Origin of the sequence: Microbacterium album (genome assembly GCF_014643695.1) — a bacterium.
Classification (GTDB): Bacteria; Actinomycetota; Actinomycetes; order Actinomycetales; family Microbacteriaceae; genus Microbacterium; species Microbacterium album.
Window position 1 is genome coordinate 69676 of sequence record NZ_BMJY01000002.1, and the last position, 229112, is coordinate 298787.

The 229112-nt window shown below is 71.8% G+C and carries 195 protein-coding genes and 1 riboswitch; of the genes, 91 read left to right on the forward strand and 104 right to left on the reverse strand.

Translation table 11 applies throughout. The features are described 5' to 3' along the window. Window positions 1–451: 451 nt before the first annotated feature. Window positions 452–1168, reverse strand: a complete 717-nt coding sequence (locus IEX37_RS02980) for a LysE/ArgO family amino acid transporter (protein ID WP_188754766.1) — start codon at window positions 1166–1168, stop codon at window positions 452–454. A gap of 78 nt (window positions 1169–1246) precedes the next feature. Here IEX37_RS02980 and IEX37_RS02985 point away from each other — a divergent pair, with 78 nt between their 5' ends. Further along, a complete protein-coding gene (locus tag IEX37_RS02985; protein WP_188754767.1) occupies window positions 1247–2134 on the forward strand; it encodes a LysR family transcriptional regulator ArgP in 888 nt (295 codons plus the stop codon). 15 nt (window positions 2135–2149) lie between these two features. Here the strand turns inward: IEX37_RS02985 and IEX37_RS02990 are convergent, their stop codons facing one another. The 7 genes from IEX37_RS02990 to IEX37_RS03020 form a co-directional block, all read right to left on the reverse strand. After that, window positions 2150–3949 carry a choice-of-anchor G family protein gene (locus tag IEX37_RS02990; RefSeq protein ID WP_188754768.1) on the reverse strand — a complete coding sequence of 600 codons (1800 nt, stop codon included), beginning with the start codon at window positions 3947–3949 and terminating at the stop codon, window positions 2150–2152. Next, complete coding sequence (locus tag IEX37_RS02995; RefSeq protein WP_188754769.1) at window positions 3946–4725, reverse strand: hypothetical protein; 780 nt, start codon at window positions 4723–4725, stop codon at window positions 3946–3948. Before IEX37_RS02995 ends, IEX37_RS02990 begins: the two co-directional genes overlap by 4 nt. Next, window positions 4722–5330 carry a signal peptidase I gene (locus IEX37_RS03000; protein ID WP_188754770.1) on the reverse strand — a complete coding sequence of 203 codons (609 nt, stop codon included), beginning with the start codon at window positions 5328–5330 and terminating at the stop codon, window positions 4722–4724. Before IEX37_RS03000 ends, IEX37_RS02995 begins: the two co-directional genes overlap by 4 nt. An 11-nt stretch (window positions 5331–5341) precedes the next feature. Further along, window positions 5342–6112 (reverse strand): acyl-CoA dehydrogenase, encoded by a 771-nt coding sequence (locus IEX37_RS03005; RefSeq protein WP_188754771.1) that lies wholly within the window; start codon window positions 6110–6112, stop codon window positions 5342–5344. Between the two features lie 77 nt (window positions 6113–6189). Then, window positions 6190–7221 (reverse strand): NADP-dependent oxidoreductase, encoded by a 1032-nt coding sequence (locus tag IEX37_RS03010; protein WP_373286243.1) that lies wholly within the window; start codon window positions 7219–7221, stop codon window positions 6190–6192. A 114-nt stretch (window positions 7222–7335) separates the two neighbouring features. Continuing rightward, window positions 7336–7845, reverse strand: a complete 510-nt coding sequence (locus IEX37_RS03015) for a MarR family winged helix-turn-helix transcriptional regulator (RefSeq protein WP_188754772.1) — start codon at window positions 7843–7845, stop codon at window positions 7336–7338. Continuing rightward, window positions 7842–9539: an MDR family MFS transporter gene (locus IEX37_RS03020; RefSeq protein ID WP_188754773.1), complete on the reverse strand. Its 1698-nt coding sequence runs from the start codon at window positions 9537–9539 to the stop codon at window positions 7842–7844. Before IEX37_RS03020 ends, IEX37_RS03015 begins: the two co-directional genes overlap by 4 nt. Window positions 9540–9704: 165 nt before the next feature. Here IEX37_RS03020 and IEX37_RS03025 point away from each other — a divergent pair, with 165 nt between their 5' ends. Continuing rightward, a complete protein-coding gene (locus tag IEX37_RS03025) occupies window positions 9705–10379 on the forward strand; it encodes a YqaJ viral recombinase family protein (RefSeq protein ID WP_188754774.1) in 675 nt (224 codons plus the stop codon). Between the two features lie 12 nt (window positions 10380–10391). On the opposite strand, the gene IEX37_RS03030 is transcribed toward IEX37_RS03025, so the two are convergent. Next, on the reverse strand, window positions 10392–11171 hold the full coding sequence (locus tag IEX37_RS03030) for a dihydrofolate reductase family protein (protein WP_188754775.1): 780 nt from the start codon (window positions 11169–11171) through the stop codon (window positions 10392–10394). Further along, entirely contained in the window at window positions 11158–12099 is a 942-nt protein-coding gene (folP, locus tag IEX37_RS03035; RefSeq protein WP_229663035.1) for a dihydropteroate synthase, read from the reverse strand. Before folP ends, IEX37_RS03030 begins: the two co-directional genes overlap by 14 nt. A 158-nt stretch (window positions 12100–12257) precedes the next feature. Between folP and IEX37_RS03040 the strand changes: the two genes are divergently transcribed. The 10 genes from IEX37_RS03040 to IEX37_RS03085 all read left to right on the forward strand — a co-directional run bounded on the left by IEX37_RS03040 (window position 12258) and on the right by IEX37_RS03085 (window position 23594). Further along, window positions 12258–13541: an acyl-CoA dehydrogenase family protein gene (locus tag IEX37_RS03040; protein WP_188754776.1), complete on the forward strand. Its 1284-nt coding sequence runs from the start codon at window positions 12258–12260 to the stop codon at window positions 13539–13541. 81 nt (window positions 13542–13622) lie between these two features. Continuing rightward, window positions 13623–14780: an ABC transporter ATP-binding protein gene (locus IEX37_RS03045; RefSeq protein ID WP_188754777.1), complete on the forward strand. Its 1158-nt coding sequence runs from the start codon at window positions 13623–13625 to the stop codon at window positions 14778–14780. After that, complete coding sequence (locus IEX37_RS03050) at window positions 14777–16543, forward strand: ABC transporter permease (RefSeq protein ID WP_188754778.1); 1767 nt, start codon at window positions 14777–14779, stop codon at window positions 16541–16543. Before IEX37_RS03045 ends, IEX37_RS03050 begins: the two co-directional genes overlap by 4 nt. Next, entirely contained in the window at window positions 16536–17654 is a 1119-nt protein-coding gene (locus IEX37_RS03055; protein WP_188754779.1) for an ABC transporter substrate-binding protein, read from the forward strand. Before IEX37_RS03050 ends, IEX37_RS03055 begins: the two co-directional genes overlap by 8 nt. 145 nt (window positions 17655–17799) lie before the next feature. Further along, window positions 17800–18525, forward strand: coding sequence for a helix-turn-helix domain-containing protein (locus IEX37_RS03060; RefSeq protein WP_188754780.1), 726 nt, complete (start codon window positions 17800–17802; stop codon window positions 18523–18525). Between the two features lie 266 nt (window positions 18526–18791). Continuing rightward, the gene (gene rplJ / locus IEX37_RS03065) at window positions 18792–19307 is read left to right on the forward strand and encodes a 50S ribosomal protein L10 (protein WP_188754781.1); all 516 of its coding nucleotides are present in this window, start codon (window positions 18792–18794) and stop codon (window positions 19305–19307) included. A gap of 53 nt (window positions 19308–19360) precedes the next feature. Next, the gene (gene rplL, locus IEX37_RS03070; RefSeq protein ID WP_188754782.1) at window positions 19361–19750 is read left to right on the forward strand and encodes a 50S ribosomal protein L7/L12; all 390 of its coding nucleotides are present in this window, start codon (window positions 19361–19363) and stop codon (window positions 19748–19750) included. A 212-nt stretch (window positions 19751–19962) separates the two neighbouring features. Next, entirely contained in the window at window positions 19963–21279 is a 1317-nt protein-coding gene (locus tag IEX37_RS03075; RefSeq protein ID WP_188754783.1) for an ABC transporter substrate-binding protein, read from the forward strand. A gap of 16 nt (window positions 21280–21295) precedes the next feature. Then, window positions 21296–22666: a carbohydrate ABC transporter permease gene (locus tag IEX37_RS03080; protein ID WP_188754784.1), complete on the forward strand. Its 1371-nt coding sequence runs from the start codon at window positions 21296–21298 to the stop codon at window positions 22664–22666. A gap of 40 nt (window positions 22667–22706) precedes the next feature. Continuing rightward, window positions 22707–23594 (forward strand): carbohydrate ABC transporter permease, encoded by an 888-nt coding sequence (locus tag IEX37_RS03085; protein WP_188754785.1) that lies wholly within the window; start codon window positions 22707–22709, stop codon window positions 23592–23594. A 72-nt stretch (window positions 23595–23666) separates the two neighbouring features. Here IEX37_RS03085 and IEX37_RS03090 read toward each other — a convergent pair whose 3' ends face one another. The 5 genes from IEX37_RS03090 to IEX37_RS03110 all read right to left on the reverse strand — a co-directional run bounded on the left by IEX37_RS03090 (window position 23667) and on the right by IEX37_RS03110 (window position 29510). Beyond that, a complete protein-coding gene (locus IEX37_RS03090) occupies window positions 23667–24329 on the reverse strand; it encodes a GntR family transcriptional regulator (protein ID WP_188754786.1) in 663 nt (220 codons plus the stop codon). Between the two features lie 10 nt (window positions 24330–24339). Continuing rightward, entirely contained in the window at window positions 24340–25287 is a 948-nt protein-coding gene (locus IEX37_RS03095) for an NAD(P)/FAD-dependent oxidoreductase (RefSeq protein WP_188754787.1), read from the reverse strand. Window positions 25288–25299: 12 nt separating this feature from the next. After that, window positions 25300–26991, reverse strand: a complete 1692-nt coding sequence (locus IEX37_RS03100) for a UGSC family (seleno)protein (protein WP_188754788.1) — start codon at window positions 26989–26991, stop codon at window positions 25300–25302. A gap of 66 nt (window positions 26992–27057) precedes the next feature. Further along, window positions 27058–28557, reverse strand: coding sequence for an AMP-binding protein (locus tag IEX37_RS03105; RefSeq protein WP_188754789.1), 1500 nt, complete (start codon window positions 28555–28557; stop codon window positions 27058–27060). Then, window positions 28554–29510, reverse strand: a complete 957-nt coding sequence (locus IEX37_RS03110; protein ID WP_188754790.1) for a malonyl-CoA decarboxylase domain-containing protein — start codon at window positions 29508–29510, stop codon at window positions 28554–28556. Before IEX37_RS03110 ends, IEX37_RS03105 begins: the two co-directional genes overlap by 4 nt. Window positions 29511–29663: 153 nt before the next feature. Here IEX37_RS03110 and IEX37_RS03115 point away from each other — a divergent pair, with 153 nt between their 5' ends. From IEX37_RS03115 to IEX37_RS03125, 3 genes are read left to right on the forward strand one after another with little or no spacing between them, the layout of a single operon-like run. Beyond that, the gene (locus tag IEX37_RS03115; protein ID WP_188754791.1) at window positions 29664–30812 is read left to right on the forward strand and encodes a type 2 periplasmic-binding domain-containing protein; all 1149 of its coding nucleotides are present in this window, start codon (window positions 29664–29666) and stop codon (window positions 30810–30812) included. A gap of 60 nt (window positions 30813–30872) precedes the next feature. Next, on the forward strand, window positions 30873–32402 hold the full coding sequence (locus tag IEX37_RS03120) for a tripartite tricarboxylate transporter permease (protein WP_188754792.1): 1530 nt from the start codon (window positions 30873–30875) through the stop codon (window positions 32400–32402). Beyond that, window positions 32395–32907: a hypothetical protein gene (locus IEX37_RS03125; RefSeq protein ID WP_188754793.1), complete on the forward strand. Its 513-nt coding sequence runs from the start codon at window positions 32395–32397 to the stop codon at window positions 32905–32907. The genes IEX37_RS03120 and IEX37_RS03125 overlap by 8 nt, the downstream gene beginning before the upstream one ends. Window positions 32908–32925: 18 nt before the next feature. Here IEX37_RS03125 and IEX37_RS03130 read toward each other — a convergent pair whose 3' ends face one another. Further along, window positions 32926–33600, reverse strand: coding sequence for a DUF305 domain-containing protein (locus tag IEX37_RS03130; protein ID WP_188754794.1), 675 nt, complete (start codon window positions 33598–33600; stop codon window positions 32926–32928). 16 nt (window positions 33601–33616) lie between these two features. Next, window positions 33617–34252, reverse strand: coding sequence for a thioredoxin-like domain-containing protein (locus IEX37_RS03135; RefSeq protein ID WP_229663071.1), 636 nt, complete (start codon window positions 34250–34252; stop codon window positions 33617–33619). Between the two features lie 257 nt (window positions 34253–34509). Here IEX37_RS03135 and IEX37_RS03140 point away from each other — a divergent pair, with 257 nt between their 5' ends. Together IEX37_RS03140 and IEX37_RS03145 are read left to right on the forward strand one after the other, a co-directional pair. Then, on the forward strand, window positions 34510–35799 hold the full coding sequence (locus tag IEX37_RS03140; RefSeq protein ID WP_229663072.1) for a multidrug effflux MFS transporter: 1290 nt from the start codon (window positions 34510–34512) through the stop codon (window positions 35797–35799). Window positions 35800–35843: 44 nt separating this feature from the next. Continuing rightward, a complete protein-coding gene (locus IEX37_RS03145; RefSeq protein ID WP_188754797.1) occupies window positions 35844–36488 on the forward strand; it encodes a phosphatase PAP2 family protein in 645 nt (214 codons plus the stop codon). On the opposite strand, the gene IEX37_RS03150 is transcribed toward IEX37_RS03145, so the two are convergent. From IEX37_RS03150 to IEX37_RS03160, 3 genes are all read right to left on the reverse strand, one after another. Further along, the gene (locus tag IEX37_RS03150; RefSeq protein WP_188754798.1) at window positions 36466–37260 is read right to left on the reverse strand and encodes an alpha/beta fold hydrolase; all 795 of its coding nucleotides are present in this window, start codon (window positions 37258–37260) and stop codon (window positions 36466–36468) included. The two genes, IEX37_RS03145 and IEX37_RS03150, sit on opposite strands and share 23 nt — an antisense overlap. Then, window positions 37260–38210, reverse strand: coding sequence for a hypothetical protein (locus IEX37_RS03155; protein WP_188754799.1), 951 nt, complete (start codon window positions 38208–38210; stop codon window positions 37260–37262). Before IEX37_RS03155 ends, IEX37_RS03150 begins: the two co-directional genes overlap by 1 nt. 199 nt (window positions 38211–38409) lie before the next feature. Beyond that, complete coding sequence (locus IEX37_RS03160; RefSeq protein WP_229663036.1) at window positions 38410–39591, reverse strand: N-acetylglucosamine-6-phosphate deacetylase; 1182 nt, start codon at window positions 39589–39591, stop codon at window positions 38410–38412. 86 nt (window positions 39592–39677) lie between these two features. Next, window positions 39678–39761: riboswitch (ZMP/ZTP riboswitch) on the forward strand. A gap of 34 nt (window positions 39762–39795) precedes the next feature. Here IEX37_RS03160 and glyA point away from each other — a divergent pair. Both glyA and IEX37_RS03170 read left to right on the forward strand, forming a co-directional pair. Further along, window positions 39796–41070, forward strand: a complete 1275-nt coding sequence (gene glyA, locus IEX37_RS03165) for a serine hydroxymethyltransferase (protein WP_188754800.1) — start codon at window positions 39796–39798, stop codon at window positions 41068–41070. Window positions 41071–41211: 141 nt separating this feature from the next. Beyond that, window positions 41212–42093, forward strand: a complete 882-nt coding sequence (locus tag IEX37_RS03170; protein ID WP_188754801.1) for a bifunctional methylenetetrahydrofolate dehydrogenase/methenyltetrahydrofolate cyclohydrolase — start codon at window positions 41212–41214, stop codon at window positions 42091–42093. A gap of 77 nt (window positions 42094–42170) precedes the next feature. Here the strand turns inward: IEX37_RS03170 and IEX37_RS03175 are convergent, their stop codons facing one another. Beyond that, window positions 42171–43622: a helix-turn-helix domain-containing protein gene (locus IEX37_RS03175; RefSeq protein ID WP_188754802.1), complete on the reverse strand. Its 1452-nt coding sequence runs from the start codon at window positions 43620–43622 to the stop codon at window positions 42171–42173. Between the two features lie 114 nt (window positions 43623–43736). On the opposite strand from IEX37_RS03175, the gene IEX37_RS03180 reads away from it, so the two are divergent. Next, window positions 43737–45596 carry a phosphoenolpyruvate carboxykinase (GTP) gene (locus IEX37_RS03180; protein ID WP_188754803.1) on the forward strand — a complete coding sequence of 620 codons (1860 nt, stop codon included), beginning with the start codon at window positions 43737–43739 and terminating at the stop codon, window positions 45594–45596. A 130-nt stretch (window positions 45597–45726) separates the two neighbouring features. Here IEX37_RS03180 and IEX37_RS03185 read toward each other — a convergent pair whose 3' ends face one another. Continuing rightward, entirely contained in the window at window positions 45727–47604 is a 1878-nt protein-coding gene (locus IEX37_RS03185; protein ID WP_188754804.1) for an ABC transporter ATP-binding protein, read from the reverse strand. A gap of 8 nt (window positions 47605–47612) precedes the next feature. Further along, window positions 47613–47819: an AsnC family protein gene (locus IEX37_RS03190; RefSeq protein ID WP_188754805.1), complete on the reverse strand. Its 207-nt coding sequence runs from the start codon at window positions 47817–47819 to the stop codon at window positions 47613–47615. Between the two features lie 111 nt (window positions 47820–47930). On the opposite strand from IEX37_RS03190, the gene IEX37_RS03195 reads away from it, so the two are divergent. Beyond that, on the forward strand, window positions 47931–48899 hold the full coding sequence (locus IEX37_RS03195) for an alpha/beta hydrolase (RefSeq protein WP_188754806.1): 969 nt from the start codon (window positions 47931–47933) through the stop codon (window positions 48897–48899). Continuing rightward, on the forward strand, window positions 48896–49963 hold the full coding sequence (locus IEX37_RS03200; protein WP_188754807.1) for an LLM class flavin-dependent oxidoreductase: 1068 nt from the start codon (window positions 48896–48898) through the stop codon (window positions 49961–49963). Before IEX37_RS03195 ends, IEX37_RS03200 begins: the two co-directional genes overlap by 4 nt. A gap of 118 nt (window positions 49964–50081) precedes the next feature. Here the strand turns inward: IEX37_RS03200 and IEX37_RS03205 are convergent, their stop codons facing one another. The 9 genes from IEX37_RS03205 to IEX37_RS03245 all read right to left on the reverse strand — a co-directional run bounded on the left by IEX37_RS03205 (window position 50082) and on the right by IEX37_RS03245 (window position 60161). Next, window positions 50082–51650, reverse strand: coding sequence for an aldehyde dehydrogenase family protein (locus IEX37_RS03205; RefSeq protein WP_188754808.1), 1569 nt, complete (start codon window positions 51648–51650; stop codon window positions 50082–50084). 172 nt (window positions 51651–51822) lie between these two features. Further along, entirely contained in the window at window positions 51823–52752 is a 930-nt protein-coding gene (locus IEX37_RS03210) for a sugar phosphate isomerase/epimerase family protein (RefSeq protein WP_188754809.1), read from the reverse strand. A gap of 7 nt (window positions 52753–52759) precedes the next feature. After that, on the reverse strand, window positions 52760–53542 hold the full coding sequence (locus tag IEX37_RS03215; RefSeq protein ID WP_188754810.1) for an SDR family NAD(P)-dependent oxidoreductase: 783 nt from the start codon (window positions 53540–53542) through the stop codon (window positions 52760–52762). Between the two features lie 78 nt (window positions 53543–53620). Next, a complete protein-coding gene (locus IEX37_RS03220) occupies window positions 53621–54604 on the reverse strand; it encodes a sugar ABC transporter substrate-binding protein (RefSeq protein WP_188754811.1) in 984 nt (327 codons plus the stop codon). Window positions 54605–54673: 69 nt separating this feature from the next. Continuing rightward, window positions 54674–55660, reverse strand: coding sequence for an ABC transporter permease (locus IEX37_RS03225; RefSeq protein WP_188754812.1), 987 nt, complete (start codon window positions 55658–55660; stop codon window positions 54674–54676). A gap of 1 nt (window position 55661) precedes the next feature. Continuing rightward, window positions 55662–57176: a sugar ABC transporter ATP-binding protein gene (locus tag IEX37_RS03230; protein WP_188754813.1), complete on the reverse strand. Its 1515-nt coding sequence runs from the start codon at window positions 57174–57176 to the stop codon at window positions 55662–55664. Next, window positions 57173–58249: a zinc-dependent alcohol dehydrogenase gene (locus IEX37_RS03235; protein ID WP_188754814.1), complete on the reverse strand. Its 1077-nt coding sequence runs from the start codon at window positions 58247–58249 to the stop codon at window positions 57173–57175. Before IEX37_RS03235 ends, IEX37_RS03230 begins: the two co-directional genes overlap by 4 nt. A gap of 11 nt (window positions 58250–58260) precedes the next feature. Beyond that, window positions 58261–59256, reverse strand: coding sequence for a transketolase family protein (locus tag IEX37_RS03240; protein ID WP_188754815.1), 996 nt, complete (start codon window positions 59254–59256; stop codon window positions 58261–58263). Beyond that, window positions 59256–60161, reverse strand: a complete 906-nt coding sequence (locus tag IEX37_RS03245) for a transketolase (RefSeq protein WP_188754816.1) — start codon at window positions 60159–60161, stop codon at window positions 59256–59258. Before IEX37_RS03245 ends, IEX37_RS03240 begins: the two co-directional genes overlap by 1 nt. 234 nt (window positions 60162–60395) lie before the next feature. On the opposite strand from IEX37_RS03245, the gene IEX37_RS03250 reads away from it, so the two are divergent. The 10 genes from IEX37_RS03250 to IEX37_RS03295 all read left to right on the forward strand — a co-directional run bounded on the left by IEX37_RS03250 (window position 60396) and on the right by IEX37_RS03295 (window position 70758). Next, window positions 60396–60911, forward strand: coding sequence for a MarR family winged helix-turn-helix transcriptional regulator (locus IEX37_RS03250; protein WP_188754817.1), 516 nt, complete (start codon window positions 60396–60398; stop codon window positions 60909–60911). A 149-nt stretch (window positions 60912–61060) separates the two neighbouring features. Continuing rightward, a complete protein-coding gene (locus tag IEX37_RS03255) occupies window positions 61061–61702 on the forward strand; it encodes a GntR family transcriptional regulator (protein ID WP_188754818.1) in 642 nt (213 codons plus the stop codon). A 284-nt stretch (window positions 61703–61986) separates the two neighbouring features. Then, a complete protein-coding gene (locus tag IEX37_RS03260) occupies window positions 61987–63543 on the forward strand; it encodes a GMC family oxidoreductase (protein WP_188754819.1) in 1557 nt (518 codons plus the stop codon). 31 nt (window positions 63544–63574) lie between these two features. Further along, the gene (locus IEX37_RS03265; RefSeq protein WP_188754820.1) at window positions 63575–65104 is read left to right on the forward strand and encodes a carotenoid oxygenase family protein; all 1530 of its coding nucleotides are present in this window, start codon (window positions 63575–63577) and stop codon (window positions 65102–65104) included. Between the two features lie 11 nt (window positions 65105–65115). Then, complete coding sequence (locus IEX37_RS03270) at window positions 65116–66579, forward strand: aldehyde dehydrogenase family protein (RefSeq protein WP_188754821.1); 1464 nt, start codon at window positions 65116–65118, stop codon at window positions 66577–66579. Between the two features lie 49 nt (window positions 66580–66628). Then, entirely contained in the window at window positions 66629–67105 is a 477-nt protein-coding gene (locus IEX37_RS03275) for a DUF3237 domain-containing protein (RefSeq protein WP_188754822.1), read from the forward strand. A gap of 113 nt (window positions 67106–67218) precedes the next feature. After that, a complete protein-coding gene (locus IEX37_RS03280; protein WP_188754823.1) occupies window positions 67219–68214 on the forward strand; it encodes an ABC transporter substrate-binding protein in 996 nt (331 codons plus the stop codon). Next, window positions 68214–69095, forward strand: coding sequence for an ABC transporter permease (locus IEX37_RS03285; protein WP_229663037.1), 882 nt, complete (start codon window positions 68214–68216; stop codon window positions 69093–69095). Before IEX37_RS03280 ends, IEX37_RS03285 begins: the two co-directional genes overlap by 1 nt. Next, window positions 69095–69952 carry an ABC transporter permease gene (locus IEX37_RS03290; RefSeq protein ID WP_188754825.1) on the forward strand — a complete coding sequence of 286 codons (858 nt, stop codon included), beginning with the start codon at window positions 69095–69097 and terminating at the stop codon, window positions 69950–69952. Before IEX37_RS03285 ends, IEX37_RS03290 begins: the two co-directional genes overlap by 1 nt. Continuing rightward, window positions 69949–70758: an ABC transporter ATP-binding protein gene (locus IEX37_RS03295; RefSeq protein ID WP_188754826.1), complete on the forward strand. Its 810-nt coding sequence runs from the start codon at window positions 69949–69951 to the stop codon at window positions 70756–70758. Before IEX37_RS03290 ends, IEX37_RS03295 begins: the two co-directional genes overlap by 4 nt. A 14-nt stretch (window positions 70759–70772) precedes the next feature. On the opposite strand, the gene IEX37_RS03300 is transcribed toward IEX37_RS03295, so the two are convergent. From IEX37_RS03300 to IEX37_RS03335, 8 genes are all read right to left on the reverse strand, one after another. Further along, a complete protein-coding gene (locus tag IEX37_RS03300) occupies window positions 70773–71282 on the reverse strand; it encodes a MarR family winged helix-turn-helix transcriptional regulator (RefSeq protein ID WP_188754827.1) in 510 nt (169 codons plus the stop codon). After that, entirely contained in the window at window positions 71279–72217 is a 939-nt protein-coding gene (locus tag IEX37_RS03305) for a DUF8021 domain-containing protein (protein WP_188754828.1), read from the reverse strand. The genes IEX37_RS03300 and IEX37_RS03305 overlap by 4 nt, the downstream gene beginning before the upstream one ends. Next, window positions 72214–73101, reverse strand: a complete 888-nt coding sequence (locus tag IEX37_RS03310; RefSeq protein WP_188754829.1) for an alpha/beta hydrolase — start codon at window positions 73099–73101, stop codon at window positions 72214–72216. The genes IEX37_RS03305 and IEX37_RS03310 overlap by 4 nt, the downstream gene beginning before the upstream one ends. A gap of 192 nt (window positions 73102–73293) precedes the next feature. After that, window positions 73294–74547: an ABC transporter substrate-binding protein gene (locus tag IEX37_RS03315; RefSeq protein ID WP_229663038.1), complete on the reverse strand. Its 1254-nt coding sequence runs from the start codon at window positions 74545–74547 to the stop codon at window positions 73294–73296. A gap of 43 nt (window positions 74548–74590) precedes the next feature. Then, window positions 74591–75646 (reverse strand): branched-chain amino acid ABC transporter permease, encoded by a 1056-nt coding sequence (locus IEX37_RS03320; RefSeq protein WP_188754830.1) that lies wholly within the window; start codon window positions 75644–75646, stop codon window positions 74591–74593. Window positions 75647–75750: 104 nt separating this feature from the next. Next, on the reverse strand, window positions 75751–76632 hold the full coding sequence (locus IEX37_RS03325; protein ID WP_188754831.1) for a branched-chain amino acid ABC transporter permease: 882 nt from the start codon (window positions 76630–76632) through the stop codon (window positions 75751–75753). A gap of 3 nt (window positions 76633–76635) precedes the next feature. Next, window positions 76636–77346 carry an ABC transporter ATP-binding protein gene (locus tag IEX37_RS03330; RefSeq protein ID WP_188754832.1) on the reverse strand — a complete coding sequence of 237 codons (711 nt, stop codon included), beginning with the start codon at window positions 77344–77346 and terminating at the stop codon, window positions 76636–76638. Further along, window positions 77333–78067 (reverse strand): ABC transporter ATP-binding protein, encoded by a 735-nt coding sequence (locus tag IEX37_RS03335; protein ID WP_229663039.1) that lies wholly within the window; start codon window positions 78065–78067, stop codon window positions 77333–77335. Before IEX37_RS03335 ends, IEX37_RS03330 begins: the two co-directional genes overlap by 14 nt. A gap of 202 nt (window positions 78068–78269) precedes the next feature. Between IEX37_RS03335 and IEX37_RS03340 the strand changes: the two genes are divergently transcribed. Continuing rightward, window positions 78270–79085, forward strand: coding sequence for a DUF1932 domain-containing protein (locus IEX37_RS03340; protein ID WP_188754834.1), 816 nt, complete (start codon window positions 78270–78272; stop codon window positions 79083–79085). 13 nt (window positions 79086–79098) lie between these two features. Here the strand turns inward: IEX37_RS03340 and IEX37_RS03345 are convergent, their stop codons facing one another. Then, window positions 79099–80721 (reverse strand): AMP-binding protein, encoded by a 1623-nt coding sequence (locus IEX37_RS03345; RefSeq protein WP_188754835.1) that lies wholly within the window; start codon window positions 80719–80721, stop codon window positions 79099–79101. A gap of 205 nt (window positions 80722–80926) precedes the next feature. On the opposite strand from IEX37_RS03345, the gene IEX37_RS03350 reads away from it, so the two are divergent. Further along, window positions 80927–81358, forward strand: a complete 432-nt coding sequence (locus tag IEX37_RS03350; protein WP_188754836.1) for a MarR family winged helix-turn-helix transcriptional regulator — start codon at window positions 80927–80929, stop codon at window positions 81356–81358. Between the two features lie 109 nt (window positions 81359–81467). After that, complete coding sequence (locus IEX37_RS03355; protein ID WP_188754837.1) at window positions 81468–82955, forward strand: aldehyde dehydrogenase family protein; 1488 nt, start codon at window positions 81468–81470, stop codon at window positions 82953–82955. A 69-nt stretch (window positions 82956–83024) separates the two neighbouring features. Here the strand turns inward: IEX37_RS03355 and ligM are convergent, their stop codons facing one another. Continuing rightward, a complete protein-coding gene (ligM, locus tag IEX37_RS03360) occupies window positions 83025–84428 on the reverse strand; it encodes a vanillate/3-O-methylgallate O-demethylase (RefSeq protein ID WP_188754838.1) in 1404 nt (467 codons plus the stop codon). A 188-nt stretch (window positions 84429–84616) separates the two neighbouring features. On the opposite strand from ligM, the gene IEX37_RS03365 reads away from it, so the two are divergent. Genes IEX37_RS03365 through IEX37_RS03380 form a run of 4 tightly spaced genes read left to right on the forward strand, consistent with a single transcriptional unit; the run spans window position 84617 to window position 88175 of the window. Further along, window positions 84617–85372, forward strand: a complete 756-nt coding sequence (locus IEX37_RS03365) for a PIG-L deacetylase family protein (RefSeq protein WP_188754839.1) — start codon at window positions 84617–84619, stop codon at window positions 85370–85372. Then, window positions 85369–86079: a 4-carboxy-4-hydroxy-2-oxoadipate aldolase/oxaloacetate decarboxylase gene (locus IEX37_RS03370; protein WP_188754840.1), complete on the forward strand. Its 711-nt coding sequence runs from the start codon at window positions 85369–85371 to the stop codon at window positions 86077–86079. The genes IEX37_RS03365 and IEX37_RS03370 overlap by 4 nt, the downstream gene beginning before the upstream one ends. After that, the gene (locus IEX37_RS03375) at window positions 86069–87175 is read left to right on the forward strand and encodes a 4-oxalomesaconate tautomerase (protein ID WP_188754841.1); all 1107 of its coding nucleotides are present in this window, start codon (window positions 86069–86071) and stop codon (window positions 87173–87175) included. The genes IEX37_RS03370 and IEX37_RS03375 overlap by 11 nt, the downstream gene beginning before the upstream one ends. Before the next feature lie 49 nt (window positions 87176–87224). Further along, window positions 87225–88175 (forward strand): VOC family protein, encoded by a 951-nt coding sequence (locus IEX37_RS03380; protein WP_188754842.1) that lies wholly within the window; start codon window positions 87225–87227, stop codon window positions 88173–88175. A gap of 92 nt (window positions 88176–88267) precedes the next feature. On the opposite strand, the gene IEX37_RS03385 is transcribed toward IEX37_RS03380, so the two are convergent. Continuing rightward, entirely contained in the window at window positions 88268–88630 is a 363-nt protein-coding gene (locus IEX37_RS03385) for a Fe-S protein (protein WP_188754843.1), read from the reverse strand. Window positions 88631–88737: 107 nt separating this feature from the next. Here IEX37_RS03385 and IEX37_RS03390 point away from each other — a divergent pair, with 107 nt between their 5' ends. Next, a complete protein-coding gene (locus IEX37_RS03390; protein ID WP_188754844.1) occupies window positions 88738–90144 on the forward strand; it encodes a dihydrolipoyl dehydrogenase family protein in 1407 nt (468 codons plus the stop codon). 49 nt (window positions 90145–90193) lie between these two features. Here the strand turns inward: IEX37_RS03390 and IEX37_RS03395 are convergent, their stop codons facing one another. From IEX37_RS03395 to sdhC, 12 genes are all read right to left on the reverse strand, one after another. Next, window positions 90194–91612, reverse strand: coding sequence for an MFS transporter (locus IEX37_RS03395; protein WP_188754845.1), 1419 nt, complete (start codon window positions 91610–91612; stop codon window positions 90194–90196). 67 nt (window positions 91613–91679) lie between these two features. Then, the gene (gene ribH, locus IEX37_RS03400) at window positions 91680–92171 is read right to left on the reverse strand and encodes a 6,7-dimethyl-8-ribityllumazine synthase (RefSeq protein ID WP_188754846.1); all 492 of its coding nucleotides are present in this window, start codon (window positions 92169–92171) and stop codon (window positions 91680–91682) included. Continuing rightward, on the reverse strand, window positions 92168–93451 hold the full coding sequence (gene ribA / locus IEX37_RS03405; protein WP_188755091.1) for a GTP cyclohydrolase II: 1284 nt from the start codon (window positions 93449–93451) through the stop codon (window positions 92168–92170). Before ribA ends, ribH begins: the two co-directional genes overlap by 4 nt. A gap of 59 nt (window positions 93452–93510) precedes the next feature. After that, window positions 93511–94170: a riboflavin synthase gene (locus IEX37_RS03410; RefSeq protein ID WP_188754847.1), complete on the reverse strand. Its 660-nt coding sequence runs from the start codon at window positions 94168–94170 to the stop codon at window positions 93511–93513. Window positions 94171–94182: 12 nt separating this feature from the next. Then, the gene (gene ribD, locus IEX37_RS03415) at window positions 94183–95268 is read right to left on the reverse strand and encodes a bifunctional diaminohydroxyphosphoribosylaminopyrimidine deaminase/5-amino-6-(5-phosphoribosylamino)uracil reductase RibD (protein ID WP_188754848.1); all 1086 of its coding nucleotides are present in this window, start codon (window positions 95266–95268) and stop codon (window positions 94183–94185) included. Window positions 95269–95536: 268 nt separating this feature from the next. After that, a complete protein-coding gene (locus tag IEX37_RS03420) occupies window positions 95537–96397 on the reverse strand; it encodes an Fpg/Nei family DNA glycosylase (protein ID WP_188754849.1) in 861 nt (286 codons plus the stop codon). Between the two features lie 37 nt (window positions 96398–96434). Then, entirely contained in the window at window positions 96435–97439 is a 1005-nt protein-coding gene (gene trpS / locus IEX37_RS03425) for a tryptophan--tRNA ligase (RefSeq protein ID WP_188754850.1), read from the reverse strand. Window positions 97440–97497: 58 nt separating this feature from the next. Continuing rightward, window positions 97498–98397 carry an exodeoxyribonuclease III gene (locus IEX37_RS03430; protein ID WP_188754851.1) on the reverse strand — a complete coding sequence of 300 codons (900 nt, stop codon included), beginning with the start codon at window positions 98395–98397 and terminating at the stop codon, window positions 97498–97500. A 471-nt stretch (window positions 98398–98868) separates the two neighbouring features. Then, window positions 98869–99630, reverse strand: a complete 762-nt coding sequence (locus IEX37_RS03435; protein ID WP_188754852.1) for a succinate dehydrogenase iron-sulfur subunit — start codon at window positions 99628–99630, stop codon at window positions 98869–98871. Next, window positions 99630–101456 (reverse strand): succinate dehydrogenase flavoprotein subunit, encoded by a 1827-nt coding sequence (gene sdhA, locus IEX37_RS03440; protein WP_188754853.1) that lies wholly within the window; start codon window positions 101454–101456, stop codon window positions 99630–99632. Before sdhA ends, IEX37_RS03435 begins: the two co-directional genes overlap by 1 nt. A gap of 44 nt (window positions 101457–101500) precedes the next feature. Further along, window positions 101501–101971: a succinate dehydrogenase hydrophobic membrane anchor subunit gene (locus IEX37_RS03445; protein WP_188754854.1), complete on the reverse strand. Its 471-nt coding sequence runs from the start codon at window positions 101969–101971 to the stop codon at window positions 101501–101503. Beyond that, a complete protein-coding gene (gene sdhC, locus IEX37_RS03450) occupies window positions 101971–102405 on the reverse strand; it encodes a succinate dehydrogenase, cytochrome b556 subunit (RefSeq protein ID WP_188754855.1) in 435 nt (144 codons plus the stop codon). Before sdhC ends, IEX37_RS03445 begins: the two co-directional genes overlap by 1 nt. A gap of 193 nt (window positions 102406–102598) precedes the next feature. Here sdhC and IEX37_RS03455 point away from each other — a divergent pair, with 193 nt between their 5' ends. From IEX37_RS03455 to IEX37_RS03490, 8 genes are all read left to right on the forward strand, one after another. Next, window positions 102599–103714: a mannose-1-phosphate guanylyltransferase gene (locus IEX37_RS03455; RefSeq protein ID WP_188754856.1), complete on the forward strand. Its 1116-nt coding sequence runs from the start codon at window positions 102599–102601 to the stop codon at window positions 103712–103714. A 114-nt stretch (window positions 103715–103828) separates the two neighbouring features. Next, window positions 103829–104983, forward strand: coding sequence for a BMP family lipoprotein (locus tag IEX37_RS03460; protein WP_188754857.1), 1155 nt, complete (start codon window positions 103829–103831; stop codon window positions 104981–104983). A gap of 104 nt (window positions 104984–105087) precedes the next feature. Next, complete coding sequence (locus IEX37_RS03465) at window positions 105088–106629, forward strand: ABC transporter ATP-binding protein (protein WP_188754858.1); 1542 nt, start codon at window positions 105088–105090, stop codon at window positions 106627–106629. After that, the gene (locus IEX37_RS03470) at window positions 106626–107891 is read left to right on the forward strand and encodes an ABC transporter permease (protein WP_229663040.1); all 1266 of its coding nucleotides are present in this window, start codon (window positions 106626–106628) and stop codon (window positions 107889–107891) included. The genes IEX37_RS03465 and IEX37_RS03470 overlap by 4 nt, the downstream gene beginning before the upstream one ends. After that, the gene (locus tag IEX37_RS03475; protein WP_229663041.1) at window positions 107888–109183 is read left to right on the forward strand and encodes an ABC transporter permease; all 1296 of its coding nucleotides are present in this window, start codon (window positions 107888–107890) and stop codon (window positions 109181–109183) included. The genes IEX37_RS03470 and IEX37_RS03475 overlap by 4 nt, the downstream gene beginning before the upstream one ends. A 10-nt stretch (window positions 109184–109193) precedes the next feature. Beyond that, window positions 109194–109628 carry a cytidine deaminase gene (locus tag IEX37_RS03480; protein ID WP_188754859.1) on the forward strand — a complete coding sequence of 145 codons (435 nt, stop codon included), beginning with the start codon at window positions 109194–109196 and terminating at the stop codon, window positions 109626–109628. Next, the gene (locus tag IEX37_RS03485; RefSeq protein WP_188754860.1) at window positions 109625–110932 is read left to right on the forward strand and encodes a thymidine phosphorylase; all 1308 of its coding nucleotides are present in this window, start codon (window positions 109625–109627) and stop codon (window positions 110930–110932) included. Before IEX37_RS03480 ends, IEX37_RS03485 begins: the two co-directional genes overlap by 4 nt. Before the next feature lie 100 nt (window positions 110933–111032). Continuing rightward, complete coding sequence (locus IEX37_RS03490; protein ID WP_188754861.1) at window positions 111033–112148, forward strand: adenosine deaminase; 1116 nt, start codon at window positions 111033–111035, stop codon at window positions 112146–112148. Here IEX37_RS03490 and IEX37_RS03495 read toward each other — a convergent pair. Further along, a complete protein-coding gene (locus IEX37_RS03495) occupies window positions 112123–114222 on the reverse strand; it encodes a transketolase family protein (protein WP_188754862.1) in 2100 nt (699 codons plus the stop codon). The genes IEX37_RS03490 and IEX37_RS03495 overlap by 26 nt on opposite strands. A 68-nt stretch (window positions 114223–114290) precedes the next feature. On the opposite strand from IEX37_RS03495, the gene IEX37_RS03500 reads away from it, so the two are divergent. From IEX37_RS03500 to IEX37_RS03520, 5 genes are all read left to right on the forward strand, one after another. Then, window positions 114291–115448: an ROK family transcriptional regulator gene (locus tag IEX37_RS03500; RefSeq protein ID WP_188754863.1), complete on the forward strand. Its 1158-nt coding sequence runs from the start codon at window positions 114291–114293 to the stop codon at window positions 115446–115448. A gap of 117 nt (window positions 115449–115565) precedes the next feature. Further along, entirely contained in the window at window positions 115566–116042 is a 477-nt protein-coding gene (locus IEX37_RS03505; RefSeq protein ID WP_188754864.1) for a PTS sugar transporter subunit IIA, read from the forward strand. Beyond that, on the forward strand, window positions 116039–116320 hold the full coding sequence (locus tag IEX37_RS03510) for a PTS sugar transporter subunit IIB (RefSeq protein WP_188754865.1): 282 nt from the start codon (window positions 116039–116041) through the stop codon (window positions 116318–116320). The genes IEX37_RS03505 and IEX37_RS03510 overlap by 4 nt, the downstream gene beginning before the upstream one ends. Before the next feature lie 61 nt (window positions 116321–116381). Next, the gene (gene ulaA, locus IEX37_RS03515) at window positions 116382–117845 is read left to right on the forward strand and encodes a PTS ascorbate transporter subunit IIC (protein WP_188754866.1); all 1464 of its coding nucleotides are present in this window, start codon (window positions 116382–116384) and stop codon (window positions 117843–117845) included. A gap of 289 nt (window positions 117846–118134) precedes the next feature. Continuing rightward, the gene (locus IEX37_RS03520; protein WP_188754867.1) at window positions 118135–119517 is read left to right on the forward strand and encodes an MFS transporter; all 1383 of its coding nucleotides are present in this window, start codon (window positions 118135–118137) and stop codon (window positions 119515–119517) included. Between the two features lie 112 nt (window positions 119518–119629). On the opposite strand, the gene IEX37_RS03525 is transcribed toward IEX37_RS03520, so the two are convergent. Continuing rightward, window positions 119630–121282, reverse strand: a complete 1653-nt coding sequence (locus tag IEX37_RS03525) for a thiamine pyrophosphate-binding protein (RefSeq protein WP_188754868.1) — start codon at window positions 121280–121282, stop codon at window positions 119630–119632. A 320-nt stretch (window positions 121283–121602) separates the two neighbouring features. On the opposite strand from IEX37_RS03525, the gene IEX37_RS03530 reads away from it, so the two are divergent. Continuing rightward, entirely contained in the window at window positions 121603–123504 is a 1902-nt protein-coding gene (locus tag IEX37_RS03530) for an FAD-binding monooxygenase (RefSeq protein ID WP_188754869.1), read from the forward strand. Window positions 123505–123570: 66 nt separating this feature from the next. Here IEX37_RS03530 and IEX37_RS03535 read toward each other — a convergent pair whose 3' ends face one another. From IEX37_RS03535 to IEX37_RS03605, 15 genes are all read right to left on the reverse strand, one after another. Beyond that, a complete protein-coding gene (locus IEX37_RS03535) occupies window positions 123571–124188 on the reverse strand; it encodes an IclR family transcriptional regulator (RefSeq protein WP_229663042.1) in 618 nt (205 codons plus the stop codon). A 196-nt stretch (window positions 124189–124384) separates the two neighbouring features. Then, entirely contained in the window at window positions 124385–124825 is a 441-nt protein-coding gene (locus IEX37_RS03540; RefSeq protein WP_188754870.1) for a hypothetical protein, read from the reverse strand. After that, window positions 124822–125919 carry a hypothetical protein gene (locus IEX37_RS03545; protein WP_188754871.1) on the reverse strand — a complete coding sequence of 366 codons (1098 nt, stop codon included), beginning with the start codon at window positions 125917–125919 and terminating at the stop codon, window positions 124822–124824. The genes IEX37_RS03540 and IEX37_RS03545 overlap by 4 nt, the downstream gene beginning before the upstream one ends. Next, a complete protein-coding gene (locus IEX37_RS03550; protein WP_188754872.1) occupies window positions 125916–127010 on the reverse strand; it encodes a phosphotransferase enzyme family protein in 1095 nt (364 codons plus the stop codon). Before IEX37_RS03550 ends, IEX37_RS03545 begins: the two co-directional genes overlap by 4 nt. After that, window positions 127007–128812 (reverse strand): ABC transporter ATP-binding protein, encoded by a 1806-nt coding sequence (locus IEX37_RS03555; RefSeq protein ID WP_188754873.1) that lies wholly within the window; start codon window positions 128810–128812, stop codon window positions 127007–127009. The genes IEX37_RS03550 and IEX37_RS03555 overlap by 4 nt, the downstream gene beginning before the upstream one ends. After that, window positions 128809–129921 carry a glycosyltransferase family 4 protein gene (locus IEX37_RS03560; protein WP_188754874.1) on the reverse strand — a complete coding sequence of 371 codons (1113 nt, stop codon included), beginning with the start codon at window positions 129919–129921 and terminating at the stop codon, window positions 128809–128811. The genes IEX37_RS03555 and IEX37_RS03560 overlap by 4 nt, the downstream gene beginning before the upstream one ends. Next, window positions 129921–131147 (reverse strand): glycosyltransferase, encoded by a 1227-nt coding sequence (locus IEX37_RS03565; protein ID WP_188754875.1) that lies wholly within the window; start codon window positions 131145–131147, stop codon window positions 129921–129923. Before IEX37_RS03565 ends, IEX37_RS03560 begins: the two co-directional genes overlap by 1 nt. Next, window positions 131134–132309: a glycosyltransferase family protein gene (locus tag IEX37_RS03570; protein WP_229663043.1), complete on the reverse strand. Its 1176-nt coding sequence runs from the start codon at window positions 132307–132309 to the stop codon at window positions 131134–131136. Before IEX37_RS03570 ends, IEX37_RS03565 begins: the two co-directional genes overlap by 14 nt. Before the next feature lie 116 nt (window positions 132310–132425). Further along, complete coding sequence (locus IEX37_RS03575; RefSeq protein ID WP_188754876.1) at window positions 132426–133094, reverse strand: response regulator transcription factor; 669 nt, start codon at window positions 133092–133094, stop codon at window positions 132426–132428. Continuing rightward, the gene (locus IEX37_RS03580) at window positions 133091–134557 is read right to left on the reverse strand and encodes a sensor histidine kinase (protein WP_188754877.1); all 1467 of its coding nucleotides are present in this window, start codon (window positions 134555–134557) and stop codon (window positions 133091–133093) included. The genes IEX37_RS03575 and IEX37_RS03580 overlap by 4 nt, the downstream gene beginning before the upstream one ends. A 620-nt stretch (window positions 134558–135177) precedes the next feature. Continuing rightward, entirely contained in the window at window positions 135178–136323 is a 1146-nt protein-coding gene (locus IEX37_RS03585; RefSeq protein WP_188754878.1) for a mannitol-1-phosphate 5-dehydrogenase, read from the reverse strand. A gap of 4 nt (window positions 136324–136327) precedes the next feature. Further along, on the reverse strand, window positions 136328–138418 hold the full coding sequence (locus tag IEX37_RS03590) for a PTS mannitol transporter subunit IICBA (RefSeq protein ID WP_188754879.1): 2091 nt from the start codon (window positions 138416–138418) through the stop codon (window positions 136328–136330). Window positions 138419–138456: 38 nt separating this feature from the next. Beyond that, window positions 138457–140172 (reverse strand): phosphoenolpyruvate--protein phosphotransferase, encoded by a 1716-nt coding sequence (ptsP, locus tag IEX37_RS03595; protein WP_188754880.1) that lies wholly within the window; start codon window positions 140170–140172, stop codon window positions 138457–138459. Further along, entirely contained in the window at window positions 140169–140444 is a 276-nt protein-coding gene (locus IEX37_RS03600) for an HPr family phosphocarrier protein (protein ID WP_188754881.1), read from the reverse strand. The genes ptsP and IEX37_RS03600 overlap by 4 nt, the downstream gene beginning before the upstream one ends. Continuing rightward, entirely contained in the window at window positions 140441–140857 is a 417-nt protein-coding gene (locus IEX37_RS03605; protein ID WP_188754882.1) for a PTS sugar transporter subunit IIB, read from the reverse strand. Before IEX37_RS03605 ends, IEX37_RS03600 begins: the two co-directional genes overlap by 4 nt. 120 nt (window positions 140858–140977) lie before the next feature. Here IEX37_RS03605 and IEX37_RS03610 point away from each other — a divergent pair, with 120 nt between their 5' ends. Beyond that, a complete protein-coding gene (locus IEX37_RS03610) occupies window positions 140978–142927 on the forward strand; it encodes a BglG family transcription antiterminator (RefSeq protein WP_188754883.1) in 1950 nt (649 codons plus the stop codon). Window positions 142928–142960: 33 nt separating this feature from the next. Here IEX37_RS03610 and IEX37_RS03615 read toward each other — a convergent pair whose 3' ends face one another. Together IEX37_RS03615 and IEX37_RS03620 are read right to left on the reverse strand one after the other, a co-directional pair. Next, a complete protein-coding gene (locus IEX37_RS03615; RefSeq protein WP_188754884.1) occupies window positions 142961–144619 on the reverse strand; it encodes a Fic family protein in 1659 nt (552 codons plus the stop codon). A gap of 131 nt (window positions 144620–144750) precedes the next feature. After that, window positions 144751–145005, reverse strand: coding sequence for an HPr family phosphocarrier protein (locus IEX37_RS03620; protein WP_188754885.1), 255 nt, complete (start codon window positions 145003–145005; stop codon window positions 144751–144753). A 110-nt stretch (window positions 145006–145115) separates the two neighbouring features. Here IEX37_RS03620 and IEX37_RS03625 point away from each other — a divergent pair, with 110 nt between their 5' ends. Next, window positions 145116–145364, forward strand: coding sequence for a nuclease (locus tag IEX37_RS03625; RefSeq protein WP_188754886.1), 249 nt, complete (start codon window positions 145116–145118; stop codon window positions 145362–145364). A 50-nt stretch (window positions 145365–145414) separates the two neighbouring features. On the opposite strand, the gene IEX37_RS03630 is transcribed toward IEX37_RS03625, so the two are convergent. The 3 genes from IEX37_RS03630 to IEX37_RS03640 form a co-directional block, all read right to left on the reverse strand. Beyond that, complete coding sequence (locus IEX37_RS03630; protein WP_229663044.1) at window positions 145415–145819, reverse strand: four-helix bundle copper-binding protein; 405 nt, start codon at window positions 145817–145819, stop codon at window positions 145415–145417. Between the two features lie 137 nt (window positions 145820–145956). Further along, complete coding sequence (locus IEX37_RS03635; protein WP_188754887.1) at window positions 145957–147651, reverse strand: phospho-sugar mutase; 1695 nt, start codon at window positions 147649–147651, stop codon at window positions 145957–145959. Next, window positions 147648–148472: a purine-nucleoside phosphorylase gene (locus tag IEX37_RS03640; RefSeq protein WP_188754888.1), complete on the reverse strand. Its 825-nt coding sequence runs from the start codon at window positions 148470–148472 to the stop codon at window positions 147648–147650. The genes IEX37_RS03635 and IEX37_RS03640 overlap by 4 nt, the downstream gene beginning before the upstream one ends. Window positions 148473–148567: 95 nt before the next feature. Here IEX37_RS03640 and IEX37_RS03645 point away from each other — a divergent pair, with 95 nt between their 5' ends. After that, window positions 148568–150019, forward strand: coding sequence for an NAD(P)H-quinone dehydrogenase (locus tag IEX37_RS03645; protein WP_188754889.1), 1452 nt, complete (start codon window positions 148568–148570; stop codon window positions 150017–150019). Window positions 150020–150061: 42 nt separating this feature from the next. On the opposite strand, the gene IEX37_RS03650 is transcribed toward IEX37_RS03645, so the two are convergent. Together IEX37_RS03650 and IEX37_RS03655 are read right to left on the reverse strand one after the other, a co-directional pair. After that, on the reverse strand, window positions 150062–151831 hold the full coding sequence (locus IEX37_RS03650; RefSeq protein WP_188754890.1) for an acetyl/propionyl/methylcrotonyl-CoA carboxylase subunit alpha: 1770 nt from the start codon (window positions 151829–151831) through the stop codon (window positions 150062–150064). Between the two features lie 86 nt (window positions 151832–151917). Beyond that, entirely contained in the window at window positions 151918–152565 is a 648-nt protein-coding gene (locus tag IEX37_RS03655) for a Maf family protein (protein ID WP_188754891.1), read from the reverse strand. A gap of 62 nt (window positions 152566–152627) precedes the next feature. Between IEX37_RS03655 and IEX37_RS03660 the strand changes: the two genes are divergently transcribed. The 4 genes from IEX37_RS03660 to IEX37_RS03675 all read left to right on the forward strand — a co-directional run bounded on the left by IEX37_RS03660 (window position 152628) and on the right by IEX37_RS03675 (window position 156934). Further along, window positions 152628–153923 (forward strand): class I SAM-dependent RNA methyltransferase, encoded by a 1296-nt coding sequence (locus IEX37_RS03660; protein ID WP_188754892.1) that lies wholly within the window; start codon window positions 152628–152630, stop codon window positions 153921–153923. Between the two features lie 94 nt (window positions 153924–154017). Continuing rightward, window positions 154018–154665 (forward strand): response regulator transcription factor, encoded by a 648-nt coding sequence (locus IEX37_RS03665; RefSeq protein ID WP_188754893.1) that lies wholly within the window; start codon window positions 154018–154020, stop codon window positions 154663–154665. 2 nt (window positions 154666–154667) lie between these two features. Continuing rightward, entirely contained in the window at window positions 154668–155903 is a 1236-nt protein-coding gene (locus IEX37_RS03670) for a sensor histidine kinase (protein WP_188754894.1), read from the forward strand. Next, window positions 155900–156934 (forward strand): hypothetical protein, encoded by a 1035-nt coding sequence (locus IEX37_RS03675; RefSeq protein WP_188754895.1) that lies wholly within the window; start codon window positions 155900–155902, stop codon window positions 156932–156934. Before IEX37_RS03670 ends, IEX37_RS03675 begins: the two co-directional genes overlap by 4 nt. A 262-nt stretch (window positions 156935–157196) precedes the next feature. On the opposite strand, the gene IEX37_RS03680 is transcribed toward IEX37_RS03675, so the two are convergent. Then, a complete protein-coding gene (locus tag IEX37_RS03680) occupies window positions 157197–157436 on the reverse strand; it encodes an acyl-CoA carboxylase subunit epsilon (protein WP_229663045.1) in 240 nt (79 codons plus the stop codon). Continuing rightward, window positions 157433–159046 carry an acyl-CoA carboxylase subunit beta gene (locus IEX37_RS03685; protein WP_373286244.1) on the reverse strand — a complete coding sequence of 538 codons (1614 nt, stop codon included), beginning with the start codon at window positions 159044–159046 and terminating at the stop codon, window positions 157433–157435. The genes IEX37_RS03680 and IEX37_RS03685 overlap by 4 nt, the downstream gene beginning before the upstream one ends. Window positions 159047–159145: 99 nt before the next feature. Between IEX37_RS03685 and IEX37_RS03690 the strand changes: the two genes are divergently transcribed. From IEX37_RS03690 to IEX37_RS03725, 8 genes are all read left to right on the forward strand, one after another. Continuing rightward, entirely contained in the window at window positions 159146–159901 is a 756-nt protein-coding gene (locus tag IEX37_RS03690) for a biotin--[acetyl-CoA-carboxylase] ligase (RefSeq protein WP_188754897.1), read from the forward strand. Window positions 159902–159960: 59 nt separating this feature from the next. After that, entirely contained in the window at window positions 159961–160521 is a 561-nt protein-coding gene (locus tag IEX37_RS03695; RefSeq protein ID WP_188754898.1) for a PH domain-containing protein, read from the forward strand. A 66-nt stretch (window positions 160522–160587) separates the two neighbouring features. Next, window positions 160588–161706: a 5-(carboxyamino)imidazole ribonucleotide synthase gene (locus tag IEX37_RS03700; protein ID WP_188754899.1), complete on the forward strand. Its 1119-nt coding sequence runs from the start codon at window positions 160588–160590 to the stop codon at window positions 161704–161706. 105 nt (window positions 161707–161811) lie between these two features. After that, window positions 161812–162279 carry a 5-(carboxyamino)imidazole ribonucleotide mutase gene (gene purE, locus IEX37_RS03705; RefSeq protein WP_188755098.1) on the forward strand — a complete coding sequence of 156 codons (468 nt, stop codon included), beginning with the start codon at window positions 161812–161814 and terminating at the stop codon, window positions 162277–162279. Further along, window positions 162276–163718: an LCP family protein gene (locus IEX37_RS03710; RefSeq protein ID WP_229663046.1), complete on the forward strand. Its 1443-nt coding sequence runs from the start codon at window positions 162276–162278 to the stop codon at window positions 163716–163718. Before purE ends, IEX37_RS03710 begins: the two co-directional genes overlap by 4 nt. 81 nt (window positions 163719–163799) lie before the next feature. After that, window positions 163800–164882, forward strand: a complete 1083-nt coding sequence (locus tag IEX37_RS03715; protein WP_188754900.1) for a glycosyltransferase — start codon at window positions 163800–163802, stop codon at window positions 164880–164882. A gap of 97 nt (window positions 164883–164979) precedes the next feature. Next, window positions 164980–165840, forward strand: coding sequence for an ABC transporter permease (locus IEX37_RS03720; RefSeq protein ID WP_229663047.1), 861 nt, complete (start codon window positions 164980–164982; stop codon window positions 165838–165840). After that, window positions 165840–166601, forward strand: a complete 762-nt coding sequence (locus tag IEX37_RS03725) for an ABC transporter ATP-binding protein (RefSeq protein ID WP_188754902.1) — start codon at window positions 165840–165842, stop codon at window positions 166599–166601. Before IEX37_RS03720 ends, IEX37_RS03725 begins: the two co-directional genes overlap by 1 nt. A 13-nt stretch (window positions 166602–166614) precedes the next feature. Here the strand turns inward: IEX37_RS03725 and IEX37_RS03730 are convergent, their stop codons facing one another. Beyond that, a complete protein-coding gene (locus IEX37_RS03730) occupies window positions 166615–167544 on the reverse strand; it encodes a glycosyltransferase family 2 protein (RefSeq protein WP_188754903.1) in 930 nt (309 codons plus the stop codon). After that, a complete protein-coding gene (locus IEX37_RS03735) occupies window positions 167541–168842 on the reverse strand; it encodes a UDP-glucose dehydrogenase family protein (RefSeq protein ID WP_188754904.1) in 1302 nt (433 codons plus the stop codon). The genes IEX37_RS03730 and IEX37_RS03735 overlap by 4 nt, the downstream gene beginning before the upstream one ends. A 558-nt stretch (window positions 168843–169400) precedes the next feature. Between IEX37_RS03735 and IEX37_RS03740 the strand changes: the two genes are divergently transcribed. Then, complete coding sequence (locus IEX37_RS03740) at window positions 169401–170813, forward strand: LasA N-terminal domain-containing protein (RefSeq protein ID WP_188754905.1); 1413 nt, start codon at window positions 169401–169403, stop codon at window positions 170811–170813. A gap of 22 nt (window positions 170814–170835) precedes the next feature. Next, complete coding sequence (locus IEX37_RS03745) at window positions 170836–173256, forward strand: glycosyltransferase (protein WP_188754906.1); 2421 nt, start codon at window positions 170836–170838, stop codon at window positions 173254–173256. On the opposite strand, the gene IEX37_RS03750 is transcribed toward IEX37_RS03745, so the two are convergent. Continuing rightward, window positions 173189–174319, reverse strand: a complete 1131-nt coding sequence (locus tag IEX37_RS03750; RefSeq protein WP_188754907.1) for a glycosyltransferase — start codon at window positions 174317–174319, stop codon at window positions 173189–173191. The genes IEX37_RS03745 and IEX37_RS03750 overlap by 68 nt on opposite strands. 33 nt (window positions 174320–174352) lie before the next feature. Beyond that, window positions 174353–174805, reverse strand: a complete 453-nt coding sequence (locus IEX37_RS03755; RefSeq protein ID WP_188754908.1) for a GtrA family protein — start codon at window positions 174803–174805, stop codon at window positions 174353–174355. 254 nt (window positions 174806–175059) lie between these two features. On the opposite strand from IEX37_RS03755, the gene IEX37_RS03760 reads away from it, so the two are divergent. The 4 genes from IEX37_RS03760 (at window position 175060) to glf (ending at window position 181089) form a co-directional block, all read left to right on the forward strand. Continuing rightward, the gene (locus tag IEX37_RS03760) at window positions 175060–175986 is read left to right on the forward strand and encodes a glycosyltransferase (RefSeq protein WP_188754909.1); all 927 of its coding nucleotides are present in this window, start codon (window positions 175060–175062) and stop codon (window positions 175984–175986) included. A gap of 9 nt (window positions 175987–175995) precedes the next feature. Further along, a complete protein-coding gene (locus tag IEX37_RS03765) occupies window positions 175996–177822 on the forward strand; it encodes a DUF6020 family protein (protein ID WP_188754910.1) in 1827 nt (608 codons plus the stop codon). Beyond that, window positions 177819–179861: a DUF6541 family protein gene (locus IEX37_RS03770; protein WP_188754911.1), complete on the forward strand. Its 2043-nt coding sequence runs from the start codon at window positions 177819–177821 to the stop codon at window positions 179859–179861. Before IEX37_RS03765 ends, IEX37_RS03770 begins: the two co-directional genes overlap by 4 nt. An 82-nt stretch (window positions 179862–179943) precedes the next feature. Beyond that, the gene (gene glf, locus IEX37_RS03775) at window positions 179944–181089 is read left to right on the forward strand and encodes a UDP-galactopyranose mutase (RefSeq protein WP_188755100.1); all 1146 of its coding nucleotides are present in this window, start codon (window positions 179944–179946) and stop codon (window positions 181087–181089) included. 24 nt (window positions 181090–181113) lie between these two features. On the opposite strand, the gene IEX37_RS03780 is transcribed toward glf, so the two are convergent. Both IEX37_RS03780 and IEX37_RS03785 read right to left on the reverse strand, forming a co-directional pair. After that, on the reverse strand, window positions 181114–182793 hold the full coding sequence (locus IEX37_RS03780) for a DUF6020 family protein (RefSeq protein WP_188754912.1): 1680 nt from the start codon (window positions 182791–182793) through the stop codon (window positions 181114–181116). A 29-nt stretch (window positions 182794–182822) separates the two neighbouring features. Continuing rightward, complete coding sequence (locus IEX37_RS03785; protein WP_188754913.1) at window positions 182823–184190, reverse strand: hypothetical protein; 1368 nt, start codon at window positions 184188–184190, stop codon at window positions 182823–182825. A 211-nt stretch (window positions 184191–184401) separates the two neighbouring features. Between IEX37_RS03785 and IEX37_RS03790 the strand changes: the two genes are divergently transcribed. The 3 genes from IEX37_RS03790 to IEX37_RS03800 all read left to right on the forward strand — a co-directional run bounded on the left by IEX37_RS03790 (window position 184402) and on the right by IEX37_RS03800 (window position 188079). Next, window positions 184402–186468: an acyltransferase family protein gene (locus tag IEX37_RS03790; RefSeq protein ID WP_188754914.1), complete on the forward strand. Its 2067-nt coding sequence runs from the start codon at window positions 184402–184404 to the stop codon at window positions 186466–186468. A 76-nt stretch (window positions 186469–186544) separates the two neighbouring features. Beyond that, the gene (locus IEX37_RS03795; RefSeq protein WP_188754915.1) at window positions 186545–187330 is read left to right on the forward strand and encodes an ABC transporter permease; all 786 of its coding nucleotides are present in this window, start codon (window positions 186545–186547) and stop codon (window positions 187328–187330) included. After that, window positions 187330–188079, forward strand: a complete 750-nt coding sequence (locus IEX37_RS03800; RefSeq protein WP_188754916.1) for an ABC transporter ATP-binding protein — start codon at window positions 187330–187332, stop codon at window positions 188077–188079. The genes IEX37_RS03795 and IEX37_RS03800 overlap by 1 nt, the downstream gene beginning before the upstream one ends. A 13-nt stretch (window positions 188080–188092) precedes the next feature. Here IEX37_RS03800 and IEX37_RS03805 read toward each other — a convergent pair whose 3' ends face one another. Further along, the gene (locus IEX37_RS03805) at window positions 188093–189577 is read right to left on the reverse strand and encodes a glycosyltransferase family 2 protein (protein ID WP_188754917.1); all 1485 of its coding nucleotides are present in this window, start codon (window positions 189575–189577) and stop codon (window positions 188093–188095) included. Between the two features lie 76 nt (window positions 189578–189653). Between IEX37_RS03805 and IEX37_RS03810 the strand changes: the two genes are divergently transcribed. After that, on the forward strand, window positions 189654–192398 hold the full coding sequence (locus tag IEX37_RS03810) for a glycosyltransferase (protein WP_188754918.1): 2745 nt from the start codon (window positions 189654–189656) through the stop codon (window positions 192396–192398). Window positions 192399–192419: 21 nt separating this feature from the next. Here the strand turns inward: IEX37_RS03810 and IEX37_RS15920 are convergent, their stop codons facing one another. From IEX37_RS15920 to IEX37_RS03840, 5 genes are all read right to left on the reverse strand, one after another. After that, complete coding sequence (locus tag IEX37_RS15920) at window positions 192420–193730, reverse strand: DapH/DapD/GlmU-related protein (protein WP_229663048.1); 1311 nt, start codon at window positions 193728–193730, stop codon at window positions 192420–192422. After that, window positions 193727–194725, reverse strand: coding sequence for a glycosyltransferase family 2 protein (locus IEX37_RS03825; protein ID WP_188754919.1), 999 nt, complete (start codon window positions 194723–194725; stop codon window positions 193727–193729). Before IEX37_RS03825 ends, IEX37_RS15920 begins: the two co-directional genes overlap by 4 nt. Then, complete coding sequence (locus tag IEX37_RS03830; protein WP_188754920.1) at window positions 194722–196632, reverse strand: glycosyltransferase; 1911 nt, start codon at window positions 196630–196632, stop codon at window positions 194722–194724. Before IEX37_RS03830 ends, IEX37_RS03825 begins: the two co-directional genes overlap by 4 nt. 136 nt (window positions 196633–196768) lie before the next feature. Further along, entirely contained in the window at window positions 196769–198076 is a 1308-nt protein-coding gene (locus tag IEX37_RS03835) for an O-antigen ligase family protein (protein ID WP_188754921.1), read from the reverse strand. After that, entirely contained in the window at window positions 198073–199467 is a 1395-nt protein-coding gene (locus IEX37_RS03840; RefSeq protein ID WP_188754922.1) for an O-antigen ligase family protein, read from the reverse strand. The genes IEX37_RS03835 and IEX37_RS03840 overlap by 4 nt, the downstream gene beginning before the upstream one ends. Before the next feature lie 41 nt (window positions 199468–199508). Here IEX37_RS03840 and manA point away from each other — a divergent pair, with 41 nt between their 5' ends. The 4 genes from manA to IEX37_RS03860 all read left to right on the forward strand — a co-directional run bounded on the left by manA (window position 199509) and on the right by IEX37_RS03860 (window position 205460). After that, window positions 199509–200666, forward strand: coding sequence for a mannose-6-phosphate isomerase, class I (manA, locus tag IEX37_RS03845; protein WP_188754923.1), 1158 nt, complete (start codon window positions 199509–199511; stop codon window positions 200664–200666). A 180-nt stretch (window positions 200667–200846) separates the two neighbouring features. Beyond that, window positions 200847–201170 carry a WhiB family transcriptional regulator gene (locus IEX37_RS03850; protein ID WP_188754924.1) on the forward strand — a complete coding sequence of 108 codons (324 nt, stop codon included), beginning with the start codon at window positions 200847–200849 and terminating at the stop codon, window positions 201168–201170. 73 nt (window positions 201171–201243) lie between these two features. Further along, window positions 201244–204072, forward strand: a complete 2829-nt coding sequence (locus IEX37_RS03855) for a glycosyltransferase (protein WP_188754925.1) — start codon at window positions 201244–201246, stop codon at window positions 204070–204072. After that, entirely contained in the window at window positions 204069–205460 is a 1392-nt protein-coding gene (locus tag IEX37_RS03860) for a DUF5719 family protein (protein WP_188754926.1), read from the forward strand. The genes IEX37_RS03855 and IEX37_RS03860 overlap by 4 nt, the downstream gene beginning before the upstream one ends. Before the next feature lie 41 nt (window positions 205461–205501). Here IEX37_RS03860 and IEX37_RS03865 read toward each other — a convergent pair whose 3' ends face one another. After that, on the reverse strand, window positions 205502–205942 hold the full coding sequence (locus IEX37_RS03865) for a hypothetical protein (protein WP_188754927.1): 441 nt from the start codon (window positions 205940–205942) through the stop codon (window positions 205502–205504). 104 nt (window positions 205943–206046) lie between these two features. Here IEX37_RS03865 and IEX37_RS03870 point away from each other — a divergent pair, with 104 nt between their 5' ends. Continuing rightward, a complete protein-coding gene (locus IEX37_RS03870) occupies window positions 206047–206253 on the forward strand; it encodes a DUF3499 family protein (protein WP_188754928.1) in 207 nt (68 codons plus the stop codon). Between the two features lie 13 nt (window positions 206254–206266). Here IEX37_RS03870 and IEX37_RS03875 read toward each other — a convergent pair whose 3' ends face one another. Continuing rightward, entirely contained in the window at window positions 206267–207121 is an 855-nt protein-coding gene (locus tag IEX37_RS03875) for an RDD family protein (protein WP_188754929.1), read from the reverse strand. A 16-nt stretch (window positions 207122–207137) separates the two neighbouring features. On the opposite strand from IEX37_RS03875, the gene IEX37_RS03880 reads away from it, so the two are divergent. After that, window positions 207138–208133 (forward strand): stage II sporulation protein M, encoded by a 996-nt coding sequence (locus tag IEX37_RS03880; RefSeq protein ID WP_188754930.1) that lies wholly within the window; start codon window positions 207138–207140, stop codon window positions 208131–208133. Window positions 208134–208149: 16 nt separating this feature from the next. On the opposite strand, the gene IEX37_RS03885 is transcribed toward IEX37_RS03880, so the two are convergent. The 6 genes from IEX37_RS03885 to IEX37_RS03910 all read right to left on the reverse strand — a co-directional run bounded on the left by IEX37_RS03885 (window position 208150) and on the right by IEX37_RS03910 (window position 214752). Next, entirely contained in the window at window positions 208150–208941 is a 792-nt protein-coding gene (locus IEX37_RS03885; RefSeq protein ID WP_188754931.1) for an aquaporin, read from the reverse strand. 89 nt (window positions 208942–209030) lie between these two features. After that, a complete protein-coding gene (locus IEX37_RS03890) occupies window positions 209031–210347 on the reverse strand; it encodes a DUF58 domain-containing protein (protein WP_188754932.1) in 1317 nt (438 codons plus the stop codon). A gap of 11 nt (window positions 210348–210358) precedes the next feature. Further along, window positions 210359–211318, reverse strand: a complete 960-nt coding sequence (locus tag IEX37_RS03895; RefSeq protein WP_188754933.1) for an AAA family ATPase — start codon at window positions 211316–211318, stop codon at window positions 210359–210361. A 70-nt stretch (window positions 211319–211388) separates the two neighbouring features. Continuing rightward, window positions 211389–212657 carry a DUF4350 domain-containing protein gene (locus IEX37_RS03900; RefSeq protein WP_229663049.1) on the reverse strand — a complete coding sequence of 423 codons (1269 nt, stop codon included), beginning with the start codon at window positions 212655–212657 and terminating at the stop codon, window positions 211389–211391. Beyond that, window positions 212654–213301: a DUF4129 domain-containing protein gene (locus tag IEX37_RS03905; protein WP_188754934.1), complete on the reverse strand. Its 648-nt coding sequence runs from the start codon at window positions 213299–213301 to the stop codon at window positions 212654–212656. Before IEX37_RS03905 ends, IEX37_RS03900 begins: the two co-directional genes overlap by 4 nt. Next, window positions 213298–214752 (reverse strand): DUF7847 domain-containing protein, encoded by a 1455-nt coding sequence (locus tag IEX37_RS03910; RefSeq protein ID WP_188754935.1) that lies wholly within the window; start codon window positions 214750–214752, stop codon window positions 213298–213300. The genes IEX37_RS03905 and IEX37_RS03910 overlap by 4 nt, the downstream gene beginning before the upstream one ends. 194 nt (window positions 214753–214946) lie before the next feature. On the opposite strand from IEX37_RS03910, the gene mtrA reads away from it, so the two are divergent. The 4 genes from mtrA to hpf all read left to right on the forward strand — a co-directional run bounded on the left by mtrA (window position 214947) and on the right by hpf (window position 220696). Continuing rightward, window positions 214947–215642, forward strand: a complete 696-nt coding sequence (mtrA, locus tag IEX37_RS03915) for an MtrAB system response regulator MtrA (RefSeq protein ID WP_188754936.1) — start codon at window positions 214947–214949, stop codon at window positions 215640–215642. A 4-nt stretch (window positions 215643–215646) separates the two neighbouring features. Continuing rightward, window positions 215647–217356 carry an MtrAB system histidine kinase MtrB gene (mtrB, locus tag IEX37_RS03920; protein WP_188754937.1) on the forward strand — a complete coding sequence of 570 codons (1710 nt, stop codon included), beginning with the start codon at window positions 215647–215649 and terminating at the stop codon, window positions 217354–217356. Continuing rightward, on the forward strand, window positions 217353–219059 hold the full coding sequence (locus tag IEX37_RS03925; RefSeq protein ID WP_188754938.1) for an LpqB family beta-propeller domain-containing protein: 1707 nt from the start codon (window positions 217353–217355) through the stop codon (window positions 219057–219059). The genes mtrB and IEX37_RS03925 overlap by 4 nt, the downstream gene beginning before the upstream one ends. A 971-nt stretch (window positions 219060–220030) precedes the next feature. Further along, complete coding sequence (hpf, locus tag IEX37_RS03930) at window positions 220031–220696, forward strand: ribosome hibernation-promoting factor, HPF/YfiA family (RefSeq protein WP_188754939.1); 666 nt, start codon at window positions 220031–220033, stop codon at window positions 220694–220696. A 130-nt stretch (window positions 220697–220826) separates the two neighbouring features. On the opposite strand, the gene IEX37_RS03935 is transcribed toward hpf, so the two are convergent. Both IEX37_RS03935 and IEX37_RS03940 read right to left on the reverse strand, forming a co-directional pair. Further along, window positions 220827–222185 carry a hypothetical protein gene (locus IEX37_RS03935; RefSeq protein ID WP_188754940.1) on the reverse strand — a complete coding sequence of 453 codons (1359 nt, stop codon included), beginning with the start codon at window positions 222183–222185 and terminating at the stop codon, window positions 220827–220829. A gap of 80 nt (window positions 222186–222265) precedes the next feature. Then, entirely contained in the window at window positions 222266–222859 is a 594-nt protein-coding gene (locus IEX37_RS03940; protein ID WP_188754941.1) for a PadR family transcriptional regulator, read from the reverse strand. A gap of 269 nt (window positions 222860–223128) precedes the next feature. Here IEX37_RS03940 and IEX37_RS03945 point away from each other — a divergent pair, with 269 nt between their 5' ends. Further along, window positions 223129–224073: a phosphodiesterase gene (locus IEX37_RS03945; RefSeq protein WP_308421661.1), complete on the forward strand. Its 945-nt coding sequence runs from the start codon at window positions 223129–223131 to the stop codon at window positions 224071–224073. A gap of 50 nt (window positions 224074–224123) precedes the next feature. Here IEX37_RS03945 and IEX37_RS03950 read toward each other — a convergent pair whose 3' ends face one another. Continuing rightward, window positions 224124–225680, reverse strand: coding sequence for a stealth family protein (locus IEX37_RS03950; RefSeq protein ID WP_188754942.1), 1557 nt, complete (start codon window positions 225678–225680; stop codon window positions 224124–224126). Between the two features lie 326 nt (window positions 225681–226006). Here IEX37_RS03950 and secA point away from each other — a divergent pair, with 326 nt between their 5' ends. After that, a complete protein-coding gene (gene secA, locus IEX37_RS03955) occupies window positions 226007–228820 on the forward strand; it encodes a preprotein translocase subunit SecA (protein ID WP_188754943.1) in 2814 nt (937 codons plus the stop codon). Window positions 228821–229112 lie beyond the last annotated feature (292 nt).

Consider the following 229112-nt stretch of genomic DNA (forward strand, 5'->3'; position numbering starts at 1 on the left):
CCCAGCCCCCGGCGCGACCTCGGGGCCGCGTTTCGACTCGCCTCCGGCTCGCTCAACGAGCAGACAAAGCCCCGACCCGCCCCGCGCCTCCCCGCCTCGGTTTCGACTCCGCCGCTACGCGGCTCCGCTCAACCCGTTTCGACTCCGCGGCTCCGCCGCTCCGCTCAACGAGCAACCAAAAGCCCGTACCCCTTACCCCTACCCACCCACCTCAACCCACCTACCTCAACCCGGTGCGAGCGCGAAGCGCGAGCGTGCGGGCGCGAGTGCGCCCGCCAACCAGGCGCGAAGCGCCGGCGCGCTGGAGCGCAGCGAAAGCGCCTCCCCCGAGGAGCGGCCCCTCGGGGCCCGACGAGCGGGAGAAAAAAGAAGAGCGTGGGAGGAAAAAAGAAAGCGCGTGGGAGAAAAAAGAACAGCGTGGGAGGAAAAAGAAAGAGAAGAAGAAACCGCGTCAGGCGAGCGCGAGGCCCGCCGCGAGCGCGAGCATGGCCACGGCGATGAGGGCGTCGAGGAGGCGCCATGCGCGCGGGGAGGCGAGCCAGCGCGCGGCGAACCGGGAGGCCAGGGCTAGGAACGTGAACCAGGTGGCGCTGCCGAGCACCGCGCCCGCGCCGAAGGCCCAGCGTGCATCGCCGTAGCCGGCCGAGACGGAACCCAGCAGGAACACCGTGTCGAGGTAGCCGTGGGGATTCAGCCAGGTGATGGCAAGGCACGACAGCACGGCGGGCAGCAGCGTGCCGGTGCGTCGTGCCGTCCGCGCGCGCGTGAGCGTCATCGTTCCGCTCGTGCCGGCGGGCGCCGGCGGCGGATCGCCCAGGGCGTCGCGCTCGACGCGGGTGCGCGGAGGAGCGTCGAGGGCGAGCGATTCTGCCTTGGGGCGGATGGCGCGCCACGCGGCCGCCAGCCCGTACCAGGTCAGGAACAGCACGCCGCCCCAGCGCACGACCTCGAACAGCCAGGGAACCTTGGTGACGGCGGCGCCGACGCCGGCCACGCCGAGCGCGATCAGGATCGCGTCGCTCGCGAGGCACGTGATGGCGAGGGCGACGACGTGCTGACGGTGCACGCCCATCCGCAGGAGGAAGACGTTCTGCGCGCCGGGCGCGATGATGAGCGACAGGCACAGTCCGAAGCCCGCGAGTGCAGCGGCGGCGAAGGGGGTGAGCACGCAGCGACACTACGGTCGCGGCGTGGCAGGATCAAAAGCCAGCTTAAAGATTCTGTACCACGTGAAGGAACGCTTAACGTGTGGATCCCACCCGACCTCGCCGAGACGGTCGCCGCGATCGTCGACGAGGGCAGCCTGGACGGCGCTGCGCGCGCGTTGCGCATCACGCCCTCGGCGGTCAGCCAGCGGCTGCGCGCGCTCGAGGGACAGTTGGGTCGCGTGCTCGTCGTGCGCTCCAAGCCGGCGCGGGCCACTGAGGCCGGTGCGGTCGTGCTGCGGCTCGCTCGCCAGTACGCGCTCCTGCGCCACGACGCCGGCGTCGCGCTCGGCCTGGAGGGGCCGGGCCGGATGCGCGTGCCCATCGCCGTCAACTCCGACTCGCTCGCCACGTGGTTCCTGCCCGCGCTGCAGCGGATCGCGCACACGCACGACGTCGCGCTCGAGCTGCACCGGGACGACCAGGACCACACCGCTGCGCTGCTCGAGGGCGGCACGGTCACCGCGGCCGTGACCTCGCAGCGGGATCCCATCGCCGGATGCACCGTGACCGGGCTCGGCGCCACGGTCTATCATCCGGTCGCCTCGCCGGGGTTCGTCGCGCGCTGGCTGCCGGGAGGTGCGACCCCCGCCGCGCTCGCGGAGGCACCGGTCGTGGACTACGACCGCACGGATGACCTGCAGACGCGGTGGCTCATCGCGTGCGGCGCCGATCCGTCTCGGCCGCCGCGCCACTACGTGCCCGCGTCGGAGGACTACGCGACCGCGGTGCGGCTCGGCTTCGGATGGGGACTGCTGCCGCCGCTGCAGGCGCAGGCCGCGCTCGACGAGGGCCGCCTCGTGCGCCTCGACGGCCCCGCGATGCGCGTGCCGCTCTACTGGCAGCAATGGAACCTCCGCTCACCCCTGCTGGAGGACATCCGCGCGGCCGTCGTGGAGGCGGCGCGCGCCGCGCTCGAGCCGGCCTGAGCACCGTCAGCGCCGTCAGCCGCCGTCCGAGAGCGTCACAGGTCCTGCGGTCGCGGTGCCCAGGAGCAGCGTCGTCAGGGAACCGGGGCTGCCGGCCGGCGCGACGATCCCGACGCGCAGGGCCGTCACGACGTACTGCGCCGTCGCCGTGGCGGTCGCCGGGTGGTAGGAGGGCGGCCCCGCCGGAGGCGGATTCGGGGACGTGACGTCGGGCTGAACGTTGACCTGGAGGGACAGCACGGACGGCAGCGGCGCCAGCACGCTCTCGACGGCTCCCACGAGCGTCGTCGTGAGGCCCGTCAGCGTCGTGCCGAGCGTTCCGACGATTCCCAGGGGTGCCTCGAGCACACCCGCGATCGCGCTCACCAGCACCGAGCCGAGTCCTTCCAGTGCGCTGGTCAGCGGAGTGAGCAGAAGCCCCAGGAGACCCGTGATGATCGGACCCAGTCCGCGGAGGCCGGTGAGGTCGACCTCGATCCCGGTGGCGAGAGCGGACCCCTCCCCGGTGAGCGCTGCGAGGTCCGCGTCGATGCCGATCCTCACCTGGGCGATGGGTCGCGGGCTCGAGAGGATGCCCAGCATGACCGTGGGGGCCAGGTCGATGCTGACCCGCGTGCCGCCGACGGCGGTCGTCAGCGCGCCGACGACGGTGGACACCCAGTCCTGGAGCACCGCATCGACGCGTCCCGCCAGAGCGTTCACGACCTGCTCGTCGAGGACCAGCTCGGTGTTCGGAGGCAGATCGTTGAGGCCGTGCGGACCCGACGACAGCAGCTTGGTGAGATCGACCGCGATGCGGCCCTCACGCAGCTCGAGGCGCACGACGCCTTCGCTGTCGGCGGCCTCGTCGAGCAGACCGGCCACGGCGGCGCCCAGATCGGGCACCGTCACGGCGACGCCGGATCCTCGCTGCTGCACCGCGAGGGTTGCCACCGGCGCCAGGTTCAGACCCAGGACGTTGCCGATCGCACCGTTGATCGCCGACCCGAGGGCGCCCTCCAGGCCGCGCAGGCTGCCGTCGAGAGCGGTGACGGTCGACTCGACGACGCCGACGAGCTCGCGCAGGGCCGGGGCGTCGAGCACGAGCTGGAGGCCCGCGATGTCGTAGTCGCGTTCCACGGCGCGCGTCGCCTCGATGCCCCACACCGCCTCGCGGAGCAGAGCGCAGCCGTCGACGCGCGACAGCGCGGACACGGCGCCGATCTCCAGGCCGACATCGGACACCGCTCCGGCGATCACGGGCAGCGTCTCGCCGAGGGAGATCGTCGAGGCGGCCGGCGGCGTCGCGGCGCCGTACTCGCCGATCGTCACAATGCCTGAGCGGTCCGTCACCAGCCCCGTCGCGCCGGTCGCGGTGCCCAGAGCGGTCACCTGCGCGTACTGGCCGAGCGCGCCCGTGGCGAAGCCGGGAAGCGCGGCGTCGATGCGCGGCAGCGCGACGGCGGCCAGTCCGGACAGCGCGCCGACGCTGAGCGAGGTGGCGCGCGTGTAGGCGAGCCGGTCCTCGGGATCGAGGTCGTGCGCGCCGACCGGATGGAAATGCTCGGCGCCGGCGCTGTCGACACGGTTCTCCACGCCCTGCACCTCGGCGACCGCGCCCAACGGGGTGCCCAGGAGCGTCCCGTCGACCTGGCGCCCGGAGGCGGCCGCGGCGTATCCCTCCTCCGTGCCGCAGTCGAAGCTCTGCGTCGCCAGGGCGGTCGTCGTCCACTCCGCGTCGGTCCAGCTCGCGAGCGAGCCGTTTCCGGTCGCGGGCACGACGAGGAGCGCCACGAGGCCCGCGACCGCCCAGACCCGGTGGAAGGGCCGCGTCATGACGCACCCCCCGGTCGCCTGCGCAGCAGCCTCAGGCCGGCGCCGATCGCGAGCGCGGACAGGGCGAGGGCCGCCAGCCGGACGATCGCCGCGGGATCCGCGCCGGTCGCCGCGAGCCCCGGCGCAGCGTCCGCGGGTCCGGGCCGGGGCGCGTCTCGCGCGCCCTCGTCGTACGGCCCGCCGGCGCGAGCAGCCGTCACGCCGAGGTCGACGATGGCGCCCAGGGCCTGGAGGGTCTCGTCGGCGCGCGCCTCCGCCGAGTCCTCCACCGAGAGGGTCACGAGGAAGTAGTGCGGGTCGGCGCTGTCGAGCTCGAGCATGTGGACGGCCGGGCTCGGGTCGTCCGCGAGATCGTGGGCGGGCGTCACAGTGAGCGATCCTCCCGGGGCGTCGCACCGCGGCGACCCCTCGTCCACGCCGTGCCACGGAGCAAGGCACTGCTCGACGCTCATCGTGAGCCCGCGCGGGTGCGCGGCCAGCGGCCCGCGCTTGGCGACCTGGAGGGCGACCGAGGCGCTCCCGCCCTTGTCGTCGTGTTCGGCGCGGACGATCCAGTAGCCCGGATCGCCGGGCGACAGCGAGGCCACGTCGTGCGGTGCGGGAGCGTGCCGGGAGGAGAGCGTCAGCAGGCGATCGGGGGTGGACTGCACGGGCGCGGGCGTGAACGCGTCAGCGTGCGCGACGAGCGACGAGCCCGCCCCGACGGCCAGCACGGCGCCCGCGGCGACGAGAGCCGCGCCTGCGCCGCGGCGCATCCGCCTGTGCGCGGCGGTCACGATCGCGACCCCCGCGGCCACATCACCCAGAGCACGGCGAGCGGGATCAGCACCGCCAGGATCGTGACGCGCACGGGTGACGCCAGCTGCGCGATCGGGAATCCCACCCAGGGGAGCGACGCGACGACGAGGCCCGCCTGCGTCACCGCGTAGCGATGCGCGTCCGGGGTCGCGTTCGCGTCGCCGCGCAGCGTTAGGAGCCGCTCGCCGGGGGCCGCCCCGGGCTCGATCTCGACCACCCGGTGGGTCACGAGCTCGTCGTCGTGCGCGCGCGGCACGCTCACGACGTCGCCGACGCGGAGGTCGGCCGCGTCCACGACGCGCACGACGGCCGCCGTGCCCGGCGGCATCCCCGGGGACATCGAGCCGGTGCTGAGGATCACCAGGTGGAGGCCGAAGAACGATGCGGCCGCCAGCCACGCGATCGACGCGGCTCCGATACCGCCGAGCAGGACGACCAGGCCGTTGCGGGCGAACAACACGATGCGGGCGCCGCGGCTCCGACGTGTGCGGCCGCGGACACGCCGGCGCGCCGACGCGGGAGCGCCGGCGGCGACGGGGACGTGTGCGGACGGCGCGGAGTCGCGCTCCGGGGCGAGGGTCATCGCGCCCGGCGTCAGTTCGACGTGGCGGAGAACTCCCACGCGGGCTGGAGGCCCACGCCCATGTAGCTCTCCTGGGTGATGCCGGCCGGTAGCGGGTCGGGGAGGTTGAACTCGAGCTCGAAGCAGTAGTACTGCACGTTGCCGCCGTTCGCCAGCAGCGTCTGGCCGGGTGCGGTGCCCGCCGCAGAGCCCAGCGCGTCGGTCGCCGCGGCGAGGGTGACGCCGGGCTGGGTGCCGATGGTCGCATCGCACGTGTGATCCGGCGTCGAGTCGGACTCGCTCCACGTCCACACGGTGGCGGTCGTGGCGGCGAAGAGGCGATCGGTGTCCGTCGTCGGACCGCCCGTGGTGAGCACGTCGATGGCCGGCTGGAGGACGAGCGTTCCGCCGACGGAGTTCACGTCGGGCGCGGTGCGCAGGCCGACCAGACCGTAGGTGGGCACGCCCGGTGCGAGGTCCTCGACCGAGAAGGTCACGACGTTGCCGGGGCTGGTCTCGGCATGGATGAACGCGCCGGCCGGGCCGCCGCCGACCGGGTAGGCGTGCTGCTCGACCTCGAAGGCGGACGTGCTGACCACCGGGCCGCCGGAGTCGGTGCCGGTCGTGATCCACTCGGTGTCGGTCCAGGCGGCCAGGCTCAGGGTGACGCCGACGCCGGCGACGGCGACCGCGCTCACGACGGCGACGAGCTTTGCGCCGCGGAGAGCGCGCGCGCGGGTACGGGGACGGGGGGTGTGCATCGGGTGCTCCAGCGGGATGATGAGGGGGAGGGGGACATGCATTCCGGGATACTGCAATCCTGATCTAACAGGTTCCTCCCAGTTATGTCGAGAGTTTTCCCCCTCCGCGTCACCCTGCGTCATCCGTCGCCGATGCGGAGCACCACCTTGCCCCTCGCGTGACCCTCCTCGACATGGCGGTGGGCCTGCGCCGCCTGCTCGAGGTCGAACACCTTCTCGACGTACACCTGCACCGAGCCGGATTCCAGCAGGCGCGCGATCGTGCCGAGCGCCGTCGCGTCGGGGACGACCTTGAACGAGGTGGCGCGCACACCCGCCTCGCGCGCCTCGTCCGCATACCCGGGCCAGCTGCCCGTCGGCACGACGATGAGGAGGCCGCCGGGACGCAGGACCGACAGCGAGCGCGACCCGGTGCGGTCGTGGACGTTGCCGATCAGATCGATGACGACGTCGACGTCGCCCACGACCTCCTCGAAACGCGTGGTGCGGTAGTCGATCACGACGTGCGCGCCCAGCTCGCGCAGCCAGGGCGCGTTCGCGGCCGATGACGTGGTCGTGACGTGTGCGCCGAAGTAGGCGGCGAACTGCACGGCGAAGTGGCCGACGCCACCGGAGCCCGCGTGGATGAGGATGCGCTGGCCCTCGTGCGCATGCGCCGTCTCGATGACGAGCTGCCACGCCGTCAGCGCGGCCAGTGGAACGCCGGCCGCCTCCACGTGCGACAGCGAGGCCGGCTTGCGCGCGACCGAGGTCGTGGACGCCACCGCGTACTCCGCATAGGTGCCCGGCGTACGGGGGACCGCCGCCATCCCGAACACCGGCGTCCCGGGAGGGAGCGGATGCGCCTCGTACGGCGACGAGACGACGACGCCCGAGAAGTCGAAGCCCGGCACGGCGGGGTAGGAGCCGATGGCGCCCGAGACACCGCGTCCCGCCCGGGTCTTCGCGTCGATCGGATTGACGCCCGCGGCGACGACCTTGACGAGCAGCTCGTCCATCACGGGGGAGGGCGGCGGGAGCGTCGCCGGGCGCAGCACCTCCGCCCCTCCCGGCGCGTCGAAGACCACCGCTCGCATGGCCGCGGGCGGCGCCTGGGGCGCAGCCGGCGGATCCTGGGGCTCGGTCGCGGATCGCGACGTCCGTAGTGTCATCGTTCGTTCCCCCTCTTGGCGACATGCCGGGACACCGCACCGGTGCGGCGTCCCCACCTCCCAGTCAAACGGGCGATTGTCTCGACGGTGTTTCGGCGGTGCTACGGCGCCCGCTCAGTCGTCGTCCGCCTGCCCACGACGGCTCGCGGCGGGCGGCTCGCCCGTCACGAGCGCGTGGAGCAGCTCGCTCAGTCGCTGCACGTCCTCGAGTGGCCAGGCCTCGAGCACCTGGGCCAGGCTGTTCTCCCCGCCGGCGCGGGCCGCCTCGAGGCGACGGCGTCCCTCGTCGGTCGCCTCCAGGAGGTGCGCGCGCCCGTCCGAGGGGTCCGGGGCGCGCGCCACGAGACCGAGCTCCTCGAGCTCGCGCACCATGCGGCTCAGCTGGCCCTTGTCGATCAGGAGTCGCTCGGCCATGGTCGAGGCCGTCAGCGGCCCGTGACGGACGATCGTCGTGAACACCTTGTAGGAACCCGGCAGCATTCCCGGGCTCACGCGCTGTGCGATGCGCAGGATGACGTGACGGAACTGCGTCAGGAGCTCGGAGAACTCCGCCTCGACCGCGCGGACCGCCTGCTCCCGCTCGCTCCCCGCGGCGGGGGCGGCGGCAGGCTCCGTCGTCGTCATCCCTCGCGTCCCTCCCGTGCGGTGTCTTCCTGGCCCGGGGCCTCGCCGACGAGCGGAATGGCCCCGGTCGCCGCGACCGACACGGCGCCGGCCCGCCCGAGAGCCTCCTCCGCCTCCGTGAGCTTAGCCGCCTCGCGCTCCTGCAGTCGCTCGGCGTTGTTCTTGCGGCCGAGCGGGATGTTCGGAAGGAAGCAGATCGCGATGAGGCTGAGGATGCCGAGGGGCACGCCGATGAGGAAGGCGTGCGCGATCGAGGTCGCGGCGACCTCCTCGACGATGACGCGCACCGACTCGGGCAGCTCCCGCGCGATGGGCATCGTGCCCGACGCGAACAGCTCTGCGATCCGTGCCCCGCGGGGGCCGAGTCCGGCGATCGCGTCCATGAGCTCGTGCCCGCGTCGCGCGAGCTGGTCGGCCATGCTCGATGCGAGCACGGAGCCGATGACGGCCACGCCCGCGGTGCCGCCGATCGTGCGGAAGAAGTTCACGCCCGAGCTGGCGACGCCCATCTCCTCCGGCTTCGCGGTGTTCTGCACCACCAGCACGAGGTTCTGCATCGTCATGCCCATGCCGGCGCCGAGCAGGAACATGTAGACGCCGACGAGGACCAGGGGCGTGTCGTGCGTCAGCGTGGCCAGCAGCACGTTGCCGAGGGTCATGACGACCGCGCCGACCACGAGGTAGCTCTTCCAAGCGCCGTAGCGCGTGACGAGCTGGCCGACCAGCGTCGACATGATCAGCAGGCCCGCGGCCATCGGGATCGTCATGAGACCGGCGCCGGTCGGGTCGAAGCCGCGCGCCATCTGGAAGTACTGGCCGAGGTACACCGCCGTGCCGAACATCGCCACGCCGATCGAGATCGACGCGAGCACCGACAGCGTGAAGGTGCGGTTCCGGAACAGGCTCAGCGGCACGACCGGCTCCGTGGCGCGGGTCTCCACCCAGATGAACAGCGCGGTCGCGAGGATCGCGCCGCCCACCATCAGGGCGGTCTCGAGGCTCAGCCAGCCGTAGTCCTTGACGTTCGTCACCCAGATGAGCAGCAGGCTCGACGCGACCGACAGCAGCACGATGCCGACGTAGTCGATCGTGACCCTGCGGTTGGCGCGCGGCGCGAGCTTCAGGGTCTTCACAATGACGAGGAAGGCGATCAGCCCCAGCGGGATCCCGACGAAGAAGTTCCAGTGCCAGCCGACGGTGTCGGTGAGCAGCCCGCCGATGATCGGACCGCCGACGGTGGACACGCCCAGCACGACGCCGAACAGGCCCATGTAGCGGCCGCGCTCGCGCGGGCTGATGATGTCGGCCATGATCACCTGGCTGAGCGCCGCGACACCGCCGGCGCCGATGCCCTGGAACGCGCGTGCCGCGATGAGGACCTCGGGGGTCTGCGCGAAGCCGGCGGCGGCGCTCGCCACCAGGAAGAAGCCGAGCGCGACGAGGATGAGCGCCTTGCGATCGGTGAGGTCCGCGAGCTTTCCCCAGATCGGCGTGGAGATCGCGGTCGTCAGCAGGGCGGCGGTCACGACCCACGTGTAGTGGGTCTGCGTGCCGCCGAGGTCGGGGACGATGATCGGCAGCGAGGTGCCGACGATGGTGTTCGCCATCATCGAGGTGAACATCGCGAGCAGGAGGCCGGAGATGGCTTCGAGCACCTGGCGATGGGTCATGCGCGGGAGAGCGGCGTCCGTCATGGGAACCCTTCGAGTACAGGCGCGGCCCCGTCGGCGCGCGAAAAGTTGTATGTCGTCAACCATACGCCCAATCGTTGACGAAAGACAACCATCTGGGACGCGCGGGGTCCGCCGGACGGGCGTGGCGATGCGGGGCTTGCGGACAGGCGGCGTTAGGGTCGTCGGGTGACACCCGAACTGCAGGCCCGCATCATCGCGGACGCCCGCGACCGGGTCGGGTGGCTGCGCGCGCGTTCCCGGGGGATCACCGCGACCGACGTCGCCTCGCTCACGAGCGAGCGCTCGATCCCGCGTGCCGCGGACCAGAAGCTCCTGGGCTCGCGCTTCAGCGGCAACGCGTTCACCGACCACGGCCGCCGTCGTGAGCCGGAGATCGCCGCGTGGATCGCGGCGACCCACGGCATCCAGCCCTCGAGCGCGCTGTTCCACGCGGTCGTCGAGAAGCGGCACCTCGCCACGCCGGACGGCATCGGGCTCGACGCGGCCGGTCGGGTCACGCTCGCCGAGATCAAGACGACCAACAAGTCGTGGCGCTCCATCCCGCGCACCTATCTGCGGCAGGTGTGGTGGCAGCAGCACGTGCTCGGCGCCGAGCGCACGCTGTTCGTGTGGGAGGAGCACCGCGACTTCCGCCCCCTCCACGATGAGCCCCGCTGCACGTGGATCGACCGCGACGAGCGCGAGATCTCGCAGCTCGTGCGTCTCGCGACGCGCCTGATCGACGAGCTCTACCAGCGCACCACCGGCAACCGCGTGGAGCGTGCGATCTCCGCGCCCGCGTCAAACCGGGAGCGGCTGCGCGAGCGCGACATGTTCCGGGCCCTGGCGCTGTCCGACTGAGCCCCCGCCGCGTCAGCCGGCGGATCCGTCCGTGCGGCCCCTCGTGTAGCGGAGGTGCAGATCGCCCGTCGCGCTGCGGAGGGCATGGGCGAGCGGCATCGTCTGCAGGGGTCCCGCGGCGCCGTGCGCGACCCGCGGGCCCGCGCCCGCGGCCAGCCGCGGGGTGAGCGTGAGGCAGAGCTCGTCGACGGCCCGGGCGGCGATCATGTCGCCGAGCAGGACCGGACCCCCCTCGCAGAGCACGTCGCGATGACCGCGCTCTGCCAGGCGGGAGCGCAGCTGCGCCGGATCCACCCGATCGACGCCGCTCGCGACGACGTCCGCCGCGCCGCGGAGGCGGCGGGCCACGTCGGCCGGCGCGGAGTCGGTCGTGACGACGAGGGCGCGGACGGGGGACGCCTCGAGGGTGGCGGGATCGAGATCGAGCCGGCGCGAGACGATGACCAGCGCGGGGTGCTCCGCGCGCCCGTGCGCGCGGCGCCACTCGCGCTGCTCGTCGTCGACGAGGGGCCCGACGTACCCCTCGGCGCGGACTGTGCCCGCCCCGACCAGCACGGCGTCCGTCAGGCAGCGCAGCGCGCGGAAGACCAGTCGATCGGATGCGGACGACAGCGACCCGCTGAGCCCGTCGTCGCCCGTGGCCGAGCCGTCCAGGGAGGACACGACGTTCGCCCGGACCCAGGGCTCGCCGTCCGCCGGCCGGATCGGCGCGTAGAGCTCCGCGAGCTCGGCGAGGCCCAGGTCGTCGCGCCCCGGCGTCAGCGCGTGCACGCCGGGCTCAGTTCTGACCATTGTTGTGCCAGACGAGGGCGGGCTCGCGGATGCCGAGGACGGCCTCGGCCATGCGCACGGCGTCGACGGTCGGCCGCACGTCGTGCGCGCGCACGATCCGCGCGCCCGCGAGGACGCAGGCGGTGGCGGCGGCGAGCGAGCCGGGGAGTCGCTCGCCGCGCGGGCGGTCGAGCGTCTCGCCCACGAAGTCCTTGTGGGACAGCGCGACGAGCGTGGGGTGCCCGAGCGCCACGACCTCCGGCAGGCGGCGGATGAGCTCGAGCGAGTGCCTCGTGTTCTTGTTGAGGTCGTGCCCGGGGTCCACGATGAGCCGGTCCGGAGGGATGCCGGCCTCCGTCGCGCGCTCCACCAGGCTGCGGAGGCGGTCGACGACCGCCTCGACGACGTCGTCGTACTCGGGCTTGACCGGTTCCGAGCGCGGGGGGTTCAGGCTGTGCGTGAGCACGACGGCCGCGCCGCCGCGCGCCACCGTCGCGGGCATCTGCGGATCCCAGAAGCCGCTGGTGTCGTTGATGACGGAGGCCCCGGCGGCGATCGCCGCGGCGGCCACGGCGGCGCGCGTCGTGTCGACCGAGACGACCGCGTCGGTCGCCGCCGCGACGGCCTCGACCGTGGGCACGACGCGGTCGAGCTCCTCCTGCTCGGAGACCGCCGGACCGCGCCCGAAGGGGACCCCGCCGATGTCGACCCATTCGGCCCCCTCGCTCACCGCGCGCAGAGACGCCTCCACGGCGCGGTCGAGCCGGAAGTCGCGCCCCCGGTCGTGGAAGGAGTCGGGTGTCCGATTGACGATCGCCATGACGACCGCGCGCCGCGCGAAGTCGAACTCCCGCCGACCGATCCGGCGCGGGCGCTCGTCGATGAGCGGGATCGCCGGATCGAAGGGGCCGGCCGTCCGCGCGCGGATCCGGGTCGGGACCATGGACATGCCAATACTGTACACACGGAATCAATATTGTTCGCGAATGCTCTTGACGATCATCGATTCACCCCGGAGACTGGCTGAGACGTACGGAGAATGTTCTACCTGTCGCATATGTAGACGTTCTCTGGGACTCACGATGGCGATCAGAGAGGATTCATCGGATGAGCATCACTGTCGATGCACCGCAGGCGCCGCCGGTTCCCGGAGTGGACCGGCCGACGCTGCTCGAGGCGGCCCGGGCCATGGAGCCGATGCTCCGCGACGCGGAGGAGATCATCGAGAACGAGCGCCGGGTGCCGCAGGAGATCACGGATGCCATGTACGACAACGGCATCTACCGGGCGTTCCTGCCGTACGAGCTCGGAGGGCTCGAGGCCCACCCGCTCGAGTGGCTCGACGCGGTCGAGGAGATCTCGCGCGTGAACGGCTCGGTGGGATGGCTGTGCATGCTGCACTCCGGCTCCACGTTCCTCGCGCCCGACGTGATGCGCCGGCTGCTCGAGAAGGACAAGTGGATCACCGCGTCCAACGTGGGGCGCGCCGCGGGGAAGGCGGTCAAGGTCCCGGGCGGCTACCGGATCAGCGGGCGGTGGCCGTTCACGAGCGGCTCCCCCGAGGCGAACTGGCTCTCGGGTCGGTCGGTGCTCTACGACGAGAACGACGAGCCGGTCATCCACCCGCACGACGGGCTGCCCTGGTTCATCGTCGCGATGTTCCCGGCGTCCGAGGCCACCCTGCACGACACATGGGACGGGCACGGCCTGCGAGGGACGGGCAGCGGCGACTTCGAGGTGAAGGACCTCTTCGTGCCCTCCGAGATGGTCAACGAGGCCGGCATCTGGGAGCGCCCGTACGACCGGGCCCTGTATCGCTATTGGTTCAACGTGATGGCGCATGGGGCGCACGCACTGGGGCTGGCGAAGGGGGCGATCGAGGAGTTCGTCGGCCTCGTGCACATGTCGGCCAAGCGCGGTTCCTACCGCCAGGCGCGCCTCGGCAAGGAGGCCATGCACCAGTACACGCTGGGCAAGGCCGACACGATGGTGCGCGCGGCGCGCGCCCACCTGTGGGACCTCGTGGGCAAGGCGTACGAGTCCGCCGAGAAGCAGTGGCCGATCGACTACGAGCTGCGCGTGCAGCTGCACGGCGCCACGATCAACGCCGTCCACACCTCGCGCGCGGCCGTCGACATGATCTTCCAGCAGGCCGGCGCGCCCGCCGTGTTCCGCGGTCGGCGGCTCGAGCGGATCCACCGCGACATCCTCACCGCCGCGAACCACGCGCTCATGGCGGAGTCCTCGTACGACCGGATCGGCCAGTACATCATGTCGAAGGACACCCCGACGGGTCCGGAGATCGACGTGCGCGAGATCGGCTACGTCCCCGGGCCGCACCCCCAGCACGACCGCAAGAAGAAGAAGGAGGAGTCGGGCGAGGCGTCCTGAGCCCCCGTAGAGTCCGCATCGATGCTCTCAATGCCGAGAGCAGCCTGGTAAACGATGGAGTTTCCCTTGTCTTCAGTAACTGTGCGCGGCCTCGATAAGCGTTTCGGCGAGTATCAGGCCATCGGAGGAGCGGATCTGACCGCGGCGGACGGCGAGTTCGTCACGCTGCTGGGTGAGAGCGGCTGCGGCAAGACCACGACGCTGCGCTGCATCGCGGGACTCGAGACGCCGACCTCGGGTCATATCGCGATCGGCGACCACGTCGTATACGACAGTGCGCGGCGGATCGACGTGCAACCCGAGCGGCGGCGCACGGGGATGGTGTTCCAGAGCTACGCACTGTGGCCGCACCTCACCGTGCTCGAGACCGTCCTCTATCCGTTGCGCCGGCGCAAGGTCCGCGGGAAGGAGGCGCTGCAGCGGGCTCGCGACGTGCTCGCGACCGTCGGGCTCGAGCGCTTCGCGGCCCGGCCGGCGACCTCGCTCTCGGGTGGCCAGCAGCAGCGGGTGGCGCTCGCCCGGGCGCTCGTGAGCCGCCCCGAGCTGATGCTCTACGACGAGCCGCTGTCGAACCTCGACCCGTCGCTGCGCCGCCAGGTGCGCGACGAGATCCTGCGCATGCACCGGTTCAACGGCACGACGTCGATCTACGTCACGCACGACCTCGAAGAGGCCATGCACCTGTCGGACCGCATCATCGTCATGCAGTCCGGCCTGCTGGAGCAGTCGGGGACGCCGGCGGAGATCTTCGCGCGGCCGACGAACGAGTTCGTCGCCAAGTTCGTGGGCTTCGAGAACCTGCTCGCAGCGACCGTGACGAGCGTGTTCGCCTCCGACATCGCGCTGCGCATCCCGGCGGCCGGTGTCGAGGTCACGCTCCCGGCCTCCACGGCGACGGGACCGCTCGCGGCGGGCGACGAGGTCATGGTCGCCTTCCGGTCGGCCAACGCCGTGGTCGTCTCCGAGCGGGAGACCGGCGGCCCGCGCCTGCAGCTGGCGGGCGTGATCGAGCGCGTGGACTTCCTCGGCTCCCGCAACGAGTTCCGGATCGTCAGCGGCGAAGCCTCGCTGCGTGTCGCGGAATCCGAGCGGGACTACCGGCGCCAGCAGATCCGTCGCGAGGCCGGCGCCGACATCTGGGTCGAGGTCGACGCGGACCTGTGCTCGGTGATCCCGACCGGACGGCGCGCGCCGCAGAGCGCGCCCGAGGAGAGCGCCGTGGCGGGAGCCGTCGCATGAGCGCGATCTCCCCGGAGTGGCGGGGAGAGCGGCTCTTCGGGAAGATCCTCCTGGCACTCGCGCTCGTGGTGCTGTTCGTGCTGTTCATCTGGCCTCCGGTCATGATGGCGACCGCGGCCTTCCGCGTGGGGAACCTCGCGGGGCAGGGCGAGTGGAGCATCGGGCCGTTCCTCGACACGCTGGCGCGCGAGAGCACCTGGCGCGTGTCGCTCAACTCGATCATCCTGTCGGCCGCGTCGAGCCTCGGCGCGCTCGCCATCGGGACGTTCCTGGCCTGGGTCGCGGTCCGCACGACCACGCCGCTGCGCCGCTGGATGACGCCGGCGATGGCCGTGATCCTCGTGATCCCGTCGCTGTTCTACGGGCTGGGGTGGTACCTCGTCGTCAACGGGAACGCCGCACCGGTCAACATCCTGCTGCGCGAGTGGTTCGGCATCACCGGCTCGCCGCTCGGGTCGGGCTGGCCCATCATGCTCTTCGTCGTGATCGGGTTCGTCGTGCCGGTCGGCTACCTCTTCATGGTGGGCCCGATGGCGCGGATGGATGCGGCGCTCGACGACGCGGCGCGGATGAGCGGCGCCAGCCGCGGAAACGCGTTCTTCACCGTGACCCTGCCGCTGCTGCGGCCCACGATGTTCGGCGTCTTCGTGCTCATGACGTCGTACGGCTTCAGCGCGTTCGAGCTGCCGCTGCTGTTCGGCATCCAGGCCGACATCAACGTGTTCTCGACCGCGGTCTACACCACCCTCACCGCGCAGGAGGCCGTGCCGAACTACGCCGGTGCGAGCACGCTGTCGCTCATCCTCATGGCCCTCGTGATCGCCCTCGTGCTGGTGCGTTCGCGCATCCTCGGCGGCCGCCGCTTCTCCACCATCACCGGCAAGGGCTTCCGCCCCGACCCGAAGAACTACGGCCGCATCCAGTGGCTCTTCCTCGCGACCTTCATCGCGGTCGTCTGCTGGGCCGGGGTCATCCCGCTGCTGCAGATGATCCTCGGGTCGTTCCAGCCCATGTTCGGCGTCTCGCTCGGCTTCACGACGGCCAACTACGAGAACGTGCTGCGCAATCCGCGCACGGGGTCGCTGATCGGGTTCACCCTCGTCCTCGCCGCGGTCGGCGGGTTCATCGCCGCCTCGGTGGCGCTCGTCATGAGCCACCTCGCCACCCACGGCGGAGGGCTCCTGCGAGCCGTGACCGGGACCGTCAGCTGGGCCCCCGTCGCGATCCCGGGCGTGCTCGTCGGACTCGCGCTCATCACGGCGTACCTGCCCATCCCGGGGCTGCGGAACCTGATCGGCACGCCGCTGATGCTCCTGCTGGGCTTCATCGTGGTGGTGACGCCCATCGCGACCAGGGCCGTCGAGGGCGGCGTGCTCCAGATCTCCTCCGAGCTCGAGGAGTCGGCGCGCATCTCGGGGGCCTCCCGCTACGTCACCTTCTTCACCGTGGTCGTCCCGCTCGTGCTGCCCAGCTTCCTCGCCGGGTGGTTCATCGCGGGCATCGGGATCGCGGGGAACCTGAGCCTCCCCGTGCTGCTGTCGTCGCCGACGATGCAGACCGTGGCGGTTCAGGCCTACGACTCCTACCGCCAGGGGTACGCCTCCGAGGCGGCAGCGCTGTTCCTGCTGCTCATGCTCGCGGTCGCCGTGGTCGGCGCCGTCGCATCGGCAGCGGTCTGGGGAGGGGCCCGCCTGCTCAAGCGGATCCGGATATCCCGCATCGAGAGAGCAATCACAATGAAAGGAAGTGCTGCGTATGTCTAGACGCCAAAGGTGGCTCCTGGCAACCGCGCTGATCGCCCCCCTGGCCCTGCTCGCCAGCTGTGCCTCCGACGCGGCCCCCGCCGCGCCGGGCGGGGACGGCGACGGCTCCGGGTTCGGGGGAGCACTCGGCACGCCCGAGCAGGAAGAGGCCTTCGCGGAGCTGTACGACGCCGCGCTCGCCGCCGGGGAGAACCAGGTGGTGGCCTACGGCCCGCCGCCCGCCCGCGCGCTCCTGGACGCGTTCCACGCGCGGTTCCCCGGCATCGAGCTCAACTATCAGCAGCTGCAGACGGCCGAGCGCATCGCGAAGCTCGAGCAGGAGAAGCAGACGGGGAACCACGTCGCGGACATCGCGTCCGACGGGCGCACTCCCATCGTGTCCATGGCGGTCGACGGCTGGTGCCAGCAGCTCGACCCGATCATGGACCTCCCCGAGGAGTGGACCGGTCCGGACTCGCGGGCCTACTTCCCGTACGTGTCGATCTTCGGCCTCGTGGTGAACACGGACCTGATCGACCCGGAGGACGCCCCGCAGAGCTGGGAGGAGCTGGTCTCGCCCGAGTGGAAGGGTGACGTCGTGATGGTCAGCCCGGCAGCGGGCGGGGCCGCGGCGTTCACGTTCGCCATGATGCAGACGCCCGAGGAGAACGCCGAGAAGTACGAGGGGATCATGGAGGGCATCAAGGAGAACGTGTCGCTCGTCGCCCGCGACGCGCTCGTGCTCCAGGAGGTCGCCCAGGGCACCTACCCGGTGGGCGCCCTCGCGTACTACCCGTACTACGTCGAGACCGCCGCGCAGGGCGCGCCGATCGAGTTCGTCTTCCCCTTCACCGAGGGCGGCGGCAACATGTGGACGAAGAGCGGCAACTGCCTGATCGAGAACGCGCCGAACCCGAACGCGGGCCGGCTGTGGATGGAGTGGCTGCTCAGCATCGAGGGCCAGACGGTGCTCGCGGAGTCGGGCTGGTACCCCACCATGCCCGGCATGCCCGGTCCTGGTGGACTCCCGCCGCTCGAGGAGATCGACCTCCTCTACGCGCTGCCGGATGAAGAGGCGATCACGGCGTACGGTCCGTACGTCCAAGAGGTCATCGCGTTCTTCGGCGGCTGACGATCGGAACGGGTGCCCGCCCCGCCGCGCCGGCGGCGGGGCGGGCACCCGGGTCCGCGGCGCGACTGCGCTATCCTCTCACTCAACGGCAGGACCCGCGCGTCGCACCGCGGCTGCCCAATCGCCTGGTATAGGAGACCTCGATTTGACCGTCGCTGACCCGGGGCCGCCGTTCTCCACCACGGTGGCGCGCGCAGGCGCCGTCCTCGAACTGCTCGCCGAGGTGCCCGAAGGGCTCGGCATCACCGAGCTGACCCGCCGGCTCGACACGCAGCGCGCGCCCCTGTACCGGATCCTCGAGGCGCTCATCCGGTATCGCCTGGTGCGCCGCGACGAGCAGAAGCGCTACCGGCTCGGCGTCGGAACCGTCCGCCTCGCGCGGGCCTACGCGGTTCAGTTCCCCGCGGGCCTCGAGCAGCTGCTCGCCGAGCTGGCGAACGAGGTCGGCGTGACGGCCACGCTCGTCGCGGCGGAGGGTGACGTGCTCACCACCGTCACGTCGGCGACGCCGAGCACGAACGCCGAGCACGTGTTCACCCCTCCCGGCTTCGAGCATCCGGCCGGCCCCCTCGCGACACGGATCGCGCTGCAGGCGTCCCGGCCCCCGCAGGAGGACGACTCGGAGGCGGTGAGGGAAGCGCGCCGGTGCGGATACGCCGTGGCGCGCGGCACCGTCGCGCCCGTGCGGTACGCGGTCGCGGCCGCGGTCCCCGGGCCGGATCCCGCCGGCGCGACGCACGTGCTCGCGCTGGTCTCCCTGCACGACTTCGACGCGGAGGGAGCGGCGGAACCGCTGATGAGGACGGCGCACATGATCGGGCTTTCCGCGGCCGCGCCCGGCTCCGGCGGGCTGGGCGCACTGCGCCTGTGACCGCCTCGCGGCGGCGATGTGCTACGCTCGAGCAAGCCGAAGACCGCCGGTCATCGTGATGCGCGCAAGCGCGGAGCGATCGAAGCACTGCTCTGCAGGGGCCCGCGCAGGTGTCACGAACGATTCTCCCTCATCCGGTTTCCGGGTTTCGGATCTGAGCTCCGTGCGCTTGCGCCGGAGCTTTTGTCATTGTCTGTGCGGGAACCGCGGCGGCTCGGCCGGTTCCCCACCACCGTGGGGCACCTCGTTCACATCAAGGAGTGGCCATGGCGCAGAAGGAAGCATCGGTCGCCGAGCTCACGAAGTCTTTCGAGAGCTCGAGCGCCGTCCTGCTGACCGAGTACCGCGGTCTGACGGTTGCCCAGCTCAAGGAGCTGCGCAACAGCATCCGTCAGGACGCGGAGTTCGCCGTGGTGAAGAACACGCTGACGAAGATCGCCGCGAACAACGTGGGGATCTCGGCGCTGGACGACGAGCTCAAGGGCCCGTCCGCCATCGCCTTCGTGCACGGTGACCCGGTCGCCGTCGCCAAGGGTCTGCGTGCCTTCGCCAAGGCACACCCTCTTCTGGTGATCAAGGGCGGCTACTTCGATGGCAAGCCCCTGACCGCCGAAGAGGTCGGCAAGCTCGCCGACCTCGAGAGCCGTGAGGTCCTGCTCGCCAAGGCGGCCGGGATGTTCAAGGCCTCGATGGCGAAGGCTGCCGCCCTCTTCCAGGCACCGCTGTCGAAGACCGTCCGCACGGTCGAGGCGCTGCGTGAGAAGCAGGAGACCGCGGCCTGACCCCAGGTCGCCGAGAAGCACCCCACAAACCCCGAAAAACTAGGAGATACATCATGGCGAAGCTCAGCACCGAGGAGCTGCTCGACGCGTTCAAGGAGCTCACGCTCATCGAGCTCAGCGAGTTCGTGAAGGCGTTCGAGGAGACCTTCGACGTCACCGCCGCCGCGCCCGTCGCGGTTGCCGCCGCCGGCGCCCCCGCCGCGGGTGGCGACGCCCCCGCCGAGGAGGAGAAGGACTCGTTCGACGTGATCCTCGAGGCCGCCGGCGACAAGAAGATCCAGGTCATCAAGGCCGTCCGCGAGCTCACCTCGCTGGGCCTCGGCGAGGCGAAGGCTCTCGTCGACGGCGCGCCGAAGCCCGTTCTCGAGGGCGCCAACAAGGAGGCCGCCGAGGCCGCCAAGGCGAAGCTCGAGGAGGCCGGCGCCTCGGTCACCCTCAAGTAATCCGTTTCGGATTCGCTTCCGCGAACGCCCCGGGTCCCGCAGGGCCCGGGGCGTTCGCCGTGCGCGGCGTGCTTTACACGCGCGCCCCGCGGGGGGCAAGCCCGTTGCCGGTCCGGACGCTCCGCAATATCGTGAGCGCGCAGTGATCCCGCACGGTGCCGTGAGGAGGCCAGACGGTCCGGCCCCGTGCACGACACGTTCGGAGGGACGGCATGTTCACGAATCGCACACGTCGACGCATCACGACGCTCGGTGTCCTGGGCGCGACCAGCCTCGCGGTGGCCGGATGCGGCGGAGGAGGGGGCGGCGGTGGGGGCACCGACGTCGAGATCGAGGGCGACTTCTCGGGACAGACGCTGCGCGTCGTCGCCGCCTGGTCGGGCGCCGAGCAGCAGAACTTCGAGGCGGTGCTCCAGGCGTTCGAGGACGCCACGGGGGCGACCGTCGACTACACGAGCTTCGGCGACAACGGCCCGACCTACATCCAGGGGCAGCTCGAGGGCGGCACTCCGCCCAACGTCGCGGTCCTGGGACAGCCGGCGCTGCTGCAGTCCCTCGCGTCCAACGGCGACATCCTGCCGCTGAGCGACGAGACCGCCGGGGTGGTCTCGGAGAACTACGACCAGACCTGGATCGACCTCGCCACCGTCGACGGCGACCTCTACGGCGTGTGGTTCAAGGCCGCGCACAAGTCCACCGTCTGGTACAACGCCGACGTCTACGACGAGGCCGGCGCCACCGAGCCCGAGGACTGGGACGGCTTCCTCGACCAGCTGCAGCTGCTCACCGACGCCGGCTATGCCGGGATCTCGGTCGGTGCCGACGTCGGATGGCCGCTGACGGACTGGTTCGAGAACGTGTATCTGCGCACCGCGGGTCCCGAGATGTACGACCAGCTCACGAACCACGAGATCCCGTGGACGGACCCGTCGGTCGAGGAGGCGCTCGAGGTGCTGGCCTCGCTGTGGGGCACGGACCTCGTGCAGCCCGGCGGCGACCAGCGCACCTTCCCCGAGAGCGTGACGGAGGTCTTCGGCGCGGACCCGCAGGCGGGCACCGTGTTCGAGGGCGACTTCGTCGCGGGCAACATCGCGGCGGACGGCAACTCCACCGTCGGCGAGAACGCCCTGTTCTACGAGTTCCCCTCGATCAACGGCTCGGAGTCGTCGGTCGTCGCCGGCGGCGACGTCGCGGTGGCGTTCACCGACGACGAGGCGACCGACGCGCTCATGCAGTTCCTCGCCAGCCCCGAGTCGGCGGCGATCTGGGTCGAGCTGGGCGGCCTGCTCTCGCCGAACGCGGGTGTCGACACCTCGCTCTACCCGGACGACGTGACGCGCGACATCGCCGAGTCGCTCACGGGCGCCGACACGCTGCGCTTCGACATGTCGGACCTGCTGCCGAGCGCCTTCGGCGGCACTCAGGGCCAGGGCTTCTGGCAGGAGATGATCTCCTTCTACCAGAACCCGGAGGACATCCAGGGCGCCATGGAGCGGCTCGAGGCCGCGGCCGCGGCGGCGGCGTCCTGACGGCGGACGTCGCGCCATGACCTCCGTCACCGTGCCGGCGGGCGCGGCCGGGAGCACCCGGCCCGCGCCCGCCCGGGGCGATCGCAAGGAGCCCGGCTCCTGGCGCAAGGCCCTCATCACCGCCTCGTTCCTCGCACCGGCGCTCATCATGCTGGGCGCCTTCGTGGCGTACCCGATCGTCTACACGATCATCCGGTCGTTCTTCGGGCGGGACGGCGAGCAGTTCGTCGCGTTCGAGAACTACGCGACGATGTTCACGAACGAGACGACGTTCACGGCCATCCGCAACAACGTCATCTGGGTCATCGTCGCCCCCGCCGCCTGCACCATCCTCGGCCTGATCTTCGCGGTGCTGCTGGAGAGGCTGCGCTGGAAGACGGCCTTCCGGCTCATCATCTTCATGCCGATGGCGATCTCGATGCTCGCCGCGGGCGTCATCTTCCGCGGCATGTTCCAGGAGAGCCCGCAGCTCGGCGTCGTGAACGCCGTGATCTCCGGCGTCCAGAACGCCTTCGGCGACACGGGCGGCTACCCGGGAGCCCAGCCGCGCGACGGCTTCGGGGTCATCGCGGACGGGCGGACCATCGCGAGCGAGGCGGAGGTCGCCGCGGGGGGCACGCAGGACTTCCCGCTCACCGGCATCCGGCAGTCGAACGTGCCCGAGGAGGCGGCGCAGGCCGAGCAGGCCCCGAGCGCGTCGGGCACTCAGATCACCGGAACCGTGTTCCTCGACGTCGTGCGGGGCGGCGGCGGGACCAACGGCGAGATCGAGGAGGGCAAGAGCGGCCTGCCCGGGATGCGGGTCGAAGCCCTGGGCCCCGACGGCGACGTGCACGGCTTCGCCACGACGGGCGCGGGCGGCACGTACACGATCGAGGGGCTCGAGGCAGGACAGGGCTACACCGTCTCGCTGCCCGCGACGAACTTCGAGGAGAGCGCCCAGGGGGTCTCCTGGCTCAGCTCGACGTTCATCAACGCCGTGATCATCCTGTCCTACATCTGGATCTGGGCCGGGTTCGCGATGGTGATGATCGCATCGGGCCTGTCGGCCATGGATCGCTCCCTCCAGGAGGCGGCCCGGATGGACGGCGCGACCGAGTGGCAGGTGTTCACCCGGATCACGGTGCCCCAGCTGGCGCCGGTGCTCGTCGTGGTGCTCGTGACGCTCATCATCAACGTGCTCAAGATCTTCGACCTCGTCTACGTCATACCCCCGGGCGCGTCGAGACCGGCGGCGAACGTCATCGCGGTGGAGATGTGGACCGTGTCCTTCGGCGGGGGCGCGAACCAGGGCCTCGGGTCCGCGCTCGCGATCCTCCTGCTGATCCTGGTGCTGCCGTCGATGATCATCAACGTCCGACGGTTCCGCGAGGAGCGTGCGCGATGAGCGCGCGCGAGTCGCTGGCGAACGCAGAGGAGCGTGCGCGATGACGTCCGCAAGCTCCCTCGGCATCGTCACGAGGAAGAAGACCGTCGGCCAGCGGATCGTCGGGGCGCTCGGCAACACGGTGGTCAACATCGTGCTCGCGATCGTCGCGATCTTCTGGCTCGTCCCGAGCATCGGGCTGTTCATCACGTCGCTACGCACATCCGGGGACAACGCGGCCTCAGGATGGTGGACGGTCTTCACCAAGCCGGCCGAGCTGACGATCCAGAACTACGCCAACCTGCTGTCGAACCCCGCCATCACGGGCTCGTTCTGGAACACGATCGTGATCACGGTCCCGACCACCGTGCTCGTCGTGCTGTTCGGCGCGCTGGCCGGCTACGCGTTCGCCTGGATGCGTTTCCCGGGCCGCGACTGGCTGCTGATCGTCGTGATCGTGCTGCTCGCCGTGCCGCTGCAGGTCGCGCTCATCCCGCTCGCCCGGATGTTCGGGGCTCTGGGGATCTTCGGCAGCGTCCTGGGCGTGATCCTGTTCCACACCGCGTTCGGCCTGCCGTTCGCGATCTTCCTGCTGCGCAACTTCTTCACGCAGATCCCGGGGGAGCTGATGGAGGCGGCGCGCATCGACGGTGCGGGGGAGTGGCGGATCTTCTTCACCGTGATCCTGCCGCTCGGACTGCCGGCGATCGCGTCGCTGGCGATCTTCCAGTTCCTCTGGACGTGGAACGACATGCTCGTCGCGCTGATCTTCACCAACTCCGACTCGATGCCGCTGACCGTGGCGATCCAGTCGCAGCTGCGTCAGTTCGGCTCGAACATCGACGTGCTCTCCGCCGGCGCGTTCCTGTCGATGATCATCCCGCTGATCGTGTTCTTCGCCTTCCAGCGCTACTTCGTGCAGGCGCTGCTGGCGGGTTCGCAGAAGTAGGGGAAAGCGCGAGCGGGGCGGGCCGGTGCTTCACGCACCGGCCCGCCCCGCGGGCGCGCGTCGGGCCGCCGATCAGGCGGAGGCGAGCGGCATCGCCACGGCGGCGAGGAAGTCGCTGAAGCGATCTCCCTGCACGGTCACGTGCGACCCGGCCAGGCGCTCGGCCTCCGCCGCGTCGCCCGAGCGCACGGCGTCGACGATCGCGGCGTGCTCGTCCGAGGAGGAGCCCATGCGCCCGGGCACCCGCAGCTGCAGGCGGCGGAAGGGCTTCAGCCGGGTCTGCAGGGAGCTCGCCATGCGCGCGAGGAAGGGATTGCCGCTCGCGGCGTAGAGCAGCGAGTGGAACCGCTCGTTCGCGTAGTAGTACTCGTCGGCGTCGCCGGTCGCGAGCGTGGCCTCGCACTCGGCCCGCGCCTCGTCCAGCTCCCGCAGCTGCTCCTCCGTGCGCCGACGGGCCGCGAGGCGTGCGCACATGCCCTCGAGCTCGCTCATCACCTCGAACATGTTGAGCATCTCGGGAATCGGGATGACGCGCACGAACACGCCGCGATGCGGTTTGATCTCCACGAGCTCGGTCGCGGCGAGCTGCCGCAGCGCCTCGCGCACGGGCGTGCGCGAGACGCCGAAGCGCTCGGCGAGCATGACCTCGTCGAGGCGCTGCCCCGGGGCGAAGGCCCCCGTGACGATCTCCTGCTCGATGAGGTCTCGCAGCATCTCCGCGCGGCTCTGTTTCATCGCGAGAAGCCTACGCCGTCGCCGCGGTCGTGTCCGGTGCGACCTGCGCCAGGCGCGCGAGCGCCGCGCGCGCTGCGACCTCCCCGTCGGTCACCGACTCGGACAGCATCGCGGCCGTGCCGCTGCGCACGTCGCCGGCGGCGAACACGCCCGCGCGGCTCGTCGCCAGGTCGCCGTCGACGACGAGACGGCCCGTCGCGTCGCGCTCGAGCAGGTCGGCGAGCCAGTCCGTGTTGGGATCGAGCCCGACGTAGACGAACACGCCCTGCGCGGCCGTCTCCGTCTCGGCGCCGGTCGCCTCGTCACGGATCGTGACGCCCTCGACGCCGTCCCGGCCGAGGATCGCGCTCACCGTCGCGCCCCCCTGCACGCGGATGTTGGCGTTCTCCAGAGCCCGGGTCCGGATCTCCTCCCGCGCGGTGGGAGCATCGCCCGTGTGGACGATCAGGACGTCGTGCGCGTGCTCGGCGAGGATGCGCGCCTCGTCGAACGCGGAGTCGCCTCCGCCGACGACGACCACCTGCTTCCCGCGGAAGAACGGGCCGTCGCAGGACGCGCAGTGCGACACCCCGCGGCCCTCCAGCGCGTCCTCTCCGGGCACGCCCAGGGCGCGCCGCGTCGAGCCCACCGCGAGGATCACGATCCGGGAGCGGAACTCCTCGTCGTTGCCGGACAGGACCCATCCCTCCGCCTCGGGCGCGAGGGCGTCCACCTGGGCGAGGACGACCTCGGCTCCCGCCGCCTCCGCCTCCTCGAGCAGTTGCACGCCGAGGTCATAGCCGGCGATCGGCTCCTCCTGGCCGGGGAAGTTCGTGATCCCCTCGACCGTGCTGACCTGGCCGCCGGCTCCCATCCGTTCGACGATCAGGACGCGCGCGCCCCCTTCGGCGGCGCGCCGGGCCGCGGTGAGCCCCGCGGTCCCGGCGCCCACGACCGTCACGTCATAGATCTCCGTCATGTTCCCGGCCTCTCAGCGCCAGTCGTCCACGGACACGGTGGCGGTGTGCCGCGCGCCCATGATCTGCCAGTACCCGTTCGTCTCCCCGCCGACGACGATCACCCGGATGTTCTCGACCGGGAACATCGGCACCTCCTCGTCGGGCGCGGCGTTGAGGTTGCTCGCCATGGGCTCCTCGCCGAACGTCGCGCGGGGGTAGATGTAGTTCTGGACGAGCTGCAGGTCCCAGTAGCGCCCGGCGGGCATGCGCGCGGTGTCGTGCAGCCACGCGATGAGGTCCTCCTTGCGCTCGAAGCCGCCGCGCTCGACGAACTGCCGCGCCACGATCGGGTCGAGCAGCAGGACGGGCGCCGTGACGGCGTCCGTGCCGAGCAGCATGTCGCGCACGTGCTCGCGCCAGTGGTCCTTGCGCAGACCGAGGCTGAACGTCGTCGAGCGGGCTCCGTAGAAGATGCTGACGGTGCTGTCGCCGGCGTCGAAGCCGTGCTGCACGTGCAGCGGCTCCCACGGGCTGCGCTCCTCGTTCTCGGCGAACGTGAGGTTGTTGTACGTGTAGTTGTTGCCCAGCGAGCCCATGAACGTCTCGCCCGGCACGGACCCGCCCTGCAGGTTCTGCGACAGCAGCCCGTACGCGCGCCCGATGGTCGCATTGGCGTGGTTGTACGGTCCGAGCGCGCCGGTGCCCGAGTTCATGCCGATCTGCGCGCGCACCGGGCCGTTGACCACGACCATCGCCGAACCCGAGCTCGACGTGCTGCCGCGCGCGGTCTGGCCGCTCGCCGCCAGTGCGAGGATCACGGGAAGGTACTCGGGCCGGGCGCCCGCCATGACCGCGTTCACGGCGACCTTCTCGACCGTGTAGCTCCACCGCCCGCGGTTCTTGGTCGGCTCCATCGTGCCCACGACCTCGCCGGGGTCGTGGCTCGTGCCCTCGAGCATTTCGGCCACGCGGCGCTTGGTCGGCAGCACGATCGGGAGCTTGTCGGTCCAGTTCCGCTCGAGGAAGAGGTCGTGCAGCTCGTCCTGGCGCGCGGGGGCGAGGAATCGCTTCTCCTCCAGCTTGGGCGCCGGCCGGTCGGCGGCCGCCGGCGGGAGCGCGGTCGTGAGCGCCTCGACGATCCCCTGCATGACGGGGCGCTGGTTCACGGGGTCCGTGCCGTGCACGTAGGCGCGCAGCTCCTCGGGCGACTTGCCCATGACCGGCTGCGGCACGAAGACGAGGGGCGCCTGGGGCAGGCCGCCCATGCGCGTGACGGACTTGACGACGCGCTCGAACTTCTCGGTGTGCACCGCCACCGCGGGCACGCCGTACTTGGTCTCGAGCGTGATCGCGTGCGTCGACACGGCGGGCGCGCACGTGCTGCAGTGGCCGACGCCGATGATCGCGGCATCGCCGTCGTTGCGGATGCGCTCCCACAGCTCCGGGTCGTCCTTGGCGTACGTCGACGCGAGCTGGACGAGGTGCGTCGTCACCGTCGGCATGTTCTCCTCGAACCACGCCGCGACCTGCTTGAGCAGCTCGATCGAGTCGTCGAAGCGGCTGTCGACGAGATAGATCGTGCGTCCCTCCAGCGACTCGAGCCGCTCCGCGGGCGTCTTGCCCTTGACTTCGGGCGGGTAGCCCGTGGGGTCGTGGACGGTCACGACATCCTCGTCGTGCGATTCCGTCGCCGTCCTGTCTTCGACGGCCGTGGTGTCGGTCATGGGGCCGGCTCCTTCTCGATATCGGTTGTCTGGTCTCGTGTCGGTTCGTGCGGGGTGCGGCACGCGTCAGGCCGCGTGCTCGGCCCGGGCATAGGTCTCGCGGAGGACCGTCTTCTGAACCTTCCCCATCACGTTGCGGGGCAGTTCGTCGACGAAGACGTACTCGCGGGGCTGCTTGTAGCGGGCGAGGCGCTCCGCGAGGTGGCGCTCGACGGCGGACTGGTCGATCGCGGCGCCCTCCTCGGGCACGATCGCCGCGACGACCTGTTCGCCGAAGTCGGGATCGGGGACTCCGAAGACCGCGCTCTCGGCGACGCCGTCGAGCGCGTCGATCGCAGTCTCGACCTCCTTGGGATACACGTTGTATCCGCCCGTGATCACGAGGTCCTTCGCGCGGCCGACGATCTGTACGTAGCCGTCCTCGTCGATCCGTCCGAGGTCCCCCGTGATGAAGAACCCGTCCGTGGTGAACTCCGAGGCGGTCTTCTCCGGCATCTCCCAGTAGCCGCGGAAGACGTTCGGGCCCGCCACCTGGATGGACCCGACGCCGTTCTCGTCGGCGTCGGCGATCCGCACGCTGACGCCCGGGAGGGGCGGGCCGACGGTGCCGGGGCGGCGCTCGCCGTGAAGCGGATTGGAGGTGAGCATCGTGGTCTCGGTCATCCCGTAGCGCTCGAGGATGGCGTGTCCCGTGCGCTCCCGCCATTCCGTGTGCGTGGCGGTCAGGAGCGGTGCGGAGCCCGAGACGAACAGGCGCACGCCGGCGCAGCGCGCACGCAGGTCGGGCACCTCGAGGAGGCGCGTGTAGTAGGTCGGGACGCCCATCAGCACGGTGGCGCGGGGGAGAGCGTCCGCGATCGCGGCGACGTCGAACTTCGGCAGGAGGATGACCGAGGCCCGCGAGAGCAGCGACACGTTGAGCCCGACGAACAGCCCGTGCGTGTGGAAGATCGGCAGCGCGTGGACCAGCACGTCGTCCGCCGTGTACTCCCACGCAGACTTCAGCGTCTGCGCGTTCGCGAGCAGGTTTCCGTGCGTGAGCATGGCGCCCTTCGAGCGCCCCGTGGTGCCCGACGTGTACAGGATGGCCGCCAGGTCGTCGCTCTCGCGCGCCGCGATGTCGTGCTCGGCCGGTCGCGGGTCGGCGTCGCGGTCCAGGCTGCCGGAGCCGTCCTCGCTGAGCGTCGCGACGCGCGCCGACAGCGGGCCGCAGACGAGGGCGAGCTCCTCTTCGCGCGCGGGATCGGTCACGACGAGGCTCGGGCGCGCATCCCGCACGAAGTACTCCAGCTCGGCGCGGGTGTACGCCGGGTTGATCGGCACGTACACCGCTCCCACCCGCAGCGTCGCGAGGTAGAGCGCGACGGCGCGCAGGCTCTTCTGCGTCAGGGCGATCAGCCGGTCCCCCGGAGCGACGCCCGCCGCGGCCAGCGCACCGGCGTAGCGGGCGGAGAGGTCGGCGAGCTCGCCGTAGCCGACGACGCCGCCTCCGGGCAGGTGGATCGCCGTCCGCTCGCGGTCCTCGGGCAGCAGATGGGAGACGAGGTTGGTCCCGTGATGGCTCATGTGGGCCGCCTTTCGTATTCGTAGCACGCCATGGCGCCGTACGACCGCTCCAGGCCGGCCGGCGAGGTGTCGGCGTCGAGCTGCACTCGCGTCAGCCGCGCGCCGTTGCCGAGGTGGAAGCGCGCGACGGGATCGAGGGGACGGCCGTCGTGCGGCCGGACGGACGACAGGTAGAGCTCCACGGCGCGCCGCAGCGCCTCACGGTGCGCGCTCCCCGCGTCGCCGCGTTCGAGCGAGTCGCGCAGGTCCCGCAGCTCGGGCCGTGCCGCGCCGGTCGCGTCCGCCAGCCAGCGCCGGAATCCGGGGATGGGCGAGAGCGTCGCGAAGGAGCTCAGGCCGGGGAACTCCTCGGCCAGCTCGCTGAGAGCCCGTTTGATGAGGGGCCCGCCGGACGGGATGCCGCGCAGTCCGTCCTCCGCCGCGGAGATGGAGTAGAACACGGCCGCGGTGGCGCTCTCGGGCGGCAACGGCGTGCGCTCGGGGGCGAGGATCTCGGCGATCGTGTCCGGCGGGGCCGCCATGAGGGCGATCTGCACGAAGGCGACGGGTCGCTCGGGCAGCCGCGGGTGGAACAGCCCGTAGCAGCGCCGGTCGGACGGGATGAGCCGCTGCAGCAGCTCGTCACGGTCGGCCACGGGATGCACCGCCTCGTGCCGTACGAGATGATCCAGCAGGGCCGGGGGCGCTGCGGCGTCGATGCGGACCAGCTGGAGCCCCGCCGGGGCGAAGAGCGCGGCGAGCACGGGGTGCAGCTCGCGTTCCAGCTCCTGCGCCTGCGCGTCGCGTCGCGCGGCCACGATCGCGTCACGGCGCATCCGCAGCAGCGTCGCGAGGCCGTCCGCCGACCCCGCCAGCGCGCGCAGCCGCTCCCGGATCGTCCCGCTTGAGGGCGCGCCAGGGGCTGCGACCACAGGGTCGGTCAGCCCGCCGCCGGCGGGAAGAGGATCTCGCATCTTCGCGTCCTTTCCTGCCGATATGTATAGCAGTCAGCGCAACTTGTATGCAATGCTGGCTCTGCTGCACACGGAAGTGCAGTCGAGGCCGGGCGGCCGACCCGTAAGCGACGCCGCTCAGTCCCGGAGAACACCTGAGAGAGGCTGACGAAGATGTCACCAATCACGCGCAAGATGACCCCGCTCACGCGCGGCCTCAGCGGCCTCGCCGTGGGCGTCGCCGCGGTCGTGGCCCTCGCGGGCTGCGGCGTGACCAACCAGCCGGCAACTGCCGGGAACGCCGGCGGAACCGACAGCGACACGCCGTTCTACCAGGGCAAGACCGTGACGCTCATCGTCCCCTTCGACGCGGGCGGCGCTTCCGATACCTTCAGCCGCATGTTCGCGGGGTACCTCGCCAAGTACCTCGAGGGCGAGCCGAGGATCGTCGTGGAGAACGTGCCCGGCGGCGGCCAGAAGGAGGGGCTGAACCGCTTCGCGCGCAGCGATCACGCGAGCGGCCTGAGCCTCGCGATGGGCTCGGGCGGCATCCTCGCGTCGACGCTGTTCGACAAGGAGGGGGTGCAGTTCGATCCCGACGAGTTCGAGACGCTCGTGGCGTTCGGCGGCGGCATGACGATCTTCGGCAGCACGGCCGCCGGCATCGAGTCGCTCGAAGACCTGCAGGACCCCGACCGCTCGTTCTTCTACGGCGGCATGGAGCTGAACGCGTCCGAGTCGGTGCGCGTCTTCGCGCTCGACCAGATGGGCATCCCGGACTTCCGCCCGCTCATGGGATACGACGGCGGCGGCTCCATCACCACGGCCGTGATGCGCGGCGAGCTGACGGCCGGCAACACCACGGCGTCGCACTACCTCAACAACGTGGTGCCGCTCGAGGAGGACGGCGACATCACGCCCCTCATGACGCAGGGCTACGTGATCGACGGCGAGGTCACGCGCGACCCGGCCACGCCCGACCTGCCGACGATGCCCGAGGCGTACGAGATCCTCACGGGTGAGAAGGCCGAGGGCATCGGCTGGGACGTCTACCGGGCCATCACGACGGCTCAGACCAACCTGCTGCGCAACTACTGGATCCACCAGGACGCGCCCGAGGAGGCGCGGGCGGCGCTCCACGCGGCCGTCGCGCAGGTCGTCGAGGACCCGGACTTCATCGAGGAGGCCACCGCGCTGCTGGGCGAAGAGCCGCCCGTCCAGCTCGGCGACGACGCCGCAGCCTCGCTCGTCGCGGCGCGCAACCTCACCGACGAGCAGGTCACCTGGGTCGAGGACTTCATCGCCGAGGTGAACTCCCGATGACCCCCAGCCCCTTCCCGCCTGCGCTCCGGCGCGGGGACACGATGAGGAGGTGACGCCGACGTGTTCGACTCGGCGCTGCAAGCGCTCCAGATGATCTTGAGCCCGGACCACCTGCTGTGGCTCCTCGTGGGCGTGGCCATCGGCCTCGTGCTCGGGCTCATCCCGGGCCTCGGGGGGATCACGGGCATGGCCGTGCTCCTCCCGCTGATCGTGGGGATGAACCCCGCGAGCGGCATCGGCATGCTCATCGGGCTCAACGCGGCCACGACGATCGGTGACACCTTCCCGTCCGTCCTCATGGGCGTCCCCGGCACCGCCGCCTCACAGGCGACGGTGATGGACGGATACCCCATGGCGCGGAAGGGGCTGGCCAACGTCGCGCTCGGCGCGGCGTTCACGTCCAACATGATCGGCGGGATCCTCGGCGCCCTCGCGCTGTTCCTGCTGATCCCGCTGGCCCGGCCCATCATCGTCGGCATCGGCTCGCCACAGCTGTTCATGCTGGCGATGCTGGGGCTCAGCATGGTGGTCGTGATATCCCGGGGCTCGATGGCGCCCGCGCTGCTCTCGGCCTGCATCGGCATGATGCTCGCGACGATCGGCAGCGCGAACATGACCGGCGAATACCGCTTCGTGGGCGAGATCCTCTACCTGTTCGACGGGATCGACCTCGCGATCCTCGCGATCGGCCTGTTCGCGATCCCGTCGATCCTCTCCCTGCTCGTGCAGGGGAAGGCGGTCGCCCGCGCCATGCCGCACAGCCGTGGTGGCGTGCTGCGCGGTGCGCGCGAGGCGCTGCGCCACAAGCGCGTCATCGCGGGCAACTCGCTCCTCGGGACGGTGCTCGGCATCATCCCGGGCATCGGCGGCAGCGTCATCGACTGGCTCGCGTACGGCGCCACCAAGCGCATGGTCCGCAAGGACCGCGACCAGTTCGGCAAGGGCGACATCCGCGGCGTCATCGCGCCCGAAGCGGCGAACAACGCCAAGGACGGCGGCGTGCTGGTCCCGACCCTGCTGTTCAGCATCCCCGGGAGCGCGACGTCCGCCATCCTCCTCGGCGGGCTCGCCACCATGGGAGTGGCGACGGGTCCGTCGATCCTGCGGCCGGAGAACATCTACCTGATCTTCGTGTTCATCTGGGCGCTGGCGCTGGCCAACGCGCTCGGCGCCATCGCGAGCGCCGGGCTCGCCCGGCCGCTCAGCCGGCTGAGCCTGCTGAAGCCGTACTCGTACGGGCCGTACCTGATCGTGGTGATGCTCATCGCCGCGTACCAGTCGGGCGTGCACTGGGGCGACATCGTGCTGGTCGTCCTGATCGCCCTGCTGTCGTGGGGCATGCAGGCGATCAAGTGGCCGCGTCCGCCGCTCATCATCGGCTTCGTGCTGGGGAAGGGCGCCGAGGACTACCTCTGGATCTCCGTGAACCGGTACGACCTGACGTGGCTCACCCAGCCGTCGACGATCATCATCGGCGTGCTCATCGTGGCGACGCTCGCCGCCGGCCTGACGGACCTGCCGGGGCGCCTCGCGCGCAAGGCCGCTGCGCGCGCACGCCGGAACCCGAAGGAGGTGCACCACGATGCTTAATCTCGGTGTCGTCCGCATCGTCGCCACGACCGCGGTCCTCGCGGTGTTCGTGGCGGCCGCGGTCACGTCCATCGGGTCCGCCGGCCGGCCGACCTTCTGGTTCCCCGCGTTCGTCGCGGTGGCCGGCACGATCGCGGCCGCGTACAGCCTGCTGACGGACCTGCTGAACGTGCGCCGGGGGCGCTCCGTGCTGGAGGGGGAGGTGAGCGACCTCGGCGCCTCCGTCTCGGACGGCGAGGACGAGGAGGACGGGACGGGCCGCTCGGAGACGCCCAAGCGGGTGCTGATCTGGGCGCTCTGGCTCGTCGCTCTGCCGGCCCTGGCGCTCGTGATCCCCTTCTTCTACGCGTCCCTCGTCTGGCTCGTGGCGGTGATGCGGGTGACGGCGCGGCGCAGCTGGCTGTCCGTGGCGATCTCGGTGGGCGCGTTCGGCATCGTGCTCAACGTGCTCGTGGTGCTGCTCGAGATCCGCATGCCGCCGGCGCTGCTGACGGGGTGGGGGTGAGCTGAACGCGGGGGCGCGTCAGCCGCACGCGAGGCGGTCGTGAACGGCCTGCAGCCCCTCGATCTCCCGCTGTTGGGCCTCGGCCATACCGGAAGCGACCTGCGTCACGCGCGGGTCGCTTCCGAGTTCCTGCACGGCGCGGACCATCTCGATGGCGCCCGTGTGGTGGCGGATCATCAGCTCGGTGAACAGGCAGTCCTGCTCGGTGCCGGTGGCCTCGCGCAGCGCGGTCAACTCCGCGGGACTGGCCATGCCCATCGCCTCGCGCAGCTCCTCGTCGGTCAGCTGCTCCCCGTCGGCGGGGGCGCCGTGGTCGTGGTCGCTGCCGGACATCCACGCCATCAGCGGCTGATCGCTCGCCTGCGGTACCCCCCAGTGCACGAGCCACCCGTACATCTCGCCGGCCTGCGCTGACTGGGCCGTCGCGATGTCGTACGCGATGGCGCGCAGCTCGTCGTCGTCGGTGTCGCGGTACTCGATCATGGCCATCTCGACGGCCTGCGCGTGATGCAGCTGCATGTCGCGCGCGAACCCCATGTCGGCGGCGTTCGGGGCGCCGGGCCCGACCGCACCGAACATCGAGAAGCGGCCGGCGGCGAACGCCGCCCCCGCGATGAGCAGGGTCGCCACGACGAACACCGCCCAGGGGCGCCGCGCGCGGCCCTCTGCAGGGACCGCCGCATCCTGGCTCATTCAGTACCCCCTCGGCTCAGAGCCTTCCGGGACCCTCGATCGCGCCCGAGCAGGAGGCCCCCGGCTCCGGCACGTCCTGGTGCCGCCAGTACTCCTCGATGAACTCCGGGATGCGCGGGTCGTCGACCGAGTCGACCTTGAGCTGCACGTTCCAGCCGCTGAGGGCGATCGGCGTGTCCATGCCCTCGTACGGGGACAGGATGACGTAGCTGGACGGCATCAGGCCGCGCAGCCTGTCGAGGTCGGCGCCCTGGATCTGCTCGGCGTCGTAGGTCACCCACAGGGCGCCGTGCTCGAGCGAGTGGACGGCGTGCTCGGCCACCTGCGGCTCGGTGTAGGTGCCGCAGTTGAGCCAGAACGCGTTGTGCGGCCCGCCCGCGGGCGGGTTCTGCGGATAGTCGACCGTGCCCTCGACGTGCGTCGTGTCGTTCTCGAACGTCTCGACGCCCTCGATCACGGCACCCGTGCCGCCCGGGGTGTAGGTGCGGGGCGCGAACACGATCGACAGCACGATCGCCGTCACCACGGCCGCCGCGACCACCGTGCCGACGACCCACCACACGACCTTGCCGCGCTGGCGCTTCTTCAGCTGCCGCTGGTACTCCGCGAGCTTCTCCTGCCGCTTCGCCTCGCGCTGCTGCTTGACCGTCAGGTCGAGCTGCGCCTGCTTCGCCGGGTTGCCGGAACGGTGCTGGGGGGACCCATTCTGGGAAGACCGATTCTGGGGGGACCGCTTCTGGGGGGACACGGGGCAATCCTATTCGCCGGAATGGGACGCGTGCTCCGAGGACGCTGAAGAGGAGGGCGGGCGTAGCATGAAGGGTTCCGCTACGACGAAAGAGCACCGTGACCGATCCTTCGCCTCCACGCACCGACTCGATCTCCCTGCCGTTCACCGGGAGGATCTCGGTGCCGCCCGCGACCGGTGCCATCCGCACCCTGGGCCCGGATCCGCAGACGGCGCCCGTCGTCCTGCATCCGGGCGACGCCATCCCCGCGTCGCGCCGCGTGCTGTACGTGCTCCTGCTGGGAGCCCTCACGGCGCTCGGCCCGTTCACGATCGACCTCTACCTGCCCGCGTTCCCGCTGCTCGAGAGCGCGTTCCAGACCTCCTCGGCGGCGATCCAGCTCACGCTCACGGGCACGATGATCGGCTTCGCGCTCGGCCAGCTCGTGGTGGGTCCGCTGAGCGACACGCTCGGTCGCCGCGTGCCGCTGCTGGCGGCGACGGTGCTGCACGTGCTGGCCAGCGCCGCGGCCGCCCTGGCGCCGGACCTGCTGCTGCTGGGCGTCGCGCGCGTGGCGATGGGCTTCGGTGCCGCGGCGGGCGCCGTGGTGGCCATGGCGATCGTCCGCGACCTCTTCGGGGGCAAGCGCCTGGTGGTGATGCTGTCCCGCCTGGCGCTCGTGACGGGCCTCGCGCCCGTCGTGGCACCGCTCATCGGATCCGCACTGCTGCGGGTCATGCCGTGGGAGGGCATCTTCGTCGTGCTCGCCGGTTACGGCGCGGTCATGCTCGTGCTCGCGCTGTTCGGAATCCCCGAGACGCTCCCGCCGGCACGGCGCCGCGACCGTGGCGCGAGCACCGTGTGGCAGCGGTACCGCTCGGTGCTGTCCGACCGCGTGTACCTCGGCGTGCTCGTGATCGGCGGCATGACCTTCTCGGGCCTGTTCTCCTACCTGTCGGCCTCACCGTTCCTGTTCCAGCAGACCCACGGCTTCGACGAGCTCCAGTACGGGCTGCTCTTCGCCGTGAACTCCGTCGGCATCGTCATCGGAACGCAGACCGCGGCGCGGCTGGCCACGCGGTTCGGTCCGCAGTGGGTGCTGGCCTGGTCGACGGCCGTGCTGCTGCTGGCGGCCGCGGCCATCATCGTGTGCGACCAGCTCGGCCTCGGGCTGTGGGGCACCGCGATCCCGCTGTGGGTCTTCATCGCCGCGTGCGGGTTCACGTTCCCGTGCGCACAGGTGCTCGCGCTCGACCGGCACGGCCGGGCCGCGGGAACTGCGGCGTCGTTGCTCGGCGCCGCCAACTTCGGGATCGCCGGGATCGTCTCCCCGCTGGTCGGCTGGATCGCGGGCTCCACGGGCATCACGGGCACCACGATGGCGTCGGTGATGGCGGGATGCGCCGTCGTCGGCGTGCTGGCCCTGTGGTTCATCGTGCGTCCGCGGACCGTCGGCATGCTGAACCCCTGACCCCCTGAAAACCTGAACCACCGAGACGCCGGGAGGATGCCCTCATGAGCTCGTCGCCGAGGCGCCGGTGGGTCTGGTCGGGCGCGGCCCTGCTCGCGATCGCGGCGGTCCTCGGAGCGACCGTCATGCTCGCCTTCGGCAACGCCCCGCTCCCGCTGGACACCTGGTGGGAGGGAGCGCTCCCGGACGACCGGACCGGGCCGCTGCTCGCGATCTCGCTCGTGCTCGACACGGTCGGGCGAGGCCTGTTCGCACGCCTGTGGGTGCCGCTCGGCATCGCCGCACTGCTCGTGCTGCTGCGCCGGCCCTGGGCGGCGGCGTACGTGTTCGCCGCCGAGCTGGTGAGCTTCGCGGTCGTGCAGCTGCTGAAGGCGTTGATCGACCGACCGCGTCCGGAGGACGTCCTGGTCGCGGTCGACGTCGGTGCCTACCCGTCGGGACACGTGGGGAACGCGGCGGCGCTGGCGGTGGCCGCCTGGGTGATCTTCCCCCGGTGGCTGGTCGCGGTGCCCGCGCTCGCCTGGATCGCCGCGATGGCGTTCTCGCGGACGTACCTGGGCGCCCACTGGCTGACGGACACCGTGGGCGGCGCGCTGGTCGGCGCCGGCGTGGCGCTCCTCGTCGCCGTGCCGTTCGCCCGCGTGCTCGATCCCGGGGCAGGGCCGGTCAGAAGCTCCGGCCCGGGCTGAGGAACCTCTCGATGTGGCGCACCGCCGGTCCGCCCTCGACGACGATGCCGTGACGAGCGCCCCGGAGGACGGCGAGCTCCGCGAGCGGGATCCGGTCGTGGAGCGTACGCGCGTGGTCGAGGGGGACGAGGCAATCGGCCTCGCCGTGGAGGATGAGCGTGCGCGCGCCGATGCGGTGCAGCTCATCCAGGGCGTCGTGTCGGCGGCTGGCGCGGCGATGACGCGAGCGGATCGCTGCGCCGGGCTCGATCGCCAGCAGATGCGCGAACCACCCCGGGTGGCGTGTGAAGAACACCTGCGCGATGCGATCGCGGTCGCCCGAGCGCAGCGCATCGTCCGCGTCGGGCGTGCGCGGGGAGCCGTGCGCGTCGCCCGCCGACGTCGATGCGAGCACGACCCGTCGCACCCGCTCCGGGTGATCGATCGCGAGCCACTGGGCGATGCGCCCGCCCATCGAGTGGCCCAGGACGTCGGCGCGGGCGACACCCGTCGCATCGAGCACGGCCCGCACGTCGCCGGCGAATGAGCGGGTGTCGAAGCGGTCGGGGGTGCCGGCACCGCTGTGCCCCACGCCCCGGTGATCGAACACGATGAGCCGGCGTCCCGGCAGCAGCAGCTCCACGGCGATGCGCCACGAGGTGTGGTCGAGGGACTGACCCGCGATGAGGACGAGCGGATCGCCGTTCCCGGCGGTCCAGTACGCGAGGGACGTGCCGTCGTCCGCGGCGGCCTCGCCGCGCGACCATCCGCGGGGCGACGTCCAGGGCGACATCAGCCGTCGGACGGTTCCGGAGCGGGCGGCGCTGCCTCGGAGACCGCCGCAACGGCGTCACCGGGATCCGTGAGGCGCGACCCGGGGGCGCCGGTCTCGCGCACGTACACGACCTCGATCGTCACGCCGAGGCCCGGCGCGCCGGAGTGGTCCTCGCCCGGGCGCGCCTCGGTGACGGCGCCGTCCTGGGCGTCGCCGCGCTCGTGCTCCCCGGGGCGCTCGGACGGAGGCTTCGGGGAACCGGTCTCGTTCTCCGGGTCCGCGGGCGTGGGCGTCGGCTCGGGGGAGGGAGCCGGATCGGGGCACGGCCGGGGCTTCGGCGGCTCGGAGGGAGTGGGCGTCGGTGTCGGTGTCGGTGTCGGTGCGGGCGGCGAGGTGGGGGTGGGCGTCGGTGTCGGCGTGGGCCCGCTCGGCTGGCTGGGCGTGGGCGTGGGAGTCGGCGCGGGCGTGGCCGGCACCTCGGTCTCCGGCTCGGGCGTCGCGACGGGCTCCTCGGGCACGGGCTCGGGACGCGCCGCCGACAGCACCGCATCCGAGCCATCGGACGGCAGCGTCGGCAGGAGCACGGGGTCCGGAGATTCGGGGTCCTCGTCCTCCGGTGTCGGCGCGGGCGTCGGAGCCGGCGTGACCGTCCGGGGCCGGGAGGGGACGTCCTCGTCCTCGTCGTCCTCGGGTCCGGTCTGCTGCAGGAGCTCGGGAGACGCCTCGATCGCGGCCGCGGGGGGAGCGGCGTCGTCGAAGACGGACCCCGCTCCGAGCGACCCCGCGGGGCCGAGCCCGACTGCCCACACGGCGACGGCGCCGGCGACCACGAGCGCGCCGGAGCCTCCCGCGATCAGTCCGCCCCAGGTGCGCGCCGACCCCGTCGTCGCCTCACCGGTGCGGGAGGCTGCGGCCGCGCCGGTATCGGGGACCGGCTCGGGCGCGTCGGGGATCTCGTGCGTCGTCATGAATCTGGGGGTGCGTCCTCGGGGAGCGACGGGCTTCGGGCGGGGCGAGGCCGGTGGGCCTCCGGCAGGCGGTTGGGGGGTGCCCGCCCGACCTATTCTTGCGGTCCCGCGGCGATCGCGCCACCGTCTGTCGGAGATTGTGAGCGGTTTCTGCGCCAGGGAACCGGTGCCGCCGGCGCCTTTCCCGCCTGGAGGCGGGTCACAGAGCCCGTCCCGCCACCCAGACCGCGCGCACCTCGAGACGCTCGTCGAGCACCACGGCGTCGGCCGGCCCGCCGGCTCGCAGTGCGCCCAGATCCGGGCGGCCCAGGGCGCGCGCGGGGGTGCTCGTGAGCGCCGCCACGGCATCCCCGAGGGTCACGCCCGACGCCACCGCCCGTCGCAGGGCGGCGTCCTGCGTGAGGGTCGAGCCGGCCAGCGCGTCCGTGCCCCGCACCGTCGCGACGCCCGCGGCCACGTCGGCGACGAGCCCGCCGACCCGGTACGGCCCGTCCGGCATGCCCGTCCCCGCCATGGCGTCGGTCACGAGTGCGACGCGCCCGGGCGCCGCGGCGAAGAGCATCCGCACCACGACGTCGTCGACGTGTGCGCCGTCGGCGATGAGCTCGAGGGTGACGCGGGGGTCCGCCGCGGCGACCGGGATCGGCCCGGGCCGGCGGTGGTGGATGCCGGGCATCGCGTTGAAGGCGTGCGTCAGGAGCGTCGCGCCCGCGGCGATCGCCCGCCGGGTCTCGGCGGCGTCCGCGTCCGTGTGCCCGATCGCGGCGATCGCGCCGTGGGCAACGATGCGTCGGATGGCGTCGAGCCCGCCCGGGAGCTCGGGTGCCAGCGTCACCTGGCGCACCGTGCCCCGACCGTCCACGATGCCCGCCCGGAGGAGGCGCTCGACCGTGGCGGGCGCCGGATCCCGCAGTAGCGCGGCGTCGTGCGCGCCGCGCCGCGGCGGTGCGAGGAACGGCCCCTCCAGGTGAGAGCCGAGGATCCCCGGTTCGGCGCGGGTCAGCTCGCCGATCTGCGCGACGCGCTGGGCCAGCAGATCGAGCTCCGCCGTCACGAGGGAGACCACCGCCCGGGTGGTGCCGTGCGCACGATGCAGGGCGTGCGCGCGCAGCACCGCCTCGGGGCCGTCCTCGTGAGCGGCGCCCGCGCCGCCGTGGCGGTGGAGGTCGATGAAGCCGGGACACAGCAGCGCGCCCGGGCCCGCGACCTGCGCGAGGTCGATGTCGTCGTCGCCCGCTCTCATGGAGGCCCGCCAGGAGCCGCCCCGTCCCGTCGCCTCCACCCGCCCGCGGTCGAACCGCACCCAGGCGTCCGCGCTGCCGGCCTCGGCGCGCGTTGCTCCCGGCTGCACCACGCGCGCGGAGTGCAGGACGACGGCCACACGACGACCCAATCACACGACGGGCACACGCGACAGGCGCACGTGACGGGCGGCGCGTCCGGACGGTCGGCGGACATGCCCTAGAATCGCGGTGTCGTGACTGGCGTTGAGGTGGTGCACCACCGGGAAGCGACCGAGACGGCATTCGACCGCACGCCTGGGCCGATGCGAGCAATCCTTCCCGCACGTCGTTACGGAGATCGCATGACCGATCCGCTGTTCCATGCCCCCCTCGCCGAGGTCGATCCCGAGATCGCACAGGTCCTGCAGCGCGAGCTCGACCGCCAGCGCGGATTCCTCGAGATGATCGCATCCGAGAACTTCGTTCCCGTCTCGGTCCTCGAGTCCCAGGGTTCCGTGCTCACCAACAAGTACGCGGAGGGCTACCCCGGCCGCCGCTACTACGGCGGGTGCGAGGAGGTCGACGTCGCCGAGGAGCTCGCGATCGAGCGCGCCAAGGCGCTGTTCGGCGCGGAGTTCGCCAACGTGCAGCCGCACTCGGGAGCGTCGGCCAACGCGGCCGTGCTGCACGCCGTCGCGCGTCCCGGCGACACGATCCTCGGGCTCTCGCTCGACCACGGCGGCCACCTGACGCACGGCATGAAGATCAACTTCTCGGGCCGCCTGTACGACATCGTCGCGTACGGCGTGGATCCGGAGACGTCGCTCGTCGACATGGACGAGGTGCGCCGCCTCGCGCACGAGCATCGGCCGAAGGTGATCATCGCGGGATGGTCCGCGTACCCGCGCCAGCTCGACTTCGCCGCCTTCCGCGCGATCGCCGACGAGGTGGGCGCGCTGCTGTGGGTCGACATGGCGCACTTCGCGGGGCTGGTCGCGGCGGGCCTGCACCCCAACCCGATGCCGCACGCGCACGTCGTCTCCTCGACCGTGCACAAGACGATCGGCGGCCCGCGTTCCGGCTTCATCCTGTCGAACGACGCGGAGATCGCCAAGAAGATCAACTCCGCGGTGTTCCCCGGGCAGCAGGGCGGGCCGCTCATGCACGTCATCGCCGCGAAGGCCACCGCGTTCAAGCTGGCCGCGACGCCGGAGTTCAAGGACCGGCAGGAGCGCACGCTGCGCGGCGCGCGGATCCTCGCCGACCGGCTGCTGCAGCAGGACGTCGCGGACGCCGGCATCGCGCTGCGCTCGGGCGGCACGGACGTGCACCTCGTGCTCGTCGACCTGCGCAACGCCCAGATCGACGGGAAGCAGGCCGAGGACCTGCTCCACGACATCCGCATCACCGTCAACCGCAACTCGGTGCCCAACGACCCGCGCCCGCCCATGACGACGTCGGGCCTGCGCATCGGCACGCCGGCACTCGCCACCCGCGGGTTCGGCGACGCGGAGTTCACGGAGGTCGCCGACATCATCGCGCGGGCCCTGCTCCCCGGCGCCGACGTCGCGGCCCTGCGCGAGCGGGTGTCCCGCCTGGCGGAGGCTTTCCCGCTGTACCCGGACCTGGACCGATAGCCTCGACGGGGTGCGGCTGCCGGGAGGCGGCGGCACCCCCGCCGGGAGCAGCCCCCCTGAGGCGTCGTGGAGGACCCGGCGGACCCCCCGATACCCGCGCGGCAGGACGGCCGCGGCTGTGCACAGAGAAGTGAGGATGCAATGCCCGCAGAGAAGCTGGACGGAGTCGCCACGGCGAAGGCGATCAAGGAGGAGCTGCGCGAGCGCATCGCCGCGCTGAAGGACAAGGGCGTCACGCCCGGCATCGCCACCGTGCTGGTGGGCGCCGATCCCGCCTCCCAGCTCTATGTGGGCATGAAGCACAAGCAGTCGGTCGCGATCGGGATGAACTCGATCCAGCGCGAGCTGCCGGCCGACGCGACGCAGGAGCAGGTCGAGGCTCTCATCGATGAGCTCAACGCCGACCCGACGTGTCACGGGTACATCGTGCAGCTCCCGCTCCCGAAGCACCTCGACACCGACCGGATCCTGGAGCGGATCGACCCCGCCAAGGACGCCGACGGGCTGCACCCGACGAACCTGGGCCGCCTCGTGCTGAACGTCAACGAGCCGATCGCGACGCCGCTGCCCTGCACGCCGCGCGGTGTCATCGAGCTGCTGACGCGCAACGGCTACGACCTCAAGGGCAAGCACGTCGTGGTGGTCGGCCGCGGCGTGACCATCGGGCGCCCGATGGGTCTGCTGCTCACGCGCAAGGACGTGAACGCGACCGCGACGCTGGTGCACACGGGCACGAAGGACATGGGCCCCCACCTCCGCCAGGCCGACGTGATCGTCGCCGGTGCGGGCGTGAAGCACCTCATCAAGGCCGAGGACGTCAAGCCCGGGGCGGCCGTGCTCGACGTCGGCGTGACGCGCGAGGACGACCCCGAGACCGGCAAGCAGAAGGTCTACGGCGACGTGCACCCTGACGTCGCGGAGGTCGCGGGCTGGCTGTCGCCCAACCCCGGCGGTGTCGGCCCCATGACCGTCGCGCTGCTCATGACCAACGTGGTCGAGGCGGCCGAGCGCTCGCTCGCCTGACCCGGCTCGGAGCACGTGCTCTGACCGAAGGCACGTCGTCTACGGCGTGTTCTCGGTCAGAGCACGTGCTTTGCGCGTCAGGCGTGGCGGTCGAGGAACTCGAAGACCTCGGAGTCGTCGACGCCGGGGAACGTGCCGCGGGGGAGCGGCGAGAACATGTGGGTGTGGACGCGGGCGCTCGGCCACGCCTTGCCCTTCCAGCGCGCGAACTGCTCCGCGGGTGCGCGCCGGCAGCAGCTCTCGTCCGGGCAGGTGGAGACGCCCCTGTTGTGCGTCTCGCGGCCGCGCCACCACTTGGCGTCGTCGAAGGGTACGCCCACCGTGATCGAGAACGCGCCGGTGTCGCGCGAGCCGGTCTGCGTCGAGCACCAGAACGTGCCGACGGGTGTGTCGGTGTACTGGTAGTGCTCGGTCGTGCGGTTCTGCTGGTCGAATGCGTCGCGCGCGGCGAACTTGCGGCACACGATCTGGCCCTCCACGGCGCCCGTGACGTCCTCCGGCAGCGGAAGCCCGTCGTTCTCGTACACGCGCTCCACCTGCCCGTTCTCGCCCACGCGCAAGAAGTGGAGCGGCATGCCGAGGTGCACCGTCATCAGGTTGGTCATGCGCATGGCGGCGGCCTCGTGCGTGACGCCGAAGGCGTCGCGGAAGTCCTCGACGGCGAGGTTGCGGTCCTTCTTCGCCTGCTGCAGGAACGCGACGGCGTTCGTCTGGGGCACGAGGCAGCACGCGGCGTAGTAGTTGATCTCGAGGCGCTGCTGCAGGAAGTCGGCGTAGGACGTCGGGGGGCGATGGCCGAGCAGGCGGTGCGCCATCGCCTGCAGCGCCATCGAGCGCAGGCCGTGTCCGCCCGGGATCGAGGCGGGGGGCAGATAGATGCGTCCGTTCTCCAGGTCGGTGATGGAGCGCGTCGACGACGGCAGGTCGTTGACGTAGATGAGCGAGAACCCGAGCTGCTCGGCCATGATGCTCACCGTGCGGTGCGTGAGCGCGCCCGAACTGTGCCCCGCGGCGCGCAACTGCTTCTCCGCGAGCTCCTCGATGTCCGGGAGGTAGTTGTTGTGCTCGCGCATCCGCAGGCGCAGCTCCGTGTTGGCCCGTCGCGCCTCCTCGGGTGTCGCGATGGCCTCGCTCTCGCGGCGCTGCAGCTCGCGATGCAGTCCCAGGATCGACTCGAGCGTCTCGTCGGGCAGAGTCTTGGTCACCTTGACGGGCGGGATCCCGAGGCTGCGGAACACGGAGCTCGACTGCGCCCGCTCGAGTTCCAGTTCGAGCGCCGCCCGCCGGTTCGGCGGCTCGCCGGAGATGAGGTCCGTGACGGACGTGTGCGTGGCCGCCGCGATCGCCTGCAGGAGCGAGAGCTTGGGCTCCCGCTTGCCGTTCTCGATGAGGCTCAGCTGGCTCCCCGCGACGCCGACGGCGGCCCCGAGCTCGTCGAGTGTGAAGCCCTGCTGGAGCCGGTAGTGGCGGATGCGGTGCCCGAGCGTTTTGAGCTCGATGCTCGTCTTCAGGTCGTCGCGAGGGGTCATTCCTTGATAGTACCGAAAGAATCCCGTTTCTTTTGCGTGCTCGGTGCCGAAAAGGGGCGCGGAGGCGAGCGATCCTGGAGAAGTCCCACCGCACCTCCCGGATAAGGAAAACGGATGGCCATCATCGAGACACCCACCTCCCGTGCCGCGTCCAACCCGCTGGAAGCGTTCGGCGCCCAGCCCCGGTTCGACGGACCCGGGATGGCGGCGCTCGTGGCCTGGGTCGAGGAGATCGCGGAGCTGACGCAGCCGGACCGGATCCACTGGGTGGACGGCTCCGAGGCCGAGAACGCCGCGCTGCTGGAGCAGATGGTGTCCGACGGCACGCTCATCAAGCTGAACGATGAGAAGCGCCCCGGGTCGTACCTCGCGCGGTCGCACCCCAGCGATGTCGCGCGGCTCGAGTCGCGTACGTTCATCTGCTCGGAGAAGCAGGAGGACGCCGGCCCCACGAACAACTGGGCCGCGCCCGCCGAGATGCGCGCCACGCTCCAGCCCCTGTTCGAGGGATCGATGCGCGGGCGCACGATGTTCGTCGTCCCGTTCTCGATGGGCAAGGTCGGCGGACCGATCTCCCAGCTCGGCGTGCAGCTGACCGACAGTCCCTACGCCGTCGCGTCGATCGAGGTCATGACCCGCGTCGGAACCGAGGTGACCAGGCTCATCGCGGAGGGCGCCCCCTGGGTGCGCACGGTCCACACGGTGGGCGCGCCGCTCGAGCCCGGTGAGGTGGACGTCGCGTGGCCGTGCAACGAGGAGAAGTACATCGTCCACTACCCCGACACGCTCGAGGTGTGGTCGTTCGGCTCCGGCTACGGAGGCAACGCGATCCTGGCGAAGAAGTGCTACGCCCTGCGCATCGCCTCCGTACTGGGCCGCGACAACGGCTGGATGGCCGAGCACATGCTGCTCATCCGCGTCATCGACCCGGAAGGCAAGGCCTACCACGTCGCGGCTGCGTTCCCGTCCGCCTGCGGCAAGACGAACCTCGCGATGCTGCGTCCCACGATCCCCGGCTGGCGCGTCGAGACGCTCGGGGACGACATCACCTGGATCCGCCCCGGCGAGGACGGCCGCCTCTACGCGATCAACCCCGAGGCCGGGTTCTTCGGCGTCGCGCCGGGGACGGGCGAGTCGACCAACGTCACGGCCGTCGAGACGCTGTGGGGCAACGTGCTGTTCACGAACGTCGCGCTCACGGACGACGGCGACGTGTGGTGGGAGGGGCTGACCGACGAGGCGCCCGCGCACCTCATCGACTGGCAGGGCGAGGACTGGACGCCCGACTCGGGCCGTCCGGCCGCGCACCCCAACTCGCGCTTCACGGTGTCGGCGGCTCAGGCGCCGTCGATCTCCGACGACTGGGAAGAGGCGGTCCCGCTCGACGTCATCCTCTTCGGCGGGCGTCGCGCCACCAACGTCCCGCTCGTGGTCGAGTCGTTCGACTGGCAGCACGGGGTGTTCCTCGGCTCGACGATCTCGTCCGAGCGCACCGCCGCTGCCGAGGGTACGGTGGGCGAGCTGCGGCGCGACCCGTTCGCCATGATGCCCTTCTGCGGCTACAACATGGCCGACTACTTCGCGCACTGGCTCGAGATGGGCCAGAAGGCCGAGAAGCTGCCGGCCATCTACCAGGTGAACTGGTTCCGCAAGGGATCCGACGGCCGCTTCCTGTGGCCCGGCTTCGGCGAGAACTCGCGCGTGCTCGACTGGATCATCCGTCGCCTGCAGGGCGAGGCGGACGCCGTCGAGACGCCGATCGGGCGCATCCCCGCCGCCGGCTCGCTGAACCTCGACGGCATCGACGTGCCGGAGTCCGACCTGGACGAGCTGTTCTCGATCGACGCCGACTCCTGGCTCGCGGAGGCCGACCTCACGGAGGAGTTCTACGCGATCTTCGGCGACAGGATCCCGGCGGATCTGCGCGCGCAGCTCGAGGCGCTGCGCACCCGCCTCACGACCGCGAAGGGCTGACCGCACTCAGACCCTTCGCCGCGGATGCCCGGAACCGCACACCGGACAGACGCGCAACAGAACGACCCGCCCTCTCTTCCGATCCGGGGCGGGTCGTTCTTCATCCCGGCGCCCGGCGCCCCCCGCACGCTCACACCAGCAGCTGGTGGCGTGCCAGGTCCCGGTACAGCGGCACCGACTGGACCAGTTCGCTGTGGGTGCCCTGGCCCACGACCTCGCCGCGGTCCAGCACGATGATCCGGTCGCTGTCGACCACCGTGGACAGGCGGTGGGCGATGACGAGGAGGGTGCGCCCCTGCGCCACGGCGTCGATCGCGTCGCGCATCAACTGCTCGTTGAGGCCGTCGAGCGACGAGGTCGACTCGTCCAGCAGCAGGATCGGCGGGGCCGTCAGGAGCGCGCGGGCGATCGCGAGCCGCTGACGCTCTCCGCCCGACAGCATCACGCCGTCCTCGCCCACGGGGGAGTCGATCCCGAGCGGGCTGCGGTCGATCACGCCGCCGAGATTGACGGCGCGCAGCACGCGCTCGCAGTCGGCGTCCGAGGCATCGGGCGCGGCCAGGCGCAGGTTGTCCGCGATCGTCCCGGCGAGAGTCGGGGCATCCTGCTCCACGTATCCGAAGCGCGCCCGCAGCTCCTCGCGCGGCAGCTCGCGGATGTCCTGGCCGTCCAGCTCGATGCGCCCCGCGGTCGGATCGTAGAAGCGCTCGATGAGCGCCAGGATCGTGGACTTGCCTGCGCCGCTCGGCCCCACGAGGGCGACGCGCGCACCCCGCGGCACCTCGAACGTCACGCCGCGCAGCACGTCGTCCTCGCGCGCCTCGGCCGCCTCCGCGAGCGTCGGCACGTGCTCCTCCTGCGCTTCCTTGACCGCCTGGCGCCGCGCGGCGACCACGGCCTCGGGGTAGCGGAAGCGGACGTCGCGGAACGCGATCGCCGGGGCGCCGGGGACGGGGACCGGGCGCGTGCTCGGCGCGTCGTCGGCGGCTTCCGTCGGGAGGTCGAGGACCTCCTGGATGCGGCCGAGCGCGCCGAGCGCCTGACCCACGCTTGTCATCGCGCCGAACGCCGATGCGAGCGGCATGACCATGAGGAAGAGGAACATCACGAAGGTGACGAGCTCGGCGATCGTCACGGCCCCGGAGGCCACGCGCATGCCGCCGACGCCCAGGACGACGAGCATCGACGCCTGCAATGCGATGCCGGCGATCGGCACGACGAGCGCGGAGGCCTTCGCGACGCGGACTCCCGCCGCGTAGGCCTGGGAGGCCTTCTCCGTGACCGCCCGCTCCTCGCGCTCCGTCGCGCCCGAGGCGCGCACGGTGCGGATGGCCCCGATGGCCCGCTCGATGCCGCTCGTGAGCTCGCCGACGCTCTCCTGCTGCGCACTCGTCGCGCGGCGGATCCGCCCGCTCAGCGAGGCGACCGCCACGACGCTCACGCCGAGGACGCCCACGATGCTGAGCAGCATGATCGGGTCGATCACGAGCATCGCGATGAGGGCGCCCACGAACAGCAGCACGTTGCCGACGCTGTCGGCGAGCCCCTGCGTCAGCACTGCGTAGAGCATCGTGGTGTCCGTGCCGACGCGGGAGACGAGGTCGCCCGTGCGCCGCGCATCGAACTCGCGGATGGGCAGGTGCAGCAGCCGCGCGATCAGCTGGCGCCGGCTCGAGAGCACGACCGCGGTGCCCGTGCGCTGCAGCAGGTAGTGCTGGTAGGCGCCCACGGCCGAGGAGACGAGGACGAACAGGACGAGTCCTCCGACGAGCACGCCCAGGGGCTGCTCCGCCTGGACGCGGGCGATCACCTCGCCGATGAGCAGCGGTTGGACGAGCGTCGTGGCGGCGGCGATGACGCTGAGCACCGAGACCACGACGAGCACGCGCTTGTGCTCGAACAGGAACGGCAGCAGCTGGCGGAACGTGGCGCGAGGGCCGCCGTCGTCCTGCGCTCGTGCGAACGGGTTGCGTCGGCCGCGGACGGGGCGCGCGGATGCCTCGGACATGTCGTGACTCACTTCCGGCCGAACTTCTTGTGGGCTGCCTGCTTCGTGATGCCGAGCGCCGTCGCGATCGCCTCCCACGAGTGGCCCTGCATGCGGGCGCGCCGCACGAGCGCCTCCTCCTCGCGGGTCAGCGCGCGGCGGCGCTCGGCGATCGCGAACAGCGCCGGGATCGGCTCCTCCGGGTCAGGAGTGGCCGTGGTCGTCGTCTCGCGCATGCGTCAACCGTAGTTGACGCATGCGCGAGGATCAAGTCGGCGCGCGGGGCGTCGCTGGCGAGAGGCGGCGACGCCGTGAGAGGCTCGTGACACCCCCCGAGAGAGACGACGATGCCCTCTTCCGACCCATCCTCCGGCCTGCCCGCAGACGCCTGGGCGCTGCTCGCCCGCCACGCCCGCATGTTCGTGCCCGAGGTGATCGGCGCGCAGCGCGAGTTGTTCGCCGGGTTGCTCCGCCGGTCGCCCGACGGCGTCGTGCCGGCCCCGCACATCCGCCGGGACATCGCCTATGGCGCCCACGAGCGCCACCGACTGGACCTCCACTCCGCATCGCCCTTCCCGGAACCCGGGGGAGGCGCGGGGCGACCCGTCGTGCTGTTCGTGCACGGCGGTGGCTTCGTCGGCGGCGACAAGCGCGATCCCGAGCTGCCCTTCTTCGACAACGTGGGCGGGTGGGCCGCCGACCGGGGCTTCCTGGGCGTCACCATGACGTATCGCCGTGCGCCCGAGCATCGCTGGCCCGCCGGTGCCGAGGACGTCGCGGCGGCGTTGGGATGGCTGCGCGCGAACGTCGCCGAGCACGGCGGAGACCCGGACCGCATCGTGCTGTTCGGTCACTCCGCCGGCGCCGCGCACGTTGCCGGCCTCCTGGCGGGCCACGCCGGCGGGGCGCCGGCCGGCGCGCGGGGAGTGGCCGCGGCGATCCTGCAGTCGGGCATCTATGACCCCGCGAGCGCCGACGGCGAGCTGGCCGGCATGGTCGACGTCTACTACGGAGACGAGGGGCAGCGCCGCGAGCGCTCGGCGGCCCCGGGCCTGGCGGGCACGACCGTGCCGCTGTTCGTCGGTGTCGCCCAGCACGACCCGACCGCGTTCCATCGCCAGGCCGGCCTCGCGATCGCCGCGATCCTGGCGGGGCGGGGCGAGCTGCCCGCCGTGCACCTGGCGTCGGGGCACAGCCACTTCTCGCCGGTGCTGGGCCTGGGCACCGGCGACGCCTATGGCGTCGTCCTGGAGGGCTTCATCCACCGGACGCTCGAGCAGCACTCGGGCGCCCACGAGGAAGGACACAGCGCATGAGCGAGCACGCGAGCGACGGGGCTGGGACCGTCGAGTTCGGGGTCTTCGACTGGATGGACGCGGCGCCAGGGCGCGACACGGCCCGCGTGTACGAGGAGCGCCTCGCCCTCGCGCGGCGCGCGGACGTGCGGGGCATCGGCCGTTACCACGTCGCCGAGCACCACGGCACGCCGCTGGGGCTGGTGTCCTCGCCCGCCGTGTGGCTTGCCGCGGTCGCCCGCGAGACCGAGCGGATCCGGCTCGTGCCGACGACGTTCATCGTGCCGTTCTACGACCCGCTGCGGCTCGTGCAGGAGATCGGGATGCTCGACCAGCTCTCGGGCGGGCGCCTCGAACTGGGGGTCGGCAAGGGCTCCTCTCCCATCGAGGCCGCCATGTTCGGGTGGGACCGGGAGGAGGTCGCCGAACGCTACGCCGCTGCGGCGCCCGCCATCATGGCCGCGCTCGAGACGGGCGTGTTCACACCGCCCGGTGGCGGCGCGGACGTGGAGCTGTTCATCCGCCCGCGTCGGGTGCCGCCGTTCTGGTATCCCACGAGCAACCCGGCGTCGATCGCGCAGGCCGCCGCGCGCGGGCAGCACACGATCTTCGGCTTCGCGTTCCGCTCGCCCTCGCTCGCGGTCATCCGCGAGCACCGCGACGTGTACTTCGCCGAGCGCGAGCGGGTCGAGCGCGACCTCGGAGTCGCGGACGGGGCGCCGCGCTTCGGCATCCTGCGGCATGTGCTGGTCGCCGAGACCGACGCGGAGGCGTTCGCGCTCGCCGAGGCCGCCTTCGCCGAGCACTACGCGAGCTTCGCGCACCTGTGGCGCCGCGCCGGCGCGGCCGGCTACGACGAGACGCCCGACCTGCGCGACCTCGTCGACCGGCACCTGATGTTCGTCGGTTCCGCCGAGTCCGTGCGCGATCAGGTCGTGCACGCCGTCGAGGAGACGGGCGTGAACTACCTGGCCGGCGCGTTCGCGTGGGGAGGTCTGCCCGCCGAGCATGCGCTGCGCTCGCTCGACCTCTTCGCCGATCACGTGATCCCCGCCGTCGGCGGCCGGGCGCCCGCCGGCGCCTGACGCGCCTCCGCCCGCCTCCGCCCGCCGGGAATCCGCTCGCGCGCCGAAAATACGACTCCGCGCCGAGAATGCGGCGGTTACACGCATTCTCGGCGCGGAGACGTATTGTCGCGGAGGCTCAGTGCGCCATCTGCGCGAGGGCCTCCTCATCGAGCGTCGCGATCGAGTGGGTGTCCTGGAAGGCACGGACGCCCTCGATGCCCTGCTCACGGCCGAAGCCCGACTGCTTCATGCCGCCGAACGGCGCGCGCAGGTCGAGGCGGGTGGCGCCGTGATCGTTGATCCAGACGTAGCCGCACACGAGCTGCGAGCCGATGCGCTGCGCGGTCTCGGGGCTGGCGGTCCAGACCGAGCCGCACAGGCCGCCCCACGTGTCGTTCGCGGCGGCGACGGCCTCCTCCTCGGTGTCGAAGGGGATGATCGGGATGACCGGGCCGAACTGCTCCTGCGTGACGACGCGCAGCGACGGGTCCGGGTCGATCACGATCGCGGGGCGCAGGAAGTTGCCTCCGGCGAGCTCACCGCCGGGCAGCTCGCCGTACTCGCGCACCTCGGCGCCGGCGTCCTTCGCCTCCTGGATGAGCTCCTCGACGAACGCCTTCTGCGCGGGCTGGTGGAGCGGCCCCATCGTGGTGTCCTCGTCCAGGCCGTAGCCGAGCTGCACCTTCTGGAGGCGCGCCTCCAGGCCAGCGACCAGCTCGTCCAGCCGCGACCGGTGCACGTACACGCGCTTGGCGTTCATGCAGATCTGGCCCGTGCTGTCGTAGATCGCCGCGAACAGCCGGTCGAGGTGCGTGTCGTCCAGGATCGCGTCCTCGGCGAAGACCGCCGCGTCGTTGCCGCCCAGCTCGAGCGTCACGCGGGTGAGCGACTTCGACGCCATCTCCATCATGCGCTTGCCGCCGTTGACGCTGCCCGTGAAGCAGACCTTGGCGACGTCGGTGTTCTGGATGAGCGCGGACATGTTCTCGTCGCGGCCGGTGATGACGTTGAGCACCCCCGGGGGCAGCTTCGCGGCCACGCGCTGCACGACGCGGGTCGTCGCCAACGGCGCCGAGGGCGGCGGCTTGACGATCGCGGTGTTCCCGGCCAGCAGCGCGTGCGGCAGCGAGGCCCCGAGGATCGCGATCGGCCAGTTGAACGGGACGATGATGGTCGACACGCCCAGCGGCTGGTACGTCACCTGGGTGGTGACGGGGATCCCGGGGGCGGGCTCGAGCACCTTGCCCTTCTCGACCTCGTCGGCCAGGGTCAGCGCCAGGTTCCAGCGCAGCTCGAACACGAGCGCGTCGATCCAGGCCTCCATGCGGATCTTGCCGTTCTCCTGCGACAGGATGGCGGCGTCCTCGTCGCGCTCGTCCGCGATGCCCGCGATCGCGTCGGCCATCGCCTGGGCGCGCTCCTGCGCCGACAGCGCGGCCCAGGCGGGGAAGGCGGCCTTCGCCGCGGCCACCGCGTCCTTGACGTCCTGCTCGGATGCGGCGGCGGCCTCGCCGACGACGACGCCCGGCTTGCCGGGATCCGCGACCTGCAGCACGTCCTGCGTGAACCGCTCCTCACCTCCGATGAACAGTCCGGTCCGCACCGCGGCCGACGTCGACGCGTCGCCAGCGGTGCCCACCTCCGTGTCGGATGCGCTTCCGGATGCCGCGTCGGTGCTGACGACGGCGTTCTCCGTGTCGGTCATACGACCACTCACCTCTCTGTGTGTGTCTGCCGGCTGCTGGCTGCGCCGGACTTCGTGAACGAATGGAACGTTTCTTGTCATCAGTCTGATGTACCGGGCTCCCCGGGACAAGGGAGTTCGCGGACGGAGCGCGCTCTGATAAGCGATGTGCGCTCAGGCAGCATCCGCGACCTCATCGGGGTCCCTCCTCGCCCTCGGTCCTGCGCCGGCCGGCGTCCCAGCCCGCACGGATCACCCGCACGGCGTCGTCGACGACGGCCGTGCCGTCCCGGTACGGCGCGCGCCAGATGGCGAGCGCCTCCTGTGCGGGGGGAGGCAGCACGGCGGCGCTGAAGGCCTCCACGCCCCAGCGGCCCGCGTACCCGTCGTCCAGCGCCCGCCGGACGAGCGCTGGGATGTCGACGGCGCCGCGCGAGAGCAGTCCACGGCCGGACTGCCCGAGCTCCAGGTACGCCAGTCGGGGGAGCGCGGCCCGGATGGCCGCGGACGCGTCCTCCTCCTCGACCGCCATGTGGAACGTGTCGAGGTGGATGCGCACGCGGCTCGAACCGCTCGCCTCGGCGAACTCCATCGCCTGCTCGGCGGTGGTGACCATCGCCGTCTCGTAGCGGTTCAGCACCTCGAACACGAGCGTGACGCCGCGCTCGTGCGCGTACTCTGCGGCGGCCCCGACGGCCGCCGCCGACCGCCGCCAGGCGTCGCGGGAGGGCGGAGTCGCAGCCCTCCCGAACAGCCCGTACGGCACGCCGTTGAGCTGGTCCGAGCCGAGCTGGACCGCCAGCTCGACCATGCGGCGCAACTCCGCCGCGCCCGCGGCGCGAACGTCCTCGTCCGGGGAGGAGACGTCAGCGCCCGGGGACTGCCCCGCGATCGGGATGGCGGTCAGGCCGCGTTCCTCGCACGCGTGCCGGAACCCCTCCGCGTCGAACGCCTCCGGGTCGACGGGCGGCAGCACCACCCGTCGGAAGCCGCGCGCGGCGATCGCGTCGAGCGCGCCCGGCAGCTCGCCGGATCCGGGGTCGCCGATCACGACGTTGAGATGGCAGCCGACGTCGAGTTCGTGCGGCAGGCGATCCGCCGCCGGCAAGGTGTGCGTGCTCATGGGCGGATCAGAACACCGGCAGGTCGAGGCGCTGCTTGAACACCGAGTAGCCGTCCTCGACGCTCACCACCGTGCCGTTGATGACGCGCGACTCGTCGGAGGCGAGGAAGGCCACCACGTCGGCGATCTCCTCGGGCTCGGTGAGACGCCCGCGCAGCTGCTCGGAGGCGAAGGTGTCGCGCAGCTCCTGGCTGAACTGGTTGATGATCGGCGTCGCCACCCGCCCCGGCGTGATCGCGACGGCGCGGATGCCGTGCTCCGCGAGCTCGTACGCGGCGGAGCGCGTGAACGAGATCACGGCGGCCTTGGCGGCGCTGTACGTGAACGAGAGTTCCGCGGCCTGCTCGCCGTACACGGACGACGTGCTGATGATGACGCCGCCCGCGCCCTGCTTGGCCATCTGCCGCCCGGCCGCGAGGATGCCGTAGTACACGCCGTGCTGGTCCACGCGGATCATCGGCTCGTAGTCGACCGCGGGGTCGTGTTCGAGGAGCGGCGCGCCGCCGGCGATCCCCGCGTTGTTGAAGATGACGTGGACCGCGCCGAAGATCTCGACGGCCCGGGCGACCATCGCCTCGACGTCCGCGAAGACCGACACGTCGACGGCGACGGCGGCCGCCGCGCCGGCGAAGCCGGCATCCTCGACCTCCGCGACCACTTGCTCGGCGCGTGCGAGGTCGATGTCGGCGACGAGCACCTTCGCCCCCTCGCGCACGAACTTGTGCACCGTCGCGCGGCCGATGCCGCTGGCGCCTCCCGTGATGATGGCGACCTTGCCGTCCAGTCTCATTCCGTTTCCTCTCTGTCGCGCGGGCATGCCCGCGTCAGCCGGTGGCGAGGGGGCGCTCGGGCGCCCCCTCGCGCGGGGTCAGTCGGTCGGCTCCACCTGATCGACGTTGTCGATCGTGACGAGCTCGACGTCGGTCTCGATGAAGTTCGTCGACGGCAGCTCGCCGGAAGCGGCGTACGCCTCCATGTGCGACAGCAGCTCCGCCAGCACGTCCGGCCACGGCTGGATGACCGTCGCCAGGAAGGGGCCGTCCTTCTTGATCTCGTCCAGCGCGAGCCCGATCGCGTCGACGCCCGTGACGTAGATGTCGTCGCGTCCCGCCTCGCGGATGGCCTGCACGGCGCCCACGGCGGCGTGGTCCCAGCCGGTCCAGACGCCGTCGAGCCCGTCGGGGTTGGCCTGCAGGTAGTCGGTGACGAACTTGAGCGTCTCCTCCTGTGAGGTCGCGGGCGCGAGGACCTGTCGGATGCTCCCGCCCGCGATGTTCGCCCCGGCGTCGCGCAGGAGGTCCTCGGCCATGCCGCTGCGCGTCATGATGCCCACGTGCGGGTCGTGGCCGATGACCATGACGTCCTTGCCCTCCAGGCCGCCCATCGCCTCGCCGAGCGCCTCCACCGTCAGCTCCGCGATCTGCTGCTGCTTGGTGGTGACGTCGAGCACGAAGTCGTCGTTCGGCTCGACGCCGCCGTCGATCGAGAAGATCGGGATGTCCGCGGCCTTCGCGGCCGACACGAGCGGACCGATCTGCCGGGGATCCGGGTAGCCGGCGAAGATGGCGTCGACGCCCTGGGAGATCGCGGTCTGGAGGTCGCTGTTGATCTTGTCGTAGTCGAAGTCGCTCGTGTACAGCGTCACGTCCCAGCCGCGATCGCGGCCCTCCTGGACGAACTGGTCCAGGATCGACTTGCCGACCGGGGTGCCGTAGCCGGCGGTGAAGGCGGCGACGGTGAACGTGTCGTCCCCGCCGCCGGGGCTGGCTCCGGCGTCCGAGCAGCCGGCGAGGCCGAGTGCCCCGACGAGGCCCAGTGCCGCCAGAGCGGCCGTGCGTGATGTGCGCATCATGTACTCCCTTGTTCGTGATCGCGCTTGGTGTGTGATCGCGCGAGCGGATGACCGCCGCAGAGACGGGTGCTACGCGTCTCGTTTCTTGAGTGCCGACAGGATCACGGCCGCGATGATGATCACGCCCGTGAGCACCTGCTGGACGTAGGTGTTCACGCCGAGGATGTTCAGCCCGTTGTTCAGCACGCCGATGATCCCGACGCCGACGAGCGTGCCCCCGATGTTCGCCTGCCCCGATCGCAGGATCGTCATGCCCAGGAAGACCGCGGCGACGGCGAGCATCATGTAGTTGTTCGCGCTGGAGGAGCTCGCGCTCGAGAGCCGGCTGACGAGGATGATCCCTCCCGCGGCGGAGAAGAACCCCGCGACCGTGAACGCCAGGAACCGCGTCGCCCGCACGCTCACGCCCGACAGGCGGGCCACCTCCGCGTTGCCGCCCACGGCGTACCAGCGCCGTCCGATGGTCGTGAAGCGCAGCACCACCCAGATCAGGAGGGCCACGAGCATCGCGAACACGACGGGCATGGGGAGCCCCAGCATCGAGCCCTGACCGAGCCACGCGAACTCCTCCGGCATGCCGTACAGCGTGGTGCCGTCCGTCACGATGAAGGCGAGACCGCCGACCGTCGTCATGGTGGCGAGCGTCGCGACGAACGCCGACAGCTTCAGGTACGCGACGAGGATGCCGTTGATCGCGCCGACGAGCGTTCCCACGGCGAGCCCCGCCAGGATCGCGGCCGGCACGGGTGTGCCGCCGATCATGAGGGCGGCCGCGGCGGCGCCCGAGAGCGTGGCGTTCGTGCCGACCGAGAGATCGAAGTCGCCCACCACCATGACCACGGTCTGCGCCGCCGCGATGATCGTGAGGATCGCGACCTGCGACAGGATGTTCGTCACGTTCCCGACGCTCAGGAACACCCCCGGCCGCATGATGGTGAAGAACGCGATCAGCAGCAGGAGCGCGATGATCGTCCCGCCCTGCCAGAGCAGCTGGGTCATGGGCGCGCGCTCGCGCGGCAGCGCGGCGGTCGACAGGGTGCTCGTCTCCGGTGCCATGTCAGGCACTCCTTCCGTAGGCGTGGGCGAGGATGAGCTCGTCGTCGGCGGACGCGGCCTCCACCTCGCCGTTGAGGCGGCCTTCGTGCATCACGAGGATGCGATCCGTGAGGCCGATGAGCTCGGGCAGCTCGCTGCTGATCACGACGATCGCGGTTCCCGCCGCCGCGAGCCGGCGGATCAGCCGGTAGATCTCGGCCTTGGTGCCGACGTCGATCCCGCGCGTCGGCTCGTCCATGAGCAGGACGCGGGGGGCGCGGGCGAGCATCTTGGCCAGGACCACCTTCTGCTGGTTGCCGCCCGAGAGCTGCCCGACCGGCTGCCGGGGCCCGCGGGCCTTCACGCGCAGCTCCTCGAGCCCGCGGCGCGCGAGCGCCCCGATCCGCCGCTGCGAGACGAAGCCCGCGCGGCTGACGTCGCCGAGGTTGGCGATCGCGATGTTGTCCTGGATCGCCGCGGACAGGATCACTCCCTGGCTGCGGCGCTCCTCGGGCACCAGCGCGATGCCGGCCTCGAGGGCGCGCCCGACGCCGGCGCCGCGCAGGGCCGCCCCGTCCACCTCGATCGCGCCTGCTGTCCGGCGCTGCGCGCCCGACAGCAGGCGCAGCAGCTCGCTCCGCCCCGAGCCGGCCAGCCCGCCGATGCCGAGCACTTCGCCGGCGTGGACCGTGAACGAGACGTCGGCGACGCGGCGGCCGGCGAGGCCCTCGACCCGCAGCACGGGCTCGCCCCGGGTCGTGCCGCGCGCGGGATACAGCTCGCTCTGCTCGCGGCCGACCATGGTGGAGATGACCTCGTCGATCGTGGTCTCCGCGACGTCGCGGGTCGTGATCGTGCGCCCGTTGCGCATCACGGTGAGGCGGTCGCACAGCTCGAACACCTCCTCGAGGCGGTGCGAGACGTACACGATCGCCACGCCCTCGTCCCGCAGCCCGCGCAGGACGACGAAGAGGTCCCGGATCTCGGTGTCGGTGAGGGACGCCGTCGGCTCGTCCAGGATCAGGACCCGCGCGTCGCTGCCCAGCGCCCGCGCCACCGCGACCATCGTCTGCTGGACGGGGGAGAGGTGGCCGGCGAGCTTGCCGAGGGGGATCCGCTGGTTCAGGCGGTCCAGCTGCAGGCGCGCCCGGCGGTTGAGCTCGGCCCAGCGCACGAAGCCCGCACGGCTGGGCGCGCGGTCACCGAGCACGATGTTCTCGGCGACGCTGATGGTGGGGATGATCGACAGCTCCTGGTAGAGCGCGACCACGCCGGCGCGGTTGGCGGCGCGGACGCCGGAGAAGTCCACGGGCTCGCCGAAGCAGCGCACGTCGCCCTGGTCGGGCTGGTGGATCCCCGTCAACACCTTGATCAGGGTGGACTTGCCGGCGCCGTTCTCCCCGAGCAGCGCGTGGATCTCGCCCGCCCGGACGGACAGGCGCGCGCCCTCCAGCGCGTGGACGCCGTCGAAGCGCTTGACGATGTCGTGCGCCTCGAGCGCGGGCGCGGCCGACGCGCGCGTCTGGGTCGCGGTCATGAGAGCCGCTCCCGTCGCTCGTCCGGGACGGGATTGCAGCGGATGACCACCTTCGGATGGCGTCCGCTGACGTGGGCGTCGAACGCGGCGGGCGCATCCTCGAGGTCGAAGACCGCGGCCGTCAGCTCGTCCACGTCGAGGTGCGGCAGCAGCTGCAGCGCGCGCGGGAACGCGTACGGGGAGACGAAGACGCCCGTGAGCGTCAGCTCCTTCAGATACAGATAGTCCGACAGGTTCAGCGGCATCTCGTAGTCCTCGGGGTACATCGCCCCGTACACGACCGTCCCGCCCTTGGCCGCGAGATCCAGCAGCCCACGCACGGCGCGCGGGGAGCCGGAGGCGTCGATGACGACGTCGTAGCCGCGCCCCGCCGTGATCTCCGCGGCGCGCTGCCCCTGGTCCTCCGCGGTGGGGTCGATCACGAACTCGGCGCCGTGTCGGAGGGCCATGTCGCGCCGCCCGGCGATCGGCTCGATGAGCGTGAGGGACGTGGCGCCGTGGCGCCGCACCACCTGGAGGGCGAGCTGGCCGATGGGGCCGCCGCCGCAGATCGCCACGCGATCGCCGACGCGGATGCGGGCCTTGTCGACGATGCGCACCGCGACCGACGTCGGCTCGAGCAGACAGCCCTTCAGCAGCGACACGTCGTCGGGCAGGCGGTAGACCTGCGACTCGTGCCAGGTGATCGTCTCGGCCATGCCCGGGCGGTTGTACTCCTGGATGTGCTCGCAGAACTGCTGCGCCCCCTCCTGACACGCGCGGCACGTGCCGCAGAAGCGCAGGAAGTTGCCAGCGACGCGGTCGCCGACCCTCAGGCCGTTGCGCGTCGCGCGCTCGCCGAGCGCCTCGACGACGCCGGAGATCTCGTGACCGAGACCGATCGGCACGTCGGTGCCGAAGAAGCCCTCGGCGAGGTGGGGGTCGGATCCGCAGATGGCCGCGTACGCGACCCGGATGCGCACGTCCTCCGGACCGAGCGGCTGCTCGGGGAAGTCGACCAGCCCGATGCGCCCGCGGGTGGCCTCGTCGGGATCGCGCAGGCTGCCGATCTTCGTGACGGCGACGGTCCTCATGGTCCTCCCCCTCAGATCGCGGCCGGCTCGTCGGCGCCGGCGCGCGTCGCGGGTCCGACCGCGCGGCGGAGCGCCCCCACCGTGGCCGACAGGCCGTACCCGTGCTTGTCGCGCAGTTGCTCGTCCTCACCGAAGCCCGCATACACCTGGGGGATGCCGAGGCGCTCGAACGACGTCAGGCGAAGGCCGCGGTCCGCGACGACGTCCGCGATGCGGCTCGCGAGCCCGCCGTACGCGAGGTGGTCCTCGAGGACCACGAAACGGCCGTCGGTCTCGGCCGCGCACCGCTCGATGAGCTCGACGTCGATGGGCTTGAGCGTGAACATGTCCACGACTCGCACGGACACGCCGTCCTCGGCGAGCTGCTCGGCGGCGTCGAGCGCCTGGGACACGGTGGTGCCGTGGGTGAAGAGCGTCACGTCCGAGCCGTCGCGGGCGACGATCCCCTTGCCGATCCGGATCTCGTGCTGGCCCTCCTCGTACAGCACCTTGTCCTTCTTGCCCACCGCGAGCCGGATGTAGAGGGGGCCGGTCATGTCCATCGACTGCCGGATGATCTCGCCCACCATCACCGGATCGCCGATCGAGGTCACCGTCATGTTGGTGAGCGAGCACATCAGGCCCAGGTCCTCGACCGCGTAGTGCGTCGAGCCGCCGTTGCCGACGAGGCCGCCGTGGGTGCCGATGATCTTGACCGGAAGGTTGGGGTAGCAGACGTCGGTGCGGATCTGCTCGAGGGCCCGCATCGACAGGAACGGCAGCATGCCGGAGACGACGGGGATGTTGCCGTCGTACGCCAGGCCCGCGGCGATGCCGACGCACACCTGCTCGGCCAGCCCGACGTCGACGAAGCGCTCGGGGTAGGTGTCGCGGAACTCCACGAGGGTCGCTCCGATGTCAGGGGTGAGGACCCACAGGTTCGGGTGGGTCTCGCCGAGCTCCGCGAGCGTCGATCCGATGACCGACCGCGCCGAGAGCATCTCTCCGAAGGTGAAGGTGACGGGCATCAGCGGGCCTCCTGCGCTTCCGTGTCGTTCTCCGATGCGTTCGAGGCACGCGACGCGTCGAGCGCCGCCAGCGCGCGCTCGAGGTCGTCCGCGCCGAGCGACCCCGCGTGCCACGCGAGGTTGCGCTCCATGAAATCGACGCCCTTGCCCTTGACCGTCTCGCAGATCACGACCGTGGGCAGGTCGCTGTCGGGGGAAGGCAGCGCATCGATCGCGGCGACGAGCTGCCCCATGTCATGGCCGTCGATCTCGACGACGTTCCAGCCGAACGCACGCCACTTGTCGGCGTACGGCTCGAAGATGACGCGCTCCTCCGCGAAGCTCGTCATGAGCTGTCGGTTGCGGTCGACGAATGCGACGAGGTTGCCGAGCTTCTGGCTGCGCCCGGCCATGGCCGCCTCCCACACCGAGCCCTCGCCCGTCTCGCCGTCGCCGAGCAGCGTGACCACGCGGTGCAGCTCGCCGCGGGCACGTCCGCTCAGCGCCATGCCCACCGCGAGCGGCAGGCCGTGCCCGAGCGAGCCGGTCGAGCACTCGACGCCGGGAAGCTGCACCTTGCAGGGGTGCATCCCGTACGCGCTGTCGAGCTGCCCGTACGTCGCGACGATCTCGTCGTAGGAGAAGAAGCCGCGCATCGACATCGCGATGTACATGCACACCGCGGCGTGGCCCTTGCTCAGCACGAAGCGGTCTCGGGCCGGGTTGGCGATGTCGTTCGGATCGATCCGCAGACCGTGATGGAACAGCGCGGTCAGGATGTCGGCGACCGAGAGGTCGCCCCCGATGTGGACGGCGCCCTCGTAGGTGCCGCAGAGCAGAAGCAGCTTGCGCCGCAGCTCGTATGCGAGGTCCTCCAGCTCTGCGACGCTGTGTCGCTCGCCGGTGTCGAGGACTGCCCGAGTCATGTCATGCCTCCTCATCGCCGAGGTCGACACCGCACCGCGTACCTCACGCGGGTGTCGCCGTCGACACTCCCAGTGCTTCCCGGAGCCCTCGTCGGCCCCGGTGTGCCACCGAAACTAGCAGGATGATGTTTAGCTGTAAACAGGGATGGCTAACAACTTGTTTGGTGATGGCGGGACGACAACCCGGATCTGGGAGACTGTGCAACGCGGCAGGAGCCGCGGAGGGGAAGCGAGATGAGCGAAACCGTCAGGGATGCCGACGCGGCGCCGAGGGCGCACCACGCCGCGCCGGAGGGAGCGATCACGGAGCCGCTCGCGGACGCTCTCCATCCCGACTCCTTCACGCCGCGCCTGCTCGCGCTGCTGTCGAACGCGCTCGTGTGGCGCGAGTCGCACGAGCTGCGACGGCGCTTCGGCCTCGGCACGAACGCGTGGCGCGTCATCTCGGCGCTCGCCACCCGGCCGGGGAGCTCGGCGACCGAGGTGTCGGAGTTCCTCGGCGTCAACAAGGCGGTGGTCTCGCAGAGCGTGAGCACGCTCATCGACCGCGGCCTGCTGCTGCTCTCGGACGGGCCGCGCGGCACCCGCCCGATGTACCTCAGTCAGGCCGGTGCCGACATGCACCGCGCCATGCAGCCCATCTCCGCGAGCGGGCAGGACATCATCCTCGAGGGCCTGTCCGACGCCGAGGCTGAGCGGTTCAACGCGCTGCTGCGCGAGATGCTGGAGCGCGTGCGGCTCGCATCCTGACCTCTCGTTCCGAGCACGCCCGGAGTTGTGAACAAAATCCGCGACAAAATCCGCGCGGATCCGGCACAATGGGCTCATCCCTGCCGCGCGGGCGGCGGAGCGTGAAGGACAATGGGGTCACGCATGCGAGGAGGGGTCGATTGTCGACGATGACCGAGACGGCGACGGGCGCGCAGCCCGAGCTGACGCGTCGGATCCGCGAGGCCATCCTGGACGGCGATTTCGCTCCGCATCAGCGGCTCATCGAGGCCGACATCAGCGCACGCTTCGACGCGACGCGGGCGGCGGTACGCACCGCGCTCATGAACCTCGCCGGGGAAGGCCTCGTCGAGCGGCTGCCCAACCGCGGCGCTCGCGTGCGCGCGATCAGCGTCGAGGAGGCCATCGAGATCGTCGAGGTGCGCATGGGGCTCGAGGAGCTCTGCGCGCGCAAGGCGGCCGCGAACCTCGGCGACGAGGACGCGGCGGGGCTCGCGGAGCTGCGGGAGCAGATCCAGGCGGCGGTCGCTGCCGGGGACCTGGTCGGATACGCCGCACTGAACCAGGAGATGGACCGGCGCATCCGCGAGCTGAGCGGGCATGCCACGGCGGTCCAGCTGCTCGAGCGGCTGCGCGCGCAGTCGGCGCGCCACCAGTTCCGCCTCGCGTACCACCCGGGGCGTGTCGCGCAGTCGGCGCCCGAGCACATCGCGATCATCGACGCCGTGCTGGCGCGCGATCCCGACGCCGCGGCGGCGGCCACCCGCACGCACCTCGAGGGCATCGTCCGCGTGCTGTCCGAGCTCCCCTGACGGGCTGCGGCCACACTCTCGGGAATCGGGGGCGTGGGAGCCCGTCATCCGCGCCGCACCGCATGTGATGGTGCCTCAAGCCCGGCGTCTGGCACGCGCCCGTCGCCATGCGCATGGAAGTTAGCTTTACCTAATCTAACTCGTTGATGGGCTGTTCTGCCGGAATATGGGCGAAATAATAGAAAGGGTCTTGTAATGACCGTCAGTTGGCCCTAGCGTGAGTCCCACAACGCCGCGCAGGGTGGCGCGGCTGCTACTGGCTCGATGAGGAGTTGAACGCGGCAATGTGGGATTACATCATCGTGGGCGCCGGCTCTGCCGGTGCGGTGTTGGCGGCACGCATCTCGGAGGAAGCGCGTGCGCAGGTCCTGCTCCTGGAGGCCGGGCCCGATTACCGGTCCGCGGAGACTCCGCCGGAGTATCACCACCGCGACCTGGGTCGCGGGCTCGAACTGCGGGCGACGGCCGCCGAACCGAATCCTGACTTCGTCTGGACCGGCCCCACAGCGCGCCGGGCCCCGGGGCAGGAGGTCTTCCCCTACCGGCGCGGGCGCGGTCTGGGCGGCAGCTCGACCATCAACGGGCTCTGCGCGATCCGCGGGGTCCCGGCAGACTTCGCCGAATGGGAGCGGATGGGCGCGCGGGGCTGGTCGTATGAGGACCTCCTGCCCGCGTTCATCGCCTCGGAGTCCGATCACGACTTCCCCGAGTCGCCCTTCCACGGAGCACAGGGGCCGATCCCTGTGTACCGGGAGCCGGAGTCCGGTTGGGGAGGCACGGACCGGGGCCTTCGCGATGCGGCGATCGACGCGGGCTACGGATGGGACCCCGACCACAACGCGCCCCATGGCACGGGAGCCGCCGCGTTCGCGCTCAATATCCGAGACGGCCGCCGGGTGTCCACGAACGACGGCTACCTGGAGCCCATCCGGGAGCGGGAGAACCTCACGATCGAGGGAAGTGCGCATGTCGACAGAGTGCTGTTCGACGGCACGCGCGCGACGGGCGTGCTCCTCGCGGACGGGACCGCCCGCATGCTCGCGCCCGGGGGTGAGGTCCTCCTGTCGGCCGGGGCCATGCACTCCCCGGCGATCCTCATGCGATCCGGAATCGGCCCCGAGGGGGTGCTGCGTGAGATCGGCGTCGCCCCGCTCTCCGTGCTCCCCGTGGGGGAAGGGCTTCAGGACCACGCCGTCGTCTTCGTCGAGATCCCGGTGACGGACGAATCGCGCATCAGCGTCGGCAACCGACCGACCAACGTGATCGTGCGGTACTCGTCGGAGCTGCCCGGGGCTCGCCCGAACGACATGATGTTCATGGCCAGCAATCACAACTACTGGTTCGGCAAGCCGACGGCGGGCGTCGCCGTGCAGTTGAACCAGTCGCTGTCGCGCGGGCGCTACTTCTTGCATTCCGCGGATCCCCTCGCGGACCCGCACCTCGAGATGGACCTGCTCTCGGACGAGCGCGACCTGGCACGCATGCGCGATGCGCTCGAGCGCATGCGGGAGCTCCTCGAGCATCCCTCGCTCGAACGGATCCGCACCGGCGAACCGTCGTGGATCCGCTCCGACCGGGACATCCGCGCCATGGTCAAGGACGTGATGCACCTGTGCTCCACCGCTCGGATGGGCGCCGAAGGCGACGAGGGCGTGGTCGTCACCCCGGACTGCCGCGTCATCGGCACCGAGGGTCTGCGGGTCGTCGACGCCTCGATCATGCCGAGCGTGGTGAGCGCGAACCTGCATCTCACCGTCGTGGCGATGGCGGAACTGGCGGCCTCTCGGCTGACCGGCCGACCGCTGTCGTCCGCGACCACAACAGAACTCGCGACCGCGTGAGTGCGGTCGCCTCGCCAGAAGGAGGCGGAACATGCTGAACGAAATCGGGATCGAGGAGATCCGGCTCAGCGGCATCAAGGACGCAGCGGAACAGCTGCGGGGGCGGTTCCCGCGGACCGCCACCTTCACCGGGATCAACACGCCGCAGCGGATCGAGGCCGACATCGTCGATCTTCAGGTCGACGGCGTCCTGCCCCCGCAGGTGGAGGGGATCCTCTATCGCTGCGGCCCGGACCCGGCCTACCCGCCGATCGCGGGCGACGACATCTACGTCAACGGCGACGGCATGGTCTCCATGTACGTGCTCGCCGAGGGCCGGGCCTCGATGCGGACGCGCTACGTGCGCACCGACAAGTTCAACGCGGAGCGGGAAGCCGGGCACGCGCTGTTCGGCCTGTACCGCAATCCCTACACGGATCACCCGTCGATGCAGGGCGTGGACCGCACGACCGCGAACACGAGCATGATCTGGCACGCGAACCGGCTCTTCGCGATCAAGGAGGACGGTCTCGCGCACGAGCTGGACCCGCTCACGCTGCGCACGATGGGCAAGCAAGATTTCGACGGCCGGCTGCGGAGCAAGACCATGACGGCGCATCCGAAGATGGATCCCGTCACGGGCGAGTGGGTCTTCTACGGCTACTCCGCCGCCGGCGAGCTCTCCGACGACATCGCCGTGGCGGTGGCGGACGCCGACGGACGGCTGACCGACGAGCAATGGCTCCTGCCGCCCTACCAGAGCGTCATCCACGATTGGGCGGTGTCGCAGCAGCACGCGGTGCTTCCCGTCATGCCGCTCACCACCGACCCCGAGAGGGTGAGGGCGGGTGGGCCGCGCTGGGCGTGGGACCCCGAGCAGACGACGCATCTCGGTGTGCTCAAGCGCAACGCCTCGGTGGACGACATGGTCTGGTTCGACGGTCCGGCCCGATGGTCCTTCCACACCCTCAACTCCTTCTCGGAGGGAAGCCTCGTGCACGTGGACCTGTGCGTGAGCCAGGCCGCTCCGTGGACGCACAAGAACGGCGACCCGTTCGATCCCGGGCTCGTCACCCAGTACCTGACGCGCTGGACGTGCGATCTGTCGAAGCGAGGCGGGGAGTTCCAAGAGGTCAGACTGCTCGACGGCATCGGAGTGGACTTCCCCGAGATCGACCAGCGCTACGCGACCAAGGCCTATCGGCACGGCTTCCTGACGGGGAAGGACCGCGACAAGCCCGTCGACCCCCTGATCTCGCGCGGAGTGTGGTTCAACACGCTGATCCACATCGATGTCCAGACGGGCGAGACGGAGCGCTGGTACGTGGGCGACGGCGGCAACATCCAGGAGCCGGTGTTCATCCCCCGCTCCGACGATGCGCCCGAGGGCGACGGGTTCCTCGTCGCGCTCGTCAACCGCCTGCCTTTCGCGCACACCGAGCTCATCGTGATCGACACCGCCCGCTTCGCGGACGGGCCGGTCGCGACGGTGCACATCCCGCTCCACATCCGGCCCACCTTCCACGGCCTGTGGGTGTCGGTCGAGGAGCTCGGATACGTCCCCCACATCCGACCGGAATGAACGGAGCAGAGATGACCACCACACTGCAGCAGCAGGACGTCCTCAGCCAGCTGGCCGCGGATCTCGACGGAATCGGCCACCTCGTCGGCGGACGCGTCGTCCGAGAGGCGACGTCGTTCGACGTCGTGGCGCCGTGGTCCGGAGCGATCCTCGCCGAATGCCCCGAGGCATCGCCGGAGCTCCTCGACGAGGCGATGGCCTCGGCGCGGGCCGCGCTCCCCGCGTGGCGCGCGGACCTCGAGCAGCGCCGTCGGGCGCTCATCGACATCGCCGAGCGACTCGAAGGCGCGGAGGAGCGACTCGGACGGGTGATCTCCGCTGAGACGGGAAAGCCCGCCCCGATCGGGCGCGGCGAGGTCAGGCTCGCCGCCGCGCACGCACGCTGGTACGCCGGCGCGGAGCTCCCGGTCGACACCCTGGTCGACAGCCCCGAGCTGAGCGTGCAGGTGGTGCGCGACCCGGTCGGCGTCGTCGCGGCGATCGTTCCCTGGAACGGCCCGGTCGTCATGCTGCTCAACAAGATCTCCGCAGCGCTGCTCGTGGGCGACACCGTCGTGGCGAAGCCGTCTCCGTTCACGCCCTTCTCGGCGCTGCTCGTCGGCGACCTGATCCGCGACCTCGTCCCGGCGGGCGTGGTCAACATCCTCGCGGGTGGCGACGACATCGGGGTCGCCATGACGAAGCACCGTCAGACCGACATGATCGCGTTCACGGGGAGTATCGAGGCGGGCCGCGCGATCATGGCCGCTGCGGCGCCGACCCTCAAGCGGGTCCTTCTCGAGCTCGGGGGGAACGATGCCGCGATCGTCATGCCGGACGTCGACGTGCAGGCGATCGCGCCGCATCTATATCGGGGTGCCTTCGGGCTCAGCGGGCAGATCTGCGCGGCGATCAAGCGACTGTACGTCCACGAGGACGTGCACGACGAGGTCGTCGCCGCGCTGGCCGAGATCGCGCGAGCGGCACAGCCCGGCGACCCGTGGGATCCGGGGACGACCATGGGGCCGTCGACGACGCGTCCGCAGTTCGAGCGCGTCACGGAGCTCATCGAGGACGCCCTCGCGGCGGGCGGCACCGCGGTCACGGGCGGCGCGCCGCTCGACCGGCCGGGCTTCTTCATCCCGCCGACGATCGTCACCGGGGTCGGCCCGGGCGTGCGCCTCGTGGACGAGGAGCAGTTCGGGCCCGCGCTCCCGGTGATCCGATTCTCGGATGTCGACAGGGCGATCGACGAGGTGAACTTCAGCGACTACGGCCTCGGCGGGTCCGTGTGGACCGCGGACCTCGAGCGAGGCACCGAGCTCGCCCGGCGCCTCGAGAGCGGCGGTGCCTGGGTGAATCGGCACCCGCACGTCGGCGCAGAGATCCCGTTCGGCGGGGCCAAGCAGAGCGGCGTCGGCCGCGAGGGAGGACGCCTCGGCATCGACGCCTTCTGCGAACTCAAGACGGTGACCATCGACCGCAGCGTGATGTAGGCGCGACCGTCTTCTCATCAGCCCCATCCCCCCGAAAGAGGAACCCACCATGACAAGCAACGCCGACTATCCGCCCCCCGCTCCGATCGAGCTCGAGTGGGCGTTCTCCGTCCGCATCGACTTCACCGAGCGCATCCAGTTCAAGACCCCGGCCGGCAAACGGTCCTATGTCCCGGCCGCCGGCGGGGAGATCTGGGGGCCGCGCCTCCAGGGGCGCGTCGTGGCGGGATCGGGCGCCGACTACGCCGGCGTGTACGGCCTCGACGCGCATTACATGCTCGAGGCCTCGGACGGCTCGCCGATCTACGTTCACAACTCCGGCTACCTGTACGCGCTCGACGGGTCACCGACGGCCACCGACCAGCCGGGCTGGGGAGGGGACAAGGAGTTCTACTTCCGGATCACGCCGCGGTTCGACGCGCCCGTCGGCCCCCACGACTGGCTCACCCGCACGATCATCCTCGGCACGGGTCAGCGCCACGCCAACCCGGACCACACCGTCTTCACCTACTACGCCGTCAAGTAAGCGCGGCTTCCGCGCCGTCCCGACGGCGTCCGCACTCGTCCCGGACGAGTGCTGCAGTTCAACGACGAACAGCGAGCGAGGTCGATGAGGACCTCGGAAAGTGAGTGGAACACATGTCACGACGCAGTTTTCGCCGCACGGCCGCCCTGGCGGGCGCTCTCGCGCTGGCGACCGGCGCGCTGTCCGCCTGCGGGGCGGCCGGTGCACCCGAGGATGAGGCCGCCGCAGACGACGGCGCGCTCATCCCGGTGAAGATCCTGACGGGCGCGGTCTTCTTCGAGTCCGCGTTCATCGCCCTCGAACAGGGCTTCTTCGAGGAGGAGGGGCTCGACGCGGACGTGTCGATCGGCGCCGCGGCCGCGCAGCAGATCCCCCAGGTGGTCTCCGGCGAGGTGGACATCGCCGGGACCGGCGGGGTGTCGCTCATCGCGGCCGTGGAGCGCGGCATCCCGGTCCAGGGGATCCTCGCCACCTCGAACGCGGTCGTCGAACCGATCACGAGCGGCATCCTCGTGCCCGACGACAGCGACATCCGAAGCTACGCCGATCTCGAGGGCAAGACCGTGGCGCTGCAGGCCCTGCAGGAGACGACGCACGCCGGCACGATGAAGGCCGTCGACGAGGATGGCGGAGACTCCTCGAAGGTCGAGTTCGTGCAGCTGCCCCTGCCGAACCTCGTCGATGCCGTCCTGAGCGGCCAGGTGGACGCGGCGTACGCCATCGGACCGTTCTACCCCGCCGGCATCGGCAAGGGCCTGCGTCTGTTGGGCGCCCCGGCCGCGGAGCACCTCACGGGCGGCCCCAACGCGATGTGGTTCACGTCGAAGCAGTTCATCGCCGAGAACCAGGACGTCGTCGAGCGCTTCCAGCGCGCGCTGACGAAGGGCATCGAGTACGCGATGGCCAACCCCGACGCGATCCGCGAGCAGCAGCTGGAGCACACCGAACAGGACCCGGAGTACATCGCCAACGCCGTGATCTCCCCGATCACCCCGGTACTGGATCGTGACGGCATCCAGAACACCATCGACGTCATGGTGCACTACGGGTTCCTGCCTTCGGCGCCGGCGTACGAGGACGTCATCTGGTCCGGGGCGCCTCAGGAATGATGATGCACACGATCGCGCGCAGCCGTTCGCGCGACGGCTCGGGGATCTCGGTGGCCGACAGGGTGCCTCCGGTGTCCTCCCCACGAGCGGCGGCTCCCCGCCGCTCGTGGGGCCGCCGCGACGTGCTCCTCTGGCAGGGGCTCACCGCCGTGCTGCTGATCGGGGCGTGGGCACTGGGCTGGGCCGGCGAGGTCCTCCCGCGTGCGCTCCTGCCGGCACCGTGGGAGGTGCTCGTCGCGGGAGCGGGACTGATCACGACGGCGCCCTTCTGGGCGGCTCTCGGAAGCACGCTGCTGGCGGCCGTGATGGGGCTGCTGATCTCGGTCGCCATCGGGGTCCCGCTGGGGCTCATCATGGGGCTCGCCCCGGCCGCCTACCGGTCGTCGCTGCTCATCATCGACGTCGGACGTTCGTTCCCCTCGATCGCCCTCCTCCCCGTGCTCATCCTCGTGATCGGCACGACGGTGGAGATGAAGGTGTTCGTGATCGTCTCGGGCATCGTGTGGCCCATCCTGCTGCAGACCTACTACGGCGCGCGGCGGGTGGACCCGGTCGTCAACGACACGGTGCGCAGCTACCGGATCCCGCCGCTGCTGCACTTCGCGAAGGTCCTGCTGCCAAACGCGGCGCCGTTCGCGGTCACGGGCATCCGCATCGCGGCCTCGGCAGCGATCCTGATCGCTCTGGGCGTCGAGGTGCTCACTCTCAATCCGGGAATGGGCGGGAACCTCGCTCGCGCCCAGACCGACGGCGCCCCCGCACTGGCACTGGCGTATCTCGTGTACGCAGGGCTGCTCGGATGGATCCTGTATCGGGCGTTGACGTTCGTGGAGGACCGGCTGCTCGTGTGGAACCGGCGGGGCAAGGGAGGTGCGCGCTGATGGCCATCGCAGCCCCCACCGGTCGCGCCGTGTGGAACGGAGCAAGGCCCGTCGGGCGGGTCGCCGAGACGCTCTGGCTGCCTGCTCTGCTCGTCGCAGCGTGGTGGTTCCTCTCGCGCGACAGCGAATCGGTGTACTTCCCGCCGCTCGAGCGCATCTGGGCCGAACTCGTCCGCGGGTTCGCCGACGGGACGTTGACGTTCAACCTCGCCTACAGCGTGACGAATCTGCTCGGCGGCCTCGTCATCGGCACCGGGCTCGCCGTGATCGCCGGGGTCGTCGTGGGCGAGCTCGATCGCGTACGGGAGGTCCTCGATCCGTTCCTGCAGTTCGCCCGTTCCGTGCCGCAGTCCGCTCTCGTGCCGATCGTCATCGGAGCCCTCGGGATCGGGCAGGAGCCGAAGATCTATCTGATCGCGTTCGCGTGCTTCTGGCCGGTGCTCCTGAACACGGTCGACGGCGTGCGCGCGATCGCCCCGGAGGTCAGGGACCTGAGCCGGGCCTACCGCATCCCCACGCTGCTGGCGGTCGGGCGGATCGTGCTGCCCGCGGCGCTCCCGCAGATCGTGGCGGGCGTCCGAGTCGCCCTCGCGGTCGGTGTCGTCATCATGGTCGTCAGTGAGCTCTTCAGCGCGCTGGCGGGCATCGGTCACTTCATCTACCTCGCCGGGAACGTCTTCGACATGCCGGCGACCTGGGCGGGCACGCTCGTCGTCGCGGCGCTCGGGTACGTCCTGAGCCTGCTGTTCATCGTTTTCGAGAAGGTCGTTCTGCGGTGGTACTTCGAATCCGCCGCGATATCCGGCGGGAAGGCCGGACGCCGTCCGGCAGCACGCCGGAGGAAAGGACAGTCATGAGCCAGTCCACAACCGCGCCCGGTCGCCTCGAGCGCCAGGGCGCCCGTAAGACCCTCTCCGTCGAGGGCCTCGGGAAGTCCTACGGCGAGGGGCCCGGGGCCGTCGAGGTGCTGCGTCAGCTCTCGCTGCGCATCGAACCAGGGGAGATCGTCAGCATCGTCGGGCCGTCGGGGGCGGGGAAGACGACGCTGCTGCGCTGCCTCGCCGGCCTGCTGCCGCCCTCCGAGGGACGCGTCGCCTACGGCGGCACCGAGATCGCCCGCCCGATCTCGGAGGTCGGGGTGGTCTTCCAGGACTACAGCCGGTCCCTCCTTCCCTGGATGAGAAACGCCGCCAACGTGGCCTTCCCGCTGCAGGGGCGCCGCGTCCCGCGCGCGGAGCGGGTGGCGGTCGCGCAGGAGTCTCTCGCCGCGGTGGGTCTCCCGCACGTCGGCCGGAAGTACCCGTGGCAGCTGTCGGGCGGCCAGCAGCAACGCGTCGCGATCGCACGCGCCCTCGCGTATCAGTCGGAGGTGCTGCTCATGGACGAGCCGTTCGCCTCGGTGGACGCGCAGACGCGGTTCGATCTGGAGGACCTCGTGCTCGATCTGCGTCGGCGGCTCGGGGTGAGCATCGTCGTCGTGACCCACGACATCGACGAGTCCGTGTATCTCGCGGACCGCGTCGTGGTGCTCTCCGGGCACCCCGCCACGGTGGTCGACAGCGTCGAGGTGCCGTTCGGGCCGGAGCGGGATCAGATCGAGACCAAGGCCGATCCCGTCTTCACCGACCTGCGGGGACGGATCCTCGCGCAGATACGCCGTTGACGGCGGGCCCGGGCTCACCGCTCGAGGGCGGTGGGCTCGGGCTCGTGCGTGGAGACGTGGTCGACGCACACCGCGAAGAGCGACTCGAAGAAGCCGCGTTCGCGCGACGACAGCGCGGCGGTGAAGTGATCCTCGACCTCTTCCACTCGTCGTTGGCACCGGAGCGCGAGAGCGCGCCCCTCCGGCGTCAGCACCGTGAGCCGCTTGCGGCCGTGGTTCGGGTCCGGGTACCTCGTCGCGATGCCGCGTCGCTCGAGCTCGCCGACGAGCTGACCCGCCGCCTGCGGCGTCACGAAGGCGCGTCGGGCCAGCTCGGCGGAGGAGATGGGGCCGTGACGCCAGATGAAGAACATGGTCGCCCACTCCGTGGGCGTCACGTCCTCGGACGAGAGCGCGTCCTCCAGGTAGCCGCGCACGCGGCGCTCCGCGGAGAAGATCATGCCGACGAGCGTGCGCGGCGGCGGAGCGACGACCGGCGGCTCGGGCGGCGCCGCATGAGCCGGGTCGGGGAGGATCTCCGTCATGCGCGGCTCTCGGCTGCCGGCGACTCGCGGACGAAGCGATCGTGCAGAAGCTCGGCCGATCCGTTCCAGCGATCGTGCTCGTCGCGGATCTGGTTCGCCGTCGTCCAGGGCGAGTCGCTGAAGTAGGGCGAGCCGATGAAGGTCGCCTCGACGGCGGCGATGCGCCCGTCTACGATTTTGAACATCTCCAGGAAGCTCCACGTGTGCGGCTCGAGGAAGGGCGACTCACGGAACGAGCCGTCGGTCAGCTCGTAGCGATTCATGATCCCCTTGTGGTCGATGAACCCGCGCGCGAGACAGATCCCGCGACGCTCGTCCACGAGGATCCACTCCCGGCGCACGCGCTCGTTGAAGCGGAAGCGACCGAGGAGGAAATCGGCGGCGGCACCCTTGGGTGCGGCCTGATAGCCGTTCTCGATCCGATAGCAGGTCTCGGCGAAGCGTGCGTAGAGCGTCCCGTCGTTGCGGGAGAGCGTCTGGAAGTAGCCGTCGGCGACGCGCAGAAGCTCCTCGCGGGTCGAGCGCGCGCTCTCCGGCACGTGCGCGGCGATGACGGGCTGGTGCTCCAGCTGCTCGACGTCCCCGAACGGCGTCGGGGGTCCGCTGACGCCGCGTTTGGTGGAGAGCATGTGCTCGATCTCGATGATCGCCCCGTCCACCACCCGCAGGCGCACGGTCAGGAAGCCGGGCGTGGGGCCCATGCGGACCGCGGTGAACGCCGCGACGCCGCCCGTCGCCTCGTCCGAGAAGATCAGCGCGGGCCCGAGCTCCTCGGTGACCGCGTCCCAGCTGCCGTCCGGGAAACGCAGACGCACGTTATTCTCCGTGTACTCGACATCGGGCGCGATACGGACACTGTCTCGATCGCGCCGCCCGTACGCATCCAGATACGCGCGCCCGATGCGCTCGAGTTCCGTCGCGGTCGCGCCGCTCATGCCACGGCCTCGCGGGCCGCGTCGAGGCATGCCGCGACGAAGCCCTTCACCTGCGTGCCCAAGGCCTCGTCGCCGCCTGCGAGGTGCGTCACCTCGCTGAAGTGGTTGTGTCCCGCCAGGTAGCAGATCCTCGGAAGGGTGCCCGTGTAGTGCAGGTACGCGTCGATGAGACGCACGAAGTGCGCCTGGATCTCGGGCGGGTCGAACTCGGTGATCGCGACCATTAGGGGGACACGCGTCTCCACCAGACGGGGCAGGGGAGAGATCTCCTCCAGGTCGGGGGAGTCCCCGTAGTAGTTGTGGAGGACGGCGTCGAGCGGGAGCGTGCGGTAGTCGTACCGGCCCGACAGCAGCATGGCGCCGGCGATGGCCGTGTCGCTGGCCGTCCGCGACGAGACGTAGTGCGCGATCTGGGTGGCGCCCGCCGATGCGCCCATCAGGAAGATCGCCGACGGGTCGCCGTCGTGCTCGGCGACGTGCTCGCGGAGCCAGGAGACGAGGCTCTCGACGTCTTCGATCCCGGACGGGAAGCGATGGGCCGGCGCGAGGCGGTAGTTGCTGACGACGCCGACGTACCCGTTGTGGGCGGCCCAGGCCCCGACGTTGTCGTAGAAGGGCGTTCCGTCTGTGTGCTTGGCGCCCGCGACGAAGTTGCCTCCGTGGAGGAAGACGATGACGGGGCGGGGCGAGGCCGACCGGCCGTCCGTGTAGACGTCCAGCCGGTGGCGCTCGTCGTCTCCGTACGCCAGGTCTCGCTCGACGGACAATCCGTCGAGGAGCTCCGGTCCGAAGTCGTCGGCCCACACGGCGTTGTTCGCCTGCGCGTTGCCGGGGTGGATCTCTCGAGTGAGCGCCAGTGACCGCGCTCGTGCAACATTCTCCACAGTCTTAGCTTCCTTGCTACCGCCGTGTGCACGGGAGTCGGTGTCCCCGTGCAGCGGCCTCGATGAGACCGCTATCCGAGGCTAGTCAGCTCGATCAAAGATGACAAGTTGCTTTTTACTCGCGATGGTCGTCGCACGCGGAAGGGGGCCCGGCATGCCGCCGGGCCCCCTTCGTTCACTGCGCGGGATGACTCAGCCGAAGTCCTCGACGTTGTCGTAACCCTGCCCGTTGTACTTCTGGACGATCACGGTCGAGACGGCGGGCTGGCCGTCGACGGTCGTGTCGATCGCGGTGCCCTCGAGCATCAGCGGCGCCTGCAGGCCCGAGATGTCACCCAGCGCCTCCATGAAGTTCTCCCGCGTCGGCTCCGTCATGTTGGAGAAGGCCTCCTCGAGCGTCGCGCCGATCATGTAGCTCCACATGCAGTGGGGGAAGTCGGGCGTCGTCGTGTAGCGGCCGGAGAACTCCTCCAGCGCCGAGAGGAACGTCTGGACGTCCTCGTCGTCCGCGTAGAGGGGGCTCTGCGGCGCCTTCGAGAACGACACCGAGTAGAACCCGTCGTCGGGGTTCGCGCCGGCCGGCCCGAGGATGCCCGCGGGGCTCGACGTGTTCGACGGCAGGAACCAGCTCGGCGACCATGCCAGCTCACGCGCCTTCTCGATCGCGCTGATCGTCAGCGGCGTGATCGACATGGCGTTGAAGAGCACGTCCGCGTCGGTCGCGGCCAGCTCGGTCAGCTGGGCGTCCACCGAGGTGTCGGTCGCCTCGTACGTGAGCTCGCGGACGATCTCGATGTTGTCGGCACCCTCGATCGCCTCCTTGAAGCCGTGGACGTAGCCCTCGCCGAAGTCGTCGTTCTGCGACAGGATCGCGACCGTCAGGTCCTCGCCCGACTCGGCCAGCAGCTCGCCGAACGCCGCACCCTCGTTCTGGTAGATCGGCACGAAGCCGAGCTGCCACGGCGACTCCTCGCGATCGCTGAAGATCGGGTCGCCCGTCATGATGAGCGCCTGCGGCACCTCCTCCTCGATGGCGGCCTCGCGGAACGCCATGTTGGTGGGTGTGCCGAGGCCGGACGTGAACGCGAAGACGTTGCTGTGCGCCTGCTGGAAGTTCGACAGCGCCTTCTGCGGGTCGTACGTGTCGTCGAACGCCTCGACGCGCACCTCACGCGTCTTGCCGTCGCCGAACTCGATCGGGCCGGCCTGGCCGAAGTAGGCCACCAGGCCCGCGACGGTGCAGTTGCCGGGGCCCGCGGTCCCGCCGCTGAGCGGGGTCGTCACGCCGAGCGTGATCGTGTCGTCGGTGATGCCGGGGCTCGCGGCGCCCTCGCCACCGCCGCCTCCGCCCCCGCCGCCGCGGGTGCAGCCCGCGGCCGCGAGCACGATGACAGAGCCCATGGCGACGATGCCGGCGGCCTTCACCGCCTTGCTGCGCATGTTCATGCTGACCTTCTCTCTGGTGTGTTTCCGGTGGGACTGGGAACGGCTACTGCTTCTCGCCCGCCTTCGCGGCGCCCGCGGGCGACGCCGAGCCGGTCGAGCGGTCCCCGGCGTCGCTGCGCTTGCGCAGCAGGCGCCGGAGCACGCGGGGGAGGCTCGCGATGCCGCCCGGCAGGACGAACAGCACCACGAGCAGGATCACGCCCTGGATGAGCGCCGTGAGCGTCGAGTCGATCTCGTTCGTCACGTTGGGCACGAGCACGTAGTACGCGCCGCCGATCAGCGAGCCGACGATGCTGCCGGCGCCGCCGATGACCATGGACGCGAGCAGGCTGATCGAGTGGTGGAACGCGAGGGTCTCGGGGGAGGTGTACTGCACGACGACCATGTACAGGAAGCCGCTGACGCCGCCGATCATCGCGGCGATCGTGAACGCCATCACCTTGTAGCGGTACGGGGAGATGCCCATCGACGAGGCGACGGCCTCGTTCTCCTTCACGATCGCCAGCGCGCGCCCGAACTTGCCGCGCACGAGGTTGTGCACGAGGAGGAACACGATCGCGGCGATCACCAGCACGACGTAGTACTGCCACTGGTCGTTCGCCAGGCCCGACCAGTCGGGCGCCGACGAGAAGCGCGCCGACGTGCCCTGGGATCCGCCCGTGAGATCCGACAGACGCTTGGCGAGAGGCACGCCGATGATGGGCAGGGCGATCGTGACCATCGCGATCGCGAGACCGCCCAGACGTGCCGCCGCGAGGGCCACGACGTAGCCCGCGACGCCCGCGATGATCACGGCGAGGGCGAACACGACGACGATGTTCCAGTCGGCGTTGACGCCGTACGCCGTGACGTAGGCGCCGAGCCCGAGGAAGAAAATCTGGCCCAGCGACACCTGGCCGGTGTAGCCCATGATCACGTTGAGCCCGAGCACGGCGACCGCGAAGACGCCGATGCGTGCGAGCGACTGGTTCACGGGGACGTCGAGGACGAGCGGTGCGACGAGCAGCGCGACCGCCGCGACGGCGATGAGCGCGATCCGCACCCAGCGGCGGCGCAGCAGCGGCTCCTGTCCGGGGCTCGGTGTGCGGACGTCGGTCATCGCGGGGGTTCCCTTCCGTGCTTCAGAAGACGACGATGTGCGGGCGCGGCGGCGGGGCGACGATGGGGTGGTGCCGGGTCCGCCGGCCCCGTTCTGCGGGGCCATCAGACGCGCACCACGGTCTTGCGGCCGAACAGGCCCTGCGGGCGCACCAGCAGCACGATGAACAGCAGGATGAACGGGACGGCGATCTTGAGATCATGGCCGATGAAGGGCACGTACACGGCGCCCAGGTTCTCGAGCACGCCGATGAGCCATGCCGCGACCACGACGCCGATGGGACTGCTCGCGCCGCCGAGGATGACCGCCGCGAGCGCGTACACGAGCGCCGAGTCGAGCATGCCGGGCGTCAGCGTCAGGCGCGGCGCGACGAGCGCTCCCGCGACCGCACCCAGGGCGGCGGCGAGGCCCCACCCGACCATCAGCAGCCGCCCGACCGGGAGGCCGGAGAACGACGACGAGCGCGGGTTGTCCGCGACGGCCCGCAGCGCGAGGCCGACCTTCGTCTTGAGGAACAGCACCTGCAGCAGCACCATGATCGCGGCGATCGTGAGGAACGTGCCGAGCGAGCGCCAGCTCACCGCGGCCCCCAGCAGGGGGAACGAGTCCGCGGGGAACAGCGAGGGGAATTGCAGGTTGTTGTAGGACCAGAGCCAGCCGGCCACACCCGTGATGAGCGTGAGCAGACCCACGGTCACGACGACCGTCGTGTCCGGGTCGCCGCCCTCGAAGCGCCGGATGAGGAATCGCTCGATCACCGCGCCGAGGACGAACGAGACCGCCATCGCGAGGATGATCGCCAGGATGAGCGGGATGCCCCAGCCGAGGAAGGTGTAGGCGATGTAGCCCGACAGCACGGCCATGCCGCCCTGCGCGAAGTTGATCAGGCCCGTCGACTGGTTCACGATGACGATCGCGAGCGCGAGGGCCGCGTAGACGGAGCCCATGGCGAGGCCGTCGACGACGAGTTGGATGAAGGTCCCCATGTGTCAGCCTCCCAGGTAAGCGCGTCGGATCTCGTCCCGGCCCTTCAGCTCGGCCGAGGTGCCCGTGAGCACGCTGCGGCCGACCTCGAGCACCGTGGCGGTGTCGACGATGCCGAAGGCGAGGTTGGCGTTCTGCTCGACGACGAGCATCGCGATGCCCGACTCGATGCGCAGCCGGCGGATCGCCTCGTAGACGTTCTTGGCGGTGCTGGGCGCGAGACCCAGCGACGGCTCGTCGAGCAGCAGCAGGCGGGGCCGGGCCATGAAGGCGCGACCGACGGCCAGCATCTGCTGCTCGCCGCCGGAGAGCGCCGAGGCGTTCGACGAGATGCGGGCCTTCAGGTTCGGGAACAGGTCGAGCAGGTAGTCGACGTCGGCCGAGATGCCCTTGCGGTCCTTGCGCAGGTACGCGCCGACCATGAGGTTCTCGCGCACGGTCAGGTTGGGCAGCGTCCCGCGGCCCTCCGGCACGTGGGCGATCCCGCGCGACGCCACCTGGTCCGGGCGCAGCCCCCGGATGTCCTGACCGTCGAAGACGATGCGTCCGCCCGTGCGGACGACGCCGCTGATCGCGCGCAGCGTCGTGGTCTTTCCGGCACCGTTCGCCCCGAGGATGCCGACGGCGCCGCCGTCGGGAACGCTCAGAGACACGCCCTCGAGCACCTGCACCGGGCCGTAGGACGCCGTGACGTCGGTGAGTTCAAGCAGCGTCATCCGCGGCGTCCTTTCCGATGTAGGCCTCGATCACGCGAGGGTCGGACTGCGCCTCGGCCGCCGTGCCCTCCATCAGCTTGCGGCCGTGGTCGAGCACCACGACGCGATCGGTCAGCGCCGAGATCAGTCCCATGTGGTGCTCCACGATGACGACCGTGATGTCGTCGTTGCTGCGGATGTCCCGCACGGTCTCGATGAACCGCTCCACCTCGCCGTGCGACAGGCCCGCGGCGGGCTCGTCCAGCAGCAGCAGGCGCGGGCGCATGAGCAGCGCGCGGCACAGCTCGATGCCCTTGTGGAGGCCGTGCGACAGCTCGTCCGCCGCGAGGTGCGCGGCCCACCCGAGGCCGTGCGCCTCGAGCAGGGCGAGTGCCTCCTCGCGCAGCTCGCGCTCGCGGCGCCCTGTGGGGGGCACGCGCAGCGACCAGGCCAGCGGGCCGGCCGGAAGGCGGGTGTGCCCGCCCAGCAGCACGTTCTCCAGGACGGTCGCGTGCAGCTGCAGCGCGGGGTGCTGGAACGTCCGGGCCAGTCCGTGCCGCGGCAGGCGGGACGGGGCGAGGCCGCTGACCTCCGCGTCGTCGATCGTGATCGAGCCGGAGGTGGGGCGGTAGTGCCCGCTGATGCAGTTGAACAGCGAGGTCTTGCCGGCTCCGTTGGGGCCGACGAGACCGAGGATCTCGCCGGGCTCCACCGTGAAGCCGACGTCTTGCAGGACGGTCACGCCTCCGAAGCGGAGATTGACGTCTTGCAGAGTGAGTCGAGCGGCCATCGCTCCTGTCTCCTGTGCGTCGTTGCATGGCAGGCGGCATCGTCCTGCGTCGGGTCCGGGAAGACCATCGGTCCTCCGTATCGGAAGGCTAGGGAGCGGAGACGAAAGTGTCAACAATTGTGGCGCGAATCGGCGCGTCGCGTAGATTGTCCCCGTGACTCGGATCGCGGTGCTGGGGCTCGGGGAGGCGGGTCGCTGCTATGCGAGGGGGCTGGCCGATGCGGGCGCGGACACCCGCGGCTTCGATCCCTACGTGCAGGATACGGGTCCGGGGCTGGATCGGCGGGAGCGACTGCAGGACTGCGTGGACGGAGCGGACGTCGTCCTGAGCCTGGTCGGGGCCCGCGCGTCGGTCGACGCGGCGCGCGCGGCGATCCCGGCCATGCGCGCAGGCGCCGTGTTCGCGGATCTCAACACGGCCTCGCCCGAGACGAAGGCCCGCATCGCGGCGCTGGGGAGCGAAGGACGCGTCCCGGTCGCCGATGTCGCGGTGCTCGCGCCCGTCACGCGCGCGGCGCACCGGACGCCGCTGCTGGCGAGCGGGGACGGCGCCGAGCCGTTCGCGGCGATCCTGCGCCGGTTCGGTGCGCCGGTCGACGTCGCCGCCGGGCCCGCCGGGGACGCCGCACGACTGAAGCTGCTGCGGGGCGTGTTCATGAAGGGGATGGCGGCGCTCGTGCTGGAGGGGCTCGAGGCCGCCCGGACGGCGGGCGCCCAGGAATGGCTGCGCGGGCAGATCGCGCGCGAGCTCGGCCCGGAGGGGGCGGCCACGGTCGACCGCCTCGTCGAGGGCACGTTCCGTCACGCCGAGCGCCGCAGGCACGAGATGAGCGACGCGCTCGCGCTGCTGGAGCACGCGGGGACGCCCGCCGACATGACCCGCGCGACGCTCGCCTGGTTCGAGCGGATCCTGGCCGAGCGTGAGGCGCCCGAAGCCGGCCCGCGGGCGACTGACGAGGGACCGCGCTAGCGTCCGGTCCGGCTCAGCGCGCCGAGGGCACGCGGGCTCCGAGCTCGCGCTGGAGGCGGCGCATGTCGACCTTCCCGCTCGGGCTGCGCTCGAGCGTGCGCCGGATGTCGATCAGCCGCGGCTTCTTGTAGCCCGCCAGGAGCGCGTCCACGTGCGCGCTCAGCGTGGCCGCGTCGACATCGGCGCCCTCGGCCACCGCGACGACGGCGGCGACGCTCTCGCCGAACCGCGGGTCGGGCAGCCCGAACACGACGGCGTCCTCGACCTGGGGGTGGCTGAGGAGGGCCTCCTCCACTTCGGCGGGGTACACCTTCTCGCCGCCCGTGTTGACCACGGCGCTGCCGCGGCCGAGCAGCTCGATCGCGCCGTCCTCCCGCACCTCGACGAGGTCGCCCGCGACGACGTGGCGGTGCCCGCGGATGACCCGGAACACCTCCGCCGTCTTGGCGGGATCGCCGTGGTAACCGCGCGGCAGCGTGCCGCGGAACGCCAGGAGACCGCGCGCGCCCGGCACATCCTGCACCTCCGCGCCGTCGTCGTCCAGGACGACGGCGCCGGGCAGCAGGCGCAGCGGCGCGGGCAGGTCGGCCGCGCTCGTGGAGGTGGCGACGGCGTAGGGGCCGCCCTCGGTCGAGGCGAGCAGGTCCACGATCGCCAGTTCCCCCAGGGCGTGAAGGCGCGCCTTGACGGGATCGCTGAACCGCATCCCCGAGCTGATGACGCTCCTGAGGTGGGGAAGCGCAGGGTCGGGGGAGCCGTCGGCGGCGTCGGCGAGGGGGCCGGCGATCGCGTCTCCCGCCAGGATCAGCCGGCTCACGCGGTGCTCGCGGGCGAGATCGAGGGCGACGTCGGGGTCGAACCGCGCGGTCGGCATCAGCACCACCGTGCCGCCGAGGACCAGCGCGTTCATCGTGTTGAACAGCGCCGTGCCGTGCATGAGCGGCGCGAGCGGCATCGTCACGGGGGTCGGCGTGCCCGGGTCGCGCGCGATGCGTACGACATCCGCCAGAGACGAGGGCGTCTCCAGGCCGATCGCGCCGTAGATGGCGTAGAGCTGCACGTCGAGGAGATCGTCCGCGCCCCAGACGACCGCCTTCGGGCGACCGGTGGTCCCGCCCGTGTACAGGAACAGCTCGCCGTCCGAGGCCGCGCGCCCCGGCAGCGCCGCCGCATGCGCGCGGATGTCGGTGAAAGGACGCTCGTCCCGACGCGGCGCCCCCGGGCGCTGCTCGTCGTCGACGCGCAGCCACATCCGCACTCCGCTGCGGGCGGCCTCCGGCAGCTCGTCGATCACCGCCGCCGTGGAGGCGGCGAACACCACCGCCGCGGGGCGGCAGTCCTCCAGCAGCGCGGCGAGCTCGGACGCCCGGTAGCGGAAGTTGATGGGGACGGGGGTGAGCCCCCGAGAGAGCGCCGCGAAGAGCGTCACGAGGTACTCCGGGCGGTTGTGCATGAAGATCGCGATGCGATCCCCCGGGCGGAGTCCGTCCTCGTGCAGCAGTGATGCGAGGGCGCCGGCCCGGGCCGCCAGGCCGGCGTAGGTGAGCTGCTCGCCCGCGCCGATCACCGCCGGTCGTTCGGGGAACGCGCGCGCCAGCTCCTGCCAGATGTCGGCGTAGTTCAGTCGGATGCCCATGGCCGCGTCGCCTCCCAGCGTCCTCGCCCTCCGGGCGTCCTCGCCCGACGGCTGATTCAGGCTACCTGATACACGAGCGGATGTCACCCGTCCGCTGCGAGGGCGCGGTTCCTCCGGGCGGGACGGAGTGTGGCGCGACGCGTCAGATCCCGATCCCGGGGCGCGCGTTCGGGATGCCCTAGGGTGAGGCGGAACGGAGGTGCGGATGGAGACGGCGGGCGGCTTCGTCTACGTGATCAAGCAGCTCGAGCTCGCCCTGAGACCGCGGTTCCTCGAGGCCTGCGCGACCGAGGGCATGACGGGAGCGCAGTACACGGTCCTCACGGTGCTGCAGCGTCGCCCCGGCATCACGAGCTCGGAGCTCGCGCGGCGCTCGCTCGTGCGTCCCCAGACCATGGCCGGCACCATCGACGCGCTGCTCGGGGCGGGTCTCGTGCGCCGAGAGGACGACCCCGCCCACGCGCGTCGCAAGCTGCTCTTCCTGACGCCGGCGGGCAGCGAGGCCGTCGACCGCGTCTCGGTGCCGGTGCGCGAGCTCGAGGAGCTCCTGGTCGGCGACCTCACGCCGGAGGAGCGCGAGCAGTTCTTCGACTACCTCCGGCGGTCGCGCAACGCGCTGGGCGCAGCGGGGCGCTGAGCGCCCGCGCCGCCCGACGGGACGGCCCTCCGCCGGAGCGGGGGAGGCCCCTAGGATGGTCATCCCGGCCGCACGGCCGGTGGACACGGAGCTCAACGAGGAGAACACCATGTCACAGACTGCAGAGGCGTCCTTCGCGCCGCCCGAGGTCGCGCCCCGGCTCTGGATCGGCGGCGCGTGGCGCGATCCCGAGGGCGGTGCGACGATGGACGTCATCGACCCCGCCACGGGTCGCGCGGTCGCCCAGGTCGCGGCCGCGTCGACCGGGGACGTGGCCGCGGCCGCCGCAGCCGCGCGAACGGCATTCCGCGACGGCGAGTGGGCGCGCATGCCCGCGCGCGAGCGATCCCGTGTCCTGCTGCGGGCGGCCGCGCTGATGCGGGAGCGCGTCGAGGAGCTCGCACAGGCCGAGTCGCTCGACGTCGGCAAGCCCATCGCCTTCGCGCGCATGATCGACGTGCCCAACGCGGCCGACCTGTACGAGTACTACGGCACGCTGGCGCCCCACCTCGACGGCGCGACGCGCGACGTGCCCATCCCGGCGTTCGCCTACACGCGCTGCGAGCCGCGCGGGGTGGTCGCCGCGATCAGCCCCTTCAACTTCCCGCTCATCCTGTCGAGCTCGAAGATCGCCCCCGCGCTCGCCGCGGGCAACACCGTCGTCCACAAGCCGTCGCCGCTGACGCCCCTGAGCGCGCTGCTGATGGCTGAGCTGCTGCGCGACGCCGGGGTGCCCGACGGCGTGTACAACGTCGTCACCGGCCCGGGGGCCGAGCTCGGCGACGCGCTCGTCCGCGATCCGGCGGTCGACATGGTGGCGTTCACCGGCTCGACCGCGGTGGGCCGGGTCGTGGCGCGCACGGCGGGCGAGCTGCTCAAGCCGGTGGCGGCCGAGCTGGGCGGCAACGCGGCCAACATCCTCTTCGCCGACGCGGACCTCGACCAGGCCGTGGGCGCCGTGATCAACGCGTTCGTGTTCAACACGGGGCAGTTCTGCATGGCGGGCCCCCGCCTGCTGGTGGAGCGCCCCGTGTACGACACGGTCGTCGGCATCCTCGAGCAGGCGGTGGGAGGAGTCCCCCTCGGCCGTCCGAGCGATCCGGGGACGGTCATCGGCCCGCTCGCGAGCGCCGCGCAGCGCGACCGCGTCGACGAGATGGTGCGGGACGCGGTCGCGTCGGGAGGCCGCGTCGTCACGGGCGGCGAGCGCATCGAGCTCGACGGCGGCTTCTACTACGCCCCGACCGTCATCGTGGACCTGCCGGACGACGCCCTCGCCGTGCGCGAGGAGGTCTTCGGGCCCGTGCTGACGGTGCAGGCCTTCGACACGGAGGACGAGGCCGTCGCGCTCGCCAACGGCACGGCGTACGGTCTCGCCGCGGGCGTGCAGACGACCGACATCTCGCGCGCCCACCGCGTCGCCGCCCGCCTGGAGGCCGGCATCGTCTGGGTCAACGGCTGGGCCATGCTCGACGCCGCGATGCCGTTCGGGGGCGTGAAGGACTCCGGTTGGGGCCGCGAGAACGGGCCGGAGGCGCTCGCCTCCTTCACGCGCTCCAAGTCCGTCATCATCGGGCTGGGTCAGCCCGGCGGCTGAGCGACGCGCTCGGGCGAACGGCGAGGCGCCCCGACCCCCTGAGGGGAGCCGGGGCGCCTCGTGCGTCGCTCAGAGCTTGCCGGTCGAGCGCCAGCCGCCCTGGTACTCCGTGCGGGCCGTCTCCGCGTAGGGGACGGGGCTGACGATGGCGCGGACCTCGATCTGCTTGTGCGGCTCGACCGTGGTCTTCTTCGTGCCGCCGTCGGGCTCGCCCCACACCACGCGCACCTCGGCGCCGATGGGCAGGTCACGGTCGACGGTCGCGAGCGACAGGCCGCGCTTCTCGTTCGCGGTCACGCCCGTGAACAGCGACAGGCCGACGGTCTTGCCGTCCGCGTCGATCACCTTGTCGAAGTTGCTCGAGCCGTAGTTCGCGTTCGGCAGGTCGAAGAACTGGTAGCCCTCCGACTCGCGGTCGAGCACGGTCGTGAGGATCTTGCCCAGGTCCTCGTCGTTCCAGGCCAGCGTCACCTTGCGGCGCTGGGTCTCCGGGTCGATCTTCTCGAGCGCGTCGCGACCGATGAAGTCGTGGTCGAACTTCACGAACGAGCCGTAGCCGAGCTCCCACGGGTTGAGGTAGTAGTCCTCGATGTCGTCCGAGACGAACGAGCCGTCGATGGCGTTGATCGCCTCGTAGCTCGTGACCGGCAGCCACTCGCGGTACGCGCGCTCGGCCTCGCTCGAGTAGATGGCGGGCAGCGGCGAGGGGATCCAGCCGGACTCCAGGGTGTTCGACGAGTAGGCCCGCGACCCGCAGGGCTCGATGCCGAACTCCTGGCCGGCCTCGAGGATCGCCTCGCGGATCTTGCCGTGGGACTCGTACGGCCCCCACAGCTCCAGGCCGGGCGCGCCCGCCATGCCGTGGCGCAGGGTGCGCACCTGCTCGCCCGCGATCTGGAGCTCGCCCATGTGGAAGAACTTGACCTTCTCGAGCGTGCCGCCGTTGAGCTTCTCGATGATGGCCCACGCGTTGGGGCCCTGGATCTGGAAGCGGTAGTAGTCACGGTGCACGGCCTGGCCGTACGGGCGCGACGGCGAGCGGTCGTCGTACTTCCACTCGACGTCGTAGCCGCCGGTCTCGGCGTGGAACTGCAGCCAGTTCGCTCCCGGGGCCCGGCCGACGTACACGAACTCGCCTTCCGCCTCGTGGAAGAGGATGCCGTCGCCGATCACGCCGCCGTTCGAGGCGGTGGGCACGAACTGCTTCGCCGTGCCGACGGGGAAGTTCGCGAACGAGTTGATGCCCGTGTCGCTCAGCAGCTTGAGGGCATCCGGTCCCTTCACGAAGAAGTTGACCATGTGGTGCGTCTGGTCGAAGAGCACGGCGGAGTTGCGCCAGGCCTTCTGCTCGCGCCGCCAGTTCGAGAACTCCGTGGGCACCACGGGGTAGATGTAGGTGCCGAGCTGGGAGTTGCGCAGCAGCTCCACGGTGTTTCCGTGCTCGTCGAGCAGCTCCTGCAGGTTGTTCGCCATGAGACTCCTTCTGTGGATGTGTCGGACGTCGTTGTCTTGCGAGGAGGCGGAGTCGCGCGGGATGCGAACAGCACCGTTCCATCGTCGCCAGGATTGTAGACAGAATCTTGACCATTACGCCAGAGGGTGATTCACTGAACGGCAATATCCCCCTTCCCTGTGGGGAGGCCGACCGAACGGATGACTCTATGGCAGAGACCGAGCCGTCGCTCCTCGTCGTGAGCGCGCACGCTGGAGACTTCGTATGGCGCGCGGGCGGCGCGATCGCCGCCGCGACGCTGCGGGGCGAGAAGGCCACCGTGGTGTGCCTGTCCTACGGAGAGCGAGGAGAGTCCGCCAGCCAGTGGCTCGCCGGCAAGCCGCTCGACGAGATCAAGGCCATCCGCCGCGATGAGGCCGCCGCGGCCGCCGGGGCGCTCGGCGCGCAGATCGAGTTCCTCGACCTCGGCGACTACCCGCTGCTGGAGACGCCCGAGTCGATCCAGAAGCTCGTCGACGTGTACCGCCGCGTCCAGCCGACCGTCGTGCTGACCCACCCGCTGTCCGACCCGTACAACGGCGACCACCCCGCCGCGGCCCGCATGGCCCTGCAGGCGCGCGTCCTCGCCCAGGCGATCGGCGTCGCGAACTCGGACGGCACGTACCCGACCAAGGACGAGATCATCGGCGCCCCGCCCGTGTTCTTCTTCGAGCCCCACCAGCCCGAGCAGTCCGACTTCAAGCCGAACGTGCTGCTCGACATCACCGAGGCCTTCCCGCTCAAGCGCAAGGCCATGGAGTGCCTGCCCGCGCAGAAGCACATGTGGGAGTACTACACGGCCCTCGCGGTGCGTCGGGGCGTGCAGGTCAAGCGCAACGCGGGGCCGAACCTGGGCCTGCCGCACGACACGATGGGCGAGGCGTACATGCGCTACTACCCCCAGGTCACCGGGGTGCTGGAGTGAGCGGCGTCGTCGTCACCGACATCGCGCGACCCGATCCGGCGACCGTGGACGCCCTGGCGGCGCACGGCGTCGCCACCGTGCACGAGGCGATGGGGCGCGTGGGCCTGGCCGGTCCGGCCATCCGCCCGATCCAGCAGGGCGTCCGGGTCGCGGGTGCGGCCGTCACAGTGCTCAGCTGGCCCGGCGACAACCTCATGATCCACGCCGCGATCGAGCAGTGCCAGGCGGGCGACCTGCTCGTCGTGGCGACGACGTCCGACTCGACCGACGGCGCGTTCGGCGATCTGTTCGCCACCGCGCTGAAGGCGCGCGGCGTGCGGGGGCTCGTCACCGCGACCGGCGTCCGCGACACGCAGGACCTGCGCGACATGGGCTTCCCCGCGTGGTCCAACGGCGTGCACTCGCAGGGCACCGTCAAGGCCACGGCCGGATCGGTCAACGTGCCGGTCGTCGTCGCGGGGATGCTCGTGCACCCCGGCGACGTGGTCATCGCCGACGACGACGGCGTCGTGTGCGTGCCGCGCCGCGAGGCCGAGTCGGCGCTCGCCGCGGCCGAGGCGCGCGTGGCGAAGGAGGAGGCCGACCGGCAGGCGTACGCGAGCGGCGCCGAGCTCAGCCTCGACCGCAAGGGCCTGCGGGCGGTGCTGTCCGAGCTCGGCGTGACGTACGCGACGCAGGCCGAGTACGAGGAGACGCATGGCCGCTGACGTCGTGCGCGGCGTGCCCTGCGTGCTCATGCGCGGCGGCACGTCGAAGGGCGCGTACTTCCTCGCCTCCGACCTGCCCGAGGACACCGCCGCCCGAGACGACCTGCTGCTGCGCATCATGGGCACGCCGGATCCCCGGCAGATCGACGGGCTCGGCGGGGCGCACCCGCTGACGTCCAAGGTGGGGATCGTGTCGCCCTCCACGGCGTCCGACACGGACGTGGACTACCTGTTCCTGCAGCTGGGCGTGGACGAGGCGTTCGTCACCGACCGCCAGAACTGCGGGAACATCCTGGCGGGCGTCGGACCGTTCGCGGTCGAGCGCGGTCTCGTCTCCGCGGGGCCCGAGCACACGAGCGTGCGGATCCGCATGGTCAACACCGGCAGCGTCGCGACCGCGACGTTCGCCACGCCCGGCGGCGTCGTCGACTACGACGGCGACCTGGCGATCGACGGCGTGCCCGGCACGGCGGGCGCGATCTCGCTGGACTTCGAGGGCACGGCCGGATCCTCCACGGGCGCGCTCTTCCCGACCGGCGCCGTCGCCGACGACATCGAGGGCGTCCTCGCCTCCGGCGGCGCCGTGACGGTGACGTGCGTCGACAACGGCATGCCGACGGTCCTGATCCGCGCGGCCGACCTCGGTCTCTCCGGCGACGAGGACCCGGCTGCGCTCGAGGCGGACGCGACGCTGAAGGAGACGCTCGAGCGGATCCGATTCGCGGCGGCCGAGCGCATGGGTCTCGGCGACGTGTCCGAGGCCACCGTGCCCAAGATGGTGCTGCTGAGCGCCCCGCGGCACGGCGGCGCGATCGCCACCCGCAGCTTCCTGCCGCATCGCGTCCACACGTCGATCGGCGTGCTGGGCGCGCTCACGGCCGCCGCGGGCGTGCTGCCCGCCGGGTCCGTGGGCCACGACCTGGCGCGGCTCCCGGGCCCCGGGGAGCCGTTCGTCATCGAGCACCCGACCGGACACTTCGACGTGGATGTCTCGGTGCGAGAGGATGGCGGACAGCACCGCGTCGAGCGCTCCGCCGCCCTGCGCACCGCGCGCAAGATCTTCGAGGGGACGGTCTATCCCCGTCCCCGCCCATGAACCCCCACCCGCTGTCAGAGACGACCGCACCGACCCCGAGGAGAGACAAGTGACCGACTCCACCGCCTTCGACGTGGCGCACCTCGCCAACGTCGAGCTGTACACGCCCGAGTTCGAGAAGAGCCTGTGGTTCTTCCGGGACCTGCTCGCCATGCGCGTCGTCGCCGAGGACGGCGACTCGGTCTACCTGCGCACGTGGGACGAGTACGAGCTCTACACCATCAAGCTCACGGCCAAGGACGCGGCCGGCGTCGGCCGCACCTCGTTCCGGGCGGCGAGCCAGGAGGCGCTCGAGCGCCGTGTCGCGGCGATCGAGGCGACCGGCCTGGGCAAGGGCTGGGTCGACGGCGAGGTCGGCACGGGACCGACCTTCCTCTTCCACGACCCCGACGGTCACGAGATGGGCATCTACTACGAGACCGAGCGGTACGTCGCGGGCGATGACGACCGCCCGGCCCTCAAGAACCAGGCCTCCGCCTTCCCCGGCCGCGGCGTCAACGCCCGCCGCCTCGACCACATCAACTACCTCGCCAAGGACGTCGAGGCCAACGGCGAGTTCCTCGCCCAGGCCCTCGGCATGCGCGAGAGCGAGCGCATCCGCCTCGACAGCGGCAAGTTCGCCGCGTGGTGGTTCCACTTCAGCCTGAAGTCCTACGACGTCGTGTACTCGGACGACTGGACCAAGCACGGCAACCGCCTGCACCACATCGCGTTCGCGCCCGACACGCGTGAGGACATCCTCAAGGCCGCCGACATCTTCCTCGAGAACGGCATCCACATCGAGTCGGGCCCGCACAAGCACGCCATCAACCAGACGTTCTTCCTCTACGTGTGGGAGCCGGGCGGCAACCGCATCGAGTTCGCCAACGCCGGCGCCCGCCTGCTGCTCGACCCCGACCAGCCGGTCGTGGAGTGGAGCGAGGCCGAGCGCAAGAAGGGCCAGGCCTGGGGCATGAAGACGATCGAGACGTTCCACACCCACGGCACGCCGCTCGTCTGACCCCTTCTCCCGACGCGACAATCCGTCCCCGCGCTGAGAATGCTGTGCTTGCACGCATTCTCAGCGCGGGGACGGATTGTCGTGGGTAGTGGTTACCAGATGACGGCGATGCCCGCGTTGAAGAGGATGAGGGCGCCCGTCAGCCAGAAGACCCAGGTGGGCAGCGGGTTGCCCTTCTTGGCGCGGCTGCGGCTGATGCCGATGAGCGCTCCGATGACGATGAGCACGACGAGCTTGATCGCGATCTTCGTGTAGTTGAGTCCGCCGTCGCCGAGACCCCACGGCGCGGCGAGCGCGAGGCCCGCGACGCCCGCGACGAGCAGGCCGAGGTCCATCACGCGGGTCGCCTGGAAACGCCGCCCGGCCGCCTCGACGGCCCATGCCCCGAACAGGATGGCGAAGCCGACGATGTGGATGAACACGACGATGCTGCGGAGGGTCTCGAGGAAGTCCATGCCCTCACGGTAATCCGCGCGTGCAGACGCGCGCCAGTCAGGGTCGCCTCATGCCGGTGCCGCCGAGGGCCTGGTCAGCGCCTTCTTCCGGGCGTAGCGTCGGCCGCATGGACGTGCGCGAGACGGACGTGGTGGTGATCGGCGCGGGCCCGGTCGGGGAGAACGTCGCGGACCGGGTGGTGCGGGGCGGCCTGAGGGCGGCGATCGTGGAGGCGGAGCTGGTCGGCGGCGAGTGCTCCTACTGGGCGTGCATGCCCTCGAAGGCGCTGCTGCGACCCGGAGCGGCGCTGCGCGCCGCCCAGCGCGTCGCAGGGGTGACCGGCGGGGCACTCGACCCGGAGGCCGTGCTCGCGCGGCGCGACCGGTTCGCGGCCGAGTGGGACGACACCGGCCAGGTGCGCTGGCTGGAGGGGGCAGGCATCGAGCTGGTGCGGGGCCGCGGGAGCGTGACGGGAGAGCGGCGCGTGCGGGTCGCCGGCGACGACGGCGACGTCGAACTGCGCGCCCGCCACGCGGTCGTCATCGCGACCGGCAGCGCCCCGCGCGTGCCGGACGTGCCCGGCCTGCGCGCGGCGAACCCGTGGACGAGCCGCGAGGCCACGGCGGCGCAGCGCGTGCCCGGACGGCTCGCCGTGCTCGGCGGCGGCGTGGTGGCGGTCGAGGTCGCCACCGTGTTCGCGGACCTCGGCAGCACCGTCACGCTGCTCTCGCGCAGCCCGCTGCTGCGCTCGATGGAGCCCTTCGTCGGCGAGGCCGTGCGCGACGCGCTGCGAGAGCGCGGGGTGGAGGTGCGCGAGGACGCGTCGCCTGCAGAGGTCTCGCGCGGCTCCGACGGCTCCGTCGCCATCCGGCTGGCGGACGACGCCGACGCCGTGATCGCGGACGAGCTCGTCGTGGCGACGGGGCGCGAGCCGCGCATCCGCGACATCGGGATCGACGACGCGGTCGGCGACGACGACAGCGTCGACGTGGACGACACGATGCGCGTGCGCGGATCCGAGTGGCTCTATGTCGTCGGCGACGCCGCGGCGCGGGCGCCCCTGACGCACCAGGGCAAGTACGAGGCGCGCGCGGCCGGCGACGCGATCGTCGCGCGGGCGCGCGGGGAGCGGCTCGACGGCGAGCGATGGGCCCGCCACGTCGCCACCGCCGATCACGGGGCGGTGCCGCAGGTGGTGTTCACGGATCCGGAGGCGGCGTCCGTGGGCCTGACGGCGGCCGAAGCCGCGCAGCGCGGGCTCCGAGCGCGGGCGGTCGACTACGATCTGGGCGCCGTCGCGGGCGCCGGTCTGCTCGCCGACGGTTACGCGGGGCACGTGCGCGCCGTCGTGGACGAGGACCGAGGCGTGCTCGTCGGCATGACGCTCGTGGGTCCCGGGGTGGGCGAGCTGTTGCACGCCGCCACGATCGCGATCGTGGGCGAGGTGCCGCTCGCGCGCCTGTGGCACGCCGTGCCCGCCTACCCGACGCTCAGCGAGTTCTGGCTGCGCCTGCTGGAGGAGTACGGCCTATGACAGCGGCCGAGGCCCCGGAGCGATGCTCCAGGGCCTCGGCGCGCGCGGGTCAGCGCGAGACGTCGACCGCGTCGTAGTCGACGTCCTTGGTCTCCCGGGACAGGATCAGCGCGATCAGCGTCAGGACGCCGGCGGCCGACAGGTACAGGCCCACCAGCCACGGGCTTCCCTCCCCCCAGGCCCACAGCACGACGGCCACCATGGGAGCCAGGGCGGCGCCGAGGATCGACGAGACGTTGTAGGCGATCGCCGAGCCCGTGTAGCGCACCTGCGGCGGGAACAGCTCGGGCAGCAGCGCGCCCATCGGGCCGAAGGTCGAGCCCATGAGCGTGAAGCCGATGATGAGGAAGACGATCGTCATCGGGGCGGTGGCGGCGCCCTGCGGCAGCAGGAACACGGGGAACAGCGCGCCGAAGACGATGATCGCGCTCGTGACGGCGATCAGCACCTTGCGGCGTCCGAGCCGGTCCGCCAGCGGCCCGGCGACGACCGTGAAGATGCCGAAGAACACCACGCCGAGGATCTGCATCAGCACGAAGTCGACGTAGCTGAAGCCGAGGCCGGGCACCCACGGACCCTGCGCGGCGACGTCGTAGCCCTCGGGAGCGACGGGGGACTTGGTGCCGTAGGAGAGCATGAAGCTCGTCAGCAGGTAGAACAGCACGTACGTCGCGAGCATGAAGAACGTGCCGAGGATCAACTGCTTCCCGTAGCGGCGGACCGTCTCCGCCAGCGGGAAGCGCTTGATGGCGCCCTTGGCCTGCGCGCCCTCGAAGCTGTGGGACTCGACGAGGTTCAGGCGCACCCACAGGCCGATGATGACCATGACGGCCGAGAAGAGGAACGGGATGCGCCAGCCCCACGTGAGGAACGCCTCGGAGGGGGCCCCGTCCTCGCCGGGCATCGAGAAGTTGATGAGCAGGAACAGCCCGTTGGCGATGATGAAGCCGATCGGCGCGCCGAGCTGCGGGAACGTGCCGTACAGCGCGCGCTTGCCCTTCGGGGCGTTCTCGGTCGCGACCAGCGCGGCGCCCGACCACTCGCCGCCGAGCGCGAAGCCCTGCGCGAGGCGCATGATCAGCAGGAAGAACGCAGCCCACCAGCCGACCTGCTGGTGCGTGGGCAGCACGCCGATGAGGAACGTCGCGATGCCCATGGTGAGCAGCGAGGCCACGAGCGTGGCCTTGCGGCCGAAGCGGTCGCCGAAGTGCCCGAAGACGATCGCGCCGACGGGGCGGGCGACCATCGCGGCTCCGAACGTGCCGAACGACGCCAGCAGTGCCGTGGTGGCGTTCCCGGTGGGGAAGAAGAGGATCGGGAACACGAGCACGGCCGCGGTGGCGTACGCGTAGAAGTCGTAGAACTCGATCGTCGTGCCGACGAGGCTCGCGGTGATCACCCGGGAGCGGGAGTTGGCGGGTTTGGTCGGCGACCCCGGGGTCGCCGAGGAGTCAACAGCGGTGCTCAAAGTCGTACCTGTCTCGAAAAGCGAACGCCGGCCACGATCGGCACGACAAGGAGCCAGTGTAGATCGGTCAGTCGTCGGGACAGGCGAGCGCCCGCAGCTCGCGCAGCGTGAGCGCCGCCCGGAGGGCGGCGTCCGCCGCCTCCGCGCCCTTGTCCTCGCGCGATCCGGGCAGGCCCGCGCGGTCGATCCCCTGTGCCTCGTCGTCGAGGGTCAGCACCCCGAAGCCGACGGGCTTGCCGGTGTCCAGGGCGACGCGGGTGAGCCCGTCGGTCGCGGCGGCGGAGACGAACTCGAAGTGCGGCGTGCCGCCCCGGATGATGACCCCGAGGGCGACGACGGCGTCCGCTCCGGCCTCGAGGGCCGCCTTGGCCACGACGGGCAGCTCGAAGGAGCCGGGCACGCGGATCAGGCGGTGGCTGGCGCCCGCCGCATCGAGGGTGCGCTGCGCCCCCGCGACGAGGGCCTCCGCGATCGTCTCGTGCCACGTCCCCGCCACGATCACCACGTCCAGTGTCGACCCGTCCAGCGTCTCGCGCTCGGGCGCGCCCTTGCCGCTCATCGTCTTCCTCCCTCGTGCATCCGCGCGATCGCGTCGGCGAGCTCCTCTTCGCCGATGATGTGCCCCATCCTGTCGCGCTTGGTCTCCAGGTACTGATGGTTGTTGGGACCCACCCCGACCACGAGGGCGACCTGCTCGACCACCTCGAGCCCGAAGCCGCGCAGCTGGGACACCTTGTCCGTGTTGTTGGTGAGCAGGCGGATCCGCTCGATGCCGAGGTCGGCGAGGATGCCCGCGGCCGCCGCGTAGTCGCGCGCGTCGGCCGGCAGCCCGAGCGCCGTGTTCGCGTCGACCGTGTCGAGCCCTCGCTCCTGCAGCGCGTAGGCGCGCAGCTTGTTGATGAGCCCGATGCCGCGGCCCTCGTGCCCGCGCATGTAGATGACGACCCCGCCCTCCTGCTCGATGGCGTCCAGCGCCGCCTCGAGCTGGGGTCCGCACTCGCACTTCAGCGAGCCGAACGCCTCGCCGGTGAGGCACTCGGAGTGCACCCGGACGAGGGGAGCGCTCGCCGACAGATCGCCCGAGACGACCGCGAGATGATCCGTGCCCGTCTGGCGGTCCTTGTACGCCAGGAACCGGAACGTGCCGTGCGCGGTGGGCACGGTCGCATCGGCGCGCAGGCTCACCTGTCGGCGCGGCGGCCCCGCCCGCAGCTCGTCGCGCGGCTCGTGCTCGTCCAGGTGGGCGATCAGCTGCTCGATCGTGACGACGGGGATCCCGTCGCGCCGGCCGAGCTCGATCAGGCCGGGAAGCCGCATCATGCTGCCGTCCTCGGCCACGAGCTCGCCGATCACGGCGACCGGCTGCAGGCCCGCCAGGCGCATGAGCTCGACCGAGGCCTCGGTGTGGCCCGCGCGCTCGCGCACGCCGCCCGGGACGGCCCGCAGCGGCAGGATGTGGCCGGGCCGGATGAGGCTCTGCGGGGTCGACTCGGGATCCGCGAGCACGTTGAGCGTGCGGGCGCGGTCGGCCGCACTGATGCCCGTGGTCACCCCCTCGGCCGCGTCGACGCTCACGGTGTAGGCCGTCGAGCGGGCGTCCTCGTTGATCTCCACCATGGGCGGCAGGTCCAGGCGGTCCGCGATCTCCTGCGGCATGGGAGCGCAGAGGAAGCCCGACGAATAGCGCACGGCCCACGCGATCCACTCGGGGGTCGCGAGCTGAGCCGACAGGACCACGTCGCCCTCGTTCTCGCGGTCCTCGTCGTCGGCGACGATGACCGGGCGGCCGGCGCGCAGGGCCGCCAGCGCCTCCTCGATCGTGGCCAGCGACCCGGACAGCGTGCCCGGGTCGTCCTCGGAAGCGGCGGTGACGACCGGCTCGGCGGGGTCCACCGGGTTCACAGCGAGGCTCCTTCCGCCGGGACTTCCGCCCTTTCGGGGGCGGCCCCCCTGTCGCCGAAGGCGAGCAGACGCCGCACGTGGCGCGCGAGGATGTCGGTCTCGAGGTTGACGCGATCCCCCTCCACGCGGTCGCCGAGGGTCGTCGCCGTGAGCGTCTCGGGGATGAGGGACACCTCGAACCAGGCCTCTGCCGCGTCGGCGGCGCTCACGGCGCTCACGGTGAGCGACACCCCGTCGACCGCGATGGAGCCCTTGTCCAGGACGAGCGGCGCGAGGACGCTCGGCAGCCCCATGCGCAGGACCCGCCACTGCGCGCCCGGACGCACGTCGCGCACGACACCGGTGCCGTCGATGTGGCCCTGGACGATGTGCCCGCCGAGGCGCGCGCCCACGGCCGTGGCCCGCTCGATGTTGACGGGCGTGCCGACTGCGACGGCGCCCAGCGTGGACATGTCGAGGGTCTGTCTCATCACGTCGGCCGTGAAGCCCTCCTCGGTCCAGTCGACGACGGTGAGGCATACGCCGCTGACGGCGATCGAGTCGCCGTGGGCGACATCCTGGACGGCTCGCGGTGCACGCACCGTGAGCCGGACCCCGTCGCCGGACGGCTCGACTGCGACGATGCGGCCGATCTCCTCGACGATCCCGGTGAACATCAGCTTTCTCCTTCAGGTCCTGCGCGGCGGTCCGGCGGAGACCGGGGCTCGGTCTCCGATGTCGCGCGGGGGTGGATCGCCGGCCGGATGCTCCGGCTCGGCGACGAACAACAGGTCTGCTCCCAGCGGGACGCGCTCGATCACGCGCAGTCGCCGGGCACGGTCGATCGACGGGACGCCGATGTCTCCCACCGCGAGGCGGGGTCCCCCGAGCAGCACGGGGGCCACGTACGCCAGCACGCGGTCCGCGAGGCCGGCGGCCAGGAACGCGCTCGCGAGCGTCGGGCCGCCCTCGACGAACACGCGGTGCAGGCCGCGGTCCCAGAGGTCGTCGAGCACGAAGGCCAGGTCATGCGTGTCGTAGAACAGCGGCGGGTGGGGATGGGAGCGCACCGCGGCGTCGGCGGGCGTCTCCCGTGCGCCGACGATCACGGGAACGGGCTGCTCGGCACGGAGCTTCTCGCCCTCGCGCGCCGTGAGCGCGGGGTCGTCGGCGAGCACCGTGCCCGTCCCCACGACGATCGCGTCCGCCTCCGCGCGGCGCGCGTGCACGTCGGAGCGCGCCTCGGGACCCGTGATCCAGCGGCTCGACCCGTCCGCCGCGGCGGCGCGGCCGTCCAGGCTCTGCGCCCACTTCACGGTCACGTGGGGGCGTCCCAGCCGGGCTGCCGTCACCCATGCGCCGACGAGCGCGAGCGCCCGATCGGCGAGGATGCCGCCCTCCACGTCGATGCCCGCCGCGCGCAGGCGCGCCGCGCCGCCGCCCGACACCTCACCCGGGTCGTCGAGCGCGTACACGACGCGGGCGACGCCCGCGCGGATGAGCGCCTCCACGCACGGACCCGTGCGCCCGGTGTGGTTGCAGGGCTCCAGCGTCACGACGACGGTGGCACCCCGCGCGGCGCCGTCGGGCAGCGACGACAGCGCGTCGACCTCCGCGTGCGGCGTGCCGGCGCCGCGATGCCAGCCCTCGGCGAGGACCTCGCCGGCGGGCGAGAGGACCACGGCACCGACGCGCGGGTTCCTGCTCCGGGGGCCGCGCATCGCGAGCTCGAGGGCGCGAGCCATGGCCCGCTGCTCAGCGGGGCTGTGCGCCATCCGACCCTCCTTCGATCACCGGGGTCGTGAAACGGCGCCGCGGCGTCATGCCGCAGGGCACGTCCCGTGCTGCCTCCCATCCGGACTCGCGCGGCGCTCGCCGCACATCACCGTCGGTTCCGGAATCTCACCGGATCGGCCTCGGCGCTGGGCGCCTCGGCTCGCGGACTGTCACCGCCGGTTCGGGTTCTCACCGACCCCGGAGCACGTGTGCTGCACTCAGCTTAGCGCGCCGAGCGGCCTCCGGCCGCCGCGCCGTCACCCGCCGTCACTTGAGGAGGCGCGACAGGCGGCGGTCGGCGAGCGCCCTGCCGCCGGTCTGGCAGGTGGGGCAGTACTCGAAGCTGCGGTCGGCGAGGAAGACGCTGCGCACGGTGTCGCCGCACACCGGGCAGGGCTGGCCGGCCCGGCCGTGCACGCTCATCCCGCGGCGTTTGGCGTCCTTGAGATCGGCTGGCGGACGTCCCCGGGCCGCGGTGAGCGCGTTCGCCAGCGTCTCCCGGAGCGCCGCGTACAGCCGGTCGATGTCGTCGTCGCCGAGGCTCGCGGCCAGGGCGTACGGCGACATGCGCGCCGCGTGCAGGATCTCGTCCGAGTACGCATTGCCGATGCCGGCGACGATCTGCTGGTCCCGCAACACACCCTTGATCTGGGTGCGCCGGCCCGCGAGCAGCCCGGCGAGCGCGTCGCGCGTGAACGCGTCGTCGAGCGGATCCGGACCGAGGCGCGCGACGCCGGGCACCTCCCGCGGGTCGCGCACGAGGTACACCGCGAGCGATTTCTTCGTGCCGGCCTCGGTCAGGTCGAATCCGGATCCGTCGCCGAGCCCGATGCGCAGGGCGATGGGGGAGCGGCCCGGCTTGATCGGCGTGGCCGGCAGCTTCTCGTGCCACCGCAGCCATCCCGCCTTCGCGAGGTGGAACACGAGGTGCCGGTCGCCCAAGCCGAGGTGCACGAACTTGCCGTGCCGCGCCGCCTCGGCGACCGTCAGCCCCACGAGGCTCTCGAGCGGGGGATCGAACGTCTTCAGCGCCGCGATCTGCGTGAGTCGCGCCGAGGCGACCGGGAGCCCCACGGCGCGCTCGCGCAGGAACTCCGCCAGCCCCTCGACCTCCGGCATCTCCGGCATGCGGCCATCCTGCCATGTCCCCGGACGAGAGCGGGGATCACCCCCGGCGGAGCAGGCCGACGCGCTCGTACACCGCGGCGAGGGTCGCGTCGGCGACCTCGGCGGCGCGGTCGGCGTTCGCGGCGAGCACGCGGTCGAGCTCTGCGGGGTCCGCGAGCAGCTCGAGAGCCCGCGCCCGGACGGGCTCGAACTCCGCCACCACGACGTCGCGCAGGCCCTTCTTGAAGTCGCCGTATCCGCGGCCGGCGTACTCGTCCTCGATCTCGGCGACGGGACGTCCCGTGATCGCGGAGTAGATCGTCAGCAGATTGGACACGCCGGGCTTGGCCGCGCGGTCGTACCGCACGCTGCCCTCGCTGTCGGTGACGGCGCGCATGATCTTCTTCGCGGTGATGCTCGGCTCGTCCAGCAGCCACAGCACGCCCGCGTGCGACTCCGCGGACTTCGACATCTTCGATGTCGGCTCCTGCAGGTCGTAGATGCGGGCGGTCTCGGACTGGATCACGGGATTCGGCACCGTGAACGTGTCGCCGAAGCGCGAGTTGAAGCGCTCCGCGAGGTCGCGCGTGAGCTCGACGTGCTGCTTCTGGTCGTCGCCGACCGGCACGACGTCCGTCTGGTAGAGCAGGATGTCCGCCGCCATCAGGACGGGGTAAGTGAACAGCCCCACGCTCGTCGCGTCGGCGCCCTGCTTCTGCGACTTGTCCTTGAACTGCGTCATCCGGCCGGCCTCGCCGAAGCCCGTGATCGTGGAGAGGATCCAGGCGAGCTCGGCGTGCGCGTGGACGTGCGACTGCACGTACAGCGTCGACCGCGAGGGCTCGATGCCCGCGGCGATGTACTGCGCCGCGGTGCGGCGCGTCTTCTCGCGCAGCTGCGCGGGATCCTGCGGAACCGTGATCGCGTGCAGATCGACCACCGAGAAGAACGCGTCGTACTCGTCCTGCATGCCGCGCCACTGCAGGAGAGCCCCGATGTAGTTGCCGATCTGCAGGGAGTCGGCGGAGGGCTGCATTCCGGAGTACAGGCGCTGCTTGGTCACCCGTCAATCCTAGGTCGAGCGGCGGATGCCTCCGCGCGGGAGGCCTCCGCGCGGGGGGTCAGCCGCCGATCGCGTAGTCGGCGAGCACCGGAGCATGGTCGCTCCAGCGGGTGTCGTACGACGCGGCGCGGTCGACGCGGTAGTTCGACGCCCGTGGCGCCAGGGCGGGGGAGGCCAGGTGGTAGTCGATGCGCCAGCCCGAGTCGTTGTCGAACGCCTTGCCGCGCATCGACCACCAGGTGTACGGCCCGTCGACCTCGCCGTGCGCGGCGCGGCCCACGTCGACCCAGCCGAGACCCGTGCGGCCGGCGCTGAAGGCGCGGGTGTCGCTCAGCTCGGCGACCATCCCGCGGCCGGTGCCCTCCTGCCCCGCGACGGCCTCGCCCTCGAGCGTGAGGAACCGGTCGAAGTACGCGCGCTCGCGCGCGAGGAAGCCGGACTTCTTCACGTTGCCCCGCCAGTTCTTGATGTCCAGCGGTCGGTGCCCGACATTGAGATCACCCGTCACGAGGGCAAGGCCGCCGTCCGCCGCGAGCTCGGGCAGCCGGCGCTCCATGGCGTCGAGGAACGCCCACTTGGGGTCCTGCTTGGCGGGGGTCTCGGCCTCGCCGGTGAAGACGTAGGCGCTCACGACGGTGAGCGTCTCGCCCGCGATCTCGAAGTCGGCCTCGAGCCAGCGCCCGTTCGACTCGAGTCCGTCGTGGCCCAGGTCGACGCGCGAGATCGCGCACTCCTCGCGGCTGGCGATGGCGACGCCCGCCCGCCCCTTCTGGAGCGCCTTGTCGTCGACGATGCACCACCCGGGCAGCGCGGCCTCGAGGTGCTCGCGCTCACCGCGCACCTCCTGCAGCGCCAGGATGTCGACGTCCGCCGCTTCGAGCCAGGACCCCATCCCGTTGCGGGCCGCGGCCCGGATCCCGTTGACGTTGACAGAGGCGATACGGATGCGACGGGACATGCCTCAAACGTAACAAGGGGGGAGGACGTTGATCTCTGGGGCATCGCCCGGCCCAGGTTTCGACTCCGGCCGCTCACGCGGCCTCCGCTCAACCCGTTTCGACTTCGCGGCTGCGCCGCTCCGCTCAACGAGCAACCAAAGCCCCCTACCCCTACCCACCCACCCACCTCAACCCCTGTGCGAGCGAAGCGAGCGTGCGGGCGCGAGTGCGCCCGCCAACCAGGCGCGAAGCGCCGGCGCGCGAAGCGAAGCGAAGCGCCTCCCCCGAGGAGCGGCCCCTCGGGGCCCGACGAGCGGGAGGAAAAAAGAACAGAGCGAAGCGAGCGTGCGGGCGCGAGTGCGCCCGCCAACCAGGCGCGAAGCGCCGGCGCGCGCAGCGAAGCGAAGCGCCTCCCCCGAGGAGCGGCCCCACCGGGGCCCGACGAGCGGGAGGAAGAGAAAACGGGCCCTTGTCGCGGAGAAGAACGGTGTTTACCGGCCGCTCAGGACAGCCTGCTTCACCTCGGCGATCGCCTTCGTGACCTCGATGCCGCGGGGGCATGCCTCGGTGCAGTTGAAGGTCGTGCGGCAGCGCCACACGCCCTCCTTGTCGTTGAGGATGTCCAGGCGCACGTCGCCCGCGTCGTCGCGCGAGTCGAAGATGAAGCGGTGCGCGTTGACGATCGCGGCGGGGCCGAAGTACTGGCCGTCGGTCCAGAACACGGGGCACGACGACGTGCACGCGGCGCACAGGATGCACTTGGTGGTGTCGTCGAAGCGCTCGCGGTCGGCGATCGTCTGCAGGCGCTCCTTGCCCTTCTCGGGCGCCTTCGTCGGCTGCAGGAACGGCTGCACCTCGCGGTAGGAGGCGAAGAACGGCTCCATGTCGACGATCAGGTCCTTCTCGAGGGGGAGGCCCTTGATCGCCTCGACGTAGATCGGCTTCGAGATGTCGAGGTCCTTGATCAGCGTCTTGCAGGCGAGGCGGTTGCGCCCGTTGATGCGCATGGCGTCCGATCCGCAGATGCCGTGCGCGCACGAGCGACGGAACGCGAGCGATCCGTCCTGGTCCCACTTGATGCGGTGCAGCGCGTCGAGCACACGGTCGGTCGAGTACATCTCGACGTCGTAGTCCACCCAGCGCGGCTCGCTGTCGACCTCGGGGTCGAAGCGCCGGATGATGAACGTGACGAGGTACGACTGGATGTCGGTGGCGGCGGACTCCGCGGGTGCTTCTGCGATGGCAGTGGACATCAGTACTTCCTCTCCAGCGGCGGGTATTTCAGCTCGCCCTTGTCGTCCTTCGTGAACACGACGGGCTTCCAGTCGAGCTTGATGTGGTCCTCGGGGTTCGATGAGTGCGGGTCGCCCGTGAGGTACGCCATCGTGTGCTTCATGTACTTCTCGTCGTCGCGCTCCAGGTAGTCCTCGCGCATGTGACCGCCGCGGCTCTCGCGGCGGTTGCGCGCGGCGTAGGCGACGATCTCCGCGATGTCGAGCAGGAAGCCCAGCTCGACGGCCTCGAGCAGGTCGGTGTTGTACCGCTTGCCCTTGTCGTCGACGTAGATGTTCTTGAAGCGCTCGCGCAGCTCGGCGATCGTGCCGAGGACGTCGGTGAGCGTCTCCTCGGTGCGGAACACCTGCGCGTTGGCGTCCATCTCGTCCTGCAGCTTCTTGCGGATGTCGGCGATCCGCTCGGTGCCGCGCGCGTTGCGGATGCCCTCGATCATCTCGCGGACGCCCGCGGCCGGGTCCTCGGGGAGGGGGACGAAGTCGGCGGACTTGGCGTACTCGACCGCGTTGCGGCCGGCGCGCTTGCCGAAGACGTTGATGTCGAGCAGCGAGTTGGTGCCCAGGCGGTTGGCGCCGTGCACCGACACGCAGGCGCACTCGCCGGCGGCGTACAGGCCGGGCACGACCGTCTCGTTGTCGGCGAGCACCTCGGCGTCGTTGTTCGTCGGGATGCCGCCCATCGCGTAGTGCGCGGTCGGCATGACCGGCACGGGCTCCACGACCGGGTCCACGCCCAGGTAGGTGCGAGCGAACTCCGTGATGTCGGGCAGCTTGGTCTCGAGCACCTCGGCGCCCAGGTGCGTGCAGTCGAGCAGCACGTAGTCCTTGTTGGGGCCGGCACCGCGGCCCTCGCGCACCTCCTGCACCATGCAGCGGGCGACGATGTCGCGCGGCGCGAGGTCCTTGATCGTGGGGGCGTAGCGCTCCATGAAGCGCTCGCCCGACGCGTTGCGCAGGATCGCACCCTCGCCGCGCGCACCCTCGGTGAGGAGGATGCCGAGGCCGGCCAGACCGGTCGGGTGGAACTGGAAGAACTCCACGTCCTCGAGCGGGAGGCCCTTGCGCCACACGATCCCGACGCCGTCGCCGGTCAGCGTGTGCGCGTTCGAGGTGGTCTTGAAGATCTTGCCGAAGCCGCCGGTCGCGAAGACGACGGCCTTCGAGTGGAACACGTGCAGGTCACCCGTCGCGAGCTCATAGGCCACGACGCCCGCCACCTGGGTCTTTCCGGCGGCGTCCTTCACCGTGATCAGGTCGAGCGCGTAGAACTCGTTGAAGAAGTTGATGCCCAGCTTGACGCAGTTCTGGTACAGCGTCTGGAGGATCATGTGGCCCGTGCGGTCGGCCGCGTAGCAGGCGCGGCGCACCGGCGCCTTGCCGTGCTCGGCCGTGTGACCGCCGAAGCGGCGCTGGTCGATCTTGCCGTCGGGCGTGCGGTTGAACGGCAGACCCATGTTCTCGAGATCGATGACCGCCTCGATGGCCTCCTTCGCGAGGATCTCCGCCGCGTCCTGGTCGACGAGGTAGTCGCCGCCCTTGACGGTGTCGAAGGTGTGCCACTCCCACGAGTCCTCTTCGACGTTCGCCAGGGCCGCCGCCATGCCGCCCTGCGCGGCGCCCGTGTGGGACCGCGTCGGGTACAGCTTGGTGATCACGGCCGTCCTGGCGCCGGGACCGGCCTCGATGGCCGCCCGCATGCCGGCGCCGCCGGCGCCGACGATCACGACGTCGTACTGGTGGTAGTGCACGCCGTCGCGCACGACGGACTCGGTGGTCTGGCTCGTCATATTCCGTTCAATCTCTCGGTCAGCCCGCTCGGTCGGCCCGCTGCTCAGCCGTGGCAGACCTCGTACAGCACGCTGTCGGTGTTGTGCTCGAACACGCCCGTGACGCCCGCGCAGGGGTCGAAGGTGAACACCACGAGGGTGCCGAGGACGATCATGACGCCGGCGGCGATCCAGATGGTCGCGACGAGGGCCTTGCGGGCGGTCTCGCCGCGCACGTAGTCGTTGACGATCGTGCGCATGCCGTTGGCGCCGTGGATGAAGGCGAGCCAAAGCATCAGCACGTCCCACCACTGCCAGAACGGCGAAGCGAGCTTGCCGGCGACGAAGGCGAAGTCGATCGCGTGGACGCCACCCTCCTCCACCATCAGGTTGACGAAGAGGTGACCGAAGATGAGGACGATCAGGAGCACGCCCGAGGCGCGCATGTACAGCCAGCCCCACTTCTCGAGGTTGACGCCCCGGTTGCGGGGGGCGCTGTGCGGCGCGCGCGGCGCGGCGAGCGAATCGGCGGTCATCAGTGACCCCCTCCCATCTCCGAGAAGACGTTCATGAGGTGACGCGGGGTGAAGGCGGCCATGGTCACGAGCCAGAACACGATCACGCCCCAGAACAGCTGGCGCTGGTACTGGGCGCCCTTCGACCAGAAGTCGACCAGGATGATGCGCAGCCCGTTGAAGGCGTGGTAGACGATGCCGCCCACGAGCGCGACCTCGCCGACTCCCATGATCGGGTGCTTGTAGGTGCCGATGACCGCGTCGTACGCCTCGGGGGAGACGCGGATGAGTGCGGTGTCGAGCACGTGCACGAGGAGGAAGAAGAAGATCGCCACCCCCGTGATGCGGTGCAGCACCCACGACCACATGCCTTCTCGGCCGCGGTACAGGGTGCCGCGTGGCACCCGCGAGGTGGTCTCGGTCACCGACAGTGTCTGGCGCGCTGATGCGGACACGTCGTTCCTCCCCTGATCGTTGCGAGGGTTCGTCGTCGCCGGGCGCTCGGATTCCGCGCCCTCGGACGGCTCTCATCCTATTCCCCTCCACGCGGGGGTGCGATGAAGGGGACCCTAACTGTCTCGATATCGAGAGAAATCGGCGGCGCCGGTATATCGACGGCGTCGCGTCCGTGCCCGATAGCCTGAGCGCATGCCAGAACCGATCGAGGACTTCTACGCCGTCATCCCCGCGGGCGGCATCGGCTCGCGCCTGTGGCCGCTCTCGCGCGCCGAGACGCCGAAGTTCCTGCACGACCTCACCGGATCGGGCGTGTCGCTCCTGCGGAACACGTGGGATCGGCTGTTGCCGCTGGCCGGCCCCGAGCGGATCGCCGTGGTCACGGGCAAGGCCCACGAGCAGAAGGTCGAGACCGAGCTCCCCGAGATCCTCGATCGCAACGTCTTCATCGAGTCGGACCCGCGCGAGTCGGCGGCCGCGATCGGGCTGGCGGCCGCGATCCTGCAGCGACGGGAGCCGGACGTGATCATCGGCTCGTTCGCGGCGGACCACCACATCAGCCGCACGCGCGCGTTCGAGTTCGCGGTGCAGCAGGCGGTCGCGGTCGCCAGGGCCGGCTACATCTGCACGATCGGGATCCCGCCGACCGAGCCCTCGGTCGGCTTCGGCTACATCCAGCTGGGCGGCGAGCTCGAGGTCGAGGGCGCGCCGATGGCGGCGGAGGTCGAGAGGTTCGTGGAGAAGCCCGACCTCGAGACGGCGCGCCGCTACTACGCCGACCGGTCGTTCCTGTGGAACGCGGGCATGTTCATCGGCCGGGCCGACGTGCTGCTGGCCGAGCTGGCCGCCAACGAGCCGGAGCTGCACGCGGGGCTCGTCGAGATCGCGGAGGCATGGGACGAGCCCGCGCGCCGCGACGAGGTGGTCGCCCGCGTCTGGCCGACGCTGAAGAAGATCGCGATCGACTATGCGGTGGCCGAGCCCGCCGCCGCCAAGGGCCGTCTCGCCGTGGTGCCGGGGCATTTCGACTGGGACGACGTCGGCGACTTCGCGAGCCTGGCGAAGCTGATCTCGGACGGCCGCCCCGACCGGATGTCGATCCTCGGACAGAACGACCGCGTGCTGGCGGACGAGTCCACGGGGCTGGTGGTGTCGCAGACGAACCGGGTCATCGCGGTCGTGGGCGTCGAGGGGCTGATCGTGGTCGACACGGACGACGCGCTCCTGGTCACCACGAGCGAGCACGCCCAGCGGGTCAAGAGCGTCGTCGGGGCGCTGCAGGAGAGCGGTCGCGGCAGCGTGCTGTGAAACCGCGCGCCCGGGCGACGGCTTTGTAACTATCACGTTTCGGGGCCCGGATCCGAGCGATCTGCCAGGTTCGCGTTCTGTACCGTGTGCGTATTGCCCCGCGCTCGGTCGGGGATGCGTACGCCCCGCCACCGCGGGGTCTTGCTCTTGGAGGACAGTGTGATCAGCACTACGAAGCGGACGGCCCTCGGCGGCCTCGCGATCGCGGGGACCGCGATCCTTCTGGCCGGCTGCGGCCAGGCGCCGGAGGACACCGGCGGCGCGAGCGGAGACGTCGACAGCGACTTCCTGCCCTGCCTCATCTCGGACGAGGGCGGCTGGAACGACCGCTCCTTCAACCAGTCGGCCAAGGAGGGCCTCGACCGCGCGCTCGAGGAGCTCGGCGTCGAGGGCATCGAGATGGAGTCGAACAACGCCAACGACTACGCGCCGAACCTCGAGACGCTCGTCTCGGAGGGCTGCTCGTTCATCATCTCCGTGGGCTTCAACCTCGCGGCCGCCACGGTCGAGTCCGCCCTGGCGAACCCCGAGATCGACTACGCGATCATCGACGACTACGCCGACACCGACTTCGACGGCGAGACGGACGCGCCCAACATCAAGCCCCTCGTGTTCAACACGGCCGAGGCGGCCTACCTCGGCGGCTACGCCGCGGCGGCCTGGTCGGCCGAGAGCGGCGTGAACAAGGTGGGCACCTTCGGCGGCGGCGAGATCCCCTCGGTGAAGGTCTTCATGGACGGCTTCCAGCTCGGCGTCGAGAAGTTCAACGAGGACAAGGACGGCTCGGTCGAGGTCTTCGGGTGGAACACCGAGACCCAGCAGGGCTCCTTCACCGGCGGCTTCGCGGCGAACGACGTCGCGCGTCAGCAGGCGCAGGGTCTCCTGGATCAGGGCGTCGACGTGCTGCTGCCGGTCGGCGGCCCGATCTACATGAGCGCGGCGGCCGCGATCCGCGACAGCGACGACGACGTGCTGCTCCTCGGCGTCGACAGCGACATCGCCGTCAAGGACCCGGAGCTGGCCGACATCGTGCTGGTGTCGATCCTGAAGGCGATCGACCAGGCGGTGTACGACGCGACCCTGAGCGCCGCCAGCGGTGACTTCGACGTCGAGCCGTACGTCGGCACGCTCGCCAACGAGGGCGTCGCCCTGTCGAGCTTCCACGACTTCGAGGACCAGCTCCCCGAGGGCACGCTGGACGAGCTCGCCGCGCTGCAGGAGGCGATCATCGCCGGCGACGTGACGGTCGACTCGCCGAACTCGCCGTAATCCGCACATGACCCCGCGGGGCGATCGGACCCGGTCCGGTCGCCCCGCGTCGTGTCCTGCGACCCCCTCTGTCCCCGTCCAGCCCGCACGGTAGGGTTCCCCCCATGAAGCTCGAGCTCCGCGGAATCACGAAGCGATTCGGCAGCCTCGTCGCCAACGACCACATCGACCTGACGGTCGAGCCCGGCGAGATCCACGCCCTCCTCGGAGAGAACGGCGCGGGCAAGTCCACCCTGATGAACGTCCTGTACGGCCTGTATGAGGCCGACGAGGGCGACATCCTGCTCGACGGCGTCGCGCAGCGCTTCCGCGGGCCGGGCGACGCGATGGCCGCCGGCATCGGCATGGTGCATCAGCACTTCATGCTCGTGCCGCCCTTCACGGTCGCCGAGAACGTCGCCCTGGGGCACGAGCGGACCGGGGCCCTCGGCACGCTCGACCTCGCCGCGGCGCGCGAGCACGTGCGCGGCGTCGCCGACCGGTTCGGCTTCGAGGTCGACCCGGACGCGCGCATCGAGGACCTTCCCGTCGGGGTCCAGCAGCGCGTCGAGATCATCAAGGCGCTCTCGCGCGACGCGCGCGTGCTGGTGTTCGACGAGCCCACCGCCGTGCTCACTCCCCAGGAGACCGACGAGCTCATGGCGATGATGCGTCAGCTGCGCGACGAGGGCACCGGCATCGTCTTCATCACGCACAAGCTGCGCGAGGTGCGCGAGGTGGCCGACCGGATCACCGTCATCCGCCGCGGTCGCGTGGTCGGCGAGGCGTCGCCGCGGTCGACGAACGCCGAGCTCGCGTCGCTCATGGTCGGCCGCCCCGTCGAGCTGACGGTCCAGAAGTCGCCGGCGCGACCGGCGGACGGCGGGCTCGAGGTCCGCGACCTGCGGGTGCTGACACCGTCGGGCGTGGTGGTCGTGGACGACGTGAGCTTCGACGTCCGGCCCGGCGAGATCCTCGCGGTGGCGGGCGTGCAGGGCAACGGGCAGACCGAGCTGACGGAGGCGCTCGTCGGCCTGCAGGACCATGTCACCGGCTCCATCCGGCTCGGCGGGAGAGAGCTCGTCGGGGCATCCGTGCGGTCGATCCTCGAAGCAGGAGTGGGATTCGTGCCGGAGGACCGCAAGGAGTCGGGCCTGGTCGGCGGGATGTCGATCGCCGAGAACCTCATCCTGGATCGCTCGACCGCCCCCGACTTCGTCACGGCCGGAACCCTGCGGCGGGCCGTGCTCGACCGCTTCGCGCGGGAGCGCATCGACGAGTTCGACATCCGCGCGCAGGGTCCCCTGACCCCCGTGGGCACCCTGTCGGGCGGCAACCAGCAGAAGGTCGTCGTCGCGCGCGAGATGAGCCGCGACCTCGAGCTGCTCCTCGCCGCCCAGCCCACCCGCGGCGTGGACGTCGGATCGATCGAGTTCATCCACGGCCGGATCGTCGCGGCGCGCGACGCGGGCGTGGCCGTCGTCGTGGTGTCGACCGAGCTCGACGAGGTCGTCGCGCTCGCCGACCGCATCGCCGTGATGTACCGCGGCCGGATCGTGGGGATCGTGCCGGCGGACACCCCGCGCGACACGCTCGGCCTCATGATGGCCGGCGCCCAGGAGACCGCCGGGGACGGCGCACCGAGCGAGCGGAGCCAGACGACGTGACCGAGACCGCACCGGCGCCCCAGGCGCCGCAGCCGCACACCGCCGCGGACGGGCGCTCGCGCGCAGACGGGGTCCTGCGCGAGATCCTCCGCGGCAGCATGGTCACGTCCGCGCTGGCGCTGGTCTGCGCCCTCGTGATCGGCGGCGTGCTGATCGCGCTCACGGACGAGGACGTGCAGGCCGCGGCGGGATACTTCTTCGCCCGGCCGGGCGACACGTTCGCCGCGATCGGCCACGCCGTGCTCGGCGGCTACGAGGCGCTGTTCCGCGGCTCGATCTACAACGCCCGGGCCGAGGACTTCCTCACCGGCATCCGGCCCTTCACCAACACGCTCGGCGCGGCGGCGCCGCTCATCGCGGCGGGTCTCGGGGTCGCGGTCGCGTTCCGCGTGGGGCTGTTCAACATCGGCGCGCAGGGGCAGATCGTCTTCGGGGCCGCCTTCACGGCGCTGCTCACGTTCCGCCTCGACCTGCCGATGGCGCTGCAGCTGCCGATCACGCTCGCGGCCGGCATCGTGGGAGGCGCCATCTGGGCGGGGATCGTGGGGCTGCTGAAGGCCCGCACGGGCGCGCACGAGGTGATCCTCACGATCATGCTGAACTACGTCGCGGTGCTGCTGGTGGACTGGATGGTCAGCACGCAGGGGGTGCTGCAGAAGGCGGGCACGGCCCAGCCGATCTCGGATGCGACGCCCGCGGGCGCGCGCTTCCCCGACCTCTTGGAGCGGTACCCCAACCTGGACCTCGGGTTCCTCATCGTGCTGGCCGCGACGGTCTTCGTGTGGTGGCTGCTCGAGCGCTCCAGCCTGGGCCTGCGGATGCGCGCCGTGGGCGAGAATCCGCGCGCCGCGAAGACGGCCGGGATCTCGGTGCCGCGTATCTACGTCTACGCGATGCTCTTCGCGGGCGGTCTCGCGGGGCTGGCGGCCATGAACCAGGTGCAGGGCGCGGTCACGACGGGCTTCAACTCCCACATCGACGCCGGCATCGGCTTCGATGCGATCACGGTGGCGCTCCTCGGCCGCAGCCGAGCGTGGGGGACGTTCGCGGCGGGGATCCTGTTCGGCGCGCTCAAGGCGGGGGCCTACCAGATGCAGGCGTTCGGCATCCCCGTCGACTTCGTGCTCGTCGTCCAGGCGATCGTCGTGCTGTTCGTCGCGGCGCCGCCGCTCGTGCGCGCGATCTTCTTCCTGCCGAAGGACGACGGTGACAAGAGCGCCAGGGCCCGGTCCCGGGCGGCACGGAAGGCGGTGGCGCAGTGACCTCCCTCGAGAACGCGTCTGGGCCGCTTCCGGCCCCGCCGGCCGAGCCCACGATCGTGCGGGTCCGGCGCCCCAAGCTCGCGATCACGCTCGCGGTCGCGACGGCGCTGCTCGGCGCGCTGTTCCTGTTCGCCCCGCGCAGCGGGCACACGAACTACCGTTTGGGCGGGGGCGGCGGCGCGCTCATCCCGCTCGGCGAGGTCGGCGTGCCGACCGGGCCGACCGTGTGGGTCGTCTTCGCGCTCCTGGTCGCCCTCACCGCCGTGGCCGCCTGGGAGGCGTGGACCTACCGCCGCTCGCGGCTCTGGCTTCCGCTCGCTTTCGCCGTGCTGGCGTTGTTCGGTTTCCTGACGTGGGCGGGCGCGAACGGGCTCGTCCCCGTCGTGAGCCTGCTGGCCGGCGCGCTGTCGATCTCGGTCCCGATCGTGTTCGGAGCGCTGGGCGGTGTCATCGGCGAGCGCGTCGGCGTCGTCAACGTCGCGATCGAGGGCCAGCTGCTGCTCGGCGCCTTCACGGCCGCCGTCCTCGGCAGCGTCACCGGCAACCCGTTCGTGGGCCTGCTCGGGGCAATGCTCGGCGGCGTGCTGGTGTCGCTCGTGCTCGCGGTCTTCGCGATCACCTACCTGGTCCAGCAGGTCATCGTCGGCGTCGTGCTGAACGTCCTGGTGATGGGCCTGACCGGATTCCTGCACGGCATCCTCCTGGTGCCGAACGAGCAGGTCCTCAACCGGCCCGCCACGTTCCCCCGGCTGCCGATCCCCGGCCTCGTCGAGATCCCCGTGCTCGGACCCGTGCTGTTCAACCAGCCGTTCCTGGTCTATCTGATGTACGTCACGGTCGCGCTCGTCGCGTGGGGCCTGTACCGCACGCGGTGGGGCCTGCGTCTGCGCGCGGTGGGCGAGCACCCCCAGGCCGCCGACACCGTCGGCATCCGGGTCAACCCGACCCGCTTCTGGAACGTCAGCCTCGCGGGCGTCATCGCCGGGGCCGGCGGGGCCTACTTCACGCTCGTGTCCGTGCCGCAGTTCGGCCGCGAGATGACGGCCGGGCTGGGCTTCATCGCCCTCGCGGCGGTCATCTTCGGGCGCTGGGATCCGGTCCGCGCCACGCTGGCGGCCCTGCTGTTCGGCTTCGCGACGAGCCTGCAGCAGCTGCTGACCCTGCTGAACGCGCCGATCCCCGGCCAGTTCATGCAGATGCTGCCCTACGTCGTGACGATCCTCGCGGTCGTCGGCTTCGTGGGCCGGTCGCGGGGGCCCGCCGCCGCCGGCAAACCGTATATCAAGGGATGAGATGACAGGGATGGACATCGACGGGACCTCGGACGCCGCCCCGCGCGGCGAGATCGACTGGGACGAGTTGCGCGCCGTCGCGACGGAGGCGATGCAGCGCGCCTACGTGCCGTACTCGCGCTTCAAGGTGGGAGCGGCGGCGCTCGTGACGGACGGGCGCATCGTCGCGGGCTGCAACGTCGAGAACGCGTCGTACGGCGTGGGCCTGTGCGCCGAGTGCGGCCTGGTCTCCAACCTGCACATGACCGGCGGCGGGCGCCTCGTCGCGTTCGTGTGTGTCGACGGCCAGGGTGCGACGCTCATGCCGTGCGGGCGCTGCCGCCAGCTGCTGTTCGAGCACGCCGTGCCCGGGATGCTGCTGGAGACGGTGTCGGGCATCCGCACGATCGACGAGGTGCTGCCGGACGCGTTCGGTCCGCGCCAGCTCGAGGAAGCCGCACGATGACCGCGACGCAGCCAGGCGGCGTCGAGCCGTTCGACGCGGTCGACGTCATCCGGGCCAAGCGCGACGGCGCGCGCGTGCCGGAGGACGCGCTGCGCTGGATGGTCGACGCGTTCACGCGCGGCTACGTCGCGGACGCGCAGATGGCCGCGTTCGCGATGGCCGTCCTGCTCAACGGCATGGACCGCGACGAGATCCGCGTGATGACCGAGGCGATGATCGCGTCGGGGGAGCGGATGAGCTTCGCGGACCTCGGGAAGCCGACCGTCGACAAGCACTCCACGGGCGGAGTCGGCGACAAGATCACGCTGCCGCTCGCGCCGCTCGTCGCCTCCTTCGGCGTCGCGGTACCGCAGCTGTCGGGTCGGGGGCTCGGTCACACGGGCGGCACGCTCGACAAGCTGGAGTCCATCCCGGGCTGGCGCGCCGCGCTGTCGAACGACGAGATGCTGGCCCAGCTGCGCGATGGCGGCGCGGTCATCTGCGCCGCGGGCGTGGGCCTCGCACCGGCGGACAAGCGCCTGTACGCGCTGCGCGATGTCACCGGAACCGTCGAAGCGATCCCGCTGATCGCCTCGAGCATCATGTCGAAGAAGATCGCCGAGGGCACCGACGCGCTCGTCCTCGACGTGAAGTTCGGCTCGGGCGCGTTCATGAAGGACTTCGAGCGCGCGCGCGAGCTGGCGCAGACGATGGTCGCGCTCGGCACCGACTCGGGTGTGCGGACCACGGCCCTGCTGACGTCGATGGAGACCCCGCTCGGGCTCGCGATCGGCAACGCCAACGAGGTGCGGGAATCGGTCGAGGTGCTCGCCGGCGGGGGGCCCGCCGACGTCGTCGAGCTCACGGTGGCGCTCGCGCGCGAGATGCTCGCGCTCGCGGGACGGCCGGACGCGGATGTCGAGGCGGCTCTGCGCGACGGGCGGGCGATGGACACGTGGCGCCGCATGATCCGCGCGCAGGGCGGCGATCCGGACGCGCCCCTTCCCGCTCCGGTCGAGACGCACACGGTGCTCGCCCCGAGAGACGGGTTCGTGACGCGGATGGCGGCGTACGAGTTCGGCGTCGGCGCGTGGCGGCTCGGCGCCGGCCGGGCCCGCGCCGAGGACGCCGTGCTGCCGTCCGCGGGCATCGATCTGCACGTCAAGCCCGGCGACCGCGTCGCGGCCGGCCAGCCGCTGTTCACGCTCGGAGGGCCGGACGACACGCGGTTCGCGCGCGCGCTGGAGGCGCTCGAGGGCGCGTGGGACGTCGGCGACGACGCGCCCGGCGACGCCGCGCTTGTGCGCGAGCGCATCGCGGCCTGATCCTGGTCAGGGCGCGCGGCCGCCCTGTCGCCCGGCAGGGGCGGCCGGTCCGCGTCCACCGATCCTGCCGCCAGCGCGGGCGATTCACGAGGAGAGTCACATGACGATCGATCCGTTCGGCGACGCGCGCGTCGAGGGCGTGTCCATCCGGAGCCTGCCGAAGGTGTCGCTGCACGATCACCTCGACGGCGGCCTGCGCCCCGACACGATCGTGGAGCTCGCGGAGGAGGCCGGGGTCGACCTGCCGGAGACGGATCCCGCGCGCCTCGCCTCGTGGTTCGCGCGGCAGAGCGACTCCGGGACGCTCGAGAAGTACCTGGAGACGTTCGCCGTGACCACCGCCGTCATGCAGACGCGCGCGGCGCTCACGCGCGTGGCGAAGGAGTTCGTGGAGGATCTCGCCGAGGACGGCGTCATCTACGGCGAGGTGCGCTGGGCCCCCGAGCAGCACCTCGCCGGCGGCCTCACGCTCGAGGAGGCCGTCGAGGCGGTGCAGGAGGGCATCGAGCAGGGCGAGGACGCCGCGGACGACGACGGCCGCAGCATCCGCGTGGGTCAGCTGCTGACCGCCATGCGCCAGAACGACCGGTCCGCGGAGATCGCCCGGCTCGCCGTCGCGTTCCGCGACGAGGGCGTCGTCGGGTTCGACCTCGCGGGGCCCGAGGACGGTCACCCCGCCTCGGCGCACGAGGCCGCGTTCGCGCTGCTGGGGGAGAGCTTCCTGCCGGTCACCGTTCACGCGGGCGAGGGGGCCGGCCCCGCCTCGATCCGCTCGGCGCTCCTGGACGGTCGCGCGCTCCGTCTCGGGCACGGCGTGCGCATCGCGGAGGATCTCGAGATCGTCGGCCGGGAGGGTGAGGAGGTGCGCGTGCGGTTCGGCGACCTGGCGCGCTGGGTGCGGGACCGCGAGATCCCCCTCGAGCTGGCCCCATCGTCCAACCTCCAGACGGGGGCGACCGCCGCGTGGGGGAAGACCCTCGAGGACCACCCGTTCGACCTGCTCTACCAGCTGGGCTTCGCCGTCACCGTCAACACCGACAACCGCCTCATGAGCCGCACGTCGCTCACGCGGGAGCTGGCGCTGCTGGTGCACACGTTCGACTACGGCCTGGACGACCTCGAGGCGTTCCAGCTGAACGCGGCCGCGGGCGCGTTCCTCCCCGTCGAGGAGCGCGAGGAGCTCATCGAGCTCATCGGCGAGGGCTTCGCGGCCTGAGCCCCTCCGCCGCGAGGGCCTCCCTCGCGGCGGCCAGCACCGCCGGGACGGTGATGCCCCTGCGGGCGAGCACGTCGGGGCCCGCGCCGGACTCGCCGAACGTGTCGATCGCGACCACGCGCGACGCCCAGCGGTACCAGGCGTCGCCCCGGCCCGCCTCGACCGCCACCCGGGCGCGCAGGTGAGCGGGCAGCACGTGCTCGCGCCAGGCCGCGGGCGCGGCGGCGAACCACTCCACGCACGGCATCGACACGACCCGCGCCGCGAAGCCCTCGTCCGCCAGGAGGCGCCCGGCCTCGAGGGCGAGCTGCACCTCGCTGCCCGTGGCGATGAGGGCGATGTCCGCGCCCTCGCCGTGCGCCCACGCGACGTAGCCGCCGTGACGCACGCCTTCGTCGAGGCCCTCCCGCTCCGGCAGCACCGGGACGTCCTGACGCGACAGGACGAGCGCCGCGGGCCCGGCGGGACGCGTCAGCAGCTCGCGCCAGGCGGACACCACCTCGGCACCGTCCGCCGGGCGCACGACCGCGAGGCCGGGCACGGCGCGCAGCGACGCCAGCTGCTCGACCGGCTGATGCGTGGGGCCGTCCTCGCCGACCGCGACCGAGTCGTGCGTGTAGACGTGCACGACCGGCAGCCCCATGAGGGCGCCGAGCCGGAGCGCGGGCCGCTGGTAGTCGCTGAAGGCGAGGTAGGTCGAGCCGTAGGGGCGCCAGAGTCCGTGGAGGGCGATGCCGTTGAGGATCGCGGCCATCGCGTGCTCCCGGATCCCGAAGGCGATGAAGTCGCCGTCGGGCCGGTCGCGCGAGACGGGCACGCCGGGCACCGCGACGTTCGTGGAGGAGGACAGATCGGCCGAGCCGCCCCACAGCACGCCGGCGGCGTGCAGGGCGCGGACGACGGCCCCGTTGGTCTTGCGGGTCGCCACCACCGTCCCGGCCGCGGGGAGATCCACCTCGGCCAGTGCCGCGAGCGCGGCGGCATCCGGCTCGCGCGCGTTGTCCGCCGCGGCGCCGGCCGCTGTCTGCGCCCGGGCGGCGCGCTCTTCGGCGAGGCGCGGGTGACGTCGGCGCCACTCCTCGCGGCGCGCCTCCCACTCCTCGCGGAGGCGGGCTCCGCGCTCGGCCGCGGCCCGGCGCGCGTGCGCGACGGTCTCGAGCGGGACGAGGCGTTCGAGAGGCGCGGTCTCGTCGAGCTCCAGCGTGCGCAGTACCGCTCGGACGTCCTCCTCTCCCAGCGGACCTGCGTGCGCGCCGCTCGTGCCGGCCGCCGACGGCGCGGGGTAGCCGATCACGCTGCGCAGCGCGACGAGCGTGGGACGGCCCGAGCGCTCGCGGGCCTCGCGCAGCACGCGCTCGATCAGCCCGAGGTCGCGATGGTCGTCCACCTCCAGCACGCGCCAGCCGTAGGCCCGGTAGCGCGCGCGAACGTCCTCGGCGAACGCGTCGTCGGTGCCGCCGTCGATCGTGATCCGGTTGTCGTCCCAGATCAGCACGAGATTGTCCAGGCCGAGCGTGCCGGCGAGGCTCGACGCCTCACCCGAGACGCCCTCCTGCAGGCAGCCGTCGCCCGCGAGCACGAACACCGTCGGATCCCAGACGCCGGCGCCGGCGTCGTGGAGCGCCGCGTCGCGCCGCGCGGCGAGAGCCATGCCCACGGCCGAGGCGACGCCCTGCCCGAGCGGGCCGGTCGACATCTCCACGCCCGGCGTCACGCCGAGCTCCGGGTGCCCGGGCGTGCGCGCGTCGAGCGTCCGGGCCGCGGCCAGGTCGGCCAGCTCGAGCCCGTACCCTGTGAGGTAGAGCTGCGTGTACAGCAGGAGGCTCGCGTGGCCCGCCGAGAGCACGAAGCGGTCCCGCCCCTCCCACTCAGGCTCCACGGGGTCGTGATGCAGCACCCGGTGGAACAGCGCGTGGGCGAGCGGCGCGAGCGCCATCGCCGTCCCGGCGTGGCCGTGCCCCTTCTCCTGCACCACGACCGCCGGGAGCGCGATCGCGGCCGCGACGGAGCGTTCCTCGCGCCGGTCGCGGGCACCGAGGACGGGGCGTGCGGCGAGCGGGGGTGACGGTGACATGCACCTCACTTTGGTATAGAAGTATTCATAAGTCAACGGTGACGCCGAGGAGCGATGCGAGGGATGGGATGTCCACGATGATGTCGACGGGATCGGGCGTCGTGCTCGACCTCATCCGCGAGGGCGTGAACACGCGCGGCGAGCTGCTCGAGCGCCTCGGCTGGTCGCGCGTGACGCTGAGTCGGCGTCTCGAGGAACTGCTCGCCCACGGGGTCATCGTGCCCGACGGCTCGCGCTCGAGCGGGGGCGGACGGCCCCGGGAGGCCTTCGCGGTCAACCGGGACGCGGGCCTGCTGCTGGCGATGGACGTGGGCAGCTCGCACACGCGGGTCGGCATCACCGACCTCGTCAGCGGGGTCCTCAGCGAGGACGAGGCGGACATCGGGCTGTTCGACGGCCCGCGGGAGATCTTTTCGTGGGCCGAGCAGGTGTTCGACTTCATGCTGCGCGCGCTCGGACGGGGGCGCCAGGACGTGCGGGGGATCGGCGTGGGCGTGCCCGGGCCCGTCGACTCCCGTGCGGGACGGCTGGGAAGCCCCCAGCTCGATCCGCGCTGGGACGACGTGCTCGTCCGGGACCAGCTCTGGTCGCTGCCGGGCGACGCGGTCGTCGTGGTCGATCGCGACGTGAACATCCTGGCGGTCGGGGAGGCCCGGCTGGGGTGGCCGGAGCACCGGGACCTGGTCGTGGTGAAGGCGGGCATCGGAGTGGGGTGCGCCTTCGTGCTGGGCGGGCGGCTCTCGCGGGGCGCGCGGGGCGGCGCGGGCCAGCTCAGCGCGCCCCTGCGCGAACGGCTGAGCGAGCCGCTGCGGCGCCTGGAGACCGTCGCCAGCGGCGGCACGGTGCGGGACCGGCTCAACCGCGGCGGTCACCGGATCCGCACGAGTGCGGACATCGTCGCGGCGGCCGAGCGCGGCGACGAGGAGGCGGTGGCGCTCCTCGAGGAGGTCGGCGAGGTGATCGGGTACGCGCTCGCGGACGTCGTGGGGCTGCTGAACCCCTCCGCCGTGGTGATCGGCGGCAACCTCTCCGAGGCGGGAGAGGTGTTCATCGGCGCCATCCGGCGGTCGGTGTTCGGCGCCGCGCACGTCTTCTCGCGGCAGGGCCTCGTGGTCGAGCGCTCGCGGCTGGGCGAGCGGGCGGGCGTGCGCGGCGCGTCGCTGCTGGCGCAGGACGCGCTGTTCGAGGCGGACAGGATCAGCGCGCTGACGCGGCAGCAGCCGTGAGAATCGCCCGCCGCCGGCGGAATCCACGTCGTATGCGGGATCGGATGTGGCGCTTCGGTCCAAGTGTGTGCAAAAGTGGGGCCACCGCAATCACTCGAGCGGAGGGTGAGGGAGCCCATGGGCCTTGCAGCACAACTTCCGGACGACGCCGTCGTCACGCGGGGGCGCGCCGCCGACTGGCGCGAGGCGATCCGTCTCGCGGGCCGGGCGCTGAGCGCCACGGGCGTCGCCACCGACGCGTACACCGACGAGATGATCGCCGCGGTGGAGAAGCACGGCCCCTACATCGTGGTGGCCCCCGGCTTCGCGCTGGCGCACGCCCGCCCCTCGCCGGCGGTGCTGCGGACCGGGATCAGCTGGGTCTCGCTCGCCGAACCCGTCGAGTTCGGCAGCGACGTCAACGATCCCGTGCGGCTGGTGGTCGGGCTCGCCGCCGTGGACCACGACGCCCACCTGCAGACCATGGCCGAGCTGGCCGGCGTGTTGGCGGACGAGGAGCTGCTGGAAGCGCTGATCGCCGCCCCGACCCCCGCGGCCGTGAGGGAGCTCCTCTCGGCCGGGTCGTCGAATCGAGAGGAAGAGGAGACAACATGAAGATCGTCGCCGTCTGTGGCATGGGCATCGGCACCTCCGTGCTGCTCAAGATGAACGCCGAGAAGGCGCTGCGCGCGCTTGCGGCCGATGCCGACGCGGAGGTGGAGGCGGCGGACATCGGCACCGCCCGCGGCGCCGCCCGTTCCGCGGACGTGGTGCTGACGTCGGCCGAGCTCGCCGACGAGATCGGCGACGTCCCGGCGCGCGTGATCGTGATCGACAACTTCACCGACGTGGCGGAGATCACCGAGAAGCTCCGCCCCTCCGTCGCCCCGTAGCTGCTTCCCCGTGCCCGTTCTCGGGCACCTTCCCCCGCCCCTTTCAGAGAAGGAGACCCCAATGGAGTGGTTGGTCGTCGTTCTGGACTTCATCGGACAGCAGATACTCAACGTCCCCGCGTATCTCATCGGCATCATCACGGCGATCGGCCTCATCGCGCTGCGACGCCCGACCGGCAAGGTCATCGGCGGTGCGCTGAAGGCGGCGCTCGGATTCTTGATCCTGGGCGCCGGCGCAGGCGTGGTGGTGGCCTCGCTGACGCCCCTCGGCGACCTGATCCTCGAGGTGACCGGCGCCCAGGGCGTCATCCCGACCAACGAGGTGATCACCGCGATCGCGTCCGAGGAGTACGGGGCGACCAGCGCCTACATCCTCGTGCTCGGGTTCCTCGCGATGCTCGCGCTGGCGCGCTTCACGCCCCTGAAGTACATCTTCCTCACCGGTCACCACATGGTGTTCATGGCCCTGCTGCTGTCGGTCGTGCTCACCGTGGGCTTCGGTGAGGAGCTGAGCTGGCTCGTGGTGATCGTGGGCGCGGTGCTGCTCGGCGTGATCATGGTCGTGATGCCGGCCTTCGCGCATCCCTGGACCAAGAAGATCACGGGCGACGACACGATCGCCATCGGCCACTTCGGCACCGCCGGTTACATCGCGGCGGGCGCGGCGGGGCAGCTCGTCGGGCGCCGCAGCCGCTCGACCGAGGAGATCCGCTTCCCGCAGGGCCTGAGCTTCCTGCGCGACTCGATGGTGGCCACGGCGATCTCCATGGTGCTCATCTACCTCGTGTTCGCGATCTGGGGCCTGATCGCCCTTCCCGAGACCGCGATGGAGATCCTGGGCGGCGACGACGCGGGGGCTGCGATCATGGCCGCGTTCGGCCAGGCGCTCCAGTTCGGTGTCGGCGTCGCGGTGATCCTCTTCGGCGTGCGCACCGTGCTGGGCGAGCTCGTGCCGGCGTTCCAGGGCATCGCGGAGAAGGTGGTCCCCGGCGCGAAGCCGGCGCTCGACATCCCGATCGTCTTCCCGTTCGGCGCGAACGCGGTCCTGATCGGCTTCCTCGCGTCGTTCGCGGGCGGCCTGGTGTCGCTTCTGCTGCTGGCGACCTGGCTCAGCCCGCTGTTCGGGCTCGCGCTGATCCTGCCCGGCATGGTGCCCCACTTCTTCACGGGTGGTGGTGCCGGCGTCTACGGCAACGCGACCGGCGGGCGTCTGGGCGCGGTCGTCGGCGGGTTCGTCAACGGCGTGATCATCACGATCCTCCCGGCGATCCTGCTGCTCGTGCTCGGCGAGCTCGGGCTGGCCAACAGTACGTTCGGCGACGCCGACTTCGGCTGGTTCGGCACGCTGGTCGGGGTGAGCGTCCTCGCGCCCACCCCCGTCGGCGTCGCGCTGTGCCTCGGCATCGCCGTGGTGCTCGTCGTCGCGGCCTCCGTGTTCCAGGTCCGGTTCGTCGACCGGGGCTGGACGCCGGGTCGACGGCGCGACGAGCTGCTCGCGGCCGAGGAGCCGGCCGCCGCGCGCTGACACCGCGCACCGGCCGGCGCCGCGCGAGCCAGGCGCGCGACCCAGGGGCGGCCCGCATCGGCGGGCCGCCCCTCGTCGTGCCCTCGCGGGGCGCGGGACGGCGCCGCACGGCGGTGCGCCGGGGCCGCCGACGCGCCGTGCGGCGCCGGTGTGACGTTCTCGGTCGCGTCGTGTAGCGTTCCATTCCGGAATCGCGAAGATTCCCTATCCGAACGCCGTGTTCTGAATCCGAACACGGGTTCCCGCCCCGACGCGCCGCCGCGTCGCACTCTCGACCGAGGGAGGTCAGATGTCTGCTCGAGACGCAGAATCCGGTCCGCTGTCACCGACCGGCACGATCAACAGCGCCACCGACCGCCGGCGCGTCGCCTTCGCCACCGTCGTCGGCACCACGGTGGAGTGGTACGACTACTTCATCTACGCCGCCGCCGCGGGCCTCGTCTTCGGCCAGCTCTTCTTCGCCCCCGCCGGCGAGGGCATGGCGACGATCCTCGCCTTCCTCACGGTCGGCATCAGCTTCCTGTTCCGTCCGCTCGGAGCCTTCCTCGCCGGGCACTTCGGCGACAAGATCGGCCGCCGGCCCGTGCTGGTCATCACGCTCGTGCTCATGGGCGCCGCCACGACGCTCATCGGCCTGCTGCCGACCTACTCCCAGATCGGCGTCGCCGCGCCGATCATCCTGCTGCTGCTGCGCGTGATCCAGGGGATCTCGGCGGGCGGCGAGTGGGGTGGCGCGGTGCTGATGGCAGTCGAGCACGCCCCCAAGAAGCGCCGCGGCCTGTTCGGCGCGATGCCGCAGATCGGCGTGCCGATCGGGCTGCTGCTGGCGAACGGCATGCTCGCGATCATGACGCTGATCTTCCCGGGCGACGCCTTCCTCGAGTGGGGCTGGCGCATCCCGTTCCTGTTCAGCTTCGTGCTGATCCTCGTCGGCTACTACGTGCGCCGCCGCGTCGAGGAGAGCCCGGTCTTCCAGGAGATCTCGGTGCGCAAGGAGGCCGCGAGCGCGCCCATCGTGCAGCTGTTCCGCCGCTTCTTCCCGCTCGTGATGCTCGCCGCGTTCGTCTTCGCGGGCAACAACGCGATCGGCTACATGACCACCGGTGGCTTCGTGCAGAACTACGCCACCGACGACAGCGGCCTCGGGATGGACCCCGGTCCCGTGCTGTGGGCCGTGACGATCTCGTCGGTCACGTGGCTCATCTCCACGTTCGTCGGCGGCTGGCTGTGCGACATCATCGGGCGCAAGACGACCTACCTGATCGGATGGGTGCTGCTCGGGATCGCGGTGTTCACGCTCTTCCCGCTGGTCAACACCGGCGACGTGGTGCTGCTCGGCGTCGGCATCGTCCTGCTGACGATCGGCCTCGGCCTCACCTACGGCCCGCAGGCGTCGTGGTACTCCGAGCTGTTCCCCGCCTCAGTGCGCTTCTCGGGCGTCTCCATCGCCTACGCGATCGGCTCGATCCTGGGCGGCGCGTTCGCCCCGACCATCGGCCGGGCGATCGTGCAGGAGACCGGCTCGACCGACGGCGTGGCGTACTACCTGTTCGGCATGGTGATCCTGAGCTTCGTCGCGACGCTGCTGCTGCGCGACCGCCGCGGCCTCCCCCTCGGCCCCGACCACGAGCCCGAGCAGTCCCGCGGCATCTACGCCTGGGAGAAGAAGTAGCGCTCAGCCCCGAGAATCCGTCCCCGCGCCGAGAATGCGTGTGCTCACTGCATCCTCGGCGCGGGGACGGATTTTCGCTGCCGGGACGGATTCTCGGCGCCGGGAGGATCGGTCAGGAGTTGATGCGGATGATCTCCTCCTGGTACGGGGCGATCACGCGGCCGGAGATGCGGAGGTCGACGAGCAGGAACGGCCGGTCGGCCGCGGGCGTCGCGGCCCACTCGGCGAGGCGGTCGAGGTCGGCCAGCCGCTCGACCACGAGGCCCTCGGCCCCGACGCCGCGCGCGAAGGCGGCGAAGTCTACCTGCGGGATCCGCATCGGGTCCTCGTGCAGGCCCTTGAGGCCGTAGAGGTTCACCTCCGCGCCGTAGGCCGCGTCGTTCCACACGAACGCGACGCCGCGGCCGCCGGCCGCGCGCGCGGCGGTCTCGAGGTCGGCGATCGCCATCAGGCCGCCGCCGTCACCCGTCGTGAGCACCACCGTCGCCTCGGGGTCGGCGACCGCCGCGCCCGCGACGGTGGGCCAGCCGATCCCGATGGTCTGGAAGGCGGTGCCCACCATCACCATGCGGCCGGGCGAGGCCACGGGCCAGTACATGTTCGCCCAGCCGATGAAGTGGCCGCCGTCGCTCACCACGACGCGGTCCGCCGGCAGCAGCTCGCCGATGCGCTCCGCGACCGCGCGGGGGTCGAGTCGTCCGTCGGGGGCGAACTCGCCGTCGGCGGCCTCCTGCACCCGCAGCGGGGCGACGTCGACCGCGTCCCGCCAGCCGGTCGCGTCGCCGCGGCGGCGTGCCACCTCGGCGGCGAGTTCATCGGCGATCAGCCTCACGTCGCCGCGGATGTACTCGCCGACGCGCGCGTGCGTCGCGGCGGGGGCGACGTCGACCTGGACGACGTGCGTGTCCGGCGAGAAGAGCTCGCCGAAGCGCATCGTGAACTGCGTCAGGCTCGCTCCGAGGACGACCACGACGTCCGCCTCGTGGATGAGGTCCATGGCGCCCGGTGCGCCGAAACCGCCCGTGACGCCCAGGTCGTGTTGCGCGGCCGGGAAGATGCCGCGTCCCAGCGCGGTGCTCGCCGTGAGAGCTCCCGTGGCGTCCGCGAGGCGACCGAGCGCGTCTTGCGCGTCCGCGAGCCACGCGCCGCGTCCGGCGAGCAGCAGCGGGCGTTCGGCCGCCGCGAGCGCCGCCGCGGTGCGCGCGATCGCGGCCCGGGCGTCCTCGCCCGGGGCGAGCGGGGCCGGCAGCTGCAGCGCCGTCGGCTCGGGCACGGGCCCGGCCTCGCGCGCGGCGAGGTCGTACGGCAGCGCGAGGACGACGGGCCGGCGGTGCGTCAGCGCGTGCTCGATCGCGAGGGTCGTCGTCGCGGCGGCGTCGAGGCGGCCCACCGTGAAGGTGCGCACGCCCACCGCGGCGGCGATGCCGATCTGGTCGATGTCCCAGGGTCGCGGCCCGGCGGTCGGCTGGTCGCCGACGACGAGCACGAGCGGCACGCGCGCCTGCGCGGCCTCCGCGAGGCTCGTGAGGGTGTTCGTGAAGCCGGGGCCGTAGGTCGTGGTGGCCGCAGCCATGCGGCGCGAGACCCGGTAGTGCGCGTCGGCGGCGGCGACGGCGCCGGCCTCGTGGCGGACGGCCGTGAACGTCGCGTGCGTATCGCGCAGCAGCGCGTCGAGGAAATACGCGTTGCCGTTGCCCATCAGGCCGAAGACATGGTCGACGTGGCGGGCGAGGGCGGCGGCGATGTGCGCGGAGACAGTGGGCATGGGGGAGCCTCTCGAGAGCAGGCCCCGGCGCGGCGCGGGCCTGACGATGACGGATGGACGATTCCGTATGTGTCTCGCCGTCGGCTTCGTGCCCCTTTTTCGAGCACCGGCCTCGTCTGCGGGGCCGGACGGGCACGATCATAGCTTCCAGGACGCGGGTCGCGCACACCGTGGGCGACCGCCCGCGCTTGCCTGCGGCGGGCCGGCGCCCTAGAATCGCCCTGATCGATAAGCGAACACGCTATTCGATAATAGAACGCCACTGTCGGCGTCCGTGAGGCCCCGCGAAGAAGTGGGTCACGAGGAAGTGAGGAGAGCCCGTGCAGTTCCACCACCACGGCTACGTGTCGGGAGACCCCCGCGTCCAGCCCGCCGCCGGGATCGGCCTCGACCGGGCCGCCGAGCTCCCGGACGAGATGGACGTGCTGATCGTGGGCGCCGGGCCCGCCGGCATGATCGCCGCCGCGCAGCTCGCCCAGTTCCCCGGCATCTCGGCGCGGCTCATCGATCGCCGCCCGGGTCGCCTCGAGGTGGGCCAGGCCGACGGCATCCAGGCGCGCAGCGTCGAGACCTTCCAGGCGTTCGGCTTCGCCAGCCGGATCACCGAGGAGGCGTACCGGATCACGGAGATGTGCTTCTGGAAGCCGGATCCGCAGAACCCGGAGAACATCGTGCGGACGGCGCGCACCCCCGACGACCCCCACGGCATCAGCGAGTTCCCGCACCTGATCGTCAACCAGGCACGCGTGCTGGACTACTTCGCCGAATACGCGCGCAACGCGCCCGGCCGGCTCGAGCCGGACTGGGGCTGGGAGTTCGTGACGCTCGAGGTCGGCGACGAGGGCGAGTACCCGGTCGCGGTGACGCTGCGCCGGGCGTCCGGCCCGGACGAGGGCACGGAGCGCGTGGTGCGGGCCAAGTACGTCCTGGGAGCCGACGGCGCCCGCAGCCGCGTGCGCGAGTCGATCGGGCGCCGCCTCGAGGGCGACCAGGCGTTCCACGCGTGGGGCGTCATGGACGTGCTCGCCGAGACGGACTTCCCCGACATCCGCACCAAGTGCGCGATCCAGTCGCACGACGGCGGCAGCATCCTGCACATCCCGCGCGAGGGCAACCACCTGTTCCGGATGTACGTGGACCTCGGTGAGGTCGCGCCCGACGACAACGGCCGCGTGCGCCTCACGACGCAGGAAGAGGTCGAGGCCCGCGCCAACCGGATCATGCACCCCTACACGCTCACGGTCAAGCACGTCGCGTGGCGCAGCGTCTACGAGGTCGGCCACCGCGTGACCGACAAGTTCGACGACGTCTCCGACGACGAGCTCGGCGCCCGCACCCCGCGCGTCTTCATCGCGGGCGACGCGTGCCACACGCACTCGGCCAAGGCCGGCCAGGGCATGAACGTCTCGATGCAGGACGGCTGGAACATCGCGTGGAAGCTCGCGCACGTGCTCGAGGGGCGCGCCCCCGAGTCGCTGCTCGACACGTACTCCGCCGAGCGCCAGGAGATCGCGGTCAACCTGATCACGTTCGACAAGGAGTGGTCGGCCCTCATGGCCAAGAAGCCGGAGGAGATGGAGGACCCGTCGCAGCTCGAGGACTTCTACATGAAGACGATCGAGTTCCCCGCCGGCTTCATGACGCAGTACAAGCCGTCCATGATCGTCGGCGGCGACGAGCACCAGGACCTGGCGATGGGCTTCCCCGTCGGGAAGCGCTTCAAGTCGAACGCGGTCATGCGCGTGTGCGACGCCAACCCGAAGCATCTCGGTCATCACCACCGCGCCGACGGCCGCTGGCGCATCTACGTCTTCGCGGACGCCGCGGCGGCCGGGGAGGCCTCCAAGACCGCCGAGCTCGCGGACTGGCTCGCCACGTCGCCGGCGTCGCCCGTCGTCGCCTACACGCCCGAGGGCGCGGACATCGACGCGTGGTTCGACGTCAAGGTCGTCTACCAGCAGGACCACACGCAGGTGGAGATGGACCGCGTCCCGTCGATCTTCCTCCCGAAGGTGGGCCCCTACGGCGTCGTCGACTACGAGAAGGTCTACGCGGCCGACCCGGAGGACGACATCTTCGAGGCGCGCGGCATCAGCCGCGACGGGGCGATCGTGATCGTGCGTCCGGACCAGTACGTCTCGCACGTGCTGCCGCTGGACGGCACGGACGAGCTCGCCGCGTTCTTCGCCGGGATCTTCCAGCGGCAGCCGGCCGCCGTCTGAGTCGCGTCCAGCCCGCCCCGCCGTCGCGCCCGTCGCGCCGGCGGGGCGTCGCCGTGTGAAGCGGCCTCAGGCGCCGAAGGCGCGGGAGATCCCCGCGGCGACCCCGTGCAGGCGGGCGGCGATCTCGTCGGGGGAGCGCGTGAGCGACACGTGGATCGCCGCGACGGATGCCAGGGGCTGACCGGGCAGCACGAGCGGCACGGCGACGGACCAGAGCGAGGGGACGACCTCGTCGTGGCTCGTGGCGTACCCGCGCTCGCGGCTTTCGGCGATCTCGGCGCGCAGCTCGTCCGGCGCGTCGGCGGGCCACACGGCCTCGGGCAGTTCCATGAGCATCGCCTTGCCCGGCCCGCCGCGCGTGATCGGGTGCCGGTGCCCCGGCTGGTAGGACACCGCCACCGCGCGGCGCGGCGGGGTGCTCACCACCGTGATGCCGTAGTCGGTCTCGAGGAGGACGAGCAGGCAGGTCATCCCGAGGTCGTCGGCCGCCTCGGCCAGCTCGGGAAGAGCGGCCTGCTGCAGGTCGCGCGATACGCCGGACGCGAGTGCGGCCAGTCCCGCCGCCAGCGCCACGAGCCCGTCGCCGCGGCGCGCGATCAGGCCGTGGTCCTCCAGCGTGCGCAGCAGCCGGTAGGCGACCGAGCGGTGCACGCCCAGCTCGGCGGCGAGCTCGTCGATCGTCATGCCGCGGTCGGCGGCGGCCAGGATCTCGAGCAGCCGGATGCCGCGGCTGAGCGTCTGTGAGCCTGTCGCGGCCCGCGCGGGCGACGACGGTGCGCGGTCGGACAGACGGGCCTCCTCGGGGGACGGTCACGGATGGGACCATCCTACGGCCACGTTCGATTATCGAACCGATCGGGCCCCCGGGCGTGGCGGCACTTCAGTCGTCGTCGTCATCGTCGTCGTCGTCATCGTCATCGTCGTCGTCGTCATCCCAGTCGTCGTCCCAGTCGTCGTCATCGTCGTCCCAGTCCCGCTCCACGTCGACGGGCGGCGGCGGCGCGACGGGAACGGGGGTGGTCGGCGGCGTCGGCGACGGCGTGGGGGTGTGCGTCGGCGTCGGCGTCGCGGTGGGCGTCGTGGGTGGGGTCGGCGTCGGCGTCGGGGTGGTGGTCTCCGCGATGAGGGGCGTGTCGTCGATCACCGTGGTGGGGTGCCGGGCCTCCGCCGGCTGCAGCGCCTGCGCGACCGCCACCGCGCCCACGCCGATCGCCGAGAGGCTGAGCAGCGCGCCCGCGGCGAGGGCGAGGGCACTGCGGTGACGGCGCAGACGCGCGCCGGGGCGGGAGTCGTGCGCGACGTCTTCGGATCGATCGGTCATGCGGGAATCCTCTCCTGAGGGAAGTCTGTCAGCAGGGCGAGCTCCGCGTCGGCGAGCGCACGCCAGCGCGGGCGGTATCGATGCACGCACGCGATGCGGAAGCGGGCGGCGAGCCGCCATGCCTCCAGCCGTGCGGAGTCGACGTGCAGGGCGTCCGCGGCCCGGGAGATCGCGGCGAGCGCGATCGCGCCGCGGGGTGCCGGCCAGCGCTCCTGACGCACGGCGAAGTCCACGTGAGCGGCGAGGTTCCCCAGATCGAGGGCGGGGTCGGCGAGCGCGGTCGTGTCGAGGTCGATCAGGGACAGGCCGTGCTCCGGGTGCCACAGGATCTGCTGGTCGTGCAGGTCGCGGTGGGCCGGCACTGCGGCACGGGCCGGCAGGGCTGCGAGGGTCTCGCCGATCCGGTCGGCCGCGGTCGCCAGCGCGCGGCCGTCGACGTCCCGGTCGCCCTCGACGGCCGCGGCGTGCCGGGCCCACGTGCGCAGGATCTGCCCCTCGTCTTCCGCCGTGTGGCGCGGCCAGTCCTCCCCGTCGGCCGGGCGGCGGGCGAGGACGGCGGGCCACGCCTCGGCCCACGCCGCCCACAGCGTGCGCCACTCGGCATCGGCGCACGTCGCGCCCAGGCTCGCGAGGTCGCGGCCCGGCAGCGCGGCGTAGGTCACGACGTGCTCGTCGCCGCCGCGGATCCCGGCGACTCCGAATCCCGTGCGGAAGAAGGCCCCGCGCCGGTGCGCGTCGACCACCCCGCCCGTGCGCCCGGGACGCACGACCTTGGCGTAGCCGTCGTCGGTGCGCACCACCGCCCGGCGACCGGGCCGATGGCTCACGAGCGTCCCGCGTGCCACGGTCGCCGCCAGTCCGGGCAGGGCGGGATCCTCGCCCGCGGGCAGCACCCGCACGCCTTCGCCGGCTGCCGCGTAGGCTCCGCGCACGCGGCCGCCGCTGCGCAGCTCGACGGGAAGGCGTCCACCGGGGCGCTTCGCCGGCCAGGCGCGCACGGCCTGCCAGACGGCGCCGTCCGCCTCGACGCGATGCGGAAGCGTGGCCCGGTCCGCGCCGTGGCGGACCGCGACGTACGGGGGGTGATCGCTCATGTCAGCAGCTCCTCGGCGCTCTCGAGCGCGGCGGTCGTCCGCGCAGGCCAGTCGGGATGTCCGGTGCGGAAGGGCTCCGCGGCCCGCTGCAGCTGCGCCAGCGCCTGCCACGAACGCACGGCGCGCGGGTCGGCGCGTCCGCCCGCCTCGCGATAGCCGTCGATCAGGGCCTGAGTCCCGCCCGCGGCGAGGTGGCTGCCCAGGTCCAGGGCGGCGGGCGCGGACACCGCCCGGTCGAAGTCGATGAGCCGCACGCTCCGACCGTCGGTGAGCACCTGATCCGGCGACAGATCGCCGTGCGCGACGACCCGTTCCGGGTCGGTCAGGAGGGCGGCGAGGCGCCGGGCGACGCGGGTCGCGCGCGCCTCGAGCTCGGGGAGAAGGATCGCGACCGCGTCGGCCGCGCACCGCGCGCGCTCCGCCGGATCGACCGCGGGCGGCGCCACGGCCCCGAGGGAGGCGGAGTGCACGGCGGCGAGCGCCGCGCCCGCTCGCCGCTCGAGTTCCGCGTCGGGCCGCGTGCTCAGATCGCCGTCGCCCCACCAGGGCGTGCTCGTGGCGCCCTTCTGCACGCGGCGCGGAGGGAGCACGGGCATCCCGGCGCGAGCCAGCCGGGCGGCGACCTCGGCGCCCGTGCCGTCGTCCCCCGCCGCGATCTTGAGGGCGTGGCCGCGCCAGCGCAGCAGCAGCCGGCGATGGGGGTTGTAGCGCAGCACGGCGGACTCCCGCAGGAGCGCGGGCTCCGCCTCGAGCAGGCGGCGCACGCGCGGCGCGAGCAGGCGGTCGGCGTGCGCCGGACCGGTCATCGTCACGGCCGACAGCTGTCGCACCCCGCCTCGCACGACGGCGGCCCGGCGGCGGGTCTTCTCGAGCTTGTCGGGCGCGGCGTAGGACGCGATCCACACCGGTCCGTCGGGGCCGCGCACCGCCGCCACGACGGCCGTGCCCGGCTTGTAGCGGATCCGTTCGATCGCGCTGGGCGCGCCCAGCGCCTCGGCCCGCAGGTCGTCGTCGAGCACGACCGGCAGATCCGGCAGGCGAGGGTCGCTCTCGCTGAGCCGGCGGGACGCTTCGGCAGCGGAGAGCATCACGACGCCTCCCTCAATGACGTGCGGAACCACTCGGACACGCGGGAGCTGGGCCGGGCGAGCAGCTCGTCCGGCGCGCCGTCCTCGACGATCCGCCCCTGTTCGATCCACAGGATGCGATCCGCGCCGCGGATGCCGGCCGGATCGTGGGTGATCGACACGGTCGTCCGCCCCCGCGTCAGCTCGGCGATCGACTCCGTCACGGCCGCCTTCGCGGCGGGATCGAGCCCCGTCGTCGCCTCGTCGAGCACCACGATGGGCGCATCGCGCAGGAGCGCCCGGGCGATCGCGATCCGCTGGCGCTGACCGCCGGACAGCGTGTCCCCGCGCCCGCCGAGCACCGTGTCGTAGCCGTCCGGCAGCTGCACGATGAAGTCGTGCGCGCGTGAACGCCGCGCCGCGGCCTCCACCTCGGCGTCGCTCGCCCCGTCCCGGCCCGCGCGGATGTTCTCGCGCACGGTCGTCGCGAACAGCACCGATTCCTGGAGCACCACGGTGACGTTTCCCCGCAGGCTCGCCAGCGTGGCGTCGCGCACATCCACGCCGTCGATCCTGATCGCGCCGGCCGCGGGGTCGGCCGCACGCACGATCAGGCTCGCGAGCGTGGTCTTCCCGGCCCCGGACGGCCCCAGCAGGCACACGGTCTCGCCCGGCCGGATGCGGGTCGACAGCCCGTCGAACAGGAGGCGCCCGTGGCCGTCGTACACCGTGATGTCGTCGAACAGGAGGTCTCCGCGGACACGCCCCAGCGCGCGGGCGCCGGGGCGGTCGGCGATCACGACGGGCTCGTCCAGCAGCTCCGCGACGCGCTCGCCGGAGGCCGTGGCGCGCGCGATCCGGCCCGTGTACTTGGCGAGGTCCTTGAGCGGGCGCAGCGCGATCTTGAGGTACATCGTGAAGATCACCAGGTCGCCCGGCGTCATGGCGCCGGCCATGACGCGCCATCCGCCCGCGACCAGCACGGCCGCGAGCGCGACGCCCACGATCACGTCGGTGCCGCGCTCCAGCGCAGCCGCGAGCCGGCGCGAGCGGACGCCCTGCGCGAGGGCCTTCTGGTTGCCCCGGTCGAACGCCCGCACGCGCTGATGCTCCAGGCCGTAGGCCTGGACGACGCGGATCGCGCCCAGCGTCTCCGCCGCGGTGTTGGCGAGGTCCCCCTCGCTGCGGCGGCTGGAGCGGGCCGCGGCCGTAATGCGGGGTGTGCCGCCGCGTGAGAGCAGGAGGTAGGCCGCGGCCGCCAGCAGCACCACGACCGCGAGCAGCGGATCGAGCACCGTCATGACCACCGCGAGGACGACGAGCGTGATGATGTTGCCCACGAGCGGCAGGCCGGCGGTGACGGCGACCTCCTGCAGGCGCCCGATATCGCCGATGATGCGCTGCACGGTGTCGCCCGCCGGCGACTTCGCGTGGTACTGCAGGCTCAGCGACTGCAGGTGCGAGAACACGCGGGCGCGCAGGGCCGTGGCCACGCGGGAGCCGACCAGTGCGAAGGCGATGGTCGAGCAGTACTGCACGATGGCCCGCAGGCCGACGATGCCCACGAGGAGCACGCCGCACGCGATCAGCAGGGCCGGGGTCGCGGGCGGCTGGCCGGCCGCCGCCCCGCGATCGGCGCCGAGGCTGACGGTGACCGCATCGACCACGACCTTGACCGGCCACGGCTCGAGCACGCGCAGCGCGACCTCCGCGAGCAGCGCGACGAGGCCGCCCGCCATGAGCAGACGGTGGGAGCGCAGGTGCGGTCTGGCGATCCCGATCGTCGTGCGCAGCGCACCGCGGCGCAGGGCCGGGTCCCGGCTCATGCGGCGGTCCTCTCGGGCAGGTGCGCGAGGATGCCCTCGAGCACCGTCCGCCAGTCGTGCCGGTCCCGCGCGGTCCGTCGCGCGGCGGCGCCGAGGCGCTCGGCGAGGCCGCGCTCGTCGCGCAGGCGCGCGAGCGCGCGCCGGATGGCGGCGGCGTCGCCCGGCGCGACGAGGAGCCCCGTGGCCCCGTGCTCGATGATCGCCGGCAGCTGGCCCGTGCGCGACGCCACGACGGGCAGGCCGCTGGCGAGGTATTCGTACACCTTGAGGGGCGAGAAGTAGTCGTCTGCCGAAGCGGGGTACGGGGCGACGCCCACGTCCATGCGGGCCAGCAGCGCCGGGATCCGGTCGTTCGCCACAGCGCCGTGGAAGCGCACGCGCGCCGCGACCCGGCGCGCTCGCTCCTCCAGCCGCGAGCGCTCGGGCCCGTCGCCGATCACGACGAGCTCGGCATCCGCGAGCCCCGCGACGGCGTCGATCGCCGTCTCCACGCCGTGCCACGGCTTGAGCGACCCGACGAAGCAGACCCGCAGCGGACCGGGCTCGCGGCTCCCGGAGGAGCGGGCCGCGCCGAACCGGGACGTGTCGACACCGTTGGCGGCCACGATCGGGCGTGCGGCTCCGAGACCCGCCGCCCACGCGGCGACGGGCGGTGACACGGCGGCCACGACCGCGGCGTGCGCGAACAGGCGGGCCGTGGTGGCGCGCGCGCCCGCGGCGTCGACGAGGGTGCGGAAGGCCCGCTGCTCGTCGATGAGCGGGGCGTTGACCTCGACGATCGACGGCGCGTCGATCCGGGTGGCGGCGTCCGAGAACAGCGAGTACCGCTCGTACACGAGATCGCAGCCGTCGGCCCGCGCCCGGGCGGCGAGCTCGGCCGCGGCGCGCGCCACGTGCCGCTCCCGCTGAGCCGGCTCGCCCTTGGGCACGGCGACCTCGACGATGCGCACGTCGTCGAGCGAGGACCCCCCGCCCCGACGGGTGCAGTACACCGTGACCTCGTCGCCGCGGCGGCGGAACTCCCGCACGATCTGCCGCACGTGCACGGAGGCGCCCTTGTCGCCGAGGACCGGGATCCCCGGATCGGCGCACACGTATGCCACGCGCATCAGGCCACTGCCTCCCGGGTCGCCGTGAGCTCGGCGAGCCGCGCGGCCTGGCGCCGGGAGTCGAAGCGCTCCTCGACCAGCCGCCGCGCGGCCGCGGCCATGCGCACGCCGTCGGCCTGGCCCCGCGCAAACGCGCCCAGCGCGCCCGTGAGGGAATCCGCGTCGCCGGGGCGGCAGAGCAGCCCCGTCTCGCCCGGGATGACGACCTCGGGGATGCCCGTCACGGCGGTCGCTACGCAGGGCACCCCCGTCGCCATGGCCTCCAGCAGCACGGTCGGGAGTCCGTCGGCGTTGCCGTCCTGCGCGACGACGCAGGGCGCCGCGAACACGTCGGCCTCGCGCAGCAGAAGGGCGATCTCGTCCTGGGGGAGAGGCCCGAGCAGGCGGACCCGCTCCTCGAGCCCGAGGCCCGTGCGCCGAGCCGCGAGGTCGTCCGCGAGCTCCCCGCCTCCCGCGATATCGAGCACCGCGTCCACGCCCTCGTCGCGCAGCGCCGCCATCGCGTCGATCAGCACGGCGAACCCCTTCTTCTCGACCAGCCGGCCGACCGCGAGCACGCGCAGCGGCGTGCGCGGCGGTGCCGGCGGGCGGTACGGGAACCGCGACAGCTCGAGGCCGTTGTAGACGAGGTGGATCCTGTCCGCGAGCTGCGGCATGCGCTCGCGCAGGTGCCGCACGTTGAACTCGCTCACGGTCGCGACGAACGCCGCGTCCCGGACCTTCCGCACCAGGTCGGCGGGGTCGACCTGGTCGTGGAAGAGATCCTTGGCGTGCGCCGTGAACGAGTAGGGGACCCCGGAGAGCAGGCTCGCGAGCCGCGCCACGGTGGTCGCGGACGAGGCGAAGTGGGCGTGGAGATGATCGATCCCCTCTTCACGGACGCGCAGGGCCAGCGTGACGGCCTGGACCGCGTCGATCGGGTCCGCGGCGAGCAGCTCGCCGAGGTGCCTCCCCGCCGCGGCCTCCACGACGGCATCCGCGGATGCCGCGCGCAGGGCCTCCCACAGCGCCGATACGCGCGCGGGGCGGGGGAGATAGTGCACTGCCGCGCGCACCCGCGCGAGCTCCGGGTGGAAACGCGGGTCGCTGGTGGGACGCAGGGCGAACACGGTCAGCTCCTCGCCGCGCGCCTCGCGCGCCAGGAGCTCGGTGACGACGAACGTCTCCGAGAAACGGGGGTAGACCTTCACGACGTAGGCCGTGCGGATCGCCTCAGACCGCAACACGCTCACCCCGTTCCGTCCGTGCGTCGAGCAGGTCGCCGGCCAGGCGCGAGACCGACGCGAGACCGTCGAGCGCGAGCGCCGAGCGCGACGTCTGCGTGCCGACCCGGGACGCGAACCACGCGCCGATCACGGCGGCGTCGATGTCGTCGGGCAGGGCCGTGTCGACGGCACCGGCGCGTGCGAGGGCGCGGGCCCGGATGAGCTGTTCGGCGCGACGCGCGACCCGGGGCACGACGAGGGCCGGGGTGCGGGTGCTCATGACCTCGCAGAGCGTGTTGTAGCCGCCCATGCACACGACGGCCGCCGCGCGCTGCGCGAGCGCCAGCACGTCGGGCACCCGACGTACGACGCGCGTGCCCTCGGCCGCTACGGCCCTCACCGCGGCGCGCTCCGCCGCGGGCATCTGCGGTCCCAGCACCACGAGGTGGCGGTACCCCTCGGGCACGGGGGCGGCGGCAGCCGCGGTCGCCAGACGCGCGCCATCCGCCCCGCCCCCGACCGTGGTCAGCACGAAAGGCTCGTCGACCGTGAAGCCCGCGCCCCGGGTGCGGCCCGCCGAGAGGTACCCGGTGTGCCGCACGAGCCCGCGCAGCCCCGCCGGGAGCTCGCCCGTGGCCGACGCATCGTGCACGGCCGGGTCGCCGAAGACCCAGACCGCGTCGAACAGCCGCCGCAGCGATCGCCCGCCGCCGGCCGCCCGCCACTCGGCGCGCGCGACGTCGGGAGCGTCGAGCACGTCGCGCAGCCCCAGCACCACGGCGCAGCCCGGCTGCTCGCGTCGCACGGCCCGCAGCGCGGAGTCGAGCTCGCGTGCCACCCCGAGGGGATGCCGGTCCACGATGATCAGGTCCGGGCGGAACGACGACACCGCCGCGTGGAAGGCCCCTCCCCGCACCGCGGCCAGCGTGTCGAGGTCGACGTCGAGCGCGCGGGCGGCGTAGCCGTCCGGCTCGCGCCGCACGCCGGGAACGATGAGCCAGTCCCAGCCCGGGGGAGGCGGGAACTCGGTCGCCTCCGGCCTCCCAGCGATGAGCATCCCCGTCACGGCCTCCCCGCGCTCGCGGCCGAGTCGCTCGGTCAGGGCGTGGGCCAGCGCCAGGTTGCGGCGGATGTGGCCCAGACCGACCGAGTCGTGGGAATACAGGACAATGCGGATCGTCACGCGGATAACCTCTTTCCTTCGACCATCAGCCTGACCGGCGTGGCGAAGGCCAGCATGAGACGGCGATGAGAGCCCTCTCATCTGAGACGTGCGCGCGTCGCGATGCCCCGGGTAGGTCACCCCCGGAAGCGGTAGCCCATCCCGCGCACCGTCTCGATGCGCTCGGCCCCGAACTTGCCGCGCAGGTACCGCACGTACACCTCGACCACGTTCGAACCCGGGTCGAAGTCGTAGCCCCACACCCGGCTGAGCAGCTGTTCGCGGGACAGCACCTGCTCGGGGGAGCGCAGGAACGTCTCGGCGAGCTCGAACTCGCGGGCCGACAGCTCGACGGTCACTCCGTCGACCTCGGCGCGTCGGGAGCGCAGGTCGAGCCGCACCGCCCCGTGCCGCAGCTCCGTGGGCTCGGCGGCGACGGCGGCCTCCGCCTCGCGCAGCCGCGTCCGCACCCGGGCGAGCAGCTCGTCGAAGCGGAACGGCTTCGTGACGTAGTCGCTCGCGCCCTCGTCCAGGCCCCGCACGGTGTCCTCGGTAGAGCCTCGGGCCGTCAGCATGATCACCGGCGTCGTCACTCCGTCGCCGCGCAGTCGCCGCAGCACGGTGAAGCCGTCCATGCCGGGCAGCCCGACATCCAGCAGGATCAGGTCGAACTCGGTGCCCGTCGCGAGCGCCAGCGCGTCGTCGCCGCGCCCGGCGCGGGTCGTGCGATACCCGGCCGCGCGCAGCCCCTTCTCCACGAACGTGGCGATCCGGTCCTCGTCCTCCGCGATCAGGATGCTCGTCATGCTGAACCCTCCGTGTCATCCAGCGTTCCGCCCTGGAGCGGCAGCACCAGCGTGAAACGCGCGCCGCGCCCCGGAGCGGAGTCGACCTCGACCCGCCCCCCGTGCGCCGCCGCGATCGCCCGCACGATCGACAGCCCCAGCCCCGATCCGGCCGTGCCCCGTCCGTCGTCCACGCGCCCGAAGCGCTCGAAGATGCGCTCGTGCGCCTCGACCGGGATGCCCGGCCCCTCATCCTGCACCCAGCAGCGCAGCACCCGTCCCGCGCGGCGGCTGCCGAGCGCGATCCGCGTGCCCTCCGGGGCGTACTTCCGGGCGTTGTCGGCCAGCTGCAGCCACGCCTGCGTGACGCGCGCGGCATCGAGCCGCGCGACCCCCCGGGCCTCGGCCTCCAGCGCCCAGTCATGGCTCGGGATCACCCGCACCTTCTCGAACACGTCGCGCGTGAGCCGGCCGAGATCCACCGGCGCCGGACGGTGCAGCGCCGGTCGTTCCGCGTCCGCGAGCGCCGCGATGTCGGCCACGAGCCCCGACATCCGTTCGAGCTCGTCGGTCGCGATCGCGAGCGTTTGCTCGACCTCGGCGGGATCGCGCGCGTCGAGCAGCTCGAGATGACCGCGCACGATCGTCAGCGGCGTCGACAGCTCATGACGCACGTCGTCGAGCAGGCGCTGCTGCGCCTGGAACGACGACTCGAGCCGGGAGATCATGTCGTTCATCGTGCGGCCCAGCTCCGAGAGGTCGTCGTTGCCCGCGACGGGGATCCGCTCGCCCAGATCCGACGCGCTGATCCGTGCCGCCGTGTCGCGCAGCTCGCGCACGGGCCCCAGCAGGCGACCCGCCACGAACCAGCCGACCAGCGCGACCAGCGCCAGCGCGCCGCCGGCGACCCACCAGAACACCGTCATCACGCCGTGGAGGTCCTGCAGGCGCCCCTCGATGTCCACCGCCGAGACGAACACCCCGACCGAGTCGGTGCCCTCCAGCCGGATCGGGACCGCGATGTAGCGCAGCGTCCGTTCGCCCGCGCCCGTCGTGCCCAGCACGGTGCGCTCGCCGCCCGTCGCCTCGACCATGTCCCGCACGAACTCCGCGTCCGTCAGCCGGAACGCCGTCGAGACGCCGGGAACGAACGCCGGCCGGCCGTCGACGATGCCCACGGCGCTGCCCTGGATCCCCGGGGTCACGGTGCGCACGAGGTCGTGCATGAGCTCCGCCGTCGTCGCGAACGCCGGCGTCGGCACGTCGACCCCGGACCCTCCCTCCGCAGCGTCCGGCCCCCGGCCCGACACCACCAGCCGCACGTCGTCGAGCTCCTGCATCAGCTCCTCGTCGATCGCCGCGAGATCGCGACCCCGCTGCAGCAGGTAAGCGACGGACCCGGCCGAGATCAGCCCGAGCGCAGTCACGACGAGGATCGCGGCCAGGATGCGCACCCTCACCGACACGACGCGTCGCCCGCTCATCCGGGTCAGCATATTCTCTTTCTCCCACGCGTCGGGCCCCGAGGGGCCGCTCCGCGAGGGAGGCGCTTCCGCTGCGCTTCAGCGCGCCGGCGCTGCGCGCCTGGTTGGCGGGCGCACTCGCGCCCGCACGCTCGCGCTTCGCGCTCGCACCGGGTTGAGGTGGGTGGGTGGGGTTGAGGTCGGTGGGTAGGGGCAAGGGGTAGGGGTGGGGCTTTTGGTCGCTCGTTGAGCGGAGGCCGCGGAGCGGCCGAAGTCGAAACGGGTTGAGCGGAGCCGCGGAGCGGCGGAGTCGAAACCGGGTGCGAGCCGTGGCGTCGCGGTTGGGGAGTGTTCTTTTTTCTCCCACGCTCTCTTCTTTTCTCCCACGCTCTCTTTCTTTTTCTCCCACGCGTCGGGCCCCGAGGGGCCGCTCCGCGAGGGAGGCGCTTCGCTTTGCTTCGCGCGCCGGCGCTGCGCGCCTGGTGGCGGGCGCACTCGCGCCCGCGCGCTCGCGCTGACGCGCTCGCACAGGGATTGAGGTGGGCGGGGTGAGTAGGGGGTAGGAGTAGGGGACTTTTGGTCGCTCGTTGAGCGGAGCGGCGGAGCCGCCGAGTCGAAACCGGGTGCAACCTCCTCGGACGTCAGCCGGACTGGGCCGACTCGACCGTGTGGGTGAGGCGGGGGAAGAGGGGATGGGAGGGTTCCAGGCCCGTCACTCGGGCCGTGAACGTCGCCGCGTCGAGCTCGGCCAGCAGCCGGCGCAGCTCGGCGGATTGCTCATCCTCGGGGTCGTCGAACGCCAGCGCGGCTCCGATCGCGGCCAGCAGGGCGTCCACGGGCAGACCGCGCTCGGCCGCCTCCGCCGCCGGGCCCACGAAGCGCTCGTGGCGAGAGAGCTTGCGCAGCGGCTGCCGCCCGACGCGCCGCACCGTGTCGGGAAGGACCGGGTTGCGGAAGCGGCCGAGGATCGTGGCGCGGTACCCGGCGAGGTCCTCGGGCGCGAAGCCGTGCTTGGCCGCCAGCAGCGCCGAGGTCTCCTCGAGCGCCGCCGCCACGCCCGCGGCGACGGCCTCGTCGGCGAGCGCGTCCGAGAGCCGCTCGTGGCCCGCGCGCGCCCCGAGGTACGCCGCCGTCGCGTGGCCGGTGTTGACCGTGAACAGCTTGCGCTCGATGTACGGCGCCAGATCGTCCACGAAGTGCGCGCCCGGGATGCGCGGCGGGTGAGCGCCGAACGGATGCCGCTCGATCGCCCACTCGAAGAACGGCTCGACCGTGACGTCGATGCCGCCCGCCTCGGGCTGGCCCGGCACGATCCGATCCACCGCGGTGTTCGCGAACACGGCCCTGGCCACCAGCGCGTCCCAGCCCGTGCCCGCTGAGACCTGCATGTGCTCGCGCAGCGTGTCCGTGGCTCCGATCGCGTTCTCGCACGCCATCACCTGCAGGGGAGCGGCATCCGGATCGCGCAGAGCCAACCCCGCGACGATGTGCGGCGCGATGAAGCGCAGCACGGCCGGGCCGACGGCGGTGGTGACGACGTCCGCCGTTGCCACCTCCGCCGCCACCGCGTCGGGATCCGCCGAGCTGTCGATCGCGCGGAAGCCCGTCACGACCCGGTCGCGCCCGCCGGGACCCGCCTCGTGCACCGTGTACTCGTCGGCGGCGTTGATGGCGTCGACGAGTGCCGTCGCGACGTCGGAGAAGACCAGCTCGTAGCCGCCCTCGTGCAGCAGCAGCCCCACGAATCCGCGGCCGATGTTGCCCGCGCCGAAGTGCACAGCCTTCACGGGATCAGCCCTCGTTCACCGTCTGGAGCAGCGTGTACAGCTCCTCCGGGGTCTCGGCCGCCTTGAGCCGCGCCACCTGATCCTCGTCCGAGAACAGCAGCGCCACGTTCGACAGCAGTGACAGGTGCTCGTCGCCCTTGCCGGCGATGCCGACGACGAAGGTCACCCGGTCACCGTCCCAGTCGATGCCGCCGTCGTAGCGGACGACGGTGAGGGCGGAGGCGAGCACGGCGTCCTTGGCGTCGTTGGTGCCGTGCGGGATGGCCAGCTCGTTGCCCATGTACGTCGAGACGGTCTGCTCGCGGGCGACCATGGCGTCGTAGTACGCGCCCGTCACGGCGCCGGCGCCCTCGAGCAGGTCGGCCGCCTCCCGCAGCGCCTCCTCGCGGCTGGCGGAGCCGGCGTGGATGCGCACGTTGCGCGCCTCCAGCACCCCGGAGCCGGATGCCGCGGCGCGCGCCTCGGCACGCGTCGCGGGGGCGGAACCCGCCGGTCCTGCCGGCTCCGCCGGGGCCGCGTCCGGGGCGTCGGCCGCCTGTTCGGCGCGCTGGGCGAGGACCATCTGCACGACCTCGTCGTAGCGCGGCGAGCCCATGAAGTTGTCGACCGAGACGTGCACGGCCGACTGCTCGCGCTCCCGCGCGCGGGGGGTGAGCTGCTGCTGCGTGATCACGACGTCGGCCGAGCCGTCGAGGGCCGCGATGGCCTTGTTCGTCACGTTCACGCCCTCGACGCCGGCGGCCTTGAACTTGTTGCGCAGCACGCTGGCGCCCATCGCCGACGAGCCCATGCCCGCGTCGCACGCGAACACCACGCGCTCGATCGTGCGGGGCGGCGCGACCGTGGTGCCGGTCGACGCGCCCGCCAGGCCGCTGAGCGCAGCCGACGACCGGCCCTTGTTGGCCTCGGTGCGCGCGATCGCCTCCGAGAGGCCGCCCTCGCCATTCGCGTCCGCGGCGAGATCCCGCTTCCTGCTGGCGAGGAGGAACACGGCGGACACCGCGAACGTCACGGCCGCAGAGATCACCACCGAGAGGATCACGCCGAGGTGGCTGCCCGTCGCCGTCTGGATGAGCACGGCGAGGATCGATCCCGGCGAGGCCGCCGCCACGAGCCCGGACTGGAAGATCACGTTGGTCATGACCCCGCTGGCGCCGCCCGCGATCAGGCCCACGATGAGCACCGGCTTGGCGAGCACGTAGGGGAAGTACACCTCGTGGATGCCGCCGATGAACTGGATCACCAGTGCACCGGGAGCGGTCGCGCGCGCAGCCCCCACGCCGAAGATCGTGATCGCGAGCAGCAGGCCCGCGCCCGGCCCGGGGTTGGCCTCGACGAGGAAGAGCAGGCTCCGGCCTGTCTGGGCCGACTGCTCCGCTCCGATCGGGGTGAACACGCCGTGGTTGATGGCGTTGTTGAGGAACACCACCTTCGCCGGCTCGACGATGATGCTCGCGAGCGGGATGAGCCGGTTGTCGACCAGCCAGCCCACGGCGGATCCGAGCACCTGCGTCAGCCACTGCATGACCGGCGCCAGCCAGAAGAACGCCGCGAGCGCCGCGAAGAACCCGACGAAGCCGGCGGAGAAGTTGTTCACCAGCATCTCGAACCCGGCCTTGACCTTGCCGTCCCAGAGCCTCTCGATCTGCTTCAGGACGTAGGCTGCCAGCGGCCCGGCGATCATGGCGCCGAGGAACATGACGGTGCCCTCGGCCCCGATGATCACGCCGAACGCCGCGAGGGCTCCGACGACGCCGCCCCGGTGCCCGTAGACCAGGTTGCCGCCCGTGAACGCGATCAGCAGCGGCAGCAGGTAGTTGATGATCGGGCCGACCAGGCCCGTCCACTCCGTGCCGTCGGACGCCTCGCCGCCGCCCAGGATGGCGGAGTCCGCCCACCGCCATGCCTCGACGGGGCTGTCGTTGCCGAGCCAGCCGTCGGGGATGAACAGGGCCGTGAGAAGGCCCCACGCGATGAAGGCCGCGATATTGGGCATGATCATGCCCGAGAGGAAGGTGCCGAATCTCTGCACGCCGACCCGGATCCCGCCCCGGGGGCGGTTCTCGGTGCCTGCTTCGGCTGACGTCGTCGTCATTGCAACGCCTTTCATGACTGAGGGGAGGAAGGACGGGGTCAGGACCCCGCGGGGGTCTCGGCCGCCGCGAGTGCCGCCGCGCGAGCGCCGGCGGCGTCGTCGGCCTCGAGAGCCGCTTGCGCGATGCGGCGCGCGGCGGCGAGATCGAAGCGCGCGAGGGAGGTGCGCACGTCCGCGAGCGCCGCGGGCGTCATGGACAGGGTGGTGGCGCCCAGGCCCACCAGGACCACGGCCAGCAGCGGGTCCGCCGCGGCCTCGCCGCAGATGCCGACCGGCTTGCCGTGGGTCGCGCCCGCCGCTCCCACCTGCGCGACCAGCCGCAGCACCGCGGGATGCCAGGGATCCTGCAGGCCCGCGACCGACCCGAGGAGACGGTCGGCGGCCATCGTGTACTGCGTCAGATCGTTCGTGCCGATCGACGCGAAGTCGGCGTGGGCGAGCGCGCGGTCGGCGAGCAGGGCGATCGAGGGGACCTCCACCATGATGCCGGCGGTCTGCAGGCCCAGTTCGTGGGCGAGGTCCGTGAAGTACGCCGTCTCCTCAACCGTGGAGACCATCGGGGCCATGACCCACAGGTCCGCGCCCGCCTCCGCGTTCGCGTCGGCGAGCGCCGTGAGCTGATCGCGCAGGATCCGCTCGTTCGCGCGCAGGGCGCGCAGGCCCCGCAGGCCGAGGGCGGGATTGTCCTCCTCGGCGTCGCCCAGGAACGGCAGAGGCTTGTCGGCGCCGGCGTCCAGGACCCGCACGACCACCTTCTTGCCGCGGAACGCCGTCAGCAGCGCGGCGTATTCGGCGCGCTGCGCCTCGGCGCTCGGCGCCTCGCGGGAGCTGAGGAAGAGGAACTCGGTGCGGAACAGTCCCACGCCCTCCGCGCCCTGGGCGAGGGCCTCCTCGGCGCCCGCCGGAGAGCCGAGGTTCGCCAGCAGGGGCACGGGCGTGCCGTCCGCGAGCCGGCCGGGGCCGACGGGCGCGCTCTCGGCCGCTGCCCGCGCGTCGGCGCGCCGACGGGCGTCGGCGAGCTGATCGTCCGTCGGGTGCGCGACGACGCTCCCCGCCGCGGCGTCGACGATCACGACGTCTCCGTCGGACAGGCGGTCCGCGTCCGCGGCGCCGACGACCGCCACGATGCCCTTCTCGCGCGCGAGGATCGCGGTGTGCGACGTGGGGCCGCCCTCGGTCGTGACGAGCGCGAGCACGCGCTGCGGCGACTCGGGATCGAGATCGAGCAGGGCCGTGTCGGCCGGCGCCAGGTCGTCGGCGACGAGCACGAACGGATGGCCCGGGGTGGGCACGCCGGGAGCCGGCTCACCCCGCAGGTGGGCGATGACGCGCGCGGCGATGTCGTCGAGGTCCGCCGCCCGCTCCCCGAGATAGCCGCCGGCCTGCTCGAGCATCCCGCGGAACTCCGCGAACGCCTCGTGCACCGCCCGCTCGGCGGTCCTGCCGTCCGCGATGCGCGACTCGACCGCCTCCTCGAGCGAGGGGTCCTCGGCCATCATCGCCTGCGCCTCGAGCACCTCGCGCGCGGTGCCGCCCGCGTTCTCGGCCCGCAGCGACAGCTCGGCGGCGACGGCGGCGACCGCCTCGCTCACGCGCGCGGACTCCTCCTCGGGAGACCGGGCGCTCGGGACGTCCTCGGGGGCGGGCGCCCGCTCGGCCATCCGCACGACGGGACCGGACGCGACGCCCAGCCCGATCCCGACGCCCGCGATCCGGACGCCGGCGGGCTCCCCGGCGGTGGGCACGGCGCTCATTCGGCGTCGTGGTCGGTCGTGAGCAGCTCGGCGAGCGCGTCGAGGACGCCCTCGGCACCGTCGCCCTCGGCCGTGAGCGTGACCTCGTCGCCCGTCTCCACGCCGAGCGCGATCACGCCGAGGATGCTCGCCGCGTTGACGGGCTTTCCGTCGCCCTTGGCGATCGTGACGGGGATGCCGGCGTCCTTCGCCGCCTGCGCGAAGAGCTTCGCGGGCCGGGCGTGCAGGCCGTGCGACGAGCCGATCCGGACGGTGCGCGAGACGGTGCTCATGGTGTTCCCTTCGTGGTGGTGGAAGGGATCCCCTCGGGGGATCCCGCGGTGGTGGAAGGGATCCCCTCGGGGGATCCCGCGGTGGCAGGGGCGTCTGCGTGCGCGGCCGCCCGGTCGGCGGCTTCGCGGGCGAGCGCGAGCGCGCGGTGCCCGTCGAGGTCGCGGAAGATGTCGTCGGGCAGCTGAGCGACGGCGACGCCGCGCGGCGCGGCGAGGGCGCGCACGTCGGCGAGCGAGCGGCTCAGGTGGGGGCCGAGGAGCACGACGTCGGCCGAGTCCAGGTCGATCGGGAGGGACTGCTCGGTTCCCGCGAAGGCGCTCAGCTCGAGCCCGGAGGAGGCCGCCGCGCGGCGCACGCGCAGCGCGACGAACGTGCTGGAGGCGCCGGCGCCGCACACTACGAGGATCCTCATCGATCGACCACTTTCCCTTCCGATCGATCCTCGCGCGCGACGCGGCGGGCGGCAACGAGGCTTGTTTCCGCCGGGGCGGAAGATGATCGCGGCGGGCGCGACCGTGGTTGACTGGCCCGCATGACGAGGCGGCGGCAGGACCGGATGCTGGGCCTCCTCCTGCGCCGCGGCGAGTGGACGACGGCCGCCACGCTCGCCGATCAGCTCGGCGTCACGCCGCGCAGCGTGCGCTCGTACGTCACGGCGATCAACGCGCGCATCCCGGGCGGGGACGCGATCGAGTCCGGCCCCGCGGGCTACCGCGCCACCCCCGCGGCGGCCGCCGCGCTGAGCGTCGACGCCGAGCCCGAGTCGGGCAGTCCGCGGGAGCGCCTGCACGCGATCGTGCGCGCATTGCTCGACGCGGACGCCGGCATCGACGTGTACGAGATGGCCGACCGGTTGCACGTGAGCGCGGCGACGCTCGAGGGCGACCTGGGGCGGATCCGGGCGCTCCTGGGCGCAGACCTGACGCTGGAGCGGTCGGGCCCCCGAGTGCGGCTGGCGGGCACCGAGCTCGCACAGCGCCGTCTCGTGAGCCGCCTGGCGCACGACGAGATGGAGGAGGGGGCGTTCGACCTGGAGGCGCTCCGGCGGGCGGCAGAGGCGATCGCGATCCCGGCGCGTGCCCTCGGCGCGTTCAAGAGCGACCTGGTCGCGCGGCTGGGGACGCTCGGGTTCTTCGTCAACGAGCTCGCGGCGGCCGACGTCGTGCTGCACATCGCGATCGCCGCGGACCGGGTGGCCCAGGGGCGCGCGCTGGAGTCCGCGCACGGCGAGCCCGACGAGACGCGCGAACGCATCGCGGAGGCCGTCGGCGAGCTGACCCTGACGCACTTCGGCGTCCGGCTCGGCCGCGGCGACCGGCTCCACCTCGCCGCGCTCGTGCTCACGCGCATCGTCGTTCCCGGGGCCCAGGGCGCCGGCGCGGCGCCGCTCGACCCCGCGATCGGCGACGCCGTGCGGCGCGCGGTCGAGCGCGCCGCCGCGGACTACCTGGTCGACATCGCCGAACCCGACTTCGTGCAGCGGCTCTCGCTGCACGTGCAGAACCTGGTCTTCCGCGCGCGGGAGCAGGCGTGGTCCCGCAACCCGCTCACGCGAACGCTGAAGTCGGCGTACCCCATGGTCTTCGACGTGGCCGTGTCGATCGCCGGAGACCTGTCAGACGCGCTGGGCGTGCCGATCCGCGACGACGAGATCGCGTACATCGCGATGCACGTGGGCGGACGCCTCGAGCGCAGCCGGCGATCCGAGTCGACGCTCACCGCGACGATCGTGTGCCCCGGTTACTACGAGCTGCACGAGCTGCTGCGCTCGAGCGTCGACCGCTCCCTCGGGCGCGCGATCGAGGTCACCGGGGTCGAGACGCGCGTGGACCCCGACTGGGATGCCATCGACACGGACCTGGTGCTCACGACGATCGAGCCGCCGCTGCGCCCGGAACCGAGGGCGTCCGACCGCCCGATCTCGCCCGACCGGATCGTGCGGATCCAGCCGTTCCTCACGGAGGCGGACGTCGAGCGCGTCGCGGCCGCTGCCGCGCGGCTGCGCAGGGCGCGCCGGCTCAGCCGCCTGCGCGGCGAGCTCGAGCGCTACTTCGTGCCCGGCGCGTTCGTGCGCGGCCTGGACGGCTCGCGGGGTGAGGAGGACGTCATCCGCCTGCTGGGCGGCCTGCTCGCGAGCCAGGGGATCATCGACGGCGACTACGTCGAGAGCGCGATCGAGCGCGAGCGGCTGTCGTCCACGGCGTTCACCGAGACCCTCGCCGTGCCGCACGCCCTGCGGATGACGGCCGCGCGCACCGCGATCGCCGTCGGGATCGCCGACCAGCCCATCGCCTGGGGCGATGCGCGGGTGAGCGTGGTGGCGCTCGTGGCGTTCAGCGAGAGCGACCGCCCCGCCTTCCAGACGGTGTTCGAGCAGTTCGTCGAGGTGTTCGGTGAGCCGGAGAGCGCGCAACGGCTCATCCGCCGCGGCACGGATCTTTCCGCGTTCCTGGATGAGCTCGCGGCCGTGATCGACGGCTGAGCAGGCTCGAGGTGCCGCGGGCCCGCCCTCGGGTCACCCGTGGTCGTGGCGGTCGGCAAGACGGTCGGCAGTCGGATCGCCGGAGCGGCGACCTCGGGCCGAGGGGGAAGCTTCGCGGGCGGCGATCTCGACCCAGGACTTCGTCGTGTCCGTCTCGTCGCCGAGCTCCGCCATGCTCGGCACCGGCAGCTCATCGATCTCGCCCGGGCGCAGGATCCTGAGATACTTGCCACGGCGCTCGGCCACGCCCGCGTCGTACATCGCATCAGTGACGAGGCAGTATCTGCTGCCGGCCTGCAACGTCGAGAAGTCCCCGAGAGAAACCCAGCGCTGCGCGCGGTCCAGTACGCGGTACAGTCCGTGCGGCCCATGGTCTGCGGTCGCGCGCGTGAGGGCCGACCAGTAGTCGCTGCGGAGGACGCTGGGGATGATGATGCGGTGCTGACGGTCCGCGATCAGTTCTCCGTTCATCGCGATCCGAGCCGAGCGGCCGTTGCCGTCCTCGAACGGGTGGACCTCGCTGACGAGGAACATCATGTACACCGCCCGCTGGAACGGGTCGGACAGCGCCTCGCCCTCCTCCCATCCCGCGCGCAGGGTCCCGACCACGTGGGCGGGGTCGACGAACGTCGTCGTCCCGGCGCGGTTCGCCCCCTGCTTCCACATGCCGGGGCTCTTGTCCGGTCGTCCGGCCATGACCACGCGGTGCCTGTCACGGAGCATGTCCATGAATTCCTCGGCGTCGCCGGGGACACGACCCATCTCGGCGTCGTCCGAGACGATCTGCCAGGTTCCGCGCATGTCATGCGCATCCCCCGGCTTGCCGACGTCCTCTCCTCCGAACACCACTCGCTCGGCCTCGTTGACATCGAGGGTCGAACCCTCGATGTGGTTGGAGAAGTACGCCTCGTAGAAGGGGACGTTTGCCGCCCGTGAGACGCTCTCGACGAACCGCTGCACCAGCTTCTGACGGGTCAGGTCGGCGGCGAACCGGCGGAACAGGCCGACGCGCGCGGCGTCGTACGTCTCGCGTCGCTGCGCCGCTCGCATGGCACGGCTCGTCGTGGCGACGGTGCGGCACTCGCCGCGCGCAGCCTCCACGAAGACGCGGATCGACGCGGCAGCGACCTTGTTCACGTCCCGGTCGACCGAGGCCATGATGCTGTCCACCTGCGCGGGCGTGTAGGTGGTCACGATGCGAACCACCTGGTCGTGCAGCTCTTCGCGCGTGAGGCGACGGCGCACGTAGCCCGGCCGGCCGCGCTGCTCCGCGTTGTCGATCAGGGCCCTGACCGGGCTCGAGGCGAACAGCCGGCCCTGCAGATCCAGCGGTTGGTCATCCGGGCGCCGGTGATCCTTGGAGCCGTCCGGGTAGACGGTGAGGCCCGGCAGCCGCAGCGGCGTGGACCGCGGGTGGCTCACGAACAGCTCTCCGTCCACGGGGCGCAGAGCGAAGCCCGAGCGATCCGAGATCACCGCGGTGGGCAGGAGGCGGCCGACGATCTCCTGCCACTTTGCGGCGACGACGTCCGCCGGCTCCGCGCCCACGGCATCGGTCCACACGCCGCGGGCGAGCGGCATGATGACGCCGCTCTGGACCTGGCGCTGACGCGCCCGAGTCGACGTGAAGTCCTCTGCGAGGTATACGCCGGCCGCATGCGGCGGGATGTGCGCAGTTCGCCGGGTATTCATCGCTCGAACTCGTCTCCCCGCGTAGTTTTCGCCTCAATAGTAACCCACTATCGCGTAGTTTTCGGGGAAATTCCGTCGTGGCGGGAGATTTAGCGGGGGACGATTCCGCCGCTGGCGGTGGCCGAGCGCGGTCACGGCGCGGTGAGCAGGGCGGACGCCGCCTCGATCGTGGCGTCGGCGCCGGGGCCGTCGGCCTCGAGCGTGACCGGGTCGCCCGGCTCGAGCGCGAGCTCCATGACGGCCATGATGCTCGCGGCGTCGACGACGCGCCCCGCCACGCGGAGCCGCAGCCCGCCCGGCGCCGACTGCGCGAGCCGAGCGAGTTGAGCCGCCGGTCGCGCATGCAGACCGGCCGCCCCGCCCACCACCACGCGCCGCTGCACCATGCACCTACGCTACCCACGCCGCGCGCGGGCGGCCGTGTTGCGGTGTGTGACGGCGCGCGTGGCGGGTGGTGCGAGTGCTTCCTAGGCTGGCGGGCGACCAGGAGGTGGATGTGAGAGAGCCGGCGATCGAGACGGTGCTTCCCGTGCAGCGCGCGGTGGCGGCCGCGTGGCCCAGTGCGTGGATCGACGCGATCGCGATGCGCGCGGACGCCCAGGGCATCGTCGTCGTCACGCTCGCGGGCGATGAGGTTGCGCTCGCCGCGGGGGCTCACGTCGAGCCGGGCGAGCCCGTCGCGTTCCACCCCGTCGCCGAAGTGCTGTCGGTCCGCGGCGCGCTCGTGCGCGCGCGGCGACGCTGACGCGACGCGACACGACCGCGCGTCAGCGCCGTTCCGCGCGCGGGCTGCGCTCAGGCCGCGGACATCGAGGACATCGCGCGGCGACAGGTCTCGACCATCGCCTCGCACGCCGACGCGCAGATGCGGCAGTGCTCGTGCATCTCCGCGTGCCGGCGGCACTCCGCCGCGCAGGCCTCCGCCATCGTGACGCACGCCGTCATCATGGCGTGCATGACGCCCGGCTCGTAGCCCGTCGGGCGCATCATCATGCGCATGGTCGCGGTCGCGACGTCGGCCATGTTGGCGCACATCGACGCGCACCGCGCCATGTCGTCGCCGGAGTCGGCGTCGGCGCACATCGTCGCCGTCATGCTCACGGCCGAGCACGCCTCGATGCACTCCTGCATCATCGCCATGTCCATGCCCGTGGTCGCTGCCTGCGGCATCGACTCCATCATCTCCATCATCGTGCCCATGTGCTGCGTCCCTTCTGTCTCACGCCGCGACGCGGCGTCTGCGAACGGGTCGCGTCGCCGTGCGGCGACGGACGGGGTGCTTTCGCGAGCATCGTACGTCGCGGTGCGAGGGGCGCCAAGGGGGTCGACGGCGGGCGTCAGGACATCCGGTCCAGCAGTTCGCGGACGGCCGCCTCGAGGGCCTCGAGCCGGGTCGCCGCGTCCTCCGCGCTCTCCCCGCGGACGTCCAGGTAGACCTTCAGCTTGGGCTCGGTGCCGCTGGGCCGCACGATCACGCGCGACCCGTCCGCGAGTGCATAGCGCAGCACGTCGCCGCCCAGGCCCGCCGGATCCTGCAGCAGGTCGTCCGCGCGTGCGACCGCGAGCTCCCCGAAGGTCGCGGGAGGGTCGGCGCGCAGGGCCGCCATGACCGACGCGATGATGGACACGTCGTCGACGCGGACGGACACCTGCCCGCTGGCGAACAGGCCGATCTCCGCCGTGAGCTCGTCGAGGAGATCCGGGACGCTCGCCCCGCGCCCCCGCGCCTCCGCCACGAGCTGCAGGAAGGCGACCGCGGCGGAGATGCCGTCCTTGTCGCGCACCGTCTCGGGGTTGACCAGGTAACCCAGCGCCTCCTCGAAGCCGTACACGAGGCCCGGCGCGCGGGAGATCCACTTGAACCCCGTGGGCGTCTCGTGGAAGTCCAGGCCGTACCGCTGCGCGATCAGGCCGAGGCCGGGCGAGGAGACGAGCGAGCAGGCCAGCGACGCGCCGGGCGAGCCGGATGCGGCGCGCGCCGCGCGCAGCCCGAGCAGCAGGCCCACCTCGTTCCCCGTGAGGCGCCGCCAACCGTCGCCGGAGGGCACGGCCACGGCCAGCCGGTCGGCGTCCGGGTCGTGCGCGATGACCAGCTCCGCGCCCTCGGCATCGGCCCGCTCGTACGCGAGGTCCATCGCGCCGGGCTCCTCGGGATTGGGGAACGCGACCGTGGGGAACGATCCGTCCGGCTCGATCTGCTCCGGCACCACCGTCGGGGACGGGTAGCCGGCCGCCTCGAGCACCCGCGCGAAGGTCTCCCAGCCGACGCCGTGCAGCGCCGTGTACACCCAGCGCAGCTCGCCGGCTCCGACGGGCGCGGGGCCGACCGAGGCGGTGGCCGCGACGTACGCGTCGACGACGGCCTCGTCGCCGACCTCGTACGCGTCCGAGCGCGGCAGGTCGGCGACGGACGCCTCGTCGGCGATCCTCCGGATACACGCCGCGATGGCGGCGTCGGACGGCGCGACGATCTGCGAGCCGCCGTCGCCGCCGCCCAGATAGACCTTGTAGCCGTTGTCGTTCGGCGGGTTGTGGCTGGCCGTGACCATCACGCCGGCGTCGGCGCCCAGGTGCCGGACGGCGAATGCGAGCACGGGCGTCGGGAGCCGGCGCGGCAGCAGCACGGCCCGCAGGCCGGCGCCTGCGAACAGCTCGGCGGAGTCGCGCGCGAACACGTCGGAGTTGCGCCGACCGTCGTAGCCGATGACCACGGTCGGTGCGCGCGACGAGCCGCGCTCCTTCTCGCGCTCGCGCAGGTAGGCGGCGAAACCGGCCGCGGCCTGCGCGACGAGGACGCGGTTCATCCGGTTGCTCCCGGCGCCCAGCTCACCCCGGAGCCCCGCCGTGCCGAACTGCAGCCGCCCGTCGAAGCGGTCGCGCAGCTGGTCGAGCGCGGCGGCGTCGTCGGCCTCGGCGCGGGCGATCAGGTCGCCGAGCTCGCCACGCGTCTCGGGGTCGGGGTCCTGTGCGAGCCACGCCCGCGCGCGGACCAGCAGGTCGCGGGCGGTGCTCGCGGGGTGCGGCGCGCTCACAGCTCACCGATCACGCGGGCGAGCAGGTCGGAGATGACCGGCTCGGCCTCGCGGCCCGCCTCGATCACCTCCGCGTGGCTGAGCGGCACCGGCGAGATGCCCGCCGCGAGGTTCGTGATGAGCGAGAAGCCCAGCACCTCCATGCCGGCCTCGCGCGCCGCGATCGCCTCGAGGGCCGTGGACATTCCGACGATGTCACCGCCGATCGCCTTCGCCATGCGCACCTCGGCGGGCGTCTCGTAGTGCGGCCCGCGGAACTGGCAGTACACGCCCTCGTCGAGCGAGGGGTCCACGCCGCGGGCGAGGTCGCGCAGGCGCCGCGAATAGAGGTCGGTCAGGTCGACGAACGTCGCCCCCTCGAGGGGGGAGTCGGCGGTCAGGTTGATGTGGTCGCTGATCAGCACGGGTTGCCCGGGCCGCCAGTGGTCGCGGATGCCACCGGCCCCGTTCGTGAGCACCATCGTCGTGGCGCCCGTCGCCGCCGCCGTCCGCACGCTGTGGACGACGCGACGCACGCCGTGGCCCTCGTAGTAGTGCGTGCGGGCACCGATCACGAGCACGGCCCGCCCGCCGGGAGTGCGGAGGGAGCGGAGGGTGCCGACGTGGCCCTCGAGCGCGGGCCTCGAGAACCCCGTGACCTCCGTCGCAGGCACGGTGGCGACGGTCTCGCCGATCAGCTCGGCGGCACGGCCCCAGCCGCTGCCGAGCGTCACCGCGATGTCGTGGCGCTCCACGCCGGTGAGCCGGGCGATGTCGGCGGCGGCGGTCCGCGCCACCTCGAACGGATCGTCGGGAGGATCGAGCGGATGGGCCTGCGTCATGGCACCACGATAACCGTGGCGGGCGGGGGATCGCCGTGGACGCGCGCGGGCGTCAAGGGGCTGGCAGGACCCCGCGGGTGGGGAAGAATGGGGCCATGGTCTTTGATTTCGAGCGCAGGCAGCGGATCGCGATCCTCGGAGGAGGTCCCGGCGGATATGAGGCGGCGCTCGCGGGCGCCCAGCTGGGCGCCGACGTGACGGTCGTCGAGCGGGCGGGGATCGGCGGGTCGGCGGTCATCACGGACGTCGTGCCGTCCAAGACCCTCATCGCCACGGCGGACGCCGCGCTGTCGATCGCGGGCGCCGGCGAGCTCGGCGTGCAGTTCTACGCGCGGGGCGACAACGGCAAGCCGCTGCGGCCGGAGATCGCCATCAACCTGCTCGCGATCAACAAGCGCCTCCTCGCGCTCGCCGGGCAGCAGTCGGAGGACATGCGCAGCCGCCTGATGGAGGCCGGCGTGAAGATCATCGCGGGCCACGGACGCCTCGAGGGCGACGGCGCGGTCGTGGTGTCGACGGGCCCCGAGGGCACGGACTTCGACCGCATCGAGGCCGACACGATCGTCGTGTCGACCGGCGCCACGCCGCGCGAGCTGCCCGCCGCGCGGCCCGACGGCGACCGGATCTTCACATGGAAGCACCTCTACAACCTCACGGCCGTGCCGGAACACCTGATCGTGGTCGGGTCGGGCGTGACGGGCGCCGAGTTCGCCTCGGCCTACATGAACCTGGGCGCCAAGGTGACGCTCGTCTCCAGTCGCGATCAGGTGCTGCCGGGCGAGGACGCCGACGCGGCCAAGGTGCTCGAGAAGGTGTTCCAGCGAGGGGGCATGACGCTGCTGGCGAAGGCCCGCGCCGAGAAGGTCGAGAACACCGGCGACGGCGTCGTGGTGACCCTCGCGGACGGCCGCGTGATCGAGGGGTCTCACTGCCTCATGGCCGTCGGCGCCATCCCGAACACGGGGGGCATCGGCCTCGAGGAGGCGGGCGTGCAGATGACGGAGTCGGGGCACATCCGGGTCAACAAGGTCAGCCGCACGTCGGTGCCGAACATCTACGCGGCGGGGGACTGCACGACCCTCATGCCGCTCGCCTCGGTCGCGTCCATGCAGGGGCGCACGGCCGTGTTCCACGCGATGGGCGACACGGCGATCCCGCTCGAGGAGCGCAAGATCGCGTCCAACATCTTCACCAACCCCGAGATCGCGACCGTCGGGTGGACCGAGCGTCACATCCACGAGCGCGTGGTCGACGGCGAGGTCTACACCCTGCCGCTCGCGGCCAACCCGCGGGCCAAGATGATGGGCGTCAAGGACGGCTTCGTGAAGCTGTTCGCCCGCACCGGATCCGGCACCGTGATCGGCGGCGTCATCGTCGCTCCGAAGGCATCCGAGCTGATCTTCCCGATCTCGCTCGCGGTCGAACGGCGCCTGACGGTGGATCAGCTCGCGCGGGCCTTCGCCGCCTACCCGTCGCTCACGGGCTCGATCACGGACGCGGCCCGCGCCATGCACCACGTCGACACGAGCGGCTTCGACCCGGCCTGAGCCCCGGCGCGCCCGCGCCCTCGCGGCGCAAGGGTCGCCGGGTCAGACGATCTGCAGCAGCTGGTGGCCCGCGGGGACCGTCGTTCCCGGTGTGGCGTCGATCGCACGGACCACGCCGTCCTTGTGCGCCTGCAGCGGCTGCTCCATCTTCATCGCCTCGAGCACGACGACCAGGTCGCCCTTGACGACCTGCTGCCCCTCCTCGACCGCGACCTTGACGACCGTCGCCTGCATGGGGGACTTGAGCGTGTCGCCGGACGCGGCCGTCGAGACGGACGTCGCCTGGTGGCTGCGGCGCGACGGCGGCACGACCGCCGGTCGGCCCTGCGCGCCGGGGGCCTGGGCGATACGGTCGGGCAGGCTCACCTCGAGTCGCTTGCCAGAGACCTCGACGACGACCGTGTGACGGGCCTCGGCCGGCTGGGGCGCCTCGACCTCGCCGTCCCACGCCGGGATGTCGTTCACGAACTCGGTCTCGATCCAGCGCGTGTACACGCCGAACGCGCCGGTCTCGGCGGTGAAGGCGGGGTCGCGCACGACCTTGCGGTGGAACGGCAGCACGGTCGGCAGACCCGCGACCTCGAACTCGTCGAGCGCGCGCCGGGAGCGCTCGAGCGCCTCGGCCCGGTCACGGCCCGTGACGATGATCTTCGCCAGCAGGGAGTCGAAGGCGCCGCCCACGACATCGCCGGCCGTGACGCCCGAGTCGAGCCGCACCCCGGGCCCGCCGAACGTCTTGAACACGTGGATGGGGCCGGGCTGGGGCAGGAACCCGCGACCGGGGTCCTCGCCGTTGATGCGGAACTCGATGGAGTGGCCCACGGGCGTCGGGTCGTCGTAGTCGATCGTGCCGCCCGCGGCGATGCGGAACTGCTCGCGCACCAGGTCGATCCCGGTGACCTCCTCGGACACGGGGTGCTCCACCTGGAGGCGTGTGTTGACCTCGAGGAACGAGATCGTGCCGTCGGCGCCGATGAGGAACTCGCACGTGCCGGCGCCGGTGTAGCCGACCTCCCGGAGGATCGCCTTCGACGCCGCGTACAGGGTTTCGTTCTGCTCGTCGGTCAGGAACGGCGCGGGAGCCTCTTCGACGAGCTTCTGGTGACGGCGCTGCAGCGAGCAGTCGCGCGTCGAGATCACCACGACCTTGCCCGCCGCGTCCGCGAGGCACTGCGTCTCGACGTGGCGCGGCCGGTCGAGGTACTTCTCGACGAAGCACTCGCCGCGGCCGAAGGCCGCGACGGCCTCGCGCGTCGCGGAGTCGAACAGCTCCGGGATCTCCTCGAGCGTGCGGGCCACCTTGAGCCCGCGGCCGCCCCCGCCGTACGCGGCCTTGATCGCGATGGGCAGACCCACCTCGCGTGCGAACGCGACGACCTCGTCGGCGCTCGCGACGGGGCCGGGGGTGCCGGGGGCGAGCGGCGCGCCGACCTTCTCGGCCACGTGGCGCGCGGTGACCTTGTCCCCGAGCGCCTCGATCGCCTCGGGCGACGGCCCGATCCAGACGAGTCCGGCCGCCTGCACGGCGCGCGCGAAGTCCGCGTTCTCGGCGAGGAAGCCGTAGCCGGGGTGGACGGCGTCGGCGCCCGAGCGCCGCGCGACGGAGAGGATCTTGTCGATCTGCAGGTACGTCTCCGCGCTCGTCTCGCCGCCCAGCGCGTACGCCTCGTCCGCCAGCCGGGCGTGCAGCGCGTCCCGGTCGGGATCGGCGTAGACGGCGACGGACGAGATCCCCGAGTCGCGGGCCGCGCGGATGATGCGGACGGCGATCTCGCCGCGGTTCGCGATGAGCACCTTGGCGATGGCAGGCATGGATTTCAGCCTACCGACGGGACCCGGGGCGCCTTTGAGTCCACCCCACAAGAAAAGCGCGGGAACGTGTCGGTTCGTCTACGAGGTCAGGCGCGGTTCCACAGCCCCGGCCAGGCGAGGCCGAGCTCGCGCACGAGCCGTCGGATCGTCGACAGCGACATCCCCACGACGGTCGAGGGATCGCCCTCCACCCGCTCGATGAACGCGCCGCCCAGACTGTCGACGGTGAAGGCCCCCGCCACGTGGAGCGGCTCGCCCGTGGCGACGTAGGCGGCGATCTCGGCCTCGTCGACGTCCGAGGCGAACGTGACGCCCGCGGCCGCCGTGGCGTGGACCTCGACCGGATCGGCCCCGGGCGAGACGCGCACCACGCTGTGGCCCGAGTGCAGCGTGCCGGTGCGCCCGCGCATCCGCCGCCACCGCTCGGTCGCCGCCTCGGCCGTGTACGGCTTGCCGTGCACCGCGCCGTCGAGCTCGAACATCGAATCCCCGCCGATCACGATCCCGTCGAACCCAGCGTGCTCGGTCGGGATCCTCGCGGCCACGTCCCCGGCCTTGCGGCGCGCGAGCAGCAGCACGTGCTCCGCCGGGGGCAGGGTGCGGCCCTCGCGCGCCTCGGTCTCGGCGATCACGGCCTCCTCGTCGACTTCCGGCGACATCGTCACCGGCTCGATCCCCGCCTGCCGCAGCAGCATGAGCCGGGCAGGGGACGTCGACGCGAGGCAGACCTGCATGTGGGCGAGTTTATGGGGTGGGGGTGGGAGCCGGGGGAGGGTGTGCGTGGGACGATGGAAGGATGCAGAGCGGGGACATCATCGAGCTGGACGTGACCGGGGTCGCGCACGGGGGCGTCTTCGTCGGGCGCCACGGGGCGAGCGACGACAGCCGGGGCCGGGTCGTGTTCGTGCCCGACGCGCTGCCGGGAGAGTGCGTGCGCGTGCGGATCGGCGAGGTCAAGAAGTCGTTCGCCCGCGGTGAGGTGCTCGAGGTGCTGGACGCGTCGCCGGACCGGCGACCCCACGTGTGGCCGGAGGCGGATGTCGCGAACGCGCCGGAGCGGCGACCGGGCGGCGCCGACTTCGGGCACGTTGCGCTCGCCCGGCAGCGCGAGCTGAAGGCGCAGGTGCTGCGCGAGGCGTTCGAGCGTTTCGCGGGAGGCGCGGTGGATGCCCCGGTCGTCGGGCCGGAGGCCGTGCTCGGCGCGGAGCACCCCGCGGTCGGCGACACCGCCGACGGGACGGGATACCGCACCCGCGTGAGCCTGCACGTCGACGACGAGGGTCGCATCGGTCCGTACGCCTCGCGCAGCCACACCGTGATCCCGGTCGGATCCCACCCGCTCGCGACGCCCGAGGTCGCCGCGGTCGCGCTCGCCCTGCGGAGCGCGGCTCCGGGACGGGTCGATCTCGTACAGCCCGACGACGGGGGTGTCCGTACGATCCGCCGCCCCGCGCGGCCGGCAGGAGGACGCCGTCCGCGCCCTGCGCAGGATGATGCGGCGTCCGAGGTCGTCGTCCAGCGGGTCGGCGAGAGGGAGTTCCAGCTCGAGGCCGGGGGTTTCTGGCAGGTGCACCGCGCTGCCGCCGCCACGCTCGACCGCGCCGTCCGGGACGCCCTCGGCGAGGTCACGAGCGACGCGTGGCACCTCGACCTCTACGGCGGGGTGGGCCTGTTCGCCGCGGCGCTCGGCGAGCTCGCGGGAGGCGCGCGGCTCACGACCGTCGAGTCCGACCCGCGTGCCTCGGCGTACGCCGAGACGAACCTCGCCGACCTGGGCGCCGAGGCGGTCGGCGCCAGGGTCGACAGGTTCCTGTCGCGGCTGCGGGCCCAGGCGAGCCTGTTCGACCGGGAGATGCTCGCGCGCGGCGTCGCGCTGCTCGATCCGCCGCGCTCGGGCGCCGGTCGCGAGGTGGTCGAGTCGCTCGCCGATCTCGGACCCGCCCGGGTGGCCTACGTCGCGTGCGATCCGGTCGCGCTCGCGCGCGACGTGGGGTACTTCCGGGGGCTCGGATACGAGCTGCGCAGCATCGCCGCGTTCGACCTGTTCCCGAACTCGCACCACGTCGAGGCGGTCGCGGTCCTCGGCCGCTGACGCCGGCTGCGACGCTCGTCCGTGCGCTCGGGGCGCCCGCGGCGCGACGCCCGGGCGCCCGGAGACGGCGGCGCCCATGTCATAGGCTGGCGCCATGACCCGAGTGGCCCTCATCGACGATCATGAGTCCGTGCGGCTCGGGCTCGTCGCCGCGATCGAGGCCGACGGACAGGAGATCGCCTTCGCGGGCGCGAGCGTGGCCGAGTACGTGGCCTGGCGCCAGGAGACCGGCGCGCCGCCCGCAGACGTCGTGCTGCTGGATCTCACGCTCGGCGACGGGACGACCGTGACGGAGAACGTCACGCGCCTGGCGGGCGAGTCCGCGGTGATCATCCACTCCGTCGCCGACCGCCCGGCCGCCGTCCGAGAGGCGCTCGCGGCGGGCGCCGTGGGCGTGGTCAGCAAGGCGTCGCCGCTCGACGACGTGCTGGGCGCCGTGCGGACCGCCGCCCGCGGCGAGCCCCTCAACAACGTGGAGTGGGCGAGCGCCGTCGAGGGCGACCGGGCGTTCGCGGACGCGCAGCTGTCGGTGCGCGAGCGGGAGGTGCTGAGGCTGTACGCGGCGGGACTGCCGCTCAAGGTCGTCGCGGATCGGCTCGGGGTGGCGTACTCGACGGCCAAGGAGAACATCACGCGCGTGCGGATGAAGTACATCGAGGTCGGCCGGCCCGCGCCCACGAAGGTGGACCTGCTGCGCCGCGCGATGGAGGACGGCATCGTCGAAGCTCCTGCCGAGGAGTGAGGGTGACCGCCCAGGGGGCCATCGACGAGGCGTGGGGGACGCTCCCGCCGGCGGGCCTCAACGTCGCCTCGCCCGGCCAGTACACGGCCGGCCGCATGGAGCGGATCATCCAGATCGTCGCGGGGACGGGCGCCGCCGCCCTCGGCACGCAGGCCTTCGTCGCCGCGCTGGGCGAGGTCGGCGCGAGCGTTCCGCACATCGTGCTGGCGACGGCGACCTTCGCCTCGCTCGGCGCCATGGTGGTGCTGTCGCTCCTGGGCCGCGCGGTGCGGGTGGGGGCGGGCCTGTTCGCCTGGGTCTACCTGGTCGTGCTGCTCGCGTGGCCGTTCGCCACGGCGGGCTCGATACGCGGTCCCGAGGAGCAGCCCTGGACCTTCTACCTGATCAACGTGGCGAGCGCGAGCACGCTGATCGCCTTCCCGCTGCGCTGGCAGATCGCGTGGGCGGTGCTCATGCCCGTCCTGTTCGCCCTCGGCCGGCTCATCAAGGGCGGCTTCCAGGCTCCCTTCTGGGTGGCGGTCGGCTATGACGTGTCGGTCGCGTTCATCCTCGGAGGCGTCTTCGTCACGGTCGCCTGGATGCTGCGCAGCCTCGCGACCGGCGTCGACGCGGCGCGCGACCAGGCGGTCGCGGCATACGCGCGGGCCGGCGCGGCGGATGCCGCCGAGAAGGAGCGCGTCGCGGTCGCGGCGCTCATGCACGACAGCGTGCTCGCCGCGCTCATCGCGGCCGAGCGGGCCGATTCTCCGCGTGCCCGCCAGCTGGCCGTATCGATGGCGAGGGAGGCACTCACGCGGCTCGCCAACGCCGAGTCGGACGACCCCGAGGGCAGCGACGAGCCGGTCTCGCGCGCCTGGATCGCCGATCAGGTGGAGTCGTCGGCGAGGGGTCTGGGCGTGCCGCTCGAGGTCGTGCGGGTCGGCGCCGACGAGCGCGCGGTCGTCCCCGGCCGGGCGGCCCGCGCGGTCGTGCTCGCGGCGACTCAGGCCATCGCGAACGCCGTGCAGCACGCGCACGGCGAGGGGCTCCGCGTGACGGTCGCGGCGGCCGGCGACGGCGTACGCGTCGACGTGAGCGACGACGGCCCGGGGCTTGACGTCGCGGCGATCCCCGCCGATCGGCTCGGGATCCGTGCATCGATCATCGCGCGCATGACGGCCGTGGGTGGCACAGCGGAGGTCGGGTCGGGTTCGTCCGGCACGACGGTCACCCTCACGTGGACGGGGGAGGTCTCGTGAGGAGCGTCCGGCGCGTGCTCAACGGCATCGCGCTCGCACTCACGGCGTACTTCGCCATCCGCGGGCTCGTGCGGCCCGAGGGCATCCGGGAGCTCGCGCTCGACATCGCGGCGGTGGCGATCTACCTGGTCGTCACGGTTCTCGCGCTGTACGTCGAGCCGCCGGGAGGGCAGCGCGAGCGCGGCGGATCCGCGGCGCCCATGCGCGCTGTCGTCCTGGCGATGATCGGCGCGGCCCTGATCCCGCCCCTCGTGACCCTGAGCACCGTGCCGGCGCATCGCGCGGACTCCCACGCGACGTGGTATCTCGGGGCCGTGGGCGCCGTGATGGCCATCCTCTGCGCCCGTCGCCGACCCGTGTCCGCGTGGATCGGGATCGGCGTGCTCGCCGTCGAGTCCATCTGGATGCTCGGGGCGCAGGCGGCACTGTCACTGGGTCTGGTGGGCTCGGCCGTGTGGGTCGCGCTCGCGCAACTGCTGCGGATCTTCACCGATCGCGCCTATCGGGACACGGCGCGGCTCGCCGCGCTGCAGCAGGCAACCTCGGCGTGGCAGGCGTCGCAGTCGGTGCGCCGGCAGGAGCGCCGGCAGCGCGTGCAGTACGCGCTCGAGGTCGCAGGACCGGTGCTCTCGCGCGTGATCGCATCCGGCGGACACCTGAGTGAGGAGGAGCGCGTGGCGGCGCGGCTGGCGGAAGGCCGGCTGCGGGACGAGCTGCGCGGCGCCCGGCTCCTCGACGACGACGTCCGCGAGGCGATCACGGCCGCGCGGCGCCGGGGTGCGGCCGTGACCGTGTTCGATGAGGGCGGGCTCGAGGGGCTGTCGCCCGAGGCGCTGGCCCGCATCCGTCGCGAGCTGGCGGAGACGCTGCGCGAGGCCGACGCCGCGCGCATCATCATCCGTTCGGCCCCCGATCCCGACGTCGCGCTCACGATCGTCGGCCGCTCCGCCGCGGGCGAGGGCCTCACGGACGAGGACGACGTCCTGCTGTGGCGCGAGATCGCTCGGCGCCCGCCCGGCGCGCTCGCCTGACGCCGTCGGTCCCGGCGCGCCGGGGGAGCGGAAAAAGAAGGGTGGGGGTGGCGATGCCACCCCCACCGGGTGCGGAGCGGTTACCCGAAAACCGTCCGCATCGGGGGCCGAACGATCATCTGCCAAACCCTTGGGGCTGATGAGTCGGCCAACGCGCAAGCGTTTCCGCTCTCAAGTATGGGCGGGGCGCAAGTTCCCCGTCTGTAGGTATTTTGGGGGACACTTTCCGTCCCGCGGGGGACGCGGCGTCGGACGGAATGCGTCAGCCGGAGAACCGGCCCCACGGGAGGTCTCGTGCGAGCGGTCGCCTCAGGCGACGGCGGCTGACCTGCCATGCGGACGGCCGCGGCTCGTCGGCCACCGCCTCCGCGGCCTCCCGCGTGTACGCCTCGCCCACCACGGCGAGCAGCGCCGCGAGCTCCTCCTCGGTCGGCCGGCCCCGCACGACCTCGACGCGCGGCGGGTCCTGCTCGCCGGCGTGCTGCCCGATCTCCCGGGTCACAGCGGGATGTTCCCGTGCTTCTTCGGCGGCAGCTCGGCGCGCTTGCCGCGCAGCGCCCGGAGCGCCTTGGCGACCGACACCCGCGTCTGCGCGGGCTCGATGATGCCGTCCAGCTCCCCACGCTCGGCCGCGAGGAAGGGCGAGGCGACGTTGTAGGTGTACTCGCTCGCGAGCCGAGCGCGCACCGTGGCGATGTCCTCGCCGGCCTCCTCGGCGCGCTTGAGTTCGCCGCGATACAGGATGTTGACCGCGCCCTGGCCGCCCATGACCGCGATCTCGGCCGTGGGCCAGGCGAGGTTGATGTCGGCGCCCAGCTGCTTCGACCCCATCACGATGTAGGCACCCCCGTACGCCTTCCGGAGGATGACGGTCACGAGGGGCACGGTGGCCTCCGCGTAGGCGTACAGCAGCTTCGCGCCGCGCCGGATCACGCCGGTCCACTCCTGATCGGTGCCCGGCAGGTAGCCGGGCACGTCCACGAGTGTGACGATCGGCACGGAGAACGCGTCGCAGAAGCGCACGAAGCGGGCGGCCTTCTCTCCCGCGTCGATGTTGAGCGTCCCGGCCATCTGCGAGGGCTGGTTGGCGATGATGCCCACGGTGCGGCCCTCGACGCGGCCGAACCCGATCACGATGTTGGGCGCGAACAGCGGCTGGACCTCGAGGAAGTCGCCGCGATCCACGATGTGCGAGATGACCTCGTGGATGTCGTACGGCTGGTTGGGGGAGTCGGGGACGATCGTGTTGAGCGTGCGGTCGGGATCCGTCGTCTCCCACGAGAAGTCGCTCTCGTAGGCCGGGACCTCCGCCATGTTGTTGTCGGGCAGGTAGCCCAGCAGCGTGCGTGCGTAGTCGATCGCGTCGTCCTCGTCCTCGGCGAGGTAGTGGGCCACGCCCGAGCGGGTGTTGTGCGTGTGCGCGCCGCCGAGCTCCTCCATGCCGACGTCCTCGCCCGTGACGGTCTTGATGACGTCGGGACCCGTGACGAACATCTGGCTGGTCTTGTCGACCATGATCACGAAGTCGGTCAGCGCGGGGGAGTACACGGCACCGCCGGCCGCGGGGCCCATGATGATCGAGATCTGCGGGATGACGCCCGACGCCGCGGTGTTGAGGCGGAAGATCTCGCCGTACTTGCCCAGCGCGACCACGCCCTCCTGGATGCGGGCCCCGCCGGAGTCGAGGATGCCGATGACGGGCATGCCGCCCCGGAGGGCGAACTCCATCACCTTGATGATCTTGTCGCCGGCGACCTCGCCGAGCGAGCCGCCGAACGTCGTGAAGTCCTGCGCGTACACGGCGACCGTGCGGCCGTGGATCGTGCCGACGCCCGTGACGACCGAGTCGCCGTACGGGCGCGAGCGGTCCATGCCGAACGCCGTCGTGCGGTGCCGCACGTACTCGTCGAGCTCGACGAAGCTGCCGGGGTCGACCAGCAGCTCGATCCGCTCGCGCGCGGTCAGCTTGCCCTTGGCATGCTGCTTCTCGCGCGCCTTCTCCTCGGCCGCGACGACGGCCTCGTGATAGCGCGCCCGCAGGTCGTCGATCTTGTCCTGGGTCGAGACCTGCGGTGCCTGCGGGGGGAGATCCGGTTCCGTCACGCGTTCCACCCTATCCGCGGCGTTCCGGCGGCCCTTGGAGCCCGAGCACAATGCCGCGCCCGATCCTGTGTCGAGTGTCGTGCGTGCAGCGGGCGCTAGGGTGACCGGGTGGGGTTCCAGAGGGCGCGGGCCGTCGCCGGACGGTGGGACGAGGTCGAGGCGACCGGATCGACCAACGCCGACCTGGTGGCGGCGGTGCGGGACGGGGCGGTGCTGCCGCATCTCAGTGTGCGGATCACGGGGGATCAGCGGGCCGGCCGCGGCCGGCTCGACCGGGTCTGGCAGGCCCCGCCGGGCGCCGCCCTGGCGATCTCGGTGCTGGTGCGCGTGCCGCGCATCCCCGCGGCGGTCCGGGGGTGGATCCCGCTCATCGCCGGGACCGCGATGGCGGGCGCCGTGCGAGCACAGCTCCCGGACCGCGAGGTCGGGGTCAAGTGGCCCAACGACGTCCTGGTCGAGGGGCGCAAGCTGTGCGGCATTCTCGCCGAGGGCACGACCGATCCCGATGCGGTCGTGGTCGGCGCGGGCATCAACACCGCGATGACGGCGGAGGAGCTCCCGGTGGCGTCGGCCACGTCGTTCGCCGTGCTGGGGGTGCGCTGCGACGAGGACGCGCTCGTGGCCGCGTACCTCACGGCGCTGGACCGGATGCTCGGCGCGCTCGCCGCGGGCGACGCCGTCGCCGCGGGCATCCACCGCGCCGTCTCGGCCACCTGCCTGACCCTGGGGCGCGAGGTCACGGTGTCCCTGCCCGACGGTTCGGCGCTGCGCGGCATCGCCCGGGCACTGGAGGCCGACGGCCGGCTGCTCGTGGGCGATCCCGGACAGGCCGTGTCCGCGGGCGACGTCGTGCACGTCCGCTGACCGCCGACACGCGGCGTCACGCACGTCCGGCGCCCGCGTCCGACATGGACAATGAAGGGGTGAGCCAGCCGACCCCCGGGGCGCGACCCGTGACGCCGCCGCCCGGCGCGCCCGCGCCCGAGCTCGTCGTCGCCACCGTGCGCGGTCACGCCGGGAAGCTGATCTGGTCGGCCCTGCTGCTCATCGTCGTCGCGGGAGCCGTCGGGTATCTGCTCGGCAACCTGCCGGCGCCGTTCGAGGACTGGATGCTGCTGGCCGCCGCCGGAGCGCTCGTGCTTCTGGGCGTCGTGCTCCCGTATCTCGTCTGGCTCTCCCGGACCTACACGATCACCACGCGCCGCGTCATCGCGCGCCGGGGCCTGCTCGCGCGCACGCGCACCGAGCTGTCGCACGCCCGCGGCTACACGATCGCGACGCGGCGGGGCATCCTGCAGCGGATGCGCGGGACCGGCACGCTCACGCTCTCGGACGGTGTGGAGGGCCAGCTCGTGCTGAGGGACGTCCCGGGCCCGGGACTGGTGGGCGAGGTGCTCGCCGACCATGTCGAGATGAACCAGATCCTCGCGCACCGGGACTCGCAGGGGTTCTCGTTCGGCGCCGCCAGCGCGGTCGCTCCGTAGCCGGCCCGCGTGGCCCGCGCCGTCGGCGGCATGCGGGAAGATGGAGACGGACGAAGCGGAGGTTCCATGGGGATGCGTGTCGGCGTGATCGGCGGCGGACAGCTCGCGCGGATGATGATCGCCCCGGCGGTCGAGCTGGGCGTCGAGCTGCGGGTGCTCGCGGAAGGCGAGGGCATGGCGGCCGCGCTCGCGGCCACGGCCGTGGGCGACTATCGCGACATCGACACGGTGACGGCGTTCGCGCGCGATGTGGACGTCGTGACCTTCGACCACGAGCACGTTCCCCAGCCCGTCCTGCGCGCGCTCGTCGACGGGGGCATCGCGGTGCATCCGGGGCCCGACGCGCTGCAGTTCGCGCAGGACAAGCTCGTCATGCGCCGTCGCCTCGCCGAGCTCGGGGCGCCGCAGCCCGACTGGGCCGCCGTGGCCAGCGAGGCCGAGCTGCGCGCGTTCCTCGACGCCCACGGCGGGCGCGCTGTCGTGAAGACGCCGCGCGGCGGCTACGACGGGAAGGGAGTGCGCGTGGTCTCGGCACCCGATGAGGCCGCCGACTGGTTCGCCGCCGTCGACGGCCCCCTGCTCGCCGAGGAGCTCGTGCCGTTCACGCGGGAGCTCGCGCAGCAGGTCGCGCGCCGCGCGAGCGGCGAGGTCGCGGCGTATCCCGTGGTGGAGACCGTGCAGCGCGACGGGGTGTGCGCGGAGGTCATCGCCCCGGCGCCCCGCGCGAGCGAGCGCCTCATGGAGGCCGCCGCCCGGCTCGGCGTGACGATCGCGGAGGGACTCGGCGTGACGGGCATGCTCGCGGTGGAGCTGTTCGAGACGGCCGACGAGCGCATCCTGGTCAACGAGCTCGCGATGCGTCCTCACAACAGCGGCCACTGGACGCAGGACGGCGCCGTCACGAGCCAGTTCGAGCAGCACCTGCGGGCCGTGCTCGACCTGCCGCTGGGCGCGACCGATCCGCTCGCCGACTGGGCGGTGATGATCAACATCCTCGGCGGCCCGGCCGATGCGGGGCTGACCGACCGCTTCGCATCCGCGATGGCGGAGCATCCCGCGGCCAGGATCCACACGTACGGCAAGGCCCCGCGTCCGGGGCGCAAGGTCGGCCACGTCAACCTGACGGGTGACGACCTCGACCGGATCGTGTACGAGGCGCGGGCGGCCGCCGGCTTCTTCGCCTGAGCGACGGGTCGCGCTCGGGAACTTCCAGCATCTGGCCCTAGCCTGTAACGCGTGCTGCACTCGACCGACTCCTCCGCCTCCGACGCCCCGCTCATCGGTGTCGTCATGGGCTCCGACTCCGACTGGCGCGTGATGGCGGACGCCTCCGCGGCGCTGACCGAGTTCGGCATCCCGCACGAGGTCGAGGTCGTCTCCGCCCACCGCACGCCCGACAAGCTGATGCGGTACGGGCGCGAGGCCCGCGCCCGCGGCCTGCGCGCGATCATCGCCGGCGCGGGCGGCGCCGCGCACCTGCCCGGCATGCTGGCGTCCGTGACGGCCCTGCCCGTGATCGGCGTGCCGGTGAAGCTGAAGTCGCTCGACGGGATGGACTCGCTGCTGTCGATCGTGCAGATGCCGGCCGGGATCCCGGTCGCGACCGTGTCGATCGACGGCGCGCGCAACGCCGGGCTGCTCGCGGCGCGCATCCTCGGCGCCGGCGACCCCGCGATCGCCGAACGCGTCGAGCAGTACGCCCGAGACCTCGAGCGGCAGGTCGAGGAGAAGAACGCGCGGTTGAAAGGCTCGCTGTGACGGCGATCAGCGCGCCCGAGCGCGGCGCAGCGCCCACGTCGCGCGGACGCGCGCTGATCGAGCAGCGACCGCTGCGGTTCCCGAACGCCGCCTCGCCGCACGTGATGACCCGCCGGGCCTGGTGGCTCGTGCTGATCGGCTGGCTCATCCCCGGCTCGGCCCAGGTGCTCGCAGGCAACCGGCGCCTCGGGCGCTTCGGACTCGCGGCGACCCTCCTGCTCTGGACCGTGATCGTCCTGCTGGCACTCGGCTACTTCCTGTGGCGGCAGGGGCTGACGACCGTGCTGCTGAACCCGATCGCGCTCCTGATCGCCCAGATCCTCGCCGGCGGGTACACGCTGCTGTGGATCGTGCTCGGCATCGACACCCTGCGTCTGGCCCGGCTCGTGAAGGCGCGGCCGGCCGCCCGATTCGGGATCGCGCTGCTGGCGATCGTGCTGCTGGTCGTCTCGGGCGGCGCGGGGGCGTACGCCACCAGCACCATCGGCACGGCCCGCGAGGCGCTGGGCTCCATCTTCGGCCTCGGCGGCCCGCCCGTGGCGCCCAGCGACGGCTACTACAACATCCTGCTGCTCGGTGCGGACAGCGGCGACGGGCGCGACTCCATGCGGTTCGACAGCATCTCCGTGGTGTCGATCAATGCCGAGACCGGTGCCGCGACCATCACGGGCATCCCGCGCGACCTGCCGTATGCGCCGTTCAGCGAAGGCCCCATGCGCGACCTGTATCCCGACGGGCACGTCGGCCAGTACGACCCCGAGTGCGGCTGGGGGTCGGGGATCAACCAGCTGCGCACCGAGGTGGAGCTGTGCCGCGACGGCGACGCGCTCTACCCCGACGCGGCCCGCCACGGCTCCTCGCCGGGCGTCGAGGCGACCAAGGACGCCGCGGAGGGCGCGCTGGGCATCGAGATCCCGTACTACGTCTTCATCGACATGCACGGCTTCGCGGATCTGATCGACGCGCTCGGCGGCGTCGAGATCGAGGTCAGCGAGCGGCTGCCGAAGGGGTGGGGCCCGGCGTGGCCCGGGCAGTCGGCCGACGCGTGGGCCATCGGCTGGATCGAGCCCGGCCTGCAGCGCATGGACGGCGACACGGCGCAGTGGTACGCCCGCTCGCGCTACACCACGAGCGACTGGGACCGGATGCAGCGCCAGCGCCAGCTGCAGGAGGCGATCCTGCGGCAGTTCACCCCCACGACGGTGCTGACGCGCTTCCAGGAGGTCGCGGAGGCGGGAACGAACCTGGTGGACACCGACGTGCCGCAGTCGATGCTGCCGCACTTCCTCGAGCTGGCCCTCAAGGCCAAGGAGCAGCCGATCACGACCATCGAGCTGATCCCTCCCGTGGTGGACCAGGAGCAGCCGGACTACGTCGCCATCCGCGAGATGGTGCGTGCCGCGCTGCACCCGCCCACTCCGACGGAGGAGCCGCAGTAGCGTCCTGCTGAGGCACCCGCGTGGGCGACGCGCGGGGCGCGGCGGGGCGTTCTCACGGCCGGCCTCGCTACGCTTCGAGGCATGACGGTCAGGCTGCGCATCGTGCTCGATCAGCTGGTCTCCGCGACCGACCCCGACCTCGCGATGGCCTCGCGGTCGCTCGCGCTGGCCCTGGCGGAGGCGGCGCCCGGCGGGTGCGGCGTCGAGGCGATCGCCCCGGCGGGCTGGATGCCCGTGCTGCCCGGCGTTGACGAGGGCCGGCGCCTGCCTCTCGGCCGCCGCGAGACGGCGGCCGCATGGCAGCTCGGCGTCGTGGCGGGTGTGGGCGGCGGCATGATCCACTCGCCGACCCTGATGGCGCCGCTCGTGCGCCACGATCGGGTGCACGACCACGACCAGACGGTCGTCACGCTGTGGGACCTGCGCGCGTGGGAGGCCCCCGAGGAGATGCCCCGGGCCCAGGTGATCTGGGAGCGCGCGATGCTGCGGCGCGCCGCGCGGTACGCCGACGCCGTGGTGGTGCCCACGCACGCCATCGCCGAGCGGCTCGCCTCCCACGCCGAGCTCGGCGAGCGGGTGCACGTCATCGCGGGCGCCGCGCCCGACGGATTCGCCGCGCCGTCCGACGCCGAGGCGCGTCGACGCGACCTCCGGGTCGGATCGGGATACCTCGTGATGGCCGGCGGGGTCGCCCCCTCGGACGGACTGGCGGCGGGACTGCGCGCGGCCGCCCCGACAGGGCTCGACATCGTGATCATCGACGTCCCGGAGGGGGAGGAGGCAGCCGTGACCGAGCTGGCCGCCGCTTCGGGCGTGGCCGAGCAGCGCGTGCATCCCCGGTCGGGCCTGGACCACGGCGACCGTGCTGCGGTGCTCGCGGCCGCGGGCGGGTTCCTCGCGCCGTCCGCGCGGGGCGCGTGGCCGTGGCGCGTCATCGAGGCGATGGCGATGGGCACCCCGGTCGTCGCGACCGACTCGGACGTCCACCGCGAGGTGGTGCTGGACGGCGGGCTCGTCGTTCCGGAGCCGGACCTGGAGGACGCCGTCGCCGATGCGCTCGGCGACGGCCGCGACAGGCTGCGCGTGCTCGCGCAGGACCGGGCGCGCGCGTTCTCCTGGCAGGGCGCCGCCGAGCGCGTGTGGCAGGTGCACGCCGACCTGTGAGGGCGCACCTCTGAGGGTGCACTTCCAGGTTGCGCGACGGCGGCGTTATAGGATCCAGTGTGACTTTCTGCGGGTTGGCATTTCGGGGCGCGAGCGCGTGACGACGGTTGATCTCTCCGAGTACGACGTCCCGGGCCGAGGCCGCGGGATCCTCGACGTCCTCCGCTGGCGCTTCCTGCTGAGGCTGCTGGTGCGGAAGGGCACCGCCACGCGCTACCGCAACTCGGCGCTCGGCTGGACCTGGTCCTACGTGAAGCCGCTGATCCAGTTCCTCGTGTACTGGCTCGTCATGGGGTTCATCTTCGGGATGGACCGGGGGCTGGAGAACTTCCCGGCGTACCTCTTCGCGGGCTTCGTGGCGGTGAACTACTTCAACGAGGCTTTCGGCAACGCGACGACATCGATCGTCGACAACCGCGCGCTCGTCAAGAAGATCTATCTGCCGCGCGAGCTGTTCCCCGTCGCCGCCATCATCGGGGCGTTCGTGCACTTCCTGCCGCAGCTGGCGATCCTCGTGCTCGTCGTGCTGCTCTACGGGTGGGTGCCCTCGCTGATGGGGATCATCGCGATCCTGCTGGGCATCGCGATCCTCGCCGCTGCGAGCCTCGGCCTCGGGCTCTTCTTCGCCGGCCTCAACGTCCGCTTCCGCGACGCGCAGAATTTCGTCGACATCCTCCGCATGCTCGCCACGTGGGCTTCCCCCGTGCTCTACACGTGGGTGCTGATCCGCGACAACCTCCCGGAGTGGGTCCTGTACGTGTACATGGTCAATCCGATCACCATCGCCGTTGAGCTGTTCCACTACGGGTTCTGGCGCCCGACGGTCGGGGACTGGCACGGGTTCCCGCCGCACTTCGAGCTCTACGCCCTGGGAGCCATCGGCATCTGCATCGCCTTCCTGCTGGTGGGCCAGGCGGTCTTCCGGCGCTTCGAACGCTCTTTCGCTCAGGATCTGTGATGTCCGGTACTTTCATCGCCACCACCGACAAGCGGCCGTCGATCATCATCGACCACGTCACCAAGCACTTCCTCAAGCGGAACACGCACTCCTTCAAGGAGGCGTTCATCGGCTGGATCAAGCGCAAGAAGGTGCGGGCCGACCGGTTCAACGCACTCGACGACGTGAGCTTCCAGATCGGCGAGGGCGAGTCGGTCGCCGTGCTCGGGTTCAACGGCTCGGGCAAGTCGACGACGCTCAAGCTCGTCTCCGGCGTGCTGGAGCCCGACGAGGGACGCGTCTTCACGCGGGGTCGCGTGGCCGGCCTCATCGAGGTGGGTGCGGGATTCCACCCCGATCTCTCCGGTCGCGAGAACGTCTACCTGAACGCGGCCATCCTGGGCATGAACCAGAAGCAGATCGACGAGCGCTTCGATGACATCGTCGCGTTCAGCGAGATCGGCGAGTTCATCGACCAGGAGGTGAAGCACTACTCGTCGGGAATGTTCATGCGCCTGGCATTCTCGGTCGCCATCCACGTCGATCTGGACGTCCTCCTGGTCGACGAGGTGCTCTCGGTCGGCGATGCGCCGTTCCGCGAGAAGTGCTACGCGAAGATCGAAGAGCTGACCGCGCGGGGCGTCACGATGCTCGTCGTCAGCCATGACATGTCGACGATCCAGCGGCTCTGCCAGCGTGGGATCGTGATCCACAAGGGCAAGCTGCTCTTCGACGGCCCCATCGAGGAGGCCGTGCACGTCATCCGCACGACGCCGCACTGAGCTGCGCGCGGGATCAACGCTCGCGGCGGACGACCCTCCGGAGCTTGTCGTATCCGCGTGCCACGACGTTGAGGCGGCTGAGCTCGTGACGCAGCTGCGCGATCTCGTCCCGGATGCCGTGCTCCACCTCGACGAAGCGACGGTCCATGAACTTCGTCAGGTACAGCACGAGCCCGAGGCCGTGCTCGCCGACGTACTCGCGCAGCGCCTCGTCGCGGATCAGCGCGTCGTACTTCGCGTGCGTGCCGGGCAGAGCGATCACGCTGTTGCCCGTCGCACCCTTGTCGCCCTCGCGCTGATGCCAGTACGCGTAAGGGGTGTCGCCCAGGTAGTCGAGCGGCCCCCGCGAGAGCACTCTGAGGTTGAAGTTCCAGTCCCCGACGACGGGGAGCCGGTCGTCGTACAGTCCGAGCTCCTCGTGCAGGCTGCGGCGGTAGACGAATCCGATGGGCACATAACGGTTGAACAGCAGTGTGTCGCCGAGGGTGGGCACCTGCAGGTGAGGCTGGAACACCTCCCGTCGGACCGGGACATAGGCATCGCCCCGGCGCTCCTCCCAGACGATCTCGATCCGGGAGACCACGCCGCCACGGCCCCGGTGGCTGTCGAGGTAGGCCACGGCGCGCTCGAGGAACTCCGGGTGCCAGGTGTCGTCGTCGTCGTGGAGGACGAGGAGCGGCGCAGAGGTCGCCAGCACGCCGGCGTTCGCGCTCACCCAGCGGCCGCGAGGGGCCTGGTGGTGCAGCGCCCGTACGCGGCTCCTGTGCTGCTCGGGCAAACCCCGGAGCAGGTCGTCCACGGCGCCGGGGTCCCCGCCGTCGTTCACCACGATGCATTCCCAGTCGGGCATGGTCTGGGCCGTGATGCTCTCAAGGGCCCGTGCGAGGAAGGCGGGCCTGTCCTTGGTGCGGACGATGATCGCGACGAGTGGCTCCGACATCATCGCCCCATGCCCGTGTACGTCCACCCCGCGGCTCGCCACCGGATCGGGTCGAGGGCGTTACGCCCGTCGAACACGACGGGGCGGGAGACGAGCGCCGCCGTGGCGTCGGGGTCGAGCTCGCGGTACTCACGCCACTCCGTCACGAGGACGACGGCCTCGGCGCCGCGCAGCGCGTCTGTCGCGGAGGCCGCATACTCGAGCTGCGGGTGCATCTGGCGAGCGTTGGGGACCGCCTCCGGATCGTGCGAGATCACCTCCGCACCCAGGCCTTTCAGACGGACGGCGACATCCAGCGCGGGGGAGTCTCGGATGTCGTCGGAGTCGGGCTTGAAGGCGAGCCCGAGCACGGCGACACGATGGCCGAACACCTGACCGTCGAACGAGTCGACGACCAGATCGACGAGCCGCTGCCGCCGCCGCAGGTTGATCTCGTCGACCTGCTTGAGGAAGGCGACGGACTCGCCTTTGCCGAGCTCCTCGGCGCGCGCGGCGAACGCCCGGATGTCCTTCGGCAGGCATCCGCCGCCGAATCCGACGCCGGCGTTGAGGAAGCGGCGTCCGATGCGCGCGTCGTGCCCGATGGCGTCGGCGAGCATCGTGACATCCGCACCCGTGACCTCGGCGATCTCCGCCATCGCGTTGATGAAGCTGATCTTCGTGGCGAGGAAAGAGTTGGCGGCGACCTTCACGAGCTCCGCAGTGGCGTAATCGGTCACGATGCGAGGCGTCCCCGCCTCGATCGCGGCGGCGTAGACGGCGTCGAGGACCGCAGTGTCCTGCTCCCGCGATGCTTCAGCGACGCCGTAGACGAGCCGGTCCGGTCGCACCGTGTCCTGAACCGCGAAACCCTCCCGCAGGAACTCCGGGTTCCAGGCGAGCCGCGCACCCGTCGGGTCCACGAGCGCTGCGAGCCGGGCGGCGGTGCCGACGGGGACGGTCGACTTGCCCACGACGAGGGAACCGGGCGCCAGGTGGGGGATCAGCCCGTCGATCGCCGCATCGACGAAGCGCAGGTCCGCGCCGGCGCCGTCCTTGCGCTGGGGAGTGCCCACAGCGACGAAGTGCACCTCCGCGTCCGCGACGGCCGACATGTCAGTAGTGAACGCGAGGCGGCCGGATCCGAGGCCCGCGGAGAGGATCTCCGCCAGGCCGGGCTCGAAGAAGGGCGTCTCGCCCGCGGCCAGCTTGGCGATTTTCGCGACGTCGACGTCGACGCCGACGACGTCGTGCCCCAGCGAGGCCATCGCGGCCGCATGCACGGCACCGAGGTATCCGCATCCGATGACGCTCAGCTTCATTCCCGAGTGCTCCCTTTCTCGCGTGCTCGCGCGCGAGAAGGCAGCCCGCGCGACACCGCCCCCCATCCTCCCACGCGGGGCGCGGTGCGCTGACGGGGAACGCGGGTCTCGCTTTGTCCAGTGCGTCCCATCTGCAACACTGACCACATGCCCCCTCGAGCCGTACGCCGGTCGATCTCCCGTGCCACTCGATTGACCGTCGCTTTCCTCGCTGTCGTCGGTGTCGCCCTCGCCGCCGCGCCCCTGATGTCGCCGGCGCCTGCCGCCGCGCTCGGCCCGGCGGCAGGCGCCGTCACTCCAGGGGCGACTCCCGAGCCCGCCCAGACACCAGAGGTCTCGCCGGCCCCGACGCGTTCGCCTGCCCCATTGCCGGAGGAGGGCGCCCCACCGCCGCAGGAGCCGACTCCGGATCCGGAGCAGCCCGTCGAGGACCGTGACGCCGGGGTTCCGCCGGCGGCGCCGACATCCCCCGACGGCCGCGCCGACGGTGACACCGGCGCTGTGCCCCCGAGTCAACCCGGCGTGGGGTCGGGAAACGCTCCGCTGACGGACCAGCAAATGGATCGGCTCGCGCGGGACGTGACCCCGGACGAGGCCATCCTGCAGATCGAACGGCGCAACAGCAGAGCTGGGGTGCAGTTGTTCTCGCTGAGCGGGTTCACACCCGGCAACATCATCAGCGACACGGTGTTCTACGCGCGGTCGACGATGACCGAGACGCAGATTCAGACGTTCCTGAACGAGCGCGTCCCGCGCTGCGATCCCGGCTACACCTGCCTTAAGGACTTCCGGCAGACGACCCCGTCGCGCGCGGCGGACGCGTACTGCGGCGCCTATCAAGGGGGTGCGAACGAAACTGCCGCACGCATCATCCACAAGGTGGCGCAAGCGTGCGCGATCAATCCGCAGGTGCTGCTTGTGATGCTTCAGAAGGAGCAGAGCCTCGTGACGCACCACTGGCCCAGCGATTGGCGCTACACCTGGGCGATGGGCATGGCCTGTCCGGACACGGCCGCGTGTGACGCGCGCTACGCGGGCTTCTTCAACCAGGTCTACGGCGCGGCGCGACAGATGCAGATCTACGCCAAGGACTCCTACTTCAACTGGTATCCCGTCGGAAGGACGTCGAACGTCCGTTACCACCCCGACGCCTCCTGCGGTTCGGCTCCGGTGCACATCGAGAACCAGGCCACCGCGAGTCTCTACTACTACACGCCGTATCAGCCGAATCGGGCAGCGCTGAACGCCGGATACGGCGAGGGCGACGCGTGCTCGTCGTACGGCAATCGCAACTTCTACAACTACTTCACGGATTGGTTCGGATCCACGCAGCAGATCTCGGGGATCCCTTTCGGCTGGGTCAATCAGTTCACTCCGAGACCCGGCACGATCTACCTCAAGGGCTGGGCGATCGACCCGGACACGACCGGGCCGATCAAGGTCCACGTCCACGTCGGCGGGGTCTGGCGCAAGACGTTCCTCGCAAACCAGTGGCGCACGGATATCGGCGCCAACTACCCCGACTACGGTCCCAACCATGCGTTCTCCGGAGAGGTCCCCTTCACGGGGCTCACAACCCAGAAGGTGTGCCTCATCGCCGAGAACGTCGGGGCGGGTAGCAACCGAACCCTCGGGTGCAGCTGGGAGACGCCCCGGAGCGGAAACCCGTTCGGATGGGTGAACGAGTTCCGTCCGGTCCCCGGCGGCGTCTATGTCAAGGGCTGGGCCATCGACCCGGACACGACGGGCACCGTGAAGGTGCACGTCCACGTCGGCGGTGTCTGGCGGAGGACTATCCTGGCGAACGAATGGCGAGTCGACGTCGGCGCGAACAACCCGCTCTACGGTGCCAACCACGCGTTCTACCGCGAGATCCCCCTCTCACGCGGAACGCAGAGGGTCTGTCTCATCGCGGAGAACATCGGGGTGGGCGTCAACCACACGCTGGCGTGCCGCTGGCTGACGATCTAGCGGACCAAGCGGGGGAGTGCCGATGACCGATGACACCACGAGCGTTCTCGGAGTGCCGTGCTTTCACTGGGTCCCCCAGAGCGGTCCCCGCAACTTCGGAGACGAGCTCGGACCGTGGATCGTGGAGACCCTGCTGGCTCAGGCCGGGGTCGGCGCCGTCCGCCCGCGTGACGTGCGCGGACGGCTCCTGTCGGTGGGGAGCGTGTTGCACTTCGCGTCGCCCACGGACACGGTCTGGGGGAGCGGTGTGAACGGGAAGGTGTGGTCGCAGACGTTCCCCTTGACGATCGATGTCCGGGCGGTGCGGGGACCTTTCACTCGCGCTGTGCTCATGGCGCGCGGCATCCCGGTGCCGCCGGTCTACGGCGACCCTGCATTACTCATCCGCCGGATGCTGCCGGATCTCCCCGTGTCGGCAGAGGGCGAGACGCTCGTGGTTCCGAATCTGAACGATCTCGAGCAGTTCGATGCCGACGACATCATGAGCCCGCTCGAACCGCCGCTCTCCGTCGTCGAGAGCATCGCGCGCGCCCGATTCGTGGTCGCCAGCTCGCTGCACGCCCTGATCATCGCCGATGCCCTCGGTGTTCCGTCCCGGCCTCTCATCTCGGCTGCCGAGCATCCTTTCAAGTACTACGACTACTACGCCGGAACCGGCCGGGCGCAGGTGACGTTCGCGCGCTCGGTGGAGCATGCACTCGATCTCGGGCCCGTCGAGAAAGCCGAGGTCGATGAGGACGCCCTTGTCGCCGCGTTCCCGTGGGACCTCTGGGGCGCCGACGCACCGAGGGGAAAGGAGGCGGCTCAGAGCCGCGCGCGCCATCAGCGCCTCGATGCCGTCACCCTCATGAGCGACGCGCAGCACGAGCGAGACAGGCTCGGCGCGGCTCTGAACGGCTCGAAGCCGCGGGGCGATCACGAGGACCCGACGCTGCGGCGCCTTCGCGAGTTGCAGAGCAACGATCTCCCGTTGAGCGGTCTCACGCGAGAGGAGGCGCGTGCTCTGGGGCGCACTCTGCCTCACCTGCGCAGGAAGGGCGTGATGGACGCACCGATCATGTCCGTCGTCGTCGCGGTCAGAGACGATGCGCCGGCACTGAGTCAGACGTTGGAGTCTCTCTTGGTGCAGGGTCTCACGGAGCTCGAGGTCATCGTCGTCGATGACCATTCCCTCGACGGCAGCGCGCGGATCGCTGCCGATCTGGCGTCGCGCGACGACCGCGTCCGCCTGGTCAACGCCGTGAGCGCCGGTCGCGGGAACGCTTGGAACGTCGGCGCCGACCATGCGCGCGGGCAGTACATCATGTTCTGCGATGGACGCACGCTGTTTCCGCCCGAGGCATGCGGAGCGATCGCCGGCACGTTCGAGGACGTCGACGTCGACATCGCGGTGGGCGGGTTCCTGCGCTTCCGGGCCGACGAGACATGGCCGGCGGCGGGGACCGGAGACGACTTCCCCGTCGATGCGCGCTTCACCGTGCGCGAGATGCCAGCCCTCCTGGGCGATCGCGAGCCGCGGAACAAGGCCTTCCGGCGCTCGTTCTGGGAGAGCCGCGGGCTTCGGTTCCCCGCCGACGGCGAGGCCGTCGGCGCGACCGTCGTGTCCGCTCTCGCCCGTGCACGAGGGATCACGCACATAAAAGGCACGACGTCTCTCCGACGAGACATCACGGGGCCGACCAGCGATGGCGGCGACGCCCGTGATGCACTGGCAGGATTGGCAGCGGAGCGTTCGGCAGCGCAGACGGTTGCAGCGATCGGCGTCCCGGACGTGGTCGCGTGGTACGGCGAGGGCCTCTACGAAGGGCCCGTCTTCACGGCGCTGAGACGCTATCTCGAAGCAGGCGGTGACCAGGCGCCTGACGATGAGGCGGCGGCGATCGTGGACCGGGTTCTGGGCACGGTCCCATTGCCCCGTGATCGTGTCAATCCGCTCCATCGACTGGTCCTCGAGCGGACGCGAGAAGGCGACCTGACGAGCGCCCGTTCGGCGCTCCGAGAGGCGCAGGGGGTCGTCGTGCAGACCGTGCGGGTCCTCGAGCAGGCCGATCTCCTGGTAGTGCAGGGCTTGTGCGCGGCGCCGGCCGAGGAAGCGCCCGTTCCCGTGCTCTGTGGGGATGACCTGACGGAGGCGCTGCTCCCCACGGAGCTCGACGTATCCAGGGAAGGAGACCGGTGGCGCTTCCGCGCTACCTACGCGGCGGGTTCGCTCCCCCTCGAGCGGGCGCTTTTCGCGGCGTTGCGGTTGCCGTCGGGCCTTCTCCTGCCGGCGCCCGTGCCCGCGACGGGGCTGCCTCGATATCGGCCCAAGAATGCGTTTCTCTGCGAAGACGTGTCGGGGAACCTCGTGGTGCGGCGGAGACGGCACTGGATGGTCAGGGGCGCACGCCGAGCGGCTCGACTCGCCCAAGCTTCGCTCCGTCGGCGCCTGCGGTTCCGGTGAGACCGGTGAGCAGCTCGGCGTACTGAGAGGAGATACGCCAGGGAGCCGTCCGATCGAGGAACGGTCGGAAGGCACTCGGGTCGACATGGTCGAAAGACCGCGGATCGGCCAGCAGTGCCGCGATCGAATCGACCGGCTCGGCGGGGTCGAACAAGCTCACCCAGGGCTCACTCCCGTATTGCGTGCGCAGGTGCGGCAAGTCGGGCAGCACAACGGGCGTCGTGAAGCTCGCAGCCAAGTGGACGCTTCCCGAGTTCAGGATCGCCCGGTAGGGGAACACCGCGAGGTCGGCGGCGAGCAGCCAACGCTCCACGTCGGCATCGGGCACGAAGTCGAGGTGGGTGATCATGCGCAGCTCGGTCGGCAAGGAATCGACGAGGGATCGCCGGGACATCTCTTTCACCTCGCCCGCGAGCATGAGGACGAGCCGGCGGCTCGCTGTCTCCTGCTGTGCGAGGAGCGCCGCACGGATGAGCTCCTCGACGCCCTTGTACGGGCGGATCTGGCCGATGAAGAGGACGGCGCGTTCGTCGGAGCGGAGGTCGAACGAGCGCCGCGCCACCAGGGGAGTGAGTCCGCTGTCGTAGAGGCCCTCGTAGCTCGGGTGCGGCAGGACTCGGATCTTCTCGGGAGAGAGCGCGACGATGTCCGACAGCGCGGATGCCGTTGCCGGCGACATGACGTGGATCGCGTGGACAGTGTCGTTGAGCACGCGATAGAACTCAACCTCGAGGTCCCGGTGCGCAATCTCATGGGGGAGACGGTTGTGCACCGTCCACACGATGCGGACACCACGGGCACCGAGGTCGCGGAAGGCCCGCTGGAGGACGGCCAACCGCCTCACCGCCTCGTCGCGGGTGGACGCCTGCTGAAGGAGCGGCGTCGTCCAGTGGAGGTGGAAGACGTCCTCACGTCGAAGGGCATCGAAGCCGCGGAGCAACTCGTCGAAGGTCGTGGCGCCCACGAACTCGTGACCCGCGGCGCGGGGAGCAAGCGCGAGCACATTGAGGAACGGATTGCCACCCCAGGAGGGGAACACCAGGACTTTCCGCCCAAGACTCATCCGCACCAGAGTAGCGCGGCAAGGGATGGACCGTCAGCGCTGGGGCGGCGGATCGTGCGGGAAGACGAAGCGATCGTAGGTGAAGAACCGGAACGCTGTCGCAAGTGCCTGGCCGATGAAGGTGCCGGAGATGTTGTCGGCCAGAGGGCCCTCGAGCCCCAGCACGTAGCGCGAGAACGCGAGGCATCCCAATTGCAGCCCGATCGCGATGAGATTGAAGACCGCGAACAACGCGTAGCGGGACATCCGGCGCTGGAGTCGGCGGTCGCCGAAGGTCCAGTAGCGGTTGCCCACGTAGGTCACGACCGACGCGACGACGATCGCGATGATCTTGGCCACGAGCGGGAGGTCGTAGAGCGGGCCGCGCCCGGTCACCCAGAAGGCGAGCAGGTTGAAAACGAGCGCATCGACCAGGAACGCGATTCCCCCGATCACGAGGAACGCGCCGGCCTGCTTGCCTCGCTTCACGGCAGCGTTCTGGGTCATGCGGGGACGTCTCCTGGGCGGGAAGAAAGGGGGCGGGATGAAAGGACGTGGCCGAACGGCGCGCGCGTGCCGGCGCCGACCGGGCGCGCGCTCGATTCTATGGCCCGCCGACGCCCGCGATGTCAGGGAACACACGGTTGGATCCGCGAGCGTGCCCGCCGAGGGATGAAGCGTCCGCGTGGTAGCCTGACTCGGCTCAACGGCAGTGCGTGCCGTGGGCCGTCATGCCTCGTCCCGTCTCGGAGAACAATCTCATGACCCGGTCCCCCGTCATCGCTGCGATCGTCCCGTGTTACAACGAGGAGTTGGCGGTCGCTCAGGTCGTGACCGACCTCAAGCGCGCCGTTCCCGGCATCGACGTATACGTCTACGACAACAACAGCACGGATGCCACGGCCGAGGTCGCTGCGGCGGCGGGAGCGATCGTGCGGCGCGAGGCGCTCAAGGGCAAGGGCAACGTGGTGAGACGGGCGTTCGCCGACGTCGACGCGGACATCTACGTCATGATCGACGGTGACGACACCTACGACGCCGCCGCTCTGCCCGAGATGATCCGCGTCCTGCGCGAAGGCCCCTACGACCACGTGCTGGGTGTGCGCAACCAGAAGACCGAAACCGCGTACCGCCCCGGTCATGAGCTAGGGAATCGCGGCTTCAACTGGCTCGTCGGCAACATCTTCGGGGCGCAGGTGAGCGACATGCTGAGCGGATACCGAGTCATGTCCCGCCGCTTCGTCAAGAGCTTTCCCGCCGCGTCGCGAGAGTTCGAGATCGAGACTGAACTGACCGTGCACGTGATGAGCATCCGCGTGCCGCAGACCGAGGTTCCGGTGGGGTTCAAGGACCGGCCCCCGGGCAGTGAGAGCAAGTTGCGCACGTATCATGACGGCTTCCGGATCCTCGCGCTGATCGGGCAGCTGATCCGGCACGAGCGGCCCCTGCTGTTTTACGGCATCATCGGGGCGCTGCTCATGCTGGTGGGCGTGCTGCTCGGCATCCCACTCGTGGTCGAGTTCGTCCAGACGGGTCTCGTGCCGCGGTTCCCGACCGCGATCCTCGCCACAGGGTTCGGCATCGCCGCCGCCCTCGCGTGGACGATCGGCCTCGTGCTGGACGGCGTGCTGCGGGAACGTCGCGAGATCAGTCGCCTGATGTATCTGCAGTACGCTCCGCCCGCCTGACGGCGCGTCATGACCGGCTCGCTCGTCTCCTCCGCTCGCCCCGCCGCGAGTGGTGCGCCCGCCCTGTGGTCCCGCGTGGCCGCCGTGGGTCTTCCCGTCGTCGTCATCGCCGTCCTGGCCCTGTACGCCACGGCGGGGTGGCTGCGCCGGGAGTTCGCGCTCCGCCACGGCAACGAGGGCTATCCGCTGTTCAGCGAACTGATCGCCGCCGATCCGCTGCGGCCCGGCCTCGTCTTCCTGCTCGTCGCGGCCGGGTACACAGCGGTCTTCTTCGCGCTGCGCTGGCTGGTGGCGAGGGCCTCTGGTCCTGTCGGAACGGGACTGGGGCGCACTGGTCGGGCGGCCAAGACGGTCGACTGGGTCTTTGCGCGCTGGTGGCGGCTCTCGCTCGCCCTGCTCGTGCTGTGGGCGCCCCTGCTCGCGCTGCGCTGGCCCGGGGCCGTGAATCCGGACTTCGCGCTGATGGTCACGGAGATCGCCCAGCGGCGCTCGGAGTTCCCCGGGGACGCGTTCAAGCCGTACGACATCTATCCCATCGCCTACCATCTGCTGCCGGCCGGCGACCTGATCTGGTCCAACCAGCACAATGCGTTCCTCACCCTCATCTACGGCGGGATGGCGGGCGTGAGCGGAGCGGTGTTCCAGTCGTACATACCGGGGGTCGTGGTCCTGACGACCGGGCAGGCGCTGTTCACCGTGTTCGCGCTCGGCCGCGCGCTCGCGCTCGCCGCTCGCCATGTCGAGCGGCGCTGGGTGAAGGTCGCAGGACTGGCGCTCACGGCCGGCAGCGTGATGACGCCCCTGTGGTCGATGGACCTGTCGAAGAACCCGCTTTTCGCCGCCGCCGTCGTGTGGTGGCTGGCGCTCCTGCTCGAGTTCGCCTTCGGGCATGAGATCCGTCGCAGGTGGGGCGCCGAGGTCGCGGCGGCCACCGTCGTCGTTCTCGTGAGCGTGAAGTTCGGCGTCTACGTCGCCGCGCTCGGCCTCATGCTCCTGCTGATCACGCGACGGCGACCCCGGCTGCTGCTCGCCGCCCTCCTCACCCCGATCCTGGTCTTCGTCGTCCTGCTGCGCGGGCTCATGGTCGCAGGCCTGGTCATCCCCGACGACAGTGTAGAGACCCGGGTCGTGCAGCTTCAGCAGATGGCACTGACGCTGAGGGAGCACCCAGACGCGCTGGATGAGCGCGATCGCGCGCGACTCGAGCGCGTGTTCGACATCGAGGCGATGACGCGCGTCTACGACCCCGACAACGCCGATCCCGTGAAGTCGAGCGGGCTCGACGACAACGGGAGCTACCGGTGGCGCACGGTGTCAGCGGAGGACTGGTCCCACGTGACGGGGATCTGGGCGCGACTCGGTGCACGATACCCGGCGCTCTACGTCGACGCGTTTCTCCTGAAGTCGCACCGCTATCTTGACATCGCCTCGGAGAGCCCGCCGTGGCCCCCTCTGCGCACGATCACCTGGAGCGTGACGTACTCCCTGGATCTCACAGGAGTCAACGACGGCGGTCGGGAGCTGCTCGCTTCCGGGCTGGCCGCCGCACACCGCGAGCCCGTGCTGCGCTTGGTCATGTCGGCCAGCGCGTGGGCGGTCGCCACGATCCTCCTGTGCACGGTCGCGATCTCGCTGCGTCGACCGCGTGCCGCTCTCTACGCGCTTCCGCTGGCCCTTCAGGCGGGGGTCGCGCTGCTGTCACCGCTCAACGGCGCGGCCCGCTACCTGCTGGGGCTCGTCTACGCCGCCGGCCTCGTCTTCATGGCCCTCGGCATGCGCGACGGCACAGCGCACACCCCTGCGCCCCTCGGGAGCGAGCGAAGCGGGGCGCCATGACGTGGCCCGGGGCGCTGCCCGCACTCCTTGCTGCCGCGGTGGCTGTGGCGGGGCCCGGTCTGCTCGCGACAGCGCCCGTGCGAGCCGGCGTGCTGCCTCGCGTGTCGCTGGCCGCGCTCGTGGGCACGGGCCTCTCCGGTGGCGCCGCAGCCGTAGCGGGTTGGGCGGGGGTGCCCTTCCACGCGTGGCAGGTATGGGCGATGGCCTCCCTCGTCGCCATCGTCATCGCGTTCGTGCGCCGGCGCCTGCCGCGGGACGGCATCGCGCCCACCCCGCCGCTGTGGGCGCTCGGCGCGGCCTGGGCCGCCGGAGCGCTGCTGCTCGGGTCCGTCGCGTTCGCCGGTGTACCGGACCCGGACCGCATCTCTCAGACCTACGACAACGTCTTCCACCTGTCCGCGGTCTCGGCGATCCTCGACGGCTTCTCCGGGTCGCCCCTCACGCTCCGTTCTCTCATCGAGACGGAGGCGCCGGGAATCGCGTACTACCCCGCGGCGTGGCACCTGCTCGTCGCCATGACCGTGCAGCTGAGCGGAGCCACGGTGGCGGTCGCGTTCAACGCCGTGTGGCTGGCCGTGGGCGTGCTCGTGTGGTTGCCGGGCGTGGCCTGGCTCGCGCAGGCTGTGTTGCCGCGGGCGTTCGCGCGGACGGCGGGCCTCATCGCGCTTCCCCTGGGTGCGGCATTCGGGTCGTTTCCGTACGCGTTGCTGGCGTGGGGGACGATTTATCCCACCGGCCTCGCCCATGCGCTGCTTCCCGCCTCGCTCGCGCTGACCGTGCTGGCGGTTCGCAGTGCCGTGGCGGCCCCGTCCCAACATCGTCGCCGTGGCTGGCTCGTTGCGGCGGGGGCGGCGGCGCTTTCCGCAACGGCGCTCGCCTTCGCGCATCCCCGCGTGCTCCCGACCTGGGTCCTGATCCTCGTCCCGTTCGCGACAGCGTGTCTCGCCGGCACGTTCTCGCGCGCCTGGCGACGCGGAGGCCGGGCCCGCTCGCGGGCGGTCGCTGCGCTCGGCGCCGGCGCGGTGTTCGTCGCGTCCGGCGCCGGCGCGGCGTTCGCCTATGCCGTCGCCGTCCTGGGCCTGTTCGACGAGCCTCTCGAACAGCGCCTGGACGGCCCGCAGGCACAGGCCGTGCAGGCGCCGCTGGACGGGGTCCGACAGGTCGCTCTGCAGCAGACTATGACGGGAGCGGGCGACGCCGTGACGGCGGCGGCCCCGCTGCTGGCGGCCGTCGTCGTCCTCGGTCTCGTGGCCACCCTCCGGCGTGCACGGACGAGGTGGATCGCAGTGTCGTTCCTCCTCCTTGCCGCACTGTTTGTACTCGCCGCGGGATCGGACGGCGCCGTAGCCAAGCTCGCCACGGGGGTCTGGTACAAGGACCGATTCCGACTGGCCGCCGCGCTGCCCGCGCTTGGCGTGCCCCTCGCCGCGTACGGCATTCTCGTCGTGTCTCGTGCGGTCCTCCGACTCCGCGGCGGATCGCCGAGCGGACGCGGACGTCGCGAGACCACGATCGCCGCCGTTGCCGCTGCGGTCGTCGCTGTCACGTCGTGCGTGACGCTTGCTTTCAGCGGCACGACGGCCGCGATCGCTGGCGTGTTCACACTCCCGGCCGAGCGCGCGCAGTGGGAGATCGTGTCGCAGAAGCAGATCGACTTCATGGACCACGTCGTGCGAGAGGTCGTGCCGGAGGATCAGCGCGTGCTGGGGGACCCCTGGGACGGCTCGGCGCTCACACAGCTGTTCGCCGGCCGTGAGCCCGTCTTCCCCCACGTCAACGGGCAGTGGGACCATCACCGGCGCGTGCTCGCGTGGGACCTGCCCGAGATCCACTCTGATCCGGAAGTGTGTGCGGCGCTCGACGCGTTGCGCGTTCGGTACGTCCTCTACAACCCACACGAGTTTGGCGGCGGCGACCCCGCGGGCAACCACTTCCCCGGGCCGCATGCCGCCATCGCGGAGGGACTGTTCACCGTGGTGGCGACCGACGGCGAGTCGGTGCTGTACCGCATCGACCAGTGCGGCTCCCTGCCGCGTTAGATGACGCCGGCCGGTCGCCGTGCCGGGCTCGGGGCATTGCCAGGGACCGTGGGATTCTCCTGGGATGATGAAGACCATGAACATCGATCTGCTTGTCGTCGGCTCGGGCTTCTTCGGTCTGACGATCGCCGAGCGCGCCGCCGCCGCGGGGCGCAAGGTCACCGTCATCGAGCGCCGCCATCACATCGGCGGCAACGCCTACAGCGAGAACGAGCCGGAGACGGGCATCGAGGTGCATCGCTACGGCGCGCACCTGTTCCACACGTCGAACCCCACGGTGTGGGAGTACGTCAACCGCTTCACGACCTTCACCAACTACGTGCACCGCGTGTACTCGACCCACAACGGGCAGGTCTACGCGTTGCCGGTCAACCTCCACACGATCAACCAGTTCTTCCAGGCCGCCTACACGCCTGACGAGGCGCGCGCCCTCGTGAAGGAGCAGGCGGGGGAGTTCGACGTCAAGACCGCCCGCAACTTCGAGGAGAAGGGCATCGCGCTCGTCGGCCGTCCGCTGTTCGAGGCGTTCTTTCGCGACTACACCGCCAAGCAGTGGCAGACCGAGCCGCACAAGCTCTCGGGCGACATCGTCAGCCGGCTGCCCGTGCGTTACAACTACGACAACCGGTACTTCAACGACACGTGGGAGGGTCTGCCCACCGACGGGTACACCGCGTGGCTGGAGCGGATGGCCGACCACCCGAACATCGAGGTCAAGCTGAACGTCGACTTCTTCGACGAGTCGCAGCCCCTGAGCAAGAAGGCGCTGGTCGGTCAGCTGCCGATCGTCTACACGGGTCCGGTGGACCGCTACTTCGATTACGCGGAGGGTGAGCTGAGCTGGCGCACGCTCGACTTCGAGGAGGAGGTGCTGAACGTCGGCGACTTCCAGGGCACCCCCGTCATGAACTACCCCGATGCGGATGTGCCCTTCACGCGCATCCACGAGTTCAAGCACTTCCACCCGGAGCGCAAGGACGTCTATCCGGACGACAAGACCGTCATCATGCGCGAGTACTCCCGCTTCGCCACGCGCGAAGACGAGCCGTACTACCCCGTCAACACGTCCGAGGACCGGGCTGGCCTGCTCGCCTACCGCGAGTTGGCGAAGGGCGAGAAGGACGTGCACTTCGGCGGGCGCCTGGGCACGTACCAGTACCTCGACATGCACATGGCGATCGGCTCGGCACTGTCGATGTGGCGCAACGACTTCGGCGGGGACGCCTGAGCGTCGCGATGCGGGGCTGACGGCTCACTGCGTCTCCGTGGACTCCTCACCGCCTCCCGATCCCCAGAGGCGTCCCGCTCGCTGCGGCCCTTCTCCGCGCACGGGTGTGCGGGGAGGAGCATGCGCGGCCAGGGGCGCGAGCAGGAGGAGCGGGACGGCGAGCGCGATGCTGAACACATAGCGCAGGCTGAAGGCGGTCGGCGTCGCCGCCAGCCCGGCGAGCCAGACGAGGACGAGAGGTGCATACGCTAGGACATACCTGCGCCGAGGCGAGGTCGCAACCCCGAAGGCGGAGACGAGCAGGATCCACGCGAGGGTGCCGCTCCCGAAATAGTCGAGGCGCTCCGCGAGTTCGTCTCCAGTGAGCCCCCACAAGGTCTCCACCCGCGGGGTCCGCTCGATGCCGAATGGGTTCTCAGCCACTGCGGTGTCGATGAAGCCGTAGCCGTTCTTCACCCCGGGTGCCCAGAATCCGAACGTCTCTAGCATCCACGCTTCGACGTACGCACCGAGGTTCGTGGGCGCCATGGCCAGCCACACTGACAGGAATCGCCCCGTGTGCGCGTCGAGATACTCGTCATCGAAGTCGGGCGCCCACTTGATCGCGTCCACCCGTGCGGGCGTGTACAGCTCGCGCCAGCGCTCGACAGGCAGCACCTCCTCGAGCACCGCGGCCTGGTCCTCGCTGATCTCCCCGTCGGTGTACATAGCGCGGGCGACCTGTTGAAGCGGCACCGCGAGCTTCTCGGCCTGCGGCGCGGGAGTGACGCCGGACGCCTCGGCGGCCGACACGGCGATCGTGACGGCGAGCAGAGCGGCGAGGACGGAGAGGACCGCCCGTGCCGCTTTCCGACGCCAGACGAAGATCAGGAGCACCGCGCAAGCGGCCACGATGACGGTGCCGCCGTTGCGCCAGAGGGAGACCCATGCCGCGAGAAGGGCGAGTCGCGCGATGGTCCACGGATTGCGGAGGCCGTCGTTCGTCGCGGCGGCATCCGAGAGAAGGAGGCAGAGGAGCATGATCGCAACAGCGAACAGCGGGTCCTTCTGGACGTTGATCGCGTAGATCGCGAATACGGGAGTGAAGGCGAAGAACGCCGCCACGGCCGACGCTGTCACGACTGTGGCGTGCGTGCGCCTGGTCAGCCAAAGACACGCGTACCCGAGAGCGGTTGCCATGATCGCCATCTGCGTGAGGGAGAACAGTGCGATCGAGCTGGTAACGCTCAGACCGAGAAAAGCCCCGGCGTGGAGGAACACGCCCACGAACAACGTGAAGGCGAGTGGGTGGTGGTTCTCGAGGGGTCGTTCGCCCAGCATGGGGCCGATGGACGCGAACGAGTCGGGCAGGACCACGCCGGGCCAATAGAGCAGCAGATACGGTACCCACGCGCAGAAGATCCCCGCACTCCACATCGGCCACCACCGGATCCGGACGGGCGTCTGACCCGGGTGGCGGAACATCGCTCGGGCCCGGCCGACGGCGCGGTACAACACCGGGAGGGCCGCGAGAGCGGCGGCGAGGAGGACGCCGCCGGCGGCCCACAGGAGCGCGTCCGCGGGCCCCAGCGGCTCGATGAAGACGCGGTCGGGCCGCGCGCCGAGCCACTCGTCATACCGGATCCGGCGGCCCACCACGGCGAAGCCGGAGAGGAGGAGCGCGAGAGGCGATGCCTGCACCGCCGTGCGGAGGAATCGCGACATCGGCGGCCGGGGTGTGGGGATGTTCGGCGTCACACTTCCCCCGCCGGGCCCAGCCTGGCCGCTCTCCGCGACGCCCGGGTCCGGTCTCGCGCCGCGCGGCGCGTCGGAGCCTGCCCCTCCACGGCGGTCCGCGTGACGACCAGGGCCGTGATGGCGGCGGCGAGGACAACCCCGATCGCCGCCGGGACGGCGCGATACATGAAGAAGGAGTGGATCTGGGAGTGGTTCGTCATCACCTCGTACCACAACGGGACGACCGCCGCGGGAAGCGCCGCGGTCGCGAACATCCATATCGCGCGGGCACCGCTGCGGCGCGCAGCAACGAACAGCAGGGCGATGATCGCGACGACCACGGCGACGGCGGCAACGCGCGCCAGCGGCATGTCGGCGTAGTACGCGAGGTTTGCCCATGTGCCCTGCCCGAGGCCACGCACCACCGTGTCGTCGGGGCGATCGGCGAGCCCGGACCGGACGGCGACGTTCTCCACGACCTGCTTCAGCGCTGCGTCGGGACCCGCGGCGAGCGCGGCGGTCGTCCATCGCTGGACGAAGGCCGCGGCGAAGCCGATCATCCACCCGGCGGCGCCCGACAGTGCGGCGAGTGCCATGCGCCGCGGCGTGCCGCCACGGAAAGCGACGCAGAGCGGACCCGCCGCGGCCGTGAGCACCCAAGCGAGATTGGGATTGTTGAGGAGGTCGAAGAAGTTGAAGACCGCTCCCGCGGCGACGGCGGCGAGGAAGAGCGCGGGCAGGCCCCGGGTCGACGCCCACGCCGCGAGCGCCACGCCTGCGAACGCCGTCGCGAGGGAGAGAGCGTGCTCAGCCGAGCCCCCCGGTGTCACGAGCACGTCGGAGGTGCCGAGTAAAGGCAGCGTCAGCGCGGCGGCCACGAGCGGCGACGTGCGGCGGGAGAGGACCCACCACATGGCGAACAGTGCGCAGGCCAGAGCAAAGAGGGAGACCGCGTTCATCGCGGCCATGCCGCCGAGAGCCAGTGCCGGGCGGAATAGGACGGTGTAGCCGGCCCAGTACCGCAGGTAGAGATGGTGTTCTACGTCCTCGCCGCGGGCGAGGGCCCGAATCTGCTCCACGCCGCCGTTCGTGCACGAGGAGATGCGAGGCACGAGGAGGCCGCGCTCCCACGCCGACATGCTCTCTTCGCCGAGGCCGGTGCCCGCGACGACGCAGTCCGTGTACGCGTCGTGTTTGCCTCCTACGCCGTTCGGTGGGTAGGAGCGCTCGTACAGGCCCTGTTCGATCGATGCCGTGAGTTGCTGGGCGATCGCACGGTCCGGCACGGCCGCGCCCGCCCATTGCAGGGCGATGAATGCGACCCACAGGACCCCGAGGAGAATGGCGGTGTCACGCGCCAGGCGGACGATCGCGTTGCCGGACATTCGGCTCCCGTGTCAGTTCAATGAGAGGTGTTCCGGCGCGGCGCCGGAACACCGGATCTGATCGGCCGCGGTCACGGCCGCGACGATTCTTCCACGGAGGATGTCGATTTGGCCGTGGCCGCGCGGCAAGTACGATGTGCAGGTCGGGCTCGCGGATCGCCATTCCGGTATTTCTCCGCGGTGCCGCAGCGTCCGATCGATCATTGAGGCGATGACTGAACCACGAAGCGTGACAATCCCGACGACCACGGCTCCGCGCCCGCGCGTGTTCCGCCCGGAGATCGAGGGACTCCGAGCCGTCGCAGCGTCGCTCGTCGCGGTATGGCACATCTGGGTCGGCGGCGTCTCCGGGGGCGTGGACGTCTTCTTCGTCGTCTCGGGCCTGCTCATCACGACGACGCTCATCGGCCAGATCGATCGATACGGACGCGTCCGCCCGTTCGCGTTCCTGGGGCGGCTGCTGCGACGCCTGCTCCCGTCCGCTCTGGTAGTGCTGAGCGCGTCGCTCGTCGGCACCTGGCTGCTCGTGCCGGAGGCGCTGCGCGAGCGGTCGTTCGCTGAGATCTTCGCTTCGGCTCTCTACTTCGAGAACTGGCAGCTGGCCTTCGCCGCCGTCGACTACCTCGACAGCGAAGACCCCCACACGCCGGTGCAGCACTTCTGGGCGATGTCGGTTCAGGGGCAGTTCTACGTCATCTGGCTGGCCGTCTTCGCCGCGGCGATCCTCCTCGCGCGGAAGAGCTCTCGGAGTCGTGCGTGGGCCGCGGGTCTGACCGCTGTTCTGCTCGTGGGGTCGTTGGCATACTCGGTCTGGTTCACCGCCGTCAACCAGCCCTTCGCATACTTCAGCACCTTCACGCGCGCGTGGGAGTTCGCCCTCGGAGCGCTGGCCGCGTTCGTGATCGGCCATCGCGCCCTGCGCGGGACCTGGTCCTGGATCCTGGGCTGGGTGGGCCTCACGGCGATCGTCCTCTGCGGGGTCGTGCTGCCAGTCGGGAGCTCCTTCCCGGGCGCCGCGGCCCTCTGGCCCACGGTGGCCGCCCTGCTCGTGCTCTTCTCGGGGGGCGACCGCGAGCGGCCAGGCCATGCCGCCTGGTTGCTGTCGCGGAGGCCCGTGGTGTGGCTCGGCGGCCTTGCCTACGGGATCTACCTGTGGCATTGGCCGCTGCTGATCTTCTATCGGCACCTCAACGGGCGCGACGAGGTCGGCATCATCCCCGGCGTAGGGATCATCGTGACGTCCGTGCTCCTCGCGTGGGCCACCACGGCCCTCATCGAACGCCCGCTCCGGCGATTGGGTGAGCGGACGACGCGGACGAGGCTCATCGCCGCCGCCGCGCTCGTGGCCGTCGCCGTGACGGTCGCGGGCACAAGCGTCTGGTCGCGGCACCAGAGCTACGCCGACGCGGAGGCGCGGCACGAGGCGATCCTCGCAGACCTCGAGCAACGCGAGGGCGCCCATGAGTGCTTCGGCGCGCGGGCGATACTCGCGGGCCTCGATGCCTGCGCGGATGACGCGGATCCCGAGCGGCTGCTCCCCATCCGTTCCCGGCTGCTCGACGACGTGGGGAGGGCGTACTGGTGCTATACGTCGGCGGACGCCACCCGGATCGATCACTGCAGCGTCGGATCGGATCGACCGGATGCGCTGAGGATCGCACTCGTCGGCAACTCCCATGCCGCGATGTTCTACGATGCGCTCTACGATCACCTCGGCGAATTGAACTGGCGGTTGGACACGTTCGTCGGCAACGGATGCGTGTGGGGGGAGGCCGTGTCGTCGGAGCTCTGCGAGGGCCGCGTCGACGAGATGAATGCCCACCTGCTGGAGGGCGAGCCCTACGATGTGCTGATCACGACCACCGGCCGCGGTGACCGCGAGTTTTCCCAAGAGCGCGTGGATGAGTACCTGGAGTCCTGGGAGGAGATCGAAGCGCGTGGCACGCAGGTCGTCGTCGTGACTGACAACCCGCGGCTGCCCGACGAGGCGGCCGACTGCGTCATGGCGGCGAGCGCCCGGGACCTCGTGGCCGGCGAGTGCGATTTCTCCTCAGAGGACGGCTACCGGTCTCCCGACATGATGCTCGAGGCCGCGGAGCAGTCGCGCGGGGACCATGACATCGTCGACCTACGCGACCTCTACTGCGCGGACGACAGATGCCCCGTGGTGGTCGGCAACGTCATCGTCTATCGCGATCAGCATCACCTGACGGCCACGTACATCCGCACCGTCGCCCCGGTCCTCGTCGAGCGCCTCACCGAGGTGCTGGATCGATGAGGGCAGAAGGCCCGGTTCTGGCCCGCGGGCACGGGATGGAGGCCCGGACGGTCTCGCTCGCCGTAGGATCGGCTGCGTGACCGCCTACGCCGCTGCAGGGAAGCCGCGGCGCTACCTGCACTCGCTCTGGCTGTTGTCGGCGCGAGATCTCCGGGTACGGTATGCGACGAGCTGGCTAGGCTATCTGTGGTCCGTACTCGACCCGCTCGTGATGAGCCTGATCTACTGGTTCGTCTTCACCCAGGTGTTCGAACGAACGGTCGGCGCACAGCCGTACATCGTCTTCCTGATCACCGCTCTTCTGCCGTGGGTCTGGTTCAACGCGGCGGTCACGGACTTCACGCGTGCGTTCAACAAGGACGCCAAGCTCGTCAGATCGACCGCGATCCCTCGCTCCATCTGGGTCTCGCGCGTGGTCATGAGCAAGGGGATCGAGTTCCTCTGCTCGCTCCCCGTCCTCGTGGTCTTCGCGCTGGTGGCGGGGGCTGCGGTCGGTTGGCAGCTCGTCCTGTTCCCTGTCGCCGTGTTCCTCCAGGCCGTGCTGCTTCTCGGCCTGGGTCTGCTGGTATCGCCGTTGTGCGTGCTGTTCGCCGACCTCGAGCGCACCACGCGACTGATCCTGCGTGCGCTGTTCTACGTGACGCCCATCATCTACAGTCTCGACGACCTGCCCGGCGCCTTTCGGGACCTCGGCGCTCTCAATCCGCTCGCGGGCATCGTGACGCTGTATCGGGCGGGCTTCTTCCCCGAGCTCTGGGATCCGTACGCCGTTGGAGTCAGCGCCCTCATGTGCTTCGGCATACTCGCCCTGGGGATCCTCGTCTTCAAGCGGCTTGAGCGGCCGCTTCTGAAGGAGTTGTGATGACGCTGGAGCACCCAGGCGAGGCGATCGAGGCGATCGGGCTCGGTGTGCGCTTCCGCCGCAACCGGCGGGGCCGCCGCGCGCTGAAGGACATGTTCGCCGACGCGTCCCGGAGGCGCTCTTCGGGCGAGTTCTGGGCTCTGCGCGACGTCTCCTTCACCGTGCGTCCCGGGGAGTCCATAGGCGTCGTCGGCCGCAACGGTCAGGGCAAATCGACGCTGCTCAAACTCGTCGCCGGCGTACTGCTTCCCGATGAAGGCGCTGTCCACGTGAACGCTGGCGTCGCGCCGCTGATCGAGATCACCGGGGGCTTCGTCGGCGACCTCACGGTACGTGAGAACGTGCGGCTCACCGCCGGTCTGCACGGCATGTCGCGTGCGGAGGTCGGGGAGCGCTACGACGACATCATCTCGTTCGCCGAGCTGGGCGACTTCCAGGAGGCGCCGTACAAGCACCTGTCGAACGGGATGAAGGTCCGGCTGGCGTTCTCCGTCGTCTCGCAGTTGGACGAGCCGATCCTCCTGGTGGACGAGGTGCTCGCGGTGGGCGACAGCGCGTTCCGGGAGAAGTGCTACGCCCGCATTGACGAGCTGCTCTCAGACGGTCGAACGCTTTTCTTCGTGAGTCACAGCGAGAAGGACCTGCGACGCTTCTGCGATCGTGGTCTTTACATTCGGGAGCACCGGCTCGTGATGGACGCCCCCATCGCGGACGTCATCCGGCAGTACAACGTAGACACCGCGTCGTGATGCTCGGTGGTCGTCACGCCCGGACGCGGTCCAAGACCCGGCGGCCGACTGCCCGGACGGGCGCAGGCAGCACTCGTGCGAGGCGGCGAACGCCGCGGGCGGCACGGCGGACGACTGCCCGAGGCGCGCGTCGCGCCAGCCCCGCCATCCTCCCGGCGTCGTGGAACGCGTGCGCCGCCAGGCGTACGGGGGCCGACGGCGGAGGCGGCGCCGACGTGAGGTGCGCGCGCACCCTGCCCGCACCCTTCGACGGCCCGACGCTGAGGAGGTGGCGCTCCTCACGCGTCAGGTGCCACGGACGGACGGCGTAGGCTGCGAGGCGGCGTCCTCGCGCCAGCGCATCGAGAAGGGCGCGGTCGTCAAGGTTTGCGAACCCGCGCAGCGCCGGCAGTGATATCACCCGCAGGGACTCAGCTGCCGCGCGCGACCGGGAGAGCCCGGTCCTCTGCAGGTGTCTCGCGAGCGTGGCCGGGTCCCCGAGCGCCGATGGGGTGTCGCGCGCATGCGTGCCCACCACTGCGGCGGCCGCCCAATCTTCCGCAGCCGCGAGCCGGTAGGTCAGCCGCTTGTGGGCGTCGAGTGATCCCTCGCTCAGAGGCAGGGTCGACTGGATGAATCGCAGCGCGGCGGCGCGGGCCGCGGCATAGGCGGGGTTCCGGACATGGTCCGGCTCCAGGAGGGGTCCCACGTGCGCCCAGACATCGTTGTCGAGCATCTCGAACGCGTACGAGACCATCACCCGCTCGTCCTGCAGTTGCTCCACCGATGCGAGGCAGCCGAGTTCCTGCTCGAAGTGCGCGAGGACCGAGTCGGGAGCGTGCTTCCGCGCCGTCATGGAACTGCTGCCCGCGCGGCGACGGTAGAGGTACACGACGTCCGGCAGGACATCGAAGGCGAAAGCGCAGTACGCGTCGGTCATCGCCTGGATGTCGTTCGATCGGGGGGCGTCGGCGAACCGGACCCCGGCTGCATCCCACGCCTCCCGCAGGAACACCCGGTTCCAGCACACGCGATCACGCAGGAAACGCGGCTCGTCGTGAATGGTGACGGCCTCCCGGGTCCGGCCGTACAGCGGGAACCACTGCTGGCGCGTATTGAGCGTCGTCGGGGAGAAGATTGCGTAGTTGGCGACCACCATCTCGGCCCCCGTGCGGCGCGCCTGGCCGAGGAGCGCCTCGTATCCCCGTTCGGGTACGAGGTCGTCTCCGTCAGCGAAGGCGAGATAAGTGCCCTTGGCCAGGGACGCGCCGTGATTGCGCGCGGTGCCGCCCCCCTCACCGGGGTTCGTCACCACGGACAGTCGATCGTCCTCGATCCGGGCCAGCTCGCGCAGGGTGTCGTCCGTCGAGTGGTCATCGACCACGATCAGCTCCACGGACTCGACGGACTGCGTGAGCACCGACTGCGCCGCCTCGAAGATCCAGGGTCCGACGTTCCGCGCCGGCATCACGACGGAGAGCTCGGGGGAGACATCCGTCGTCCGGGGAGTCGTCGTCACGGTCTACCTCGTCTTTCAGCCTTCGCAACGTAGACTCAATCTTCGCATCCCCGTCTCCCCGTGAGGTCCATCGCTCATGCCATCAGGCGCTCCCCGCCAGCCCTCGGTCGCGATCATCGTCCCCGTCTACAACGTCGAGAAGTGGTTGCCGGAGTGCCTCGACTCGATCGCGGGGCAGGACTACGCGAACTGGACCGCGACGGTCGTGATCGACGGTTCCCCCGACGGCTCCGAGCAGATCGCGCGGCGATACGCAGAGGAGGACCCGCGGTTCACGGTCGTCAGCGTGCCGAACGGCGGACTCGGCTCGGCCCGGAACGTGGGACTGCGTCACAGCGCAGGCGACTACGTCTTCTTCGTCGACTCCGACGACACCGTGCCGCGCGACGCGATCTCCAGCCTCGTGGATGCGGCCGCGCGAACCGGGGCGGACATCGTGGCCGGCTTCGCCGAGGACTTCGGCGAATCGTGGATTCCTTCGCGCTACTGGACGCAGACGGGGCCCCTGTATAACGGCGCGGAGACGACTTTCAGCGCCGAGTCGGTGCCGGCGTTCCTCCAGGACCACGTCGTGTGGAACAAGCTCTATGCTCGCGCCCACCTCGACACCCACGGGCTCGACTTCCCGCCTCGTGTGCATTGCGAGGACATGGTCTTCTCGGCTCGCGCGGCGCTGCTCGCGCAACGGATCACGGTCGTACCGCGGCTGGTATACCGCCACCGTCGGCACGACCAGGCAATCTCTGCGTCGTACACACGCGCGAAGACGCTCTCGGACTGGCTCGAACAGTCGGCGCAGACGATCCAGTGGATCGAGCGGCTCGGGTCCCCGCACTCGTTGTCCCGCTATCTGACCAGCTTCGTGCGCGGGCAGTGGTGGACGCGAGCTCGCGGCATCGATGAGATCACCGATGACGATCTCATTTCTCGGCTGCAGAACCTCACGATCACCGTCAGGAGCCGCCTCGACGATCAGGCTCGCGCCGAACTGGGGCCGTGGTTGCGGGCGTGCATCGACTTCTTCGCCGAGTCCGAGCCGCGACTGTTCACGGACGAGAGGTGGGCGGGCAACCCCCTGCGCCTGGACTTCGGTCGTGTCGAGGGCGAGGTCGACGCCGCGCTGGAGATCGCGGCGCAGCTCTCACGGGGCGGACAGGCCGACCGAGCCATGAGCCAGGCGCTCGTGGCGGAGCGCGTCCTGCGTCCGGTCGCAGACGGGTTCGTCGCCGGTGAGCCGGCTCTGCTTGCGCGGATCGCGCAGGTCTACGAACGGCTGGGCGAGCCGCGCTATCTCATCGAGATCCTCGGAGCTGGCGACGACGGCGGGATCGGTCCGCTCATCGAACGGTTCCTGCGTGAGCAGGGGCGCCTTTCCGCTCAGATCCACGCCGTGAAGCGCGAGCCGCGCGGGGTCGTCCTGCGGGGCACGTGGGTCCCCACGGCCGGTGCGCATCGTGCCACGACTGCGACCCTGGTGCTGCAGTCGACGGCCGACGGCGCGAAGGCCTACGTCCCCGTCACGTGGACCGGCCCGCGAGAGGCGGGCGATTGGCGATGGCAGGCGGTGCTTCCCGAGGAACTGCTCGCCCCCGAGACCCCCATCCGCATCGAGATCAAGCTGGAGGAGCGCGGCGCGCCCCGAGGCCGCGGACCGGCCGAGCCGACTCCCTCGGTCCTTCACGAGGTCGTCGGTCCTGCGCGCACGCTGTCGTTCCCGCGCTACTTCTTCCGTGTCGACCGGCAAGAACGTCGGGTCTTCGTCTTCCCGGCCTGGCGCGACAACCCGTTCACGACCATGCTGCAGCTCGAGCTCTTCGCTCGCGGATACGTGCTGCGGGGATCCAGCGACCTTGCGGCGTTCGTGGAAGAGCTCACGAGTCCCTTCCACCGCGGGGTCGTGCACATACAGTGGCCGAGCACCGTAACGGACGGGGCTGTGTCCGAATTGGACGCAGAACGGCGCGTGGACGAGTTTGTAGGCGCGCTGAGAACCGCGAAGCAGCTCGGCCGGCCCATTCTCTGGACCGTCCACAACATCCTGCCCCACGACACCGCTTACCACGCGCCGGCAGTGCGTCTCCACGCCGAGCTGGCGGGACTGGCGGATGCCGTGCACATCATGAATTCTCGAACGGCGGATGTAGCAGCGGACATGTACCGGCTTCCCGAGGAGAAGATCGTCGAGATCCCGCACCCCAGTTACGCGGGTATCTACGGTTCCGAGCTCGAGAGGGAGCATGCCAGAGCTCTGCTCGGGGCAGATGCGGAGTCGACCGCCGTGCTGTTCTTCGGCCAGCTCAGGCCCTATAAGGGTCTCGATCAACTCGTCGAGGCGATGACGACCCTCGCCAGGCGGCGCACAGACGTGCAGCTGCTGCTGGCCGGCAAGCCGTTCCCGGGCACCGAGCAGGTACTGGAACGCATCGATCGCTCGTCGTTGCGTGCCACGTGCGCCGCGCGCTTCGTGCCCGACGACGAGGTCGCGCAGTGGTTCTGCGCCGCGGATCTCCTCGTGCTGCCGCATCGGGCCGTGCTGAACTCGGGGACGCTGCACCTGGGGGCTACCTTCGGCGTGCCCAGCGTACTCCCGGACGAGCCGCACCTGCGTGCCGATTTCGGGGACGAGGAGTGGGTGCGTTTCTTCGATCCGTCCCGTCCGTCCGAATCGATCGCAGAGCTGGTCGATCAGGACTGGTACCGGTCGACGGACGTCCGCGAGAGCGCGCGGGCGTTCGCGCGCAGCCGTCTGCCGATCACGACATCTCGGAGGTTTGCGGACCTCGTCGAGGCGATGGCAGGCGGCGGCGGTGTGACGAAGTGAGGACGCCGGGGGTGCCCTCCGTCAGCGGCGCTTCCGGATCTTCTTCTTCACCTTTGCAGGCACACCCGCCACGACGGTCGATCGCGGCACGTCGCGCGTAACCACGGCACCTGCGGCCACGATCGCGCCGTCGCCGACGGTCACGCCCGGCAGAACCGTGGCTCCCGCGCCGATCCAGACGCCGTTTCCGATGGTCACCGGCCGCACCACGCGGTTCCCGGCGCGCTTGTCGGCCGGGCCGAGCTCATGCGTGTCCGTCAGCACCCGCACGCCGGGGCCCAGGGCCACTCCCGTCCCGATCGTCGTGTGACCCTGAACGAGACAATCGCGGTTGATGAACGCGCCGTCGCCGATCGTGGCGGGACCGATGACCTGCGCGCGGCGGTAGAGTGTTGCGCGGCCTTCGAACCGTATCTCTCGCCCCGCTCCCTCGAGCAGTTCGACGCCCTCTTCCAGACGGAGGTTCCCGTCATCCACGGCGAAGCGCTGCCACTCGGATCGCAGCTGCGGCGTGCGCGATTCCAAGGCCTTCAAGCGGGCCTCGACCCTGCCGATCTCCTGCGAGCTTCGATCACCTGCGTCGGACGTCTCGGCTGCGTCCGCAGCGCGAGGCTCTGGTGCGGCCGGATGGGGGTGGTAGACGCCGCGGAGAGCCTTGAACTCGTTCCAATAGGTCAATGACTCCGGCAGCTCGAACCGACGGCCGAACGCTTGCGCCATGCCGCGCTTGTCGTCCCCGGTGAAGTGCACGAGGAAATGCTCACGCGGCCCGTTCCGGAAATGCTCGGGTCGTGTGTTGAAGGCCTCGAACGGGAGGCGCGTCAGGAATCCCGGGCGCTGATACGACTTGTTCTGGTGGAGCTGGTAGACCATCGCGTCCTGGTCACCCCGGGTGAAGTGGCCGAACAACTCGGGATCCCACCACGAGGCGACGGCGTCGAGGTCCGTCTTGAGGACGTCACGTAGGAAAGAGGAGGCCTCGGGCGTATTGCGGATCAGGAAGTTGCCCGAGCTGATCCACGTCCATACGCCGTTCCGCCGCGGCGACTCGCACATGATCAGGGACGAGTCGGGGCCCTTCGCGATGAAGTGCTCCAGCGCGATCGAGCGATCCATGATGAAGGCGTCGTCGTCGATCCAGAAGACCCAGTCGAACAGAGGAAGGAACTTGAGGATCTTCTCGACCTTGGCGAAGAACTTCCAGCCGTCTGTGGGAGCGATGTCGAAGATGTAGGTGTAGCCGTGTTCGCGCGCATAGAGCTCGTGGTTCACGTGCGCCAACGTGCGCACACGGTCGCAATAGCTGACGATGCCGATGCGCGGCGCGGTCATGACGGTGCCTCCTCCAGGGGTGGCATGACGCGGAAGCTCGGGTCCCGTCGGATCCTCGCCCCGTCCCGCAGGCCCCGCCACAGGTTGCTGGTGCCGCGGACTGTGCGCTCGACGAACACGAGCCGGATGATCTCCTTGACGAACGTCGCCGCCGTCCCGATCGCGAAGTACACCGGGCGGTAGGCGCCGTGGGCACGGTAGTAGTGCGCCATGATCCCGCGGTTGCGCATGATGTGGTAACGGTACATGTTGCTCGAGGCGTTGAGGTGGCGTGTGCCCATGTCCCACTGCCGGATCTCGCGTGTGCGCTTGAGAACGAACTCGTTGACGATCGCGCTGCGTGTGACGCGCGAGGCAAGCCAACCGTAGATGGTGTCGTCCCAGTAGATGAAGAAGCGGGGATCGGGCAGTCCGATCCGGCGGACGACGTCGCGGTGGATGAACATGCCCTCGAAGCAGCCGGAGTTCATGGGCCGGTAGCCGGCGTCGTCGAACCCGGCGGGTGCGAACGGGATGGGGATCCCGAGCGGCACCGACACGCGGTACTGCCAGTAGAACTCGCTGCCGTCGTAGTCGTAGCGACGGCCCTGGATGCTCTTGAACCGCGGCGCCCATGCCCCCATGCGGGCGAGGCCGTCCGGCAGCACCTCGACGTCGTCGTCCATCAGCCACATCCACGTGGAGCCGAGCTCATAGGCCACGCGCATGCCCTCGCTGAAGCCGCCGGAGCCGCCGGTGTTCTCCTGCAGACGGCGGTATACGAGCTCCGCCCCGAGCCGGTCACGGAACGACTCGACGACCTGCGTGGTGTCGTCGGAGGACGCGTTGTCGATCACGACGACGTGCCCCGGCTTGGGATCCATCCGCACGATCGACTCGAGCAGGCCCGCGAGCAGGTGCGAGCGGTTGTACGTGACGGCCACGATCGTCGCGGTTGCGGGGTCGAACCCCTCGGTCGCGAAGCCCGATGCGGTCTCGGCGGGCTGGGCGCTCATGGCTGCTCCTCGAAGGTCTGGGCCCAGGACTCGGCCGACACCAGCTCCGGCATGGCCGCGCGATACTGGCGCTGCAGGCGCGGCCACTCGCGCTGCAGCCGGCGATGCAGCCGGAGGGACTCGAGCAGCATCCGGCGGAAAGCGGCGCGGTCGCGCGTGTAGACCTGCTTGCCGGATCCGTCGGCGGCGCTCACGAGCGCCGAGTCGAACCGGGGCAGGCGCCACCAGTTGGCATCCCCCTTGCCGAACTCGACCTCTGGGGTCTCCACGTTTTCGGGACGAGGCTTGTGGAACCAGTGCGAGATGAGCGTCACGGCGGTGAACCAGCGCAGCCGCAGGCCGGTCGGGCTGTCGAACTGGTGGCGTTTCAGGCGCTTGAACACCTGGCGGCCTTTGCGCGCGTGCAGGACCCGGTCGGGGTCGCGGTGCACGACCGTCTCCGGGAAGTCCGCCGCGAGCCGGCGCGCCTCCGGCATCGCCGTGGCGAGGTTCTGTCGCATGTGCTGCGGTCCGCGCAGCACATCTCGCAGCGCGCGGTTCCGGAGCGCGACGGGGTAGTACTGCATCATCATCAGGTGCTTGAGGTCGACGCGTCGGCTGTGGCGGATGAGCGTGCCGCCCGATGGCGCGTTCGAGTGGATCAGTCCCGCGACGATCCGGTTGCGCGCGTGGAAGTACGCCTGCCAGTCGATCGAGTCGTCCTTGCCGACCCACGAGACGTGCCACAGGGCCGCACCCGGCAGCGAGACGGTGGGGTACCCGGCCTCACGCGCGCGCAGGGAGTACTCGGCGTCGTCCCATTTGATGAACGCGGGAAGCGCGAGGCCCACCTGCTGGATCGTCTCCTTGGGGATGAGGCACATCCACCACCCGTTGTAGTCGGCGTCCATGCGCAGGTGCAGCAGCGGGGTCTGGCGGATGTTGGACTCGCGGAAGTCGTGCGGCATCTTCTCCTGGAAGAGGTTGCGCCACATGAACGGGTGCTCGTCGACGACCTCCGCCCACGCGTGCAGCTTGGGGCGGTCCAGCAGATCGAACATGTGCGCACCGACGATCGTCGGCTTGGTGGCGTAGCGGCCGAACACGATCGAGCGTCGGATCGACTCGGGCTCGATGCGGACGTCGTCGTCGAGCAGCTGGACGAAGTCGCTCTCGGGCCGGCGGAGCGTCTCGTGCATCGCGCGCGCAAAGCCACCCGAGCCGCCCAGGTTCGGCTGCTCGATGAGCTGCAGCTGTTCCCCGAGCGCGGCCGACACGGCCGGGTACTCGGGCTCGGCGTCGACGCGCTGGGTGCCCTGATCGATCAGGAAGATCCGGTCGACGAGCGCGCGGACGTCCTCCTCGGCGGCGAGAGCGCTCAGCGTCTCGATGCAGTAGGAGGGCTTGTTGTACGTCGTGATGCCCAGCGACGCCTTGCCCGTGCGGGCCGGCTCGTGGTCCGTCGTCCATTCGGCGCCCGTGAGCACGACCGGCTCGCGGTCGGCGACGACGTCGAACCAGATCCAGCCGCCGTCCGAGTACTGCGTGAGCGGCAGGTCGAACGTCGACTCGGCCGTGCCGGTCACCTCGGCCGTCTCGATCCGCTGCTGGGTGCCGCCGCCGTTGGAGCGGTACACGAGCACCGTCGCGGTGCCCTCGGTGCGGACGGTCAGGCGGACGTGCCGGACGCTCGTCCAGTGCTGCCAGTACGACGCCGGGAACGCGTTGAAGTACGTGGCGAGGGAGGTACGCCTGCCTGCGCCGACCCGCAGCGAAGTGCGTCCGAGGACGTCCCCGATGTGCGCGTGGTTCGTGACCCGGACCGGCGTCTCGTCGATGGTCGACCAGGTCTCCGCATCGATGTAGAGCGGAAGGAGATCGGGGTCGCGGTCGAGAGGGAAGACCACGTTCTGGAGGACGTGTACCAAGTGCTCAGGCTCCGAACGATTCAGCGTGCAACCGCACGGTGGGCGCGGCGGATCGCAGATGAGCCTACCCTGCCCGTCCCGGGGCTTCCTGGGACCTGCGGACCTGCGCGTCACGGGCCCGCGAGGCGGGCCGGGATCACGACAGGGGAGAGGGCGCGGGGCCCTCCGCGACGTCGCGGATGCGCTCACGCCACGAGCGCGACTGGCCGGCGCGCACCGTGCACAGCACGAGCATCATCCAGCCGAGTCCCGAGAGGGTGAAGCTCTCGAACACCGAGTCGACGAGCAGGATCACGAGCATCAGCGGCGTCCACGCGTAGACGACGGAGCGCCGCTCGCCCGCGACCAGCCACGAGCGCACCATGGCGACCGCGCAGAGCGTGCCGAACAGCAGTAGGCCGGCCCAGCCGGCCTGGATGAGCACGTCGAAGTACGCGTTGAGCGCCGAGCCGTGGCGGTCGTCCAGGCGGAAGTTGATGACCGAGAGGGGGTACGGCTCGTCCCACCAGGTGCCGTGCCAGCCCCAGCCCTGCACGGGCCGGTGCCGCACCCACTCCAGGATCTCGTTCCACAGATCGGCCCGCGTGGAGAAGTCGGATGCCGCGTCCAGCAGCCGGATGATGCGGTGGCGGAGCGCGTAGCACGCCGCCAGGACGACCACGACGACGGTCGCGAGCGCCCACTGGGCGGCGCGCCGTCGAGAGGGTCGGACGCGGCGCACGACGATGAGCGCGAGCATCGCCGCCAGCACCGCCACGCCCACGACGAGCGCCGTGGGGGAGGCGGACAGCACGGCGAGCAGCCCGGCGAGGGTCAGCGAGAAGACCGACAGCTGCACCGAGATCGACTGCGTGAGCCACTCGATCGCGAACGTGACGAGCGCGATGATCGCCACGAGCCCCAGCATGTTGCGGGTGCCGAACACGCCCTGCACGGGGCCGCCGTAGGCGATGTCGCCCGCCACGCCGAGGAACGGGAACGGCATATCGAGCAGCACGCCCGACAGGATCTCGACCCCCAGCGACAGCGCGAGGAGCCAGCGCAGCACGTCCCCCAGTGCGCGCACCGTCTGGAGCGTGTCCCGCACGTGCGCCACGACGAGCGCGAGGAAGCCCCAGGCGAGCAGCCCGATCCAGCCCGTGAAGGTCGAGGACTCGTCGAACGACCACACGACGCTCGCGAGCGTCCAGGCGAGGAAGGCGACCAGGCTCGTGGGGGCGAACCGCAGGAGCGCGAACTCGTCGCGCCGGGCGATCAGGATCGCCAGGCCCACCACGACCAGTCCGGTCACGATCGTCGCGTGCGTCACGGAACCGGCCGTGCGCTCGATGAGGAACGACGCGAAGCCCGTACCGAGGGCGGCGATCGTGAAGGCGCGGGCGAGGTCGGCGGAGCGCAGCAGTCGGGTGAGCGCGCGCAACGGCCGATCGCCGCCGCGGATCATCGTGCGGGCTTCCCCGGGGGAGCGGCGTCGGAGTCCTGGCCGACGATGGGCGCGAGCTTCAGCTTGAACGACAGCAGCACCACGAGCGTCCAGCCCCACAGCATGATCGGCCCCGACTCGGTCAGCCCCTGCGCCAGCAGCGCGGCGGTCACCAGCGGCGCCAGGACCGAGACGGGCGAGTAGGGGCGGTCGGCGTCCAGGTCCCAGCGGGGCCGGTCGACGGCGAAGAACCAGGCCCGCCAGGCGAGCGCGACGTAGACGCCGAGGACCAGCAGCACCCCGACGGCGCCCAGCTGGAAGAACGCGTCGAGCCACATGTTGTGCGCGTGGAAGACCGACACGCCGTGGTCGACGATCCAGCCGTCGAACGCGGGGTCCCACGGCACCCACGGGCTCGAGAAGCCGTTTCCCGCGATCGGGTGCTGCGCCGCGCGCTCCCACACCGTCGCCCAGATCTCGTCCCGACCGGTCAGGGAGTCGTCGCGTCCCAGCATGTCGAGCATGCGGTCCCACAGCTGCGTCACCACGACCGCCCCCGCGAGCCCGCTGCCCGCGAAGAGCAGGTAGCGCCGCGTGCGCTGCCCGGGCGTGCGCGCCCCGCGCATGACGAGCACCGCCAGGAGCACGAGGAACGCGGCGCAGAACGCTGCCAGGGCGGTCGCCGAGCCGGAGCGGATGAACAGGATCCCCGTGATCCCGAGCCACACGATCTGCATGGGCGCGTGCGGCGGGCGGGTCGCGAGACGCACGGCGAAGACGGCGAACGCGAGCACGCACAGGATGCCCAGCAGGTTCGAGTTGCCCACCACGCCCTGGATGCGCTCGCCGATGACGGCGTCGAAGAGCTGGCCGCGGGACCAGTACCAGTGCGGGTCGAAACCGGGGGGCGGATCGGCGAAGTTGGGCAGCAGCGGGGCGCGCCGCACGAGCGCGACCCACGCCTCGAACGCGAGCGAGACGCCCATGACCCACTTCAGGGCGAGGTCGAGGCAGCGCAGGATCTCGCCCCAGGTCAGGACGTGCGCGAGGAACAGCCCCTGCACGGTGGCGGCCGCGAGGAGGGTCCAGGTCAGCAGGGTCGCCCCCGGCCAGCCGGACCACAGCGCCGACACGAGGGCCCACGCGACGTAGGCGAGCGCGAGCCACGGCAGCCGCCGCCAGCGCAGCCCCCCGCGCACCATGCGGGGGATCCAGATCGCGAGTGTGACGATGGTCGTGACCGCCAGCAGCACCGCCGCGCCGCCGAAGCCGAGGAGGTTGTACCAGGCCGAGTACGCCAGGGCCGACACGAGCACGAACACGGCGTATGCCCGCAGCATCAGGTGCCCGGTGCTCTCCCGCTCGGGCGCCGCGGGCGGGGCGTTCACCGTGTGCCTCGTGATCTGCGCCATCGTGGTCCCAGGCTACCGCGCGCGCCCCCTACCCTGGGATCGTGCTCGTACCGCTGACGAACGTCCCGCGCGACTACGCCTGGGGCTCCCGCTCGCTGCTGGCGTCCCTGCAGGGACGCCCCCTCGCCGTCCGGCCCGAGGCCGAGATCTGGTTCGGCGACCACCCCTCCGACCCCTCGGACCTCGCCGACGGGTCGGGCCGCACCCTCGACCAGTGGATCGCCCAGGAGGGCGCGCAGGCCGGGGTCGGGGGCCGGTTGCCGTACCTGCTCAAGCTGCTGGCCGCCGCGGCGCCGCTGTCGATCCAGGTGCATCCGTCCAAGGCGCAGGCGGAGGAGGGCTTCGCGCGCGAGGCCGACCTGCCCGCGGACGCGCCGCGGAACTACGCCGACGACAACCACAAGCCCGAGATGATCGTCGCGCTGAGCGACCGCTTCGAAGCGCTCTGCGGCCTGCGCGAGCTCGAGGCCACCCGACGCCTTCTCGCCGCGTTCGGCGACGCCGCCGAGCCGCTGCGCGGGCGCCTGACCGGCCCCGACGGGCTGCGGGACGCGATCGGCTGGCTGCTGTCCGGCGAGGCGTCCGGCGTGGTCGACGCGATCGTGGCGGGCCTCGGGGACGCGCAGTCGACCGAGTTCGCCGCGGAGCTCGCCAACGCCCGCCGGATCGCCGCGGTCTACCCCGGCGATCCGGGGGTCGTGGTCGCTCTGCTGATGAACTTCGTCGTGCTGCACCACGGCGAGTGCATCTTCCTGCGCGCGGGGATGCTGCACGCCTATGTCTCGGGGCTCGGGGTCGAGGTGATGGCGGCGAGCGACAACGTCCTGCGCGGCGGGCTCACGGCCAAGCACGTCGACGTGGCCGAGCTGCTCGCGGTGCTGGACCCGGTGCCGGGCCCCGTGCCGGTCGTCCTGCCCGTCACGGCGGCCAACGGCTCGCGGGGCGTGGAGGCGTTCCCCGCCGACGTGCCCGACTTCCAGTTGCTGCGGGCTCGCGTGTCGCCGGGTGCCGATGCCGTCATCCGGCCTGCCGGCCCCCTGATCGTGCTGGCCACGGCCGGCTCCCTGAGCGTCTCGGGAGCCTCGCGGTCGCTCGATCTGGCCCCCGGCGAGGCCGCGCTGGTCACCCCCGACGAGGCCGAGGCGCGCATCGCGGGCGAGGGAGAGGCGTTCGTCGCGCAGCCGGGGCGCCCCGCCTGAGCGCGGCGCCATCCCGTCGCGGTCCGACGGGATGCCGGGGTGCGACACGCCGGTCGCGGCAATGAACGTTCATCCCGCGGTTGAGGGTTTACGATCTGCGACTTGATCTTTGCGAATCACACGGGTGTAATTACTCTCACGACGTTGCCCCGGCGGGCCGAGAGGGAGTGGGAGAGCGACATGTCTGCATCGCAGTACCGTTCCGGTGTTCCAGACAACTGGTTCGTTGATCCGGTCAATCTCGGCGTGCCGGGCGTCCGTGCGCCGCACCCCGACGAGGACAACGCCCTCGCGTGGCAGAGCGACGCGCTGTGCGCCCAGACCGACCCGGAGGCGTTCTTCCCCGAGAAGGGCGGCTCGACGCGCGACGCGAAGCGCATCTGCTCGTCGTGCGACGTCCGCGCCGAGTGTCTTGAGTACGCGCTGCAGAACGATGAGCGCTTCGGCATCTGGGGCGGCCTCAGCGAGCGCGAGCGCCGCAAGCTCAAGCGCCAGGCGAGCTGACGCGCCTCTCATCTCCCGGTTCTCGGCGCGTGGCGCCGTGACCACGCGCCCCGCGGCCTAGGCTTGCCGCGACATGCCCCCCGCCGTCCACGCCGTCCTCGTCGCGCGCTCCTCGCCCCAGGCCGCCGACCAGCTCGAGCGCACCCTCGCCGCACTGGCCGAACAGCGCCGGCCCGTCGACGCCCTCACCATCGTCGTGTGCGGCGCGGTCGATCCGCTGCGCCACCTCATCGACCGCTCCGGCGCGGAGGGGGTCATCGCGGCCTCCTCCGGCACCTCTTTCGCCTCGGCCGTGCGTCTCGCGGCGGCGCGGGTGCCGCAGGGCCGCGCGCTCTGGCTGCTCGCGCAGGACACGCGCCCCGAGCCGGACGCGCTCGCCGCGCTGTCGGGCGCCCTCGAGCGCGCGCCCTCGGTGGCGATCGCCGCGCCCAAGCTGGTCGACGAGGACGCGCCCGACGTCATCGTCTCGCTCGGCGTGAGCATGACCAGGCTCGGACGCACCGTCCCGCTCGCGAACGGCGAGTTCGATCAGGGACAGCACGACGCGGATGACGACGTACTCGGCTCCGATGTGCGCGGCGTGCTGCTGCGCAGCGACGCGCGCGCCGGCCTGCTGCCGGACCCCGCGCTCGCGGGCGCCGACGAGGGGCTCGACATGGGGGTGCGGGCGCGGCTCGCCGGTCGGCGGGTGGCCCTCGCGCCGGCCGCCCGCATCCACGTCGTGGAGGGCGGTGTCGCGGGGCCGCCGCGGCGGCCCATGGCCCGCGCGTACTCGGTGCGCACGGCCCAGCTGCACCGCCGCCTCGCGTACGCGCCCGCGTGGGCCGTGCCGCTGCACTGGCTGTCGTTGCTGCCGCTCGCGCTGTGGAGCACGCTCGTCCACCTCGTCGCGAAGGCGCCCGCCCGCGTCCCGGCCGAGTGGGCCGCGGCGCTGACGGTCATGCTGCGCCCGGCATCCGTCAGCCGCTCCCGGCGGGCGATCCGCGCCGTGCGCACGGGGTCGTGGAGCCAGATCGCGCCGCTCCGGGCGACGCAGGCGCAACTGCGCGAGCGGTACGAGCCGGGCGGGAGCGGTCCCGCCCTGCGACGCGAGCTGCGCTTCTTCTCGGGCGGAGGGGCCTGGGCGGTGCTCGCCGGTCTCCTCGTGAGCGTCGTCGCCTTCACGCCGGTGCTGGCATGGCCCGTGATCGGGGGCGGGGCCCTGCTCCCGCTGCGGGAGACGGTTGCGGCGCTGTGGGGCGACGCGGCCTACGGTGTGCGCGCGATCGGCCTGGGCGACGCCACGCCCGCCGACCCGTTCGCCGGGATCGTCGCGCTCTTGGGCACCCTGTCGCCCACACGTCCGTCCTACGCGCTCGTCCTGCTGTGGATCCTCGCGCTGCCCCTCGCCGTTCTCGGCGGGTGGTTCGCCGCGGTGCGCGTGACGGATCGCGCCGGCGTGCGCGCGGCCGTCGCGGCGGTGTGGGCGCTGTCGCCGGCGTTCCTCGCGGCGCTGGTGGAAGGGCGCCCCGCCGCCGTGCTCGCGCACCTGGTGCTGCCCTGGCTGTTCTTCGCGGCGACGATCGCGCACCGGTCGTGGGGCGCGGCCGGGTCCGCATCGCTGCTGCTGGTCGCCGTGCTCGCGTGCGCGCCGTCCCTGGCGCCCGCGCTCGCCGCACTGTGGCTGCTCGGACTCGCGCTCGCGCTCGCGTTCCGGATCCGCCGCGGCTTCATGCGCGTGCTGTGGGTCGCGGTGCCCAGCGTGGTCTTCTTCGCCCCGATCGCGGCGACCCAGCTCTCGCGCGGCAACCCGTGGGCGCTGCTGGCGGACCCGGGGCGGCCGTGGCCGGGACCCGAGCCCGCCGACCGTGCCACGCTCAGCACGGGTTTCCCGACCGCCGACCCGGGCGGCTGGGGCGGGCTGCTCGTCTCGCTCGGGATCGACGAGCCCGCCCTCGCACCGGCCGTGTGGGTGCCCCTGCTGCTCGTGCCCCTGGCGCTGCTCGCCCTCGCGGCGCCCCTCACCCCGAGGTGGCGCATGGGCGCGGGCGCGGTCCTCGTGGCCGTGCTGGGGCTCGCGAGCGCCCAGTTCGTCGCAGGCGTGCAGGTCGCGTCCTTCGAGTCCACCCCCGTGCCCGTCTGGCCGGGTGCCGCCCTCAGCCTCGCGTGGCTCGGGGCCGCTGTGGCCGCCGCCGTGACCCTCGACACGGGAATCCGCGCCCGCCGCTTCGCGGCGGTGGCGACGGCGATCGCCACGGTCGGCGTTCTGCTCGTCGCCGCGCCGGCGCTGACGGCGGTGGCGCGCGGTGACGCGGTGCTGACGAACGGCCCGGCGTCCACCTTGCCCGCCTTCGTCACGGCCCAGGCGGCGGAGGACCGCGATCTGGGCACGCTCCTGCTGTCCGCTCAGGACGACGGGGGTGTCGCCGTCCGCGTCGTGTGGGGGGCGAGCGAGACGCTCGGAGGGCAGTCGACGCTGCAGAGCACCGAGACCGCGACCGGCGACGCGGACGCGCGGCTCGCCGAGCTCGTGAGTGACCTCGTCACGGCGGGCGCGGCCGAGGTGCCGTCCCGCCTGAGCGACGCGGGAGTCGGGTTCGTGCTCCTCGACGCGCCGCGCGAAGCAGAGAGCGACGCCGCGCGCACGCGCCGGCTCGAGACCATCACGTCCATCGACCAGCGCTCGGGTTTCGTCCGCGTCGGCGAGACGGCCAAGGGCGTGCTGTGGCGGCTCGACGCGGAACCGGGGCCGCGACCGCCGGCGACCGAGCGCGAGAGCGCTACGGCGCGCCTGGTGGTCGGGTCGCAGCTGGCGGCGGCGTTCGTCGCGCTCCTGCTGGCGGTGCCGACGTCCGCCTCGATGAGCGCGGCGCGCCGGCTGCCGCGCGTGCTGGGACAGGGCTACGAGGAGGAGAGACGATGACCGCGCCCGCACCGCGCCGCACCCCGAGGGCGCGCCTCGCGCTGGGCGCCGCGGTCGCGGCGGGCGCGGTCGCGGCGAGCATCGGCGCCGCCGCGCTGCCGTGGCCCGAGGTCTCCGCCGCAGCTCCCGCGCTCGAGGTCACGCCGCTTCCCGCCGAGACGCTCCTGGCGTGCGACGGACCGGTCCTCGCGCTCGGACGCGCGGCCGAGGAGGCCGCGGGCCTGGCAGTGGCCGCTCCCGCCCGCCTCACGACCGGCAACGACCGCGGCGAGGAGCCTCAGCCGGACGCCATGGGTCAGCCGCGCGTGGCAGGCGAGGCGATCGCGGAGCGCTTCGCGCAGCTGCCCGCGGGACGAGAGCCCGTCTCGATCGCGGCGGCGTCGTCGGCGGCCCCCGACGATCCCGACCTCGCGGGGTTCACGGCGTCCGCGTGCCGCCCCGGCCTCATGGAGTCCTGGATCGTGGGCGGCGACACCACCACCGGCGTCACGGGCATCCTGCTGCTGGCGAACCCAGGCGACGTCAACGCGACCGTCCGCGTCACCGCCTTCGGCGTCATGGGCGCGCAGACGCCGCCGGGAGCCGACGCGATCCCCATCCCCGCGCGCACCCAGGTCGCGCTGCCCCTCGCCGGCCTGGCGGGCGGGGAGCAGCGCCCGGTGCTCCGCGTGACGGCGACGGGCGCCCCGGTGCGCGCCTCGCTGCAGTCGAGCCTGATCCGGACGCTCGAGCCCGAGGGCGTCGACAGCCAGCCGGCCGTCCGCCCCGCGTCGGCGCACGTCATCCCCGGCGTACACGTGACGGCGCGGGCCGCCGCCTCCGACAGCGCCGTGACCGTCGTCCGCCTCCTGTCCGAGAGCGACGCCACCGCGACCATCACCGTGGCCGGCGCGGACAGCCAGGGGCAGGCCCGCGCGCTCGAGCCGGTCCGACTCGAGGCGGGCCGCCCGCTCGAGGTCGAGGTGCCGGGCCTGGCGGAGGGCGACCACACCGTGGTCGTGTCGGCGGACGCCCCGCTCGTCACGGCCGTCTGGCAGACCACGGGTTTCGGCCCCGGCTCCGACTACGCGTGGCACACTCCCTCTCCGACGATCTCGGCCCCGACGATCGTCGCGGTGCCGCCAGGGGAGGGGGCGCGGCTCAGCCTCGCGAACCCGTCGGACGCGGACATCGTCGTCGCGGTGACCGAGGACGGCGACGCCCGGGAGACGGTCGTTCCTGCCCGCGGCTCCGCGATCGTCGAGGTGAGCGCCGACCGCATCTACACGGTCGACCCGGGCGGAGCGGACGTGCACGCGGCCGTGGGCTTCGCGAGCGGCAGCGGGCTCGCCGCCCTCCCCGTCTGGCCGGACGCGGCGCGGCCGCAGCCCGTCGTCGTCTACCCCTGAGCCGAGCGCGCGGCTGCGGCGCTCTCCGGCCGCCGCAGCCGTCAGAGGAAGCGGAAGCGGTCGGGGCCCAGGTCCCACGGATCGCGGTCGAGGTACTCCGCGGCCGCGCGGAACACCTCGCCCTCGATCATCATGCGCCGGTGCAGCTCGTCCGCACGGTGCAGCCGGCCGAGACGCTCGATGGGCACGCGGTAGAGGACGATCCGGCGCGCGTCGCGATCGATCGTCCAGCGGGGGATGCCGTCCTCGTCGGCCGCGCGCGGGAGCCGGCCGATCTCGAAGCTCACGTGCCGCAGCTCCGGCCAGGCCGCACGCAGGTACTCGGCGGCTCCTCCGACCGCGATGTCGAAGCGCTCGACGCGCGTGTCGATGGGCGGCAGCGGCGGTCGGACGACGGGGCTGCGCCCCTGGCGGCCGTGACGGCCGTGCCGCGCCGCCCGGCCGCGAGGCGCCGGCTTGCGCGCCCGTCCCCAGATCGACATGGCTCCACCCTACGCCGCGCGGCGGCGGCCGGCCGCGATCCGGATCCCGCGTGCGCGGCGAGGCGCCGGCGCGTGGGCACCGCACGCGCCTATCGTTGACCACGATGCGTGAGAGAGTGTGCTCCAAGGTCGGCTGCGCGCGCGAAGCCGTGACCACCCTGACCTACGACTACAGGGACCAGATGGCCGCGCTCGGCCCGCTCGGCGCGGCGAACGACCCGCACGCGCACGACCTGTGCGCGATCCACACCGATCGACTGTCGGTCCCGCAGGGGTGGACCGTGGTGAGGCACGCCACGCTGGTCTCCTGAGCGCGCGAGCCCGTCACCGGGCCAGGCGCGCGACGAGCTCGGCGCGCGCCGCGAGGGCCCGCAGTTCGCGATCGCGCCGGGCTGCGACCACGGCGCGCAGCAGCGTCTCCGGATCGGCGTGCGGAACGGGGGAGACGAACGGCCGCACCTCCGCGGCCAGTTCCGTCGCGAGGCGGGCGCGCGCGGTCGGGTGCATCCGCTCGGCCCCCGCGACGAACTGCGCCATGCGCCGGCCCAGCCGGTCCGGCATCCGTGCGACGTCCGCGACCGCAGCCCACTCCTCCAGCCCCGCCGGGAGGGGTACAGGCCGCTCGGCGAGCGGCGGCGTGCGCGTGCGCTCCGCGTAGGTCCCCGCGACGAGGTCCCCGAGGCGCTGCGAGCGGGGCGTGAAGATGCCCACGAGCAGGGCGAGACCCCCGAGGGTCATGTACACCTCCAGCACGCCCAGCAGCGAGCGGATGAAGGCGTGCCGGAAGGAGATCGCGCCCCCGTCGGCGCGCACGATCCTGGCCCCCACGGCCAGTTTGCCCAGGCTGCGCCCCCGCGTGACCGTCTCGACGGCGGTCGGGACGACGACCAGCAGGAGCACGAGCAGGGCGATGGCGAGGATCTGCAGCACGTTCAAGGGCAGCGTCCCGGCGCTGGCGAGCCCCAGCAGCGCGAGCATGAGCAGGAGGTACGTCGCGAGGGTGACGGCCACGTCGATCGCCGCCCCGGCCACGCGCAGGATGAGACCGATCGGCTGCACGTCGAGCGCGACGGCCTCGCCCGTGAGCACCTCGTCGTGCACGACGACCGCTGCGCGCTCGCCCTGCCGAGGCCGGCCGTCGCGGGCCGGGGGCCGGTCGGTGACGGCTCCAGTCGACATGCGTACAGTTAATCAGGTGGACCTCGACGCCCTCGCCACCGCCCGCCGCGCGGAATGGGAGCGACTCGACGACCTCTCGAAGCGCCGCCGCCTCACGGGCGAGGAGGTGGACGAGCTCGTCGCGCGCTATCAGGCCGCCTCGGCCGACCTGGCCGACATCAAGACGACCGCGGGACGGACGCCGCACGGGGAACACCTGTCGGCCATGCTCGCCCGCGCGCGGCTCGCGCTGACCGGCGCGCAGGAGAACGTGCTGCGGCAGCTGCCCCGGTTCTTCCTGCACCAGCTGCCGGCCGCGCTCTACCGGGTGCGCTGGACCACGCTGGTCGTCGCTCTGGCGTTCCTCGCGACGGGCGCCGTCTCGGCGCTGTGGATCTCGGGCGATCCCGCGCTCATCGCCACGCTCGGCAGCGAGGCGCAGCTCGAGCGCTACGCCGAGCACGACTTCACCGAGTACTACACCGAGAACCCCGCCGCGGTGTTCGCGGGCATGGTGTGGACCAACAACGCGTGGATCGCGGCGCAGTGCGTCCTGTTCGGCGTCACGGGGATCTTCCCCGTCTACGTGCTCGTGCAGAACGCCGTGGGGCTCGGGACGTCGGCGGCGGTCATGACCGCGTACGACCGGCTCGACGTCATGATCCTCTACATCCTCCCGCACGGCCTGCTCGAGCTGACGTGCATCTTCGTCGCGGCCGCCGCAGGTCTGCACGTGTTCTGGGCGTGGGTGGCGCCGGGACCGCGGACACGCGGGACGGCTCTGGCCCAGGAAGGACGCGCGCTCGCGACCGTCGCGATCGGCCTCGTGTTCGCGCTCGCCCTCGCGGGCGTCGTGGAGGGCTTCGTCACGGGTCAGCCGTGGCCGTGGTGGATCAAGATCGGCATCGGCGCCCTCGCGCTCGGCGTGCTCCTGTTCGTGATGCTCGTGCCCGGGCGCCGCGCGGCGCGCGCGGGCGAGACGGGCGACCTCGGCGAGTACGAGGCGGGCGCCACGCGCCTCGTCGCCGGCTGAGGCGGGCGCCCGCGGGTCAGCTGCGCTTCGAGGAGACGTCGAAGAGCGCCTTGTACGCCCAACCGGCCAGCAGCGCGCCGACGATGGGGAACACGATGAACACCCAGAGCTGGGCGAGCGCCTCGCCGCCGCCGTAGATGGCCGAGGCGATCGAGCGCGCCGGGTTCACGGACGTGTTGTCCACCGGGATGCTGATGAAGTGGATGAGTGCGAGCGCGAGCCCGATCGCCAGGCCCGCGAGCGGCGTGCCGCGCGTCGGATGCGTCACGCCCAGGATGATCAGCAGGAACAGGCCCGTGAGGATGACCTCGGCGATGATGGCGGCCACCATCCCGAAGCCCGCGGGCGACGCGCCGTCCCACCCGTTGCTGGCGAAGCCCGCGTCCTGTGCGGTGCCGAGCCAACCGGCGGGTCCGAACAGGCCGATGAGGACGAGCAGGGTCGTCGCGATGACGCCGCCGACGACCTGCGCGGCGATGTAGCCGCCCGTCTCGCGCCACGGGAAGCGCCCGGCCGCCGCGAGCCCGAGCGTGACCGCGGGGTTGAAGTGGCCGCCCGAGATGGGACCGAACGCGTACGCCCCGACGACCACGCTGAGTCCGAACGCGAGCGCGACCGCGGTGTAGACCGCAGCGGGGGTGTCCGAGAAGTGATGGGACGCGAACACGGCGGTGCCGACCCCGCCGAGCACGAGCAGGAGCGTGCCGAAGGCCTCGGCCGCGAGCTTCGCGCTCGTCGCGGGCGCGGGCGGAGGCGTGTGGGCGAGCTCGGTCGGCTCGACCGGCGATTCGGGGTTCGGATCGGACATGGGATTCCTCTCGTCCTGGCGGGCGACCTGGTCGCTGACTGCATCGTGCCAGGGCCGCCCCGTCAGCGGCAAGGCCCTGTCGGGGCGGGTCAGAGCCGCCCGGCGGCTTTGAGGGCGAGGTAGCGGTCGGCGATGCGCGGCGGCAGGTCGTCCGGCGAGGCCGCGAGCGACTCGGCGCCGGCGCGGGAGACGGCGCGCGCGACGCGCTCGGCGGTCCGCAGGGCCGCCTCGGCAGCCGCCGCGCGGTACAGCTCGTCGCTGGATCCGCCGCCGCGAGCGATCCGCTCGAGGTCCGCGTCGGTCGCGGTGCCGACCAGGACGGCGCCGGCCCGACGGGACGCCGCGGTGTGGGCCAGCGCCCCGAGGAAGCCGCGCGCGGCCTCGGGCGATTCCTGCGCCGTCAGCAGCACCAGCAGCGAGGGATGCGGCGCGAGCGCGCGCGCCTGCGCGAACGCGGCGTCCCAGTCCGTGTCGATCAGCTGTGCGTCCACGGGGGCGAGCGCGTCGGCGATCGCGGGCATCAGGGCACTCCCGTCGACGCCCGTCACGCGGGCGCGCAGGGCGCGGTCGAACGCGACGAGATGCACGTGGTCGCCGGCGCGGGAGGCGAGCGCCGCCAGCAGCATGGCGGCCTCGAACGCCGCGTCGAGGCGGGTGCCGTCGCCGACGCGCGTCGCGGCGGTGCGGCCCGTGTCGATCAGGATCACGACGTGGCGGTCGCGCTCCGGCCGCCACGTGCGCAGCATCGTCGTGCCCGCCCGCGCCGTCGCGCGCCAGTCGATCGAGCGGACGTCGTCGCCGCGCACGTACTCGCGCAGCGAGTCGAACTCGGTGCCCTGTCCCCGCACCTGCACGCTCGTGCTGCCGTCGAGCTCGCGCAGGCGCGCGATCCGCGACGGCAGGTGGCGCCGCGCGCGGAACGGCGGCAGCACCCGGACCGCGGCGGGCGCTTCGAGCACCCGCTGACGCCCGGCCAGGCCCAGGGGTCCCGCCGCGCGCGCGGCGACGAACTCGGTGCGCAGCTCGCCCCGGCGGCGCGGCAGCAGCGCGATCCTCGCGGTGCGCGACTCGCGCGGGGGGATGGAGAGCCGCACCCGCGCGGGCTGTGCCCCGGCGGTCGGCTGCCACGCGTCGCGGATCGTGGCACGGATGCGCCGCGCGCCGCGGTTGACGACGCGGAGCCGGAGCTCGGCCGGCTCGCCCAGGCGCGCTCGCGCGGGGAGCGCGCGGTCGATCGCGAGCGCGCGGGGGTCGGGGGCGAGCAGCGCGTCCATCGCCACGGCGGCGGCGCAGAACGCCAGCCAGGCCGCCAGCACGATCCACGGGTCTGCGCCGAGCGCCGTCAGCGGCACGAGCGGCAGGAGGCCGGCGGCGACGAGCCAGGGGAGCAGGGCGGTGACGTACACGGGGATCCGGATCAGAGGGGCACGGGCGTCTGCTGCACCACGGCGCCCAGCAGCGCGTCCACCGAGACGCCCTCGATCTCGGCGTCGGGGCGCAGCCGGATGCGGTGGCGCCACACGGGGACCAGCATCGCCTGCACGTGGTCGGGGGTGATGGCGGGGTACCCGCCGAGCCACGCCCACGCCTTGGCCGCGGCGAGCAGTGCCGTGGCGGCGCGGGGACTCGCGCCGAGCTGAACCGAGGGGCTCTGCCGCGTCGCCCGGGCCAGGTCCACGACATAGCCCAGCACGTCGTCCGTGACCGTCACCGCGGCGACCGAGCGCTGCGCGGCACGGATCTCCTCGGGGCTGATGGCTGCCTCGACTCCCTCGAGGCCGCGCGGCGAGAACCCGTCGGCGTGGCGGCGCAGCACCGCGACCTCGGCCTCGCGGGGCGGCACGTCGATCAGGAGCTTGAGCAGGAAGCGGTCGAGCTGGGCCTCGGGCAGCGTGTACGTGCCCTCGTGCTCGACCGGGTTCTGCGTGGCGCACACGAGGAACGGATCGGGCAGCGGCCGCGTCACGCCGTCCGCCGAGACCTGGCGCTCCTCCATCGCCTCGAGCAGGGCCGACTGCGTCTTGGGGGGCGTGCGGTTGATCTCGTCGGCGAGCACGACGTTGGCGAACACCGGGCCCTCCCGGAACTCGAACTCGCCCGAGCGGGCGTCGTACACGAGCGAGCCGGACACGTCACCCGGCATGAGGTCGGGCGTGAACTGGATGCGCTTCGTCTCGAGGCCCAGGGCGCGGCTGAAGGCGCGCACGAGGAGCGTCTTGGCGACACCCGGCACGCCCTCCAGCAGCACGTGGCCGCGGGCCAGTAGCGCGATCAGGAGGCCGCTCACGGCGCCCTCCTGGCCGACGACGGCCTTGGCGACCTCGCCGCGCACGCGGTGGACGGCCTGGCGCAGGGCGTCGGCGTTCTCGTCGGTCATGCGGGGTTCCTCTCGACGGGGCGTGGGCACGCGGGTGGGTGGAAGGGGCGGAGGAGAAGGGGGCGGGCACTCACGAGGGGGACCGCCGGGGATCGAGCGCACCGGTGGCCGCGTCCGTGGCTTCCTCCAGCCGCCGCAGACGCTCGCCGAAGGCGGCGAGCTCGCGGTCGGTCGCGGGCCAGCCCCCTGCCGACTCGGGCAGCAGGATCTCGCGCGCGGCGGTTGGGGCCGCTCCCACGCGCGCGGCCGCCGCGTCGGCCACCTCTGCGGGAGCCGCGTGCGGCGCCAGGCCGAGGCGCCGCGCGAGCCGGGCGGCGGCGCCGTCCCGCAGCACGCGCGCGGCGTGGGCCGCGTCGGCGGAGCGGGCGTACAGTCGCGCCCGGCCCTCGAGGGTCTCGCTGCCGCGGACCGTCACGGGCAGCCGCTCCGCGACGAGGGGGCCCAGTCGCCGACCCTGTACTGCCGCTGCGGCGCCGGCGGCGGCCATTAGCAGCACGATCGCGGGGGTCAGCCACGGCGGCACCAGGTCACCCAGCGTGGGCGGTGCGGTGGACACGTCGGCGTCCTCGATCGAGGGGACGTACCACACGACCCGCGCGTGGGTGCCGATCAGGCCGAGGCCGAGGGCGGCGTTGCCGGCCTCGGCGAGGTGCGCGTTGCCGAACAGCACCGATCCGTCGATCAGCGTCACGGTCCCGCCCGATCCGGACGGGGCCTGCAGCAGGGCGTAGCCGTCGTCCACCGGGTAGCAGCCGGTCGCGCCGGGGGCAGCCGTGAAGGCCCGCCCGGGCGCCACGCTTCCGGCGCGCTCGGCCGCGGGGAGCGTGCACTCCGGCGCGACGGGTCCGTCGCCGTATCCGGCCGGCTCCGAACCGGGGATCAACAGGTCCGCCGTGGCGGACTGCGGTGCCAGCACGACCGTGTCGCCCGCCCGTTCCACGAGGTCGAGGACGGTCTCGTCCGACAGATACCGCGTGTCGGCGAGCACGAGCGTCGTGTCGCCGTCGAGCACGGCCGCCGCCTCCTCGCGCCGCACCGCCGGGACGACGTCGACGCCCCGATCGCGCAGGATGTTCACGATCGCGCGGGCGCCGTCCGCGCCCGGTCCCTCCGGATCGAAGGGAGGGCGCGCCGTCCAGTCGCGCGCCACGAACAGCGTCATGAGCGCGCCGAGCAGCAGCAGCGCGATCCCGAGCAGGATCCAGCCGAGCGCCGAGCGTCGTCGCCCGTCCGCCTCCGGGGAGCGGTCGCGCTCATCGTCGCGAGGGGCGTCCTCCGGGGCGCGGGCGGTGCGGTGGGGCTCCGGGGTGGGAGCCACGGGAGCGACGGGCCGGCTCACGCGGGGACCACCTCCGGCGCGTGCGCGGGCACGCTGCGGGCGATCGCCTCGTCCACCGCGACGACGGCCGAGTAGACCTCCGCGGTTCCTCGGCGACGGAGATAGCGCACGTCGTCGAAGGAGCGCGCCGCGGCCTGCAGCTCGTGCGCGCGATCGGGGAACGGCCGGCCCGCGCGCGCCGCGAGGCCCTGCGCCGTGGTGCCGGGGGGCGCCTCGAGGATGCCGCGTTCCTCGAGCGACCGCGCGAGCGCGCGGAACCGTGCCACGATCGCTCCGTCCCAGTCTCCCGAGCGGGCGCTCTCCTCGGCCGCCGCGCGCAGCTGCGCCGCCGACCGGCTCTCGGCCTCGCCGAACAGCAGGGCCGACGACTCCGTGCGGTGTGCGAGGCGCGGGCGGCCCCAGATCAGGAACGCGGTCACGAGCAGGCCCGCGACGAGCAGGACCGCGGCGACCGCCAGGACGGGGCTCCACTCGATGTCGCCGCGGGGCGAGAGCAGGTCGCCGATGAACTCGGCGATCGCGCGGGCGGCCCGGTCCAGGGGCGTCGGCTGGGCGGCGTCGTAGACGGGGTCGGCGAGCTCGCGCTCCGCCCACTCGCGCGCCTCGTCGCCGTCCGGCAGGAGGGGGATGGCCGCGCGGATCACGACCCGCCCGCGTCCGGTGGAGCGTCGCCACCATCGGGCCGCTGCTGTCCTGTCGGATGCTGTCCTGTCGGCTGCCATGCTGCCGGCTGCCCGGGCGACGGGGGCGACGGCGGTGCGTGCCGGGCAGGCTCCGCGTGGGGCGGCGCGTACGGCAGCGGGGGCGGGGCGTACGGCGGCTGCCCGGGAGCGGCGGGCTGCGGCGGGGCCCCGTAGCCGGGAGGGGCCGCCGGCGGCACGAACGGCGGGTGCCCCTGCGGCCCCGGGCTGCCGTAGGAGGGCGCGCCGGGAGCGCTGTGGGCCGCTCCGGGCGCAGGTCCGTACGCGGGCGGGCCGTACGCGGGCGGCCCGTAGGGAGGCGCGCCGTAGGCGGGCGCATAAGTCTGCTCCGGGCGCGGCGGCGCGACGTCGGAGGGGTCGTACGACCAGGGATCCGCGGGGCTCTCGCCGAGCTCGCGCCGCTCGACGTATCGCTGGAGACGCACGTCGAGGCCCTCGCGGCGCATGCGCGCATCGATGTAGACCAGCACGGCCGACGTCGCCTGCACGACCACGCCGATCGCCTGCACGAGCAGCGTGAGGACCTGCGTCAGGAGCGCCAGCAGAGCCGCGACGATCCACTCGCCCGCGTCGCCGGCGTCGCCGCTGCCGAACGGCATGACGATGCCCACGAAGAGCTGCGTCGCCCACGACAGGGGCGTGCTGATGACGAACGCCGCCACGCTCATGATCATGTTGATCAGCACCAGCACGCCGAACGTCGACCAGAAGCGACCGCGCGTGAGGGTCCAGGAGCGCACGATGCCGCCGCGCAGCGTCGCGTGCTCGAGGACGATGGCGGAGGGCACGACGTAGAGCTTGGTCGCGAGCCACAGGCCGAGCACGATGGCTCCCGGGATCGTGAGCAGCAGCGAGAGGGTGGGCACCCAGGTCTGCCCGCCGCTGGCGACGGCCACGACGATCGGGGCGACGAGGATGGCGAGGACGACCGTCGTCGCCAGCAGCGTGAGCAGGAAGTAGCCCACCAGGCGCCAGAAGACGGGACGCACGCGCGCCCAGATCAGGCGCAGGCTCGCCCGCTCGCCGACCGTCGCGTGGGCGACCTCGCCGACGACCACTCCCTGCACGATCACGCCGATGGCTCCGAGGCACAGGGCGGCGACGAGCGCCGCCGCACCCGTGGCGAACGTCGACCCGGCGAGGATCTCGTCGAACTCCCGCGTGCGGGGCGGAACCGTGTCCAGGCGGGAGAACGTCAGGAAGGCGACCAGTCCGACCAGCAGGAGCGTGGCGATCGAGCCGATGACCTGCACGACCATCGCGAAGCCCAGCAGCACCTTGGGGTTGCCGCGCAGCGCGGCGAAGGAGCGCCCGAGGATGGTCCCGAATCCGTAGGGATACAGCGGCACGAGGCCGGCGCGCGGCGCCGGCGTCCACGACGTCGAACTGGTCACGTCATCCCCCTTGCGGAAAGTCGGCCGTCCGGCGATGCCCGTGGGCTCGCTGCCCGGAGCGGCCTCGCGGCGGGAGCCGTGCCCCCTTCGTGACATCCACGTTACAGAACCGGGGAGGTCGATTAGGCTGGTCGGACGCGTGGAGCGCACCGCGCCGTGCGCCTCGGATCCCGAACGAAGGACCTCCGTACCCCATGACAGCCCGCATCCTCGTGGTCGACGACGACACGGCACTGGCCGAGATGATCGGCATCGTGCTGCGCACCGAGGGGTTCGACACGCTGTTCTGCGCCGACGGTGAGCTCGCCGTCGACGCCTGGCGCCAGGAGCGTCCGGACCTGGTGCTGCTCGACCTCATGTTGCCCGGCAAGGACGGCATCGAGATCTGCACGGACATCCGTGCCGAATCGGGCGTGCCGATCATCATGCTGACCGCGCGCTCCGACACCACCGACGTGGTCAACGGTCTCGAGGCCGGCGCGGACGACTACATCGTCAAGCCGTTCAACCCGAAGGAGCTCGTGGCGCGCATCCGGACGCGGCTGCGTCCCGCCGCCGAGTCCTCCAACGGGGTGCTCCGGATCGGCGACCTCACGGTCGACGTCGCGGCGCACGAGGTGCGCCGCGGTCAGGACCCGATCGCGCTCACGCCGCTGGAGTTCGAGCTGCTCGTCGCGCTCGCCTCCCGGCCGCAGCAGGTCTTCTCCCGCGAGGAGCTGCTGGAGCAGGTCTGGGGCTACCACTACAAGGCGGACACGCGGCTGGTGAACGTGCACGTGCAGCGCCTGCGCGCCAAGATCGAGCTCGACCCCGACAACCCCAAGATCGTCACGACGGTGCGCGGCGTCGGCTATCGCGCAGGCGCCGCGTCCGGTGCCGCCGCGTCCTAGGGACATGCCGCCCGCAGCGAGTCCGCCGCTGTTCGCCTGGAGCGCTCCCCGCACGTGGCCGGACGCGCTGCGGCGGCTGTGGAGCGGCTCCCTCCAGTTCCGCACGATCGTCATCACCACGGCCCTCACGGCCATGACGATCACCGTCGCGTGTCTCTGGATGGCGCTCGCCATCCAGAACGACCTGTTCGACTCGCGCCGCGAGGACGTGCTCGCGGACGCATCGCGCGCCATGGCGTATGCGACCGACACCCTCGAGTCCGCCGAGCCGCCCACGAGCCGAGCCGCGGTGCAGCAGCTCATGAGCTCGGTGCGCGAGGACATCGGGCGGCTCGCGACCACGGAGCTGATCGCGGGTCTGCGCATCGACGACGCGCCGTCCCCCCTCGCCCCGCCGAGCTTCGGCGTCCTCGGGCTGCCCACCGAGGTGCTCTCCGACGGTCTGCGCGAGCGCGTGCGCTCGACGCCGGACTCGCAGTGGTGGCAGTCCATCGCGCTGCAGGACGGCCAGGGGGCCCAGGTCGCGGGCATCGTGGTGGGACAGCAGCTCCAGGTCCAGAATGTCGGCTCCTACGAGATCTACCTGGCGTACGACCTCGCCGACGAGACCGAGACGCTGCGGTTCGTGCAGCGCACCCTGTGGGCTTCCGGGATCGCGATGGTGCTGATCGTCGTGACGATCCTGCTGCTCGTGATGCGATCGCTCACCAGCCCCATCATCGAGGCCGCCGGCACGAGCGCGCGGCTCGCGTCGGGCGACCTGAAGGTGCGCATCCCCGTGCGCGGCGAGGACGAGCTGGCCACGCTGGGCCGATCGTTCAACGCCATGGCCGACAGCATCGAGTCGCAGATCCACGAGCTGGCCGAGCTGTCGCTCGTGCAGCAGCGCTTCGTGTCCGATGTGTCGCATGAGCTGCGGACGCCGCTGACGACGATCCGCCTCGCCGCCGACATCCTGCACGACCGCCGCGACCAGTTCGACGCCGCGACCGCCCGCGCCGCGGAGCTGCTGCACGCGCAGGTGGCGCGGTTCGAGGAACTGCTCACCGACCTGCTCGAGATCAGCCGCTATGACGCCGGCTCCGTGCAGCTGGAGCTGGAGGCGACCAACCTGGCTCACCTCGCCGAGGACGTCATGGAGTCGATGCGCCAGCTCGCCGAGCAGCACGGCAGCGAGTTGCGCCTGCTCGCGCCCGGCGGCTACTCGCCCGTCGACCTCGATCCGCGTCGCGTCCGCCGGGTGCTGCGCAACCTCCTGGGCAACGCGATCGAGCACGGCGAGGGGCGCCCGATCGTCCTGACCGTCGACAGCAACCAGCACGCCGTGGCGGTGGGCGTGCGGGACTACGGGATGGGCATGTCGGCCGCGGAGGCCGAGCGCGTGTTCGACCGGTTCTGGCGCGCCGACCCCTCTCGTCGCCGGACCATCGGCGGGACGGGCCTCGGGCTGTCGATCGCGCTGGGGGACGCCAAGCTGCACGGCGGCACGCTCTCGGTCTGGTCCCAGGTCGGCCGCGGCACGCACTTCGTTCTCACGCTGCCGCGCCACGCCGGCGGGCTCGACGGCCCGTCGCCCATCCGGCTCGAGCCATCCGACGAGACCGTCCCGGTCGCGCTCGGGGCGACCCAGCCGATCTCGACGATCGATGTAGCCGCGCTCCAGGGATCCGCGGGAGCATCGTCCGAGGGGACCGAGGGAGGGGACGCGCGATGAACCGACGATCTGCGGCCGCCGCGGCGCTGCTGGCGCTGCTGCTGACGCTCGCCGCGTGCACGGGTTTTCCCACGTCCGGGTATGTCACGCCCGTGCAGCCGCGCGACGACGCCGACTCCGAGCCCAACTGGCAGTTCTACCCGGACGGCCCCGCCGGGGACGAGACGCCCGAGCAGATCGTCGCGGGCTTCGTCGAGGCGGCCACGTCTCCCATCCGCGGATGGGAGACGGCCCGCCAGTTCCTCACGAGTTCGCTGGCGGAGACGTGGCGCCCCGAGTCGTCCGTCATCGTGGACCTGGCGGACGAGCGCCGCTTCGTCGAGAGCGACGACGCGATCGAGCTCACCGTCACCCCCACGGCGACCGTGGACCAGCACGGCTCCTACTCCACCTCGACGAGCGGGGACGTCACCCTGCGGTTCGAGCTGGTTCAGCAGGAGGACGAACAGTGGCGCATCTCCGAGGCACCGGACGGCATCGTGCTCGACCGGCAGAGCTTCTCGGAGGTGTACAGCGCCCATACGCTCGCCTATTTCGACCCGACGTGGACCTACCTGGTGCCCGACGTGCGATGGTTCCCCGCGAGCGGCAACAGCGCGACGAAGATCGTCGCGCAACTCGTCGAGGGCGCCCCCAGCCCGTGGCTCGCCGGATCCGTGGTGAGCGCGTTCCCCCAGGACGTCCACCTCGCGCGCGCCGCCGTGCCCGTCGACACCGATCAGATCGCGGACGTCGAGCTCGACGAGTTGGCCGCCGGGGCGGACCAGGTGTCGATCGGGCGCATGCTCGCCCAGCTGGAGGCCAGCCTCGCGGGTGCGGGGGTGCAGAGCGTACGGCTGCGGATCGACGGCGACTCGGTCGCCGCCGTGCCCGTCGCGACGGTCGCGACTCGTCCCGAGCCGCGCGCGCTCGTGCTGCAGGACGGTGCGTTCGGCTTCCTCTCGGGCGGAGAGATCACCCCGCTGGAGGGGTTGAGCGACACGATCGAGGACATCCCCACGGCCATCCGGGCGGCGTCCGTGGCGCCCGGCCAGCAGGTCGCCGCGCTCCTGCTGGCGACGGGGGTCGTGCACCGCGTGACGTCCGACGGGCGCAACGACCACGTGCAGGACTCGCGCCCGGGGCAGCTTCCTCCGGTGCTCGATCCGTTCGGGCACGTGTGGACGGCGTCGTCGCAGGAGCCGGGGCGCCTCCTGGCGTGGAATGCTGACCTCGAACCCACCGTCATCGAGGGCGCGTGGCCGGATGCGAGCCGCCTGTCGGCGATCGCGATGTCGCGTGACGGCTCCCGGCTGGCGGCACTGGTCGCCATCGGGGGCGAGTACTGGGCCGTGGTCGCGGGGGTGAGCCGCGACCAGACCGGGGCGCCGACGGGGATCGGCGAGGCGACGCGCGTGGCGCTGCTCGACAATCCGGGTATCGCGGTGGCGTGGCTGGAGGACACCAGGATCGGCATCGTCTCCGGGGACGAGCGCGCGGTGTCGGTCATCCAGCAGCAGGTCGGCGGTCAGTCCGAGCGCTCGGTGGCGCCGAGCGGCACGATCCGGATCGAGTCGGGCACTCAGGACTCGTCGGCGCGGCTGCTCACGGCCGACGGGCTGCTGTACATGCGGCGCGGGTCGTCCTGGCAGCAGGTGGCGGGCGGCGTCTCCGTGCTCGCGACGCAGGCGGGCAGCCCGCAGGCCTCGCGCGAGATGCCCTGAGGGAGGGCCGCACGCCTCGTCCCCAGCGGTCCGGGCGTCGGTGCTCTTCGTGCGGATCCGCGCGGCCCCCGCACCGGCGGCGCCGGGCGCGATGCTGACGGCATGGGGACGACTCGGCTCGCGGACGTGGCCGGCGCAACGCGCCGGGCCCTGGAGGGCGCGCTCGCGCTCGCGCTGCCCGTGGCGTGCGCGGGCTGCGGCGCGTCCGGCGTCGACCTGTGCGCGCCGTGCGCGGCGCGCCTGCGACCCGACCCGCGCTGCCGCGCGATCCCCGGCGGACTGGCGGTCTGGAGCGGGCTGGTGTTCGACGGCGAGGCGGCCCGCGCCGTGCGCGCCCTCAAGGAGCGGGGCCGCACCGACGTGGCGCTCATGCTCGCGCCGGCCCTGCGCGCCGCGGTGAGCGCCGCCCTGGCCGGCCGCCGCGCGCCCGTGGTGGCGGTGCCGGTGCCCACGTCCCGCGCCGCGCTGCGGCGGCGGGGGTATCGCGTTCCCGAGCTCGTCGCGCGACGCGCGGGCGCGCGCACGACGCGCCTGCTGGTCGCGGCTCGACCGACGCGGGACCAGCGCGGCCTCGGCCGCGCGGAACGCGAGCGCAACGCCGCGGGCAGCATGCGCGTGCGCGGCCGGGCCGCGGGCCTGGAGGTGCTGCTCGTCGACGACGTGGTCACGACCGGCGCGACGCTCGCGGAGGCGGCGCGCTTTGCGGGCGGCGGGAGCGACCGTCGTGGGCGCCGCGGTCGTCGCCGCGACGCCCCGGCGCGCGCCGTGAGGCGCGTCCGAGGGACGGCCGGTGGGCGGATGGCGGATGCGACGCGCCCAAGGGGTCGTGACAGATCGAGTCGACCGGTCTACGGTAGGGGGTCACACAAGCCCCCGGGGCTGCTCCGCTCATCGCGACGCGAGGGGCGGGCGCCGGCCCCGCGGACCCGGAAGAGGTCCGCCTTGGTCGGCGGACCGGACAGGGAGGCAAGATGGACACGCACATCAGCGGAGTCGGCGTCGGGGTCACCGACCGTTTCCGATCGGTGGTCGAGGAGAAGACCGCCCGGATCGCGACCCTCGCGCCGCGTGCGATGCGGCTCGAGGTGAAGGTCACGCATCAGGCCCACCGCAACGGCCGCGTGGAGGACGACGTCGTCGAGCTCACCATCATCGGCAAGGGCCCCGTCATCCGGGCGGAGGCGTGCGCGGGCGACAAGTTCGCCGCCCTGGACGTCGCGCTCGACAAGCTGGTCGAGCAGCTGCGTCGGGCCAAGGACAAGCGCGTCACGGGGCGACTGCACCCCCGGGGCGCCCACTACGAGAAGGGCTCGGGCGCCCTGCAGGGCATCGACGTCCAGCCCGCCCCGGCGGACGTCATCGAGGCGGTCGTGACGGGCGAGGTCCCGGTCGTCTCCGAGCGGGAGGAGGAAGACGACTACACGCCCGTCGTCATCCGCACGAAGACGTTCGACCCGGAGTGGATGACGGTCGAGGAAGCCGTCGACCGCATGGAGCTGGTCGGCCACGACTTCTTCCTGTTCATCGACGCCCGCACCGACCACCCGAGTGTGGTCTACCGGCGCCGCGGCTGGGACTACGGCGTCATCTCGCTCACCGCGCAGGCGCCCCCGCAGGCCGAGGCCCTGGCGTCCTGAGCTGACTCCACCCGAACCGAACCGAGGATGTCCCACTTCCTGCCGGAATGAAGCCGGTATCCGGCAGGAAGTGGGACATCGACCGACACGAAGTGGGACGCGGCTCGGGGGAGGGCCCCCGGGCGGTGCGTCAGTCGAAGATGTCGCCCAGCAGGCCGCCGAGCAGCACGCCGCCGACGACCGGGCCGAGGAGTCCGCCGCCTCCGCCGCGGCCGCCCATCGGCATCGGGCCGCGGCGTCCACCCCAGCCGCCCCAGTCGCCCCAGTCGTCGCCGTCGGGGCGCCCGGAGTCGATGTCGCGCTGCGCCGACTGCAGCGCCTCGTTCGCGAGCTGGGCCACGCGGCGAGCGAGCGTCATCGCCTCCTCGCGCGTGTCCTCGGGCGCCACGAGAGGATCGATGTCGATCCGCAGGCGCTGCGCCTCCGCCAGCCGCGTGCGCGCATCCGCGCCGATCCAGCCGCGGTGGCCCGAGATGACGCTGGCTGCCACCGAGAGCGCGCGGTCGGCGGCGTCGACCGCGTGCTGCACGTGCTCGATCGAGGGCAGCGGCCGGGCCGCCCGCTCGCGCGCCTTCTCCACGGCCGCGTCGAGGGCCGCGTTCGCCTCGCGCAGGGAGGCGAGATCCGCGAACGGATCGCTCGGCGTTCCGGGTCCGGGCAGGGCGGCGAGCGCGGCCTCCAGCTGAGCGACCGCGGCGGTCACCTCGGCGCTGTGCGGCGCGCCGCTCTGCGTCAGTGGGCGGGCCGCGACGATGTCCTCCCGCGAGTCGGCGATCACGTCCGCGAGCGTCGACTGCGCCCGCAGGGCCTCGATCTCGAAGTCCTCGACGCCGTCGAGGATCGTCGCGGCGCGGCGGACGGCCTCGGTCGCCGTCTCGAGCGCCACGTTCGCCTCCTCCGGGCGCCGGGCCTCACGGCGGCGGGCCGACACGTCGGCGCTGTGGATCGCGAAGTCCAGCAGCTGAGCGGCCTCCTCGGGGTTGGCCGACACGCGGTGCATGGCCTCGGTGCTGTAGCGATGCGAGAGCCGCTCCACCGTGGCGCGCGCCTGCGGCAGGCGCTCCCGCAGCCGCTCGACGTCGGCGCGCACGCGCTCGAGGATCTGCGGCGCCTGGCGCACGGTCGCGATCCGCTCGCGCAGCGCCTCCGTGCGCTCGTCCAGCACGTCCTCCGCCCACTCGCACAGCTGCACGATCCGCGCGTTGCGGGTGCGCAGCTCCTCGGCGGTGTCGGGGATCTCGTCGTGGTTGAGCTGGTGGAGATGGAACGCCTCCGCCAGGTGTGTGCGCACGGCCACGAGCCCCTCGCGCAGGTCCTTCGTCGCGGTCTCGCCCAGCTCCGCGACGGCGAAGTCGAGCTCGTCGGACGTCGTGCGTATGCGCTCGTCGGCGGCGACGAGCGCGGCGCGTGCGCGCCGGGCGAGATCGTCGTCCTGCGCCTGTTGCGCCGCTTCCTGCTCGCGCTTGCGTCGACCCCAGAATCCGGCCATGATCCGATCCTACGTTTCGCGAGCCCGCGTGCCGCCCGCACGGCGTGGCGTGAGCGCTCGAGCCGGCCCGGGGAGCGTGCTCAGGCGACGGCGGTGGCCGGACGTCCCCGGCGGGGACGCTCGGTCGACAGCTCGAGGGCGATCGCGCGGTGCGGATGGGCCGCGAGGCGCCGTTCCACGTGGTCGAGCCAGCGCAGCTCGGCCTCGGCGGCGAACACCATGGCGTCCAGCACGAGCGAGCGCGTGAGCTGTTCGGCGTCGAGCGGTGTCTCGCGCCGGTCCGAGGCCTCCCGCAGCTCCCGCAGCCGTGCGGCGGACGCGGCGCGCTGGGAACCGATGACGGCGGCGACGTCGACGCCCGGCAGCGTGGCCGCGAGCGCGAGCTTGATCGCGAGCTCGTCTCGCGTGCCGGCGGGGCGCGTTACGGGCGCGGAGAGCCACGCGCGGGCCTCGGCGCGGCCCGCGTCCGTGATGAACCAGAACACGTGGCCGCGGTCGTCGGCGTCGCCCCGCGAGACGAGCCCGTCGCGCTCGAGACGCTCGAGCGTGTTGTAGATCTGCCCGACGTTGAGCGGCCAGGTCCCGCCGGTGCGGCGATCGAACTCGGCGCGCAGCTGGTATCCGTAGCACGGCCCCTGATCCAGGATCGCCAGCAGGCTCTGCCGCACCGACATGCGCCCTCCTTCCGGGGGCGCGTGCCCCGCGTCTGCGTATCGGAGCCGCGCTCGCGGACCCGTGGCCCGGCGCGGACCGCTCGGTGTCTCGGGATCGTCCGAGTGTGTGCCGGGCTGTGAGCCCGACATGTGTGCCGAGTACATGCATACCCGGAAATGCGCTCTCAGCCGCGCGCGCCGAGCGGCGTGTCCGCGGCGTCCTGCGAGTTCCGTGACCATTCACCCGCGTGTCACTCGCGTGTCAGAACCAGATGGGTAACATTTCGCGCATGTCCGACCTGCCCGAGATTCGGATCGCCGAGTACGCCCGCCCGAGCCACCTGCTCGTTCACCTGAGCGACACGCACCTCCGCGCGGAAGGCGGTGTCTTCGGCGTCGACGCGGTGGGGAACGTGAACCGCGTGCTCGCCCAGCTCGAGGCGTCCGGCGGCCGGCCCGACGCGCTCATCTTCACGGGAGACCTCGCCGACCTCGGCGAAGAGGAGGCGTACGCCCAGCTCCGCGCCGCGGTCGAGCCGGCGGCCGCCCGCCTCGGCGCCCGCGTCATCTGGGTCATGGGGAACCACGACGATCGGGACGTGTTCCGTCGCGAGCTGCTGGACGGTGCCGGCGACGCCCCCGTGGACGCGGTCCACGACCTCGACGGGCTCCGGGTCGTCGTGCTCGACACGTCGGTGCCCGGGGAGCACCACGGCGAGATCAGCGACGCGCAGCTCGACTGGCTCGCGCTCGAGCTCGCGGTCCCGGCCCCCCACGGCACGATCCTCGCGATGCACCACCCGCCCGTGCCGTGCGTGCTGGATCTTGCGACCCTCGTCGAGTTGCGTGACCAGCGTCGCCTCGCCGACGTGCTGCGCGGCAGCGACGTGCGCTCGATCCTGGCCGGCCACGTCCACTTCTCCACGTCGGCAACGTTCGCGGGCATCCCCGTGTCGGTCGCCTCGGCGACGTGCTACACGCAGGATCTCGCGGTCGCGGACGGAGGCATGCGGCCGCGCGACGCGGGTCAGGCGTACAACCTCGTCCACGTCTACGAGGAGACGGTCGTGCACTCCGTGGTGCCCTTCACGGACGCCGCCCCCGCGGAGGTCACGACGGCCGCCGAGACGCAGCGCCGCCTCGCCGACGCCGGGGTCGTGATCCCCGAGTCGGCCGCCCGGGCGAGCGCCGACCGTATCGCGCCCCCGACGTCGTCCATCCCCGTCGTGCGCTGAGGCCCCCGGGCGGATCGCCTGCCGGCCGCGCCGCTGGCGGCGGCGTCGGTTCAGGCGGCGTCGTCCGCGGCGGTGCGCTCCCACGGCGCCGGCACCGGGAAGTACGCCTCGAGCATCTCGCGCACGGCGCGCTCGCGGACCTCTTCCGGCACCTCCGGCACGCTGCCGTCGTTGAGGCAGAACATGTCGGCATCGCGCCGCGCGAGCAGCCGCTGCATGCGGTGCAGCGACTCCTGCAGCGTCGTCTGGATGTAGGCGGTGCGCGGCGCGGTGGTGGGCAGCGCCCGGCCCGTCATCAGCGCGTAGTAGTGATAGAGCGAGTTGGTGACGGAGATGTCGGTCGCGCTGCGGAACCGGGATGCGGCCGTGCGCGCGAAATCCTCGGCGAACTCCCGCTCGAGCTCGAACATGACGCTGCGGCGGTGGGGCGTGGCGCAGTGCTGCAGGTCGCGCGTGATCACCCGGCCGAATCGCCGCTGCAGCAGCTCGCGGTTGACCCGCGCGGCGTTGTCGTGGCCGCTGCGGGTGGCGTTGGGCGAGCCCACCCCGATCCGCACGTCGCACTCGACGAACTGCGTCACGCCCGCCGCGGTGAAGAACAGCTCCGGGTTCACGGGCCGTCCGAAGAACATGTCGTCGTTGGCGTACAGGAAGTGCTCGGCGATGCCGGGGATGCGGTGCAGCTGGGCCTCGACGGCGTGCGAGTTGTGCGTGGGCAGGACCGAGGGGTCGGCGAAGAACTCCTCGCTGCGCACGATCCGCACGCGCGGGTGCTCGCGCAGCCACCACGGCGCGGGGCTGTCGGTCGCGATCCAGATCGTGCGGATCCAGGGCGCGAACATGTGCACGCTGCGCAGGGCGTAGCGCAGCTCGTCGACCTGCCGGTAGCGCGCCGCGTGCGCGTCCCCGTCGCCCACGACGTACGCGTTCATGCGCTTGGCGCGCTCGCGCTGGAACTCGTTGGAGGAGCCGTCCACCCACGAGAAGACGATGTCGACCTCCTGCGTGAACTCGTTCGCCCCGGGCGCGAACATGCCCGCGATCGTCTTCCAGGTCCGGCCATGACGCCGCACCGTCTCGAACGCGAGGTCGTCGACCGCGATCGTGCGCCGCGTCAGCGCGTTGCGTCGGGGGGCGCGCAGCACGCCGCCCTCCCGGCGCCAGAATTCGACGCGCACGCCGTGCTCGGCACCGTAGCGGAGCGATCCGGAGGGGACCGTGCGGGGGCGGAAGACCGTCGCGGCGCCGCTGCCGCCGAAGGCGCGAGCGGCCCCGGCGACGACGGGCCGCACGGTGCCCTCCTCCCGCCGGGCGGCCGCCCAGGGGTCCCGCTGCGCGGCGGCGTCCAGCGCCGCGAGCGCGACCTCCCGCTGAGAGGCGGGGAGGGCGAGGGCGGGTCGCCCGCTCGACCGGCGCAGCAGCCACGGCTCGAGTCCCGCGTCCTCGAACAGCTCCGCGAGGGCGAGGAGGTCGGACGTCTGGGCCTGTTCCGGCGTGACCTCCGCCACGACGTGCGGCAGGCCTCCGATCGACCTCGTGCCGCCGGCGGCGGACCCGGGCTCGGGCTGGAGGGGACGGATCGCGGAGGAAGGGCCCAGTCGGGTCATCGATCACCTCGGTTCTCATGCGGCTGGTGTGCAGCCGTCGTGCTTTCGCGCGGTCGTGTGCGTCCTCCCGGCGGCGGGCCGGGGCGCGGGGCCGGCAGCGCAGAGGCCGGCTGAGCGATTCTACGTCTCTTGTGTGTCGGGCGTGTTGCGGCGATGTCCCCGCAGGGCGGGCGATGTCCCCGCCGGACGACTGCGGAGGCGCATCCGTCGGGCCCGGCGCCCTCCGGGGGCGCTGGCGAGGTCACGGGCGGATAACATGAGTGGGTATGCCCGATGCCGGCCGGCGCGGGTCCGGTGGACGCCGGTACCGAACGAGGAGATGTCACGTGGCCAACCCCTTCGAGAAGCTGCTTCGCGCCGGAGAGGGACGCATCCGACGACGCCTCCAGCAGGTCGTCGTCGCGGTGGGTGCCCTCGAGGAGGACTACGCGCAGCTGACGGACGAGGAGCTCCGCGGCGAGACCGCCGAGCTGCGGGCGCGTCACGAGGCGGGGGAGTCGCTCGACCACCTCATGCCCGAGGCGTTCGCGGCCGTGCGCGAAGCCGCCAAGCGCACGCTCGGGATGCGCCCGTACGACGTGCAGATCATGGGTGGCGCCGCACTGCACCTCGGGAACATCGCCGAGATGAAGACCGGTGAGGGCAAGACCCTCGTCGCCACCCTGCCGGCGTACCTGAACGCGATCGCGGGCAAGGGCGTCCACGTCATCACGGTCAACGACTTCCTCGCGTCGTACCAGGCGGAGCTGATGGGCCGCGTGTACCGCGCCCTTGGCATGACGACCGGCGTCATCGTGTCGGGTCAGACCCCCGCCGTCCGCCGCGAGCAGTACGCCGCGGACATCACCTACGGCACGAACAACGAGTTCGGCTTCGACTACCTGCGCGACAACATGGCGTGGCGCAAGGAGGACCTCGTCCAGCGCGGCCACTTCTTCGCGATCGTCGACGAGGTCGACTCGATCCTGATCGACGAGGCCCGCACGCCGCTGATCATCTCGGGGCCGTCCTCGGGCGAGGCGAACCGCTGGTTCGTCGAGTTCGCGAAGATCGCGCGCACGCTCGAGCCCGGGATCGACTACGAGGTCGACGAGAAGAAGCGCACGGTTGGCGTGCTCGAGGCGGGCATCGAGAAGGTCGAGGACTACCTCGGCATCGACAACCTGTACGAGTCGGCGAACACCCCGCTGATCTCGTTCCTGAACAACTCCATCAAGGCGCTCGCGCTGTTCAAGCGCGACCAGGACTACGTCGTGATCAACGACGAGGTCATGATCGTCGACGAGCACACGGGCCGCATCCTCGCGGGACGCCGCTACAACGAGGGCATCCACCAGGCCATCGAGGCGAAGGAGGGCGTGCCGGTCAAGGCCGAGAACCAGACGCTCGCGACCGTCACGCTGCAGAACTACTTCCGCCTCTACGACAAGCTCTCCGGCATGACCGGTACGGCCGAGACCGAGGCCGGCGAATTCATGTCGACCTACCAGCTGGGCGTCGTGCCGATCCCGACGAACAAGCCGATGATCCGCCAGGATCAGCGCGACCTGGTCTACAAGAACGAGCAGGGCAAGTTCGCCCAGGTCGTCGAGGACATCGCGGAGCGCCACGAGAAGGGCCAGCCCGTGCTGGTGGGCACCGTGAGCGTCGAGAAGAGCGAGTACCTCTCGCGGCTGCTCGCCAAGAAGGGCATCAAGCACGAGGTGCTCAACGCCAAGAACCACGCGCGCGAGGCGGAGATCGTCGCGCGCGCGGGCCGTCTCGGATCCGTCACGGTCGCGACCAACATGGCCGGTCGAGGCACCGACATCATGCTCGGCGGCAACGCGGAGTTCCTCGCGGTGCAGGAGATGAAGGCCAAGGGCATGGACCCCGCCAGCACGGACCAGGAGGAGTACGACGCCGAGTGGTCCGTCGTGTTCGAGCGTGTGCGCGAAGAGGTCGCGAAGGAGGCGGAGAAGGTCATCGAGGTCGGCGGCCTCTACGTGCTCGGCACCGAGCGCCACGAGTCGCGGCGTATCGACAATCAGCTGCGCGGACGCGCCGGCCGCCAGGGCGACCCGGGCGAGAGCCGCTTCTACCTGTCGCTCGAGGACGAGCTCATGCGCCGCTTCCAGTCGGGCGCGGCCGACGCGCTCATGGCGCGCACCGACTTCCCCGACGACGTCGCGATCGAGTCGAAGCTCGTCTCCAAGCTCATCCAGAACGCGCAGGCGGCCATCGAGTCGCGCAACGCGGAGGCCCGCAAGAACGTCCTCAAGTACGACGACGTCCTCAACCGCCAGCGCGAGGCCATCTACTCCGACCGCCGCCTGATCCTCGAGGGCGACGACATCCGCGATCGCGTGCAGCACTTCCTCGAGGACGCCGTGACCGCGGTGATCGACGAGCACACCGCCGGCGGCCACAGCGAGAGCTGGGACTTCGACGCGCTGTGGACCGAGCTGAAGACGCTCTACCCCGTGGGCGTCACGATCGACGAGGTCGTCGCAGAGGCCGGCGGGCGCAAGGGCGGCATCACGGTCGAGGGGCTCAAGCGCGAGCTCGTCAGCGACGCGAAGATCGCGTACGCCAACCGCGAGGAGTCCCTCGGCGAGGCGGCCATGCGCGAGCTCGAGCGTCGCGTGGTGCTGCAGGTGCTGGATCGCCGCTGGCGGGACCACCTGTACGAGATGGACTACCTCAAGGACGGCATCGGCCTGCGGGCCATGGCCCAGCGCGACCCGCTGATCGAGTACCAGCGCGAGGGGTACGCGATGTTCCAGTCCATGATGGGCCAGATCAAGGAGGAGGCGGTCGGCTACCTCTTCAACCTCGAGGTGCAGGTCCGTCCGGTGGGCGAGGGCGATCAGGGGCAGCCGGAGGTCGAGGCCAAGGGCCTCACGCCCGACCGCGTCGACCAGCAGCTGGAGTACTCGGCCCCCAACGACGCGGGCGAGGTCGAGGTGCGCAACGACCGCGGCCAGGTGCAGAAGGCCGCGACGGACCGCGTGCGCCGCGCCGCCGCCCAGGCGACGCAGACCGCCGCCCCGCCGAGCGGCCCGCCCGCGCGTGGAGCGTTCGGTCAGCCCGTGGACGCACCGGCGCAGGCCGCGCCGATGAACCGGGAGCAGCGCCGGGCGCAGAAGAAGGGCAAGTAGGCCTCCGCCCGCGGCGGCACGCCTGGCCGGCTGTCCGGGATCGTCCGGAATCTCGCCGTCTGGCCGTTCCGCGCCGGGCTGGACCGGGACAATGGACGAGCGGGCCGACCGCGGATCCTCGTCGGGAGGGTGCGCCCTCCTGCCCCGGAGCGGAGCGCGCGGGCACGCGCCCAGGGGGGATGGACGCGAACCGCGGAGCCCCAGACCCCGGCTCCGGTCGCCTTCGGGGACCGCGGCCGGGGTCCTCGTTCGTCCCGTCTTCCCCCGTTTGCCGGTCGATAGAATCGGCGCG

What these genes read in the sequence shown, in the direction of transcription:
- IEX37_RS03330 (WP_188754832.1), bottom strand. Translation starts at nt 77,346, where the DNA reads ATGACGCTGCTTGAACTCACCGACGTCACGGCGTCCTACGGCCCGGTG.
- IEX37_RS03030 (WP_188754775.1), bottom strand. Translation starts at nt 11,171, where the DNA reads ATGGTCAGAACTGAGCCCGGCGTGCACGCGCTGACGCCGGGGCGCGAC.
- IEX37_RS03590 (WP_188754879.1), bottom strand. Translation starts at nt 138,418, where the DNA reads ATGACGACGACGTCAGCCGAAGCAGGCACCGAGAACCGCCCCCGGGGC.
- IEX37_RS03345 (WP_188754835.1), bottom strand. Translation starts at nt 80,721, where the DNA reads ATGGGCATCCGACTGAACTACGCCGACATCTGGCAGGAGCTGGCGCGC.
- IEX37_RS03935 (WP_188754940.1), bottom strand. Translation starts at nt 222,185, where the DNA reads ATGGCCGGATTCTGGGGTCGACGCAAGCGCGAGCAGGAAGCGGCGCAA.
- IEX37_RS03050 (WP_188754778.1), top strand. Translation starts at nt 14,777, where the DNA reads ATGAGCGCGATCTCCCCGGAGTGGCGGGGAGAGCGGCTCTTCGGGAAG.
- IEX37_RS03750 (WP_188754907.1), bottom strand. Translation starts at nt 174,319, where the DNA reads ATGAGTCTTGGGCGGAAAGTCCTGGTGTTCCCCTCCTGGGGTGGCAAT.
- mtrA (WP_188754936.1), top strand. Translation starts at nt 214,947, where the DNA reads ATGACAGCCCGCATCCTCGTGGTCGACGACGACACGGCACTGGCCGAG.
- IEX37_RS03745 (WP_188754906.1), top strand. Translation starts at nt 170,836, where the DNA reads ATGACCGATGACACCACGAGCGTTCTCGGAGTGCCGTGCTTTCACTGG.
- IEX37_RS03835 (WP_188754921.1), bottom strand. Translation starts at nt 198,076, where the DNA reads ATGATCCGCGGCGGCGATCGGCCGTTGCGCGCGCTCACCCGACTGCTG.
- IEX37_RS03110 (WP_188754790.1), bottom strand. Translation starts at nt 29,510, where the DNA reads ATGCGAGATCCTCTTCCCGCCGGCGGCGGGCTGACCGACCCTGTGGTC.
- IEX37_RS03575 (WP_188754876.1), bottom strand. Translation starts at nt 133,094, where the DNA reads ATGACGAGCATCCTGATCGCGGAGGACGAGGACCGGATCGCCACGTTC.
- IEX37_RS03860 (WP_188754926.1), top strand. Translation starts at nt 204,069, where the DNA reads ATGACCGCGCCCGCACCGCGCCGCACCCCGAGGGCGCGCCTCGCGCTG.
- IEX37_RS03505 (WP_188754864.1), top strand. Translation starts at nt 115,566, where the DNA reads ATGGGCCTTGCAGCACAACTTCCGGACGACGCCGTCGTCACGCGGGGG.
- IEX37_RS03350 (WP_188754836.1), top strand. Translation starts at nt 80,927, where the DNA reads ATGGAGACGGCGGGCGGCTTCGTCTACGTGATCAAGCAGCTCGAGCTC.
- IEX37_RS03785 (WP_188754913.1), bottom strand. Translation starts at nt 184,190, where the DNA reads ATGTCCGGCAACGCGATCGTCCGCCTGGCGCGTGACACCGCCATTCTC.
- IEX37_RS03435 (WP_188754852.1), bottom strand. Translation starts at nt 99,630, where the DNA reads ATGTCCACTGCCATCGCAGAAGCACCCGCGGAGTCCGCCGCCACCGAC.
- IEX37_RS03580 (WP_188754877.1), bottom strand. Translation starts at nt 134,557, where the DNA reads ATGAGCGGGCGACGCGTCGTGTCGGTGAGGGTGCGCATCCTGGCCGCG.
- IEX37_RS03700 (WP_188754899.1), top strand. Translation starts at nt 160,588, where the DNA reads ATGGGGATGCGTGTCGGCGTGATCGGCGGCGGACAGCTCGCGCGGATG.
- IEX37_RS03040 (WP_188754776.1), top strand. Translation starts at nt 12,258, where the DNA reads ATGAGCATCACTGTCGATGCACCGCAGGCGCCGCCGGTTCCCGGAGTG.
- IEX37_RS02990 (WP_188754768.1), bottom strand. Translation starts at nt 3,949, where the DNA reads ATGACGCGGCCCTTCCACCGGGTCTGGGCGGTCGCGGGCCTCGTGGCG.
- IEX37_RS03445 (WP_188754854.1), bottom strand. Translation starts at nt 101,971, where the DNA reads ATGACCGCCGATTCGCTCGCCGCGCCGCGCGCGCCGCACAGCGCCCCC.
- IEX37_RS03005 (WP_188754771.1), bottom strand. Translation starts at nt 6,112, where the DNA reads ATGCATGTCCCCCTCCCCCTCATCATCCCGCTGGAGCACCCGATGCAC.
- IEX37_RS03115 (WP_188754791.1), top strand. Translation starts at nt 29,664, where the DNA reads ATGTCACCAATCACGCGCAAGATGACCCCGCTCACGCGCGGCCTCAGC.
- IEX37_RS03655 (WP_188754891.1), bottom strand. Translation starts at nt 152,565, where the DNA reads ATGCAGGTCTGCCTCGCGTCGACGTCCCCTGCCCGGCTCATGCTGCTG.
- IEX37_RS03320 (WP_188754830.1), bottom strand. Translation starts at nt 75,646, where the DNA reads ATGACCGACGTCCGCACACCGAGCCCCGGACAGGAGCCGCTGCTGCGC.
- IEX37_RS15920 (WP_229663048.1), bottom strand. Translation starts at nt 193,730, where the DNA reads ATGACCGCGCCGCGCATCGGCATCGTCAGCTATTGCGACCGTGTGCGC.
- IEX37_RS03085 (WP_188754785.1), top strand. Translation starts at nt 22,707, where the DNA reads ATGACGTCCGCAAGCTCCCTCGGCATCGTCACGAGGAAGAAGACCGTC.
- folP (WP_229663035.1), bottom strand. Translation starts at nt 12,099, where the DNA reads ATGTCCATGGTCCCGACCCGGATCCGCGCGCGGACGGCCGGCCCCTTC.
- IEX37_RS03075 (WP_188754783.1), top strand. Translation starts at nt 19,963, where the DNA reads ATGTTCACGAATCGCACACGTCGACGCATCACGACGCTCGGTGTCCTG.
- IEX37_RS03810 (WP_188754918.1), top strand. Translation starts at nt 189,654, where the DNA reads ATGCCATCAGGCGCTCCCCGCCAGCCCTCGGTCGCGATCATCGTCCCC.
- IEX37_RS03850 (WP_188754924.1), top strand. Translation starts at nt 200,847, where the DNA reads ATGTCTGCATCGCAGTACCGTTCCGGTGTTCCAGACAACTGGTTCGTT.
- IEX37_RS03285 (WP_229663037.1), top strand. Translation starts at nt 68,214, where the DNA reads ATGATGCACACGATCGCGCGCAGCCGTTCGCGCGACGGCTCGGGGATC.
- IEX37_RS03800 (WP_188754916.1), top strand. Translation starts at nt 187,330, where the DNA reads ATGACGCTGGAGCACCCAGGCGAGGCGATCGAGGCGATCGGGCTCGGT.
- IEX37_RS03010 (WP_373286243.1), bottom strand. Translation starts at nt 7,221, where the DNA reads ATGACACTACGGACGTCGCGATCCGCGACCGAGCCCCAGGATCCGCCG.
- IEX37_RS03375 (WP_188754841.1), top strand. Translation starts at nt 86,069, where the DNA reads ATGGCCGCTGACGTCGTGCGCGGCGTGCCCTGCGTGCTCATGCGCGGC.
- ribH (WP_188754846.1), bottom strand. Translation starts at nt 92,171, where the DNA reads ATGAGCGGCAAGGGCGCGCCCGAGCGCGAGACGCTGGACGGGTCGACA.
- IEX37_RS03355 (WP_188754837.1), top strand. Translation starts at nt 81,468, where the DNA reads ATGTCACAGACTGCAGAGGCGTCCTTCGCGCCGCCCGAGGTCGCGCCC.
- IEX37_RS03275 (WP_188754822.1), top strand. Translation starts at nt 66,629, where the DNA reads ATGACAAGCAACGCCGACTATCCGCCCCCCGCTCCGATCGAGCTCGAG.
- IEX37_RS03015 (WP_188754772.1), bottom strand. Translation starts at nt 7,845, where the DNA reads ATGACGACGACGGAGCCTGCCGCCGCCCCCGCCGCGGGGAGCGAGCGG.
- IEX37_RS03230 (WP_188754813.1), bottom strand. Translation starts at nt 57,176, where the DNA reads ATGACCGCGACCCAGACGCGCGCGTCGGCCGCGCCCGCGCTCGAGGCG.
- IEX37_RS03495 (WP_188754862.1), bottom strand. Translation starts at nt 114,222, where the DNA reads ATGTCACCGTCACCCCCGCTCGCCGCACGCCCCGTCCTCGGTGCCCGC.
- IEX37_RS03180 (WP_188754803.1), top strand. Translation starts at nt 43,737, where the DNA reads ATGGCCATCATCGAGACACCCACCTCCCGTGCCGCGTCCAACCCGCTG.
- IEX37_RS03385 (WP_188754843.1), bottom strand. Translation starts at nt 88,630, where the DNA reads ATGGACTTCCTCGAGACCCTCCGCAGCATCGTCGTGTTCATCCACATC.
- IEX37_RS03825 (WP_188754919.1), bottom strand. Translation starts at nt 194,725, where the DNA reads ATGAGCGCCCAGCCCGCCGAGACCGCATCGGGCTTCGCGACCGAGGGG.
- IEX37_RS03250 (WP_188754817.1), top strand. Translation starts at nt 60,396, where the DNA reads ATGAGCGAAACCGTCAGGGATGCCGACGCGGCGCCGAGGGCGCACCAC.
- IEX37_RS03235 (WP_188754814.1), bottom strand. Translation starts at nt 58,249, where the DNA reads ATGAGGACCGTCGCCGTCACGAAGATCGGCAGCCTGCGCGATCCCGAC.
- IEX37_RS03190 (WP_188754805.1), bottom strand. Translation starts at nt 47,819, where the DNA reads ATGCGCGAGACGACGACCACGGCCACTCCTGACCCGGAGGAGCCGATC.
- IEX37_RS03325 (WP_188754831.1), bottom strand. Translation starts at nt 76,632, where the DNA reads ATGGGGACCTTCATCCAACTCGTCGTCGACGGCCTCGCCATGGGCTCC.
- IEX37_RS03300 (WP_188754827.1), bottom strand. Translation starts at nt 71,282, where the DNA reads ATGACGGAGATCCTCCCCGACCCGGCTCATGCGGCGCCGCCCGAGCCG.
- IEX37_RS03950 (WP_188754942.1), bottom strand. Translation starts at nt 225,680, where the DNA reads ATGACCCGACTGGGCCCTTCCTCCGCGATCCGTCCCCTCCAGCCCGAG.
- ulaA (WP_188754866.1), top strand. Translation starts at nt 116,382, where the DNA reads ATGGAGTGGTTGGTCGTCGTTCTGGACTTCATCGGACAGCAGATACTC.
- IEX37_RS03875 (WP_188754929.1), bottom strand. Translation starts at nt 207,121, where the DNA reads ATGTCGACTGGAGCCGTCACCGACCGGCCCCCGGCCCGCGACGGCCGG.
- IEX37_RS03080 (WP_188754784.1), top strand. Translation starts at nt 21,296, where the DNA reads ATGACCTCCGTCACCGTGCCGGCGGGCGCGGCCGGGAGCACCCGGCCC.
- IEX37_RS03245 (WP_188754816.1), bottom strand. Translation starts at nt 60,161, where the DNA reads ATGACTCGGGCAGTCCTCGACACCGGCGAGCGACACAGCGTCGCAGAG.
- IEX37_RS03730 (WP_188754903.1), bottom strand. Translation starts at nt 167,544, where the DNA reads ATGATGTCGGAGCCACTCGTCGCGATCATCGTCCGCACCAAGGACAGG.
- IEX37_RS03100 (WP_188754788.1), bottom strand. Translation starts at nt 26,991, where the DNA reads ATGACCGACACCACGGCCGTCGAAGACAGGACGGCGACGGAATCGCAC.
- sdhA (WP_188754853.1), bottom strand. Translation starts at nt 101,456, where the DNA reads ATGACGAGCCAGACCACCGAGTCCGTCGTGCGCGACGGCGTGCACTAC.
- IEX37_RS03615 (WP_188754884.1), bottom strand. Translation starts at nt 144,619, where the DNA reads ATGAATACCCGGCGAACTGCGCACATCCCGCCGCATGCGGCCGGCGTA.
- IEX37_RS03945 (WP_308421661.1), top strand. Translation starts at nt 223,129, where the DNA reads ATGTCCGACCTGCCCGAGATTCGGATCGCCGAGTACGCCCGCCCGAGC.
- IEX37_RS03215 (WP_188754810.1), bottom strand. Translation starts at nt 53,542, where the DNA reads ATGAGACTGGACGGCAAGGTCGCCATCATCACGGGAGGCGCCAGCGGC.
- IEX37_RS03145 (WP_188754797.1), top strand. Translation starts at nt 35,844, where the DNA reads ATGAGCTCGTCGCCGAGGCGCCGGTGGGTCTGGTCGGGCGCGGCCCTG.
- IEX37_RS03390 (WP_188754844.1), top strand. Translation starts at nt 88,738, where the DNA reads ATGGACGTGCGCGAGACGGACGTGGTGGTGATCGGCGCGGGCCCGGTC.
- IEX37_RS03610 (WP_188754883.1), top strand. Translation starts at nt 140,978, where the DNA reads ATGACGAGGCGGCGGCAGGACCGGATGCTGGGCCTCCTCCTGCGCCGC.
- IEX37_RS03270 (WP_188754821.1), top strand. Translation starts at nt 65,116, where the DNA reads ATGACCACCACACTGCAGCAGCAGGACGTCCTCAGCCAGCTGGCCGCG.
- rplJ (WP_188754781.1), top strand. Translation starts at nt 18,792, where the DNA reads ATGGCGCAGAAGGAAGCATCGGTCGCCGAGCTCACGAAGTCTTTCGAG.
- IEX37_RS03600 (WP_188754881.1), bottom strand. Translation starts at nt 140,444, where the DNA reads ATGAGCACCGTCTCGCGCACCGTCCGGATCGGCTCGTCGCACGGCCTG.
- IEX37_RS03740 (WP_188754905.1), top strand. Translation starts at nt 169,401, where the DNA reads ATGGATCGGCTCGCGCGGGACGTGACCCCGGACGAGGCCATCCTGCAG.
- ptsP (WP_188754880.1), bottom strand. Translation starts at nt 140,172, where the DNA reads ATGAGCGCCGTGCCCACCGCCGGGGAGCCCGCCGGCGTCCGGATCGCG.
- IEX37_RS03510 (WP_188754865.1), top strand. Translation starts at nt 116,039, where the DNA reads ATGAAGATCGTCGCCGTCTGTGGCATGGGCATCGGCACCTCCGTGCTG.
- IEX37_RS03170 (WP_188754801.1), top strand. Translation starts at nt 41,212, where the DNA reads ATGCCCGCAGAGAAGCTGGACGGAGTCGCCACGGCGAAGGCGATCAAG.
- IEX37_RS03665 (WP_188754893.1), top strand. Translation starts at nt 154,018, where the DNA reads ATGACCCGAGTGGCCCTCATCGACGATCATGAGTCCGTGCGGCTCGGG.
- IEX37_RS03365 (WP_188754839.1), top strand. Translation starts at nt 84,617, where the DNA reads ATGGCAGAGACCGAGCCGTCGCTCCTCGTCGTGAGCGCGCACGCTGGA.
- IEX37_RS03290 (WP_188754825.1), top strand. Translation starts at nt 69,095, where the DNA reads ATGGCCATCGCAGCCCCCACCGGTCGCGCCGTGTGGAACGGAGCAAGG.
- IEX37_RS03540 (WP_188754870.1), bottom strand. Translation starts at nt 124,825, where the DNA reads ATGACCGATCGATCCGAAGACGTCGCGCACGACTCCCGCCCCGGCGCG.
- IEX37_RS03895 (WP_188754933.1), bottom strand. Translation starts at nt 211,318, where the DNA reads ATGACCGACGAGAACGCCGACGCCCTGCGCCAGGCCGTCCACCGCGTG.
- IEX37_RS03500 (WP_188754863.1), top strand. Translation starts at nt 114,291, where the DNA reads ATGTCCACGATGATGTCGACGGGATCGGGCGTCGTGCTCGACCTCATC.
- IEX37_RS03020 (WP_188754773.1), bottom strand. Translation starts at nt 9,539, where the DNA reads ATGACGGACGCCGCTCTCCCGCGCATGACCCATCGCCAGGTGCTCGAA.
- IEX37_RS03630 (WP_229663044.1), bottom strand. Translation starts at nt 145,819, where the DNA reads ATGGGCACGATGATGGAGATGATGGAGTCGATGCCGCAGGCAGCGACC.
- IEX37_RS03210 (WP_188754809.1), bottom strand. Translation starts at nt 52,752, where the DNA reads ATGAGCACGCACACCTTGCCGGCGGCGGATCGCCTGCCGCACGAACTC.
- IEX37_RS03535 (WP_229663042.1), bottom strand. Translation starts at nt 124,188, where the DNA reads ATGACGATCGACGAGCTCGCCGCCGAGCTGGGCGTGCACCGCTCGGTC.
- IEX37_RS03760 (WP_188754909.1), top strand. Translation starts at nt 175,060, where the DNA reads ATGACCCGGTCCCCCGTCATCGCTGCGATCGTCCCGTGTTACAACGAG.
- IEX37_RS03225 (WP_188754812.1), bottom strand. Translation starts at nt 55,660, where the DNA reads ATGGCACCGGAGACGAGCACCCTGTCGACCGCCGCGCTGCCGCGCGAG.
- IEX37_RS03520 (WP_188754867.1), top strand. Translation starts at nt 118,135, where the DNA reads ATGTCTGCTCGAGACGCAGAATCCGGTCCGCTGTCACCGACCGGCACG.
- IEX37_RS03840 (WP_188754922.1), bottom strand. Translation starts at nt 199,467, where the DNA reads ATGGCGCAGATCACGAGGCACACGGTGAACGCCCCGCCCGCGGCGCCC.
- IEX37_RS03105 (WP_188754789.1), bottom strand. Translation starts at nt 28,557, where the DNA reads ATGAGCCATCACGGGACCAACCTCGTCTCCCATCTGCTGCCCGAGGAC.
- IEX37_RS03055 (WP_188754779.1), top strand. Translation starts at nt 16,536, where the DNA reads ATGTCTAGACGCCAAAGGTGGCTCCTGGCAACCGCGCTGATCGCCCCC.
- IEX37_RS03660 (WP_188754892.1), top strand. Translation starts at nt 152,628, where the DNA reads ATGCAGAGCGGGGACATCATCGAGCTGGACGTGACCGGGGTCGCGCAC.
- IEX37_RS03855 (WP_188754925.1), top strand. Translation starts at nt 201,244, where the DNA reads ATGCCCCCCGCCGTCCACGCCGTCCTCGTCGCGCGCTCCTCGCCCCAG.
- IEX37_RS03925 (WP_188754938.1), top strand. Translation starts at nt 217,353, where the DNA reads ATGAACCGACGATCTGCGGCCGCCGCGGCGCTGCTGGCGCTGCTGCTG.
- IEX37_RS03125 (WP_188754793.1), top strand. Translation starts at nt 32,395, where the DNA reads ATGCTTAATCTCGGTGTCGTCCGCATCGTCGCCACGACCGCGGTCCTC.
- IEX37_RS03430 (WP_188754851.1), bottom strand. Translation starts at nt 98,397, where the DNA reads ATGTCCCGTCGCATCCGTATCGCCTCTGTCAACGTCAACGGGATCCGG.
- IEX37_RS03770 (WP_188754911.1), top strand. Translation starts at nt 177,819, where the DNA reads ATGACGTGGCCCGGGGCGCTGCCCGCACTCCTTGCTGCCGCGGTGGCT.
- IEX37_RS03715 (WP_188754900.1), top strand. Translation starts at nt 163,800, where the DNA reads ATGACGGTCAGGCTGCGCATCGTGCTCGATCAGCTGGTCTCCGCGACC.
- IEX37_RS03295 (WP_188754826.1), top strand. Translation starts at nt 69,949, where the DNA reads ATGAGCCAGTCCACAACCGCGCCCGGTCGCCTCGAGCGCCAGGGCGCC.
- IEX37_RS03205 (WP_188754808.1), bottom strand. Translation starts at nt 51,650, where the DNA reads ATGACCGACACGGAGAACGCCGTCGTCAGCACCGACGCGGCATCCGGA.
- IEX37_RS03090 (WP_188754786.1), bottom strand. Translation starts at nt 24,329, where the DNA reads ATGAAACAGAGCCGCGCGGAGATGCTGCGAGACCTCATCGAGCAGGAG.
- IEX37_RS03460 (WP_188754857.1), top strand. Translation starts at nt 103,829, where the DNA reads ATGCGTACGCCCCGCCACCGCGGGGTCTTGCTCTTGGAGGACAGTGTG.
- IEX37_RS03315 (WP_229663038.1), bottom strand. Translation starts at nt 74,547, where the DNA reads ATGAACATGCGCAGCAAGGCGGTGAAGGCCGCCGGCATCGTCGCCATG.
- IEX37_RS03265 (WP_188754820.1), top strand. Translation starts at nt 63,575, where the DNA reads ATGCTGAACGAAATCGGGATCGAGGAGATCCGGCTCAGCGGCATCAAG.
- IEX37_RS03130 (WP_188754794.1), bottom strand. Translation starts at nt 33,600, where the DNA reads ATGAGCCAGGATGCGGCGGTCCCTGCAGAGGGCCGCGCGCGGCGCCCC.
- IEX37_RS03765 (WP_188754910.1), top strand. Translation starts at nt 175,996, where the DNA reads ATGACCGGCTCGCTCGTCTCCTCCGCTCGCCCCGCCGCGAGTGGTGCG.
- IEX37_RS03725 (WP_188754902.1), top strand. Translation starts at nt 165,840, where the DNA reads ATGTCCGGTACTTTCATCGCCACCACCGACAAGCGGCCGTCGATCATC.
- IEX37_RS03420 (WP_188754849.1), bottom strand. Translation starts at nt 96,397, where the DNA reads ATGCCGGAGATGCCGGAGGTCGAGGGGCTGGCGGAGTTCCTGCGCGAG.
- IEX37_RS03870 (WP_188754928.1), top strand. Translation starts at nt 206,047, where the DNA reads ATGCGTGAGAGAGTGTGCTCCAAGGTCGGCTGCGCGCGCGAAGCCGTG.
- ribD (WP_188754848.1), bottom strand. Translation starts at nt 95,268, where the DNA reads ATGGCGCACAGCCCCGCTGAGCAGCGGGCCATGGCTCGCGCCCTCGAG.
- IEX37_RS03735 (WP_188754904.1), bottom strand. Translation starts at nt 168,842, where the DNA reads ATGAAGCTGAGCGTCATCGGATGCGGATACCTCGGTGCCGTGCATGCG.
- IEX37_RS03605 (WP_188754882.1), bottom strand. Translation starts at nt 140,857, where the DNA reads ATGAGGATCCTCGTAGTGTGCGGCGCCGGCGCCTCCAGCACGTTCGTC.
- IEX37_RS03560 (WP_188754874.1), bottom strand. Translation starts at nt 129,921, where the DNA reads ATGCGCGTGGCATACGTGTGCGCCGATCCGGGGATCCCGGTCCTCGGC.
- IEX37_RS03195 (WP_188754806.1), top strand. Translation starts at nt 47,931, where the DNA reads ATGCCCTCTTCCGACCCATCCTCCGGCCTGCCCGCAGACGCCTGGGCG.
- IEX37_RS03260 (WP_188754819.1), top strand. Translation starts at nt 61,987, where the DNA reads ATGTGGGATTACATCATCGTGGGCGCCGGCTCTGCCGGTGCGGTGTTG.
- rplL (WP_188754782.1), top strand. Translation starts at nt 19,361, where the DNA reads ATGGCGAAGCTCAGCACCGAGGAGCTGCTCGACGCGTTCAAGGAGCTC.
- IEX37_RS03645 (WP_188754889.1), top strand. Translation starts at nt 148,568, where the DNA reads ATGGTCTTTGATTTCGAGCGCAGGCAGCGGATCGCGATCCTCGGAGGA.
- IEX37_RS03455 (WP_188754856.1), top strand. Translation starts at nt 102,599, where the DNA reads ATGCCAGAACCGATCGAGGACTTCTACGCCGTCATCCCCGCGGGCGGC.
- IEX37_RS03940 (WP_188754941.1), bottom strand. Translation starts at nt 222,859, where the DNA reads ATGTCGGTGCGGCAGAGCCTGCTGGCGATCCTGGATCAGGGGCCGTGC.
- hpf (WP_188754939.1), top strand. Translation starts at nt 220,031, where the DNA reads ATGGACACGCACATCAGCGGAGTCGGCGTCGGGGTCACCGACCGTTTC.
- glyA (WP_188754800.1), top strand. Translation starts at nt 39,796, where the DNA reads ATGACCGATCCGCTGTTCCATGCCCCCCTCGCCGAGGTCGATCCCGAG.
- IEX37_RS03790 (WP_188754914.1), top strand. Translation starts at nt 184,402, where the DNA reads ATGACTGAACCACGAAGCGTGACAATCCCGACGACCACGGCTCCGCGC.
- IEX37_RS03200 (WP_188754807.1), top strand. Translation starts at nt 48,896, where the DNA reads ATGAGCGAGCACGCGAGCGACGGGGCTGGGACCGTCGAGTTCGGGGTC.
- IEX37_RS03255 (WP_188754818.1), top strand. Translation starts at nt 61,061, where the DNA reads ATGACCGAGACGGCGACGGGCGCGCAGCCCGAGCTGACGCGTCGGATC.
- IEX37_RS03410 (WP_188754847.1), bottom strand. Translation starts at nt 94,170, where the DNA reads ATGTTCACCGGGATCGTCGAGGAGATCGGCCGCATCGTCGCAGTCGAG.
- IEX37_RS03240 (WP_188754815.1), bottom strand. Translation starts at nt 59,256, where the DNA reads ATGCCCGTCACCTTCACCTTCGGAGAGATGCTCTCGGCGCGGTCGGTC.
- ligM (WP_188754838.1), bottom strand. Translation starts at nt 84,428, where the DNA reads ATGGCGAACAACCTGCAGGAGCTGCTCGACGAGCACGGAAACACCGTG.
- IEX37_RS03885 (WP_188754931.1), bottom strand. Translation starts at nt 208,941, where the DNA reads ATGTCCGATCCGAACCCCGAATCGCCGGTCGAGCCGACCGAGCTCGCC.
- IEX37_RS03155 (WP_188754799.1), bottom strand. Translation starts at nt 38,210, where the DNA reads ATGACGACGCACGAGATCCCCGACGCGCCCGAGCCGGTCCCCGATACC.
- IEX37_RS03620 (WP_188754885.1), bottom strand. Translation starts at nt 145,005, where the DNA reads ATGGTGCAGCGGCGCGTGGTGGTGGGCGGGGCGGCCGGTCTGCATGCG.
- mtrB (WP_188754937.1), top strand. Translation starts at nt 215,647, where the DNA reads ATGCCGCCCGCAGCGAGTCCGCCGCTGTTCGCCTGGAGCGCTCCCCGC.
- IEX37_RS03305 (WP_188754828.1), bottom strand. Translation starts at nt 72,217, where the DNA reads ATGAGCGGCGCGACCGCGACGGAACTCGAGCGCATCGGGCGCGCGTAT.
- IEX37_RS03490 (WP_188754861.1), top strand. Translation starts at nt 111,033, where the DNA reads ATGACGATCGATCCGTTCGGCGACGCGCGCGTCGAGGGCGTGTCCATC.
- IEX37_RS03780 (WP_188754912.1), bottom strand. Translation starts at nt 182,793, where the DNA reads ATGTCGCGATTCCTCCGCACGGCGGTGCAGGCATCGCCTCTCGCGCTC.
- IEX37_RS03185 (WP_188754804.1), bottom strand. Translation starts at nt 47,604, where the DNA reads ATGTCCGAGGCATCCGCGCGCCCCGTCCGCGGCCGACGCAACCCGTTC.
- IEX37_RS03280 (WP_188754823.1), top strand. Translation starts at nt 67,219, where the DNA reads ATGTCACGACGCAGTTTTCGCCGCACGGCCGCCCTGGCGGGCGCTCTC.
- IEX37_RS03220 (WP_188754811.1), bottom strand. Translation starts at nt 54,604, where the DNA reads ATGATGCGCACATCACGCACGGCCGCTCTGGCGGCACTGGGCCTCGTC.
- IEX37_RS03465 (WP_188754858.1), top strand. Translation starts at nt 105,088, where the DNA reads ATGAAGCTCGAGCTCCGCGGAATCACGAAGCGATTCGGCAGCCTCGTC.
- IEX37_RS03000 (WP_188754770.1), bottom strand. Translation starts at nt 5,330, where the DNA reads ATGACCCTCGCCCCGGAGCGCGACTCCGCGCCGTCCGCACACGTCCCC.
- IEX37_RS03150 (WP_188754798.1), bottom strand. Translation starts at nt 37,260, where the DNA reads ATGTCGCCCTGGACGTCGCCCCGCGGATGGTCGCGCGGCGAGGCCGCC.
- IEX37_RS03485 (WP_188754860.1), top strand. Translation starts at nt 109,625, where the DNA reads ATGACCGCGACGCAGCCAGGCGGCGTCGAGCCGTTCGACGCGGTCGAC.
- IEX37_RS03555 (WP_188754873.1), bottom strand. Translation starts at nt 128,812, where the DNA reads ATGAGCCGGGACCCGGCCCTGCGCCGCGGTGCGCTGCGCACGACGATC.
- IEX37_RS03480 (WP_188754859.1), top strand. Translation starts at nt 109,194, where the DNA reads ATGGACATCGACGGGACCTCGGACGCCGCCCCGCGCGGCGAGATCGAC.
- IEX37_RS03525 (WP_188754868.1), bottom strand. Translation starts at nt 121,282, where the DNA reads ATGCCCACTGTCTCCGCGCACATCGCCGCCGCCCTCGCCCGCCACGTC.
- purE (WP_188755098.1), top strand. Translation starts at nt 161,812, where the DNA reads ATGGGCTCCGACTCCGACTGGCGCGTGATGGCGGACGCCTCCGCGGCG.
- IEX37_RS03865 (WP_188754927.1), bottom strand. Translation starts at nt 205,942, where the DNA reads ATGTCGATCTGGGGACGGGCGCGCAAGCCGGCGCCTCGCGGCCGGGCG.
- IEX37_RS03095 (WP_188754787.1), bottom strand. Translation starts at nt 25,287, where the DNA reads ATGACGGAGATCTATGACGTGACGGTCGTGGGCGCCGGGACCGCGGGG.
- IEX37_RS03650 (WP_188754890.1), bottom strand. Translation starts at nt 151,831, where the DNA reads ATGCCTGCCATCGCCAAGGTGCTCATCGCGAACCGCGGCGAGATCGCC.
- IEX37_RS03175 (WP_188754802.1), bottom strand. Translation starts at nt 43,622, where the DNA reads ATGACCCCTCGCGACGACCTGAAGACGAGCATCGAGCTCAAAACGCTC.
- IEX37_RS03640 (WP_188754888.1), bottom strand. Translation starts at nt 148,472, where the DNA reads ATGACGCAGGCCCATCCGCTCGATCCTCCCGACGATCCGTTCGAGGTG.
- IEX37_RS03755 (WP_188754908.1), bottom strand. Translation starts at nt 174,805, where the DNA reads ATGACCCAGAACGCTGCCGTGAAGCGAGGCAAGCAGGCCGGCGCGTTC.
- IEX37_RS03545 (WP_188754871.1), bottom strand. Translation starts at nt 125,919, where the DNA reads ATGAGCGATCACCCCCCGTACGTCGCGGTCCGCCACGGCGCGGACCGG.